Consider the following 225,031-nt stretch of genomic DNA (forward strand, 5'->3'; position numbering starts at 1 on the left):
TTCAAATTTTTCTTTAGACATTTTAAGTCCCTCTAAACAAACACGGTTATCGATGGTTCTCTACCACATTAACCTAATGTAGATTGCAATTATACAAGATGAAAGGAAAGTAAGGATAAAGAAGACGTGGTGCTGATAGGCAGATTTGAACTGCCGACCTCACCCTTACCAAGGGTGCGCTCTACCGACTGAGCTATATCAGCGTTTGGAGCGGGCAGCGGGAATCGAACCCGCATCATCAGCTTGGAAGGCTGAGGTAATAGCCATTATACGATGCCCGCGTTCTTATTCATCTACCCCGATCATCACTAGGAAATCATAAATGGTGGAGGGAGAAGGATTCGAACCTTCGAAGGCTGAGCCGGCAGATTTACAGTCTGCTCCCTTTGGCCGCTCGGGAATCCCTCCACGGTACTTGTTGTTATGGTGCCGACTGCCGGAATCGAACTGGCGACCTACTGATTACAAGTCAGTTGCTCTACCTACTGAGCTAAGTCGGCGACGTAAACAAGTGAGGCGTATTATAGGCATATTAATTTTGCTGACAAGTGTTTTTTGCAAAAAAAATCATTTTTTCTTGTTGTTCGATTAATTTTCAGCCAATAAACCGCACTTTGTATTTATATTATGCAATTTCTTACTGCGATAAGCGTGCTAATAAGCGATCCATTGCTCGATAACCTAATGCTTCACTTAAATGCGGTTTTTCAATCTTTTCTATGTCATCAAGATCCGCAATAGTGCGTGCTACGCGCAAAATACGATGATAAGCTCGTACCGATAAGCCTAACTTTATGAGTGCATTTTCTAAAAAAGCAGCATCACTTTCACTTAGTGCACAGTATTTTTCAAGGGTTTTACCCTGCAAGTGTGCATTAACACAGCCATTGCGTGCTAATTGTATTTCTCGAACACGATACACTGTCTGGCGTACATCAACGGTACGTTCACCACGATCGCCACCACGCTGTAAACTGCCCGCGGGCAATAATGGTACCTCAATTGACAAGTCAAAACGATCTAAAAACGGTCCTGAAAGACGATTGAGATAACGGATAATCTGCTGTTGTGATGCGCGATTATGTGTGCCTTGATAATGCCCTGTCGGACTTGGATTCATGGCGGCGATCAATTGAAATTTGGCAGGAAACCGCACTTTTGCATTGGCTCGTGAAATCACAATCTCCCCTGACTCTAACGGCTCTCGCAAGGCATCCAATACCCGACGCTCAAACTCTGGTAACTCATCTAAAAACAACACACCATTATGTGCTAATGAAATTTCACCAGGTTTAGGATTTGAGCCACCGCCCACAAGTGCAGCTAATGACGCACTGTGGTGGGGGCTACGAAATGGACGTTCACGCCAATAACGCGGCTCGCTATGCGTTTGAATTAAACTGGCAATCGATGCGCTTTCAATCGCTTCTTCATCCGTCATTTCGGGTAAAAGTGCGGTCAGCCGACTGGCAAGCATCGTTTTGCCTGTTCCTGGTGGTCCTAAAAATAACAGATTATGCTGCCCCGCAGCAGCAATCGTCAAGGCTCGCTTAGCATGTTGCTGCCCAATAATATCGGTTAAACACAAGTGCGGTTGCCTCGGTTTATTTGATGGGCGTGGCAATAACTGTGCGACAGGTAAATCCTGCTGTTGTTGCAGGAATGCAGCAACTTGCAATAACGATTCTGCAAAATAGGTCTGCGTGGAATGAATTAAACTCGCTTGGTTCGCATTTTCAGCGGCAATAATAAGTTCTCGTTGGTCTTTTTGGGCTGCTAATACAGCAGGAATGACTCCTTGCGTACCGCGTAATTCGCCCGTCAGGGCTAATTCGCCGAGAAATTCATAGCGTGATAACTGTTCGGCATTAATTTGCCCTGATGCTGCTAATATACCCAGTGCAATGGCAAGATCGTAACGTCCGCCCTCTTTGGGCAAATCCGCTGGTGCCATATTGATGGTCATTCGAGCCACAGGGTATTCAAAATTAGCATTAATTAATGCACTGCGCACGCGATCGCGTGCTTCCTTCACCGCCGTTTCAGGTAGCCCCACTAGCGTTAGCCCAGGCTTGCCGCGACTTAAATGAACTTCAATGGTAATTAATGGTGCTTGAATTCCAATACAAGCCCGACTATAAACAATAGCTAATGACATACCGCCTCCTCGACTATCATCATAGCGAAAGTGCGGTTACAGGCGAGGATATTAGACACATTTTACGATCGTGATCGTAAAATAAATAATAAAAATGCACGCTGAATGCGTGCATTTCAAGATATTAGCTTAACCTCTCAATTGATTGACAAGGGCAACCGCTTCTTTACTTAAACGCGTCACTTCATCCCAATTGCCTGCGGCAACGGCATCATTCGGAATCATCCACGAGCCACCAACTGTTTTTACGCAGCTTAATGCCAAATAATCTGCCACATTTTTCGGGCTAATGCCGCCTGTTGGGCAAAAACTTAACTGCGGCAATGGCGCAGAGATTGCTTTAAGCACAGGCGCGCCGCCATTTGCTTCGGCAGGAAAGAATTTTAAGTGATCAAAACCAAGCTCAAGTGCGGTCATCATTTCAGATGGCGTAGCCGTACCCGGCATTAATGGAATATCACTAGTTGCTGCATGTTTAAGCAAGTTGACACTTGCCCCTGGTGAAATAATAAATTTAGCACCCGCTTCCACTGCTTTATCATACTGCTCGGCATTAAGCACGGTGCCTGCTCCCACTAATGCGTTTGGCATTGCTTCACTAATTGCTTTTATTGCATCTAACGCAACCGCACTACGCAAGGTAATTTCAAATACGTTAATGCCACCAGCACTAAGTGCTTGCGCCATCGGTACTGCATCTTTTAACGCTTTAATGACCATTACCGGTACAACTGGAGACGCGGCGAATACTGCGCTAGGCTGAATTTTCCAATTCATATTTTTATCCCTTCTTAAAGATGAAACACTGTTTCTAAATATAACAAAAATTTTTTATCGTGTCGCTTTTATCATAATGCAATGTGATCTAGGTCAACTGTTTTTAGCTAATGTCGGAATAAAATCGTAAAGTGCGGTTATCAACCGCACTTTAACTTGTTCAAAATCCCCTTCGATAGAAACAGGTAGCACATCATCTTCACCGCTTGGTTCTTCAAGCGTAGCGAATTGACTTTTTAACATGTCGTCTTTCATAAAATGGCCTTTACGAGCACGCATTCTTGCTAAAATCAAGTCAAAATCCCCATCAAGATAGACAAAACATAATTTGTCATTATCTTGGCGAATGCGATCACGATAAACTTTTTTCAATGCAGAGCATACAATAATGCCGACTTCATTTTTTGCGATAAGCGAAAATGCAGCATCATTGATACGCTCCAGCCATGGTGTGCGATCTGCGTCATTTAACGGCGTGCCTTGTGCCATTTTAAGAATATTGGCGCGTGGATGAAGGTCATCTCCGTCAATAAACTTCAACGTTAATTCGTTCGCAACCGCTTGTCCTAAGCTGCTTTTCCCTGTACCTGAAACGCCCATTAAGATGATGGCATACCCACTCATATTTATTCCTTACTAAAAACATCAGCATAATGCTGATGTTTTTTGATTATTGTGCTGGCAAATAACGCATTGGATCAACGGATTTTCCTTTGTAACGAATTTCAAAGTGTAATTTTACACCATTCGTACCAGAGCTTCCCATTTTAGCGATTTGCTGCCCTGCACTGACTTGTTGCTGATCTTTAACTAAAATGCTTTCATTGTGGGCATAGGCACTAAGATAATCATCATTGTGTTTGATAATGATCAAGTTACCATAACCACGTAGGGCATTTCCAGCATAGACCACTCGCCCACTGGCAGCTGCGTTAACAGCTTGTCCACGCGACCCTGAAATATCAATTCCTTTATTACCGCCATCTGCGGAAGAAAATCCTTGAATAATGCGCCCTTTGCTCGGCCAATTCCAGCGAATATTTGACGTTGCAGGCGGTGGTGGCGTAACCGTTTTTGCCGCCGTCGCACTGCCTGCACTCGCAACTACCCCCGTTGTAGCACTCACGCCCTTATTACCTGCCATAGCAGGGTTACCCACGCTCGCTTTGATTGGTCCACTGATACTACCATCAGACCCAAACTTCGTATTATTCGGGCCTGTCGTATATGTCACCGCTGGCTCGACGGGTTTCGCTACAGGCTGTGGCGCAGGTGTTGTCGGTTGTGGCGCAACGTTTGCATTATTTGCCACATTGTGGTTTTCGCCCAGTTTTAACACTTGCCCCACTTTTAAACTGTATGGCTCACTCATATTATTTTTTGCCGCCAGCTCTTTCACGTCCATGCCCGAAATATAGGCTATCAAAAACATCGTATCGCCTTTGCGGACAGTATATGTATCGCCTTTATAAAAACCTTTATCAATTTGATTATAAATTGGCGCATTGGTAGCCGCATCCCGTGGGATCGTGAAATCTTGTGAAACAGCTTGAGCTTTTGTTTTCACGGTATTTACCGCTGCTTGTTGAGTATGTGAAACCTGTTGTTGTGCTGACGATACCGCACTTTGGGTGGTTTGTGTTACTTTACCGACCGCACTTTGAGCATGTTGTTGCACTTCCCCAATCGGTTTAGCAATGGCACTTTGTACATTTTGCTGAATATTGTCTGGACTGACATTCATGCTCTCAGGCATACTTTGTGGCTGCAATGTTGGCTGCCAACTGCCATTACTTGCCCCCGTATTTTCCACTGGTTGCATAATCCCTGGTGAAAGTGTTCCATCCGCACTTTCTACCGGTGCTGAATTATTACTAGAACAACCCGCCAATGCCAACGCTAGGGCACTGAGTGGAAACAAAATTGATACTCTCATAAAAAATCCTTTACACTGTAATTGATTAACGTAACAAAAAATAAGCAATAATGGCTAAGACTACCACGCCCCAACCGATCACTTCAATAGAGCGGCGTAATCTTGCTTCAATTTTTGGTCCGCCCCAGGCAGCAAGTTTTGCCACCAGCAAAAAACGTGCCGCTCGTGAAATAAATGCCGTGATCACAAATGGGAAAAAGGCCATTTGCATCACACCGCTGGCGAGGGTGAATAATTTGTATGGAATGGGCGAAAATCCCGCCACAAACAACACCAAAATCCCCCATTGATCAAACCACGCAATCACTTGATTGAATTTAGCAAGATAGCCAAATTGTACAATATAATGGTGTAGCCAATCATACGCTGTGTAGCCGATAAAATAACCTATCATCCCCCCTAAAACAGAGGTTGCTGCCGTGATCAAGGCGAGTTTTAACCACCGTTGTGGCCGCGTCATCGCCATAGGAATTAACATCACATCAGGCGGAATAGGAAAAAAAATTGCTTCAATAAAACTCACCAAGGCAAGCCAATAAACCGCAAAACGATGTCGAGACCATTGCATGGTTTTGTCATAAAGTGTGCCAAATAATCTCACTGCACATCCCCTTTAATTAACGGTACAAACCGCACTTTTTCAATCCGTTGCACCTGAAACTGATCACCTATGCGGGTAATCAGTTGTAATTCTTGTTCTTGAGCAACATCACCTATAGGTAAGACCATTTTAGCATGTTGCTTTAATTGCATAATCAATTCATACGGCATTGTATGCGCCGCTGCGGTTACAATAATGGCATCAAATGGAGCTTTCGCAGCCCAACCTTGCCACCCGTCTGCATGACGCAGGTGGATATTGTGTAACCCCAACTGTTTAAAACGGCGCAGTGCTTGCCATTGTAGTGTTTTAATGCGTTCTATGCTGTACACCTGTGCACATAATTTGGCTAAAAGTGCGGTTTGATACCCACTGCCCGTGCCAATTTCCAAAACCTTAAAGTGCGGTTGCAATGCTAAAAGCTGTGTCATTTTTGCCACAGTGTAGGGCTGTGAGAGCGTTTGCCCCTCACCAATCGGAATAGGCGTGTGATCAAAACACCGCTGTGCAAAAGCCTCTTCGACAAACAAAGGGCGAGGAATTTCGAGCATTGCTTTAAGCACGGCTTCGTCTGAAATGCCTTGCTGGTAGAGTTTCTCAACCCACGGTCGTTGATAAGACACAGACATTAGTCACTTTCTACCCATTGTCGTAATTTTTCTAATGAATGATGTGCCGTCATATCCGTTTGTATAGGCGTCAACGACACATAGCCGTTTCTGACCGCATGAAAATCCGTACCAACATCTGCGTATTCTGGCAAGCCACTAACCCCCACCCAATAAATTTTCTCACCGCGAGGGTCAACTTGTTTAATTAATTCGCTAGCACATTGGCGATAGCCTAAATGAGTTACCTGCATGCCTTGTAGTTGGTCAAAAGGCACATCAGGTACATTGATATTAATAATTTCGTGCTTGCCCAGTAAGCTAGGATAGAGCTTTTCAATCAAATCACACACCACTTTTGCAGCCGTTTCAAAATAAATACGTCCATCAAGCGAAACAGCAATCGACGGTAAGCCCAAATGCCGCCCTTCCAACGCGGCTGCCACAGTGCCTGAATAAATGACATCATCACCTAAATTGGCACCTGCATTAATGCCTGACACCACTAAATCTATTGGTTGCTGTAACAATCCATTAAGTGCCAAATGCACACAATCCGCAGGCGTACCATTTACGCAATAATCACCGTTACTTAATTGATGCGGTCGCAGTGGTTCAACCAATGTCAGCGAGCTGGATGCCGCACTACGATTTCGATCAGGCGCAACGACAATCACCTCAGCGAACTGCCGCAACGCGTGTGCCATCACTTGAATACCTTGTGCGTGAATACCATCATCATTACTTAATAAAATTCGCATTATGATCCTTGATTTTCAATATTGACTAATTCGCGTATCAACGCTGTAGCGTAGCTACCGCTATTGAGAGTAAAGTTGAGTTGCAAGCCATCTTGCGTAAAGCGATACGTTAGCTTATCAGGTACTGCCAATAACGCTCTCCGATCACTTTTGACGCGAGCTTTTTTCAACAATTCACAAAGTGCGGTCTGAGAAACAAGCTGTGCTTGCTCAAAAGCCAATGCCTCATTGTGCGTCAACACCCCATCATCGCCAAATAATGGCGCAGTAAGTTGCACATCACCTTGCTCAAAGCGTGCCTGAGTTGCTTCACGCTCGCCTGCATCGACAATAAACCAACTATTCGAGCCACGAAGCCGCATGGCATCCCCCACCAGCACGGTTTGAGTTAGGCCCTGTTGAATACGAGCGGAAACAATTTGATTATATAATTCACTACGTGCCGCAGAAAGATAAAAACTGCGTTTTTTGCGATCACGAACTGAAATTTCGCCTGCCGCCCAACGCAATGCCTGCGTCAAATTGTTGCCATCACGCCCAAAACGCTGTTCAGTGAAATAATTAGGAAAACCGCACTTTTGTATTTTTTCAAGTCGAGAGTTCAGATCGGTACTGTCTGGAACATCACGCAGCAAAATCGTAAAATGATTAGCTTGCAGGCTGCCAATACGGATTTTGCGGTTATGCCGTATTACATTCACAATTTCCACTCTCTCAAGCTGGAACTGGCTGAAATCTGGCGTTGCTTTGCCAGGTAAATGTAAGCAAAACCACTGTTCGGTGATTCCGTGACGATCTTTTAATCCTGCATAGCTCCAATCACGCTGGCTAACACCAGCAAATTGTGCAAGTTTTTCGCCAACAAACAAGGTATTACAATGGGTTTTGCGAACATAAACCGCAACAAACTCGCCTTCACCTGCGAGATCATAACCCAATATTTCCTGTACACAAAAATCACTTGGCTGCACTTTTAAACGTGCGCTTTGCTGAGGCTTTCCATATAAATATGCGAGTGTCATTGTGCCACCAACAAGGCGACCGCCTCACACGCTATGCCCTCTCCGCGTCCTGTAAAACCGAGCTTTTCAGTGGTGGTGGCTTTGACATTAACTTGCTCAATAGTACATGCTAAGACATCTGCAATGGCTTGCCTCATGGCATCAATATAGGGGCGCATTTTCGGTGCTTGTGCAATAATGGTCACATCAACATTCCCCACGACCCAGCCACCTGACCGCACTTTTGCGTAGGCTTGGCGCAATAAGACCTTACTATCTGCGTTTTTATACGCCATATCGGTATCAGGAAATAATTTTCCAATATCACCCAGTGCAGCAGCGCCCAACAGTGCATCTGTCAGTGCGTGCAAAGCAACATCGCCGTCGGAATGCGCCAATAAGCCTTGATGATACGGCACGGTTACCCCCCCGATGATTATCGGACCTTGCCCGCCAAATGCGTGCACATCAAAACCATGTCCAATTCGTATTGTCACTTTTCTCTCCGTTGTAAATAAAATTCGGCTAACGCTAAATCTTCGGGACGTGTAATTTTAATATTATCCCGCCGCCCTTCGATCAAGTGCGGTTTAACCCCTAATTGCTCAACCGCACTTGCATCATCAGTCAGCTCGATTGCATTGGCAAAGGCATGTTCATAGCCCGCCCGCAATAGCTTCACCTGAAAAAACTGCGGTGTTAATGCCTGCCATAGCAATGTGCGATCAACGGTTTCTACGATGCCACCATCGCGATCCGCTAACTTTATCGTGTCTGTGACAGGGCACGCTAAAATGCCCCCCTGCGGATCATGTACGGCTAATAACTTCTCCAGATCGTCCAAATGCAAGCAAGCACGTGCGCCATCATGCACCAATACCCAAGTGTCATCTGCTAATGTGCATAATGCGTTATAGACCGATTCTGCGCGTGTTTCGCCCCCAAGCACATACCGCACTTTTGAACTAAAGTGCGGTTTAAGCTGCTCAATAAGTGTGTCGTTTTGCGCCACTGCAAGAACAATTTCCTCAACTGCGCTATGGCTAGCCAATAATGCAACCGTGTGCTCAAGCACCGTTTTATTGCCCAATGGCAAATACTGCTTCGGCACAGCCGCCCCCATGCGGCTTCCCACACCAGCTGCTGGCACTATCGCAACAATATGGCGTGCCATTATTGATACTCATCCGATTTCACTAGGCGGTAGAACACTTCGTTAGGCTTTATCATATCGTGTTCTAATCTTGCGCGCTCTTCAATCGCATCCACCCCTTCCTTGAGATCTTTAATTTCTGCGATAATGAGTTGATTACGCTGAGAAAGCTGTGTATTTTCTTGCTCTCGTTGAGCAATTTCATGTTGCACCGCTGTGTATTCCATATAGCCATTTTTACCAAACCAAAAACTATATTGAAACAACGCCACAAGGGCGATTAAAATAAGAATGAGAACGCGCATAGTCTGTCCTTGAATATCAATTTGGTATAGTTTACCTTGAAATACAGAGAATGTGGAATGGCAAAGGCGATCTTAGTGCATTTTTTGCATAAAAATGAAGGCGAATATGGCAAAATCAAATTATATTACACGAGCAGGCTGGCAGGCATTGGATCAGGAGTTAAAATTCCTTTGGCGTGAAGAGCGTCCAAAGGTTACCCAAGCTGTGTCTGATGCGGCGGCACTTGGCGATCGTAGTGAAAATGCAGAATATATTTATGGCAAACGACGATTGCGTGAAATCGATCGCCGTGTACGCTTTTTAACCAAACGACTGGAGGTGCTAAGCATTGTGGATTATCACCCCAAACAAGAGGGCAAAGTCTTTTTTGGCGCATGGGTCGAACTAGAGAGCGAGCAAGGGGAGATTCACGCCTATCGAATTGTGGGGTGCGACGAATTCGATCCTCAAAAAAATTGGATTTCTATTGATTCACCAGTTGCACGCGCACTCATTGGTAAACAAGTCGATGATGAAATTTGTGTGCAAACACCAAGCGGCACACGCGTATGGTATATCAATAAAATTTGGTATCAGACAACGTAATCGGCTTGCCCAAGATGCGAATAAAGTGCGGTTGGAAATGTTTTCTGACTGCTAATTTTTCGCTGACGGGGCGAATAATAACGAAGCTCAGTGCCGTTGCCACGACAATGAGCAGTGCTAATGCCCACTCCGTTTGGATAAACAATGAGCCAATAAGTGCACTACACAATAAGGTGGCGAGTGGAACTATATACAGCAAAAGTGCGGTCAAAATCATAGAACGCTCTTGTAGCCCAATTTCAATTTTTTGCCCAACTTCAACCGCATCATCCACTACCACCTGTAAAAGTAGCTGATTGTGCCTGTCGCCATTTAACTCAGATAACGCATGTGCCCCACAGCTTGTTTTCGCCACACAGCCACTGCAACTTTGCTTTGTTTCACACCGCACTTTGGCTATGCCGTTAGCAATGCTAACCACCTCTGCCACTTCAACTAACATTATTTTTTACTCTGGCTAAAGTGAATATCTTTGACAATTTGCTTGGCGGTAAGTAGCGGAATATCGCCGATTAAGGTAATTTCACGCTGATCTTCGCTCAATGTATAAATCGTGTTGCTGTCTTGCTGCCAAGCGTGCTCACCTAAATTATCACGAATACTTTGATTTAAATATAAACTAAATGAAAACAGCCCATCACTATATAGCAACGTTTCTAACTCACCAATATCCGTTTGATATTTATCGTGTTTTCTTATTTCAAACCCTGGCGGTAGCCACGTTAAATGCCAATTGGGATCAACATTCACCTCATCACCTTGTAACGCAATGACTGGCGGCAAATGTAATTGTTTAATGGGTTCAATTAAACTGCTTAAAGTCTCGTCTTGCGTCAGCGATGTTACCCGAAATTGTTCCAGCACGTTACCATTGCGGTCAAGCATATCACTGCGCATCAATAGATGGCTTGCAGAATCAATCCATAATACATATTGATAGCGAAAATCGTCTTTGGGTAGGATGCGAATGACTTGTGCGATACGATTCGCAATGCGTGTTTTGCCGGCATCAATAAAATCATAGTACCGCTTTAGTTTGCCAAAATTAGCATATACCGCACTAGGTAAATCATCTACTATCGCCTGTGCTTTTAAGCTAAATGGTTGATAATTCGAGCCAAAATAACTGATAATGTCACCACGCTGAATGATTTCTTGACGTGCACCATCGAGGGAGAACAACTGCGCATAGTGCTTGCCGTCGTGATAAAGGTGTCGATATTGATAACTGTTCACCTCATTTGGCATCAATTTAACAAACGTAATATCAAAATCACTGTTATGCCACGCTGTCGTCATTTGTTGCAACGTGTCGAGAAGATTGCGTTGAGCGGGATTATCTACTGCATGCTCAACTTCCACCGCACTTTCAGTACCCGCCAAGCCAACGGGAGTATAAAGTGCGGTTAAAAATAAGCAAAGTGCGAGAATAAATGCGTTGTGTTTCATTGATACATCCAATGCAAATAAAAATTCACCACCCAAAGGTGGTGAAGATCTGTCAACGTGTGATATTAGTCATTATGATTAGACACGTGTTCTAATGCTGGACCATTCACACGACGTTGTAATTCATGATTTTGCAACATCAGGTTAAGGCGTTTACTTTGTTGCTCAAGCTGATCTTGGGTTGGCAAGTCTTTACTTGGTGCATTATAACTTACTGGCTGCAAATTATTCGTAAACGGCAATGTTTGTAGTACAGGTGTCTGTGCATAATTGTCTTCTTGCCCATTTTGCATATATGTTTGCACACCAAACACAGCCACCAAGCATACACTTGCCGCCACCGCCACTTGGGTAAGTGGAGCAAACCATTTTTTAACTTTTTGTGCAAAGGAATGCGATTCAATTTCACGCGGTGTAGGTTGATCACACACAATCGTGCTTTCTGACTCAATCAACATCGCCATTTTTTCGGTAAAATCATTGCCTAAGAGTACATCGGACTCTCTACGCATAACCGCACGCACAAGGTGATAATGTTGCCACGTTTGCTGGAGCTCTTTGTCCTGACACAGTGCATCAAGTGTTTGATTATCTTGATGTTCACCGTCTAAATAGGCTGAAAGTAACTCTTTTTGCATCTTGATCTACTCCGCTTTTTGACTCGTCGTCGTTAATGTTCGTTGTTCATTAAAGGGGCGATTTTACTGTTGATAATTTCCCGTGCCCTAAATATGCGTGATCGCACTGTTCCCACAGGGCATTCCATAATCTCAGCAATCTCTTCGTAACTCAATTCCTCTAACTCACGCAACGTTATTGAGGTTTTTAGCTCTTCTGGTAGAGCGGCTATCGTTTCAAAAATCACATCTTTTAATTCCGACGATAGCACCAAATTCTCAGGTGTATCAATATTGCGCAATCCATCGCCTGTTTCATAACCTTCCGCATCATCGGCTGGAATGTCATCGCCTGGAGGGCGTCTACCTTGTGCTGTAATATAGTTTTTTGCCGTATTCACAGCAATACGATAAAGCCAAGTATAAAACGCACTATCCCCACGAAATAAATGCAATGATCGATAAGCTTTAATAAATGTTTCCTGCACCACATCTGGGATGTCATTGGTTGAAACATACCGTGTTAACAGACCAGCAATTTTGTTCTGGTGGCGCGCAACAAGCAAATTGAATGCTTTTTTATCACCATTCTGAGCCTTTTCTACCAGGGCTTGATCTGTTAGTTGTTCACCCATCTTGAGCGAATCTCCTTCACGTTTTACGCTAACATTCCATGCTCTGACAGTAGGAGCTCTTAAAACGTTAGAGTGCGGTTTTTCTCAAAAGTTCAAATTTTTTTATTTTGATGCTAAATGCTGCTGAATTAACAACACAATTTCATGTAGATTTTCACGTGGTGCGCGGGCTTGGTTCATCAACCAACGAAACAATTCGGGATCCGTAAACGTCAATAACTCCACGAAACTCGCTTTTTGAGCCTCGGTTAACGTATCAAACCGCTCTTGATAAAACGGCATAATCATATAATCCAGCTCAAGCATTCCACGGCGGCATTCCCACGCTAGCTTCAATTTATTGTATTGCGCCATACAGACCTTCATTCTTGTGCAAATGTGTTGTGATCATCATAGCATAAATGGAGCCAAGTGCGTGGATTTTCAAGGTATCTCAATCATAAAAGTGCGGTTAAGCTATAACAAAAAAGGCGAGCTGTGCTCACCTTTTTTCGCAATCGATCAAGAATTATTTGATTTTTGCTTCTTTATAAATAACATGCTTGCGAACAACAGGATCGTATTTTTTGATCTCCATTTTTTCAGGCATATTACGTTTGTTTTTTGTTGTAGTGTAGAAATGACCAGTTTCTGCGGTTGAAACTAATTTAATTTTCTCACGAGCACCTTTTGCTGCCATAATTTAGCTCCTTAGATTTTCTCGCCTTTAGCACGAAGCTCAGCTAATACTGCATCGATGCCTTTTTTATCAATAATGCGCATACCTTTAGCAGAAACGCGTAAAGATACGAAACGTTTTTCACTCTCAACCCAAAAGCGGTGAGTGTGCAGATTTGGTAAGAAGCGACGTTTGGTCGCGTTCATTGCGTGCGAGCGGTTGTTACCAACGACCGGACGCTTGCCTGTTACTTGACAGACTCTAGACATTGTTAATTCTCCAATAAAACTTAATTAAGTTTGCGCTAAGCGGTTCGGATCACCAAGCTGGTTACCTCGTCAGGCATTCAACCCGACCCGCGATGAATATTAAAGGTGGGGGATTATACCCATTTTTTTTATCTTACTCAAGCCCCAATGCGGATTAATCATAAATTTCCCGCCAACGAACCGCACTTTTACTCTCCTGATTTGAGCCAACCTTGTTCAGAAAATGATAAATAACAGCCTTGACCAATAATAAAATGATCGAGCACCCGCACTTCGACCAGCCCACAGGCTTGTTGAATTTTTGTAGTGATGGCTTTATCGGCTTGACTGGCTTTTGCCACACCCGATGGATGATTATGCGCTAAAATAATGGCGGCTGCATTAAGCGAAAGTGCGGTTTTGACAATCTCTCTTGGGTGCACCGCCGTACTATTAATACTGCCAAGAAACATCTCTTCGTGGCGCAACAAGCGATGCTGATTATCTAAAAATAGCACCACAAAAATCTCTCGCTGTTTGTTCTCTAACAAACTTTGTAAATACATTCTCGCTAACTCAGGCGAATCGAATGTCGGTTTGGCTTGCATTTGCTGAGAAAGATAACGTTTTGTCATCTCGATGCTCGCTTGCAGTTGTACGAACTGGGTGATCCCAAGCCCTTTAAATGCACAAAACTCTTTTTCATTGGCACTTAAAAGATAACGTAAAGATCCAAAGTGCATCAGCACCTCACGCGATAATGCCATTACCGAGCAACCTTTGATACCTGTGCGCAAAAAAATTGCTAACAATTCATCATCACTGAGGGTTGCCGCACCGCACTTTAATAATTTTTCTCGTGGTAATAACTGTTGCATCTAGCTCCCCTTTGATGTTCATAACCGCACTTTGTGGTATTTTTTCCGTTTTTGCCAGCAACATGATCGTGTTTTACGATCGCTTTCGTAAAAATTACCATTTTTTATCGAAATTATGCTGTGCGTTTCGCCTTGAAATGCTACAATTTAAGATTAACTTTATTTTCATGACGGAGATAAAATGAGTCGTCAAAAGAAAACGCGCAAAATCAGTGATATTATGCCCGCGCGCAAAGCGGATAATCCTGCGGGTGCACGCAAGTCTAGTCGCTATGAGCTAGATGCCAAAGCGCGTGAAGAAAAACGCAAGAAAAAACATAAAGGTCTGCCATCAGGTAACCGCCACAGTGCAAGCAACGACAATAGCAAAAAGCAAAGTGCGGTTGTGCGTGACCCGCGTGTGGGAAGCCGTAAAAAGATTCCACTGATGGTAGAATTTGTAAATCAGCCTGAAAAAGGGCGAGTTATTGAGCCTGTGCGCACGACAAAATCTGTTCGAGATCCAATGGCGGAGCTGACCGCACTTGAGAATAATGAATGTTTAAATAACTTGCTCGATCAACTGGATGCGGGCAAGAAATTATCCCGAGAAGATCAAACCTTCGTTGATGACTGCCTTGCCCGTATTGAGCAATTAATGCAAGAGCTTGGTGTAAACGAAGACGATGAGGAAGACGAAGATCTGTTAACCCGCTTTTCTCAAGTGGACATTAATCAGTTCCGATAAACATGAGCTATTTACACATACTGCTGGTTGTTGGCGTTGTGATTATTATGGGTTTGGCTGGCTGGGCTGGTAGCTTGATGCTGGCTCTACGCCGCCAAAAACAACGTATATACGCCCTAAAAGTACGCCAATTTCAATTCGCTAAAGAGAGCATTGAAATCATAGCCAATGCGATGCTACGCGATGAATGCAATCTTTCTGAAGGGGTAATCCGTATTAATGGGCTGTTAGCGCATATTGGCGGCATAACACTGCACAGTTATCCTGCCCTGTTTAATCTATTTGAAACGGTCAAAGACATGCCAATTTTGGCGGCTCGCAGCGCACTCAAGCGTAATGAGCGTATGCGTTATGATCTGATACGTGAAAGTAAGGAAGCAGAATTACAAGAGGCTATTTTGGCGCAAGTGCCTCAATTATTACACGATTTACAACACAGGAAACCTTATGTCTGATATTGTATGGGATCTCAATCTTATTCAAAAATATAATCAATCGGGCCCACGTTATACGTCTTACCCAACCGCACTTGAGTTTAATGAACACTATAACGAACACGATTTTTTACAGGCTGCTCTGCGCTATCCAACTCGTCCTTTGTCGTTATATGTGCATATCCCGTTTTGCCACAAATTGTGTTATTTTTGTGCGTGCAATAAGGTGATCACTCGCCATCAACATAAAGCGGATATTTATCTTGATTATGTCGAAAAAGAGATCATTACACGCGCCCCTCTCTTCAAACAACGCACTGTGACCCAAATTCACTGGGGGGGTGGCACCCCAACCTATCTCAGCGAAGCACAATCCTCACGCCTAATGACAATGCTCACGGAACATTTTCATATCGCTGATAATGCCGAAATCAGTATCGAAATGGATCCGCGTGAAATAGAACTGTCAATGCTCGATCATCTACGGCACATTGGCTTTAATCGTATCTCGATGGGTATTCAAGATTTTAATAAAGATGTGCAAGCTGCAATTAATCGTATTCAAGATGAAGACTTTATTTTTGCACTTATGCAAAAAGCACGCCAACTGGGCTTTAGCTCAACGAATATTGACCTGATCTATGGATTACCTTTTCAAACAGTGGATAGCTTTATGAAAACGCTTAAACGGGTCAGCGAACTTAATCCTGATCGCATGAGTGTTTTCAATTATGCGCATTTGCCAGCACGTTTTGCGGGGCAAGCAAAAATCAAAGAGCATCATCTGCCCCCCGCGGAAAGTAAACTCACCATTTTACAAAATACCATTGAAACATTAACTCAAGCAGGCTATCAGTTTATTGGTATGGATCATTTTGCTAAACCCGATGATGAACTGGCAATCGCTCAGCGTAAGGGCGTTCTGCACCGTAATTTCCAAGGCTACACAACTCAAGAAGAAGCCGATTTATTAGGGCTTGGGGTCTCTGCTATTTCCTTATTAGGCGATCACTATGCACAAAATGAAAAAGGGTTAAAAGACTACTACACCGCGATTGAAGCGCATAACAGTGCCTTGGCAAAAGGGTTGGTGTTAAGTCAAGAGGATTGCCTACGCCGTGATGTCATTAAGGCATTAATTTGTAATTTCCGCTTAGTGTTTTCCTCAATTGAACAACAGTATCAAATTGATTTTAAACAGCATTTTGCACAAGATTTGGAGCTTCTCGCACCACTAGCTGAGGATGGATTGCTAACGATTACCGATCATGCGATTGAAGTCAGTGCAAAAGGACGCCTGCTGATTCGTAATATCTGTTTATGTTTTGATACATACTCACGTGCTCTTGCTAGACGCCAACAATTTTCGCGTATTATCTAATCTTGACCGCACTTTGATAGATAAAGTGCGGTTAATTTTCGATTAGGGGACGCAAACTCTCATGCTGACGCTTGAGGTTTTCAATCATTTTATCATAATGGCGTAAGCGTATCAGGGCGTGCACAATCAGATATGCTGCCACTACAATTAAACTGATATTAATAACGCTAATTGCGCTTAGCACCAACCAGACATGTTCAATTTCATAATATTTTGATGTGGCAATTAATGCACTAAAAATCGCCAATGGCAGTGCCAGCATGGAAATCCCAATCCGCATTGAGGCAAGGACTGTCCGTTTTTCAGCTAGCACAAGTTGTAATTGATTGATGCTGAGAATATCAACTGTCGTATTATTAGGTGTTGATGTTTGCATAGTTTACTCTAAAAATCGATAAATACTGTTAAGCACATTATGGCGAATATGATCACGCTCGAATAGCAGTTCATGCTTTGCGTGTGCAATTATCGTGGATTGGCAATCAGAAAATAATGGCACGCTGTGCGAAATCACATGATTACAGACAATAGAATCTTTTTCTGCTTGAATAATGAGCACTGGAATAGCGATTTTTTTCGCAGCTCTCGGCAATTGCTGCATATAATTCAAGCACTGATGAACCCAAGCAAACGTCGGACCGCCAATCGTTAATTTTGGAAACCGCCGTGCAAGCCGATTGACCCATTTCATTCGTGTTTTACACGCGCTGAGATCGTTATTATTTATATTAACAGGACGATAATCCGTTTTCCCTGGAATATAACGCCGCCCAAGCCCAAACAATACAGCAAGATTGATGAGCACACGATCAAGCATACCATGTTTAAGGGGCAACCCAAATAAAGGGGCTGTCAGCACCAATTGATCAAATGTATGGGGATAACGAGCTAAATAATGCGTTGCGATTAGCCCTCCTAACGAATGCCCTAACATCACTTTATGCTGATAATTTTCCAGCCCAGCAATCGTATGAATCACTGCATCCAAATCATAAAGATAATAATCGAATTGATCCACATAGCCTTTTTCATGCTCAGGCAAAAGGCGTTGAGAATAGCCCTGACCACGATGATCAAATAGCAATACATCAAAACCATGGTGGTAAAAATCGTACGCCACTTCACTCCATTTGAGCATATTGCCACCTCGTCCACTGACAAGCACCATCAAGCGACGACAATCATCGTTGTCATGTCGAAAAAAACGGTAAGCTATACGGCAACCCTGCCGCCCTTGTAAAAACTGAAGCGGAAAATCAGCAATAAATCGGCTCAAGGTGGTTAGGACAAAATGGGCAAAGTGCGGTTCTCGTTGCTGCATAGGGTTCTCACTTATTGACATTATGCCCATAATGAAACGATTTACAGTGAAAATCAATGGCTAAATGGGCTTAATTTTATCTTGAATGACTAAAATATAACCATTTTTATTGCTGATATAAAGAAAGTTAAAGTGCATTGAGATGATAATAATTATTATTTATATTAACACTCCTCTACTATTAACTCAGGAGTCTATTATGAAAAAACATGTTCTTCTCACCGCACTTAGCATAGCGTTCACTGCGACAGTTGCCAATGCACACTCGGTTTGGATTTATGGCGAAAATACACCGCAGCATTTCCAAGCCGATATTAACTATGGGCACCACTTTGGCGAACCCGAAGCCATTGCCGAAAAACGCTTAACGCTATTCAGCACACCAATACTCTCTGGTGAAAACGGCAACATCCCACTGACGCAAACAGGGGAAAATTATCATTACCTCAGTGCGAAACCGTTAGAAAAAGGTACCTACATATTAAGTGTTGACTACAAACCTACTTTCTGGACTAAAAAAGCCGATGGTAAATGGGAAATGAACAAAACACGCCAAGATTTTCCCGATGCCCAGTTGTGTGAACGTGCTGCCATGCGTGGGAAAAGCATTGTCCGTATTGATGACGATGGCAAATTCGCCACGCATGCCTTAGGCAAAGGGGTCGAAATTACACCGATTACCTTACCGAGCCGTATCAAAAAAGATATTGTTTCACAGTTTAAACTCACCAAAGATGGCAAACCTCTTGCCGATGTGGTCATTCTTGGGGCGTATCAAGGATTTCATAAAAACAGTGATGATATGCACGCGTTTTACGCCAAAACCAATCAAGACGGTGAATTTTTATTTAAACCAACCGTTGCTGGACGCTGGTATTTAAGTGCGGAAGTGGAAGAAAAGTTTCAAGACAAGCACTGCGACTTAGATATGACCGAAACCACGCTCACATTTGATGTACAATAACAAAAGTGCGGTGTAAAACCGCACTTTTTATATCACATTATGCTGTAACCAATTGGCGTAAAATACGGCGGATTGGCTCTGCCGCCCCCCACAATAACTGGTCACCCACCGTAAATGCGGCTAAATAGTCATCTCCCATAGCGAGCTTGCGCAAACGTCCAACTGGAACACTTAATGTGCCAGTAACTTTTGTCGGCGTTAATTCACGCAGCGTCGCTTCTTTATCATTAGGAATCACTTTTACCCATTCATTATGCGATGCCAAAATTTGCTCAATTTCGTCCAGTGGTAACGCTTTTTTCATTTTAATGGTGAATGCTTGGCTATGACAACGCAACGCACCAATTCGCACGCAAAGCCCATCGATTGGAATTGGATTGTCGCTTAAGCCCAAAATTTTATTTGTCTCAGCATAACCTTTCCATTCTTCTTTAGTTTGCCCGCTATCTAATAATTTGTCGATCCACGGAATCAAGCTACCCGCCAATGGTGCCCCAAAATTTTCACACGGTAAATCGGTACGCATTTTCTCGGTAACACTGCGCTCAATATCCAAAATAGAAGATGCAGGATTTGCTAAATCCGTTTTCACTACCGCATTGAGTTCACCCATTTGCTCAAGCAACTCGCGCATATTTTTCGCCCCTGCACCACTTGCCGCTTGATATGTCGCAACGGAAATCCACTCCACCAAATCACGCTCGAATAAACCGCCTAACGCCATCAACATCAAGCTAACCGTACAGTTTCCACCCACATAGGTTTTGATGCCTTTTTTCAACCCATCTTCAATCACATGTTGATTGACAGGATCAAGCACAATAATAGCATCTTTTTCCATGCGTAACGCACTGGCGGCGTCGACCCAATAGCCATCCCAACCTGTGGCACGCAATTTCGGATACACTTCATTGGTGTAATCCCCGCCTTGGCAGGTTACGATAATATCTAATTGAGATAGTGCTTCAATATCATAAGCATCTTGCAATGTGCCCGCTTCTTTGCCACCAAATACAGGTGCTGCAAGCCCAACTTGCGATGTAGTAAAATAAACAGGATTGATGTGTGCGAAATCGTGTTCTTGTTGCATACGATCCATTAAAACGGAACCCACCATTCCGCGCCAGCCAATAAAACCTACGTTTTGCATTTTTTTTCCTTAAGTTGATGTTGTTATAAAACTTGAGTTCACACATTAATTACTAAATTTAACTGATAAATGCAATTATTTTTTGCAGAATGCTTCGATTTTCTCATTCAGATGTTACAATAATTTAAAAATTATTGCTTGATTTTGTATTTTATTTAACTCAATATCGCAATCAATATGTTAAGGAGAGGCTATGTTAGCTTTCATCACGGGCGCAAGTGCAGGGTTTGGTGCCGCTACTGCACGCTTATTTGTCAAACACGGTCACAGGGTGATTATCTCCGCTCGGCGTGCCGAACGCTTGCAAAAATTACAACACGAATTAGGCGAAAATTGTTATGCGCTTGCATTTGATGTCAGCGATGAAAGTGCGGTTCTGGCGGCATTAAATCGCCTACCGCCATCGTGGCAAGAGATTGATGTCTTGATCAATAATGCTGGTTTAGCTCTCGGGGTAGCAGGTGCACAAACGTGCAAACTCAATGACTGGAAACAGATGATTAATACCAATATCACAGGACTTGTTACCTTAACTCATGCGTTATTGCCACAAATGGTCGCACGCAATCGTGGGCATATCATCAATCTTGGCTCTATTGCAGGAAGCTACCCATATCCTGGTGGCAATGTCTATGGCGCAAGCAAAGCATTTGTGAAACAATTTAGCCTAAACTTGCGTGCGGATTTAGTTGGCACCGCAATCCGTGTCACCAATGTTGAACCAGGACTGTGTGGCGGCACCGAGTTTTCCAATGTCCGTTTTTATGGTGATGATGAAAAAGCAACCGCACTTTATGCCAATGTAGACTACATTACCCCTGACGATATTGCTGAAACACTACTTTGGATTGCACAACGCCCTGCACATGTGAACATCAATCGCATTGAAATAATGCCCGTTGCACAAGCACCTGCGGGCTTGGTGGTGAAGAAAAAAGAAACCTAAAAGTGCGGTCACAGGAAATAGCATAATGGAAACCATTTTACTCAACGCATTTATCTACCTTGCAGCCGCTGCCATTACAGTACCCATTCTAAAACGAATAGGGCTTGGCTCAGTGCTGGGCTACCTACTCGCTGGCATTATGATTGGTCCGGTACTGGGGCTGGTGGGGAATGAAATCAAAGATGTTCAACACATCGCCGAATTTGGCGTTGTAATGATGTTATTTTTGGTTGGCCTTGAGCTTGAGCCGCATAAATTATGGCAATTAAAAACCAAATTATTGGGGCTGGGTGGTCTTCAGGTGGGGCTAACCATCGCCGCATTCGCAGGCATTGCCATTGCCTTAGGACAATCGTGGAAAATCGCCATTGCCGTGGGATGTATTTTATCTCTGTCATCTACTGCCATTGTGTTGCAAACCTTGGGCGAAAAAGGCTTAATGACAAGCCCCGGGGGGCAGTCGAGCTTTTCGGTCTTATTATTTCAGGATATCGTGGTCATTCCGATGCTGGCATTGCTGCCGTTATTAACCATGTCAAACTACGGCGTGCCCGTTGTGGAAGGACAACATAACCTACTCGAAGGCATGAGTGGTTATATCAAATCGTTAGTGACCATTGGGGTAATGACCCTTATTGTCGGGGGTGGGCATTTTTTAGGTCAGCCCATTTTCCGCTTTATCGCCAAAGCGAATTTGCGTGAAGCATTTAGTATTTTTGCACTTGCTTTGGTGATTGGGATTGCTTTGCTAATGTCATCAGTTGGGCTTTCACCAGCCCTTGGTGCATTTTTAGCTGGTGTTGTGCTGGCAAGTAGCGAATATCGCCATGAACTTGAGAGCAACCTCGCACCTTTTAAAGGTTTACTGCTCGGACTATTCTTTATGACCGTGGGTGCAGGCATTGACTTTCGCCTGCTATTTTCTCAATTTGGCACCATTTTAGCACTGACTATTGCCGTCATTGCAGTAAAAATGGTTATTTTATGGCTACTCGCTGTTGTATTCCGCCTGAAAAAAGCACAGCAATGGTTATTTTCACTCGCATTAGCACAGGCAGGCGAATTTGGCTTTGTCTTGATTGCCTTTACTAAACAGATGTGGGTCATTCCTTGGCAGTTAGGTGACTTGTTACTGCTTGTCGTCACCCTCTCTATGCTTATTTCGCCACTACTATTTGTATTTTACGAAAAAGTGTTGCAACCACGTCTCATTGAAAGTAACGCTCGAGAAATGGACACCATCGATCAGCAAAGTGCGGTTTTAGTTGCGGGCTATGGTCGCTACGGTCAAATCGTGTGCAGTTTATTGCGTTGCTGTGGCTTTAAACCCACCGTGATTGATTTTGATGTTACCTTAGTCGAAGGTATGACGAAATTTGGCTACAAAACCTATTTTGGCGATGCCACCCATCCAGAACTGCTCGAATCAGCTGGAATCGGGCAGGCAAAATTATTGATCATCGCCATTAATAATAAAGACGATACGCTACGCATTGTGCAATATGCGCATCAAACATATCCCAATCTACCGATTATCGCGCGAGCTTTCGATCGCCTACACACCTATGACCTTTATCAAGCAGGTGCTACTGTGATCGTGCGTGAAGTGTTTGATTCCTCCGTACGTAGCGGAAAATTCGCCCTTGAATTGCTCGGCATTAAAAAAGAAAAAGCCCGAAAACTGAGTGCATTTTTCTATCATCGCAATCGCTATGAACAGCACCTCATGGCTGATGTCTATGAGCCCGATCGTTCAATGTTTGCCAATGAAAAAATGATCAATATCGCAAAACAAGTGGATGATGAAACCACGAAAATGATGCAAGCGATTTTACGCGGTGAAAATGTGGATTGGCGACCACCAGGTGCTGAAAATGACTTCAAGGAAGAAGGGCATCTTGCCCCTGAAATGGGCGATGATAGCCATTTTGTTCAACATGAGCATGAACAAAGTGCACTCGATCCAGCACAAGATGCAACGAATGCGACCAACGAATTGCCAGAACCCGTTGATAGCCTAACACAGGATGAAAAAACATAGCCGCCAACCGCACTTTAAGATAAAGTGCGGTTTTATTTTACCTCATCATGACGCTCACGCAGGAACACTGCAAAGCGAGGTTTCCCTTGCGCGGTAAACCCTTGATATTGATAAGTGATGGTACTACCTACTGGGGGCGGATTTAAGCGTTGCTGGCGAGAGAAACCAGAACCAATTTTGAACACGCCATAGCGATTCACACAGCTCAGCGCACCAAGCATACCCGTAAATTGCCCTTTACCTTCAATATGGCGTATCACTGTGCACTCATCATCAAAGCGTGTTTTAACTTTCAAAATTTGGCTACTACGCCCATGTTGATAAGGCATATTGGGATTACGCACCACAACACCTTCGCCACCGTGTTGCTCTATATCCGTCAAAAATTGTCGCATATGTGCTTTATCTCTAATTGGAATCTGTTCAATAATGGTAATATGCGGTGCAGGATGTGCTTGCAAATAATCGCGTAACACCTGCAAACGTTGCCATAAATTACCTTTGGCATTAGGCACATCGAACACATGCAATTTTAGTTTCTGCCATCCTTCGTCTTGATAACTACGCACCGTTGCAGCAATTTGACTAAATTCACCTCGTGTGGAAAATAACTCACCATCAAGCGAAAACGGTGGGAAATTTTTAAGAAAATCCGCTGGAGGCGAGAATGCCTTTCCTTGACGACTCACAAGGATTTCACCCGTCCAAATTCCACGGACGCCATCCAGTTTTTCACTCATTACCCAGCCTTGCAGTGATTGGTTGTGATAACGCTGCAATAACATCACATCAGGAGCAACAGCCCAACATGAAAGGGATTGAACAAGGAGTATTGTGCGTAAAATCCCGTTTATTATCTTCACATTCATCACCACCTCTCACTGCAAGTGCGGTCAGTATAAAAAGAGGTATGAAAAAAGCGAGAACAACTAACTAAAATTAGAATGCAGATCGCAAAACGCCTGTATTTTCGCTCAATAATTGCCAAAATGCGGCGACTAACGGCTGCTTTAGCTGCTTTTTCTGCACACACACACCCAATTCAAACGGCTCAATCGCCGTAGGCAAGCGTAATAATGAAACCTGATCGCGCATAGGGCTATTATTGATTACCACATCAGGTAATAACGCCACGCCGCACCCCAGTGCCACCATCGGCACAATACCCTCATGCCCCGCTACGCAGGCATAAATTTTAGGTTGCAAAAGCTGCATCTGACGAAACCACAGATCAATTCGCTCACGCACAGGCCCTGCAACGGGCAGAATAAAGGGAATATTTCGCCAATCAATGGGCTGAGATTGCAACAAACGGGTGGAAAGGCAGGCGACACGCGGAGCAATCAAGGAAAGATGGATGTTGCCAATGTAATGAAAATCAATATTTTCAGGTAAATGCAATGGACGACCAACAATGGCAAGATCAGCAAGATTCGACCGCACTTGTGCTATCGCATTGGCAGGATCGCCCGTGGTCAGTGTGATGTCAATATGCGGATAACGCTGGCGAAACGCCGTTAAAATCGGCGGCAAATGGCTGTATGATGCAGTAACTGAGCAAAATAGCCGCAGCTCACCAGACAATGTATCAGGCGTAGAAAACCGCACTTTTAAGGCTTGCCAGCGTTGCCACTGTTCTCGTGCAAAAGTGATAAATTCTTCACCATAATGTGTTAACGAAACGCGACGATTATCACGCAATAACAGCGTTTGCCCTAATTCTTGTTCTAGTCGCTGAATTTGACGTGAAAGCGTAGAGGGACTCATATGATGCTGGTATGCCGTTTGCGTAAAACTTTGGTTATGTACCAGATCTAAAAATAATTTTAATTGTTGAAATTCCATCGTTGACCGTACTTTTATTGCAATAAATGCAACAATTAGTTTCAATAATATCAATTTTCGCAATCAAAATTGTACGTTATACTGCTATCACTGTCTAGGTTAAACAGCATAAAGGAAACATGATGGCTAATTATTTCAATACATTAAATTTACGTCAGCAACTCGATCAGCTTGGACGTTGCCGTTTTATGACGCGTGATGAATTCGCTGATGAGGCCAATTTTCTAAAGGGTAAAAAAATTGTGATCATCGGTTGTGGTGCACAAGGATTAAATCAAGGTTTGAATATGCGGGATTCAGGGCTGGATATTAGCTATGCACTGCGTCAAGCCGCCATTGATGAAAAGCGTGCCTCATATACCCGTGCACGTGAAAATGGCTTTCAGGTTGGTACATATGAAGACCTTATTCCACAAGCCGATTTAGTGATTAATCTTACTCCTGATAAACAGCACTCTGCGGTTGTTAATGCCGTAATGCCATTAATGAAAGAAGGTGCGGCTTTGGGCTATTCCCACGGCTTAAACATTGTAGAAGTTGGTGAACAAATTCGTCGCGATATTACTGTCGTGATGGTAGCCCCAAAATGCCCAGGTACCGAGGTGCGTGAAGAATATAAGCGTGGTTTTGGTGTGCCGACACTTTTAGCCGTACACCCAGAAAATGATCCAAAAGGTGAAGGCTGGGCAATTGCGAAAGCATGGGCGGCTGCAACAGGTGGGCATCGTGCAGGCTGCTTGGCTTCATCCTTTGTAGCGGAAGTAAAATCTGATTTAATGGGCGAGCAAACCATTTTATGTGGGATGTTACAAGCCGGCTCGCTATTGTGCTACGACAAATTAGTGGCTGATGGCAAAGATCCTGCTTATGCCGCAAAATTAGTGCAATACGGTTGGGAAACCATCACCGAATCCCTCAAACAAGGGGGCATTACCTTAATGATGGATCGCCTGTCAAATAGTGCCAAAATCCGTGCATTTGAGCTTTCCGAACACATTAAAACCCTGCTCAAATCGTTGTTTGAAAAACATATGGATGACATCATCAGCGGTGAATTCTCACGTATTATGATGGAAGATTGGGCAAACAATGACACAAAATTACTCACTTGGCGTGAACAAACTGGGCAAACCGCCTTTGAACAAGCCCCACTTTATGAAGGCAAAATTAGCGAACAAGAATACTACGATAACGGCGTATTAATGATTGCAATGGTCAAAGCAGGCGTTGAATTGGCATTTGAAACAATGGTCAAAAGTGGCATCTTGCCTGAATCTGCTTACTATGAGTCCTTGCACGAATTACCACTTATCGCCAATACGATTGCTCGCAAACGGTTGTATGAAATGAATGTGGTGATTTCAGACACCGCAGAATACGGTAACTATTTATTTGCATTTGTGGCAGGACCATTAATGGCTGAAAAATTAATGCCTACATTAGAACGTGGTGATTTAGGTGAAAAAGTCATTAACAACGACATTGATAATATTCAATTGCGTGATATTAATGACGCTATCCGTGAGCACCCAATTGAAAAAGTCGGTAAAGTTTTGCGTGGTTATATGAAAGATATGAAACGCATTTCAGTTGCTTCATAACCGCACTTTTCCATCTTAATGCCCGCTGTTTGCGGGCTTTTTTACTTTTAACAATGCAGACCATTCCTCCATTTTATACAAAACAGTGATAGTCTTCACAAATTGAAAAAATTGTAACCGCTTAATTTACAAATATTGCTATACTGAAAGTAGGTGAGAGGCTGTTCACCTCCGTAGTTTTATGTTTTTAGAAGTTAACATGAAAACGTTTACATAGTCGTAGAATATTAATTCCACGCCTAATAGTAATGAGGAGCATAAGTGATGCTAGCATATCTACAACGTATCGGGCGCGCGTTAATGGTGCCTGTTGCGACCTTACCAGCGGCCGCAATTTTGATGGGAATTGGTTACTGGATTGATCCTAACGGTTGGGGAGGCGACAGTGCCTTAGCCGCACTTTTGATTAAATCAGGTGGCGCAATCATTGATAATATGTCATGGCTTTTCGCTGTTGGTGTTGCCTATGGCATGTCGAAAGACAAAGATGGTACTGCAGCACTAGCTGGCTTAGTCGGATTCTTTGTTATTACAACCTTGCTCTCACCAGGAGCGGTTGCACAACTTAAAGGTATTCCTGTTGATCAAGTCCCTGCCGCATTTAGTAAAATTGCTAATCAATTTGTCGGTATTTTGGTTGGGGTACTTTCGGCCGAACTCTATAATCGCTTTTACCAAGTACAATTACCCCAATGGCTTGCATTCTTTAGCGGACGTCGCTTAGTGCCGATTGTCGTCTCTTTTGTGATGATTGTAGTGTCGCTGATCATGATGTATGTTTGGCCTGTTATTTTTAATGCGCTTGTTTCTTTTGGTGAACAGATCAGTAGCGCAGGTCCAACTGGTGCTGGTATCTATGCCTTCTTTAACCGTTTGCTCATTCCTGTTGGATTGCACCACGCCCTCAACAGTGTTTTCTGGTTTGACGTAGCTGGTATCAACGATATTCCTAACTTCTTAGGCGGTCAAGCATCAATTGATGCTGGCAAAGCTGTTCCAGGTGTTACTGGTATGTATCAAGCGGGCTTCTTCCCAATTATGATGTTTGGTCTGCCAGCCGCTGCACTCGCTATGTATCACAGTGCCAAACCAAGTAAAAAGTCAGCTGTTGCTGCTATTCTCTTTGCTGCAGCACTGGCTTCATTCTTCACTGGGGTTACCGAACCGCTTGAATTTGCATTCATGTTTGTAGCACCTGTACTTTATGTGGTACATGCATTGCTTACAGGGGTGTCCGTCTTTATTGCTGCTACATTCCATTGGATGGCAGGTTTTGGTTTCTCCGCAGGTCTTGTGGATATGGTACTCTCAGCTAAAAATCCATTGGCGACCAATTGGTACTTCTTGATTGCTCAAGGGTTGGTATTTGCGGTCATTTACTACTTTGTATTCCGTTTTATTATCACCAAATTCAACCTAAAAACGCCAGGACGTGAAGATGATGAGCTCACCAATACTCACGAAACACAAACCACTGCAAATGAGCAAAATCTTAAGACTCGTGCCCAAGATTTTGTAACTGCACTGGGGGGAAAAGACAATTTAAGTAACATTGATGCCTGTATTACTCGCTTACGTCTTGAGTTAATTGATTATGCTAAAATCGATGAAGCAAAACTTAAGAGCCTTTCACGTGGTATCGTTAAAATAGGCGATAATGCGTTACAGATTATCTTAGGTCCTGAAGCAGAACAACTTGCTGACAAAATGAAACAGCTATAATATCAATAACATAATAAAAGCCGCCTCTCTAGGCGGCTTTTCACGATTTATCTAGCAACCAATACCACTTTTCGTGTAAAACTTGATATAGATTAACCGCACTTTCTCTTAAAAGCGTACAATAAACTAAATCAAACACAAGGAGCCGTTATGAATATTTTTATGCTAAGTAACGCCAAAGTGCCTAATAATACCCGTATTTTAGAATATGCACTGCCTGACATCATCGATAGTTTTGTACGCGAAAAAGTCAAAAATGTCGTCGTAATCACCTACGCTGTTGTTCGTATAAGTGCCCTTGCACGTGTCAATGATGTGAAAAAGAGCTTCGCCGATTTGGATCTTGACATCAAAGGCATTGAGGAGTTTGATGATCCTGTTGATGCCATTTATCAAGCGGATGCCATTATGGTCAGTGGGGGAAATACGTGGCAACTCAATAAAATGTTGCATGATAACGGCTTAATTGAGCCTATCCGTGATGTAGTGCTCAACCATAATGTTACCTATGTTGGCTGGAGTGCAGGCTCACTGGTTTGCTGCCCAACCATTTGCACAACCAATGATATGTGCCCTGTCAGCAGTGCTATCACACCTGCACTGGGCTTTGTGCCATTTCAAATTAATGCACACTACATCGACAGCCGCCTACATGGACATATGGGCGAAACGCGTGATGAACGCATTGAAGAATACTGCATTTTAAATCCACACAGTAGCGTGCTTGGCATTGCCGAAGGTACATGGCTACATCTCAATGACAATGGGCTGCACTACCACGCACCTCAGCAACACGACATTGCCTATTTTAAATATGGTCAATCCAAACAATGGGTTGCATACGATGAAGATATGAACCGCTTTATGCAATTTAGACGGTGAGAAAAACGTGCAAAAAAAATGACTTGTTGTTATACTGCAAACGCTGATAAATTCAGCGTTTCGCTTTATTTGATCAACCGCACTTTGGTGCTGCCTGAATATAAGGCTTTGGAGGACTTGAAAATTGAAAACACTATTTTCCCCACGTCGTTTAAAATCGCTTCTTGTTGCAACCCTCGCTTTGTTTAGTTCTACACTTTTCGCCGCTGAAAAACTCTATGTGTATAACTGGACAGAATACATTCCAAATCAGCTCTTAGCACAATTTACCAAAGAAACAGGGGTTGAGGTCATTTATACCACCTTTGAAAGCAACGAAGAAATGTATTCCAAAATGAAACTGATGAAAAACAGCGATTACGATCTGGTTTTTCCATCAAGTTATTACATCGAACGCATGGCAAAAGAAGGCATGTTGCAAAAAATTGATAAAAGTAAGCTCAGTAATCTTGGCAACATCAATCAGGACTTGCTCGGCAAGCCTTTTGACCCTGACAATGCCTACTCGTTACCGTATATTTTTGGTCTAACCGGTATTGGATTAAATGCCGCCTTTGTTGACCCTGCTAAGGTAAACAGTTGGAAAGATTTGTGGGATGCGCAATACAAAGGCAAAGTGCTACTAACCAACGACTCACGGGAAGTGTTTCATATTGCATTATTAATTAATGGCTTCTCTCCGAATACCACCAATGCAGAGGAAATTAAAAAAGCCTACGAAAGCCTAAAAACATTGATGCCAAACGTAGCGGCATTTAACTCTGACACCCCTGAAATGCCGTATCTGCAAGGTGAGGTGGATATTGGTATGATCTGGAACGGCTCGGCATTTCGTGCCCATAAAGAAAATCCTGATATGCAATTTATCTACCCGAAAGAAGGGGCGATTTTCTGGATGGATAACTACGCCATTCCTGCGGGTGCAAAAAATTTAGATGCTGCCTACAAATTCATCGACTTTATGCTCCGCCCAGAAAGTGCAAAAATCGTGATTGAAACGATGGGCTTTTCAATGCCAAACAACAAAGTCAAACCGCTCTTGAGCGAAGAGGACGCACAAAGTCCGATTTTATTCCCAACCAGTGAGCAAATCGCACAAGGCGAATTGCAAGCGGATGTTGGCGATGCGATTGATATTTATGAAAAATATTGGAATTTACTCAAAGCCCATTAACCTAAAAGAGCGGTTCGCCGCTCTTTTCTAACCGCACTTTTATTATGTATCAAAACTTATTAGCCCCCATTCACCACTTTTTACTCTGTGAAACCCCAGATGCGTGGATTGCACACGCCAAACGCCCTGAAAATCTCGCCACCATTTTGCAAGACCATATGATGTGTGAGCTTAAAGCCGCCCAATCGGCGATGTTATTGTTACGAAAATACGCAGCAAATACCCAAGCTAATGAAAACTTATTGGCGTGGATGAAGCCTTACGAGGATTTCGCCTACCGCAAAATTGGCGATTTAAACGCTTTAAAAGGCAAAAGCCACATCACGAAAAAAATTGAGCCACGCGATGATAACCCTTTCGCCGCCGATCTGATCGATAAAATGGTGTTATTGATCAAAGAAGAATTACACCATTTCTACCAAGTGTTAGAAATCATTGAAGCGCGTGGCATTGCATTGGAAAATATCACTGCTGGTCGCTATGCCAAAGGGTTAATGCGAGAAGTACGCCATTTTGAGCCAGCCACCTTAATTGACAAACTCATTATCGGTGCATTTATTGAAGCCCGCTCTTGCGAACGGTTTGCCAAACTCGCACCGCACTTAGACGATGAATTAAAACAGTTTTATATCTCGCTGTTACGCTCAGAAGCGCGCCATTATCAAGACTATCTGACGCTGGCGCAACAAATATCAGATACCGATATTAGCGAACGTGTTGCCCATTTCGCACAGGTCGAAGCGACATTAATCCGTTCGCCAGACAGTGAATTTAAATTCCACTCAGGCATACCCAAGTAAAAGTGCGGTTGACCGCACTTTTACTCCCCCTGCTCTGTACGCACTACATTGAGTCGTTCGTGCTCGGCAACAGTTTGCAGCGGTTCAAGTGCTGGCAGCGTTTTCGTCACCTTCGATGAAAGCGATTTGAAGCGTTCCACCTTACCATAAAGCCCTTGCGTGCCGACCAATGCTGTAACCGTGCTGTTGTAATGATTACTCACCGCCGACAGTGAACCTCCGAGCTTTTGCAACCGCTCAGCCAGCACGCTCACTTGATTGTAAAGCTCGCCTGCGCGCGCACTAATCTCTTGGGCTTCACTGTTGCCACGCTCAATCCGCCATAAATTGGCTACCGTACGCAAAATCGGCATCAGCGTGGTGTGAGAGACCATAATCACATTTTTATTGTATGCCTCATTAAACAATGTGCGGTCGGCTTTTAACGCCTCGATATACGCTGGCTCAAGGGCAATAAACATCAACACAAAATTGGGGCTGCGCACACCAATCAAATTGCTGTAATCTTTTTGCGACAGTTCATGGATATGCTGACGCACAGCTTTCACATGTTCACGCAAAAAGTGCTGTTGTTCGGCTTCTGTCTCGCTATTGACCGCACTTTCATACGCCACCAGCGACATTTTACTGTCTATAATCAAATGTTTATCGTCAGGTAATTTCACCACAAAATCGGGTTGGCGACGGCTGCCTTGTTCGTCTTTGAAGCTCGCTTGGCTGTCGTAATGCTCCCCCGATACAAGTCCCGCCAATTGCAAACTACGCTCCAACTGCATTTCGCCCCAATTGCCCGTGGTCTTTTTCTCCCCTTTCAATGCAGTGGTTAAGTTACTCGCCTCTTGCGACATCGCCAGCCCAATATCCATCACTTTCTTAATTTCGCTTTCTAGTGCCACTTGCCCTTTGATGGATTCCGAGTGCACCTCATTCACCCGCTTTTGAAAGCTATCAATTTGTTCACGAAACGGTTTGAGCAAACCCTCAAGTGCGGTTTGGTTATGCTGCTGAAACCGCTGACTTTTCTCTTCAAGAATACGATTCGCCAGATTTTGGAACTCTTGGGTTAATTGTGCTTTCGTCTGTTCAAAATTTTGTTGCTGTTTCTCAAAGTGTTGTTCACGCTCTTCCAGCGAGGTCTGCAATTTCATCAGTGCACGCTGACTTTGCCCTAGGGTGTGCTCAAGCTGTTGCAATTGCTGCTCTTTGGCTGAAAGCTGATGGTGGCTACGCTCAAGCTGCGTTTGCAGGCTTTGTGCCAACGCATTAGCAGCACCAAACTGCTCTTTCAGTGTGGTAATTTGCTGTGCAATCGCGTCATTACGGGCTTGTTCTTCATCCAGTTCATGCTGTAAATACTGAATTTTCTCATCTCGCTCTTGTTGCTGAGTGAGCAGCCCTTCTACACGTGTTTGCGCCTGCACCATTGAGGTATGCACATGTTGGTTATGTTGTTGTAATTGCTCATATTTCGCCGCCAACTGATTAAAATCAGCAATGGTTTTATTCAGATCAGTGCGTAACTCTTGGCTGTCACGCTTGCGCTTTGCATTCCAAAAAAATAAAATCAGCACCACCAGTACTAATACAGCACAAGCAAATTGGGTGAGTTGTAATGACGTAAGAGGCATATATTGTCCTTTTTTCCTTGATTATAAAACAAAACCGCACTTTTTGCTTAGTCAATTCACAGGAGCATGTATGCCAACCACGCTTTATCTCGCTTCCCAAAGCCCACGCCGCAAGGCACTGTTGGCGCAACTTGGTTTTCACTTGCTGCATCTTGCCAGCGAGATCGATGAAACCCCACACACAGGCGAGAAAGCCCACGACTATGTCAAGCGCATGGCACGCGAAAAAAACCGTGCCGCACGTACCAATCTGGGTAGCGAACCGCACTTTGCCATTCTCTCCGCTGATACCTGTGTGGCATTAGATGATCAGATTTTAGGCAAGCCAGACAATGAACAGCACGCTTTTGCGATGTTGCGTGCACTGGCGAACCGTCGTCATCAGGTGCTAAGTGCGGTCTGTGTCTATTTTCAAGGGCAAGAAAAAACGCTATTACAACAAAGTGCGGTGCAATTTGGTGCGCTGACAGATGAACAAATTCTCGCCTACATTGCCACGGGTGAGCCCATGGACAAAGCGGGCGCGTGCTGTATTCAGGGATTAGGTGGCAGCTTTGTGAGCCATATCGACGGCAGCTACAGCGGCATTATGGGCTTGCCACTGTTCGAAACACGCATGCTGCTGGCAGAATTTCACATTTATCCACCGGCACTATCACAATGATCCGATCTGAATTTATCACCCAAGCGAATGCCTTTGGGCGCACACAAACACCTTGCTTTTTTGTGATCGATTTTGAGCAGCAACGCCCTTTTATTTGTGAATTAACGCAGGCACAAACGTACGGTTTTTATTATGCCTTTGGCGAACAAACCAATTTTGACCGCACTTTTCCACCGCCTGCTGCCCTGAAATTGCACGCCAGCCCACCGCACATTGCCGATTATGCACGTGCGTTTGAACACGTTGTGCATCACTTGCAAATGGGCAACACCTATCTGCTTAACCTCACCATGCAAACCGCGATCGAATGCAATTATACCTTAGACGAGATTTTTGTCTTTAGCCACGCTCCTTACAAGCTGTTAAGTCTCGCTAAAGACCGCACTTTTGTCTGCTTCTCGCCTGAACCATTTGTGCAAACACGCGATAATCAGATTTTTTCTTACCCCATGAAAGGCACGATTGACGCCACGTTGCCTGATGCCGAACAACGCTTGCTCAATTCACAAAAAGAGCAGTGGGAACATAACACCATTGTGGATTTAATTCGCAATGATCTCGCGATGGTGGCAGAACACATTGAGGTCACGCGTTTTCGCTATGTTGAGCGGCTCAATACCGAACGAGGCGCAATTTTGCAAACCAGTTCAGAAATTCGTGGCAATTTGCCACCCAAATGGCAAGCCAATTTAGGCGAAATACTTTGGACGTTACTCCCCGCAGGCTCAATCAGCGGCGCACCGAAAGAGAAAACGGTTGACATTATCGCCCAAGCTGAAGGCGCACCACGTGGATTTTATACTGGCATTTTTGGCATTTTCGACGGTGAAAATGTGCAAAGTGCGGTCGCCATTCGCTTTATTGAGCAGTGCGAAAAGGGACTGATTTTCCGCAGTGGCGGCGGTATCACGGCACAAAGTGTCTTACACGATGAATACCATGAAGTCGCACAAAAAGTCTATATCCCCATAAGGAAAAACAATGTTTGACCTATTTGAAACCCTTGCTGTGCTTGACGGCGTGGTGCAAAATCCGCACCTTCATCAAGCACGCTATCAGCATGCGCTCGCTTCACTTTACCCCAAAAGTGCGGTCAAGCTGTGTGATTTTGCCCAGCTGGCCATTCCTCCCGCCTTTCAAACTGGGCTGGTGCGTGCGCGGGTGGACTACAACGCAACAGCGTTTGCTGTGCAGTTTTTCTCTTATCAACGTCGCACATTCACGCAGTTCAAACCCGTGGTGTGTGATGAGATTGATTACGCCTTTAAATTTGCCGACCGCTCATTGCTCAACGCCCTCTATGCGCAACGCGGTGAGTGCGATGAAATTATTATCATCAAAAATGGCTTAGTCACAGACTGCTCCATCGGCAATTTGTGCTTTCTGAAAAACGGTGTATGGTACACGCCCAAAACCCCGCTGCTCGCTGGTACGCAACGTGCTAAATTGCTGGTTGAAAAGCGTATTGTGCTAGCGGATATTACGCCACAAGAGCTCACTGACTTTGAACAAATCCGTGTCATTAATGCCCTTAACCCGCTTTAAACAGTGCCAGAGCCAACTGCCGCTGCACCGCGTGATCGACAATTGGCATAGGATAATTCACATCCAACCGCACTTTTGCCGCCCAAGGGGCGTGAATATCTTTATTGCTTAAGTGAGCCAGTTCGGGCACATAGCGACGGATAAATTTGCCTTCGGGATCAAATTTTTGCGATTGCGTCACAGGATTGAAAATTCGGAAGTACGGCTGTGCATCGCAGCCCGTAGAGGCCGCCCACTGCCAGCCACCGTTATTTGCACTTAAATCAAAATCCAATAATTTTTCCGCAAAATATGCCTGCCCCCGACGCCAATCAATGAGCAAATCTTTGGTCAAAAAACTCGCCACAATCATACGCAAGCGGTTATGCATAAAGCCCGTTTGGTTGAGCTGACGCATCGCCGCATCAATAATAGGAAAGCCTGTTTGACCGCACTTCCATGCGGCAAACCACTGGGGATTATTGACCCATTTGATGTTGCGGTACTGCCCTTTAAAGCTCTCATCGGTCACATTGGGATAGTGATACAGTAATTGTTGATAAAACTCTCGCCAAACCAGCTCGGAAAGCCACGCTTCAGATCCCTGACTTGGACGCTCAAGGCAAATTCGCACCAAATGGCGAATAGAGAGCAGCCCAAAACGTAAATAAGTGGAGAGATACGACACACCTTTTTTGGCAGGAAAATCCCGCAGTTGGTGATAACGCGATAAACGTGGTAGAAAATCCTGCAGCTGTGCAAATGCCGCCTCTTCCCCACCTAGCAAGACATTTTCTTGTGCCACAAAACCAAGTTCATGCAACTCAGGCAATGGATAACGGTTTTTCTGTGCATGAAAAAACGCCGCATCATTGACACAATTCCCCCAATCATCAGCCAAAGAAAGCTGTTCAAATACTGTTGGAAGCTGCGCAAGCCACGCTTTTTTATACGGAGTGAAGACACTATACGGCTTGCCTTGCTGAGTTAAAATCGCCGCTTTAGGGAAAATGACCTGATCGCAAACCTGCTCAAACGCTACACCATCGTGCGTCAGTGCCTTGCACACTGCTGCATCACGCATAATCGCATCCGGTTCATAATCCTCTGCGCACACCACACGGCTAGCTTTCACAGCTTTTGCCAAGACAGGTAGTACCGTTTCCGGGTCATCATGCACCACCCATAGCGGGATTTTATGCCCAGCTAGTGTCGCACGCAAAGCCACTAACGATTGGTGAATAAAAGTGACTCGCCGATCATCTTTTGCTAATGGTGTAAGAATGGTCGTATCAAACACAAACACCGCTACCAGCGGTTCGCGATACAAAAGTGCGGTTTGCAGCGCACGATTATCAAACACCCGTAAATCTCGCCGCAACCAAACAATCGTCGTCATATCTCCCCCTTGGTTTTACGCTATTGTACCGAAGTGGGCAAGGTTGTGAAAGCACGGTTTAGATTGGTAAAAAACCGCACTTTAACGTGCGGTTTTAAGGCTATTTAAGCGTTGACCAGTTGTTGCTCTGTGGGTTTGATCAAGGCATAGAGAACACCTGTCAAAATACTGCCTGCAGCGATGGCAACGAGGTAGAGTAGCACAGGTTGAATAGCCCCTGGAATCGCCAGCACAAAGATGCCGCCATGCGGTGCCATCAGTTTCGCACCGAACAGCATCGACAACGCCCCCGTTAATGCCCCACCAGCCATGCAGCTTGGGATAACACGCATTGGATCACGTGCAGCAAAAGGAATTGCACCTTCAGAAATAAAGCATAGTCCTAACACAAACGACGCTTTGCCGCCTTCGCGCTCGTTGGTTGCGAATTTTTTGCGAGCAAGGAAGGTGGCTATGCCCATACCTAACGCTGGCACCATGCCTGCTGCCATAACCGCCGCCATCGGCAAATAGGAAGATGAGGCTAATAATCCAACGCCAAACGCATAGGCGGCTTTATTTACAGGCCCACCCATATCAAAGCACATCATTGCTCCTAAAATAATGCCTAATACCACAGCACTGCCTGATTGCATACCGCTTAAGAAATCAGTCATCGTTTTCATAATCCATGCCACGGGATCACCAACCACATAAATCATGATCAGCCCCACTAACAATGTAGAGAAGAATGGAATGATTAAAATCGGCTTCAATGCGCTCATTGTTGCAGGCAATTTGACATAATCGGCAATAATTTTAGCAATGTAACCTGCCAAAAAGCCAGAAATGATCCCCCCTAAAAAGCCTGCCCCAAGCGAACTTGCTAACATTCCCCCAACCAAACCTGGCGTCAGCCCTGGCCGATCGGCGATAGAATACGCAATATAGCCTGAGAGGACAGGAATCATCAAACCAAAAGCACTGCCACCGCCAATTTGCATTAAAGCGGCTGCCAGCGTGCCCTCTTGTTTGAATGCTTCAATCCCAAACACAAATGATAATGCAATAATCAAACCACCTGCCACCACCATAGGTAACATATGCGATACACCGGTCATCAAATGACTGTAAACGCCTTTTTTCTCACTTTTTTCTGTAGTGGCGACCGCACTTTGCCCCTCGGCATGATAAATCTTCGCCGTTTGCCACGCCTTTTCAAACTCTTGCGCTGTTTTCTTTAACGCCAACCCTGTGGATGTACGATACATCAATTTGCCATCAAATTTGCTCAAATCCACGTCAATATCTGCCGCCACAAACACCAAATCCGCATCACGAATTTCTTGCTCACTGATCGGATTGCCCGCACCTACTTGCCCACGGGTTTCAACTTTCACTTGCCAGCCTTGCGCATGACAGTACGTTTCTATTGCTTCGGCGGACATAAACGTATGCGCAACCCCTGTTGGGCATGCAGTTACGGCAACAATATGTTTACGTTCGCCAACCGCACTTTGCGGCTCTTCTGCCTGAAACAGACTCGCTGAGTCCAATGCTGCTTTCAAACACTGTTCTGGGTGATTGAGGTTATCAGCATGCAAAAATGCCACTTGCTTGCCGTCAAGATTGACGGTATTGACCGCACTTTTACCTAACACCACACACACGTCACCATCATGCTCAACCACATTATGCCCTGCGTTTGTGGCTGCTACACTAAATACCTCTCGTAATAAAAATTGTCTTGCTACACCAAATTCACGACTGTCGATTAGTTGAATATTCATTTTATTCTCCCATACGCTGAATGGTTATTTTTGCCATCATATTATCAAATTGTTGTCTGTCACTTACCCCGACATTTTCCTGCATAACCGCTAATGTACCGAGTGCACTGGCGCATGCCAGCACGTTTTCGGGGGAAAAATGCTGACTTAAACCGAATATAAATCCTGCTACCATTGAATCACCTGCCCCTACGGTGCTGACAAGCTGTTCACACTGAGGCGGTTTTGCACATAGTACACCGTGCTGACTAACCCAAAGTGCGCCCTTTTCGCCCATCGAGACAACAATATTTTCAACGCCTTGTGATTGCAGCGTTTGTGCGGCATGTACAATATCTTCAAGGGTCGTTAGAGGACGTGCGAGATAGTCTGCCAGTTCGTGTTCGTTCGGCTTGATCAACCAAGGCTTAGCTTCAATTCCGACCTGCAACGCCGCTTTGCTGGTATCCAATACTACTTTCACACCTAATGCACGCACCGCACTTAACCACTGTTGGAACATGTCAGGGCTTACACCCGTTGGCAAACTACCACACACCGCCACCAATTGCATCTGTTGCAAATAATCCAGACTGTCACGACAAAATTGTTGCCACTGCAATTGTGTGATCTGAAAGCCTGAGAAATTAAGATCTGTAACCATATCAGTAGCATCGGTTAATTTGACATTGGTGCGAGTACTGCCTGCAACACGTTGCATGCGATCAAGCACATTGAGCTGTGAAAAATAATGCTCAAAACCTGCACAGTTTTGTTCGCCTAAAAATCCCCCTAATAAAATCTCACTAACCCCTAAATCACTCAGAACTTTAGCAACATTAATGCCTTTCCCCGCAGGATAAATCCCGAGCGTTTGCACACTGTTGACAGCCCCTAAAGTAATTGTCTCTGCTCGCCCGACAAGGTCATAGGCGGGATTGAGTGTGATCGTTGCAATCTTCATCTTATTCTCCTAAACCATCCGCAATCGCCTGCCCAATGGCATCAATTGCGGCCTGAGCGTCATCACCTTGCGCCACAAAATGTAATTGATGCCCTTTCGTCGCCCCGAGTGAAACCACTTTCATCATACTTTTTGCACTGACTGCTGGGGTTTTCCGATCAAGATTATCCACTTGAATTTGACTACTAAATTTTTTCGCTACTTGCACTAGTAATGCACTTGGGCGAGCGTGCAGACCGTTTTCATTTTGTACAACGAATGTGCCTTCCACAGCCCCATTTGGTAATACTTGTGCTACTGTATCCTCGCGCTCACTCTCTCCTTTTAACACTGCCATCACCGCACTTTTCGTTGGTGCATTGAGCAATTGTGTACGCACTGACGAATCTAATAAACGCGTCAGCATTGGCTGCAACGCATCATCAACACATGCCACACTAAGCAATAATTGTACATGCTGCCCCTGATGCTCAAACGCTGTTTTGGCACGCGCAATGGCAATAGCATTCGCGCGGTTACCTTGCTGGCTATCAGAAAACCAAACGCCATCGCCCAAATACAAAGGCGTTTGACGCAATATTTCCGTAATAAAAGTGCGGTCAGCCGCCCCACATTGTTCAAGATTAGCACTGTTTAATGCTGTTAACGCAAGCAAGCTGGTGCTGTCAACATCAAGGCTAATCAATGCGGCTTCATCAACGCTACCTTGCTCATTGCCCATTAACAGGGCTCGGAACGTTTCCACATCTTGCACTTGTGCCAATTTTTCAGCGGTGCTTTCATCGCTTAGCACATGCGTAAGCTGTCGCAACAAGGCTAAATGTTCATCACTGCGTGCGGCAATACCAATCACCACATAAGCCGTATTCCCCTCTCCCCAATCTACGCCTTGCGGAATTTGCAAAATTTGCACGCCGGTTTGTTGCACTAAATCCCGCGTAGCTAATGTGCCATGCGGAATAGCAATGCCGTTGCCTAGAAATGTGGATGTTTGTTGTTCGCGAGCCAGCATCCCTTGCGCATAGCCTTCTTTCACATAACCTGCACGGGCAAGCCACATAGCAACCTTCTCAATGGCTTGCGTTTTATTGTCCACCTGTTCGGCAAGATGAATATTATCTATTGGCAGTTCAAACATAATTTGCTCCTTGTCTGTTGAGCGTCTACTTTGTTGAAACGTTTCAGCTTTTGAGGTAAAAAATACGCTTTTCATAACGCGAAAAGCACTTTATGTGTTGTATTATTCGCCAAAATAAAAAGGGGTTCAAGCGAACCCCAAGAAAAAATGTGCAAAATTTGAGCTTGATCACATTTTATTGTTTTTTCGTGCGTCCTTTACTTTTACCGTTAACCGTACTTTTGTTATTAGGTGGGCAAACACGCAAAAACGCATCGTTGCCGTCATTGAGCTGGGCTTCAGAATAGCGTTCACGTTGATTTTTCATATCTCGCATTGCGTCATAAATGCCCTGTGTTATGCTCGGTTTATTCAATTTTGCCCAACACCCCGCACTAAACTGTGTCAAATTATGTTGCACATCACCTGCAAATACTACACCTTTACGAAACTCATAGACGTTACTATCTTGCAATTTATTATAGAGTTTTTGACGCACGCTCTCTAATGACTCTTTTACATCACCACGATACCACGCTTGTACACCACGGGTGAATTCATCCACATCATATTGCCGATCAATTGTGCCATGATACGTTTGGGTTGCCATTTGATAGCCTATCATATACGACGGCGTATCTCTCTCATCTTGTGGCAGGTCAATCACCGCACTTTCAAACATACTACATCCACTCAACACCAACAACGCACCGAGTGCGATAACTTTGGTTTTTAGCATAGCTTTCTCCTGTCATTTTTTGGCATCACTATATCACAACCACACACATTGCCCAATGCCACGCACTTGCTATTTTCATGAAAAGTGGGTAACGTACTTTTATTTTACGCTCGGTTATGTCTAATTTAAGCAAAGGCATCCTCGCTATGCTCGTCTCAGCCCTCGCATTTACTGTGATGGGTGTGTGTTTAAAACTTGCTGGCGACTTGCCTGTGGTGCAAAAATCCATTTTTCGCAATGCCATTGCCGCCATCTTGAGTGGATTTTTGGTGTGGAAACATCAGGTATGTTATTTTGGCGAAAAACGCAATCGTAAAACCCTTATTTTGCGATCTCTCTTTGGCTTGAGCGGTATCTTAATGAGCTTTTATTCTATCGATCACCTTGTCCTAAGTGATGCCGATATGATCATGAAGCTCTCACCGTTCATTTTAATTGTGCTATCTGCTATTTTCTTGCAAGAGCGTGTTACCAGCAAACAAATCGCCTTTTGCGCCATGGCATTTTTAGGGCTATTGCTGATTATAAAACCCCGATTTGATACCACACTTTTCCCTTATTTAGTCGCACTGGGTGGGGCAATCGCAGCGGCAGGGGCTTATTTAATGCTACGGGTTCTGGCACTGAGTAACGTCAGCGAATCGCCTTATACCATCGTATTTTTCTTCTCTTTTTTTTCGACCGTCGCCCTTCTGCCTCCACTCCTGTTTGTGGTCGAACCAATGACAAGCCTACAACTCTTATTGCTGATCGGCTCTGGCGTTGCAGCCACATTTGGACAATTTGGTATCACGCTCGCCTATCGCTTTGCCAGTGCGACAGAAGTGTCGATTTATTCTTACACCTCCGTGATTTTCGCCGCACTTTTTAGTGTCTTCTTATTTCACGAAATGCCAGATTGGGCAAGCTGGGTGGGCTATATTTTCATTTTTATCTCAGGTTATGGTATGTTTTTAATCAACCGCCATAGTGCACATAAGGACAAAAGATGACACAACATGTTACGCCTATTTCACCTCAACACGCGTGGGAAATGGTGAAAACAGCACAAGGTGTGCTATTTGATATTCGCAATAGCACACATTTTGCCGCACAACATGCGAAATATGCACAACATTTAAGTAATGACAATTTACACGAGCAACTTAATCTCCTGGATTTTGAGCAACCAGTGCTGATCATATGTTACCATGGGATCAGCAGTCTGAGTGCAGGACATTATCTCGCTAGTCAAGGATTTGAGCAGGTTTATAGCGTGGAGGGTGGATTTGAAGGCTGGCTCAATGCGAATTTACCCGTTGAGCCTTAAAATAATTGAGCAAGGGCAAAAATGTGCCAATAGACGAACACGATCGCAGCCATCGCAAGCCAATATGCAACCTTAGCACTGCGAGATTGTAGCTTTCGTAATAACACAATGATCAGCACGATGCCAATTGGATAAAACCACATGAGGGTTGCAACTACATTGGCTTGCAATGCCGATAATGCGGGTGATTCTGCAATATAGGGCGATAATAATAACGCAAATGGCCATAACACAATTGGGGCAGCCAATATCCAAAGTGCGGTTTTAAACGGCACAGGCACTCCTTACATTTTTGCTTCAATTAAAATGGTAGTATAGCGAAATCATTCATTTTTTAAAGGATTAAACGATGCACCATGTGCTAAGCACCGACAGCCACGAACTCGCTTTGCGTTTTCGTGATTACGCTAAGCTGCAATTCGGGATTACGTTAGATGTCATCGGCGGACAACCGCACTTTGATGTTGTCTGCGATGTGCCATTAAATGACGCGTTAGCAAGCCAATTACACGAGGCGGTACAATCCTTCATTCACAATCCCCATGCGCCACAATTTGTACAAGCCAGTTGGACGCAAGGGCAAACGGATGAGCCAACCGCACTTTCACTATTTTCCATACCAAGCATCATTGATGAATTACGACGCGCGCCATTGACACTGCTCATCACTGCACTTTGCCTTGTGGTGTACGCACTCCAATTTTTACTTGGTAATGTGGTCGTATTCAACGCACTACACTATCCTGACACCGCCACACAATATCATGAGATTTGGCGTTTTATTTCGCATGCACTGGTGCATCTCTCCTTTAGCCATCTTGCTTTTAATCTCACATGGTGGTTCATTTTCGCCAGCAGAATCGAACAAAAGTGCGGTAGCTGGAAAATTTTGCAACTCTTTTTAAGCTGTGCATGCCTCTCTGGTATCGTGCAAAATGGCATTTCAGGCGCGGCATTTTTTGGCTTATCAGGCGTGGTTTATGGGGTATTAGGTTATATTTACACCCTGCACCGCCTTGATCCGCAACACCGTTTTACGCTACCAACGGGGTTTGTCTATATGATTGTTGTTGGCATCGTCATCGGGTTTGCCGCCCCCTTATACGGCATACAGGTCGGCAATGCAGCACATATTTCTGGACTTGTGATTGGCATACTTAGCGGCTGGTTGGATTGTAAACGCGCAGAAAAATCCTAATGCGCCCTGCTTTTGACCGCACTTTTGGTGTAAAATAGTCGCACCATTCACCAGCGTTAAGTTTTATGGCTTATTACACACAAAAAATTTCCGCCTACGCACGATTAATGCGCATTGATCGCCCCATTGGAACCTTGCTGTTACTGTGGCCCACATTATGGGCATTAGTCCTTGCCAGTGGCGGCATGCCTGAAGGAAAATTGGTCGTTATTTTCACCCTTGGGGTCTTTTTAATGCGTGCCGCTGGCTGTGTGATTAATGATTACGCAGATCGTCATATTGACGGCAGCGTCAAACGCACCGCACTTCGCCCCCTTGCCACAGGAGAGGTGAGTGCTAATGAGGCCAAATGGCTGTTTGTGGCACTTTCATTGTTAGCCTTTTTGCTGGTGTTAAGCCTGAATTCTTACGCAATTGGCTTGTCTTTTATCGCCATTGCGTTAGCCTTTATCTATCCATTTATGAAACGCTACACCCACTTGCCACAGTTTGTGTTAGGCGCAGCATTTGGCTGGTCAATCCCCATGGCATATGCCGCTGTGAGCAACCAATTACCGCTGGTATGTTGGTTATTATTTCTTGCCAATATTTTGTGGACTGTCGCCTACGACACACAATATGCAATGGTTGATCGCGATGATGATCTCCGCATTGGGGTAAAATCCACCGCAATTTTGTTTGCACAGTATGACAATAAGATCATTGCAGCACTGCAAGCAGGAACATTACTGCTGTTTATCATTATTGGCATTCTCGCACAGCTTCATCCATTGTTTTATGTCTTGCTTAGCCTCCCGACCGCACTTTTTATTTATCAAGCGAGCTTAACAAAAGATCGCCAGCGTATGGCATGCTTTCAGGCATTTCTCAATAATAATTATGTCGGGCTCGGCTTTTTCATTGCGATACTGCTGGGCATTTTCTGCTGATGTGAACCGCACTTTACCGCAGATAGCATTTTAATTAAAAAGATATAATAAAAATACTTCTTATGATACACTACGCATCAAACATAAGGAGTGATTATGACAATACAAGATAAAAAATTACGTGAAATTGCAATTGAAATTCCAGGTGCAACGAAGCTATTTCGCCAAGTTGGGTTAGATTATTGCTGTGGCGGTGCTGATAGCTTGGCACTCGCGGCAAAATTAAAAGGGCTTGATGTCGCGGACATTGTGCAACAATTGCAGGAATTACACACGCAAACCGAAAATTTAGCCGAGCAAGATTGGCAACAAGCCGATTTTGCAGCGATTATTCATTATATTTTAACACGTTTCCATCAACGCCACCTCGAACAGCTGCCTGAACTCATTTTTTTAGCCGAAAAAGTAGAGCATGTTCATGGAGAGCGTGAGGATTGCCCTGTGGGGGTTTCACACGCCTTAAAAGAAATTTTAGATGAGCTCAGCCAGCATATGCAAAAAGAAGAGCAGGTGCTATTTCCGATGATAATGGCACAACGCTATGCGATGGCACAAATGCCAATTCAAGTGATGTTAATGGAACATGATGCTGCACTGGACATCTTGCAAGTGATTCGCTCATTAACCAACGATATCATACCACCTGATGATGCCTGCACCACTTGGCGTGTGCTCTATAATGGCATTGCTTTATTTGAACAAGATCTCATCGCCCATATCGCATTAGAAAATGAAAACTTATTTCCTCGCGTGTTAGCGTGCATCTAGTATTAAAGTGCGGTCATAAAAAAAGCTGAACATATGTTCAGCTTTTTACATTATTGATGATTAAAAACTCACTGCGCCTTTTAATTTTTTCAATGCATTCGTTTCAAGCTGACGCACGCGTTCGGCAGAAATGTTGTATTTTGCTGCCAAGTCTTGTAGTGTGGCTTTATCTTCATCTAGCCAGCGTGAACGAATAATATCTAAACTACGCGCATCCAACCCCTCTAGTGCAATACTCAATTGCTCTGTAGCTTGCTCTTCATAGTTTTCACTTTCTAATTCGGAAGCAAAATCGGATGATTTATCTTCCAAATATAACGCTGGGCTATAATTGTCATCATTATCATCTGTTGGCAAGTCAAACGCCATATCTTGCCCACTCATGCGTGATTCCATCTCTTTAACATCGTCAACAGACACGCCAAGCTCATCAGCAACCATAGCAACTTCATTTTCATTGAACCAGCCAAAACGTTGCTTAGTTTTGCGCAAATTAAAAAATAACTTACGTTGTGCCTTTGTCGTGGCGACTTTGACAATACGCCAGTTACGCAATACATATTCGTGAATTTCAGCTTTCACCCAATGTACCGCAAAAGAAACAAGACGCACTCCCACTTCAGGATTGAAGCGACGCACCGCTTTCATCAAGCCAATGTTACCTTCCTGGATTAAATCCGCCTGTGGCAATCCGTAGCCTGCGTAACCGCGTGCAACATGAATGACAAAACGCAGGTGCGACAAAATCAGCTGTTTTGCAGCATCCAGATCTTCATGGTAATACAAACGTTCTGCCAACGCTTTCTCTTCTTCTGCGCTTAGCATCGGATACTCATTAGCAGCGCGAATGTAGCCCTCAAGACTACCTTGCGGGACAAGCATCATAGTTTGCATGTCTTTATTCATTGCATTCTTCCTTAAGTTATGAACCTGTATTTATATCACAAATAAGGCTGTTATGAAACAGCCTACTGCGATGGTGGCTCGTATTCGTATTTATTTAGACGCAAAAAATAATAAAAAGTTCATGTAAACGCTGAAATTTTGCTCGATTAGTGAGTGTTCACTTATAGTGTGATCTCCAATTGCGCTAATGCTCGCTGAGCCTTCTCGCGTGCTTGCTCAACACTTTCATCTCGCGCAAGAATCACGCCCAATCGACGATGTCCATTGACTTCGCCTTTGCCAAATAAGCGAATATCGACTTTCGGTTCACTCAAGACTTCGTTTAAATTGCCAAATCGTACATTATCCGACTGCCCTTCCACCACAATTGCGCGAGAAGCGGCAGGTGAAAATTGCTCAATTTCAGGGATCGGTAAGCCAAGAATGGCACGCGCATGTAGTGCAAATTCCGATAATGGCTGTGAAATCAGTGTTACCATGCCAGTATCATGCGGACGTGGCGACACTTCATTGAAGATCACATCATCACCACGTACAAACAGCTCCACCCCAAAAATACCACGCCCGCCCAATGCACTGGTAATTTTCTCAGCGATAGCTTGCGCTTGCAAAAGTGCGGTTTCACTCATGGCTTGTGGCTGCCACGATTCACGATAATCCCCCTGCTCTTGGCGATGTCCTATCGGTGCTAAAAAAGACGTGCCACCAATATGGCGCACTGTTAATAGCGTGATTTCATAATCAAACGGGACAAAACCTTCCACAATCACTCGCCCTGCACCTGCTCGTCCACCTGATTGCGCGTACTCCCACGCATACATAATATCTTGCTCAGATTTGACGACACTTTGCCCATGCCCTGATGAGCTCATAATTGGCTTAACTACGCACGGCATACCGATCTCGCTAACCGCACGTTTAAAGTCATCTATATTGTCCACAAAACGATAAGGGGATGTTGGTAACCCCAACTCTTCAGCAGCTAAACGACGGATACCCTCTCGATTCATCGTTAATTTGGTAGCATTTGCCGTTGGAATCACATTAAAACCTGCTCGTTCAAGCTCAAGCAACGTATCTGTCGCAATCGCCTCCACTTCGGGTACAATGTAATCAGGCTGCTCTTTTTCCACCACTGCGTGAAGGGCTTTTCCATCTAGCATAGAAAGCGTATAGGCTCGGTGTGCCACTTGCTGTGCGGGTGCGTTTTCATAGCGATCAACGGCGATCACTTCCACGCCTAACCGCTGTAATTCAATTACCACCTCTTTACCAAGCTCGCCTGAGCCAAGCAACATCACTTTGGTCGCATTTAAGGTTAATGGTGTACCGATAGTGGTCATAAGCCTCTCCTTGCAAGAAAAAACCGAGCATAGGCTCGGTTTGGATTAATGATTTAGAAAACTTGGGTCAAGTGCCAAGTCAGCATTTTTATTCACACCTACGCCTCGCTCAATGATATGGCGTGCAATATCTTGCGCCTCTGCCAAGGAGTGATCGGTATATGTACCGCATTGATACTTATTCAGCTCTGGAATATCATTTTGTGATTCCACCTTTATCACATCGTCCATCGCTGCTAGCCACGCATTGGCAACCGCACTTTCATCAGGATGACCAATCACGCTCATATAAAATCCTGTGCGACAGCCCATTGGAGAGATGTCGATGATCTCCACTGTGTCTGAATTCAAATGATCTCGCATAAATCCAGCGAAAAGGTGTTCCAGTGTATGCACACCTTTCACTGGCATAATTTCAATATTAGGGCGACAAAAACGCAGATCAAACACAGTAATTTCATCACCTTTTGGGGTTTGCATCATTTTTGCAACTCGCACTGCGGGTGCGTTCATCTTAGTATGATCAACGGTAAAACTGTCTAATAATGGCATGATTTTTCCTTGATAAAAATTTTTCCACTTTTTTGGAACTTTTCACGCAAGCCCTTGTCTTACTATACAAGCAACTTGCAGTTTTTTTCTATAATAAAGTTGGTTCCTTAGGTTATTTCGCCCCCGTGGTTTGGGGGCATTTTTTTGCCTAAACAAAAAACAAACGTAGTATAACACGTTATTGTAAACCGCCAAAATCACGGACGCAGAAGCTCACCTGTACGCACATCAAACACCGCCATGTTGCCCGCAAGTGCTGCCTGCACGCCAAAATCACCATCTTCAAACACGACGCATAGCTCGGGTGCTAGCCCCATTCCTTTCGCACAGTGCAAAAACGTATCAGGATGCGGTTTGTGATTCTGGACATCATCACTCGTAATCACCACGTTAAAATACGGCTCAAGCCCAAATTGAGCAAACAGCATATCCACAATTTGGCGATGTGCACCTGTGCCAAGAGCAAGTGGCTTTTTGCCATAAAAAAACTGAACCACCTCAAATGCTGGCAATAAAACCGCACTTTCAGCCATATATTGTGCACCAAGATCACGTTTGCGTTGCACCACTTCTTCAAGTTTATCTAGTGGCATTCCTGCTTTTTCCATCATTGCTTGTGCAATATTATAGGTGCTTGAACCCGTCAACGCTGTCATTAATGTTGGATCGAAATCATAACCATACGCTTGCCCCATCTCTAGCCAAGCACGTTTATGTGCTGCAATTGTATCGATCAAGGTGCCATCCATATCAAAAATCAGCCCTGCAAACGCCTCAAATTGTGTAGGCTCAATGTGTGAAACGCTCATATCCCCTCTTAAAATGCAATCAATAATTTACCCTGTGTCCGCCCTGATTCAATTTGTTGATGGGCGATAGCAAGATCGTGCCAAGCAAAAATTGCCGCAATATCAACATGCAAGGATTTTTCACTTAACATTGTTAAAAGTGCGGTCAAATCCGCTGCGTTAGGTTGCGCTAATATGTTCTCAACTTGTAATCCACGAGCATGACCAGCAGCTTGCAATAATGGTACATGAATGCTCGGCACGCAAATAACACGCCCACCTTGCTTCACCGCATCCAAAGCGTTAACACCACTATCCCCCCCGACTAAATCAATGAACAGATCAGCCTCTACTGCAGGGAAGCGTTCTAATGTCGTATAATCAAGCACTTGATTGACGCCTTGTGCGGCTACCCATGCTTTTTTGGCACTGGAGCAAATGGCAATGATCTCGACATCATAGTGCTGCAAAAGTTGCAATAAAATATGCCCAACGCCGCCAGCGGGTGCAGAAATAAGCACTTTTTGCCCAGCTTGCAACTGCGCTTGCTGAATAATTTGGTAAGCGGTTACCCCCACCGTTGGCAATGCTGCGGCTTGCTGCATGCTGACATTATCAGGAATCCGTGCTACAAGACTTGCATCCACTTTTGCATAATGGCTATATCCGCCCCCCTCAAAACTTAACGCAGCAACCCGCTCGCCGACTTGAAAGCCACTGTTCGCCCCAGCCTTAGCCACAACCCCAGCCATATCAAATCCCAACACTGCAGGGAATTGTGATTTAAATTTTTCTGCGCCCCAACCCAACCCTTGACGGGTTTTATAATCCACAGGATTCACACTCGCAAAGGCATTTTCCAGTAAAATTTCATCCGCTTGAATGTTAGGTATCTCTAAATGTGTCGCTACTGTTAACACATCCACACCACCGAACGCAGAAATTGTAATACCATAGTTTTCTAATTCTGCCATGCTCTCTCCTTTAAATTGACCTATTTTGTTCTTAGAATAACAAATTCACTCCGACAAAAAAGCATTTTTGTGATGAAGTTTGCAAATTTGCGTTAAAAAATTGCCTTATACCGCACTTTGTTCTATTTTCTGCACAAGATTTATAAAAAGTCGTTTTATTTTAGGAGTTAAGTTGTGAATCTGGAGCAACGCATTCAATCACTTGCCCAATCAGGAATAATCAGCGAAGCCACCCAATGTGATATTCAAAATGTCATCACTACATTGCAACAATGGCAGGTGGACATTGAGCAAGATCACGTCGTGATGCTGGTAACGCATATTGCAATGGCGTTAGAACGATCCTTACAGGGCAATACGCTAGACACGCAATTTGATACAACGTTGCTGGCTGAATTACAACAAGAACCGCACTTTATGCAAGTGGAAAAACTCAGCAAAACCTTACTTAATAAATGCAAAACGCAACTTAGCCAAGCCGAACGGGGTTATTTGTGGGCAGGTGTTGGTGCATTATGTGAGGCGCAACCACAGTTAGTTGATAACGCCAAGTCTCATCTAGCATACCGTTAAATACAGAACAGAGGCAAAGTGCGGTCAAACTCACCGCACTTTTGCATCACCACTAAACGCCTTTATATTGTAAATAAAGGACCGTGGCTGCCACGCGGGAATTTACGTTGAGCTTGCGCAATAAGTTGCGAATATGCACTTTCACCGTTTCTTCTGAAATGAACAAAATCTCTGCAATTTGTTTGTTTGACATTCCTTTGGCAACCAATTCAAGTACATCGCCTTCACGATCTGTGAGCGATAACAGTGGCTCTGGCGAGTGCTGGCGTTGTTGTAATAACGCCTGAACTTCATCACTATATGTAACTTCGCCTTGCGCAATTTGTTGAATTTGTTTTAATAATTGTTCAGGCTCACTGTCTTTGAGCAAGTACCCATCAGCACCTGCATCAACGAGGGCATAAATATCCGCTTTAGCGTCAGATACAGTTAAAATCACAATGCGTGCATCAATGCCATCTTTACGCAACTGCTGCAATGTTTCCAAGCCTGATAACCCTTTCATATTCAAATCCAAAATGATGACATCTGGGCTAAGCGAGTTGGCAAGTCGAATACCCTCCAAGCCGTTGCTGGCTTCGCCAACCACATCAAATTCAGGCTCTAACTCAAGCAGTTGCGTCATACCGCGACGCATAAGTGGATGGTCATCAATAATCAAAGTGCGGTATTGTTGTGACATAATGCTCCCGTATGGTTTTTATGTGAATGGCATATTATAACGTGTTTATACATAAAGCGGGGCAATTTTCTCACTGCCTTGAAAACGTAAATGCTGCTGACTCCGAAACGGCACAATTTTTTCATTCCCTGCTTGATCAAGAATCAACTGGTAAAATTGCGGATAATTAAAGCTGTAATTAGCGTTTTGCGTGGCACTATTATAACGATCCATTGTATATAATCGGTTGATTTCTTTTATTTTTTCTTCTTTTTCGTCTTTGCAACGGTAATAAATTTCCGGATTATTTTGCTCGTCTAAAATATAAACGTTAAAGCTGCCATCACGATTATCTTCAAAGAAAAATTGTAAAAAACCTTCACTGGCAAACTCCCCGATTGCCATTGGGAAATGGTATTTATTTTGGCTGATATTTCGTGCCGCCTGCATGCTATTATCAGGCAGTGTGCCAACGCCATCCTCTTGAATTCTTAAGCCGCGTGTTTCATAGGAAAAATTCCACATTTTTCCTGCAACTTGTAGGCGATTAATCGAGCGTTTATTCAACACCATACTGACCTGAGCGCGAATACATTTATGCACTAATTTCGCGGCGGTGGCGAGCATTTCGTCACGATAACGCTTGCTATAACAACACACTTGCACACTTTCTAGTGGCGAAGCACTGCAATGCACTTTATGAGCTAGCACTTTCAAGCAATTTAAAATGGCGTGTTGCCCTTCAAAATGCAATGTGCGGATTTCATTCCAGCGATTGCGATAAATCAATGACATACTGCCAAGTAAGCAGGTTTGTTCTGGTCCAAAATTGAATAAATCATTCGATTGCACACTACGGCGATCATTGCCGACGATATGTTCGGTTGGATCGTGGGTTAAATTAACTGCAACAAATAAATGACGTAATTCGCATGGATGACTGAAATCATCATTGCTTGGTGGAAGTGCCGACTGCGTAATAGACAGCCGCAAATCGGTTACAAATTGTTGCAATTTCGCCAAACTGACATTGGGGCTGCGAATGTGCAAGCGTGTTTTTGCGCCGAGTAAGCCGTTAAAATACGCCCACGCGACCAATTTACCCAAGTGCGGTGCGTATTCAACATATCTATCACGTGAATCGATGATTTTATTTGGTGCGGTGTTGAATAAATACCACCCCTCTTTGACCGCACTTGAGTGACGCACTTCAACGAACATCAGATGATCTTCGGTCATATTGTCCACAATTTGGCGATTAAATAGCGTGACTTTGCCGGGCAATACTTCAAAGGCCGTGTAAAGTTTACGTGTTAAAATCCCAATATCTTCAGGCATTAAATCGGCAGAAATTTTCTGTTTACGTGCAAATGTAATCAAATTACGATAACTTTGCATAAACACGGCCACAAGGCTGTGATAAAAGCGATTAACTTGCTTGATTTTCCAACGCCCGTGATTATTCAGCATCTCTACATCTTTTGCTGACCAATGCCATTGTTGAGCAAAATGTTGCAATTGCTGATAACGCCAACTTTTTTGTTGCGATAGATCGTCATTATCTCGATTTGCTTTGATATAAAAACAGCGACGCACTAGCTCTAAACGGTATTTATCGTTAATTGATCGCAAATACGCACTCACTTTTTGCAACATTGCCAAATACGGATCAAAATAGTGATCAATCTTTGCGCCAGATAATAGCTGCTGCTTAAATTGTTTCGAAATCAATGCAGGATAAGGATACTCTGCCATTAACGCCTCAAGCAGCAAAATTTTGATCACGGATTTATAGGGCGAATCCACACCTTTATATAAATGCCATAACGTTGCACCAAAGTATTCATCGGCAGATAATGCCCCTAAGCCACCAAAATCGACCCATTCTTCACGCACGATTTTGCTTTCTGCAATCCATTTTTCCACAGCTTTGTCATAATATTCTTCATTATTAATTGGCATATGTAACCATAATAATGGCTTCCCAGCTAGACGAATCACTGAACGATAGAATTCGTCCAATAGCAATACATATTGGCTACTGCCACAATTTTCTGTGCTAAGCACGGTGGAATAGGTCGTATTGCGAAAATGATTTTCATGGAGCAAATAAAAATTCATCTCCACTTTCATCGTTTGTGCCCATTTTTGCAAAAGTGCGGTTTTTTGGGAAAGTCGCGTATAGGCAGTTGTGCTTATCTGCTCAGAAATACACACCCAAATATCCAAATCCGACTGGCTATTTTGTGTGATAGAGCCCGTGCTCCCCATCGCATATACGCCCAAAATCGGCGTTTTTTTCCTTTTTGACGCAGTCAAAAAATCATTTGGGTAAACGCTGTTAGGAACAATGGTATAAAGATAATGCCGCTGATAATCACTTAACAAGAAGCCCGCGATGCCCGCAGGCGCATCGTGCACATATCCTGGCAATGCAGGATGATTAACATCAAGTAACAGTGTTATCAATTGAAAGACATGGCAAAACTCTTGCGAATTGCCATCAATGGCTCGCTGAAAACGACGCTGATCTAATTCGGATACCAATTCTTTGGCGGATTCCAGATAACTACTCAAATAAGGCTCTCACTACAAATGTAAAATCTATCTGTACACGCTGTAAAATTGCGCATATCACAAGCCTATCACTTAATCGCTAGGGGGTAAAGTAGCCTTACTCTTTTTAGTTAAAAATCTGGAAACAAAATCGCCGTATCTATCTTTGCCGTAACCTTAATGCGCTCGCCCTCAGCAAGCATTTTTTGACTATATACATCTACCAATGTTTGCGTGTCTAACCGCACTTTATAGGCAAACGTATGTCCTAAAAACCGCACATTGATAATATGCCCATTCGTAGGTTCACTACTATGTAATTGTAATTGCTGGGGTCGAATCAAGCACACAACACGCTCACCTTGCCTGACCGCACTTTGATCCGCAAACATCAAGGGCGTAGCAAAGCTAAAATTGCCCAGCTCAGTGCCTAACGTATGGGCATCGATCACGGTGGCATGCACATAATTGCTCTGCCCGAGAAAATCAGCCACAAAACGATTTTGCGGCGCGTGGTAAAGTGCGGTCGGCGCACCTGTTTGCACAATCTTTCCCTGTGCCATTAAGGCGAGCTTATCCGCGAATAAAAAGGCCTCTTCTTTGCTATGGGTGACAAAAATGGCAGGTGTGGCTTGCGATTTCAAAATTGATTTAATCTCATCAATTAGCTGCAACCGCACTTGTGTGTCAATGTTGGAAAAAGGCTCATCAAGCAAAAGTAATGTCGGGCGGCATGCTAATGATCGCGCAATGGCAACACGCTGTTGTTGCCCACCTGAAAGCTGATGTGGAAACTTATGGCGGTAATCCGATAAACCAATGAGCGTGAGCATTTCATCAATAATCGCATGGCGTTCCGATGCACTGACCTGTCCAAGCCCAAAGGCAATATTCTGTGCCACATTGAGATGTGGGAAAAGTGCATAGTCTTGAAAAATCAAACCGATGCCACGCAACGCACTATCTTGATGGGTGATATTTTCACCTTTTAAGCTGATTGAACCGCTGGTGACGGGGAGTAGGCCCGCAATGGCTTTTAATAACGTGGTTTTACCACAGCCACTGGCACCCAGTAGGCATAAAATCTCACTATCGGCTAAGGTCAGCGAGAGCTGCGATAAAATCGCCTTATTTTGGTAATGAACGGCAAGGTTATCAATGCGTAATAAGTCTGTCATTCTATGGCTCTATTGTCTGTGCGATAACATGGAACGCGTTAAAAAAATCACGGGAATAATGCCCACTAACACCAAAAATAATGCCGACAACGAGGCTTGCTCTAATTGCTCATCAGAGGTCAGCATAAATACGTGCGTGGCGAGCGTATCAAAATTAAACGGACGCAGTAATAATGACGCATTCAGTTCTTTCATACTTTCTAAAAACACCAAGATAAGTGCGGTCAAAATGCCTTTGCGCAAGAGCGGATAATGGACTTTCCATGCCATTTTAGCCCCCCGCACGCCAAGGGTATTGGCCGCCATATCAAGCGAAGGAGAAATTTTATCAAATGACGCATCAATGCTGCCTAAGCTCATGACCAAAAAACGAATAACATACGCATAAATAAGGGCAAAAATTGAACCGCTGAACACCAACCCAATAAGCGGTAAACCTACACTTTTCAGCCCATGATTTAACAGATGATCCGCACCTGTTAATGGAATGAGTAGCCCGATTCCCAGCACCGTTCCTGGCACAGCGTACCCCATTGAAGACAATGGAATTAGGGATTTTATGGCATAATTTGATGTGTTATTTAAGGTATATTTCCGCACAAAAAAGAGCAATAATAACGCCAGCAAAACACTCAACAACGCCGCTAAAGAAGAGACTTTCACACTATTAAAGGCGTAACGCCAAAATTGATCTTGCCACGCTTGATCAAAATACAGGTATGCCCAATATATTAATTTACTCAGTGGTATGATCACAGCAGCTAAAATCAGCCCCCAACAATAACTCATTGCCAAAGCTGCACGCCAACCATGCAACCGCACTTTGGCAATACGTTGCTCATAGCCACGTTGATAACGTTTTTGTTGTCGGCGATTGTATCGTTCAATAGCAAGCAATAAAAAGATGAAGCCCAACATCACCAAAGAAATGCGGCTTGCGGTGGCAAGATCACTTAATACCAACCATGTATCATAAATGGCCGTTGTTAAGGTAGGAATGGCAAAATAACTGACCGTACCAAAGTCACCAAGCGTTTCCATAGCCACCAACGCACACCCTGTGGCAATGGCTGGGCGAATTAATGGCAGTGTTACTTTTCGAAATAACGCAAATCGACGTACACCCAACATTTTGGCACTGTGCTGTAAATTTTCAGATAAATCCATCAACGCAATGCGTGTTAATAAAAAAATGTAAGGATACAGCACCAACGCCAAGACAACACAAGCCCCACCAAGCGAACGAATAGTCGGAAAGACATAATCACTAGCGGTTTGCCAGCCAAACGCTGCACGTAAAACACGTTGCACAGGTCCCGCGTAATCGAGCAAATCCGTGTATAAATAGCCTAACAAATAAGGTGGAAATGCCAACGGTAAACACAAAACCCACTGCAATAGCCGAGCACTTGGAAAGTGATAAACCGATAACAACCAGCTGCATGGCAACGCAAATAGCACACTGAGCAAAACGGTACCAAGTACTAATAAAAATGAATTTTGAATATAGACTGGCATAACGGTATGCCATAAATGGGACATGCTTTGCGCATCATCACTCACTGCTTGATAGGCAATGGCAATAATCGGCAATACGAAGAGCAAAACCAGCGAAAAAATTGCAATATGCTTTAGCGTTTTCACATCAAACCTTAAAAAACGACTGCAAAGCCTCTCTTTGCAGCCGTTTTCATCAATATTAGAGGTCGAAATTTACTTCATCAACTAATTTAACGGCTTTTTTATGATTTTCAGCAATTTTTTCAAGCGGTAAGGTATCCGCTTTAAATGTACCCCAAGATTGAACTAATTTTGACGGCTGAATGCCCTCTTTAACAGGGTACTCGTGATTTAACTCTGCATATTGATGCTGTGCATCATCACTGCTGAGATACTCAAGCAACTTCACGGCATTGTCTTTATTTGGGGCATATTTTGCCACTGCCGCCCCTGAAATATTCACGTGCGTACCTGTGGTTTCTTGATTTGGAAAGTTAATAAAGACCGCCTCTGCCCAACTCCGTTGCTTATCATCTTCCAACATTTTTCCATAGTAATAACTATTGCCGAGTGAATAATCACACACGCCTTCTTTAATGGCTTTCACTTGATCACGATCGCCACCTTGTGGTTTCTGTGCTAAATTGGCTTTGAGTCCCTCTAACCACGCTTTGGCTTTCGCTTCGCCATCGTGGGCAATAATGGATGCTAACAAGGACAGATTATATGGATGCTTCCCAGAACGCACACAGACTTTACCTTTTAATTTTGGATTGGCTAAATCTTCATACGTAAAACTATCTGGCAACTGCCCAACGCGCTCTTTTGATGAATAAATGGCGCGCGCGCGCGTTGTTAGTGCAAACCACTGATTGCCTGAATCACGATACTGAGACGGAATATTTTCCTCTAATACCGCACTTTTCACCGCCTGTGCCAAGCCTGAATTCACAACCTCCATCACACGGCTAATATCCACCGTTAAAATAACATCCGCTGGGCTTAGCTCACCCTCTCGTTTCAAACGTTCAACCAACCCTTTATTATCAAAGATCAGATTGACTTTTACACCCGTATCTTTTTCAAAATTTTTCAAAATCGGTTCGATCAAATAAGGTTGACGGTAAGAGTAAACATTGACTTCTTGCGCCGCCATTGCTGACGTTGCCATAAGTGCGGTTAATCCCAATGCGATAGCTGTTTTTTTCATCATGGTCTCCTGTGGATAAAAATTAATAATTTCGAGATGAAATTATTACGCCTCACAGCCAACTTTAATAAAAATCGCTCTCATTTTCAAATGAATTTTAAAAATGCGGTTAAATTTTGCGATAAATCGTGTTTTATTATCATAATGTGATACAATTTTTGCACCGTTAATGACCATTTGGGGGTGTATGTGGATCAGCATTTTCTTAAAAATCGCCATTTTTTACGTTTAATGGATTTCACACCTGATGAAATTACCGCACTTTTAACCCTTTCAGCCAAACTCAAAGCGGACAAAAAAGCTAAATGTGAACAGCAATCACTGAAAGGCAAAAATATCGCATTAATTTTTGAAAAAACCTCCACCCGCACTCGCTGCGCCTTTGAAGTGGCGGCATTTGATCAAGGTGCACAAGTGTCTTATATCGGACCGAGTGGCTCACAAATTGGGCATAAAGAATCGATGAAAGACACTGCCCGCGTACTTGGGCGAATGTATGACGGCATTCAATATCGTGGTTTTGGGCAAACATTAGTGGAAACACTCGCCGAGCATGCGGATGTTCCTGTGTGGAACGGGCTGACCGATGAATTCCATCCAACCCAGATTTTAGCCGATTTTCTGACGATGCTCGAACACGGCAATGGCAAAAAATTAAGCGAAATGAAACTGGCTTATCTAGGTGATGCACGCAACAATATGGGTAATTCATTTGTTGAAGGGGCAGCCTTAATGGGGCTAGATTTACGCCTTGTTGCACCAAAACAATTTTTTCCTGAAACCGCACTTTTGGAAGAAGTCGCCGACATGGCGACAAAAACAGGTGCAAAAATCACATGCACAGAAAATATCGCCGACGGCGTGAAAGATGTAGATTTTATCTACACCGATGTATGGGTCTCCATGGGTGAACCGATGGAGGCTTGGGATGAGCGTATCGCTTTAATGCGCCCTTACCAAGTTAACCGTGAATTACTGGCATTAACTGGCAATCCCAATGTCAAATTTATGCACTGCCTGCCCGCATTCCACGACAGCGAAACCAAAATCGGTAAAGCGATGGCAGAAAAATACGGTTTAAATGGATTGGAAGTGAGTGATGATGTGTTTGAATCAAACGCATCCATTGTTTTTGACGAAGCGGAAAACCGCATGCACACGATTAAAGCCGTGATGGTCGCCACCCTTGGCGAATAACCGCACTTTTTATTTTAGTTACATTATGGAGAACACAATGAGCAACGTTATTCACACAGAAAATGCCCCAGCGGCAATTGGCCCTTATGTACAAGCCTATGATTTAGGCAACTTGGTTATCACCTCAGGGCAAATTCCTGTCAACCCAAAAACAGGGGAAGTGCCCGCCTGCATTAAAGCACAAACACGCCAATCATTGGAAAATGTGAAAGCCATTATTGAACAAGCAGGCTTACAGGTGAAAGACATTATCAAAACAACGGTATTTGTCAAAGATTTAAACGATTTCGCCACCGTAAATGCAGAATATCAAGCGTTTTTTGAAGAAAACAATCACCCAAGCTACCCTGCACGTTCATGTGTCGAAGTCGCACGTCTACCTAAAGATGTTGGCGTCGAGATCGAAGTGATTGCCACACGCAGTTAAATCATACCGCACATTTACATTTATTCCTCAAACCGCACTTTGATAAAAGTGCGGTATTTTTATTGTTATATTATCTCTAATTAATAACTCACCATCTAATAACGTAAACAACCCTCATATCAACTTTATTATTTTTCATTTGAAAACTTGACTTACATCACGAGATTTTTGTCAATCAGCTATTGACAAAGTCGGGGGGGGGGGGGGGGGGATATAATGCCAGAGACCATTCAATGGTGCAATAGCCAAGTGCTTATGCTATAAGCATTCGACACTTATTTTACGTAATAATATTGTTTAATAGTTCATTAATATTAAGGAACTTATAGTTATGAAAAAAGACCTAGCATTAAAATTTACACTAACAGTTGCCGCGTCTGTCTTATTAGCAGCCTGTGGTTCATCTGGTGGTGATAGTAATCCAGAACCAGCGAAACCAACCGCAGAACAAGTCGCAAAACAAAAAGCGGAAGCGGCTGCCGAAGCAAAAGCGAAAGCTCAAGCTGAACTTGACGCAAAAGAGTCTAAAGAACCATCAGATGTAGGATACAAAGTAGTAAGTAAAACCACTTCTGATTTTATCGTTGATGGTCGTGCGCCTGCTCGTAATTCTGAAGCAGGTACAGCCGCTGGAATGCAAGTTCAAAAACCACAACCAAGTTTTGATACCCTTATTGTAGCTGTTCCGACCAAAGAATCAAAAGCCGTTGCTTATGTTGAAGATTTCGACTTTTCTAATCAAGCAAGTGGGTTAGCCCAGTTGGAACATATCTACATTAACGAATCAACTAAAAATGGCGTTGAGCGTCAAGGTAAGCTTACTGACCAATATGGTGACTTAACTAAAACAAATACGCAAGGCACAAAAACAGGTAAAGCATACGTTTACCAAGAAGGTCGTACAGACTACACTGGTGATGCTGGACGTATCAAAAAATCAGAATTTAATGCTGATGATTCCGTAGCCGAGGTGTACGGTCGCAATACGATGAGCAATGATAAAGATGTAAATGCTACTCGTAACTTACCATTAACTGATGTTAAAACAAATAAATATGAAGATGGTCATCTTCAATTTGTTCAATATGGTCGTGTAACCACTCAACTTGATGCCCAAACTCGTTTAAATGGTAATAAACAAAAACCAGGAGAAGTCTATAAAGAGGGTGTTGATTTAGGTGATGATATTCAAACCTATGTGGTAGACTATTCTCACTTTAATGCAAAAAATAAAGAAGATAACTACTTCTACCGTGGTATTAATAATACCTCTGCAGAAAAACTAAAAGAGTTTGGTTATGGCAAAGAAGGTGTTTTAGTATATCAAGGTCATGCGGTCACTTATGGTTTAGACAATAAATATCATGAACCACCTAAAGATAAAGACGCACTTAATGCACCAACAGCTTTACGTGGCTTAAAACCTGAAGATGCACCAAAACTCATTAGTGGTACACATGTGACAGCAACTGTAGATTTAGCTAAACGTTCTGTAACTGGCGAACTTTATAATAAGTTTGAAGTACAAAAAGAAAAAGTTAAAGATACACTTGTCACATTCAAAGGAGACTTAAAAGCCAATGGTAATGTGAAAAATGGTACTTCTGAGCTTGCTTATGCGACATCAAAAGATCGCAAAGAAGGTACATTTAATGCAACACTATTTGGTAATGACAAAGTGACTAACACTGAATTAGGCGGTACAGTTGTAAGTAAAAATGGTGATGCAGATAAAAAATGGGGTGCTGTATTTGGTGCGGAATATGTGGGTGATAAACCAGTTGCAAAACCTGCACCAAAACCAGCAGAACCAATTAGTCCTTGGGTTCAAAAAGAAAACCAAGCACTTTAATTCATGTTAATTTAATATTAATTAAACAGCTCCCTTTGGGGGCTGTTTATTTATTAATTGGGACGTTGTATGACTAAAATCTCTTTATTTTACCTTGCCACACTCAGCGCATTAACACCAACCGCACTTGCGCAAAATGCTAGCGTTCGTCAACCAGAAAATAATGCCGTAGAAACTTACAGTCTTCAGCAAGAAAACCACGTGCTGAAAAAAACCGTTGAACAAAAGCAACGAAACGCCTCTCTTGAACAACAAAATGATAATGTCATTCGCTACACGGGTAAACAGCTTAAAGAAAACCCTGATATTTTAGAGCGTTTATTAGTTGAATCCTTAATTAAATTAAATAAACCTATCTTGCCAGTTTTAATTAAGTTATACGAACAAGTGCCCACTCGCGATCCATCATTAATTGAATGGGCGAATGCCATTTTACTTGCAGATACCAATTTAGGTAAAGGTTCTACTGCCTATCAAAAATTAATTCGCCATTTCCCTGATAATAATTTTATTCGTTTTCAATATGCCAATGCCCTTTTTTATAATAAAAATTACTATGATGCTCATCAACAATTTAGCATATTACTTAATAACAGTGCTATTGAACAAGATAATGAAGTGTATCAGCAATATATCCATCAGATTAATGAATTACATTCTTGGAACTTTAATGTGCAAGGCAATTTTTTAAATGATAGAAATCTAGGGCAAACAGCAAAACCTGGCACAGTCTGGAATCTACCAAATGAAAGGCAACTAATTTATAAATCTGAACGACAGCACGGTCAAGGTGTTTATCTTAGTGTAAACACAGATAAGAAATGGGCGCTACCTAAAGGACAATATTTGTTAGTCGCATCTGGTTTATCGGGTAAATATTACTGGAATAATAAAAAATACAATGATATGACACTGGATTTTGGTGCTGGCTATGGCTACGCTAATGCCAAAATGGATATATCTCTTCAACCCTACGTGTCTAAACGCTTATATGGCGGCGGCTTAAATGGTGGGAAAGCATTAAAGCAATATAGTGATACCTATGGCGGCCTATTATCATTAAATTATTGGCTCACAAATGCACTAAAATACGGGGCTTATTATAATTACGGTTATACCCACTATAACGATCAATACAATCGTGCTAACGAAGGTCATTCTCACTATATTACCCATAGCCTCACCTATTTCCCTGATAATACCCAATATTGGAACCTTGCGCTTGACTATGGCATCAAAGATGCGAAAGAAAATACCGAATCCTACCATCGGAAAGCTATCCGACTAGGTTGGGGTAAACAATGGCAAAATGGACTTATTACAAATGCTGCTTTAGGTTATGCCAGTAAAAAGCACAAAGATGCACTCTTTTTTGATATACGCCAACGGGATAAAGAGTTAACAAGTTCTATTTCACTTGGCCACACCGCGTTAAGTTATAAAGGATTTACACCAAAACTCACATGGACCCATACTCGCGTTAAAAGTAATTACGTCATCTATCAGTACGATAAAAATGATGTTTTTATTAATATCAGCAAATCATTTTAATGTAAATGTCTCAAACCGCACTTTGATAAAAGTGCGGTTTTGTTTTATATGTTGGCATTTAAACCGGTTTGCTGTGCAACATTTTCAGCCACGGTACGCAAGTTTTTTGCGCATTGTTGTAACTCTTGCATTTCTTGCGCGGTGAAAGTGTAGGTTGGGATTTTTTCAATGCCAACACGAGAAACAATCATCGGCACACTGATGGCAACATTGTGAATACCGTATTCACCGTTAAGCGTCGTGGCAACAGGTAGCACGGAATGTTCATTAATCGTAATCGCTCGGATAATACGAAACACGCTTGCGGCAATGCCATGATTGGTGTTGAGTTTCATGGCAAATACTCGCAAACCTTCTTGTTTTACCTCGTCGAGTTGCGCGACAGGATCAATGTACGGATAGCCATTATTGCGGCAGAAATCTTCCACTTTCTGCCCCGCAATATTCATCAAACTCCATGGCAGAATGCTATTGGCACCATGTTCCCCTAAAATAAAGCCAAAAATATTTTTCGGATCGATTTGCACTTTATCCGCCACGAGCTTCATCAGGCGTGCGCTATCCACCACACAACCTGCGCTAATCACACGTTCGCGAGGGTACTGTGTATTACAAGTGATAAAGTGCGTAACAATATCGCACGGATTCGTTACCACAATTAAAATTGCATTTGGGGAATATTGCTCCAGCTCGCGCGCAATATCCACCCCAATTTTGGCATTAATTTGTGCAATATCCAGCCTATCTTGCCCTACTTTGATTTGTGCGCCTGCGGTGATCACAATAATATCGCTATTGGCTGTATCGGGATAATCCCCGCTAATGACTTGGGTATTTTTGGCAAATGTCAGTGCACTCATGTGGCTAAAATCAATTTGCTCGCCTTGACAACGCTCACGATTGAGATCCACCAGCACCAGCTCACTACACTCGCCTAAATTTAAGACAAAATTACAGATTTCAACGCCGACTGCGCCTGCGCCGATAACAGAGATTTTCATATTGAGTTCCTACTTTTATTATGTTGTGTTTTAGATTGCAAATTTTATAAATTTACCCCACCGCACGCAAGCAGTACAACCGCACTTTATCCCGCTCGCTGTGTGCTAATCGTTGTTAATAAGGCTTGAATGTGAGGATCATCGAAAATCTCGTCAATCGTTGCTGTCAACCGCCTACGCCAATTAGGGTATTCCTTATCCGTGCCAGGAATATTCACTGGCGTTTTCATCAATAACCAATCTTCAACTTGTAACGTTAACAGGGCACTGTTGACTTTTGCCATATAGCACTGCAACGCATAGGAAAAATCACGTGGGCAAGGGGAATGCAGCTCGGCACTCACGCCATCTGGAATCGTTATGCCTGCCGCTTGCAACCGCTCAAGAATTTTCTCTTTGGCATAAGTGCGGTCAAATTTCACCCGCTGAAGCACGTTTGTGGATGGAAATACACCAAACTTTTGCCCCATCGTAATATCACTTGCCGTCCAGTATCCATAAATGGTCGGCAAATCATGGGTGCTTAATGTCGCCATCGCCTGATAAGGATAATCCTGCAAGGCGCGGCTTTGCCCCGTCGCATCAAATTCAAAATACTGTACTTTATAAGAAAAAATTCCTGCGCTGCGCAATTTTCCCTGAATGTTTTTCGGCACAGTGCCTAAATCTTCACCGATAATCATGCAACGGTGGCGTTGGCTCTCCAAGGCAAGAATCGCAAGCAGTGCGTCCACAGGATAACGGACATACACCCCATTGACCGCACTTTCACCTTGTTTAATCCACCACAATCGCATCAGCGACATAATATGATCAATCCGCAACGCCGCACAATCTCGCATATTCGCACGCACCATATCAATAAACGGTTGAAAACCTTGTGCTTGAAGAACATGTGGGTTAAATGGTGCAAGGCACCAGTTTTGCCCTTGTGGCGCAAGGGCATCAGGCGGTGCGCCAATGGTCGCCTTAAGACTGTACGCCTCAGGATTATGCCACGTTTCCGCGCCCACAGGGCTAACACCTACGGCCAAATCACGATAAAGCCCTAGCGTCATCGGATTTTGACGTTGACATTGTGCTAATTGCCCAGCGGCGATCCACTGCGCCCACATATAAAAATCCACCTCATCTTGGTGCTCCGCTATCCAGCGTTGTGTACTTGGTGCAGAAAAGGCATAAAAATCCGATGGCAATCCTTTCCAGCCTGTATTTTCAGGCAATTTAAAATGCTGTTGCATGGCATCAAGTGCCGCTTGCGCACGCAGACTGTCTCCTGCACTCGCAACAAAAGTGCGGTATTGCGCTTTTCGCTCCGCACTGGCATGAAGATTGAATGCATCAAACGCTAAGTGTAATCCCGTGCATTTTAATGTCATAACAGCGGTATAATCCACCCATTGTGCCGCTCGTAGCTGCGTTAACTGGGTTTGAATTGCTGGCTGCTGAAACCACGCTTGTGCCTTCTCACTTTGTGCAAACTCATCAATGGCTTCCACATCAATATAAAGAATATTCAACCAGCTGCGGGATGATGGACTATAAGGGCTGGCAGCTTCAGGAAAAGTAGGAAACAGTGCGTGCGTTGGGTTAAGCCCAACAAAATCACCGCCATAATGTTGGAAGCGACGCATAAATTCCATCAGATCAGAAAAATCGCCCACGCCCCAATTGCGTTCCGATTTTAAGGTGTAAAGTTGTAAACTCGTGCCCCATAAGTGCGGTTTCGTTTGAAACACGGATGCTTGGTAGCAACGCCGAGGGGCAACGATGATGCGTGTTTGAGCGGTTTTTTGACCGCACTTTAAATGCAATTGATGATAGCCCAACGGCAATTCACGCGGTAATTGAAGCCCACGCTTTTTCACACGCCCTTGTATGCGCTGCCCGTCTTCCAAGACCAATTCCCACTGCCCAAGCAGGGTGGCATGATGAGATTCCAAGCGAATGTATTTCGGTTGATCGGCGTAAAACACCGCCACAGGTGGCACCAACGTGCGGTTTTCTCCCGTTTCCAAGCACGCCAAAATGGCTTTCACCACTAATGGGCTTGGCTTACACTTCACCCCTCGCCCATCATAAAAGGAAGGAATAATGCCCATGCGTTGCAAATCGTATTTATTCAATTTCACTTGGCTCACCGTTTATGTCATGAAACAACCATCACACATTAAATGACGATATGACGCTCGCTTTCGCTATACCCGACGCGCCAAAATGCGACGTGCCACATCGGGAGTGATATTGTGTTTTTCACCCAATGCCACTTGCCCATGTTTTTCCAATTGTGCGACAACGTCTTCAACCGCACTTTTGTCTAAGCCATGATATGACAAGCGGGTTTTCATGCCCATTTGTTGGAAAAATAATTCCGTTTGCGCAATCGCAGAGCTGACACGCTCTTCACTGGAGCCTGTGCGGATTCCCCACACATTTAGGGCATACTGCACTAATTTGTCGCGTTTTTGATCTTTTAATTCTGCCCACACACCAGGGAGCACAATACTGAGCGTTTGCGCGTGATCTAACCCATAAAGTGCGGTCAGTTCATGCCCAATTTGGTGGCTTGACCAATCTTGCGGCACGCCCACGCCAATCAAGCCATTCAGTGCTTGGGTGGCACACCACATCATATTCGCACGTAATTCAATATCATCAGGGCGTTGCATAATTTGTGGTCCTAGATCGCGTAGTGTGCGCAACAGACCTTCGGCATAAGCATCTTGCACCATCGCCCCCGTTGGGAAGGTTAAATATTGCTCCAACACATGAATAAACGCATCCACAATACCGTTAGCAACTTGGTGCATTGGCAAGGTCAGCGTTTTCGCTGGATCTAAAATCGAAAAGCGTGGATAAAGTGCGGTGTGGCGAAAGCCCTGCTTGATTTTCAATGCGTTACGGCTTACAACGCTCACATTATTCATCTCTGAGCCTGTGGCGGGCAACGTTAATACCGTTCCCAATGGCAATGCGTTTTCAATTACTGCACCACGTGATGTTACAATCTCCCACGGGTCTCCCTGAAAACACGCTGCCGCAGCGATAAATTTACTGCCATCTAAAACCGAGCCACCACCAACGGCAAGTAAAAAATCCAATTTTTCCCGTTGAACCATATCCACCGCACGCATTAAGGTGTCAAATTCAGGATTAGGTTCAATGCCGCCAAATTCCATTACCACTCGCTGACCAAGTGCGGTTTTAACTTCGTCAAGTGTACCTGTCCGTTTCGCACTGCCACCACCATAAAGCACCAAAACCCGTGCATTATCAGGTACAAGAGTGGCTAATTGTGCGATTTGCCCAACGCCAAAGACAATGCGGGTTGGGTTATAGTAATCAAATGTTAACATAATATCCTCTAACGTCGGCTAAGGGGTTGCATTTTAAAGCATAGATCATGCTCGACAACACGCAATAAAAAATCAATATTCGGGTGTGCGCCTGGCTGACGTTTGGCATCTTCAACGTGCTCTGCAAATAAAATTAAGCCAGCTTTTGCCGCCGTACTGTTCAGCTCTGTAAAACGTGCTGCAAGGGTGTTATATACTTTCAGCGAGCCCAGTTTTCCCTCTATTGCGGGAATGGAAAGCACGGTATTTCCCTCGTTATCTAATACAATCAGCCCATTGAGATGATCCACGCTGGCCAGTGTTGCCAATGTTTGTTGAAAATTCATATTATTCCTTCTCTAACCGCAGGGAAATATCCCCGATATGAACGCGTTGCAATTGCCCTTGCACTAAAATTATTGCTTCACCTGTGGTGCAATCAATGCCTTGATAAATCCCGTCAATCTGGCAATGGTCTTGGGTTAACCGCACTTTGCGATCCAAAAAACAATCAAACTGGGAAAAAGACTGCAATAATGCCTCGCCATTGCCTGCTTGGAATGCCCTAAAATCTGTTTTGAGCGCCGATACCAAGGCAACAAGTAACGCATTACGAGAGAGTTGAAGATGACTTTGCGCTAAACTCGCCCAAGGTTGCGTAATTGCACGGTTGTGCTCCTCTCCCATCGCTAAATTTAATCCTACCCCAATCACCAATTGTTGCTCGTGTGTAGTAAAGCGTTTCGATTCCACTAAAATGCCGCCGAGTTTTCGTCCATCAAGATAAATATCATTTGGCCATTTAAGCCCTATGTGTTGCACGCCAAGTTGAGTCAGCGTTTGGGCAATACAGCATGCAGTGATAAGGCTAAGCTGGGGGATTTTCGGCGCAAGATGGTGAAAATCCCAACGCAACGAAAAATACAGATTTTGAGCAAAAGGCGAGTGCCATACTCGCCCACGTCGCCCACGCCCCGCACTTTGATACTCCGCACTGCATAAGGTATTATGTTCACTTGCCTCACGCAAAAGGTAGGCATTGGTGGAGTCAAGCTGTGAAAATGTCAACACCGTCGTATCGCCAAGATGCTGTGCAAGGTAGGTCTTATCTAATAATTCGAACGATTGGCTAAGCTGCCAGTGCGAACCGCACTTTTTCAACCCCACCCCATATGTTTGCAATGTATCGACGACATCAGCGGGAATCGCGTGCGGTTTTCCATCTAATAATTGCGTTAAATATGCGTCCAACATTACCCACGCACCGCCTCAGCACCGTCTAGTTCCCCTTGTGCACCATAAAACCGCACTTCAGGCACCAATGCCACCGCAAATTTCGCCATCACCTGTTGATAGATAAACTGCGCTAATGCCAACACATCTTGCCCTGTTGCATTGCCTTGATTAACTAAAACCAGTGCTTGCTGACGATGCACCGCCGCACCGCCAACCTGCTTACCTTTCAAACCACATTGGTCGATCAACCAACCTGCCGCTAATTTAACTTGCCCATCCGCTTGCGGATAGGCTGGCATATCAGGAAAGCGTCGATGAAGTTTGTTATAATGGCTTGCACTAACGATAGGATTTTTAAAAAAACTCCCCGCATTACCAAGCTGTGCAGGGTCGGGCAATTTTGCTTGACGTATTGCACACACCTGTTCAAACACCACACGCGGTGTAATCGTTGCTGCATCCAATGTTTTTAAAGGACCGTACTGCAAGTGCGGTTGCCACTGTTTCGCCAGCTTAATACCAATGGCAACAATCGCAAACCCCGTGCGATATTGCTGTTTAAAAATGCTTTCACGATAACCAAACTGACATTGTGCCGCACTTAAGCGAAATACTGTGCCATTGTTTAAATCAAGGCAATCCACATAATCACACACCTGTGCAAATTCTACACCATACGCACCAATATTTTGAATTGGTGCACTGCCAGCACACCCTGGAATTAACGCTAAATTTTCTAGCCCGCCCATATTGCGATCAACACAGAACCGAACCAGCTCATGCCAATTCTCACCCGCATTAATGTGCAACAAGTAATGCTGTTCATCTTCACCCAAGGTAATGCCTTTAATTTGATTGCGTAGCACAACACCGTGAAAGTCTTGCAAAAACAGAACATCGCTACCTTCACCCAGCAACAGTTTTGGCTTATGCGCATAGGCAAGCCATGCTTGATACAACGCATCAGGCGTTGTGATGTCAATGATTTCACTGGCATTCACCGCAATACCAAATGTATGGAAAGGTTGTAAACTTTGCATAATGATCTTTTATTAGAAAATAAAAAGTGCGGTTTGACCGCACTTTGGCTTGTAATTAATGATCGTGTTTGCCACCACAGCAACCACCGTGATGGTGATGATGGTGATCGCCTCCGCAACACCCATCATGTTCGTGAGTATGCTCATGATGATGACCACAGCCACACCCGTGCCCTGCCTCATCACTGTCATGACCACCACAACAACCGCTACCTTCTTGATGAATATGACCGTGGGCAATTTCTTCCAAGGTGGCTTCACGCACGCTGACAACTTCCACATTAAATAGCAATTCTTGCCCAGCAAGCATATGATTGCCGTCCACTACGACATAATCATCGCCCACTTCGGTGATCACAACAGGCAATGGTCCAACGTCAGTATCGGCAATAAAGCGCATTCCTACTTCCAAGCCATCTACACCGACAAATACATCTTGTGGCACACGCTGCACGAGATTTTCGTTATATTCGCCATAACCCTCTTCAGGTTTCACGCGTACCTCGAATTTATCGCCCACACCGCGACCTTCAAGTGCATTTTCTAGCCCAATCACTAGATTATTATGCCCTTGTAAGTATTCTAATGGTTGATTAGCTGGTGCTTCATCCACCAAAATACCATCTTCGGTACGAACTTGGTAGGCAATGCCCGCCACAGTATTTTTTGCAATTTTCATAGGCTCTCCGCCAGTTGATATAATGTATTGCGATTATAACACGCAATCCGCTATTCCGTTAAATTAATCGTGGCACTGATGCCAAGATTCACATCCACTTCGCCGCTTTCAATAGTCATACTGTATGTTGCCATTTCAGCTGCATAGACTGCATTGGATGCTTTTGCCATATAAGGGCGAGGCATAGCACCTGAGTTTGACCCAATATTAAGATTTACGATGCGATAACCTTTCGCACCAAATTGATCCACGATGAACTCTGCTTTTTGCTTAAACGCAGCAATCGCCTCTGCGGTCATCTCTTTTTCTAGACTTTGGCGTTTTTGTGTGGATAGACTAAAGCTAATATCATCCACAGCAGCGATACCTGAAACTTGGCTAATAAGTTGGCTTAATTTATTAAAATCTTGGCTTTCAATGCGATATTGTGCACGGTCAATCCAGCCTTCTGTGCCAGATTTTTTATTATAATTCACATAGGTATTGCGACTTACGATACCTTTTGGTAAATCCAATTTTTTCGCCGCATTAACGGTTTGGTTGATTTTCTCATTGACACTCGCATTCAACGCTTTGAGATCTTTCCCTTTTTCTTCCACATACAGGGTAACTTGCATCACATCACGCTCAACTTGTCGCTGTGCTTTAACACTAAAACTGATATTTTGCACTACTGATTCGGCTTTGCCTGAATCGTGTGCTACCGCCAAAAGTGGGGTGGTACAAAGTGCGGTCAACGCAATTTTAGACCATCGTTTCATTGCTTACTCCTTATACCTGCAACCAAAATGTTACAGGTCCATCATTAATTAAACTGACTTGCATATCCGCGGCGAAAATACCGCTCTCTGTTTTGATCTGCTCACCTGCTTTGACACGAAAATAATCATAAAGTTTTTCTGCCATCTCTGGACTTGCTCCATTGGAAAAACTTGGTCGTAGTCCTTTTTTGGTCTCTGCCGCTAATGTGAACTGCGATACCACCAATAATGCACCACCAACGTGTTGCACATTCAGATTCATTTTGCCTGCGTCATCACTGAACACGCGATATGCGAGCACTTTTTTCAGTAATTGCTCTGCTTTCTGCTCATCATCGTCTTTTTCTACGCCCAACAGCACCAACAAGCCCTGTGCAATTTGCCCAACACATTGCTCATCAACGCTGACGCTGGCAGATTTAACGCGTTGAATCAGTGCTATCATTGCGCTCTCCTTGGTTATGATGTTGTAGCTCACTTAATGCTTGTTGTAGCTTTTCTTGCCGCACTTCATATTCACGGTTATTCGGCATTTCACCATTTTTAATCAAGCGTACATCTTCCAGCACAGCGGTCAATTGTGCACCGAGTAAGACCACCGTCCAGCTTAACTGAATCCAGAGTAACAAAATCGGCAAGGTAGCCATAGCACCATAAATAAGCTGATAAGATGGAAATGCTGCGATATACCAAGTAAATGCTCGCTTACCCAGCGTGAAAAAGATGGCTGCGATCAACGCCCCAATCATCGCATAACGCAAATTCACTTTGGTATTTGGCACTACCGTATAAATTAACGTAAACGCTAACCACGTCAGCAAAAAAGGAATAATACTCAGAAGATAGGTGCTGAAAGTGGCATTGCTGAACGCATCACTAGAAAAAATATAAGAACTGACGATTACGCTCACGCCCAAAAAAAGTGGCCCTAGCGTAAGGATCATCCAATACATCGAAAACGACACAAATAACGTGCGCGAATTGGTATTTGGCCAAATATCATTCAAAGTGCGGTCAATCGATGAGATCAACATCAACGCCACCACAATCAAACCAATGATCCCAATACCGCTCATTTTCTTTGAGTTTTCGACAAATTCATTAATATACTCTTGCACCACGCCGCCTGTTTCGGGTGCGAAATTACTAAAAATCATATTTTGCACTTCACCGCTCACCTCTTTAAATACAGGAAAAGCAGAAAAAATCGCAAGGCTAACCATCACCAATGGCACCAATGCTAACATTGTGCTATAGGTTAAATAACCTGCTGCCATATTGAGCTTATTCTCATTATAGCGATGCCAAAAAAGTTTCAAAAAAATTAAGGTATTTGAAGTGTAATGAGTCATGCGTTATTTTCCATTGTCACATCGAGCCAATTTTGCAGTAATTGCGCACCATATTCACTGATAAAAGATTCAGGGTGAAATTGCACCCCAAATAGGGGTAAAGTGCGGTGGCGTACCGCCATTAATACGTCATCTTGATCGTATGCACAGGCGATTAATTCTGGTGGCAAACTTTGCTGTGCAACCGCCCAAGAATGATAAAGCCCTATTTTAAAAGATTGTGGCAAATTTTTAAACAAAGGCGATGGCGCACACGGCTGAATGATCCCAACCTGCCCGTGGCGTACGCGATGTAAGTTATATAATCTTGCCCCAAAAAAATCACACAAGGTTTGATGCCCAAGACAGACACCCAAAATCACCTTATGCTGATAATATTGGCGTAAAAAAGCATACAATTGCGGGTAAGCTCGGGGCACATCTGGGCCAGGAGAGAGCAAAATATGGCTAAATGTGTCTAACGGTTGCCGCAATAACTGCTCCGTTTTGCACACCTGCAACTGTTCATACGACAACCGCTTTAGGAGATCCACTACGTTATAGGTAAATGAATCGTGATTATCCACAACCAATACACTCGCTGCCACAGTTTTATTTCCTTAACAAACTCGACATAACCAAAAGTGCGGTTTAAAACCGCACTTTTATCGTTATCGCTCAACTAATTGCGTTCGCTGACAAACCAACCGCGGATAAATTGAATGGAGAAGAATAACGTCAGCAACAGCACAAAATAGGCGACATAGCTCGCAATTGGCCAACCTGGTTTGGTGCCAGGCTCTACCGCTTTAATCGATACCATATTACGAAATTCATCAAACATCACAATCCGCCAGCCGTAGTATTTGATTTGTACCAATTTTTTCTCAGACGCAAACGTTGCCGCTTTCGCCTGCAAATCGGCAGAATTAAATTTAAAATAAAACGGAAATCCCCAGCGGGTATCTTCATTGCGATACACCATCACTTTATCCGTGCCAGGCTTTTGGGTATAGACATAATACACATCACGGGTTGGGCCATCGGCTGGATTGGCTTTGGTTATAGGGCCGTCTTTATCAACGCGTTTCACTTCCACGCCTGACACATTCGCCACTTGATAATGCGGAAAGAAAAAGTTGACACCTGCAAACAATACACCATGAACAAGCAAGGTCACAACGATAAAAAATAATGAAATAAAACGACGCATCAACAACTCCTTGGCTGACGATAAGGTAATATTTTTATCCTACCACACTTCCAGCAAAAACTAACGCACTTTACACTGAAACAGTCGCTCAAAATTGGCGGTGGTAATCTCCGCAAATTCTTCAACACTAATGCCTTTAAGTGTGGCAACATAATCACACACCTCACGCGTATAGGCTGGCTGATTTTGCTTCCCGCGATATGGCACGGGGGCTAAATACGGAGAATCTGTTTCCACCAGCAACCGCTCAAGAGGAACCGTTTCAATCACATCACGAATAGCTTGTGCATTACGAAAGGTAATAATCCCTGAAACAGAAATATAAAAGCCCAGTGCTAACGCTTGATCCGCCATCCATTGATTTTCCGTAAAACAGTGCAAAACCCCACCGCACTTTTGTGCTTGCCCTTCTTTTAAAATGGCGATCGTGTCTTCGCGTGCCTCACGGGTATGCACAATCAGTGGCTTGCTCAGTGCATTAGCCACCGCCACCTGCGCACTAAAAATGCGTTGTTGTTCGCTTTTGTTTTCGATACTGTAATGATAATCTAGCCCACATTCGCCGATGGCAACGACTTTGGCATTGCTCGCCAGTTGCACCAAACGGTCGTGATCAAAGGGCTCTTCTTCAATATTCAGTGGATGTACACCACAAGACAAAGAAACATTATCACGACGAGCAAGCTGCGGATATATCGCTTCAAAGCCAGATAACGTCGTGCCAATAGACAACACATGGCGTACATCACGTGCAGATGCTTTAGCTAACACATCATCAATATTATGATGTAATGTGTCATAATCAAGACTATCAAGATGACAATGGGAATCTACAATAAACACTTAAACCTCAAATACATCGGTAATTAATTTTGTCAGAAAATCCAGTAAAAGTAGCCCGCTATTAACGGCAGTAATGTCACGCAAATCACGACGCACAGAACGGGTTAATTGCTCAGCATGTAAAAAGTGCGGTGGTGTGTACTGTGCGACTAATCGCTTAATACCAGCGGTTAAATCACTATTCACCCAATGCTGTTCAATGCCTAAACCGCACTTTATGCAATCAACAAATACACTTTCCAACCACCCCAGTTGGGTATCTAAGAGTGCATGATCGGTCAACACAAATTGCGCCATAAACGGCATAATATCGCGCGTTTGAGAAAATGCCCAAAAGGCACGCAAAAACGACTTACGCACGGCTAACTGCTCACTTTCAATCAAAGTGTAAGCACGCAACGGACGATTTGCACTCAGTTTTAACGCCACTTCAGCCTGCTGTGCAGCAATGCCTTGGCTGGTTAACCATGCAACACCGGCATTCAATGCAGGTGCGGTCAGCGTCCAGACTTGGCAACGGCTATAAATAGTTGCCATAAGGGGTTGAGACATATCCGTTGCGAGCAAAAAGTATGTATTCGCACTCGGCTCTTCTAACGTTTTTAACAACGCATTTGCCGCGGATTCTGTCAATTTCTCTGCCTGCGGAATCACAACCACTTTATTGCCATCTTGCTGAGCATGATTTTGTAATTGCGTAATCACTTCCCGCACCTGATCCACGCTCACCGTTTTTCCTGCTTCACATGCTAAAAGATGCAGATCAGGATGATTGTTAGTGGTAACCAACATACAGTGATGACACTGTCCACAGCTATCAAGTGCGGGTTTTTCTCGACATAAAATGCCTTGTGCAATCTGTGTCAATAACTGTGCCACGCCCAGATCGGCTTCCGCTTTGCATAACAAGGCGTGATGACCATGTCCTTGTTGAAAAGTGCGGTCAATCTGTGCAAATGTTGCCTCAAGCCATGGATACATTATTTTGCCACCGTCGCAAGCCAACTGACAACCGCACTTTGTACATCAGAAGTGACTTTTTCAAGTGTCTGCCCTGCATCAATAAGCACCGCATTCGGATCAGCTGCCACCAATTCCAAATAACGTGCACGGGTGCGTTCAAAAAAGCTCAATTCTGCCCGTTCAATACGATCGAGCTCACCGCGTGAACGTGCCCGCATCAGCCCCAGTTCTGGCTTAATATCAAGATAAAGAGTTAAATCTGGTTTAAAATCGCCCAAAATTGCATTACGCAAACGCATAAGCAATTCGTGGTCAAACTGCCGCCCTCCCCCTTGATAGGCTTGTGATGACATATCATGGCGATCGCCTAATACCCATTTCCCAGCCTGTAATGCTGGCTGAATCACATTTTCAACCAACTGGATACGCGCGGCGTACAGCATCAATAACTCCGCCTTATCGGTAACCTGTTCATCATCAAGGCCGTATTTAATCAATGCACGTAATTTCTCTGCCAGTGGTGTGCCCCCTGGTTCACGGGTAAACACAATATCTTGCACACCCTGTGCCGATAATGCTTGCACAACTGCCTGACGAGCCGTCGTTTTGCCCGCGCCTTCAAGCCCTTCTAGAACAATAAATTTACCTTGTGGCGTTATCATGTTTTTGCTTCCGTAATAAAATTAAATACTGTTTCACTGCACGATTATGCTCACTTAAGGTTGCACTAAAGGTATGCCCCCCTTGCCCATTGGCAACAAAATATAACGCATGGGTTTTCGCAGGATGCGCCACCGCCTGCAATGAGGCTTCACTCGGCATCGCAATTGGCGTTGGCGGTAGTCCATCAATTTGGTACGTGTTATACGCCGTCGCTTCATTGAGGTCAGCCCGACGAATGTTACCTTGATAACGCTCACCCATACCGTAAATTACGGTCGGATCGGTTTGTAGCCGCATTTTTTTCCGCAAGCGATTAATAAATACCCCTGCAACCTGCGCTCGCTCAGCATCAAGTGCGGTTTCTTTTTCCACTATGGACGCCAGAATGAGCATTTCATAAGGTGTTTTTAGTGGTAAATTAGCGTCGCGATCACGCCATGCCACAGAAAGTGCGGTTTGCATTTTATCACTGGCACGCTTAAGTAGGACGGTTGCGCTGGAGTTCGCGGTGTAATGGTAAGTATCAGGATAAAACCAGCCTTCTAATTTAGCAGGGCTACTGTCTGGCAACGCCAGTGCCTGATAAAGTGCGGTTTCATCCGTGAATTGAGCGTCATGCGTCAGATAAGGCGCAGTTGCAAGCTCTGCCAGCACCTGACGAGCCGTATCGCCCTCACCGATACGCCATGCAAATTGTGCTTCTTTACCACTGGCAAGGCGTTGCAACAATTCGCTAAGATTATGCACCCCGTCCAAAGAGTAGGTACCGGCTTTTACCGCTGCAAGCTCTGGCTTCAATTTCAATAACAATGGAAAAAAAGGGCTTGGTTCTAGCAGCCCTTGCGCATGTAAATACGCACCGAGCTTTTTGCCCGTCGTGCCTTTTTCAATAGTGAGTAACTGCTCACTTTTAGCCTGAATCGGATACTGTGCTAACGCATTAATTTGCGAATAACCCCAAAATCCGATCGCCCCAACAACAAGCAGTAAAAGACCAAATAGCACACCCCATTTTTTCATTTCAATACCACACCTTAAAATACATACTGCAGTGCATAATTAACCACAAAACCACCGACTACAAGCCAGATAAACACTAAAAAGCCCAATACTAACGGCTTCGCTCCCGCTTGTTTAATCGCACCAATATGCGTGGTAACCCCAAGGGCTGCCATTGCCATCATCAATAAAATACCGTCAAGCTCCACTAAAAAGTGGACAACAGGCTCAGGCACAATCGGGTAAGAATTGAGTACGGCAACCAAAATAAAAAACACTGCAAACCACGGGATGTTGATTTTACGCTTGCCGCCGACCGCACTTTCTTTTGCCAACGCATACGAAAGCACTAACAAAAATGGAGCAAGCATCATGACACGAATCATTTTGGTGATCACTGCATCATCAGCAACCATTGGATTAATATTTCCCCCCGCAGCATATACTTGCGCCACTTCGTGCACACTAGAACCGATATAAATGCCAAACTGATGGTCACTGAGATAGTGTGTCATATACGGATATAGCAGAGGGTAAACAAACATAGCAATTGTGCCAAAAATCACCACAATAGCAATGGCGACCGCTACTTTACTGGATTCACCACGCACCACTGGCTCACTTGCCATTACTGCGGCTGCACCACAAATACTGCACCCCGCCGCACTGAGATAAACGATTTGCTTGTCGATTTTTAGCCATTTATAACCGAGATAAAACGTTAAAAAGAATGTGCTAATCAACATAATCGCATCGCTAGCAATGGCATTCAAGCCCACGGCATCAATTTGTTGAAACGTGATCCGAAAGCCATATAGCACAATACCCGCACGCAATAAAACGCCTTTAGCGAACGTAATTCCGCTATGACAACGTGTCGCAACACGTCCATATACCGTGTTGCCTATCACCATACCAAGCAAAATCGCAAACGTTAAGGCACTCATTCCAATGCTACTACCAACATGATTTGCATTAAGCCAAAATGCCAGTGCCGTAATCACGCCTGCCAGCAGCAGGCCAGGAGTATAATTGAGTATTTTATTTAACATTGTATTATCCATGATTGAGAACCGCACTTTCATCTTCATTTGCCAACACGGGAGCAAACCATTGATCGAGTTTAGCTGAAAGTGCGGTTACCCCCAATTTCTTCAAGCTCGAAAATGCCTCTACCTGCACATCACCTTGGAAAGGCAAAATAGCCTCTCGCACAAGTTTGATCTGTTTACTTCGCTCTTTTTGCCCTATTTTGTCTGCTTTGGTTAACAGCAACAATACAGGAAGTTCCGCACTCACCGCCCATTGCAGCATTTGTTGGTCGAGATCTTTTAGCGGGTGGCGAATATCCATTAAAATCACCACACCACCAAGACATTCCCGCTGCTGCAAATATTCCCCAAGTGCCTTTTGCCATTGGATTTTCATTTGCTCAGGCACGGCAGCGTAGCCGTAACCGGGTAAATCGACAATCTTGCAACCTGCTTCCACCTCGAACAAGTTAATTAATTGGGTACGCCCTGGCGTTTTTGACGTGCGTGCAAGATTTTTTTGATTCGTCAGCACATTAAGTGCGGTTGATTTACCCGCATTTGAACGCCCTGCAAAGGCGATTTCAATGCCATCATCTTCTGGCAAATGCCGAATATCAGGCGCGCTCATTAAAAAGTGGGTTTTATGATAATTTAATGCCATTGTGTCTCACTACTGCCTTATGATTGGCAGACATAGGTTAAAAAGGAAGCCAATTTTCGTGCACTACCTTGTACAAATTGTGCCCATTCATCTTGTGGCAACATAGCACGTTCGCGCTGAATATTCGCCTTATTTAGGCGTACTAGTTTATCATCTTTAAGCCACCAATGCCCCCAAAAGTGCGGTTTTCTAATACGTAAATCCAAATTTCTAATAGCAAATGTCAGCGAATGCTGCACTTTCAGGGGGTTATGTGCGATGTACGCTCGGCATAAATGTGCGTGCTCAAGAGTAAACTGTTCGATAAACCCCGCAGGCGAAATTTCATATAACGTCAATTGCGTAATTGCACGACTGTTGACCGCACTTAATATGACAGGCTGATGATTAATTTGTACTAAAATCTGATGCCCACCAAGGTGCTGTAATGGCAATATCTTACCATTAAGATGCGCAGCAATATGTGGCTTCTCGCCATGAAATTCAATGATGCGATCTTGCCCTTGCGTATCGACAAACGCCAGTTTACGCTCCCCCGTCGCCACACAGGCACTCAAACTTGCCGCCAAGAACGCAAACAAAACGGCTCGAATTATACGTTCCATTTTAATGAAACACCTTGCGAGCCATAACGATTGGGTTCATTTTTGCCCAAAAACACCCCCCAATCCAATAGAAAAAGGGTGATAAAAAATAGCGGGAAAAACCGCCCCAATGCCCACGCCATCGCACCGCTAGAATACTGGGATAGCACATAACCTAAAATCGGGAACGTGATCATCAATACCGCCCATCCTGACCGATTACGATCATGCAGGCGTTTGACGACCACCGCACAGAAACAAAAGAGGATCACCAACAACATCATCGAGGCTAAAAGTGCGGTGTGCGTTTGTGCAAATAGGGCGTTAAGCGGCAATACATTCGCAATGATCAATAACGCCAGTGCGCAAATGCTCACGCCCTGCCAAAATCCTGTACGGTTAAGCCTCCCATGAAATGAAAATAAAAGTTGCCACAATGTCATAAAAATCTCCCTTAATCTGGGCTTATCATAAAGCAAGCCTGCGATTTTGTCAGCGTTAGTACGAAAAAACCGCACTTGGTTACCCAAAGTGCGGTTACGATGCACGTTTACATTATAGAATATCTTCAAACTCTTCTGTAACTTGCTTCGGCCATACGCTAGCTTGTACTTGCCCGATATGCTCTTTTTGGAGTAACAACATCGCCATACGCGACTGCCCAATGCCGCCACCGATAGATAATGGCAATCTACCGTTGACTAAATCTTGATGCCACGGCAATTCTAACCGCTCTTCCGTACCACTCAAAGCAAGCTGTTTGCGTAACGCCGTTTCATCTACACGAATCCCCATTGAGGAAATTTCAAATGCAGACTGCATCACAGGATTCCAAACCAAAATGTCGCCATTCAAGCCCTTATATTCCCCTTCACTTGGGGTTGTCCAGTCATCGTAATCTGGCGCACGCAAATCATGTGGTTTGCCGTCCGACAACTCGCCGCCGATACCAATCAAGAACACTGCGCCGTACTCTTTACAAATCGCATTTTCACGCTCTTTATCGCTCATACCAGGGAAACGTTTCACCAAGTCTTCGCTATGCACAAATGTAATGTCCTTTGGTAAAAAGTTCTTCGTGCCGTATTTTTCTTCAACCAAAAGTGCGGTTTCACACATAGCCGCATAAATTTCACGCACCGTTTCTTTCAAATAATCCAGATTACGACGCCCCTGTGGGATAACTTTCTCCCAATCCCATTGATCCACAAAGACAGAGTGTGTGCGATCTAGGCTTGTTTCGTCTGGACGAAGTGCGATCATATTCACATACAACCCTTCACCGGGTTGAAAATCAAAACGTGCTAGAGTATGGCGTTTCCATTTTGCCAATGAATGCACAACCTCAAAACGCACACCATGAATTTGGCGAATTTTTACTTGCACCGCATTTTCAACACCGGATAAATTATCTTGCATTCCATTGCCAACTTGGCTAAGTAAAGGCCCTGTTACTTCAACAATGCCCAAATGTTCACGCAATTTTTGCGCAAATGTACCTTTCACAAAACTGATTTCTTGTTGTTGTAAGATAAATGATTTTTTCATATTATTTTTACTCATTGGGTTAAAACTGTGGTTATTATCTAATTTTTTTGGCATTATTCAATATAAAAAGCAATTAACACAGCATTATTTTAATATTTTTTGCCATTGTATGAAAATCATATAAAATAACCCTGTTATTTTTGAATAAAAACCAATAATGGAGCATAAAATGCAATCATTCGGTCAAATTGATGCACTCGATCAACAAATTTTACGCGTGTTAACTAAAGACGCTCGCACCCCTTATGCTGAAATGGCGAAGCAATTTGGTGTTAGCCCTGGTACGATTCACGTTCGAGTAGAGAAAATGCGCCAATCAGGGGTAATTGAAGGCACAAAAGTGCGGTTGAATGAGCGTAAACTCGGCTATGATGTGTGTTGCTTTATTGGCATTATCTTAAAAAGTGCCAAAGATTACGATACCGTCATCAAAAAATTAGAAGGCTTTGACGAAGTCGTTGAAGCCTATTACACCACAGGCAATTATTCTATTTTTATCAAGGTTATGACGCACACAATTGAAGAATTACATCACGTTTTAGCCAGTAAAATTCAGCTAATTGATGAAATTCAATCCACAGAGACCTTAATTTCAATGCAAAATCCGATTTTGCGTGATATTAAACCGTAAAAGTTTGAACTAGCTCTAAGATTTCCATTTCGCTTTGCGATAAACTGATTTGATTTTTAACAAAAACAATAATAAGAGGATACTGTTATGGCAGATGTTTTTCATTTAGGTTTAAGCAAAGCAGATTTGAAAGGGGCTAAAGTGGCGATTGTGCCAGGTGATCCCGCACGTGTTGAACGCATTGCACAGAAAATGGACAATCCCACATTCCTAGCCTCAACACGTGAATACACCTCATGGCTAGGCTATGTGAATAGTCAGCCAGTGGTGGTATGCTCAACAGGCATTGGTGGTCCTTCTGTATCCATTGCGGTAGAAGAACTGGCACAACTTGGGGTGCGAACCTTTTTACGCATTGGTACCACAGGTGCAATTCAGCCGCATATTAATGTGGGCGATATTTTGATCACGACTGGGGCTGTGCGTTTAGATGGAGCTAGCCTTCATTTTGCTCCGTTAGAATATCCCGCTGTAGCGGATTTCGCTTGCACGACCGCACTTTATACTGCAGCACAACATAGTGGGCAGCAAACGTACATTGGGATTACCGCCTCATCCGATACTTTCTATCCGGGTCAAGAACGCTACGATACTTACTCTGGCAAGGTATGCCGCCGTTTTCGTGGTTCACTCAAAGAATGGCAATCACTCAATGTCATGAACTTTGAAATGGAATCCGCAACCTTATTTACAATGTGTTCTGCATTGGGTCTGCGTGCGGGAATGGTTGCCGCCGCCATTGTCAATCGCACCCTACAAGAAATCCCGAATGAGCATACAATGAAACAAGCGGAAGAAAACGCAATCCAAATTGTGGTCAATGCTGCTGGGGAACTGGCAAAATAATCGCTTTTAAAACGTAAAAACCTGCCCAAAAGGCAGGTTTTTCACTATTTGCTCTCCGCATTTTTAATGATTGCATAGAGCTTATCTTTTAATAACAATTTCTCTTTTTTCAGTGTTTCAACTTCTTCTGGCGTGCCTAGCTCAATATTACTTTCAATAGCTTTGATTTTATGATCCAATTCATTATGCTCATCAAATAAACGGGAAAAATGAGCATCTTCTTGTCTTAATTTTTGAATTAAATCGCGATGTTCTGGAAACATAATGACTCCTTATCATGGATAGAAAAGTACACTCTTTAATCTCTATACTAAAGCAACTACGCGCAAGAAACAACCTTAAATCACCTGACGCTGAATTTTTGTGCACAAAGCCTCGCAACAACGATCCAACAATTGATAGGTTTGCTCAAAATTATCGGTATACCACGGATCGGGAATATGATCGATGCCTAAATCTGGCACAAGATCAGTAACATTAAAGAGTTTTTTTGACTTCCCAAAAAGACGTTGCATATCACGCAAATTCTGGTCATCCATCACAATCAGATAATCAAACTCATCAAAATCTGAACGTGTGACTTTACGACTCACAAATCCTGTGGGTGCAATATGATGTTCTCGCAGTTTTTTGGCTGTGCCACGGTGCATATCTTCGCCATCGTGATAACCTGCTGTACCTGCACTGTCAACCACCACATTCTCAATACCCGCCTGCTGGAATTTCGCTCGCAAAATATATTCCGCCATCGGGGAGCGGCAAATATTACCCAAACAAATAAACAGTACTTTCATTTACATTCCTAAGTAGCAAAGTGCGGTCAAACCGCACTTTTCGTTAAAATAGTACGCGTGCACGGATTGTGCCATCAATGGCTCGTAATTGCTCAAGCAAATCACGGCTATTCTCTGTTTCCACATCAATAACCACATAACCAATTGCAGGATCTGTTTGCAAATATTGTGCAGCAATATTCATATTTGCTTGTGTAAACAGTTGGTTAAGTTGATTCAACACACCTGGACGATTATGGTGAATATGCATTAACCGTTTTGCACCATGATGCGTTGGCAAGGACACTTCAGGGAAATTAACCGCAGATAATGTTGAACCATTGTCGGAATATTTTACTAATTTATTCGCCACTTCCGCCCCAATATTCTCTTGCGCCTCCGAGGTTGAGCCGCCAATGTGCGGGGTTAATATCACATTATCAAATGCTTTCAGTGGGGACTCAAATGGCTCGTGAATAGAAGCGGGCTCAGTTGGAAACACATCAATCGCTGCACCAAATAATCGCTTGCTTTCAAGAGCCGCAGTCAGTGCGTCAATATCCACCACGGTGCCGCGTGCAGCATTGATCAACACCGCACCGTCTTTCATTTCACTGAGGCGTTGTGCATTAATCAGATTTTTTGTGCTGTCATTTTCAGGCACATGGAGGGAAATAATGTCGCAATGATTTAAAAGTGCGGTCAAGCTACCCATTTGTTGGGCGTTACCTAGTGGTAATTTATTTTCAATATCGTAAAAATAAACTTGCATCCCTACGGCTTCTGCCAACACGCTCAATTGTGAGCCGATATGCCCATAACCAATAATCCCCAACTTCTTACCACGCACTTCGTGACAGCCCGCTGCGGATTTATTCCATACACCACGATGCACTTCGGCATTGGCTTTCGGCACATTGCGCATCAGTAGTAAAATCTCCCCAAGCACCAGTTCCGCCACCGAACGAGTATTAGAAAAAGGTGCGTTAAATACAGGGATACCACGCTGTTTCGCAGCGGATAAATCAACCTGATTCGTACCAATACAAAAGCAACCAATCGCAATCAACTTTTTCGCCTGAGCAAGCACGTCTGCGGTTAAATGCGTACGAGAGCGAATACCGACAAAATGGGCATCTTTAATCGCATTGATCAAATCAGCATCATCAAGAGCCTTTTTGTGGTATTCAATATTGGTGTAGCCTGCCGCATGCAAACAATCAACCGCACTTTGATGCACACCTTCTAGCAACACAAACTTAATTTTATCTTTATCCAACGAAACTTTTGCGCTCATGTTTTATCCTTAGTCTGTAATGACTTTTGCTCCCTCTGGCGTGCCAACAATCACAACATCTGCGCCACGGAGCGCAAAAATGCCATTGGTCACCACACCCGCTAGGTTATTTAAGGTTTTTTCCATTTCCATCGGTTGCATAATCTGGAAATTATGCACATCTAAAATCACATTACCGTTATCGGTTATCACACCCTCACGATATTCTGGCGCACCGCCTAACCTCACCAACTGACGTGCCACATAAGAACGTGCCATTGGAATGACCTCCACAGGTAGGGGGAATGTGGAACCGAGTACATCCACTTGTTTACTTTGATCAACAATACAAATAAACCGTTTCGCCAGTGCGGCGACGATTTTCTCACGGGTGAGTGCAGCTCCTCCGCCTTTAATCATCATTTTTTGCGGATTAATCTCATCAGCACCATCAATATAGACGTCTAAACCTGACACTTCATTCGCATCATACACCTCGATGCCTAATGCTTTCAGGCGTGCTTCTGAGGCTTTTGAAGCTGCTACTGCACCTTGAATGTTATGTGCCATTTTGCCTAATTCATCAATAAAACAGTTTACGGTCGAGCCGCTACCAACGCCGACAATGCCACCGTTAGGCACAAACGCCAGTGCCGCTTTAGCTGCTTGAATTTTCATCTCTTGCTGATTCATTCTGTGATCTCCTTGCTTAGATCAGTTATCTTACCCTGTTTATCAGATTGTTCAATCAAATTAGATTAACATGCAAGTGCTAAAATTTTCATCATTCGGGCAAAAACAGTTGTAATAATTCATTCAAAAAAAGTGTGCCATGACGCGTTAACTGCCAGTGAGTGGGGCTGCTGGTAATAAAACCTTGCCTTTCTGCCTCACACATTATTGACGTTATCTCGTCTAATGCGATGCCCGTAAACTGCTCAAATTCCGCTTTGGGACAAGGTTCAAACAAACGGAAACGATTCATAAAAAATTCAAAAGTGCGGTCAGTAGGCATAACCGCACGTTGATGATAACGATAATGCCCTTGCATATAGCCTTTAGGGTGCTTGGTTTTGCTATAACGCATAATCTCCCCATTGGGGAAGCTCACTTTTCCGTGCGCACCGCAACCAATGGCAAGATAATCGCCAAAACGCCAATAATTGAGATTATGTTGACATTGAAAGTGCGGTCTGGCGTAAGCAGAGGTTTCATATTGTTGATACCCATGGGCAGCTAGCAGCTGATTGCCCTGCTCAAAAATCGCCCAGAGTGCATCGTCATCAGGCAATGTTGGCGGGCGTGAGGCAAACAAGGTATTAGGCTCAATGGTCAGTTGATACCATGATAAGTGCGGTGGCGCAAGTGCCACAGCTTGGTGTAAATCCTGCAACGCTTGCTCAGGCGTTTGATTGGGCAATCCATGCATTAAATCAAGATTAAAACTATGCAAACCACTTGATTTGGCCATTGCCACTGCTGCTTTCGCTTCATCGCCATTATGGATTCGCCCAAGATGCTGTAACTTTTCATCAGAAAAACTTTGAATACCCATTGAAAGACGGGTTACACCCGCCTGCACATAGCCTTTAAAGCGATCCGCCTCCGCAGTCCCTGGGTTGGCTTCAAGGGTAATCTCAATATTCGGCGTAAAGGGTATTTTTTCTCGAATGCCCGCAATCAGATGTGCAATGCCATCGGCTGAAAATAAACTCGGCGTGCCCCCACCAATAAAAATAGAGTGCAAAGTGCGGTTTTGCACATAGACTAAATCCGCCGTCAAATCGTGTAAAAGGTGAGTGATATAGTCCCGCTCAGGAATAATGCCACGCTGAGCATGTGAATTAAAATCACAATAGGGACACTTTTGCACGCACCACGGAATATGCACATACAAACTGAGCGGCGGCAGAATAAGATGGCGTAGCACTATGCTACCCGCACAGCCGTGCCACTGGCAACCACCATGAACATGCCTTTTGCGCCAAGACTTTGGTAATTGACCTCAACTCCCACAACAGCATTTGCGCCTAACTTTTTCGCTTGTGCAGGCATCTCGTCTAATGCTTCGCGACGTGAATCGCTTAATTTGCTTTCATATGCGCCCGCACGTCCACCAATAACGTCGCGAATACCTGCAAAAAAATCTCGTACCACATTCGCCCCTGCGATCACTTCACCAAACACAAGTTGTTTATACTCAATGATATGCTTGCCTTCAATCTGATGGGTTGTCGTAATAATCATACCTGCTCCAAACGGTTTTTTAATTGTACTAATGCCTTGCCACGATGAGACAATGCTTGCTTTTCTGTCATACTTAATTGGGCAAAAGTGCGGTTTTTAGGCGGATAGAAAAACAACGGGTCATAGCCAAAACCATTTTCTCCTTGCAACTCGTGCGTAATTGTACCTACACATTCGCCCTGAGCAATGATGGGATTTGGATCATGAGCGTGGCGTAAAAACACGATCACGCTGACAAATTTTGCTTGTCGCTGCATCTCTGGAATGTCTTTCATTTCCAACAGGAGTTTGGCACAATTTTCTGCATCATTCGCATTTTCACCCGCATAACGTGCGGAATACAGCCCTGGTGAACCGTTAAGGGCAGACACCACTAAGCCTGAATCATCTGCAATCGCAGGCAAACCACTTTGCTGTGCAGCGTGACGTGCTTTTTTCAAAGCATTTTCTACGAATGTTAATCCATCTTCAACCGCACTTTCGATCCCAAGTGCGGTCTGTGACACGACCTCAAAGCCAAATTCACCAATTACACCTGCCATTTCTCGCACTTTGCCTGCATTGCCAGTGGCAAGCACCACTTTTTGCTTGCTCATACCCGATCCTTTTTGCTCGCTTGCAAATAGAGCATTTCCAATGCCAGTGTCGCGCCAGCCAATGCCGTGATTTGTGATTGATCAAAGGCTGGCGACACTTCTACAATGTCCATGCCCACAATATTTATGCCTTGCAATTGACGCAGAATTTTCAAGATTTTATCTGGGGTCATCCCCCCAATCACAGGCGTGCCCGTGCCTGGTGCGTAAGCGGGATCGAGACAATCAATATCAAAGGTAAGATAAACGGGCATATCCCCCACTGTTTGCTGGATTTTTGCCACAATGTCCGTTGCACTCATATCATTTGCCGTCGGTGCATCAAGCACTGTAAATGGTAAAGTGCGGTCGTATTCAGTGCGAATGCCAATTTGGATCGAACGTGCAGGGTCAATTAATCCTTCTTGTGGTGCATGGTAGAACATCGTGCCGTGATCATACTCACTGCCATTGTCATAGGTGTCAGTATGTGCATCAAAATGCAACAATGCCAGTTTGCCAAAATGTTTAGCGTGTGCACGCAAGAGTGGCAACGTGATGAAATGATCTCCCCCAAACGTTAAGCATTTTTTACCGCACTTTAGGAGTTGGCTGGCATGTTGTTCGAGTTTTTGTACGAAGTCCGCATTATCGCCAAACGCATAAACCAAATCACCACAATCTTCGATATTAAGCCGCTCACGCACATCAAAAGTCCATGGAAAACGGCAATGCTCCCACGCAAGATTCACTGACGCACGACGAATCGCTTCTGCACCAGAACGTGTGCCTGCCCGCCCTGAAGTCGCTTGGTCGAAAGGCACACCCGTGATGACCCAATCAGCAGTGCCTTGATAAGGCGAAAAATTTAATGGCAAACGCAGAAAGCCAAAATTATTCGACACTAACGAAATATCGTCGGCGTGATTTAAGGTATTCATTATTCTTCCTCCAAATAGGTGTAACCATTTAAGCCATTTTCGAGTTCTTGCAAAAACTTTAGCCCTTCTGCGACAGATAAGTTGGATTGTTCAATTTGCTCACGGTAGTCATTAATTAATTTCTGTGGATTGAGATAAACATATTCCAGCATGTCCGCAACGGTATTACCCTCATCAAAATCTGTGATGATGACCTCACCATTGTCATCAAATAACACATCAATAGTGCTGGTATCGCCAAATAAGTTATGCATATTACCCAAGATTTCTTGATACGCTCCCACCATAAAAAAGCCCAACAATGGTGGTTCATTTTCTTCATAATATGGCAACGGCATGGTATTGGCGATGCCATCGCCATCAATGTAGTGCTTGATCATACCGTCACTGTCACAGGTAATATCCAGCACCAGTGCGCGCCGCTCGGTCGGCTGGTTGAGGTTGGTCAACGGGCAAACGGGGAAAAGTTGATCAATCCCCCACGCATCAGGCAAAGACTGAAAGAGGGAAAAATTCACATACAGTTTATCAGCAAACCGCTCTTGCAATTCATCAATGACACCTCGATGAAAACGGTGTTTTTCGTCAAACATATTACCAATTTCATGGCAAATATTAAGATAGAGTTGCTCTGCCCAAGCACGCTGCTCGAGATTCAGTACGCCAACATTATATTGATTATGCACATCGCTTAAGTCAAACTGACTTTCGTGCACCCAACTACGTAGCGAACGTTTTTCACGCGACTCAAATACATCGCACCAGGTTTCCCACATACTGTGCAATACGCGTGGCGCATCGTCTGCAGGTGGCGAGAGAATTTGATCTTTAAAACGTTCAACGCCTATCACATTTGAAATCAGCACCGCATGATGTGCTGTCACCCCACGCCCCGATTCGGTAATAATGGTTGGATGTGGTAAGCCATGCTCCTCACAGGCTTGCCCAATGCCCCAAACAACGGTTTCTGCATATTCTGAAAGGCTATAATTCACGGAATATTCTGATTGTGTACGGTTACCTTCATAATCTACACCCAAGCCGCCACCTACATCAAAGCAGTTGATATTAACGCCCAATTTGTGTAGCTCGACATAAAAACGGGCACTTTCATGCACGCCTGTTGCCACATCACGAATGTTACCCAACTGCGATCCGAGATGGAAATGCAATAGTTGCAAACTGTCCAGCTGATCATGTTGTTTTAAAATATCGACCAATTGCAACACTTGTGTGGCAGAAAGTCCAAATTTGGACTTGTCACCACCTGAGGACTGCCATTTGCCTTTACCTTGTGACACTAAACGTGCCCGCACCCCTAAACGTGGCTTAACTGCCAGTTTTTTCGCTTCTTCCAGTACAAGCTGAATTTCTGAAATTTTCTCAATCACCAAATAAACTTTATGCCCGAGCTTTTCGCCCATTAAGGCATAACGAATATATTCACGATCTTTGTAACCATTACACACAATCACCGTTCGTGTCGCGCCTGCATGAGCCAATACCGCCATTAATTCCGCTTTTGAGCCAGCTTCTAGCCCCAAAGCCTGCCCCGAATTGATCAACGACTCAATCACGCGGCGATGTTGGTTCACTTTGATGGGATAAACAAGAAAATAATCACCTTGATAGCCAAAATTTTCGCGTGCCTTCTTAAACGCATTATTAATGGAGCTCAGGCGATGTTGCAAAATTTGCGGAAAGCAAAACAGCGTAGGTAAAGTGCTTCCTTTTTCAGCTTGTGCCTTAGCAATTAATTGCGTAAATGTAACCCGTTTTTCACTTTGTTGCGGATTTGGGCAAACGTACATTTCCCCCTCATCATTTACGCCAAAATAACCAATGCCCCAATAATCAATATTATACACATCGCGCACTAAATCGTTATTGTGCTCAAAGGTCAGCTTTCTTTCTTCCACTGTTGCCATTCCTAGCATTCTCCCAAGCATTCAAGGCTGCTGATGCAGCATAAAAAACGTGTTCTAGTATAGCCCAAAATGACCGCACTTTTGCATAAAAAAGAGTGGCATTGTTAATAAAAATTGGTATTATAGCCGTCTAGATGTTTATCTATCCAAATTAACTATGCGCGTGTATGCCAAGCCGTTATGAAAATTCAAAAGTGCGGTCATACACCCAAAAGGAAATACTATGTCGAACTATTTATTTACCTCTGAATCCGTTTCAGCAGGACACCCTGATAAAATCGCTGACCAAATCTCTGATGCGGTGCTAGATGCCATCATTGAGCAAGACCCAAAAGCACGTGTTGCCTGCGAAACCTATGTCAAAACAGGTATGGCATTGGTGGGCGGTGAAATCACCACTTCTGCATGGGTGGATATTGAGCATATCGCTCGCCAAGTGATTTGTGATATTGGCTACACATCATCAGCGATGGGCTTCGATGGACATTCATGTGCAGTTCTCAACGGTATCGGAAAACAATCGTCTGACATCAACCAAGGCGTTGATCGTGAAGACCCGCTCGCTCAAGGGGCGGGCGATCAAGGCATTATGTTTGGTTATGCCACCAACGAAACTGATGTGTTAATGCCAGCCCCGATCACCTATGCCCATCGTTTAATGGAACAACAAGAAAAAGTACGCAAAGATGGCACATTGCCTTTCTTGCGCCCCGATGCAAAAAGCCAAATTACCTTTTTGTATGAAGACAATCACATTAAAGGGATTGATGCAGTCGTGCTTTCCACCCAACACGCCGAAGATGTCAGCCAAGCCGATATTTATGAAGGCGTCATGGAAACCATCATCAAACCGATTTTACCAAGCAAATGGTTATCTGAGAAAACGAAATATTTCATCAACCCAACAGGGCGTTTTGTGATTGGTGGCCCGATGGGAGATTGCGGTTTGACTGGGCGTAAAATCATTGTAGATACCTACGGCGGTGCGGCTCGTCACGGTGGTGGTGCGTTCTCAGGCAAAGACCCATCAAAAGTGGATCGCTCTGCTGCCTATGCTGCACGTTATGTAGCAAAAAATATCGTGGCGGCAGGACTTGCTGATCGTTGTGAAATTCAGCTCTCTTATGCCATCGGTGTGGCAGATCCAACCTCTATCATGGTGCAAACTTTCGGTACAGCTAAAGTAAGTGAAGACTTACTGGTGAAATTGGTGCGTGAGTTCTTCGACCTACGCCCATACGGTTTGATTAAGATGTTGAATTTAATTCAGCCAATCTACCGCGAAACCGCCACTTATGGCCACTTCGGTCGCGAGCAATTCCCGTGGGAAAAAACCGATCGTGCAGAGGAGTTGCACAAAGCAGCTGGATTATAAAAAGCACAATAAAAACCACCTGAGGGTGGTTTTTTATAAATGCGTTAAGAGCTGATTAAAATTTTATCAGACGTAATAACCGTAGCAAACTCTTGATGAAGATCAGCTAAACTCATTTTATGTACCAATTCAGCTGAAAAGTGCTCACCATTAAATCCTATCCTATCAAATGCTGCACACCCATCAGCAACCAGATACACTTCAAATCCTAAATTCCCAGCCATACGAGTCGTTGTTGACACACAATGGTTCGTCGTAATACCAGCAATGACGAGACAAGATATGTCCTGCTCTACTAATATCTGCGCTAAATCAGTACCAATAAAAGCACTATTTACTTTTTTTGTAATTATTTTCTCATTATTTGTAGGTTGAACGCAGGGATGAAAATTGAAACCAACCTGTGTTGAGTGAAGAGGAGAGCTCGGATTACTTGAACTATGCCGGACATGAAAAATAGGCGCACCATGCTTACGCCAATATGTTAGTAGGTTGCCACATATAACTTCTGCATCTGGATTATTACGCTTGCCCCAATAATCTGTATCTTGAAAAGCTTGTTGTACATCAATAAGCAAAAGTGCAGTTTGACGATCAAACATTAAGGCTCCTTAGGCAATATAGCAAATGCGAGTATCAATCACTAAAACTATCCACCACTTATACAAGACAGCTAGTTTGATAAAATATAAACTCATAAATAATAAAAAGCCCACCAAATCGGTGGACTTTTTTAGTATAGAATTATTCCGTAGCCGCTTCTTCAGCAACTTCTGGGCGGTCAACTAGCTCAATGTAAGCCATTGGCGCATTGTCACCTGCACGGAAACCACATTTTAGAATGCGGGTGTAACCACCAGCACGATTCGCAAAACGTGGACCTAATTCATTAAATAATTTCGCAACGATTTCGTTGTCACGAGTACGAGCAAAAGCTAAACGGCGATTTGCAACGCTGTCTGCTTTCGCTAAAGTAATTAACGGCTCAACTACACGACGTAATTCTTTAGCTTTAGGCAATGTTGTCTTGATAATTTCATGACGAACTAATGAACTTGCCATATTACGGAACATCGCTTGGCGATGACTGCTGTTACGGTTTAGTTGACGACCACTCTTACGATGGCGCATACGTTATCCTTCTTTCGAAAAGTCTTAACCAATACCAAAATTAGTCTTCAGCAATACTTGCTGGCGGCCAATTTTCAAGGCGCATACCGAGTGATAGCCCACGTTGTGCTAACACATCCTTAATTTCAGTAAGTGATTTCTTACCAAGATTAGGAGTTTTTAATAGCTCAACTTCAGTGCGTTGGACTAGATCACCGATATAGTGAATTGTTTCTGCTTTCAAACAGTTAGCAGAACGAACTGTCAACTCTAAATCATCCACTGGACGCAGAAGAACTGGATCAAACTCCGGTTTTTCTTCTTTCACTTCAGGTTGACGAATATCACGCAAATCAACGAATGCATCAAGTTGCTCTGCAAGAATTGTAGCAGCGCGACGAATAGCCTCTTCTGGATCGATAGTGCCGTTAGTTTCCATTTCGATAACTAACTTATCTAAGTCAGTACGCTGTTCAACACGAGCAGCTTCAACGTTATAAGCTATACGATCTACAGGGCTGTAGCACGCATCAACTAGTAAACGCCCGATTGGACGGTCCTCATCTTGATTATGTTTGCGTGCAGATGCTGGCACGTAACCACGCCCACGTTGCACACGAATTCGCATATTAATTGATGCAGATGCATCAGTTAAATGACAAATGACATGATCAGGATTTACGATCTCAACATCGCCATCATGGGTAATGTCACCAGCAACAACAGGTCCAATTCCAGATTTGCTTAGTGTCAGAAAAACGTCATCTTTATTCTGCACTTTAACCGCTAGTCCTTTAAGGTTAAGAAGTACTTCAAGGATGTCTTCTTGTACGCCTTCTTTACTGCTGTATTCGTGTAAAACACCATCAATTTCGACTTCAGTTACACCACAACCTGGCATAGATGAAAGTAAAATTCGACGTAAAGCATTACCCAATGTGTGGCCGAAACCACGTTCTAACGGTTCTAAGGTCACTTTAGCATGTGTCGGGCTAATTTGCTCGATATCAACTAAATGTGGCTTTAAAAAGTCTGTCACAGAACCCTGCATTTTATCCTCTCTTTGCTCTCAAGCTCTATTATTTAGAATAAAGCTCAACGATCAGATGTTCGTTAATGTCTGCTGATAAATCAGTACGTTCTGGAATACGTTTGTACACGCCTTCCATTTTAGCAGCATCAACTTCTAACCATGTTGGTTTTTCTCTTTGCTCTGCTAATTCTAATGATGCTTTGATACGTGCTTGTTTTTTCGCTTTTTCACGCACGCTGATCACATCTTCAACAGAAACTTGGAATGATGGAATATTCACTACACGACCGTTAACAACAATCGCTTTGTGGCTTACTAGCTGACGTGCTTCAGCACGAGTAGCAGCAAATCCCATACGATAAACAACATTATCTAAACGCCCTTCGAGTAATGTTAATAGGTTTTCCCCTGTATTACCTTTAAGACGGTTTGCTTCTTTATAGTAATTACGGAATTGACGCTCTAAGATGCCATACATACGGCGAACTTTTTGTTTTTCACGTAATTGCGTACCATAGTCAGATAAACGACCACGGCGTGCACCGTGTTGACCTGGTGCGGTATCAAGTTTACATTTTGACTCAATCGCGCGGACACCCGATTTAAGAAATAAATCCGTTCCTTCACGACGGCTAAGCTTGAGCTTAGGACCCAAATATCTTGCCATTTTCTTTCTCCAACAATCCTTAAACGACGATTAAACGCGACGTTTTTTCGGTGGACGACAACCGTTATGTGGAATCGGAGTCACATCAGTGATATTAGTGATACGGAAACCCGCAGCATTCAATGCACGAATAGTTGACTCACGACCAGGACCAGGTCCTTTTACCATAACTTCCAAATTTTTCAGACCGAATTCTTTAACCATTTCGGCACAACGCTCTGCTGCAACCTGCGCAGCAAACGGTGTTGATTTACGTGAACCACGGAAACCAGAACCACCTGCGGTTGCCCAAGCAAGGGCATTGCCTTGACGATCTGTAATGGTAACGATTGTGTTATTGAAAGATGCGTGAATATGCGCCACGCCATCAACGACTTGTTTTTTTACACGTTTACGTGTACGAATTGGTGTTTTAGCCATTATCATTTACCCCGACTATTTCTTGATCGGCTTACGAGGACCCTTACGGGTACGCGCATTAGTCTTAGTACGTTGACCATGTACTGGCAAACTACGACGATGACGTAAACCACGGTAACATCCTAAGTCTAACAGACGTTTGATGTTTAAGGTTACTTCACGACGTAAATCACCTTCAACGGTAAATTTACCAACTTCGTCACGCAGTTTATCAATCTGCTCTTCAGACAGTTCCTTGATCTTAACATCTTCAGCAATGCTTGCAGCAGCACAAATTGCTTTTGCACGCGTTTTGCCGATGCCGTAAATGGATGTTAATGCAATTACAGCGTGTTTATGATCAGGAATGTTAATGCCTGCAATACGGGCCACTATGCACTCCTATTGTATAAAAGTTAATTGATATGCTGATCTTGAAAAGCCCGTTTCAGGATACTCAAACAGCATATCAGGTCGAAATGAGCTGAGCAGTATAAACGCTCAGCTCGCATTTTGCAAGGAAAATAAAATATTAACCTTGACGTTGTTTGTGTCGAGGTTCACTACAAATCACACGTACGATCCCGTTACGCTTGATAATTTTGCAGTTACGACACATTTTCTTTACGGAAGCACGAACTTTCATTGCTTTTCCTTATCTCTTAGATGAGCAATTACTGCCCATAACCTTTAAGATTTGCTTTCTTCAGCGCAGATTCATATTGTGTTGACATTAAATGACTTTGAACCTGAGCGATGAAATCCATAATTACAACTACCACGATAAGTAGCGAAGTACCACCGAAATAGAACTGAACATTCCATGCGGAAGTCATGATATAAGGCACTAAACAAACAAAGGTAATATATAACGCGCCAATCAATGTTAAGCGAGTCATAATTTTATCAATATAACGTGCTGTTTGTTCACCCGGACGAATCCCCGGAATAAATGCACCTGATCTTTTCAGATTGTCCGCAGTATCTCTTGGATTGTATTGCATTGCAGTGTAGAAAAAGCTAAAGAAGATAATTGCTATCGCATACAGCACTAAATAAAGTGGCTCACCTGGACGCAATAACAACGATAAATTCGATAACCACTCAACATTTGTTCCATGCCCAAACCATTGAGTCAATGTAGCTGGAAACAAAATAATACTTGATGCAAAGATTGCTGGAATTACCCCAGCCATATTTACTTTTAATGGTAAATGCGAACTTTGTGCTGCTAACATATGGCGACCTTGCTGACGCTTAGCATAGTTAACAACAATTCTTCTTTGTCCACGTTCTACAAAAACAACAAAATAGGTTACTGCAAATACAACAACCGCAATCAACAACAACACCAATACATTCATCTGACCTTGTCGCGCTTGCTCAATGGTGTGTCCAATCGCTGACGGTAACCCTGCAACAATACCAGCAAAAATTATCAAAGAAATACCATTTCCAATTCCACGCTCGGTGATTTGCTCACCTAGCCACATTAAGAACATTGTTCCTGTTACAAGGCTAACCACCGCTGTAACATAAAAACCCATTCCTAAGTGCGGTACAAGACCTGGAATCATATTTGGTAAACCTGTAGAAATCCCTATCGCTTGGATCGTAGCTAACACTAACGTTGAATAACGTGTGTATTTGCTGATCTTACGACGACCAGACTCACCTTCTTTTTTAAGTTCTGCTAATGCAGGATGAACCGCTGTAAGCAACTGAATAATAATCGATGCCGAGATATACGGCATAATACCAAGCGCAAATACAGAAGCTCGACTCAAAGCACCACCAGAGAACATATTAAACATATCAATGATGGTACCTTGTTGTTGATTGATCAATTGAGCTAATACGGCTGCATCAATACCAGGAACCGGAATAAATGAACCAATACGAAATACGATTAGTGCTCCTACAAGAAACCATAATCTTCTCTTAAGTTCACCTGTACCCCCTTGGGTACTTCTTGCTTGATAACCTGGTTGCTTCGCCATTGACTACTTATTCCTCAACTGAACCGCCAGCGGCTTCAATCGCAGCTTTTGCACCTTTAGTAGCGCGCAGACCACGAACAACAACCGCACTTTTCACTTCACCAGCTAAAATCACTTTAACAGATTCAATGTGGTTAGAAATAATATTAGCCGCTTTTAACGATTCTAATGTTACTTCTCCTTCCACTTTCGCCAAATCATCTAAGCGAATTTCTGTTGTAACTTGTGCTTTACGTGATGTAAAACCAAATTTCGGTAAACGACGGTATAAAGGCATTTGACCACCTTCGAAACCACGACGAACACCACCGCCATTATTACGGGATTTTTGTCCTTTGTGACCACGACCAGATGTTTTGCCTAAACCAGAACCGATACCACGGCCTACACGTTTAGCACTTTGCTTTGATCCTTCAGCCGGAGACAGAGTATTTAAACGCATTCTCTTACTCCTCTACTTTAACCATGTATGAAACTTGGTTGATCATGCCACGAACTGCGGGAGTATCAATTAACTCCACAGTGTGGTTGATACGGCGAAGACCAAGACCACGAAGCGTAGCCTTGTGTTTCGGTAAACGACCGATTGAGCTACGAGTTTGTGTTACTTTGATAGTTTTTGCCATGATCAATTACCCCAAAATTTCATCAACGGTTTTACCGCGTTTAGCAGCAACCATTTCTGGTGATTTCATATTTGCCAATGCATCAATTGTTGCACGGACAACGTTAATTGGGTTGGTCGAACCGTAAGCTTTTGATAATACGTTACGAACACCTGCCACTTCAAGTACTGCACGCATCGCACCACCAGCGATGATACCTGTACCTTCGCTTGCTGGTTGCATAAATACACGTGAACCTGTGTGTACGCCTTTTACAGGGTGTTGTAATGTGCCATCAGTAATCGCTACATTTACCATATTGCGACGGGCTTTTTCCATCGCTTTTTGGATCGCTGCCGGAACTTCACGGGCTTTACCATAACCAAAACCTACACGACCGTTACCATCGCCTACTACGGTTAACGCAGCAAAACTAAAGATACGACCACCTTTAACAGTTTTTGATACACGGTTTACCGCGATTAGCTTCTCTTGCAGTTCACCAGCTTGTTTTTCGATGTTTGCCATCTAAAATTACCTCTATTAGAACTGTAGACCAGCTTCACGAGCAGCGTCGGCCAATGCCTGAACACGACCATGATATTTAAAACCAGAACGGTCAAAAGACACTTTTTCGATGCCTTTCGCTTTTGCACGCTCAGCAATTGCTTTACCTACTGCTGCTGCGGCATCTTTATTTCCGGTATATTTCACTTGCTCACTAATTACTTTCTCAACAGTTGAAGCAGCGGCAAGCACTTCTGAACCGTTAGGTGCAATAACCTGCGCATAAATATGGCGAGGAGTACGGTGAACCACTAAGCGGGTTGCGCCTTGCTCTCTCATCATATGACGTGCGCGAGCTGCACGACGGATACGAGCCAATTTCTTATCCATAGTGTTACCTTATTATTTTTTCTTAGCCTCTTTAGTACGTACAACTTCATCGTCATAACGTACCCCTTTACCTTTATAAGGCTCAGGACGGCGATAAGCACGAATATCTGCTGCCACTTGACCGATAAGCTGTTTATCAGCTCCACTCAACACAATTTCAGTTTGAGATGGACATTCAGCTTTAATGCCTGCTGGCAATGCGTGCTCAACCGGGTGTGAAAAACCTAAGTTTAGGGCAAGTGCATTGCCTTTAACTTGTGCTCTATAACCAACACCCACCAATTTTAACTTCTTAGTGAAGCCTTCAGTAACACCGATAACCATTGCGTTAACAAGAGCTCGTGCTGTACCAGATTGTGCATTTGCAACTTTGCCATTATTACGTGGCGCAAAAGTTAACGCACCATCTTCTTGCTTAACTTCAACTTCATTGTGAATGCTACGAGATAACTCGCCATTCTTTCCTTTTACCGTTAATAGCTGACCATTGAGTTTAACCTCAACGCCGGCAGGAATATTAACGGGTGCTTTTGCAACTCGAGACATCTTCCTACCTCTCTATTACGCTACGTAGCAGATGATCTCACCGCCTAGGCCCGCTTTGCGTGCCGCACGATCAGTCATCACACCTTGTGATGTAGAAACAACAGCAATACCTAAACCACCCATTACACTTGGTAATTCGTCTTTGCGTTTATAAATACGCAGACCAGGACGGCTGATGCGTTGAATACGTTCTACAACAGGTTTGCCTTCAAAATATTTCAATGTAATTTCCAACTCAGGTTTCACCCCGTCAGAAACTTTAACGCTTTCAATATAACCTTCTTCTGCAAGCACATTGGCAATTGCCACTTTTAGCTTGGATGAAGGCATGTTGACCGCGATTTTATTCGCAGCTTGACCGTTACGAATACGAGTCAACATATCTGCGATTGGATCTTGCATGCTCATGTGTCTTTACTCCCATGATTCCAATTTAAAGTGGTTATTACCAGCTTGCTTTCTTAAGGCCCGGGATTTCGCCGCGCATCGCAGCTTCACGGACTTTAATACGGCTTAAACCGAACTTACGCAATACACCATGCGGACGTCCAGTTACACGGCAACGGTTACGCTGACGAGAAGGGCTAGAATCACGTGGTAAAGCTTGTAACTTTAACACTGCATCCCAACGCTCTTCATCAGAGGCGTTCACATCAGAGATGATTTTTTTCAACTCTTGACGTTTTGCATAAAATTTTTCAGCTAATTTAGCGCGTTTAAGATCACGCTGTTTCATTGATACTTTTGCCATTGTAACCTGCCTTATTTACGGAATGGGAAGTTAAAGGCAGCTAATAGTGCTTGACCTTCTTCATCTGTTTTCGCGCTGGTTGTGATAGTAATATCCAAACCACGTACACGATCCACTTTATCATAATCGATTTCAGGGAAGATGATTTGCTCACGCACACCCATGCTGTAGTTTCCACGACCGTCGAATGATTTCGGGCTTAAGCCACGGAAGTCACGCACACGCGGAACAGCAATATGAATCAATCGCTCTAAGAATTCCCACATACGCTCACCGCGTAGGGTCACTTTACAGCCGATTGGATATCCCTGACGAATCTTAAAGCCTGCAACAGATTTGCGTGCTTTAGTGATTAGAGGTTTTTGACCGCTGATTGCTGCTAGATCTGCTACCGCATTATCTAACAATTTTTTGTCGGTCAACGCTTCACCCACACCCATGTTCAGGGTAATCTTTTCGACTCGTGGGACTTGCATGACAGATTTGTAGCCGAATTTATCTTTCAATTCGTTAACTACTTGATCTCTGTAATAATCATGCAGTTTCGCCATCGCTATACTCCATATTATTTAATTGTTTCACCAGTAGATTTGAAAAACCGCACTTTTTTGCCATCTTCAAATCGGAAACCTACACGGTCAGCTTTGTTAGTTGACGGGTTATAGATTGCAACGTTAGAAACGTCAATTGCCGCTTCTTTTTTCACAATGCCACCAGCTTTACCTAAAGCTGGAACCGGTTTCTCATGTTTAGAAACCATGTTTAAACCTTCAACGATCACTTTACCGTTAGGCAATACTTTCGATACTTTACCACGTTTACCTTTGCCCTTTTCAGCGCTTCCGGTAATCATAATTACTTCATCGTTTTGACGGATTTTTGCAGCCATTGTCTTCTCCTTACACTACTTCTGGAGCCAAAGAAATGATCTTCATAAACTTCTCAGAACGAAGTTCACGAGTCACAGGTCCGAAGATACGTGTTCCGATTGGTTGCTCAGTGTTGTTGTTTAACACCACGCAAGCATTACCATCGAAGCGAATGACTGATCCATCTGGGCGACGAACACCCTTCTTGGTGCGCACCACAACTGCTTTTAAAACATCACCTTTTTTCACTTTACCGCGAGGAATTGCTTCTTTCACAGTAATTTTGATGATATCGCCAATAGCAGCGTAACGACGGTGCGATCCACCTAGAACCTTGATACACATTACGCTACGAGCCCCTGAATTATCAGCAACATCCAGCATAGTCTGTTCTTGGATCATATTAGTGCTCCGTTAAAATAAAAAAACACCCTTTCGGGACGAACCTACCCTTATATACAGTAGGGGCTGGAGTGTACCACAAAACCCGCCCGACTGGCAAGGGCTTTGTGCGTTTAAAATGAAAAGTGCGGTTGCAGAAGCTGACCGCACTTTAAATTATTTATTTTTATGCGCTATTGAATACCCATCTCATTGAGTTTACGGTATCCATCACACCCTACTTGCAAACCATTATCACAAGCTTGCCCATAATAAGCTTTAGCTGGTGAGAGGTTTTGTCTTACCCCTAAACCATTCTCATGCGCTACTCCAAGAGCTTGGAACGCTCTAGATTCTCCTTGTTCGGCAGACTTTTTTAACCATTTTATCCCTTCTGCATAATCTTGCTTAACACCTTGTCCCAAAAAATATTTGCCACCAAGATAAAATTGTGCGTATGCATGTCCTTGCTCAGCTGCTTTTTTATACCATCGCACTGCTTGTGTGTAATTTTGCTCAACACCTTCTCCCAAATCATACAATAAGCCAAGTTTGTATTGTGCTAACACATCTTCTTGTTCAGCTGCTTTAATAAGCCATTTTGCTGCTTCTGAGTAATTTTTTTTAACACCTTCCCCATTATAATACATGTCAGCAAGTGCCAGCTGCGCTGAGCTAAGGCCCTGTTCAGCCGACTTTTTAAACCATTTTGCCGCTTCAACATAATCTTGTTTAACTTCTTCTCCCCGATAATACATCAAGCCAATATTATATTGACCCAATGTACCAAGAAATCCTCCTTCCTTTACTGATTCTAGCATTGATTTAAACTTTGATGATGGTTCAGCGTAAACAATCGTTGATACGACAAGCACTATACTAGTTAAGATGACAACCAATATTCTTTTAATATTGTTCATAGTATATCCTTCTCAAAATACGGTTTATTTACATAAGTTTGGGAGACAAAATGATATCCAAAACTATAACGTTTACAGGTGTATTTTAAGCTAATTTTGGAAAGTCTGGTAAAAAAAGTGCGGTCAAAGGCATAAAAAAACCGCACTTTAAAAGTGCGGTTTTAGGTTGTTTGCATAGAAAAGGATTAGATAATCGCTTTTTCTACTACACGAACTAAAGTCCAAGATTTGGTTTTAGAAATTGGGCGACATTCGCGAATTTCTACCCAATCGCCTGCTTTAGCTTCGTTGTTTTCATCGTGAACGTGTAGTTTCGTTGTGCGACGGATAAACTTTCCATACAGTGGATGTTTAACCATGCGCTCAATGGCGATAGTGAAAGATTTGTCCATCTTGTCACTGATTACACGACCTTGTACTGAACGAATTTTATCAGTCATTACTCACCCGCCTTTTGTGTTAAGACAGTTTTGATTCGTGCGATATTACGGCGCACTTGTTTCAACTGATGGGTTTGTTGAAGCTGACCGGTGGCTGCTTGCATACGCAACTTGAATTGCTCACCTAACAAGTTAACCAATTCAGCATTCAGCTCTTCAACACTTTTAGTTTGTAGTTCTTGAGCTTTCATTACATCACCGTCTTAGTTACGAAGGTTGTCTTGATTGGCAGTTTAGCCGCCGCTAATGCGAACGCTTCACGTGCAATCTCTTCAGACACACCATCCATTTCATATAGTACTTTACCCGGTTGGATCAAGGCTACCCAGTACTCAACGTTACCTTTACCTTTACCCATACGGACTTCCAATGGTTTTTCTGTAATTGGTTTATCTGGGAAAATACGAATCCAGATTTTACCTTGACGTTTAACAGCACGTGTCATGGCGCGACGAGCGGCCTCAATTTGACGCGCAGTTAAACGACCACGACCAACTGCTTTTAAACCATAAGTACCGAAACTCACTTCAGTACCTGCCGCTAATCCACGGTTACGACCTTTGTGAACTTTACGGAATTTTGTACGTTTTGGTTGCAACATTTATTCAATCTCCTTATTTACGGCCTTTACGCGCTTTTTTAGGTTGCGCTTCAGGCTGTTGTTCAGATTGCATAACTGCAGCCATTCCACCAAGAATTTCACCTTTGAAGATCCACACTTTCACGCCGATAACGCCGTATGTTGTGTGTGCTTCAGCCGTGTTATAGTCGATGTCTGCACGTAATGTATGCAAAGGTACACGACCCTCACGATACCATTCAGAACGTGCAATTTCTGCACCACCTAAACGACCGCTTACTTCTACTTTGATGCCTTGAGCACCTAAACGCATTGCGCTTTGTACCGCACGTTTCATCGCACGACGGAACATTACACGGCGTTCTAATTGTGAAGCAATGCTTTCTGCAACTAATTTTGCATCAAGTTCAGGTTTTTTCACTTCTGTGATGTTGATTTGCGCAGGAACACCAGTGATTTCTGCTAACTTGTTACGAAGTTTTTCAACATCTTCGCCTTTTTTACCGATAACGATACCCGGACGAGCAGTGTGAATAGTTACACGAATACTCTTAGCCGGACGCTCAATATCAATGCGAGAAACAGAAGCATTCGCTAATTCTTTATTTAAGAATTTACGTACTTTGAAATCGCTTTCAAGATTGTCGGCGAAATCATGTGTATTCGCAAACCAGGTTGATGTCCAAGGCTTAACAATACCGAGGCGAATACCATTAGGATGTACTTTTTGACCCATTGCTATTCTCCTACTTATCAGACACAACCACAGTAATGTGGCTTGTACGTTTTAAAATACGATCCGCGCGACCTTTAGCACGTGGCATTACACGTTTCATGCTAGGACCTTCATCAACGAAGATTTTAGCAACTTTAAGATCATCGATATCTGCACCGTCATTATGCTCGGCGTTGGCAATAGCTGATTCAAGAACTTTTTTCACCAAAGCAGCTGCTTTTTTGTTGGTGTAAGTTAAAATTTCAAGCGCTTGCGCAACATTTTTACCGCGAATAAGATCCGCAACTAAGCGAGCTTTTTGAGCTGAAGTGCGAGCGAAACGATGTTTTGCAATAGTTTCCATCTTTTCCTTCCTTACTTAGCTTTCTTATCTGCGGCATGACCGCGGTATGTACGAGTCGGGGCAAATTCACCCAATTTGTGACCGATCATTTCATCGGAAACAAAAACAGGAACGTGCTGACGACCATTATGGACTGCGATGGTCAATCCGATCATTGATGGAATGATCATTGAACGACGGGACCAAGTTTTAATTGGTTTTTTATCCCCGCTTTCCACCGCTTTCTCTACCTTCTTCAGCAAGTGTAGGTCAATAAAAGGACCCTTCTTGAGAGAACGTGGCATGGTTTATCCTCTTAATTTAAATAATTATTTACCACGGCGACGTACGATATATTTATCTGTACGTTTGTTGTGGCGTGTTTTCTTACCTTTGGTTTGAACGCCCCAAGGTGTTACTGGGTGTTTACCAAAGTTACGACCTTCACCACCACCGTGCGGGTGATCTACCGGGTTCATTGCGGTACCACGAACTGTAGGGCGAACGCCTCTCCAGCGGTTAGCACCCGCTTTACCTAACACACGAAGCATATGCTCGGAGTTACCAACTTCACCGATAGTTGCATGACATTCAGATAACACTTTACGCATTTCGCCTGAACGAAGACGTAACGTTACATAGTTACCTTCACGTGCAATAATTTGTACATAAGCACCCGCAGAACGAGCAATTTGACCACCTTTACCAGGTTTTAATTCAACATTATGTACAGTGGTACCAACAGGGATATTACGCATTGGTAATGCATTACCAACTTTGATTGGCGCATGTGAACCTGCTTGTACTTGATCGCCTGCGCTCAAACCTTTCGGTGCAAGAATATAACGACGCTCACCGTCTTTATAAAGCACTAATGCGATATTCGCGCTGCGATTTGGATCATATTCAAGACGCTCAACCGTTCCAGGCACATCTAATTTATTACGTTTGAAGTCAATAATACGGTAGTGTTGTTTATGACCACCACCAATATGGCGAGTTGTAATACGTCCAAAATTGTTACGACCACCTGTTTTAGATTTAGTCTCTAAAAGTGGTGCGTATGGTTTACCCTTATGAAGTTCAGGGTTAACCACTTTAACTACGTGACGACGACCAGCGGAGGTCGGCTTACATTTAACGATAGCCATTATTTTCTACTCCTCTGATTACTCTGCGGCACCGTCAAGAAAATCCAATTCTTGACCTTCTTGTAAAGTGACATATGCTTTTTTCCAGTCACTACGACGACCCATACGAGCACCATGACGTTTAGTTTTACCTTTCACGACAACAGTGCGTACAGAGTCTACTTTCACTTCAAACAATTTTTCAACTGCTGCGGCGATCTCGGCTTTATTAGCCTCTTTCGCTACTTTGAAAACGATAGTATTTGACTGTTCAGCATTGTTAGTAGCCTTTTCAGAGACATGTGGTGCTTTAAGCACTTTTAGCAAACGTTCTTCTAGAATCATGCCAACATCTCCTCAATTTGCTTCACAGCATCAACAGTGATAACGACTTTTTCAAAAGCAATCAAACTCACTGGATCGATTGTTTGTGCATCACGAACATCTACTTTATAAAGATTACGTGCTGCTAAGAATAGATTTTCATCTAATTCTGCTGTGATAATCAGCACATCTTCCAGTGCCATTTCTTTTAATTTTTGAACTAAAACTTTCGTTTTTGGTGCATCAACTGCAAATTTTTCTACCACAACCAAACGGTCTTGGCGAACTAATTCAGATAAAATACTTTTGATCGCACCACGATACATTTTTTTGTTCACTTTTTGGCTGTGATCTTGTGGCTTAGCCGCAAAAGTCACACCACCAGAACGCCAAATAGGGCTTTTCACGTTACCAGAACGTGCACGACCTGTACCTTTTTGACGCCATGGTTTTTTACCTGAACCTGCTACTTCAGCACGAGTTTTTTGTGCACGAGTACCTTGGCGAGCACCTGCTGCATAAGCAACAACAACTTGGTGAACCAATGCTTCGTTAAACTCACGTCCGAAGGTAGTTTCAGAAACAGTCAATGCACTTTGTGCATCTTTAGTCACTAATTCCATTCCTATCTCCTAGACTTATGCTTTTGCTTTAACAGCGGGTTTAACAATTAAATCACCACCAGTAGCACCAGGCACAGCACCTTTCACTAATAGTAATTTACGTTCGGTATCGACACGAACCACTTCCAGTGATTGAACGGTTACACGCTCAGCACCTAAGTGACCTGCCATTTTCTTGCCTTTAAACACGCGACCTGGAGTTTGGTTTTGACCAATTGAACCCGGTGCACGGTGAGACAAAGAGTTACCATGCGTTGCATCTTGAGTACGGAAGTTCCAACGTTTTACAGCACCTGCAAAACCTTTACCTTTTGACGTACCTGTAACATCAACTTTTTTAACGTCTGCGAAGACATCAACATTAATTTCTTGACCAAGAGTGAATTCTTCATCACCGTTGGTACGGAATTCCCATAAACCGCGACCAGCTTCAACACCTGCTTTAACGAAATGACCTGCTTCAGGTTTAGTCACACGCGATGCTTTTTTAGCACCAGTTGTAACTTGGACTGCACAGTAGCCATCTGTTTCAAGGGTTTTCACTTGAGTCACGCGGTTGGCTTCGATTTCGATAACGGTAACTGGAATAGACACGCCTGCTTCAGTGAAGATGCGAGTCATACCAACTTTACGACCGATTAAACCAATCATTGTAATAACCTCTTATTAACCTAGGCTGATCTGCACGTCAACACCGGCAGCCAGATCCAAACGCATAAGCGCATCAACTGTTTTCTCGGTTGGTTCAACGATGTCAACCAAACGTTTGTGCGTACGAATTTCGTATTGATCACGCGCGTCTTTATTAACGTGTGGTGAAATCAATACAGTGAAACGCTCTTTGCGGGTCGGCAATGGAATTGGACCACGCACTTGAGCACCTGTGCGCTTTGCTGTTTCTACGATTTCCGCAGTGGATTGATCAATCAAACGATGATCAAACGCTTTCAAACGGATACGGATTCTTTGGTTCTGCATGAGACCAGAGCTCCACTTTAAAAATAAGATAATAAAAAAACCGACACCTCAATTTCGCCTCGTAAAATGCAAAATGAAGTGCGATTAAGCCATATTTAGTTTCCCGATTGGAAACATTGTTGATAAAGCAAACAGCTTTACCCGTTTGGTAAATGATTACACCAAACGACTTCCCATAGAAAGTTTGCAGATTCTAACCAAAAAACTTACGCAATGCAAGTTTTTTATCATAAAAAAGCAAAGTGCGGTCTTTTGTGACCGCACTTTAGATTTTAAATCGCACTTATTTATCATACGGAATACGATAGTGATTTTTATCTAGCCAATTAAGTAAGATTTCAGGCTCATCTGTTTGAAAAATCGTAACGCCTTGCTCTGCCCAAAAACCGTATACATCAGCAGGGAGTTTGGCGAATATCGCCATCTCATCCCCTCTTCCACCTGAGCGTAGCCCTGCTTTTCCGTCAGGATCATAAAGCGTATTCACCCAAAAATGAGTGTTGTACTGCTTACCCAGCTCCCTCGCTTTATCACTAAAAAAATATCCCGCCATCCTGCGTCATCAACTCTCCAACTTTATGAGCATTACGCAGATGCTATACTTTTTCATATTATGCCTCCTTGCGTTTGAAAATTAATACGGCGCGATCATCAAAGCTGTAATTACCTTTTTTGATGCCTTTCGTTGACGGGTGTTTAATACGCATAGGGTCGTTTTTAATAACATTTTCAACCGCACTTTCATATGCTGCAACACTCGCTTCTTGTGGATAGGTTTCATAGCCATCTGAACTCAACTCAATCACATTCGGTGCTTTATCAAATTTCCACACGCGTAGCTCATTTTGCGGTATATCAAACCCATCAATTGCCCAAAACTGAAATGCTTTTGGCGCATTAGGATTATTTTGAAAATCAGCTTGTTTTTGAAGAAGTGGCATTATATAGGTGCGCCCAAGATCATTTTCAGCAATATCTTGCTCGCTTAAACCTAATTCTTTTATGACTCGAACACGTAACGCACTATTTAATGTATCAACAAGCTTTTCATCTGCATTATATTCAACACCATCTATTCGTGCTTTTGAGTCGCCAATGGCAACTAATTCGTTGGTATCAAGGTTATACCAAATGAGCGTTGCGGTTGGTCTAAATAATGGATTTTTCTCAAAATCAATCTCTTGATTTGCTTGATAGAATTTTTGATATTCAGTATTGATTTTTCTTAACACATCTTCTTTTGATGTGTTTGGCTCTAGTGATTGAAAAACATCCTGAATAATATCACGACTTACTCTACCACCTTTTTTACCATCATATGTTTTGCCTGACTTATCTGTGGCTCCATCAAACACAGCAAGATAGTGCTCATTGAAAAATAATCCATCCTCACACACTTTCTGGTTTTTTTCGCCAGGACCTTGCTTAGACTGAATAAAATAAGTAATCGTACCAGAGCTAATATTTGCATGTTGCTCTTTATCATAAGTCAACGTATCTTGCGCAAAAATTAGCCCTGAAAATAACGTTGTTAGTGCAAGCGTAACTGCCTGTTTTTTTTCATAAAGTACTCCTTATTGTCATGTAAATACTATTACTATGATTTAAAATACCCTTTGGCATTGTTAAAACAGATATTTCTCACCATCTCGCCCAAGAGTGTCATATCATTTGGTGCTTCGCCTTTCGTGACCCAGCCGCCGATAAGTTCGCAGAGAATGCGGCGGAAATATTCGTGGCGGGTATAAGACAGGAAGCTGCGCGAGTCGGTCAGCATGCCCACAAATTGGCTCAATAATCCGAGTTGTGAGAGCTGCTGTAATTGGCGTTCCATGCCGTCTTTTTGGTCGTTAAACCACCAGCCAGAGCCAAATTGGATTTTGCCTGCACAGCTGCCATCTTGGAAGTTGCCGATCATGGAGGCGATCATTTCATTATCGCGCGGGTTGAGGCAATACAAAATAGTGCGTGGCAACTGATTGGTTTGATCAAGGCTGTCGAGTAGGCTTGAGAGATTTTTCGCAAAAGTGCGGTCGCCAATGGAGTCAAAGCCGCTATCTGCGCCTAATAATTTAAACATTCGCGTATTATTATTGCGCAACGCACCGATGTGCATTTGCAGCACCCAGTTGCGTTGATGATACTCCCGCCCTAAGAACACATAAAGTGCGGTTTGGTATTGGGCAATTTCAAGCTCGCTGAGCACCTCACCATTTAGGCGGTGGGTGAGATGCGATCGAGTACGCTCTCCTCAGGCACAGGTGCGAAACGAACGATTTCCATGCCGTGGTCAGCCGATTTACAACCGCACTTTTCAAAGTGATCAAGACGCTTAAGCAACGCTTTTTTAATATCGGCAAATGTACGAATATGAATATCCGCCACTTCGCCTAAGGTGGTGAGATAATCCACAAAGTGCGGTTGCTCAATTTTAAGCACTTTATCAGGTCGCCAACTTGGCACAACATCAATAGTAAACGTACTATCCTGCGCCAATTGTTGGTGATGCTCAAGGCTATCAGTTGGGTCATCGGTGGTTCCCACTAGTGCAACATTCATTTTTTGCATTATGCCACGCGCGCTAAATTCTGGTGTTTGTAGCATTGCGTTGCATGCTTGCCAAATTTTCGGGGCTGTTTCTGGGTTAAACACCGTATTTGTGATGACAAACGGACGGCGCAGTTCAAGGTGCGTCCAGTGATAAATCGGGTTGCCAATGCACAGCGGCACAGTTTTAGCAAACGCCATATATTTGTCATACGCACTAGCCGCCCCCGTAATAAAATGCTCATCAATGCCCGCAGTACGCATCGCGCGCCATTTGTAGTGATCGCCTGCCAGCCAGATGTCCGCCATATCAGTAAATTGATAATTTTCAGCAATTTGTTTGGGATCAAGATGGCAGTGGTAATCAAAAATTGGCATCGCTGCCGCATAGTCGTGATACAGCGTTTTTGCCACCTCAGTAGAAAGCAGAAAATCCTCGTCCATAAATGCTTTCATCATTATTCTCCTTGGGTTAAATAGTGTGCAACGGTCGCTTTTGCACCACGCGCAAGCAGCATCGCGTAGGCCGTTTTCACGGCATTCACAAAGTGCGGTTCACGTTGCAACTCAGCAGGAAAAATCGCTGATAAATTCAACAATTCATCAACCATCGCTTCACCTAGACCGCACTTTTGATAAATATCGGCAAATTGCGCTGCCATCGGGTCGTGCACCTCAAATGCCTCGCCTTGTTCGTTGACACCTGCCACATAACGGCACCAACCCGCCACTCCTAACGCTAACAATGAAAAATCACTGCCGTGAGCGAGATGATAGCTGATCGATTCCAACATCCGCGGTGGTAATTTTTGGCTGCCATCGGTGGCGATTTGGTAAGTTTGATGTTTCAAACTCGGATTGGTAAAACGTGCGATCAATAAATGTGCATATTGGTCTAAATCTGTCCCTTCTGGCATGCGCAAAGTTGGTGCTTGCTCTTTGAGCATCAAGCGTAGTGCGGCATTGCGGTAATTGTCATCTTGCATGGTATCCGAAATATGAGCGTACCCACCAAGATAACCAAGATACGCCAAAAATGAATGTGCACCATTGAGCATGCGCAATTTCATTTGTTCAAATGGGCGAACATCATCAACTAATTGCGCCCCCGCCAGCTCCCATTGTGGACGCTGATGATCGACAAAATGATCTTCAATTACCCATTGGCGGAAATCTTCACAGGCAATGCCGCACGGGTCTTCATAACCTAAAATATCCGCAATTTGCGTTAATGTTTCAGGTGTGGCGGCAGGCACAATGCGATCGACCATCGTGCATGGGAACGGTACATTTTCCTCAATCCAGTGTGAAAGTGCGGTGTCGATTTGCGCCGCCAATTGTACAACCGCACTTTTGGCTTTTGCGCCATTTTCCATCACATTGTCGCATGACATCACGGTAAACGGTGCAATGCCACGTTCACGTCGTAACATTAACGCACGCACAATATAACCAAGGGCAGACTGTGGCTGTTCAATATGTTTAATGTCTTGTTGTACAAAGGTATTATTCAGATCCAATCGCCCCGTGCTTGGGTCAATGCAATAGCCTTTTTCGGTAATAGTCATCGACACAATAGCAATATCAGGGTCGGCCATTTTTTCTAACACCGCACTTTGCCCATCAAGTTCAGGGTGAAAGGCTTCACACACAGCATTAATGCGTTTAAGTGTGTTATTTTCCTGCCCTTTTTCAAGTACACTGTATTGCAGCTCTTGCTTTTTCAAATCTTCAATTAATTGCTCGCCACCGACGAGATTAACTTCACAATAGCCCCAATCACTGTTAGATTTGCGTGCCACTTCATCGGTTATCAAGGCTTGATGTGCACGATGAAACGCACCAAACCCAAGATGTAAAATACGACTTTTTAGTTGTGATTTGGCATAGCCAATATCAAGAATTTTATTCATGTTATATCCTTAAGCCATGTTATAACGGCATATAATCAAGTAATACTTTTGGCAAAATTAAGCTTAAATCAGGAATAAATGTCACCAACAGCAGTGTTAAAATCATTACAATAAAAAACGGAATTAAAGGCTTAAGCACTTTATCAATGCTGACATTTCCCACCGAGCAACCCACAAATAGCGCACTACCCACAGGTGGCGTACAAATGCCGATACATAGGCTAAAGGTCATAATAATCCCGAAATGTACCGGATCAACACCAATATCGCTGGCAATTGGCAAGAAAATTGGTGTAAAAATCAACACGGCGGGGGTCATATCCATAAACGTTCCGATCACCAGCAAAATCGCAACAATGACTGCCATAATGACAATTGGGCTATCTGAGATGTAATTTAAGCCGTCTTGAATTAAAAAAGGAATATCCGCATTTGCCATCGCCCAAGACATACCCGATGATGTGCCGATTAACAACAATACAATTGCCGTAGTGATACCTGAATTCATAATGATCAGCGGTAATTCTTTGAGCTTAACCTCACGATAAATCACTACTGCCAAGATAAACGTATAAACAACCGCAATGGCAGAAGCTTCTGTTGCAGTGAAAATCCCTGCAATAATACCGCCAATCACAATGATGATCAGCAGTAAAGAAGGTAGTGCATCTAGCAGTTTCCACAGCACATCTTTACACGGCGGCAATGCTTCTACTGGGTATTGACGACGTTTCGCAATAAAACCTGCAACTAACATAATACCAAGTCCCATCAAAATCCCTGGCACATAGCCTGCCAAGAAAAGAGCGGAAATTGACGTCCCCCCTGATACTAATGAGTAAACAATTAATGTGTTACTTGGCGGAATTAAAAGCCCTGTTGGACAAGAAGTGATGTTTACCGCAGCAGAAATTTCAGGATCATAGCCTTCTTTCTTTTGTAAAGGCGACATAATTCCGCCCATTGCTGCCGCTGACGCCACCGCAGAACCTGAAATAGAACCAAACATCATATTTGCCAAGACATTACAGTGGAAAAGTGAACCTGGCAATTTTGCACCTAGCACTTTCGCCAGTGCGATCAAACGCCGTGCAATACCACCACGGTTCATAATATTCCCTGCAAGGATAAAGAAAGGAATTGCCAGCAAGGCGAAATTGTCTAACCCTGAGGCCAATTTCTGAGTAATAACCGTAATGGCCATATCACTTGGCATACTCATCGAAATTGTAATTAATGTTGCAATTGCAATTGCAAATGAAATCGGCACTGACAGTGCCAACATGATAGCAAAGCTACCAAACAGTGTGAGAATAATTGTCCATTCCATAACAACACCTTAAATTGGTTGACCAATTGTGTTTAATGTTCTGATTTTTTGGATAAAATCGATGGTTAAATAGAAGAGCATAATCAAACCAGAGATTGGCAGGCAGAGATAAACTAAGCCCATATCAATCGCTAGTGATGGTGAAATTTGCCCGCTGATATGGGTATCCCAAGCAAGTGTTCCGCCTCCATAAACCAAAATATACACAGCAAAAAAAATCATCAGGCTTAAAATTAATAATTCTAACAATACTTTCTTTTTACCCTGGCTTTTCATCAGCAAAAGATCAATAGCAAGATGTTGCTTCAATCCAGTTGCATGGGCGGCTCCAATTAATCCAACCCACATAAAAAGAAAACGTGCAAGCTCATCTGTTACGATACTTGGTGCCCCTAAAATATAACGAGAAATCACCTGCCATACGACACAAAATACCAGCAACACAGATAGTGTCACGGAAAAAAGCATCATACAGCGGTTCATTATTTTGACAGCTTTGTCCATAGTTTTTCCACTCACGTTGAGAATCACGTTGCCATTGTAGGGGTAGAGTGCACTTATGAAAATAGACCTAGATCACATTTTTAAAATTGGAATGCCAATTAATGTTTTTTATGTGATGACATTCACATTTTTAGCAAAATACATTTGCGATATAGCAAAATTAGACGCAATATCGGCATACCAATTTATATTCACACTCTAGAAGAAAGGGGATTTTATGAAAACAGCTAAATTGATGAAAGCAATGCTTGGTGGGTTAGCATTAACATTTGCCGCCTCTAGCGTCTATGCCAGTGTTACACTAAAACTCAGCCATAACCAAAACCGCTCACATCCCGTGCACGCAGCATTAGATTTTTTTGCTAAACGCACTGCTGAATTAAGCGGTGGGGATTTAAAAATTCGTGTGTATCCTGACGCCCAACTGGGATCACAGCGTGAATCGCTTGAATTGGTGCAAAAAGGTGTGCTGGGTCTTGCCAAATCTAACGCTGCTGAATTAGAGGCCTTTGCTAAAGATTATGGCGTGTATAACCTGCCGTATCTCTTCAACAGCAAAGACCAATACCACAACGTGATGAAAAGTGAGATTGGTGAGAAAATCTTACAATCTTCGCGTGACAGTGGCTTTATTGGCATCGCCTATTTAGATGCAGGTGCGCGCAGTTTCTATGCCAAAAAACCGATCAAAACACCGCAAGACTTAAACGGACTAAAAGTGCGGGTACAACCAAGCCCAACAGCGGTGAATATGGTAAAAGAGCTCGGCGGCAACCCTACTCCATTAGCCTATGGTGAACTTTATACCGCACTTCAACAAGGCGTGGTAGATGCAGCGGAAAACAATATTCCCTCTTATACCCTTAGTCGTCACAGTGAAGTGGCTAAATTCTTCAGTCAAGATGAACACACCATGGTACCTGATGTCTTAGTGATTTCTACCAAAGTGTGGGATAGCTTACCTGAAAAAGATCAAAAAGCAGTGAAACAAGCCGCCCAAGAAGCCACTGAAAAAATGACAGAATTATGGGTGGAATCAGAAAATAAACAACGCGAAAGTGCGGTTAAACAAGGGGTTGAATTTATCGAAGTCGATAAAACACCATTTAAAGAAGCCGTTGCGCCAATGTATTCAGAATTTCAAAAAAACAATCCTGACATGTACAAATTGGTTGAGCAAATTCGTGAAGTGAAATAATTGTGCTAAATATGGTAACATTTGGTTAGACCACTTTTCTTACCACTTGTTACCATAAGGTTTTACACATGACGACGAAACAGGATTTTCGCTCATACAAAAAAATAGGCGAACTGCTCAAACAAAAACTGGCATCAGGGCTCTATGCCATTGGTGATAGATTGCCACCTGAGCGTGATTTTGCAGAGGAACTCAATGTCAGTCGCACCGTTATTCGTGAAGCGATGATTATGCTTGAGCTGGAAGGATTAATTGAGATACGCAAAGGCTCTGGCAGCTATGTCATTGCCCTGCCGAGTCAACAGCAAAATCTAAATAGCCATTACTCTGGTGACATTGGTCCGTTTGAGCTGCTACAAGCTCGGCAATTACTCGAAAGTAGCATTGCAGAATTTGCAGCAATTCAAGCTAATCGCTCTGATATTGTAAAACTCAAAGCCATTTTAGATCGTGAGCGTGCTACGCTCGAACACGGTGATGAAGATTACATTGCCGATAAAGATTTTCATATTGCCATTGCAGAAATTACACAAAATGAAGCATTAATTCGGTTACAAAAAAATTTATGGCGATACCGCACCGACAGTAATATGTGGAAAGGATTACATTCTCATATTCCCAATCAAAATTATCGCGTGCTATGGCTTACCGATCATCAAAATATTATTAATGCCATTCAGCGTAAAGATCCTGTCGCGGCAAAAAAAGCGATGTGGCAGCACATCGAAAATGTGAAACAAAAACTCTTTGAACTATCAGATATAGATGATCCTAATTTTGATGGTTATTTATTTAATATAAACCCTGTTGCTGTGGGCATTTAATTCGGAGAAAGATTATGGAACAAACATGGCGTTGGTATGGACCTAATGACCCCGTCACACTCAGTGATATTCGTCAAGCAGGTGCCACGGGCATTGTGACCGCACTTCATCACATTAAAAATGGTGAAGTATGGAGTATTGAGGAAATTGAAAAGCGTAAAAACGCGGTAGAAGCGGCGGGATTAACGTGGTCTGTGGTAGAAAGTGTCCCCGTGCACGAAGAAATCAAAACGCAAACGGGCAACTACCAAACGTGGATTGATAATTACAAACAAACCCTACGCAATTTGGCAAAGTGCGGTATTGATACGGTCTGCTACAATTTTATGCCTGTATTGGACTGGACTCGCACAGATCTGGGCTATGAATTGCCAGATGGATCGCGTGCGCTACGTTTTGATCAAATTGCATTTGCCGCCTTTGAAGTGCATATTTTAAAACGCCCTGGTGCTGAAAAAGGTTACAGTGCTGAAGAACTTACACAAGCCAAAACCTATTTTGAGAACATGACCCAAGCCGATATTGACAAATTAACACGCAATATTATTGCAGGCTTACCAGGTGCCGAAGAGGGCTATACACTGGCGGAATTCCAAGCGCAACTCGATCGTTATAAAGACATTTCACCAGAGAAATTTCGCGAACACTTGGCATATTTCTTAAATGAAATCATTCCAGTGGCACAAGAAGTGGGCATCAAAATGGCAGTGCACCCAGACGATCCGCCGCGCCCAATTTTAGGGCTGCCACGCATTGTCTCCACCATTGAGGATATGCAGTGGTATGTCGATACCCAGCCTCTGCCGGCCAATGGCTTCACTATGTGCACTGGCTCTTACGGCGTGCGTTCCGACAATGATTTGGTGGAAATGACCAAGCGTTTTGCCGATCGTATTTATTTTGCGCACTTACGTTCCACCTGCCGTGAAGAAAACCCGCTCTCTTTCCACGAAGCGGCTCACCTACAAGGCGATGTGGATATGTTTAACGTGGTTAAAGCATTGCTAGATGAAGAGTATCGCCGTTTAGCGGCGGGCGAAAAACGCCTTATCCCAATGCGCCCAGATCACGGGCACCAAATGCTCGATGATTTGCACAAAAAAACCAATCCAGGCTACTCCGCCATTGGTCGATTGAAAGGCTTGGCTGAGTTCCGTGGCTTAGAACTGGGCTTGAAAAAAGCTTTCTTTGATAAGAAGTAAAATGTAAAAGTGCGGTCTAAACCGCACTTTGAACGATAAAAAAGCAGCGTCAATGCTGCTTTTTTCATAGAAGTTATAAAATCGCTTTGGCGGTTTTCACCACATTTTCCACCGTGAAGCCAAAGAGTTTGAATAACTCACCTGCAGGTGCTGATTCGCCAAAGCCGTGCATACCAACCACACGACCGTTTAGTCCGACATATTTATACCAGAAATCGGCAATTCCAGCCTCAATCGCCACACGTTTGCTAACCGCACTTGGCAATACGCTTTCGCGATAAGCCTCATCTTGCGCATCAAACGCATTGGTGCTTGGCATAGAAACGACCCGCACTTTTTTGCCTTCTTCGCAAAGCTGCTCTGCCGCTTTCACAGCCAGCTCCACTTCTGAGCCTGTTGCGATCAAAATCAGCTCTGGGGTGCCATCACAGTCTTTTAAAATATAACCACCACGCGCAATATTAGCCAGTTGCGCCTCATCACGTGGCATTTGTGTTAAATTTTGACGGCTGAAGATCAACGCACTCGGACCATCTTTGCGCTCAATCGCTGCTTTCCACGCCGCCGCCGATTCCACTTGGTCACAAGGACGCCAAGTGACTAAATTTGGCACTAAACGCAAAGCGGCAGTTTGCTCTACAGGTTGGTGGGTTGGGCCATCTTCGCCTAAACCGATGGAATCGTGAGTATAGACAAACAGCACACGCTGTTTCATCAAAGCGGCCATACGCACAGCATTATGGGCGTATTCCATAAACATTAAGAACGTTGCACCATAGGGAATAAAGCCGCCGTGCAAGGCAATACCATTCATCATCGCTGACATACCAAATTCACGCACACCGTAGTTGAGGTAGTTCCCATCAACATTTTCAGTCGCACGAATTGGGCGTGAACCAGACCATAGGGTCAGATTAGAGCCGGCTAAGTCGGCCGAACCACCAAGTAATTCTGGTAACAATGGTGCGTAGGCCTCAATCGCATTTTGAGAGGCTTTGCGGCTGGCAATATTGGCAGGGTTTGCTTGTAATTTGGCGATGAATTCATTGGCTTTGGCATCAAAATCAATTGGCAATTCACCTTCTATGCGGCGCACAAATTCTTTCGCCAACTCAGGATAGGCTTTTTCATACGCGGCAAATTTCTCATTCCAAGCCTGCTCAGCTTGCTTGCCTTTTTCAAGGGCTGACCACTCGGCATAGATTTCTTGTGGGATTTCAAATGCCTCATGCGCCCAATTCAATGCCTTGCGTGTCGCTGCAATTTCGTCATTGCCCAATGGCGCACCGTGGCTGTCATGGGAATTTGCTTTATTCGGTGAACCGTAGCCAATAATGGTTTTACAGATGATCAACGTTGGCTTGTTAGTTTCGGCGCGTGCTTTTTCAACCGCACTTTTCACTTGTTCTGCATCGTGCCCGTCAATTGCTGGAATCACGTGCCAGCCATAGGCTTCAAAGCGTTTTTGCGTATCATCGGTGAACCAACCATCCACATGGCCGTCAATCGAGATATTATTATCGTCATAAAAGGCAATCAGTTTACCTAGACCGAGTGTCCCCGCCAGTGAGCACGCCTCATGCGAAATTCCTTCCATTAAGCAACCATCACCTAAGAATGCATAGGTGTAGTGATTGACAATATCATGACCATCACGGTTAAATTGCGCAGCCAACGTTTTTTCAGCAATCGCCATTCCCACCGCATTAGTGATACCCTGCCCCAATGGCCCAGTGGTGGTTTCCACCCCCGCAGTATAACCATATTCTGGGTGCCCTGGTGTTTTAGAATGCAGCTGACGGAACTGCTTCAAATCATCAATCGATACATCATACCCACTAAGATGTAACAAGCTGTAAATCAACATTGACCCATGCCCATTGGAAAGCACGAAACGGTCGCGGTTTGCCCAGCTTGGGTTCGCTGGATTGTGGCTTAAAAAGTCGCGCCATAACACTTCTGCAATATCCGCCATGCCCATAGGTGCCCCAGGATGCCCTGAGTTTGCTTTTTGCACAGCGTCCATGCTCAAAAATCGAATCGCATTGGCTAATTCTCTACGTGATGCCATTTTATTCTCCTGTTTTTTTATTTATATCCAGACAGTGTACACAAGTTTGCGGCACAATGTTGATAGTTAATAGCAATAAATGAAATATATTTGAGTTATATCACAAATGAAAGTGCGGTTTCCACCACTTCTAGCCCCGCACCCTCTTTGTGGGCGTTTTCGCTTAAGTAGCGTCGCCACTGTTTTGCACCTTTGCAGCCAACAAAGGCGTTAATCATATGGCGAGTAATGCTTTGCAGTCGTGTGCCTTGTGCCAGCTCGTTCTCGATATAAGGCAGCATCGCCTGAACCGCGTCAATGGGGCTGACAACCGCACTTTGACTATCATATAACGTGTGGTCAATCCACCCGAGCAGACTAGGGTTAAGATACGCCTCACGCCCGACCATCACGCCATCCACATGGGCAAGGTGGGCTTGCATTTCATCGAGGTTTTTAATCCCACCGTTAATACCAATCCACAGATGGGGGAAATCTTGTTTCAGTTGATACACGCGTTCATAATCCAGTGGCGGAATTTCGCGGTTTTGTTTCGGGCTTAAGCCTGACAGCCACGCCTTACGTGCGTGAATGATAAAATCACGGCAACCTGCACGCTGCACAGTGTCGATAAACTCACACAGAAAGTCATAGGAATCAAGCTCATCAATGCCAATGCGGGTTTTCACCGTAACGGGAATACTGACCGCACTTTGCATTTCACTCACACAGCGCGCCACCAACTCAGCCTGTGCCATTAAACATGCTCCAAATGCCCCATTTTGAACGCGATCTGACGGACAGCCGACGTTTAAATTCACTTCATTATAGCCACGCTGTTCAGCTAATTTGGCACAATAGGCGAGTTGGCTTGGATCGCTACCGCCGAGTTGTAATGCCAGTGGTTGCTCGTCATGTGAGTAGGTTAGGTGATCATATTTCGCATGAATCACCGCCCCCGTGGTCACCATTTCAGTGTAAAGCAGCGCATGGCGACTAAATTGGCGATGAAAATAGCGGCAGTGGCGTGTGGTCCAATCCAGCATAGGCGCAACACTAAAACGTCGCGCTTGGGTAACGTTGTGCATAATTATCCTTGTGATTTGCTTTGCTCAGGCGTCGTATTCTCATTGCGCATGGCGGCCTGTTGCAAATGGGCTTGTAGTGCATTTTCTTCTTGAATACGCTGGCGAAAACGCCCTGCTGCGAAATGATAAAACGGTTTCGGGCAGAATTGGCGTGACACAATAGAGGCAACTAGGCAACAGATTAACATCCAAAATAACACGGGCTGGCTGCCTGTCATCTCCATTACGACCACACTGGCGGTGACTGGCGATTGCGTTGCTGCCGCTAAAAATGCGGCCATAGACAGTAACACTAACAATCGCTGATCCACCAATCCACTTGAGAATTCCCAAATATGCGCACCAATCGCTGCCCCCGTGGTTAATGCGGGTGTGAAAATACCACCAGGAATACCTGCCCAATAGGTGGCAACGGTTGCAAATAGTTTTGCCACCCCAAATCCTTCGGGATGGATGGGGGCATCATTTAAAAGATAGGTTACCTGCTCGTAGCCTGTCCCATAGGTACGCCCATCGGTATAAACACCAAGTGCGGTCAAAATCAGCCCCATTAGAAATGCCACGGCCAGCGGATGCCGACGAATCCAACCTCGATATTTTGCTGGGGAATAAGCAGCAAAACCCTTACTTAACAAACGCGCAAATAATCCCCCCAATACACCACAGACAACCGCACAAATTAACACCCAAAAATACATTTTTGGCACTTCTGTTGCCCCGATATAATGGGGAAAATATGGGTTATTGCCTTGAATCGCGACCAAAATAAAACCCGCTGCCAACACACCGAGTAACACGCGCCTTTCCCAACGTAATAACAATCCTCGTCCAAGCTCTTCAATAGCAAAAATTACGCCAGCTAAGGGGGCGTTAAATGCTGCCGCCAAACCTCCAGCCGCCCCCGTTGCGATCAATTCATTGGTGGTTAAGCCTTTAAATGCAATGTTATGTTTACGGCAAAAATTGCCCCAGGCTAACATTACCGCCGCCCCCACTTGAACAGAAGGACCTTCACGCCCAACTGATGCGCCTAAACACATTGCCAAAAACGTTAAGGGGATTTTCCATAATGTTTGCCAAAATGTAATTAAACGCGTTTTATTGACACCATGCGGTAATGAAAGTGAGGCGATCACCTGTGGAATCCCACTGCCATTAACGAACGGGGTATAACGTTGCGTAAACCAGGTTAATAGCGGTAAACCTAATGGCAATGCAATCCAGATAGCATAAGGATGATGATGCGCCCAATGGGCATTCCACTCTAATCCCATTTCAGACAGCAGTGCAAACCCTAGCGAGACCAATGCCACTAATGCCGCCCCAATAAGCAGGCACATAAACTCTATGCTTTTGCGTGATAATCGCCACGTTTGATGACCTTTATGATGCAGATAATACCGCACTTTACTCATAATCAATTTTATATCAGGTAGCATGATGGTATGTAAGAGGAGTAATCGTAAAGTCGTTATTATAGCGTAAAAGTGCGGTCTGTGCAGTATTTGGCAAGGAATAAATCAGGTCTGCACCACGGTGCAGACCGTGAGGGATTCACCTAAAATTTCACACTCAAGGTGCCAATGATAGTTCTTGGTGCACCATAAGAATGCGAGTTTGGACTGGTACGATATGTTTTATTAAATACATTTTCAATATTGACAATCACATCGGCGTATTGATTGACGCGATAACGCATCATCGCATCAACAACGGCATAGGATTTTTGTCTAGAAACCGCTTTTGAACGTGCAATTTGCAGTGCAGATGCCGTTTTTGGTAATCCCCAAGGTATATTTTCATTGATCTCACTTTGCCAACGCAATCCTACCCCTGCCGTCAGTTGTTGCCATTGATAGCTGGTAAATAACTTAAATTGTTTTCTCGGAACTTCTGGCGTTTTGACGACACCTTCGGGCGTTTTTGCTTTCGCATAGCTCAAGCCTGCCATAATCGCCCAACGATCTGTAATTAATCCATTCATCTCCACTTCAAACCCTCGGGCTTTTACTTTTGGATCCACATCATAGTAATCGCATAATGCATTATTTTGTGAGTACTTGGCACAATAGCCGACATTACTTTTGCGTGTTTCAAATAATGAGATAGATCCATTTAAACGCTGTTCAAAAAATTCTCCTTTCAACCCAATTTCAACATTACTGCCTTTTTCTGGTTTTAAGTAAGTACCGTTAATATCGGCTTTGGTTTGCGGTTTAAAGATTTGCGCGTAGCTACTATACAGTGATAGATTCTGATTAAGATCATAGACAATGCCCACATACGGCGTAAAACTGCTCAGTGCGTTATTGCCATGAATATATTGCGTTTCTTCTTTCACTTTAAACGCGGTATAACGTCCACCCGCAATCAATGCCACATTATCCGCGAAATAGAGTCGAGTGGCAGCATAGCCACCAACTTGACGAATACGATTGTAATCCATCGCATTGGAAATCCATGGCGTAATGAAATATTCCCCTGAAAAATCAAGAATATTATTTATTCCTCTCATACGATTCAGTTGGCGTTCATAGCGAGGCTGATCACTTTTTAAAGTATAACCACTCAGCCCCAACATTGCATCGTGCTGCCTACCCCATAAATCATAATGGCCATTCAATGCTACAGTGAAATTATGCTGAACTGGACGCTCATCACTACGCACGATAACACCCGCTCCCATTTGAGCTGCACGATTAACAAATAACGAACCTATTACCCCTGCAACTTGATCTCGATGACCTTTGGTATAACCATATTCGGCTTTTATCTCCCAATGATCACTTATGCGATGTTTTAACTCCGTAAAAAAATTAATGTTATGATACTTCACATAAGAACCGTTGATAGTTGCATTATAGCCTTTTTTCACATGCAACGGATCACCATTCGTATCATATAACACTAAGCCAAACATAGATGAATTACGATCATGCATATATTGGTATGTTCCACCAAATGTCAACATCGTATTATCTGACATATCCCATTCTGTAATGCCATAAAGCATACCATTGCGATTATCGCTGCGATCTTGAAAACTGTCCGCTTGAGTATAAGCCGCGACTAAACGCCCGCGTACCGTTTTATCTTGATTTAAATTGCCTGAGAAATCAGCTTGCATACCATATAAATTATCACTCCCCATTTTCATATCCACGCTTCCCTGAAACGCCTGTGTTGGACGCTTGCGGTGCAAGCTAATTGTTGCACTCGGTTGCCCTGAGCCATCCATAAGTGCGGTCGCACCACGTAACACTTCAACGCGATCATATTGTGCAGTATTTAACATACTCCAAGCATTTGGTTCAGCACCAGGCCCCTTGCCGCCTAAGCCCACACTGTTAATTGGCATACCATCTAGTTGGAAATTTTCAACTTTATTACCGCGTGCATAAAGTACGGTATACCCCGAAATTTTTGAGCCTTTCGTATCGGTATAAAGTCCGACAGCCTGCTGCACAACTTTACCCAATGTGGTTAAATTCTGATCATAGATTTGTTGAGCCGACACAATACTAATATTTTGTGGTGTTTGGCGTAGTGTCATTGGCAAGCCTGTAGCAGTGCTCGTCCCATAAGCCCCATAACCTTGGGTCGTACTTTCAGTCGGTTGCATTTTTGTTGTAGTGGCATGAACATTGACAGTATCAAGCTGCACATCAACAGCCAATGCAGAAAATGGCAAAAGTGTTAATACCAGCCAACTTAACTTAAAGTGCGGTTGTGATGTTATCTGTTGCATAAACGACCCTCAGTTAGAAATGTGATTTTACAAACGATAATTATTCGCATAACATGGTTATTCTATGTTAAGTGCTAATAACCCAGCATACCTAACAGGCAATTTTATCCCCCCTGTGAGAAAATAAATCGCTTATGGAAACAAAACTATATAGACATATCGATCCATTCCCTGAATTATTAGGCACACAACGCTATCATGGTTTTGGTAACGGGCTGTCGTGGAAATCTGCTACGTTACACTGCCAATGCGACAAATTAACCGCCAATTTGGCATTTCACGCAAGTTTACGCTTAGTGTTTACGTTAAATGGCATAACACATTTACGCTATGGCAATAACACGCTCCAGTTGCAGGCAAATCAAGGCGCAATTTTAGCGAATTTAAATGATGACTTAGAGGGAAATAAACATTTTTATGCTGGCGCAACACAACGTGAAATTGTTGTATTTTTTGATGCTACATGGCTGGCTGCACACGGCATTAGCAGCAGAATTTTACATCAACTGCAAACCGCACTTTTACAACAAACGTTTCCTATCACTGCCAGTATGCAGGTTTATCTTACCCAATTATTGCGTAGTGAAAACATCGATCCCATTTGGCAAAGTGCGGTGCAACAAAATCTCTGTACGACATTGCTCTTAGAAATTTTACAATGTGTCTTTCCAACACCGTCATATAACAGTACGACACCACTTGAGGAGAAACGCCTAGATATGCTATTTGAACTATTACACAGCACGAAAGCAGATAATTGGACAATGCAACAGATCGCACATTATTGTTGCAGCAATCCAACCACATTACAGATAGCATTTAAAACACGTTATAACACAACAATTATGCACTATTTACACCAATTAAAAATGCAACGTGCCAAGCAGGCATTATTAAGTGGATCAACAGTATCTGAAGCAGCCCAATTGGTTGGGTATCGCAAAACAGAATGTTTTAGTGCGCAATTTTATAAAGCGTTTGGTATTCGTCCCAGCAAATTGAAAACATAAAAGTGCGGTATGAAACGACAACATTTGATAAAACTGTTATTTGGTAGTGCTTATATCAGCCAACATATTAGCTCAGCCTTTATCAATATGACATTAATTGTGATTCTGCGTCAAAATGGTGCAAGTCTCAGTGAACTGAGTGTATTACAATTTATTATCTTACCCTATTCTTTACGCTTTTTATGGGCACCGTTAGTTGATCGCTTCGGCTATCAGCGATGGGGGCATTTTAGAACATGGTTAATCCCAACACAATGCGTTATGATCGGTTTTTTATTTGCAGCCTCATTCCTCGATCCGTTCACATCCATCAATGGATTAGCCATTCTTTTCCTGCTGTTTATGATCATGACTGGTACGCAAGATCTTGCCTTAGATGGGCTTGCCTGTGCTGGATTTGACACACACGAACGTCATATGATTAATAGCATTCAAGTCGCCAGTGGCTTAATTGGAAATCTGATTGGCGGCAGTTTAGTGATTATCTACCCTCACACGGGGTGGCAAGGCTCATTGCTGATCCTCTCAGGATTATCTGCTCTGCCGCTCCTCTTTCTCTGTTTATATCGAGAAACCCATTCTGCCCCGCAAACCGCACTTTCTCTACGCTTAGGTTGGATACACTTAATTAAGTTCTGGCAAGGCAAAATCACATGGCTTATCACCCTATTTATTTATTCTATTATCATTTCAGGCTGCTTTGCCATTCTTTCACCGCTATTGGTTGATGCGGGCTGGACAATTTCCCAAATCGGTATGATGAAAAATTATGGTGTGATTGTTGGCTTGATCAGTGTATTGCTAATTGTACCACTGAGTAAAAAATTTCAGAGGGAAAATAGTATCCGCATTTTTACCGCACTTCAAATGATCTGTTTATGTTGTTTCATCCCACTCCTGCACGTTAATCATACGCTACTGTGGGCATATCTTGCTGTGACAGCGAGCTATTTATGTTTTGCGCCGATTTTCACGTTAAATAGTGCCATCATGATGGATTTAGCTGCAAAAACGCCTCTACCAAGTACCTCATATACCGTGCAAATTGCCGTAATGATGCTATTTTCAATCTGCTCCTCAGCATTATGCTTAAATATTGCTGAACACGTTGGTTATCATTGGGTTGTTTATCTCTCCATCGCTTGCACGGCCTTTGCGTTTATCTATATCCCTTATGTTATCAAAGGATTATTTTATGACTCGAACACCAATAGCTGATCACGATCTCAAACTGGATATTATTGAGCACGTTAATGACGACCATCGCAAAGAATTGCTTGCGATTGCACAAGTCTACCTCAACCCCAACATTACCGATGCAACGCTACTAGATTTATATCATGAAGGCATGTTATTGCAGACGCAAACTGAGACTCATCATTTACAATCGCAATTTGTGCCATTTCTAACCGATAAAGACCTACATACAAATGTACGTCATCTTGCTATGCACGCAGTACAGCAACGCACCACACCGCAATCGCACTATTTTTTCCATCTGCTTGATAAAACACAACCTACACCTAATATCTCTCGCTTAATCCTCAAAACCTGTGCAACTGCGCCAGAAAATTCACCAGGTTATGCGTGGCGATTTACGTTAAAATCGTTCGCAAATCAGCCCTATGCACACATCATTCCACACGTCCAAAATCAACCTGGACGGTACTATACACTACGCAAGATCGTGAATAAAACAAATAGTGATTGCATTCTCTATGTCGATGTCTTCTGTCATGGCGATACCTTAGGTAGCTTATGGGCAAAATCATTAAAATGCGGTGATATTCTACACGCTAATGCAACGTTTTATGAACATACCGATCACCTGACGGGACAAAGTGTACTGATTGGAGACGAAACCGCACTTCCAACTATCGCAAACCTAATAGAATGTTGGCACCATCCTATCAGTCCGATTATTATTTCTATTACACAAGATCCCAAAGAACAGCACTACCTCGACGAGGTTGCGTTACCGCCTAATACACACATAATTAAACTAGAGCACGCTGACAGTGCCTTAAAAAGCCTCGCAGTGTTAGATAAAATTACAACCATTGACAGTGTTTGGGGTGCCTGTGAACAACACGATGCCAAGACCATTCGCCATTATCTACGCAACCAACGGAAACTGACTAGTACCCAACAACGTATGAAAGCCTACTGGATAAAAACATAAAGTGCGGTACAACCGCACTTTATGTTTAATGTACAGTAACATGATAAACACACCTCACAGCAAAATAACATCGGGTTTATCACCTCATTCGCTCTGCAACACTTGGCGAGTGACTTCTTCATCTAAGCTCGTAGTTTGCAAACGATAAAGTACTGGGTAAGTCAATCAATATCATCACAGGATTAATTCGCCACCTTCGCACGCATACCCGTTAACGCATAATACAGCACCGTTTTGCCACAATTTGGTAACACACACTGCATAATACCCTTTCTTTTTATAGTGTATTTATTGACTTACATCATAAGATTAAGAGATCATAGGAAAAAATCTGAAGCTAACACATCTATTATTATGGCGAGAAAACACACAAAAACGAACCAGCCTAGTGGCGAAGTGCGCATCATCGCAGGTCGCTATCGTGGCAGAAAGTTGCCTGTATTAAACGCAGAAGGCTTACGTCCAACTGGCGATCGCATCAAAGAGCGGTTATTTAATTGGCTAATGAACGACATCGTTGATGCACGCTGTTTAGACGTATTCGCAGGAAGCGGTAGCCTAGGTTTTGAAGCACTTTCACGCTACGCCGCATTCGTGCAGTTTTTTGAAATAAATCCGCAAGCGCACCGCACTTTACAACAAAATCTCACACGACTTGGTGCTGATAACGCCGGCGTTACCTGTGGTAACAGCCTACACTTACTCCAAGTGCCACCCCCAACGCCATTTAATATCGTTTTTCTTGACCCGCCCTTTCACCAAAATCTTATCGCCCCTTGCATTGAGGCCCTCATCCAGCATAATTGGCTTGCCCCCAATGCACTCATTTACATCGAAACCGAAGCCAGCCTAACCGCACTTTACACACCCGAAACTTGGCAATGTATAAAAGAAAAATCATCAGGTGCTGTGTGCTCACGCCTGTATCAAATCAGCTAAATCTATCACCGCACTTTACACTAGAATTAATGCAATATTCTTCGCACGAATGGCATTTTGTGCATTTTCTAAAAGATTATTATCAGTAATGATGCTATCAAAAACATCCAGCTCTATCGCAAAGAACGTGCCGAGTGTGCCATACTTGGACGAATCGGTGACAAGGACATTGGTTTTGCTTGACTGCACGATGGCACGTTTGACGGGTAATTTTTGTTCATCTGGCGTCGTTAAACCATTTAAGTTCCACGATGATGTCGACACAAAGGCAATGTCGATAGAAATGTTACGCAAAAATTGAGCGGTTAGTTCACCCACAGATGAATAGTTGGTTTTACAAACATGCCCGCCTGTATGAATAAGCTCACACAAGCCTTCTTTGGCTAAAAAATTAGCAATAATAAAATCATTTGTAATAATTAATAAATCTTGTCTTTTTGCGATTTGATGAGCAATCTGTAACGTTGTTGTTCCCGCATCAAGATAAATTGTTTGATGATTTTGAATCAGCTTTTCAGCCTGCATACCAATACGTCGTTTTTGTGCTTGATAAAGTAACGACTTATCATCGTGAGTTGGTTCAAAATTAAGACGTTGCAATAGCTGCACGCCACCAGAGACAGAAATAACCTTGCCCTGACTTTCTAATTTTTGAATGTCTCTGCGTACCGTCATATGGGATACACCCATTAGATCAACCAGATCTGTGATACTCATCACATCATTTTCGGTAATAATTTTGAGTAACTGTTTTTGTCTTTCTGCTGGAATCATTTTTATATCACATTTATTTCTGCCAATTTTGTCCATTATATCCCAAAGGGTATTTTGTTCAATCTTACATCACTAGATACATTTTGTTAAATTTTGTGATCAATATCTCTTTTTAACATTCAATAATAGTGCATTATAGTTGCACAAACAAAACAGTATGAATAAAGGAGAATATATGAGCTATTCAGTCGCTGTTATCGGCTTGGGCGCAATGGGGATGGGCGCGGCAAAATCCTGTATTAATGCAGGTATCAATACCTATGGCATTGATTTAAATGAAGCTTATCTTGATGAATTAAAACAATTTGGCGCAAAAGCTGTGAGTAAAAGTGCGGTCGATTTTGCCGCAGAGCTAGACGCTGTTCTTTTGCTTGTTGTCAATGCTAAGCAAGTAAAAGAGATTTTATTTGGCACAGATGCACTTGTACCACATTTAAGACCTGGTACAGCCATCATGGTGTCATCAACCATTTCTTCACAAGATGCGAAAGATATTAATCAAAAATTAACAGAAAAGAACTTGATCATGTTAGATGCGCCTGTCTCTGGTGGTGCTGCTAAAGCATTGAAAGGCGAAATGACGGTGATGGCATCAGGCTCATCAGAGGCATTTTCCAAACTTGCCCCTGTGTTAGAGGCGATAGCAGATAAAGTCTATAACATCGGCACAGAAATCGGCTTAGGCTCAACTGTCAAAATTATTCACCAATTATTGGCTGGCGTTCACATCGCTGCTGGGGCTGAAGCGATGGCATTGGCTGCAAGAGCCAATATTCCATTGGATTTAATGTATGAGGTGGTGACAAATGCGGCGGGCAATTCTTGGATGTTTGAAAACCGAATGAAGCACGTTGTTGAGGGGGATTATTCGCCTTTATCGATGATAGATATTTTTGTGAAAGATTTAGGTTTAGTCACAGACACTGCTAAAGCGCTTCATTTCCCGCTACCTTTAGCAAGCACTGCGCTGAATATGTTTACGCAGGCGAGCAATCTAGGTTTAGGAAAAGAAGATGATAGTGCGGTCATTAAAATTTTTTCGGGCATTAATTTGCCTTTAAAATCAGGAGAATAATCATGTTAGGTGTGATTGCAGATGATTTTACTGGCGCAAGCGACATTGCCAGCTTTTTAGTCGAAAATGGGCTATCAACCATTCAGTTTAATGGCATTCCAAGTGCTTTGGTGGGTAAAAACACAGAGGCTATCGTGATTAGTCTAAAATCGCGATCAAACCCTGCTGAGCAAGCTGTTCAGCAGTCATTAGATGCCCTAGCGTACTTAAAAGAAGCAGGTTGTACGCAATTTTATTTCAAATATTGCTCAACATTTGATAGCACAGAAAAAGGCAATATTGGTCCTGTTACCGATGCGCTGCTTGAGGCACTAGACGAAAATTTCACCATTATTAGCCCTGCTCTGCCCGTCAATGGTCGCACGATATTTCATGGCTATTTATTTGTAGGCGATGTGCTACTTAATGAATCGGGTATGCAAAATCACCCGATCACGCCAATGCGTGATGCCAACTTAATCAGACTAATGGATGCTCAGGCGCAAGGCAAAACAGGGCTTGTGCCCTACACTATCGTCTGCCAAGGTGTGGATGCGATCAAAGTGCGGTTGGCGCAATTAGCACAAGATAACTACCGCTATGCTGTGGTAGATAGTCTTGATAATCAACACCTTGCTAGCCTCGCTGAGGCGATTACTGATTTTAAACTCGTCACAGGTGGCTCTGGTCTTGCGGGATTGATGGCCTCTCATATCAGTCAAGGCAAAAAAGCGCATGACGCTTTCGAGCCCCCTAAATTGCCGAGTGTTATTTTATCTGGTTCCTGTTCTGTGATGAGCAATAAACAGGTTGATTATTATAAAAAATGCGCACCAACGCTTGCACTGGATATCACCCGCTGCCACAACGATGCGCATTATCTTAGCGAGTTATGTGAATGGGTACTAGGCAATCAAGGACAAGCGCTTGCACCAATGGTTTATGCCACCACAGCTCCAAGTCAATTAAAAGCAATACAGGAGAAATATGGCGCACAAGAAGCCAGCCAACGAATTGAGCAAACTTTCGCCCAATTAGCACAACGGCTTTATCAACAAGGTATTCAAACCTTTATTAGTGCGGGTGGCGAGACTTCAAGCATTATCGTTCAACACCTTGGCATTGAGGGTTTTAACATCGGCAAACAAATCGCCCCTGGTGTGCCGTGGCTCAAAGCGCTTGAAAAACCGCTCTATTTAGCGCTCAAATCAGGCAATTTTGGTCAAGAAACTTTCTTCGTTGATGCACAGGAGATGTCCGCATGAGCCAATGCTTGCAAAAACGTGAAATGGTGTCATTAGCAAAATCCCTATTTGATCGAGGTTATAGCGTCGGTGGTGCGGGCAATATCTCAATACGCTTAGATGATAAGCATATTTTAATTACCCCAACAGGTTCATCATTGGGTCGCTTAACACCCGACACCTTATCCATTATAACGCTTGATGGCGAGTTGGTTTCAGGTCATCCGCCCTCAAAAGAATATCCATTTCATTTAGCTATTTACGCGAAAAAACCCGAATGCCAAGCGATTGTGCATCTGCATTCAAGTTATTTGACCGCACTTTCCTGTTTGGAAAATCTCAATCCTGACAATGCGATCAAACCCTTTACGCCCTACTACGTGATGCGCGTTGGCTCATTGCCTGTTATCCCCTATTTTGCGCCAGGGGATGTGCAAATTGCGACGCAATTATCACGTTTGGCTAGCCATCATAACGCCTTTCTGCTTGCTAACCATGGGGTAGTGGTGTGTGGCAAACACTTGCAAGATGCCGTGGACAATGCCGAAGAACTAGAGGAAACCGCCAAGCTGATGTTTATTTTAGATAAACATCAAGTGCGGTATTTAAGCAACGATGAAATTCAAGTACTCAACCAGAGGAGAAAATAAATGCTTAAATTTGCAGCAAATTTATCCATGATGTTTTGTGAGGTGCCATTCTTAGAACGATTTGAAGCCGCTGCCAAAGCAGGATTTAAGTATGTGGAATATTTATTCCCCTACGATTATCCCGCTGATGTTTTAAAAGCAAAATTAGATCAATTTGGTTTGCAGCAAGTGTTGTTTAACACCAAGCCTGGCAATATTGAGGCGGGCGAATGGGGCATCTCAGCTCTGCCAGGAAGAGAATCAGAGAGCCACGAACATATTGATTTGGCTCTCGAATATGCCTTGGCATTACATTGTCCAAACGTACACATTATGGCAGGTGTGGTTCCTGAAGGTGTTGAGCGTTTGGCATACGAAGAAACGTTTATCAAAAACATTCAATACGCCGCCGATAAATTTGCGCCCCACAATATCAATATTTGTCTTGAAGCGCTTAGCCCTGCCGTCAAACCGAATTATTTGCTAGTTAGTCAGTACGATACACTAAACATCGTTAACCAAATTGCACGCGATAACGTGCGCATTCAGCTTGATTATTTTCATGCACAAAATGTCGATGGCAATTTAAGCAAACTTACGCACACCTTGCTAGATAAAGTGGCACATATTCAAATTGCCTCCGTTCCCGATAGAATCGAGCCTGATGAAGGCGAGATTAACTATTTTTATCTTTTTGAGCAACTTAAAACCTTGGGTTATCGAGGCGTTATCGGTTGCGAATATCACCCACGAGGAAAAACAGAAGATGGATTAATTTGGCTTAAAAACACCCTATAAACATACAAAGGAGAACACGATGAAAATCATTATCACAGGCGGTCAAGGCTTTTTAGGCCAACGGCTGGCAAAAGCGCTTTTAAGTAGCGATAAAGTGCCAATCACAGAGCTTGTTCTAATTGATGTTATTGCGCCAGCAATGCCATATGATGATGGGCGCATAACGCCCGTAACATTAGATTTAAATCAGGCAAATACCTGTGATTTGGAAAAAATCATAACCAAGGACACAACGGCCATCTTCCACTTAGCAGCTATCGTCAGTAGTCACGCAGAACAAGATCCAGACCTCGGTTATGAGATTAATGTTAAAGCAACCAAAAAATTATTGGATTTATGTCGAAAAGTCAATCCTAATATTCGTTTTATTTTCTCAAGCTCTCTTGCTGTCTATGGCGGGGAGCTGCCAGAGACAATTTTAGACGACACAGCACTTACGCCACAATCAAGCTACGGCAGTCAAAAAGCGATGTGCGAGCTGCTCATTAATGATTATGCCCGCAAGGGCTTTGTGGACGCTGTTGCACTACGCCTGCCTACAATTTGTATCAGACCGGGCAGACCCAATCAAGCGGCGTCGTCTTTTGTTAGCAGCATTATTCGCGAACCTTTGCAAGGCAAAGAAGCGCTTTGCCCTGTTGATAAGCATTTAAAGCTATGGATTTCTAGCCCTGATGTCGTGGTAAATAACTTTATCCATTGCCTAACATTACCGCCTTTAGAGAAAAATAAATGGCATGTTATCAACCTCCCTGGCATATCTGTTAGCGTCGAATCAATGCTTAATGATTTAGTTGCCATGAAGGGACAGGCGATTTTAGAGCACATTCGCTTCATCTTCGATGAAAAGATTAACGCTATCGTTGCTAGTTGGCCTTCTCGGATTGATACCACAACCGCACTTTCACTGGGTTTTTACCAAGATGAAAATTTTCGTGATGTTATCACGCAGTTTATGGCTTGTGATTTATCGGCATAGGAGGAAATTATGTTTGGATTACCAACATCAATAATTGGGCTTATTATTGCCGTTTTGGTTTTGCTCTTTTTAGTATTGCGAACACGTGTGCACGCCTTTATTGCGATGCTGATTGCATCAGCTATTGCAGGGCTGGTTGGTGGGCTTAATGCCACAGAGACACTCGCTGTTATCTCAAAAGGCTTTGGTGGCACTTTGGGTAGTATCGGGATTGTCATCGGTCTTGGCGTCATGATGGGCAGTATCTTAGAAGTCTCTGGTGCTGCGGAAAAAATGGCGTATAGCTTTATTAAATTCTTAGGCAAAAAGAAAGAAGAATGGGCTTTAGCCATCACGGGGTATATTGTAAGTATTCCAATCTTTGTGGATTCTGCCTTTATTATTTTATATCCCGTTGCCAAAGCGCTTGCCAAAAATGGTAAACGTTCGCTATTAACGCTTAGTGTTGCTCTGGCTGGCGGATTGGTAGTAACACATCATACTGTGCCTCCAACACCTGGACCTTTAGGTGTTGCAGGTATTTTTGGGGTTGATATTGGTGCTATGTTACTTTTAGGCATGGGGCTTGCTGTGCCAGCTGTGATTGGAATTGTACTTTATGCCCGTTGGCTGGATCAAAAATACCCTAACTTCAATCAGGAGGTTTTTACGCAAGAAGAATTGCGTGAAAAATATGATGCCTATATCCAAAGCAAAGAAAACAAGGATTTACCAAGTTTGGGCTTGTCTTTGCTACCCATTGTTTTACCTATCGCACTGATCTTTTTAAAAGCGCTTGTGGATTTATTTGGCAAGCAATTTGAAGGATTTAATGAATCCGTTTTTTATCAAGTTATTGCCTTTCTTGGAAGCCCAATCATCGCTTTAGCAATAAGTGTTTTGGTATCCGTCTATGCCTTATTACCACGTGTGGATAAGCACGATACGGCAATGTGCATGGAAGAAGGGGTAAAAACAGCGGGCATTATTCTCCTTGTCACAGGAGCTGGTGGTGCACTGGGTGCCGTGTTGCGAGATAGCGGTGCAGGGCCAGAGTTGGCAGAACAAATCGCACATTTGCCAATCTCGCCCATCTTAATTCCCTTTATCGTATCAACCCTTGTGCGGTTTATCCAAGGTTCGGGCACGGTTGCAATGATTACCGCAGCCTCCATTTCTGCCCCAATATTAATGCATATTCCTGGCATTAATATGCTACTTGCCGCACAAGCAGCCACGATGGGCTCGTTATTCTTTGGCTATTTTAACGATAGCTTATTCTGGGTCGTTAATCGCATGATGGGCATCAAAGATGTTCAAAAACAAATGATTGTTTGGTCTATACCAACTACCATCGCTTGGGCAATTGGCGGCGTGGGCGTTATTTTGGCGAATTTATTATTCGGACAAAATGGCTCACTGTTTGATTTGGTCTTCCCACTTGGCGTACTCGCCGTCATTCTTATCTATGTGAAATATCAAAATAAGAAATTGTCGTAGAAAATAAGAAAAAACAGGGCGTATTAATATGCCCTGTTTGACAAGGAGAGAATAAAATGAAGTTTAAAAATAGATTACTGATATTTATCTTGGGATTATTCCTTAGTCACTTTTCGTCTGCAAATGATTTTCAATCGGATACGAATAGCATTAAATCTGTCTATCTTGTAACAAATCTTAAAGAAAATGGACAATTTATTGCGTCAATCTTATTAGAATATGAAGATACTTTATTGGTTAGCAAAGCACTTAACAAGCTCTATACAGTTTCTGTGACTTTAGAGGGTAAATCCTATGGAAATAGGCACATAAAAAACACTTATACCACAAGCTCCATAGAAAACTTAAATACACACTCACCAGGAAAATATGTCGTCATTCAATTAAGTGAACAAGATACAAATTCAGACTTATATAGTATTATTGAAAGTAACACTACGCCTATTACCGTCAAATCAAACGATGGTAGCAAACAAATTATACAGAAAAATAAAATTCCCCAATTCTACAATGCCGCATTAGAGTATCAAATCAGTCAAATTGGCAACAATAAACTACTCAATGGACAAGATGTGCTACCTTTCACTATAACAGTGAATGCAAATAAAAATAACATCATTAATCCATTAATTGATAATTTTCAAAAGGATAACATATCTATTTCTAAGAAAAATTATCTCAATTATAGACTATATGTGCCAAAGACAGATAAAAATAATCTTTATCCGCTTACTGTCTTTTTACATGGTTCTGGGCAAGTTGGGAAAGATAATCTAGCACAACTGTTATCAAGCCAAGGTGCGATAGCGACATTATCAAGTGAAGAAGGCTTTGTTATTGCACCTCAATATGAGAGTATATTTGATCCTTTTGATGTTGATAACGGCTTTCACTGGCAAACAGAAAATCGACGAAAATTACTTAACATGATCATAGAGAAAACGCTCAAGCAATATCCCCAAATCGACAAAAAGCGTATTTATTTAATTGGATTATCTCGAGGTGCTGAAGGTGCATTATATCTGCTACTTGATAACCCAGATCTCTTTGCTGGTGCATTATTAATCAGTGGTCGAGAAGCCTATACAAAAGAACTTATGGATGGCAACGCTTCAGAACAAAATCTTGATAAAATCAAACATCTGCCGATTTGGTTCTTTCATAGCCGACAAGATAAAATTGCCCCTGTGCATGGAACAATACGGAATGTAGAAATATTAAAAAAACTCGGTGCAGATAACATTAAATACACCGAATTTAATTTTAATCATACGCCCGATAATGGTTTTATCAGTAACAATGCCCACAACGCATGGGAAGCTGTTTTTAACAGTAAAAGTGCGGTCGAATGGCTATTATCTCAACATAAACAATAGCATCTCAGTCCCCTTACCCCATACTCCATGCGACAATTTGGCTAATGTGGCTAAGGGGAAGTTGAGATTGTTGTTGCCATTCTAGGAACACGCTTTGAGCCTGGCTGATACTGCGTTTGGTGTATAAGCCCCCGTCGATGAGGTTGTGATGACGTAAATAAGCCTCAATGTCATGGGTAAGAAAAAATGTATCTTTTCCCATCGCACGCAGAGCATAGGCTCCCGTATTGCCACCTAATCGGCTACCATTTTTTTTCAAATATGCCCAAAGTGCGGTGATATTCTGACAATCCCAATCAGCAATCATGTCACTAAAACCGCACTTTAGATTTTCATCAAAGATCATTTGCGCATTATGTTTAATGGTCATAACTTTGTATAAACAACGCACAATCCGTGGATCACGCGCTTTTTCTTCCCAAAGTTCATCGGGCATCATCAGCAATTTTTCAATATCAAATTGCCAAAAAACAGTTTCAAATCCCGTCCATTTGTTGTTGATCACTCGCCAAACCATACCGCATTGAAACACTTTACGCGTGAACTCTGCCAGCCAACGATCACTTGGAATTTGACGCAGTTGTTCGGGCGTTTTTAATGAGCACAAACGCGCTTGCAAGGCTTGCTCACCATGTTGATATTTCACTGCACGCGCATAGATTTGAGAAAAGGGCTCGATAATCATTCGGTTATGCTCTCAACGTCGCAAATTGTGATATTGCGCTGTTTGGTATACATTAATTGTGTAATATTTTCAGGTGGTTGGGTATCCGTTAAGAGCACATCTATATCCGTAATATCACCCAAACGCACAATTGCTTGACGACTAAATTTAGAATGATCTGTAACTAGCAAACTTTGTCGGGCACTGCGCATTAATGCTTTTTTCACTTGCACTTCGTGGAAGTCATAATCAAGCAATGCACCGTCTTCATCAATTGCGCTGATCCCCAAAATGGCGAAGTCAAGACGAAATTGTGAAATAAAATCCACCGTAGCTTCCCCAATAATGCCGCCATCTGCACGCAAATTGCCACCTGCGACAATAATTTTAAAATCGGAATTTTGCATTAAAATATGGGCTGCATTGAGATTATTGGTGACAATTTGTAAATTGCTGTGATTTAGCAAGGCATATGCCACTGCTTCGGGTGTTGTCCCAATATCAATGAATAAAGATGCGCCGTTGGGAATGAGCTTCGCAGTTTGCAGGGCAATAGCGCGTTTTTCTTGTGAGAAAAAACATTTACGCTCGCTATAATCGCTGTTTTCTGAAGTAGAAGGGGAAGCTGCACCGCCATGATGACGACGAATGAGATTTTTTTCTGCTAATTCATTTAAATCTCGTCGAATCGTCTGTGAAGTGACATGAAAAACGTTGACTAACTCTTCGGTGCTGATATAACCTCGTTGTTTGACAAGGTCAATAATTTTGCTATGACGGACAGACTGTTTCATCTATTCTCTCCTCTACATGATTCTGTTTTATTTTACCTGAAAAAAACAGCGATGTACGCATTTTTGCGTGAAACAGTCTATCTCTGAACTATTTTTGCAGTGCCATTGCTAAAAGTGTGATCGGATGCAAACATTGGCGTGATGTGGACATATCAATTTGCCACTTGCACGTTTCACAATCGGAAACAACATAGTCAAACCCGCCGTGATCAATTTGTTGGAACAAGGTATTACCAATGGCTTGTGCAGTATCATAATTTTCTTTTTTAAAGCCGTACGTCCCTGCAATTCCACAGCATTGCGAATTGAGCATCACAATTTCTAATTGTGGAATCCGTCGCAACACTTCAATGGTATAAGGCACCCAGCCACTTTTTTCCATATGGCAAGCCGTGTGATACGCGACACGCAATGGTAGCGGTTTTAGGGGTAACGTTTTGCCTTCATCAAGGAGTTGATATAAATAACGCGTTACCAGATGTACATTTGACCGCACTTTGCTATTATCCAATCCAAGAATATGATGATATTCATCACGCAAGGTCAATGTGCAAGTAGACGATGTGCCCACAATCGTTAACTGATCGCCGCAGACCGCACTTTCAAGTTGCTGAATATTAAACTCACCTTGTTTTTTCGCACGCTCTGGAAAGCCATTCACCATCAATGGCACACCACAGCATTTCTCTTTTTCAAGCAAAACTACGCCGATATTCATGGCATTAAACACCTCGATCAGCTCTTTACCCAGCTGTGGATTGTTATAATTGACATAACACCCATGGTAATACCCGACTTTCTGCGAAAATTGCTGCTGCGCTTGTGCGACCTTTTTATACCATTGACGGAAGGTGCCAAATGAATAACGTGGCAACGTCCGCTGCTTAGCAACGCCTAAAGTTTTATCCAACAAAAAGCGGGTGGCTTTTAGCCCTGTCATCGCATTCACCACGGGCGCAAATGGCGTGGATAAAGACCCCATAATATCTGTATTAGAAAGCACCGCATCGCGCAATTTTTTGATACGTGATTTGTCTTTTCCCTGCCCGTAACGATTACGCGCACGCACGATAATATCACCAATTTTCACATCTGACGGGCAGGCGACTTCACAGCGTTTGCAGTTGGTGCAATACTTCAGGGCTTCATCATAAAAGACCGCATTTTTTAGGCGCAATCGCTCGCCATCAGGCCCTGATTGTTTTGGTCCAGGATACAACGGATTTTGGCGTGAAACGGGGCAAACAGCAGTGCAGGCGGTGCATTTTATGCAACTTTCAAAACTGTTATCTTGATAGGCTTGCGTTTGAGTATGCTCTGCTTGACGAATGAGTTGTTGTAAGTCCATATTATCCCTCCTGCAAAATATGCTCAGCGGCATTCAGCGCACTTACCACCGCCACGCCAGAACCACATCCAAGATGAATTGCGTCACTGCCCGCAACCACCGCACCGATAGCATAAATAGTGTTGCAAACCGCACTTTGCTTAAAGACTTGACAGTGGGCGTTAATCTTCACACCATAGCGTTGATACGGCTGCGACGCACTGAAACGGTGATGCGTCCACTCAGTACGCACCGCACTTTTTTCTAGATCCAGCCCAAATACGGGCTCTACGATATGATCAAAATGGGCGACTAAGCCATTGCTAAAAAAACTGCCTGTTGCCAAAATATAATGGTCTGCCTTTATCAGCAATCCATCCGACAGTTGAGTTTTCAGCCCCTGCACCGCACCTTGTGCAAACTGTGCGGTTAACACTTTATCGCCTTTCATCAAAATGCCGCCCAAGCGTTCAAAATGGGCTTGTAAAGTGCGGTTTTGCCGAATCCCAAGCAAAGACGGCGGCAGTGTTGGCAGTTCATGTAATTGCAAACCACACGCTTGTGAAAGTTGATATAAAAATTGATCGTTATCAAGCCCAAAACACGCAGGCAAAAAGACATGATCGGCTCCTTTAGCGGCTTTGGTAATTTCAACCACGAGCTGATCAAAATTGAATTTGTGCTCTAGGGCTTGTGAAATGTTGACGCTGCGAAATTCTCGCGCATCACGACGCAGATGATCCAACTCAGGAATGTGTAAATAGGCATAATCCACCGCCCACGCCCGAAATTGTGCCATACGCTTCATGTTTTCACAAAGCAAGTGCGGTTGAAAGTCATTAAACCCTTCGATTCCCAGCACCACGACACGCTTTTTCGCTAACGCTTCATTATTTTGACTAAAGGTCGGCACACTACGCGGGCTAAGCCATGTTGGACGCAATGCCCCAAGCGGCGTTAAGCGCAGATGGTTGTGCTCTGCCTGCCCATGCAAATTCAGTTTTAATGCGTCTTTCAAGGCAAGAAATTTACTGCGTGCCCGCATAACCGCACTTTCACCTATGATGCTATAAGGGTGATCAGGTTGCAGCTCACTTAGCTCGCGTAAACCTTGTGCAAAATCCAAAACGGGCTGACCATTCGGCAGTTGATTGAGAAAATCAAACGATCCTGATGAAAAATCCAACGCACTTTGTCCTGTTGAAATAATCGCACAGCGTTGCTCTGCTTGTTGTAGCCGAATTCCACAAATTAATCCTGCCAGCCCACCGCCAATAATAACATTATCAAACTTCATTGCTATCTGTTCCTTGTTGTTGCTCGGCATTTAGGCTCGGAATATCATTTAGCCCCATTAAGCCGTAATACACCCACGATGTAAAATCTGCCTCACGCAAGGCATCACCCCATGCAATAGGCTCAATCCCTCGCCAACGCTCTTCCATAAACGAAGCCAATTGCAATGTGGATTGCTCAGCACTGGCAACCTTAAAGCGCGCCATTAAACCTGCGGCGCGACACGCACATAGCTCGCCCTGGCACGTTCCCATTCCTACACGCGTGCGACGACGTAAATCCACTAAATTATTAACATTTAATTCATCTACTGCATAGCGCACTTCACCTGCACTAACCGCTTCACACTCACACACTAAACTGCCATCAAGCCGCTCTTGTTCAAGCAATTTTGCCGCACGTGATCCATGACGATAAACCGTAGAAAGGCGTAATGGCGTTGGCAGTGAAATCACTTTCTGGTGAGTATCGACCGCACTTTCATTCGATCCTGGCAACGGTTTATCTGCGGTTTCACATTGTACGGTTTTGTTCAGTTTTTTACAGGCAAGATCGGTTGCCCATTCTGCCATTAAACGATAGGTAATCAGTTTTCCGCCCGTAATGGTTATAAATCCCTCTAAACCATCACGTTCTGCGTGGTCAAGCAACACAATCCCTCGGCTCACATTGCGTCCTGACGGGTCATCATCACTGGCAACCAATGGACGCACGCCTGCATAGGCTCGTAGCACACGGGTATGGCGTAAACTTGGCGCAAGTTTTTCACCTTCTCGGATTAATAGATCCACTTCCTCTGGCGTAACCACCATATTATCAATTTGATCATAAGGTATACGGCTCGATGTCGTGCCAATCACACAAATGGTATCGCCAGGCACTAAAATATCTGCATCGGCTGGCTTGCGACAACGGTTAATCACCATGTTATTCAAACGATGCCCCATGATCAGCAATGCGCCTTTAGCTGGGAACATTTTAATTTTTAAATCGGCATATTCGGCAATACCTTGCCCCCAAATTCCGCCAGCGTTAATCACCACGGGGGCAAAAAATTCACGTTCAATTTTATTTTTATGGTCTATCGCACGCACCCCAATAATCCGATCCCCTTCACGAATCAGCGAGTGCACTTCAGTATAAGTAAAAATGTGCGCCCCATGCTCTTTGGCATCAAGCATATTCGCAGACGTTAAGCGGAACGGATCAATACTGCCATCTGGCACCACTACCGCACCGATTAAGTTAGGGTTAACCGATGGCTCCAGACGACGCGCCAACGCAGGGTCAATCGCAAGCGCATCAATGCCTGACTTTTGACAGGCTTCAATGAAAGGTTTTTGGAAAGCAAGGTCATCTTCAGGTAGCGTGATAAACAGCCCCTTAGAATCATCAATACAATGGCGAGCAATTCGTTTTAGAACATTATTTTCATCAATACATTCTCGAGCAGACTCAGGATCATTAACCGCATAGCGCGCGCCACTGTGCAATAACCCATGATTGCGTCCCGTTGCACCTGTTGCAATATCTCGTCGCTCAAGCAAAACACAATCTAATCCACGTAAACTACAATCGCGGGCTATCCCTGCACCTGTTGCGCCTCCACCAATGATGATAACATCAGTTTGTGTCCGCAGCATACCGCCCCCTTAAATGTTCGTTTTAGAAAATAATTATATACATTGTAAGGGAATAGCATCATATTTGCACGAAAAAGCACATAAACAAACATTAAAATTATACCTAGATCACATTTTTATCATCGAACAAGCAAAGTGCGGTTTAACCGCACTTTAATGTCCTTAAAGCTGAGAGGTTTTTTGGCGTTGAGCAAAAACAATGATAGCAAAACAGGCGGTTGCAATAACAGAGCAAAATTCTGCACCTACCCAAAAATAAGAGAGCGCATCGAAGTTATAGATTTTCGCACCTGTGACGTCAAATGTAGTGGTTTTATCAATCATAAAGCCTGTTAAAAATTCGCCCATGGCTGCACCAGCATATCCAAAAATCCCCATCATTCCCATGGCGACACCTGAAGCAGATTTATGGGAAATATCTACTGCTAGTAGCCCTCCAAGAAAGCATAGCTGCACGCCCAAGGTGAAGCCAAATACCGCAAGTGCGGTGATGGAGAACCAAATATGCCCTGCTGGCGCAAAGAAAAAGGCGATTAATGCAAGTGCATTAATAAAACCAGAAATGATCGCCATACCATTACGTCGTCCTTTTAATAGCCAGTCAGAAAGCCAGCCTGCTGCTAATGTACCAGCAATACCGACAATACTGTTAACGCTAATAATTGATGCGGCTTCAACGGTGGTGTAGCCTTTTCCATTTTCTAAGATGAAAACACCCCAGCTATTTACACCGTAACGGCTAACGTACATACAGCATGTGGCAATACCTATTACCCAAATAGCGGGATTTTTAATGACCGCCCATTGATGTTGCAACACCGTTTTATTATCAAGATTATCACTGCCATCTTTTGAAATATCACAGCTTGGAATAATCGGTTTAAAGCCACAGGCGGCAGGTGAATCTTTCATCCATACTAATGCCAGCAAAACTCCAAGTAATCCGACGATACCCGCAAATCCAAAACCAAATTGCCAGCCGAATGTTGTCACAATGGTTGCAGTAGCGATAAAGCTAAATGCTTCCCCAACATTGTGAGCAATAGCCCATGTGCTGTAAAAAGATCCTCGCTCTTGATCGTTATACCAGCGAGAAAGCGCAACAACACAAGGTCCTACGCCCATTGATTGTACCCAACCATTAAATGCCCAAATGATCGTTAAACCAATCGCACTGCCCGTTAGCCCCATGGCAAAATTGGCAAGGGCGGATAAAAATAATCCCGCTGAAAGAAAACGTACCACATTGGTATGATCAGCCGCCGCACTATTGACAAATTTTCCTACAGCATAAGTCACAAATGTCGCAGCACCAATCACGCCCAATTCGGTTGGGGTGAGTACACCATTATTAACTAACGCAGGTTTTGCCACAGTGAAAGAAAGGCGACAAACATAGAAAATAATATAACCGATAGTAAATGCAAGAAAACTTTTCATTCGTACCGTTTTAAATTGTTTTTCTGTGTATGTTTTTAACGCAATGGCTGGACTTGCTTTAAAAAAGTGAATAAATGACATAATACTCTCCTTATAGCGATTGACGGACAGAGTTTAATTGCGCAAAAATGCCTCGACTTGCTACTAAAACATAGCCAGATTCAAGCCAATTCTCCGTATTAAGAAAATCACTGCTTTCCCCACCAGCTTCCTCAACAAGCAAAATTCCAGCGAGGCAGTCCCAAGCATAGATATATGGCTCAAAGTGGGCAATCAAACGCCCTGCAGCAACATAGGCAAGCATCAGTGCAGCAGAGCCATTACGATAGAACATGCCGCCTCTGTTAAGAATATGATCTACTAATGCGCCCATTTTGGCGTGTGGGAAACGATGCGTATAACCGAGTCCAATTAAGCCTGCTGTAAAATCAGAAACCTCAGCAGCATGCAAAGCATTTTTATTCACAAATGCCCCTTCTCCTTTTTGGGCATGAAAAAGTTCATTATGATTAGGATCAAAAATTAGCCCTAACACAACTTTTTTATGATGTAATAACGCGATAGAGATACACCAGCCATGCAGTCCATGTAAAAAAGCACTGGTGCCATCAATCGGATCCACGACCCAACAAAAATCTTTTTCAACATCTCGAGCTCCTGATTCCTCTCCTAAAAATCCATCAGCAGGAAAGTGCGTTAAAAGTGCGGTTTTAATATGTTGTTCCACATTACGATCCGCTTCACTGACTAAATTTTGTTGATCGTCCTGTTTTGTCTGTACGGAAAGATTTCCACGCTGAAGGTAATAGTGGTAAGCCAATTCTCCTGCGGTTAAAATAATCTCTTTTGCACATTGATAACGTTTGCTAATTTCAATAGACATCATCATTCTCCTACTAAAAAATGAATTCACGTCTATGCTAAAACAACATAACAAAATAAAGCATTACACTAATGTTGCTTCTTTTTTAATGATGTTGTTTTTAAATTTATTTTTTCGTATGAAATAATAAAACTATTTTATATTACAGAAAAAAAGAGGTGAGTAATGAAGCATAAAAAAACACTACATATTGAAGATATTGCAAATAGAAAAAATCGATACGGCATTCATTACAATAACTTCCCACAACCTTTAGCTCCTTTAACAGGAATGTATGTTTATCAAAGCGGACACAAAACTAAATGTCCAAGTGGTTATATTAGTGATCATGCTATTTATGACCACTATATTGTGCATTATATTATTAGTGGGAAAGGCACATATTTTTATCATAACATGCCTCATCAAGTGCAAGCAGGCGATCTTTTTCTGATAAAACCCTATGAAAAAGTTCTTTATCAAGCGGATGATAAAGACCCTTGGACATATTACTGGATTGGTTTTAGTGGCCCTGATGTAATAAAAATCCTTAATCATTGTGGATTTAATCAATTTTGCCCTATAGTTCATTATAAAATTGATAAAAACTTAATTCGTATTTTTCACGAAATTGCTTATTATAATGATTTGGAATTTGGATTTGACTATTCATTATTAAGCCTGCTTTATCAAATCTTTCCTATTTTAACACGTTTTAATACGCCACAGAATATTTCAACCTATAATCGTTACTTTATTTTCGCAACAGAATATATTCATCACCACTACGTTAATAGCACACTAAATGTACAAGAACTTGCACATTATCTGGGTATTGACCGCACTTATCTTTACCGAATATTTTCCCATTTTAGTAATATGTCTGTTCAGCAATATATTCTCAATTTCCGCTTGCAAAAAGCAGCAATGTTACTGCAACATAGTCAATTATCAATTAAATCGATCTCAGCCCAGTGTGGTTTTGATAATCAATCCTACTTTTCTATTGCATTTAAAAAACACTTCAATCACTCACCGAGTGCTTATCGTCGCGCCCATTTAGAACAATAATACATCCATTTAACCGCACTTTATTAATAATTGTGCACACTATTTTTGATGACCTGTGAGAATTTGATTGGCAATGCAAATCATTTCACTTATCATAAGATGTATTTTTATTTCATCTTAATGGTGGCGTTATGAAAAAAGACGAAGTTGGGCATAATTTTTTGGCACGTTTGGGGAAAAAGCGGTTGCGTCCAGGTGGGCGTAAAGCGACAGAATGGTTATTTTCGCAGGGGCAATTTAATGCTCAAAGTGCGGTGCTGGAAGTGGCGTGTAATATGGGAACAACGGCAATCAACCTTGCCCAGCATTATGGCTGCCAGATCACGGGCGTAGATTTAGACGAAAATGCGTTGGCTAAAGCACGTGCGAACATTGAAAAGTGCGGTTTGAGCAATCTGATTCATGTTCAGCGTGCTAACGCAACCAAGTTGCCTTTTGCAGATAATTCCTTCGATGTGGTCATTAATGAGGCCATGCTAACCATGCTGCCCCTTGAGGCAAAACAAAAAGCGGTGCGTGAATATTTTCGGGTATTAAAACCGGGTGGGCGGCTATTAACACACGATGTGATGCTCACACGTGAACACGACAACGACATTATTGCAGCACTGCGAAATGCGATTAATATTACGGTAACACCATTGAGTGAACACGATTGGCAGCAGCTTTTTCTCGACTGTGGCTTTGCCCGCACTTCCCATATTAAAGGGGATATGACATTGCTTTCACCACGTGGAATGCTTTATGACGAGGGCGTTTTAGGCACATTGCGTATTGTGCGTAATGCACTGCGTGCTGAAAATCGTGCCACATTCAAAAAAATGTTTACGTTATTCAACGATAAAGATAAGCGTTTGAACTTTATTGCATTATGTAGTGAAAAGCCCTAACGTGCGGTGATGTTCAGCACGAGAGCACGCTGTTCATTGAGAAAGGTAAAACGCACATTAAATGCCCAAATACTTAAGCCATATTCACGCTGAATACGACCTTTGTGATACGCAGGGCGCGGGTCTTGGGCGATCAGTTCAATGATAAAGTCGTGTAAATGAGGATACGCTTGTGCCATTGGGCTGTGCAAAAAGGCATAAGACTGTTCGCTGAAATTAACCTCAATTTGTGGCATGGGCGGTTGTTGAGCAAAACCGCACTTTGCCGTTGGCTGACTGTCTGCATACGCGATATAGGGTTTAATGTCGAAAATCGGTGTGCCATTCACCAAGTCAATGCCGCCGACACACAACCGCACTTTGCCTTGTTGCACAGAAATATTTTCCAATGCCACCACCGAGAGCCCAAGCGGATTAGGACGATGCGTGGCTCGGGTGGCAAATACACCAATGCGTTGATTGCCGCCTAAGCGTGGCGGACGCACAGTCGGGCTCCATTTGTGCTGCGGAATTTTATCAAACTGAAAAATCAGCCATAAATGACTAAATTGTTCTAAGCCGCGCACGCATTCGGGGCTGTCATAAGGCGGCAACAACTCAATTTCGCCTTTACCATAACGGCTAAGTTGTGCTTGGCGTGGCACGGAGAATTTTTCATTATATGGGGTGTGAGCGATGGCAATGGGCTCCAAGCAAAGTGCGGTCATAACGCTCCTAAATGAATAAAATACCTTGTTAGGTCAATACGCATGTCTTAATTTATGCGTATAATACCGTTTTTATTGATTAATGTCGTTTGTTAAAAGTTAGATATGAAGAAATCTCAGATTGCGGTGTGGCTATCCACCGCACGCCCTAAAACGCTACCATTGGCATTAGCGTCAATTCTTACTGGCACGGCTCTAGGCTATGCCGATGGGCATTTTAATGGTGCCATTTTATTTTGGTCGGTGATGACCGCACTTTTATTACAAGTATTATCAAATTTCGCTAACGATTATGGCGATCATCAAAAAGGCTCTGATACCGCAGATCGCATTGGACCCTTGCGCGGCATTCAGCAAGGCTTAATTAACGCCTCCCAGCTCAAATGGGGGCTCATAACGGTGGCTATTTTAGCCTGTTTATCAGGTCTCACGTTAATTATTGTCGCCTGTCGAACTTGGCAAGACCTGCTCGCATTTGTGGCTCTTGGGGCATTGGCAGTATTGGCATCGATCACATACACCGTAGGCAAAAAACCTTATGGTTATATTGGTCTTGGTGATATTTCGGTCTTGACCTTTTTTGGCTGGATTGGCGTGGGTGGCACCTATTATTTGCAAACCCATTATTTTATTGGTCCGCCGATTTTTCTCGCCGCCACGGCCACAGGTTTGCTGGCAACAGCGGTGTTAAACATTAATAACTTGCGGGATATTGAACAAGATAAACTGGCAGGAAAGAACACGCTAGCCGTGCGTCTTGAGATGAAAAATGCCAAGCGATACCATGCCGTATTAGTGATGGGGGCATTGGCAATTTATGTCTATCTCGGTCTGTTTTATGCCTTGGCATTAGGGATGTCAATGCTGTTGTGTCTGTTAGCGTCCCCTTTGTTATTGCGGCATTTACGCAGTGTATTCCGTGCCAAAGCATCAGAACAACTACGCCCGATGCTGGCACAAATGTCGCTGTTGGCACTCTTGACCAACGTGCTCTTTAGTCTTGGCATCGTGCTAAGCAGTGTTAACGGGTTTTAATGGCAATTTACCCCAATCACGTTTATACTAACAACCATTGTTGATTAAAAAGGACACAACTATGCGTATTGATACATCACAATTATGCGACATCTACCAAGATCAAATTGATGTGGTTGAACCCATTTTTTCCAGCTTTGGTGGACGCACCTCATTTTATGGCAAGGTTAGCACCGTTAAATGCTTTGAAAGCAACGGCTTAATTGAAGAGATTTTAGAAGAAGATGGGCGTGGGCGTGTCTTGTTGGTCGACGGTGGTGGTTCGGTGCGTCGTGCATTAATTGATGGTTATCTTGCGCAACTAGCCCTAGAAAATGAGTGGGAAGGCATTATTGTCTATGGTGCGGTGCGTCAACTGGATGTACTCGAAAATTTGGACATCGGCATTCACGCGCTTGCCCCCATCCCTGTTTCGGCAGATGAACGTACCATTGGCGATAGTGATATTCCTGTCAATTTTGGAGGCGTTACCTTTTTACCAGAAGATAACGTTTATGCGGATTTAACAGGCATTATCTTATCGCCAGAGCCATTAGATTTAAATCCAGACGAAGATGACGAGGACGAATAATACAAAGTGCGGTTTAACCGCACTTTTATGCTACGCCATTCTAAAAAACCGCACGAGTAAAGTGCGGTTTTTTTATTAGTTCCCAATTAAACGGTATAGTTCGCTATCTTTACGATTTAAATAGTGGAACGATTGAATGCGACGAATGGTGCGTGAACGCCCGCGAATGAGTAATGTCTCGGTGGTAGCAACATCGCCTTTGCGATGAATGCCTTTAAGCAAGTCGCCATTGGTAATGCCTGTTGCTGAGAACACCAAATTATCATCTCGCACAATCTGCTCTAGCGTTAACACTTCCCCAACAGGCACACCCATTTCTTGGCAACGCGCACGCTCTTTGGCTGCAATGGCTTTATTTTCTTCACTATCGCCTTTAACGTGATCACGAGGCAAAAACCGCACTTGCATATCACCACCCAGTGCACGAATTGCTGCACCTGCAACCACGCCTTCAGGCGCGCCACCTATGGCGTAAAGCATATCGACATTATTATCAGGCAAGCAACATAAAATGGATGCAGCTACATCGCCATCTGGAATGGCCAGGACTTTTACACCAAGCTGCTGCATGTTTGCAATCACCGCGTGGTGGCGAGGCTTGTCCAAGGTCACAACCGTTAATTGTGATAATAACTTGCCCAATTTGGACGCAACACGACGCAAATTTTGCTCAAGCGGCAAGTTCAGATCAATCATACCTTTCACGTCTGGACCGACAACTAATTTTTCCATATACATATCGGGGGCACCAATAAAAGTGTTCGGACCGCCAGCAGCCAGCACTGAAAGCGCATTAGCTTGCCCCATTGCCGTCATTCGAGTACCTTCAATCGGATCAACGGCAATACAGACATCATCAATACCGCCTTTCCCCACTTTTTCGCCGATATAAAGCATTGGGGCTTCATCAATTTCTCCTTCACCGATGACAATTTTACCGTCAATTTCAATTTGGTTGAGCATTAAACGCATGGCTTTCACGGCTGCATCGTCTGCTGCATTTTTGTTGCCACGACCAAGCCAAGCAAACCCAGCAAGGGCTGCTGCTTCTGTTACGCGGGAGAATTCAATTGCGAGGGCTCTTTTCATTTTTTGTGTGCCTTATGGTTGGGTTACGTTTTAGCCGATGGGATAGGGGTTATCCACACAAAAATTTATTTTAGCATATTGTTTCAATTTTATGTAATAGATTTCGTCTTAATTCTTCGTGCAATTTCTATGTGAAATATTCTTGTATCTGCGTTAGAATAGCCATTAATATTCATTATCACATAAGAGGATTTACATTATGTCTTTTGACTTGCTCGAACAATTGGATCAAAAAATTAAACAAGCAGTGGAAACTATTCAATTACAACAACTCGAATTAGAAGAGTTGAAAGGCAAACACGATCAGCTACAAAACGAATTGAATCAAGTACGTGAAGAGCGTGAAAATCTTAACCGTGAAAAAGATCGCCTCCACGAAGAACGCAAAAATTGGGAAGATAAAGTGCGGTCGTTACTCGGACAAATCGATAACGTTTAATCTATCTACTGCCTAAACCGAGTTTTTAACTCGGTTTTTTTATCTCTCGCGAAATGTAACAGCTTCTTTACAAGATTAATTTAAATATAAAAAATATTGTGATCTACGCCTGAATTTTAAACCTTCCAGATTGTATCTTTTTTCTGATTATGCCACTCTGTCGTTAACCTTAAAGAGTTAGCGCAAGTGCGGTTAACGGGTTCATACAATAAAATCAAGCAAACCGCACTTTACATTGTAAACACAATGGTGCTGACCGTTATATGATCTTGATGTGGAGATAATGATGGGTACTTTGGTTGATTTTGCAACAATAGATGCACTTTTAAACGGGAAACATTCCGATCCTTTTTCTGTCCTTGGTATGCACGAAACTGATAACGGCATTGAAATCCGCGTGCTCATGCCAGATGCCTCTAGCGTTACCATTATTGATAAAGAAAGCCAAACCGACATTGTGGACATGGAGCGGTTGCACGACGATGGCTTTTTTGCTGTCATTATTCCAAAACGCCATGATTTTTTTGCCTATCAACTCAATGTACATTGGGGGCATGAAAGCCAATTAGTGGAAGATCCTTACCGTTTTCGCCCACTGTTATCCGATCTGGATAACTGGTTGCTCGCCGAAGGCACACACTATCGCCCCTATGAAAAACTCGGTGCACATTTCACTGAAATAGATGGCGTCGCTGGAGTAAACTTTATTTTATGGGCACCTAATGCGAAACGGGTGTCTGTGGTGGGCGATTTTAACTTTTGGGATGGACGACGTCATCCGATGCGTTTTCATCCAGAAAATGGATTATGGGAAATTTTTATTCCCAAAGTAGCACTTGGTGAGCTGTATAAATATGAATTATTAGATGCAAACGATAATATTCGCCTAAAAGCCGATCCGTTTGCATTTGCTTCTCAATTACGTCCCGATACCGCATCGCAAGTAAGTGCGTTGCCTGACATTGTTCCGATGACGGAAAAACGTAAAAAAACGAATGCCTTTGATGCGCCAGTATCCATTTATGAAGTGCATTTGGGTTCATGGCGACGCAATCTGGAAAACAATTTTTGGCTCAATTATGATCAGCTTGCTGACGAGCTGATTCCCTATGTTAAAGAAATGGGCTTCACCCACATTGAACTGATGCCAATTAATGAGTTTCCATTTGATGGCTCATGGGGTTACCAGCCATTAGGGCTTTATTCTCCAACTAGCCGTTTTGGCTCGCCGCAGCAATTATTACACTTTATTCAACGTGCACACGATGAAGGCATTAATGTGATTTTAGATTGGGTGCCAGGGCATTTCCCAAGCGATACCCATGGGCTTGCTTATTTTGACGGAACCGCACTTTATGAACATGCCGATCCTCGCGAAGGGTATCATCAAGATTGGAACACGCTAATTTATAACTATGGACGCAATGAAGTGAAAAACTTCCTCGCGGGCAACGGGCTTTATTGGCTTGAGCGTTTTGGATTAGACGGTTTACGAGTCGATGCTGTCGCATCAATGATTTATCGTGATTATTCACGCAAAGAGGGTGAATGGATTCCTAATCAATATGGCGGTCGTGAAAACATTGAAGCCATCGAGTTTTTAAAACATACCAACTATGTCATTGGCAATGAAATGGAGGGTGCAGCAACGATTGCGGAAGAATCCACATCATTCCCAGGCATCACAAACCCGCCAGAAATGGGAGGGTTAGGCTTTCATTATAAATGGAATATGGGCTGGATGAATGACACTCTTTCCTATATGAAATTGGATCCGATTTATCGTCAATATCACCACGATAAACTCACCTTTGGTATGTTATATAACTACACTGAGAACTTTATCCTGCCGCTTTCTCATGATGAAGTGGTGCATGGAAAAGGTTCATTACTTGATAAAATGCCAGGTGATGCGTGGCAAAAATTCGCCAACTTACGTGCTTATTATGGCTATATGTGGGGGCATCCTGGCAAAAAATTGCTGTTTATGGGTAATGAATTTGCGCAAGGCCGTGAGTGGAATTATCAAGAAAGTTTGGATTGGTTCTTGCTTGATGAAGCCCATGGCGGCACATGGCACAAAGGCGTACAAAATTTAGTGAAAGATTTAAATCATCTTTATCAAGCCACACCTGCCCTTTATCAGCTCGACTTTGATCCAGAGGGATTTGAATGGCTTGTCGTTGATGATGCACAAAATTCCGTATTTGCGTTTGCCCGCCGTGACCGAGATGGCAACGAAGTGGTTGTGATCAGCAACTTCACGCCTGTACCACGCGAAAATTATCGCATTGGTGTTCGCCAAGCTGGGGAATATCTTGAAGTGCTCAATACGGATTCCAGCTATTACAGTGGCTCTAATATGGGTAATTTGGGCGTATGCCGCACCGAAGACGTGGAAAGCCATGGTAAGGCCTACTCATTGAATTTAACTATTCCACCGTTAGCAACCATTTATCTGCAACGGGAAGATATAACCGAAACTGAAGCCTAAATACATTGGAGTGTTGTCGATGATTGGGCGTGTAAAAACAGGTGTGAGTTCGCCGCTAGGGGCATCACACCAAGTAATTGATGGCATTGAAGGTATTAATTTTGCGCTTTTTTCGGCGCATGCAACCTTGGTGGAATTATGCCTATTTTCGCGTAGTGGACGTGAGCATCGTTTTCGTATGCAACGCAATGAAAATGCCATTTGGACCGTTTTTTTAGTGGGAATGCAAAGTGCGGTGCATTATGGCTTTCGTGTTCATGGCAATAGCGACAAAGCACAAGGTCTGTATTTCAATCCACAAAAAGTACTACTCGATCCATACGCCAAAGCAGTATCACATAAACCGCACTTTGATGATAGCACGCTACCATTATTTGATTTCAGCAACGATCTCGACAACAGCGCAGTCGCACCGAAAGGCATTGTGGTGCAGGATGAGTTTGATTGGCAAGACGACCAGCATCCAAACATTCCGTGGGCAGACAGCATTATCTATGAAGTGCATGTAAAAGGGTTTAGCCAGCTCAATGAGTGCATTCCAGAGCGGTTGCGCGGTACTTACGCAGGTCTTGCGCACCCTGTGTCGGTCAATTATTTGAAAAATTTAGGCATAACCGCACTTGAGCTTATGCCCGTGGCATTTCATGCTGATGAATGGCATCTGCAACGTAAAGGTTTACGTAATTATTGGGGTTATAACACGCTTGCACCAATGGCGGTGGAAAGCGACTATGCCAGCCAAAAACACGAGGCGGCACCATTGCGTGAATTTAAACAGATGGTAAAAACCCTACACCAAGCAGGGATTGAGGTTATTTTAGATGTGGTATTCAACCACACTGCGGACTCCGACGCACACCAGCCAACCTTAAGTTTACGCGGGATTGATAATAAACATTACTATTGGCTAGACGAACAAGGTAACTATCACAATTGGACGGGCTGCGGCAATGTGCTCAACATCAGCCAGCCGAATGTGCGCCAGTGGGTACTCGATTGTTTGCGTTTTTGGGTTGCAGAGTGCCATGTGGACGGTTTTCGTTTTGACTTGGCAACCGTGCTCGGGCGTGAACCGCACTTTAATCGTGACGCTGAGATTTTTGCCTTGATTGCTAATGATCCTATTTTACGTGATAAAAAATTCATCGCTGAGCCGTGGGATATTGGCTGGGGTGGTTATCAAGTGGGCAACTTCCCAGCTTATTTTGCCGAATGGAATGACCGTTTTCGAGATGATATGCGTGCCTTTTGGTTGCACTATCGTGGCACGATGGGCGCATTCGCACAACGTTTTTGTGCCTCCAGTGATCTTTTCCAAAATGCGAGCAAATCCCCCTATACCAGCATTAACTATATTTGCTCCCATGACGGCTACACCGCCCACGATTTGGTTACGTTTGAGCAAAAATATAATTGGGACAACGGCGAAGAAAATCGCGATGGGCACAGCGATAATATCAATAATAATTTTGGCTATGAAGGCGAATGTGATGATGTGCAAATTATGCAGAAACGCCAAGCGGCACTGCGTGGTATGTTGGCAACCGCACTTTTAGCTCATGGCACGCCGATGTTGTTATCGGGCGATGAAATGGGGCATAGCCAAAAGGGCAATAATAACGCCTATTGCCAAGACAACGCCACCACTTGGCTGAATTGGCAAAAAATAGACACCGCACTTTTGGATTATACGCGCGCATTGATCGCGCTGCGCAAACGCATTTTTTCACTGAAGCAGTCACATTGGTGGGATGAGCACAATGTGACGTGGTGGGATTGCGCCGCACAGCCCATGAGTATTCATGCGTGGGAGGATAGTCATTCAATTGGTTTCCAAATTGAACTGGACAACCAATGGTTACTTTTAATTAACCGCACTTATGAGTCACAAACATATACCTTACCTGAAGGACAATGGCAAAGTGCGGTTGGTGAGGTAGAGATAGTCGGGCGGAGTGTAACAGTACCGCAAGCTGGCGTTTATGTGTTAACTCGGTAAATCAAGTTGTATTACCGCGCAACGTTTTAATAATAGCATTTAACGAGGAAAAAATTATGGACGAGATTTTGAAAAAATCACCAAGTATGTTACGCATTACAGAAGATACTTTGGTGTTAATTTTGGCAGGGGGCAGAGGCTCACGTTTATACGAATTAACCGATAAGCGTGCAAAACCTGCGGTATATTTTGGTGGATCTTGTCGAATTATTGATTTTGCCCTGTCGAACTGTATTAACTCCAATTTAAACCGTATTGGGGTCGTTACGCAGTATATGGCACATTCTTTATTGCGCCATTTGCAACATAGCTGGTCATTCTTACCACGTGAACGCAATGAATTTGTGGATATGTTGCCTGCGCGTCAACAATTAGACGACAGCACATGGTATCGTGGCACAGCGGATGCGGTGTATCAAAACTGCGATATTATGAAAAATCATTATCGTCCAAAATATGTGTTAGTGCTTGCAGGTGACCACATTTACAAAATGAACTATGCACAAATGTTGCTTGATCATGTCTCTAGCGGTGCGAAATGTACCGTAGGCTGTATTGAGGTAGAGAAAGAAAAAGCCACTGAGTTTGGTGTAATGGCGGTTAATGAAAATCTACAAGTAACGGATTTTATTGAAAAACCTGCCAATCCACCAACAATGAAAGGCAAACCAGACACCTCGTTGGCCTCTATGGGCATTTATGTGTTTGATGCCGATTATCTCTACGATATTTTAGAACGTGAATTTGTCAAACCTGAATCAAGCCACGATTTCGGCAAAGACATCATTCCCCAATCACTCAAAGAAGGCGTGCTCTATGCCCATCCATTTAGCCGCTCTTGTATGGGACGCAACCCAGAAGGTGAAATTTACTGGCGCGATGTGGGTACACTGGACGCATTTTGGGAAGCCAATATCGATTTGGTTACAGAAAACCCACAATTAGATATTTTCGATCAACGTTGGCCAATTCGCTCAACACCAAAACAAACATTCCCATCGAAATTTTTCTACAAACATTTGCGTAAAGCACGCGCGTTAGATAATTCTATCGTGGCGGGTGGCTGTATCATTAACGATGCGGTTATCAGCAATTCTGTTTTATTTGATAATGTTGTGGCAAATGAAGGGTCACAAGTTGAATATTCTGTGATTTTACCTGAAGTGACGATTGGAAAAAATGTTGTGATCAAGCGCGCGATTATTGACCGCCACTGTGAAATTCCAGAAGGTATGGAAATCGGTGTTGATCTCAAGTTAGATGCCGAACGCTTCCGCGTCAGCAAAGGTGGCGTAGTGTTAGTTACGGATCGTATGCTAAAAAAACTAAAAGAAAATACTGAAAAATAACTGATAAAAAACCGCACTTTGATGTAAACACAAAGTGCGGTTTTTCATGACTAAAAACTAGGATAGATTATGAGAATTTTACACGTTTGTTCGGAGTTATACCCCCTGCTCAAAACCGGTGGGCTTGCTGATGTAACGGGGGCATTGCCATTTGCACAACAGCAAAATGGCGATGATGTACGAGTACTAATGCCAGCCTATCCTGCCGTTGTTGGCGGACTACCGCCATCATCAGAGGTTGGCACATTTGCCACGTTTGCAGGCTGGGTCACATTACGTTATACCGATTACAATGGACTAGGGATTTACTTAATCGACGCACCGCACTTATATCAACGTGAAGGCAATCCATATCACGATCAGTGGTATAACGATTATCCTGATAATTACAAACGTTTTGCTCTATTGGGCTGGTTCGGTGCCGAGCTAGGTGCTGGACTAGATAGTTGGTGGAAAGCAGATGTTGTGCACGCCCATGACTGGCATGCGGGTATGGCGTGTGCCTACCTCGCTGCGAAAGGTCGTCCTGCCAAATCGGTATTTACCATTCACAATCTCGCCTATCAAGGTATGTTTTCTTTTCATCATATGTATGAAATTGGTTTACCCCTTGAGATGTTCAATGTCAATGGTGTGGAACTCAATGGGCAAATTTCATATCTCAAAGCGGGGCTCTATTATGCCGATCATGTAACAGCCGTCAGCCCAACCTATGCGCATGAAATCACTACACCAGAGTATGCCTATGGGCTGGAAGGGTTACTGTCAACGTTAATGTATGAGGGGCGTTTAAGTGGCGTGCTCAATGGTGTGGACTACAATATTTGGAACCCTGCTCTCGACAATGCTCTGCCTGCCAATTATCAACTTGGCAACATGAAAGGCAAAACAGCGTGTAAACTTGCCCTACAACGTGCGTTTAATTTACCAGAAAATAAAGATGCCCAAGTGTTTGTGATGGTGACCCGCTTAACCGCACAAAAAGGGGTGGATATGCTGCTTGAAGCTCTTCCACAGGTGCTGAATGAAAATATGCAATTTATTTTACTCGGATCGGGTGATCACTATTTTGAAGAAGCATTTTGTCAGCTACGTCATAATTTCCCCGATCAAATTGGGGTAGAAATCGGTTATAACGAACAACTGTCTCACCTAGTAATTGCAGGTGGTGATGTTATTTTAGTGCCGAGTCGCTTTGAGCCTTGTGGATTAACACAACTTTATGGGTTAAAATATGGCACCTTGCCGTTAGTAAGAGCAACGGGCGGGCTTGCGGATACAGTCGTTGCCAGCCACAAGGACAGTATTAAACAACGAACAGCCACAGGATTCGTATTTGAACATGCCAATGCACAAGGATTAATTTGGGCATTTGAGCAAGCACAAAACTTATGGCGTGCTAAACCGCAATGGTACAAAGTTCGTATTGATGCAATGGAAGCTGATTTCAGTTGGCGAATTGCCGCTGAAAAATACGCCGCAATTTATCACAATTTATTTAATTAATGACATTAACACTCATCAAAAGGAAGTTAATCCAATGATTAATCCAATTATACACCCAACTCCGCAAGACAGTGTTGACGGTGTGAAGAACTCTATTGTTTATAAATTAATCTATTCAATCGGACGTGACCCAAGTGTTGCAAGCCAACGTGACTGGCTCAACGCAACTCTATTAGCGGTTCGTGATTTAGTATCTGACGGCTGGCTAAAAACACAACGTGCAACCCAATCCCAAGGCTGTCGTCGTGTGTATTATCTCTCTATGGAGTTTTTAATGGGCCGTACGTTATCTAATGCGATGATGGCCGTTGGTGTGTATGACACTGTGCGTGAAGCATTAGAAGAGTTAGGGCTCGATGTTGAAGAAATTATCGAAAAAGAAGTTGACCCAGGTTTAGGTAACGGTGGGCTTGGTCGCTTAGCTGCATGCTTTTTGGACTCTATCGCCACCTTAAATTTACCTGGTATGGGATACGGTATTCGTTATGAATACGGTATGTTCCGCCAAGAAATCGTGGACAGCCAACAAGTTGAACGTCCAGATGCGTGGCTTGAAAAAGGTGTGCCTTGGGAGTTTGTACGTCCAACCAAACGCTATATTGTTGAATTTGGCGGACACATTGAATGCGAAACTCAAGACGGCAAATGTAATTGGGTGGATACCACACAAATCACCGCACTTGGCTATGATCAAATCATTCCAGGTTATGAAACTGAAATGTCAAATAGCTTGCGTTTGTGGTCTGCTAACGCTGGAGATGTGTTCGACTTAAATAAATTTAATCGTGGTGATTATTTCGCCGCAATGGAACAACAAAACAGCTCTGAGAATGTCTCTCGTGTGCTTTATCCTGATGACTCTACTTATGCAGGACGTGAATTACGTTTACGCCAAGAGTACTTTTTAGTCTCTGCTTCATTACAAGATATTTTGCACCGCCATTACTGGGAATACAAAACGTATGATAATCTCGCAGAGAAAGTATCAATCCACTTAAATGATACTCACCCTGTGCTCGCCATTCCTGAATTAATGCGGCTTTTAATTGATAAAGAAGGCTTTACATGGGAAAGCGCATGGGAAGTCACTCAAAAAGTATTCTCTTATACTAATCATACTTTAATGGGTGAAGCACTTGAAACGTGGCCTGTGGATATGATGGGGGCCATTTTGCCACGTCATTTGAAATTGATTTTAGAAATCAATGAAAAATTCCTAGACAGCATCAAAGAACATACAGCCAAAGATCCTGATTTAATTCGCCGTGTATCACTCATTGATGAAAATGACGGACGCAAAGTGCGGATGGCATGGCTTGCCGTAGTTGCCTCACACAAAATTAATGGTGTTGCGAAATTGCACTCAGACTTGATGGTTAAATCCATCTTTGCTGATTTTGCCAAAATCTACCCTGAGCGTTTTTGCAATATGACCAACGGCATCACGCCACGTCGCTGGATTGGTGTTGCAAACCCTGATCTATCGGCGGTGTTTGATCAATATATTGGGCGAGCTTGGCGTAAAGATTTAAGCCACTTAGAAGAGCTTAAACAATACGCTGATTTTCCAAAATTTATGCAAGAAGTGCGTGATGTGAAAAAGGCCAATAAAGTGAAATTGGCAAACTACATCGCACATAATCTTAACATTGTCGTTAATCCTGACTCGCTTTTTGATGTACAAATCAAACGTATTCACGAATATAAACGGCAATATTTAAATCTACTGCATATTATTGCACGCTATAATGCGATTTTGCGCAATCCTGAAAAAGATTGGACACCACGCGTGTTCATCATTGCAGGAAAAGCAGCATCAGCATACTATGCGGCGAAACAAATTATTCGCTTAATCAATGATGTTGCGAAAGTGATTAATAATGATATGCGTGTACATGACAAACTCAAACTGGTATTCATTCCGAACTACAGCGTGAGTCTAGCGCAGCTCATTATTCCTGCCGCCGATGTATCGGAGCAAATCTCATTAGCAGGGACAGAAGCCTCTGGCACCAGTAATATGAAATTTGCCCTCAATGGCGCATTGACAATTGGAACACTAGACGGCGCAAATGTTGAAATCTTACAAAATGTAGGGGAAGATAATATTTTCATCTTTGGTAACACCGTCGAGCAAGTAGAAGAATTGCGTCGCAATGGTTATAACCCAGCACAATATTATGAAAATGATCCAGAGCTGCGTGAAGCCATTCAGCAAGTGACTAGTGGTTTCTTCAACCCTGAAGAACCAGGCCGTTATCAGTCTTTCTCACCATTTAGTGATTTCTATCAAGCGTTTGCGGATTTCCGTAGTTATGTGGATACGCAAGCAAAAATTGATGAACTCTACCGTGACCAAGATGTATGGGTTTCCAAGGCAATTCAGAACATTGTGAATATGAGTTATTTCTCATCAGACCGCACGATTCAAGAATATGCTGATCAAATCTGGCACTTAAAACCAGTGAAACTCTAAACCGCACTTTATAAAAAAGGGAGCCTCTATGTTCCCTTTTTCATATGCTCAAGTGCAAATCGTAATGAAAAAGGTGCTATAAATAGCACCTTTTCAACGATTGTACCGCACTTTTAGATTTAACGCGTGCCATACACAACGATGGTTTTACCGTGAGCTGAGATAAGATTTTGATCTTCTAGCATTTTCAAAATACGCCCCACTGTTTCACGTGAACAACCAACGATTTGCCCAATTTCTTGGCGAGTTATCTTAATTTGCATGCCATCTGGATGCGTCATCGCCTCTGGCATTTTAGCCAAATTTAATAAGGTTTGTGCAATGCGCCCTGTAACATCTAAAAAAGCAAGATTCATAACCTGACGTGAGGTATACTGCAAACGATGCGCAAGCTGAGTTGAGAGATACATTAATACTTCAGGGTTGACTTGAATAAGCTGGCGGAATTTTTTATACGAAATTTCTGCCACTTCACATGGCGTTTTTGCCCGTACCCACGCTGTACGTTCACTTTCTTGCTCAAACAAACCAATCTCTCCCACAAAATCACCTTGGTTGAGATATGATAAAATCATCTCTTTGCCATCTTCATCCTTAATCGAAACCGCAACCGAGCCTTTGATCAAATAATATAACGTTTCTGCTTTTTCACCCGCATGGATGAGCGTGCTTTTAGACGGATATTTATGAATATGGCAGTGGGATAAAAACCAATCTAGCGTTGGATCGGTGGTGCTGGATTGTTGTTTTTGGGCTGTTGGTTGCTCTTGCATAAATACCTCTATAAGTTTACTGCACTTTCTTCAAGCACTATTGCCCAAAGGAAGATTTCTCTTTTATGTCTAACGACTGGTGTAGCTCTGACCAAACCAACACCACTTTACCTTGCTCCAACTGACGACGCAGGCGCGCGGTTTTTTCTGTTAAACTCAATTCTCGCAGACCATAATCTGTGCCCTCACGCAGAACAATGCTTTCTAATACATTGTCAAGGGTCTGTGAATTTAACGATTGCCACGGTATTATCATACTACCCCTATTTTAGCAAGGACGCAAACAGTGGCCATTGCTGTTCAAAATCGCTATAAGGATTGCGGCGAAAATTCGTGCGCACATAACGCAAAAATTGCCCTTCACAAAAAGTTACAAGATGAGCGGCAATAAGTTTTTCGTCAATCGCAAATGCTTTTCCATTGCGCAAACGTTGCATCTGCAAAATATTATTAAATTGTAGCTCAAGACTATCAAAAAACTTCACAACACGCTGCTTTAATTCAGGATCTTCAAACATCAAGGCATGTCCGCTCAGTACGCGCGTCATTCCTGGGTTTTTGCGTGCAAAATCAAGGATTAATTGCATAATATTATGCACTCGGGTAACGGTATCTGTATCCGTTTTGAGCGACATACGAATGCGGTAAAGCAAATTTTCTTCAATCAAATCAATCAACGCAGAAAACATCGCCCTTTTACTGCTGTAATAACGATAAAGTGCGGCTTCAGATACCCCTACCTCTTGCGCAAGTCGGGCAGTAGTAATCCGTGCCATTCCCTGCTCTGAATGCAATAGGTGCGCTAATACCGTCAATACTTGTTTTTTACGTTCTTTAATAGGGCGTTTATCCAACGGCTTTTTCATATTTATTGCTTACCTGAATGCCCAAATCCGCCCGCACCACGCTCACTTTGTTCAAAGTCATCCACAATATTAAATTGTGCTTGCACAACAGGTACAAAAACCAACTGCGCAATCCGATCACCCACCTCAACGGTAAAAGGCTCTTGCCCACGATTCCATAGCGAAACCATTAATGGACCTTGATAGTCAGAATCAATCAACCCCACCAAATTACCCAACACAATGCCATTTTTATGCCCTAATCCTGAACGCGGTAAAATCACCGCCGCTAGATTTGGATCTGCCACATGTACCGCAATGCCCGTTGCAATTAATTGTGTTTCACCTGGTTGAAGGGTCAATGGTGCCTCAATCATTGCACGCAAATCTAGCCCTGCCGAGCCCGATGTCGCATACGCAGGCAACGGAAATGTTTGCCCAATACGTTGGTCTAAAATTTTAACATCAATTTTTTTCATCATTCTCTCTCAAACCGCACTTTGTGTTTGTAGTGTCATACGTTCTGCAATTAAGCTAACCAGCTGGCGTGCTATTGTCAGTTTATCAGCCCGTTCAAATTGCGCTTGTCCGCCGTGCCAGAATATACTGAGTGCATTCTGCGCACTGCCAAAGCCAATATCCGCTTGGGACACATCATTAGCACAAATCATATCTAAATTTTTACGTTGTAATTTATCTTTAGCGTACTGCTCAACCTGCTGGGTTTCAGCAGCAAATCCAACCACAAAAGGGCGATGCTGACGCAATGCCGCTACACTTGCGATAATATCAGGATTTTTTACCAAGTTCAGCGTTAAGGTATCCTGCTCGGCACTTTTTTTCAGCTTTTGTGCCGCCACCTGCGCCATTTTATAATCCGCCACTGCAGCACACCCGACAAAAACCGCACTTTGTGTTGCCAACCTTAATGCGTGATGGTGCATTTCATCGGCACTTAACACATCTATACGCGTCACACCCTGTGGCGTTGGCAAATTAACTGGACCTGCAATCAAATTCACTTGCGCACCGTTTTCCTGAAAAGCCTGCGCCAGTGCAAAGCCCATTTTACCTGAACTATGATTGCTAATGTAGCGCACAGGATCAATGGCTTCTTGGGTAGGACCTGCTGTAATCGTCACTGAAAGTGCGGTCAACCGTGCATCTTGAGCCCATAACGTATGCAATTGATCAACGATCTCTGCTGGCTCAGCCATTCGCCCTAATCCAACATCACCACAGGCTTGCTCACCCGCATTTGGTCCGACTATCATCACACCGCGTGCCTTGAGCTGTGCCAAGTTTGCTTGAACCGCCACATGAGCAAACATGTGCTGATTCATCGCAGGGGCAAGCAAGAGTGGGGCAGGTGTTGCCAAGCATAACGTCGTGAGCAGATCATTTGCCATACCGCTGGCAAGACGCGCAATCGCATCGGCAGTGGCAGGAGCAATCACCACACAATCTGCCCATTTTGCCAATTCAATATGTCCCATCGCTAATTCAGCCTGGGGATCTAACAATGTAGTCGAAACACTATTGCCTGAGATAGCTTGCAGCGTCAATGGCGTAACAAACGCCTGCGCAGCCTCTGTTAGCACAACACGCACATTGGCTCGTGCTTTGCGCAGCAGGCGAATAAATTCAATACTTTTATACGCCGCAATGCCCGCGCTGATGCCAACAACAATATTTTTTCCTGCTAATCTATTCATTTAAGCCTCTTTTTTGCTTATTTTACTGCAAAATTGCGCGTTCGGCTAACAGTAAAATGGACAACTCAATATATTAATCTTTACAAAAAAACCAAATAACATATTGTTTTTACTCAAGTTCAATTTTATTACCTGTTATCAAGCCTCATCCAAAAGCATCGCATCACCACTAACCGCACTTTGGATATGTGACTTGGCAGTCTCGACGTCTAGATTGTTATTTTTTTCATATTTGCTACAATAAACCCATTATTTCTATGGCTTATAGGCGAAACGATGGCACAGTGGGATGGAAAATATATTAGTCCGTATGCAGAACACGGCAAAAAGAGCGAACAAGTTAAGAAAATTACCGTTTCAATTCCAATTAAAGTGCTGGAAATTTTAACCAATGAACGCACTCGCCGCCAAATTCGTAATCTTCGCCACGCCACCAATAGTGAATTGCTTTGTGAAGCATTTTTGCACGCATTCACAGGGCAGCCCCTACCAACCGATGATGACTTAATGAAAGAACGTCACGATGAAATTCCAGAGCAAGCCAAACGCGTGATGCGTGAGCTCGGTATTAATCCTGATGAGTGGGAGTATTAATTTCCGACCGCACTTTAATTTGGCACGCCACGCAAGAGCGGGATTTTTTCAAACGGTTCTTGTGATGTGGTTGCAGGAATGTCATTAAACAATAAAATAAACGGTTTCGCAGGCACGACTTTTTCCTTACGCCATAAGCTTCCCATACTCACTAACTGAATATCGTTCGGCAAACTCGCAATGCCGCGTTGTAACACCATAATCGTATTTTTACGTGGATGCCCGATTACAATGGCACTACCGTGTTTCCTTGCATAATGAATGGCACGTTGAAATTGCCGCTGCACGTTGGCAAGTGCATCACTATCGTCCAAAAAGATATGGCGACTCAATGCTCCTACGCCATGTGCTTTGGCGACCTTTTCTGCCACACTCGATCCAATCGTACGACTGTCTAAAAAAAACAATTTTTCCTGTGCGAGTTTTTGCATTAGATGGTTCATCAAAGTGCGGTCAGCGGTGGCGGCACTGCCCATATGATTATTCATGCCAATCGCATAGGGCACACGCTTTTTGGCATACTCAACTTTAGCGGACACCTGTGCAGGGGTCATTCCAATTAATAATGCTTCAGACTCTATTTTATGCTGACCTTTCGGCTGCATAGGTTGATGAATTAACACATCACGCCGTTGCGAAAATGCTTGTTTGGCACGCTCGGTGGCATAAGGCGCAGAGGGGATAATCGCTACACTCAGCTCTTTCGGTAAGGCGTAAATTTTCAGGTCATCACTGCGATACCCCACATCATCAATCACAATCGCTAGCTTAGCAGCTTGTGTACTGAAGGCAAAAAGTGCGGTTGCAAAGCAAAGTGCGGTTTTTTTCATTAAACTACCTCACCCAACTTTGTGGATTAAGGGCTTTACCTTTACGACGGATTTCAAAATACAGCGCAGATCGCCCTTGCCCGCCAGTGTTGCCCACTTCGGCGATTTTTTGCCCGCGTTTAACATACTGCCCATTACGCACGCTGATACGTTGATTATAGCCATAAAGACTCATATCGCCTGCGCCATGATCCACTAATACCACCAATCCATAACCTTGTAACCAATCGGCTAAAATGACACGCCCATCGGCAATCGTATGCACAGGAGAACCTGCTGGTGCATTGATAACCAGCCCTTTCCAGCGTAATTCACCCATTTGTACACTGCCATAACGATTTGCCACCGTACCTGCCACAGGCATAGCATATTGCTGCTTGCCTGCCCCTAAGCCTCCACCTTGTCGCGTAAGCTGGCGTTCTTGTTCGGTAGGTTGATACGGCTTATTACTTGCTTTTTCTTGTGCAGCCTTTTTGCGCTCATATTCTGCAATTTCACGCTGCCGTTGCTCGCGTGCACGTTTTTCTGCCGTTGCGATGGAACTTTTTAATTTTGCTTCATTTTGTTTTAGTACATCAAGACGATTTTCACCTTGCTTGATGGAACGATCTAATTTGCTTAATGTGGTTTTCCGCTCACGCTGGCTTTTTTCAAGGTTTGATTGCGATTTTTTCTGCTTGCTCAAAATGGCTTGTAACTGTGTTTGTTGCGTTTGTGCTTGCGATTTTTGCGTTTCCAAACTTTCTTGGGTGTGTTTAATATCCGCAATCAATGCCATTCGTTTGCGGTTAAATTCTTGATAATAGGCAAACATTCGCCCACTTTGCTGTGCTTTATCACTGAGCATTCGCTCAATTACCGAGGGGTTTAATCCTGCACGATAAGCAGCATCAAGCTGTTCGGCAAGCTTCTGTTTTTGTGTACTTAATTGTTTTTCAAGGCGCGCAATTTGTTTATCACTCTCGGCGATGTCTTTTCGCACCTCTTTAAGCTCTTGCTCCGTTTTCCGCAATTCGCCAAGCACTGTATTGATATTACTTTCGTGCTTTTTTAATTCTTGCTGTAATCGGCTATGCTCGCTACGTTGAGCATTCAGTTTTTGTTGTTGTGCTTTGATTTGGCTTTGCACTTGAGAGAGATCTTGATTGGCGGCAAATGCTGGCAAAAACGCACTCAATGAGAATAACGAGAGCACACTGATTAGACCGCACTTTTTCACACAACCTCCCAAAAGATAAACCAATAAGAACACATTTTACGCTGTAATCATAAAAAAATCAGCCTTTAGTGAATAATAACATTAAACTTGATCTCGCCCTATTTAAACTTGACGCATTATTTGCTATAAAGATGAAAGTATTTTTATTATGCAAGGAGCTTAAAATGAAATTAGTGTTTATTCGTCATGGTTTTAGTGAATGGAATGCCAAAAATCTTTTCACAGGGTGGCGTGATGTGAATTTAACCGAACGCGGTGTAGAAGAAGCCAAAGCAGCGGGTAAAAAATTAAAAGAAGCCGGTTTTGAGTTTGATATTGCCTTTACGTCTGTTTTAACCCGTGCCATTAAAACCTGTAATATTGTATTAGAAGAATCGAATCAATTATGGATTCCACAAGTCAAAAACTGGCGTTTAAATGAGCGTCACTACGGTCAATTACAAGGCTTAGACAAAAAAGCGACCGCAGAAAAATATGGCGAAGAGCAAGTACATATTTGGCGTCGCTCTTACGACACATTACCACCGTTATTAGATAAAAATGATCCAAACTCTGCTCATAACGACCGTCGTTATGCGAACCTTCCAAGTGATGTTGTGCCCGATGGCGAAAACTTGAAAGTAACCCTGGAACGCGTATTGCCATTCTGGGAAGACCAAATCGCCCCTGCTCTGTTAGACGGTAAACGTGTATTAGTCACCGCTCATGGAAATTCACTGCGTGCACTGGCTAAACATATTGAAGGCATCAGTGATGAAGACATTATGGCACTTGAAATTCCAACAGGTCAGCCATTAGTGTATGAACTGGATGAAAACTTCAACGTGGTTAAAAAATACTATCTCTAATAAATTGATACAAAACACTTCTTTGAGCACGCAAAGAAGTGTTTTATTTTGCATAATTCGCCGTATTTTATTTGGTCATCAGCCAAAGTGCGGTTATACTTATTCACTGTTTTATCTTTTTATGAGTTGAGAGAAAAGCATGCAAGATTTTTTACCACAAGCAATGGAATTTGCACACAATCACACCATTATGGTGATTGCTTGGGTGGCAGTATTTGTTGCAGTGATTGTTACGAGTATTAAATCCGCAACATCTGCGGCAAAAGTGATTGATAATGCCCAATTAACCCAATTAATTAACAAACATAACGGCATTGTTGTGGACGTTCGCAGTGATGACGAGTTTGCGCGTGGGCATATTGCAGGTAGCGTACAAGCACTGCCAAGTGAAATTAAAGGTAACCATATTCCTGCCTTAGAAAAATACAAATCTGTGCCCGCCATTGTGGTAGACAGTGCAGGTTTAGGGTCTGTTGAACTTGCCAATGCACTGCATAAACAAGGCTTTAGTCAAGTTTTTAGCTTAAAAGAAGGCATTGCTGGCTGGAATAGTGCAAATTTACCGCTTGTTAAACATTAATAAATCAGGGAGTTTTTATGGCTGAAGAAACCCAATCAAATGCAACGGCTGCAACTGAAAACGAGCAAGTTGAAGCATCACTACAAATTCAACGTATCTACATTAAAGACGTTTCATTTGAAGCACCTAATTTACCAACCATTTTCCAACAAGAATGGAAACCACAACTTTCATTTGATCTCAACACCGAAACCCAAGTATTGGCTGAAAATGTCTATGAAGTGTGCTTAAATCTTACGGTTGAAACCAAAATGGAAGACAGCGAAGACGTTGCATTCTTATGCGAAGTGAAACAAGCGGGCGTATTTACTATCACGGGGCTAGAAGGTGTTCAATTGGCACACTGCTTAAGTGCACAATGCCCAAATATGCTATTCCCTTATGCACGTGAACTTATCTCAAGTTTGGTTAATCGTGGCACATTCCCAGCCTTGAATTTATCACCAATTAATTTCGATGCACTCTTTATGCAACAATTACAAGAACAAGTTGCCGCTGAAGAGGGAAGTGAAGAAACGACTCACTAATTCAACCATATTAATACCATAAAACGCAGGCATGTCCTGCGTTTTTGTTTTATAATCGTGAAAAAGCCTAAGGAGGAGAATATGTCAACCGCATTAAGTCATATCCCGATGACCGTGTTAGGTGCAGGCTCATTTGGCAGTGCACTTGCCATCGCCCTTTCACGCAATGGCGCACCAACATATTTATGGGGGCACGATCAACATCATCTTGAACGTCTCGCCAGTGATCGTGAAAATCGTGATTTTCTACCTGATATTCCTTTTCCTGACAGCCTTATCATTGAACCTGATCTGCAAAAGGCCGTGCAACTATCACGCGATATTTTACTGGTCATACCAAGCCACGTCTTTTCTGATGTTCTAACGCAAATCAAACCGCACTTATACCCTAATAGCCGCATTATTTGGGCAACAAAAGGCTTAGAACGGGACACTGGGCGACTGTTACACGACGTTGCATGCGACATTTTAGGCAATCACTATCCACTTGCGGTGCTTTCAGGTCCGACATTTGCTCATGAATTAGCAACAGGCCTCCCAACTGCTATTGCTATCGCCTCGGATGATCTCAATTTTGCCAAAGAGGTGCAAGCACGCATCCATTGCTCCAAACATTTTCGTGTATATGTTAACAACGACCTCATTGGCGTGCAATTAGGCGGAGCAGTAAAAAATGTGATCGCTATCGGTGCGGGCATTTCTGATGGTATGGGCTTCGGCGCAAATGCACGCACCGCACTTATCACGCGAGGTCTGGCTGAAATAACACGCCTTGGACTATCACTCGGAGCTCAACCTGAAACATTTATGGGCATGGCTGGACTTGGCGATTTAGTGCTGACATGTACCGATAACCAATCACGTAATCGTCGCTTTGGCTTAATGTTGGGGCAAGGCTTTGATGCACAAACCGCACTTGCTAATATTGGACAAGTCGTGGAAGGCTTCTACAACACCAAAGAAACCCATCTACTTGCACAACAACAACATGTTGAAATGCCTATCACTGAACAGATCTATCAAGTGCTATTTTGTGGTAAAGATGCCAAAGATGCCGCGCACGCTTTATTAGGACGCAAAAAAACAGAAGAATTTAACCAATGAATGACACCATGAAATCAGAAGAACTTGGTATGCTATGGCAAGCCATTCGTGATGAAGCCGCATTATTGGCAGAAAATGAGCCAATGCTGGCAAGTTTCTTCCATGCAACGATTTTAAAACATCATCACCTCGGACAAGCACTGAGTTATATTTTAGCGAATAAATTAGCCAATCCCATTATGCAAGCTATTGCGCTTAAAGAAATTATTGAGGACGCCTATGAACATAGTCCTGAGCTAATTCACGCTGCCGCCCATGACCTAAGTGCGGTCAGAACCCGCGATCCTGCCGTCACAATGCTTTCCACGCCACTGTTGTATTTAAAAGGTTACCACGCATTACAAAGTTACCGAATTACCCACTATCTTTGGCAACAAGATCGTAAAGCACTGGCCATTTATCTACAAAATCAAATTTCTGTTGCCTTTGATGTGGATATCCACCCAGCAGCACAAATTGGCTGTGGCATCATGCTTGATCACGCCACGGGCATTGTGGTGGGCGAAACCGCCGTCGTAGAAAATGATGTGTCAATTTTACAAGGCGTTACACTTGGTGGAACGGGTAAAGTGGAAGGTGACCGCCACCCCAAAGTGCGGGCTGGCGTAATGATTGGCGCAGGCTCTAAAATTTTAGGTAACATTGAAATTGGAAAATTTGCTAAAATTGGGGCAGGATCGGTGGTGTTGCAACCTGTACCTGCTTACGCTACCGCAGCGGGCGTACCCGCAAAAATCATCGCGCAAGGCAAAGAAGATGCAGTGCCATCATTTGAAATGGATCAATATTTTGAAGCCGATAAAAAAGGCTAATTTAACAAAGCATGTATTCTAAATAAGAGACGATTATGACAAATCAAAAATTAAGTGTTGTTGTGCTTGCCGCAGGTAAAGGCACACGGATGTATTCAGATTTACCAAAAGTGTTACATAACGTGGCAGGCAAACCAATGGTCAAACACGTCATTGACACCGTAAAAACCCTTTCTCCGCAACATATTTATTTAATTTATGGTCATGGCGGCGAATTGATGCAAACCCGCTTAAAAGATGAGCCTGTTAAATGGGTTTTACAAGCTGAGCAGCTCGGCACAGGGCATGCGATGCAACAAGCCGCACCGCACTTTGAAGATGATGAAAATATTTTAATGCTCTATGGCGACGGTCCTCTCATCACACAAGAAACATTAGCCCGTTTAATTCAGGCTAAGCCCGATAATGGCATTGCACTGCTGACGGTGACACTGGATGATCCAACGGGTTATGGACGCATTTTACGTGGTGAAAATGGCCATATCATCGGCATTGTAGAGCAAAAAGATGCCACCCCAGAGCAGCTCAACATTAACGAAGCCAATTCAGGTTTAATGGTGGCAAGTGGTGCCAGTTTTAAACGTTGGTTAGCACAATTAGATAACAACAACGCACAAGGGGAATATTACATCACCGATGTTATTGCCCTTGCTAATCGGGATGGTTGCCAAGTGGTTGGCGTTAAAGCCGCCGATCCTATGGAAGTCGAAGGGGCAAATAACCGCCTGCAACTTGCCGCACTGGAACGTTACTATCAAGCTCGTCAAGCGAAACAATTACTGCTGGCGGGAGTCATGTTAATTGATCCTGCTCGTATTGATATTCGAGGCAAATTAAGCCACGGCAAAGATGTCGAGATCGATGTGAATGTGATTATTGAAGGTGATGTTACGCTTGGCGACCGTGTACGCGTCGGAGCAGGTTGTGTGCTGAAAGATTGCCATATTGGTGATGATGTGGAGATTAAACCTTACAGTGTGATCGAGAATGCAACTATCGGGCAAAGTGCGGTTGTTGGGCCATTCTCACGCTTGCGTCCAGGCACACAGCTTGCAGCAAACACCCATGTGGGCAATTTTGTGGAAATCAAACAAGCCCAAATTGGCGAAGGCTCAAAGGTCAATCACTTAACTTATGTCGGCGATGCCACCATAGGAAAAGCGTGTAATCTTGGAGCAGGGGTCATTACATGCAACTACGACGGTGCCAATAAATTTCAAACCGTAATCGGTGATGATGTGTTTGTTGGCTCCGATACCCAACTTGTTGCCCCCGTTACGATCGCCAGCGGTGCAACCATTGGTGCAGGCAGCACCATTACGAAAGACGTCGCACAAGATGAGTTAGTGATTACGCGTGTTGCACAACGCCATATTAACAACTGGAATCGCCCTCGCAAAAAATAATATATCTGCCTTATAGCATGCTCAGCGGTGAACTTTATCACCGCTGATTTGTCTGAATAAAACCTGATTTGAATGAGGTTGTTATGTTAAAAGTGCGGTTTTGGTTTATAGCTATCTTGTTTGCGATGTTCTCGCAGAACACGTTTGCGCATCCCCACGCATTTATTGATTTGCAGACAACATTTCTCAGTCAACAAAATAAGCTCATCGGCATGCGGATGCAATGGCTATTTGACGAGCCCTCCTCAGCAGAAATACTCTATGAGTTGAGAACCAATAAAACATCTGAAAAACGCGACGCATTAGCGGCTGACATTATGCAAAACATTGTTAATCAGCACTATTTTAGTTTTTTCTATAATGCTCAGCACAAGCCCATAAAATATACCAGCAAACCGAGCGATTATGGCTTTGAAGTAAAAGGAAATAAGCTATTGTTTTACTTCACGTTTTACCTAACCTATCCACAGCCACTGTCTGGGCTGAAAGCGACCTTACAAACTTATGATCCAAGCTATTATGTGGAAATGAGCTACCCCAAAAATCAAGGTGCATATCCCCCATCTGACACGCAATGCACGGTGAAAATTACCACCCCAAGCATTGATGAAAGCCTAAAACAATACGCTAATGCGTTAGACAAATCCCAAAAAGATGAAGATTTTTCGCTCGGGGTACAATTCGCACAACGTGTGGAGTTATTATGTCCTTAACCAAAAATGCACTCTGGCTACAATTCGCCATACTGACCGCACTTGGCATGGTGCTGTGGTACTTTTATCCCCTCATTTTCACTAACATCATTTATTGGCAACGGCTATTCAACCAAGCGATTAGTGAAAATCTCCATTTAGTGCGTCAATCACCCAGTGCAGGCAGTTGGTTAGTATGGGTCAGTTTTCTTTATGGCGTGTTTCATGCCATTGGTCCAGGACACGGTAAATTTATCATCGCAAGCTATCTATCAGCTAATAGCGTCCATATTAAAAAAGGAATCCGCCTAACACTTCTCGCATCGCTGGTGCAAGGCTTAGTGGCAGTTTTACTGACTTCCATCGTAGTGGTTTTACTCACACTATCGTCTCGTTTTTTCAAACTCACTCAAGTCTGGTTAGAGCGTGCAAGTTTTGCGATTATGATCCTCATTGGACTTTATTGGTTATTGAATAACGCTAAAAAACACCTAAGTGCGGTACGCGCTAAAACCGCACTTTCACCAAACGCGCTCAACATCAAACGCATAGAACATACTGCTCAGCCTGCGTCAGTTGGCACTATGGCATTACGAACCCCACAGCTAAACCATGCAAATACTTGTGGGTGTGGGCATAAACACGCTCCCAGTGCACAAGAACTCACGCATGCCAATGATTGGAAATCGCAACTGATGATTATTTTAAGTATTGGTATTCGCCCATGTTCTGGTGCAATTTTTGTGCTGTTTCTTGCTTATATGCTCGACCTCTATGCCTGGGGAGTGCTTGCGACAATGACTATGGCGATCGGGACTGGACTTTCGCTCTCAGGGTTCGCTTGTCTCGTGTTATACGCACGGAGCCATGCCGTGAAGCTCGGACATTGGTATCTCTCCCCACGCCTAAGCCAACAATGTGGACTGTGGATAAAAATGCTGTTTGGCATACTACTAATCATTCTTGGCATTACGCTGCTCTATGGCACAACCTTGCCTGCCAGTGGCGGGGCTGCGTTATTCCAACGCTAAAAAAAACCGCACTTTGAACTCAAAGTGCGGTTGAAAAACATAGGACGTTATTTGTCTTTGCCTAAGAATTTAACCGCTAAATCAGGGAAGTCAGTAAATACTCCTGTTGCACCGGCTTTATTAAATAGTGCATCATACATTTCATCAACATTACTGAAGAAATCTGGCAACGCATCTTTACGCACCGTGTATGGATGCAATTCAAGTTTATTAGCCGCAATATCGGCAACCATGTCGGTATATTGAATATTGCCTTTTTGCGATTTTTTATCATCAATAAGCATATACCAACCCGGACCTACGCCGTCAGCATATTTTGCCACTTCTGCCATAGCACCTGGTTTGAACATCCAGTCATAATTGTAGTTAATCCATTTACCTTGGGCATTTTTCTCTTCTGTTTCATGCCAGTCAGTGTATGCCACCAATTGCACCAATTTCACATCCATGCCTAATTTTGGTAATAATTCGGTTTTAATTCGTTTTAACTCATTAAAATCAAATGTTTGTAAATAAACAGGACTGTCTTTGCTGGTATAACCGTATTTTTTCAACACCTTAAGGGTGGCAAGTGCAATGTCTTTACCTTCTTGGTGGTGTAGCCATGGCGCTTTAATTTCAGGATAAATACCAATTTTCTTACCGGTAGATTTTTCTAAGCCTTGAATAAATTCAATTTCATCTTCAAATGTGTGAATTTTGAAGTGCGATTTCCACATCGGGAATCGATCAGGATATACCTGCACTTGTTTTCCATTCTCCGTTTTGAAATTCTCTGTCATATTGAGCTGCTGAATTTCAGCTAAGGTAAAATCCGCCACATAATAACGACCGTCTTTACGATGGCGTTTAGGAAATTGTTTAGCGACATCGGTTAAACCATCTAAGAAATGATCATGAATAACCACCAGATGATTGTCTTTGGTCATCGCCAAATCTTGCTCCAGATAGTCTGCTTTTTGCCCGAATGCTAAGGCTTTAGATGCTAAGGTATGCTCTGGCAGATAGCCGCTTGCACCACGGTGAGCAATAACTAACTTCTCTTGATCACTATGAGAAACCGCACTTTGATTGCCAGCACAACCAACTAAGACACTGCTACATAACAGTGAAAATGCTAATACGTTCAATTTCATACAAGCTCCTTTTTATTATGTTAAAACCTTAAATGGCGTTTTTTAGAGACAAAAAAGGCGAAGATTATCTTCGCCTTAGGGAATAAATTAGTTGCCGTAACGGTCATTTGCAGCAATTTTGGCTTTATGTTTTCCTTCTTCAACCATAGTCAAGAGAAGTAATAAACATGCCACTACTGCACCACCTACCATAATGTAGAAGCCGCCGTCCCAGCCGTATTCATCAGCAGCCCAACCGATGATAGCACTCGCCGCAACAGTACCGCCAAGATAACCAAATAATCCCGTAAAACCTGCCGCAGTACCTGCCGCATTTTTCGGTGCAAGTTCAAGTGCGTGCAAACCGATAAGCATTACAGGGCCATAGATCAAGAAGCCAATAATGGTCATCATAATAAAATCAGTCAACTGATATGGATTTTTATACCATGCCATTGTGGAATAATGGGCCATTTCATCAGCTGGTGTTGCAGGGTTGAGCCAGAATACGACCACCGCAACCGTTACCATAATCATAAAGACAAGCCCAGTCAAACCACGTTTTCCTTTAAAGACTTTATCTGACATCCAACCACAAATTAAGGTACCTGGAATTGCCGCAAATTCATAAATGGCATAAGCGGATGCTGTTGCTTTAATGTTGAAATGTTTCACTTCACCAAGATACACAGGCGACCATTTCAATACGCCATAACGAATGAGATAAACAAATACGTTAGCAATTGCGATGTACCATAATAGACGGTTTTTCAACACATAAGTCACAAAAATTTCTTTTGCAGTCAGCGTATTTTCTGCCGTTTTTTCATCATAATCTTCAGGATAATCGTTTTTATAAACTTCGATTGGCGGCAAACCACAGCTTTGAGGGCGATCTTTCATTAAGAAGTAGATAACAACCGAAGCAACCATTGCTGCAATACCTGGATAATACAAGGCTTCTTGCCAAATATCACCAAACGTTACTTTTGTTACTTCAGGGTGATTAGCTGCATAAACCATCGTTGCTAAGCCCACCAAGAGTGCTGGCACCATACCACCTAAATTATGCGCCGTGTTCCAAATAGAAACGATTGTTCCACGTTCTGTTTTGGACCACCAATGCACCATAGTACGACCACATGGCGGCCATCCCATACCTTGGAACCAACCATTAAGGAATAGCATAATGAACATAATCAAAATGCCAGAAGTTGCCCATGGAATGAGCCCCATTAATGTCATACATAACCCAGACAGCGCAAGTCCGACTGGCAAGAAAATTTTTGGATTTGAGCGGTCAGAAATCGATGCCATTAAAAATTTTGACAAACCATATGCAAGCCCTGGTGCAATACCAATGACACCAAGTTCTGTCTTCGTGTAAAGCCCCGCTTCAATTAACCCTTTTTGGGCTAAGTCAAAATTACTCCGAACGAAATAATAAGCTGCATAACCAAAGAAAATCCCCATGAACACTTGCCAACGTAAACGGCGGTAAGTTGGATCGATTTGGTCTTTTGGTAACAAAGGCTTATCGGCACTCGGTTTAAAGAAACCTATCATAAGTCACCCCTTATTCATTATTAGTATTTTTCAATGCACACAATATAATAACTGTGTCTGTGGGCATAATAACACGTTACATAGTTATGTTAATTTTCGATTATGAAAATTGAGAACAAAATCACATTCCATTTAGAATTTTTTATTTTTAATAAGATAAAATAATTATGCCCATGGAATGTGATTAACGTACGGTTATTTTTTCCAATTTTTGAGTGCATCTGCAAAAGCATTGCCCATCGCACTACGCGGATTCGCTTTTGCACGTTGTGCTGACGTGTTTTTATCCGAACGTACCGCACTTTGCCCTTTCGGTTGTGCCTTGTCATCAAGACGACAAGTAAGTGCAATGCGTTTACGTGGCAAGTCCACCTCAAGCACTTTCACTTTGACAATATCCCCCGTTTTAACCACTTGGTGAGGATCATCGATAAAGCGATCAGAGAGCGCAGAGATATGCACTAAGCCATCTTGATGCACCCCAATATCCACAAATGCACCAAAATTAGTGACATTCGTGACAGAACCTTCCAAAATCATACCCACTTTGAGGTCTTCAAGGCTCTCAACACCGTCTTTAAATGTTGCGGTTTTAAACTCGCCTCGCGGGTCTCTCCCTGGTTTTTCCAATTCTTGCAAAATATCACGCACTGTCGGCAAACCAAAGCGTTCATCGGTAAAGTCGTTAGGATCTAAGCTGCGAACAGCGGCACTATTCCCGATTAAATCCGTGATCGTCGAATGACTTGCGTGCAAAATTTTCTCCACCACAGGATACGCCTCTGGGTGTACGCTGGACGCATCCAACGGGTTACTGCCTTGCGTAATACGTAAAAAGCCTGCACATTGCTCAAAGGCTTTCGGCCCCAACCGCTGCACATTTTTCAGTTGCTCTCGGTTGTCAAAGCGACCATGCTCATCACGGTAATTCACGATATTTTGTGCCAATGTTGCACTCAACCCTGCAACTCGCGTCAATAATGCGCTTGAGGCTGTATTCAGATCGACACCCACCGCATTCACACAATCTTCCACCACAGCATCAAGTTTGCGTGCAAGCTGGCTTTGATTCACATCGTGTTGGTATTGCCCCACACCGATAGCTTTCGGGTCAATTTTCACTAATTCTGCAAGCGGGTCTTGCAACCGCCGTGCGATAGAAACAGCACCACGCAAAGACACATCCAGTTCAGGAAATTCTTTTGCCGCTAATTCAGAAGCAGAATAAACTGATGCCCCCGCCTCACTCACGACCACTTTTTGTGCTTGCCAATCTTTCGATTGTGTAAGGACGCCCGCAACAAAACGCTCCGTTTCACGTGATGCCGTGCCATTACCAATAGCAATGAGCCCCACATTAAAGCGTTTACCCAGTTGATAAATGCTCTGTGCTGCACGATCAAGTTGCCCTGTGTGTGGATAAATCGTTTCGGTTGCCAGCAATTTGCCTGTGCTGTCCACAACGGCAACTTTCACACCCGTACGCAGACCAGGATCAAGCCCCATTGTGGTGTGCGCACCAGCAGGTGGAGCCATTAAAAGTGCGGTTAAATTGCGCGCAAACACATCGATCGCATCACTCTCTGCATTTTCACGCAGCGTGGCCATCAATTCTGTTTCCAGATGTAACGACAATTTAATTCGCCACGTCCAGCTAATCACTTGGGCACGCCAACTGTCCGCAGGTTGTTGACGAAGATTAACATCATAGTGCGTGCGGATAATCTCTTCACAGTAACTTTGACGTTTGTCTTCACTTTCAGGATCAGCATCTAGGCTTAATTGCAACACGCCTTCATTGCGTCCACGCAACATTGCCAAAGCACGATGCGATGGCACGTTAGCCAGCCGTTCTCGATGATCAAAGTAATCTTGAAATTTTGCACCTTCTATCTCTTTGCCTTCGATGACCTGCGATACCACATACGCATTTTTCTGTAAATATGACCGCACTTTGGCTATCAATTGTGCATCTTCGGCAAACCGTTCCATTAAAATATAGCGTGCACCATCCAGTGCGGTTTTGACATCTGCCACGCCAAGTTCAGGGTTGAGAAAATCTGCAGCCAGCGTTTCTGGCACGGTTTGCGGGTTTTCCCATAATGTATCTGCCAGCGGTTCAAGCCCCGCTTCAATGGCAATTTGCCCTTTCGTGCGTCGTTTAGGTTTATAGGGCAAATAGAGATCTTCAAGTGCGGTTTTGCTTTCACACGCTGTGATTTTTTCACGCAGTTCATCACTTAATTTGCCTTGCTCATCAATGGATTTCAAAATAGTTTGTCGCCGCTCTTCAAGCTCACGCAAGTAACTTAAACGTGTTTCAAAGTGACGTAGCTGGCTGTCATCAAGTCCGCCCGTGGCCTCTTTGCGATAACGGGCAATAAATGGAATGGTGTTGCCCGCATCAAAGAGTTCAATAGCAGCAAGAATTTGTGCTGATTTCACATTGAGTTCGTGGGCGATAGTTTGGCTGATTTGTTGATTTAACATAATTTTTTGATTTGATTAAAAGACTCAAGATAGCAAAAGTGCGGTCGTTTTACAGCTAACCGCACTTTTGTTTGGGAATATTAATAATAAGAATGCTCACCGCGTTGGTGATCCGTAACATCACGCACGCCATTTAGCTCACCACTAAATTGCTCTAACAGTTGTTTTTCCACGCCTTCTTTGAGCGTTACATCAACCATTGAGCAACCATTACAGCCGCCCCCAAATTGTAAAATGGCGATGCCATCATCGGTAAGCTCAATCAATGTAATTCGCCCCCCATGGCTTGCCAACTGAGGATTGATTTGCGTTTGAATCACATAATCCACGCGCTCAATTAATGGCGCATCGTCTGAGACTTTTTTCATTTTCGCATTAGGGGCTTTTAAGGTGAGTTGTGAGCCCATTTCATCAGTGACAAAATCTAACTCTGCATCTTCCAAAAAAGGGTAGCTGACTTCGTCCACAAAGGCAGAAAAACTATCATATTTCAGCTCTGTATCACTGCTTTCAACCGCATTTGGAGGGCAGTAAGAAACGCCACATTCAGCGTTTGGTGAACCTGGATTGACTACAAAAATGCGAATATTCGTGCCGTCTTCTTGTTGATCAAGCAATTTGCGAAAATGTGCTTGAGCGGCTTGTGAGATGGTAATGTACATACGATTCCTTCTGTTTACACCTGAATATCCGACCCAAATTGTCGGAATTATGTTCGTTATGATACGCCTAAACCGCACTTTTTTCCAGTAGTCAATCGACTTGACTGCGACACAAGCACCAAATGCTAATCCGAGCGACCCCGACACGCCTTAACACTCGGCACAATTCATTTACTGTCGCCCCCGTTGTGACCACATCATCAAGGAGAGCAATATGCTTGCCACGCAACGTCTCACTGACTTGGAACACATTGCGTATATTGGTATGCCGAGCATATGCTTTCAAACCACGCTGAGGGGGCGTACGGAAAACACGCTGAACCGCACATGTATTGACAGGCAAATTGAGCCAATGTGCAAGATGATGCGCTAACAATTCTGCCTGATTGTAACCACGATATTTATGGCGAATGTGATGTAACGGCACGGGAATGATTTCATCAGGTAATGGCGTTTGATAATGACGACGCTGTATTTGAATAGCCAGCAACAACAGGCGTGCTAAAGTGCGGTCAAGGGCATAGCCTTGTGTAAATTTAAAGTGATGAATTAATCCACTCAATGGGGGTTGATAGGGCGTAATCTGTACGAAATGTTGCCAACGTGGTGGCACAGTCAAACATTGTCCGCATTGGGCAAAATGGTGGGGGAGTATCAGCCCACAACGTGCACAATACGGCTTTCTCGGCAACGTACGATAGCAGCGGCTGCATAGCCCAAATTGAGCAATACGCAGTGCACCATGGCATAACACACAGCGTGCACCAAGAGAATTCGCCAGTAGTTGATAATATTTTCGCATAACAACATTATGCCAACATGCGATAATTCACTCATTTTGCGTGCTTAATTGTGCGATCATGCTCGAAAAAATGGTAAAATGCTTTTTTAATCGCTAAATAATTAAAATCATGTTATCACCTGAAAAAATTAAAATTGTCTTTTTTGATATTGATGAAACGCTTTATATCAAAGATAAACAGCAGTTACCCTCAACGGTGTTGCCCGCACTTAAGCAGTTGAAAAACAATGGCATTATCCCTGCGATTGCCACTGGGCGTGCACTATGTGCCTTGCCAGAAAAAATCGATAAGCTGATCGCACAGCTTCCCATTGATCTGTTTGTTAGCATTAATGGACAGTACAACTGCTATCAAGGCAACGAAATTGCCACATTTCCGTTAGTGCGTGCTGACATTGAGCGGCTGATAACATTTTTTCATGCCCAGCAGATCGATTACGCATTCGTCGGCAATGATGCCATTGCTGTTAATCGCCAAACTGCGAGAGTGGATAATGCACTACGCCCCATCACAACACGCTATATTATTGATTCGCACTATTATGTACACCACGATGTCTATCAGTTATTGGCATTTTATGATGCCAGCCAAGATGACTTGATCGCACGTTCTGGCGTGTTGCAAGAAAGCCTCCGTGTTGTACGTTGGCACGACGATGCCGTCGATGTATTAAGCAAAACAGGCTCAAAAGCCCGTGGTATTCATGCCGTGCTTGCCCATTTTAACTTACGCCCAGAAAATGCCGTTGCGTTTGGCGATGGATTAAATGACATTGAAATGATAAGTGCGGTCGGCTTTGGTGTGGCAATGGGCAATGCACACCCTGCGCTTAAAGCAAAGGCGGATTATATCTGCGATAACATTGAACAAGATGGTATCAAAACCGCACTTTTGCATTTAGGTTTAATCACTCAGTCGTGATACTATGGGCAAATGTGTACGTGAAGGAAACCCCATGAGAGCTGACCAAAAATATACGCCGTTTATTGAATTTAATCGCCCACAGTGGGCGGCATTGCGCAACAGTGTCCCGTTGACATTAACAGAGCAAGACTTAGAACCATTATTGGGTTTTAATGAAGAGTTGTCATTGGATGAAGTCAGCACCATTTATCTTCCGCTCACCCGTTTAGTCAATTATTATATTGACGAAAATCTTGCTCGTCAGGCGGTACTACACCGTTTTTTAGGTGGAAAACCGCCTAAAGTCCCTTATATTATAAGTATTGCTGGCAGTGTTGCTGTGGGTAAAAGCACCAGTGCACGGATTTTGCAATCACTTCTCAGCCAATGGCCTGCACCGCGTAAGGTTGATTTAATCACTACCGACGGTTTTCTGTACCCATTAGCCTATTTACAGCAACACAATCTATTGCAGAAAAAAGGCTTCCCAATTTCTTACGATACGCAGCGATTAATTGCTTTTATCTCCGACATCAAATCAGGCAAACGAGACGTGAAAGCCCCCATTTATTCCCATTTAACCTACGATATTATCCCGAATGAATACACAGTGGTAGATCAGCCTGATATTCTCATCTTAGAGGGGCTTAATGTGTTGCAAACCAGCGCACACCACGCCAAACATCCCGATCGCCTATTTGTGTCTGATTTTGTTGATTTCTCAATTTTTGTTGACGCCAAAGAATCGCTCTTGAAAAATTGGTATATCAAGCGTTTTCTCAATTTTCGCAAAGGTGCATTTAGCGATCCAAATTCATATTTCAATCACTATTCTAAGCTATCAGAAGAAGAAGCGATTGCCACCGCCAATCACATTTGGGATAACATTAACGGGTTGAATTTACGAGAAAATATTTTGCCAAGCCGCGAGCGTGCCAATCTTATTTTGGTTAAAGGCGCAAATCATAAAATTGCCCAAGTCAAACTGCGAAAATAACCCAAAGTGCGGTCAACCGCACTTTTGTTTTATAGTATTTGAAATTTGCGACCCCATTGGGCTTAATAACAGAGGTTAAAGAAAAATTATGACCGCACTTATTCGCTTAGAGAACGTTTGTTATTCCGCACAAAGCTGTCTGCGTTATCCCAACATTATGATTGAACAAGGCAAAATCGCGTTTTTACAAGGCCCTAGTGGCGCAGGCAAAAGCACTCTGTTTAAGCTACTTAATGCCACACTACCCCCCTACAGTGGCACCATTTTCTATCAAGAACACGATATTGCTACGCTAGATACCATCACGTTACGCCGTGATATTTTACTCGTAAACCAGCGGCTATATCTTTTTCCTGGCTCAATTCGGGACAATTTCAACCAGTTCTATCACTATTTAGATAAAATGCCACTTAGCGATGAAGAAATCACGCCTTATTTACGCCTCACGCAAGCATTAGAATTTGGGCTTGAGAATGATTGTAGCCATCTTTCAGGCGGAGAGCAGCAGCGCGTGTTTCTCGCCATCGCACTAAGTCTTAAACCCAAAATGCTTCTGTTAGATGAACCAACATCAGCATTAGATGGACACCTTGCCACACAAGTGATGAGCGATATTTTAACGTTTTGCCAGATGGAACATATAACGCCACTGATCATCAGCCACGATAATCAACTGGTGCGTCGCTTTGCACAACAGATTATTGCCATTCACAAGGAGGCATAATGAACACCGTCAGCATGAATATCGTGAATTTCAGCGTCGTTTATCTCTTATTGCTCATTGTGCTGTATGTGATGAAGAAAAATCATATCCAGCAATCCAAGCTCTTATTTGTCGCCAGCCTCAGAATGACGGTACAACTGATCATCGCAGGTTGGGTGCTAACCTATATTTTTGGGCACGAAAATCCGCTTTTCACACTTGCCTATGTCGCTGCAATGATCGCCTTTGCGATACATCGGGTGCTCTCAAAAAACCCCATGCTCAACCCCCGTTTTAAACTGGCGGTGATGCTTTCGCTCAGCCTTTCTGGCTTATCAATTCTGGCATTTTTTGTAGTCGTGGTTGCTAATCAAAGTCTCTTTAACCCACAATATGTCATTCCGCTTGGTGGAATGATGATGGGCAATGCGATGACCGCACTTAACCTTGGGCTGAAAACCTTCCGAGAAAGCCTACGCAACGAGAGCGATAAAATCAGCACTCTACTCAATTTCGGGGTTACGCCGGACAAAATTTTGCTACCCTATGTTAATCAAGCGGTTGAAACCGCACTTTTACCTACACTTAACTCCATGTTAGGCATGGGCATTATCGCCTTACCGGGTATGATGACAGGGCAAATTCTCTCTGGCACACTACCGAGCACTGCGGTGTTGTATCAAATTGCGATTATGATCGCCATTTGTACCGTCGTCAGCCTCGCCCTGTTTGGCGCACTACATTTTGGCTACCGCTCACTCTATAATGACCGTAACCAAATTGTCCTACCAAGATAAAGTGCGGTCACAAAAAAGCCCAAGTGAACTTGGGCTTCTATTTTTCATTTGAAAGATTAGTGAAGTGCGCTAGCATCTTTCACTTCGCTCATATCTGGCAGTTGGTGAGCGATGCCTTTGTGGCAGTCGATACAGCTATTGCCATTTTCGATCGCTTTGCGGTGCATTTTCGCTGCCACCGATTTTTGTTGGCTGAAGTCCATATTGTCAAAATTATGGCAATTACGGCACTCCTGTGATTTATTTTCTTTCATTCGCTCCCATTCACGTTCTGCCATGTGCAAACGGCGGGCGTTGAATTTTTCAATGGTGTCTGTATAGCCCATTACATGCGCATAAACCTCACGGCTTGCTTTCAATTTACGAATCATTTTCGGCACAAATTCGTGCGGCACATGACAATCTGGGCAGGTGGCTTTTACGCCGCTACGATTTTGATAGTGTGCGGTGTGTAGATATTCAGGGTACACATCATTGCTGTGGCAACTTACACAGAATTCTTCGGTGTTAGTTTGTTCAAGACTGTAATTAAACCCGACCCAAGACACTATGCCTGCGATAAAACCAATAATGAGCAGTGTGCCAATCGCAAGTTTGCTTGGGGTTCTAAACCAGTGCCAGAAACGTTTGATGATGTTCGGTTTTTTCTCAGCCATTATTTACTCCCATAACCTGGTAGTGGTTTAAATTGGTTTTCAATAATTGGATCAACATCCGCTTGTGGCACATGACATTGTAAGCAGAAATAACGACGTGGTGCGAGGCTGCCACTCACATTGCCGTCACGGCTAACAAAGTGGGTTGGACTAATGCGTGGCGCTCCTGTGGTGCGTGATGCCGCCACACTGTGGCAATTTAAACATTGGTTATTATTTTTGGTTACCTGATAATTTTTCACACTGTGTGGCACCATAGGTGGTTGGTTCACATAATTCAGTGCAGCAGGCTCTGTTTCTTTTGGGTTATTATGAAATGCAGGCGCAACATTTTCGGGTGAGCTCTGAATATCTTTTCCCACAGGTTCAACCGCACTTTGTGCTGCAACCGCGCCCATACAGCTCAACAATAACCCCATTGCCAATATATTTTTTAATTTCATGACTCACTCCTAACCTTTATTAAATCGTGTCGAAAAGGTAAATACTGATTCAGCACAGACATCAACACAACGTCCGCAACTGATACAATCTTTGTTTAATACTAACTGGCTTTCATCCGCCTGTCCGAAAAGTGGACTGCGTAACACATGTGGTTCAGGGCAAACGTTAAAGCAATCCATGCAGCGATCACAACGGCTACGTTCGATCACTTTTACCCGAATCAGGCTTTTTGCACCAATCACGCCATAAGTGGCACCAATAGGGCACAAATGCCCACACCAGCCATGTTCCACCACCAATAAATCAAATAAAAATAGCGCAAGCAATAGCCATGCTGTTGCGCCAAATCCGTAAATCAAGGCACGCCCTAGTGCCGCCACAGGATTTATCCATTCCCATAGCAGTGTGCCTGTAACGGCACTGCCCAGCAAAATCATTACCAAAATAGCGTAACGTAAAGTGCGGTTGAGTTTAGCACTTTGACGAAGATTAAATTTACGCCGAAGCCATGCCGCCAAATCTGTGATGATATTCAGTGGGCAACACCAAGCGCAAAAAACTTTGCTCCCCACGAGGGCATAAAATACGATTACAATCAGCCCGCCAATTACCGCACTTAATACAGGGGCATAACCTGTTACCAAGCTTTCTGCCAGCATAAGCGGATCTGTCAGCGGTACAGTATCGAGCAATAAGCTGCCACTGTAATTGCCTCGCAAAATCCAAATTCCAAAGTGCGGTCCGCTAAGAAACATCGCTAAAATGGCAAGCTGAGAAAACCGACGCAATAACAAAAAACGGTTTGCATGCCACCAACCTAATTTTTGACGCGCTTCACGCCCCGCATGTTGAATTGGATTTGGCATTATTGCACCTCCGGCATACGGGTCGGCAAGTCAATGATGTCTTGCTGAAGCAATGATTGCCCCGCTTTCTCTTTTTCTTCCCAGCCTAAGCGATAATGCTTACCAAGCGTGCCTTTCGCTAATGCCATTGGTAATACTTTAATCGCAGCCTCTTCCAGCACACACGCTTCTTCGCATTTGCCACACCCTGTGCACGCATCAGAATGCACGGTTGGGATTAATTTTGCGTGGCGATCACTGCGTGAATTATGCTGATTTTCAAGGGTAATTGCCTTATCAATCAACGGGCAAACTCGATAGCACACATCGCAGCGTAACCCTTGCCAATTGAGACAGGTTTCGTGATCCAACAATACCGACAACCCCATTCGGGCATCGTTAATGTTATCTTGCGTTGCGTCCAACGCACCACTTGGACAAGCCTTAGCACAAGGAATGTCTTCGCACATTTCACACGGTTTTTGCCGTGCGATGAAATACGGCGTTCCCGCTTCTAGTGGCGATAGCAGTCCTGCAAGATGCAACATATCATAAGGACAGGCTTGCACACACTGCCCGCAACGAATACACGCACTAGCAAACTCTTTTTCGTTTTCGAGTGCAAACGGTGGACGAAGTGCCACCCCTTCGCGCGCAAGGCTTTGCTTTTGTTGTAAAGCAAGCAATAATCCTACACCCGCAAGCCCGCCTGCGGTGCGTACACCATCTTTAATCAAACGGCGACGTTGTGGATTAATCACTTGCTTTTTCATACCGCACTTATGCCTTAACCACTTTCACGGCGCATTTTTTGAAGTCTGTCTCTTTTGAGATTGGATCCGTTGCGTCTAATGTTAATTTATTCGCCAACTGTCCTGCATCAAAGAATGTGGTATAAACCAAGCCTTGTGGTACACGATTTCGCCCACGTGTATCAATGTAACTGACCATTTCACCACGACGTGAAATGACTTTCACTTTATCTCCGTGACGCATACCGCGAGCTTTGGCATCAAGCGGGTGCATATACACTAAATTATTTGGGAATGCGCGGTGTAATTCAGGCACGCGACGCGTCATTGTTCCTGTGTGCCAATGCTCAAGAACACGCCCTGTGGATAACCATAAATCGTATTCTTCATCCGGCATTTCTGCGGGTGGCTCGTACGGCACAGCAAGAATAATTGCACGACCATCGGGTTTACCATAAAAACGAACCCCTTCACCCGCTTTGACATAAGGATCATACCCTTCACGGTAACGCCATAATGTCTCTTTTTGATCCACAACAGGCCAACGCAAACCGCGTGCTTTGTGGTACATATCAAACGGTGCAAGATCGTGTCCATGCCCACGCCCAAAGCTGGCATACTCTTCAAATAGCCCTTTTTGGATATAATAACCAAAGTATTCTGCCTCATCATTGAGGTAATCCCCAATCTCGCTGTTTGGATATTTATCCACTTCTCCGTTGGTAAACAAAATATCGTATAACCGTTTGCCACGATATTCTGGCATTTGAGCTAATAACTCTTCTTCCCACACGTCATCAGTGGTAAAGTATTTGGAAAATTCCACTATTTGCCATAAATCCGAACGTGATTCGCCCATTTTTGGCACTAATTGATGCCAAAATTGCGTACGACGTTCAGCATTACCGTAGGCCCCTTCTTTTTCCACCCACATTGAGGTTGGTAAAATTAAGTCTGCGGATAACGCACTGGCTGTTGGATAAGGATCTGAAACAATAATAAAGTTTTCAGGATCACGCCAGCCTGGCAGGCGATCTTCATTAATATTTGGACCTGCCTGCATATTATTATTACACATCACCCAAAGCACATTCATTTTGCGATCTTTGAGCATGCGGTCTTGTAAAATCGCGTGATAACCGACTTTATCCGAGATTGTGCCTTTTGGTAATTTCCAGATTTTTTCAGCAATCTCACGGTGTTTTTCATTGGTAACTACCATATCTGCTGGCAGGCGATGTGCAAATGTACCAACTTCACGTGCCGTACCACACGCTGACGGCTGACCTGTTAGTGAAAATGGCCCACAACCTGGTTTAGAAATTTTGCCTGTGAGTAAATGTACGTTATACATTAAGTGGTTCACCCACACCCCACGCGTGTGTTGGTTGAATCCCATTGTCCAGAATGAAACTATTTTTTTATCTGGATCTGCATATAATTTTGCCAACAATTCTAACTGATCTTTTGGCACACCACTGATTTCGTGCGCTTTATCCAATGTATATTCAGAGACTAAGGCTTTATACTGCTCAAAATCACTGTCGAGCATTTTACCATTGCCAGCATTTTGTGCTTTTTGCTCCAGTGGGTGATCGCTACGTAAACCATAGCCAATGTCAGTAACACCTTTCTTAAAGTTAGTATGTTTATTAACAAAATCCCAATCAATGGCATCGTGTTCAATCAAATAATTGGCAATATAATTTAAAATCGCTAAATCACTTTGCGGTTTAAATACAATACCGTGGTCGGCGAGTTCAAAGCAGCGGTTTTCAAAGGTAGAAAGTGCGAACACTTTACTCTCTGGATGTGAAATGCGGCGATCAGTGATACGCGACCACAAAATCGGGTGCATTTCCGCCATATTAGAGCCCCATAGTACGAACGCATCAGCGTGCTCAATATCATCATAACAACCCATCGGCTCATCAATACCAAAAGTACGCAAAAATGCCACCGCAGCAGATGCCATACAATGGCGCGCATTTGGGTCAACATTGTTTGAGCGAAGTCCTGCTTTGTAAAGTTTATTAAGCGCGTAACCTTCCCAAATAGTCGATTGCCCAGAAGTAAAACATCCCACCGCATTACGACCATTTTTGGCCATAGCGGCTTTAAATTTTTCCGCCATCGTTTTGAACGCATCATCCCAACTGATAGGCGTGAATTCACCATTTTTATCGTATTTGCCATTGCTCATCCGTAGCATTGGCTGCGTCAAGCGGTCTTTACCGTACATAATTTTTGGTAAAAAATAGCCTTTAATACAGTTTAGCCCGCGGTTTACCTCTGCATCAGGATCACCTTGTGAAGCAACCACTCGCCCATTTTGGGTTCCCACTAATACACTACAACCTGTACCACAAAAACGACAAACGGCTTTATCCCATTTTATGGTTGAATCTGCAGCAGTTACATTCATAACCGGAATGCTCAAACCTGCTGCCAATGTTGCAGCCGTTGCTGCATTGGCTTTCATAAACTCACGACGACTTAATTTCATCTATTCCCCCACCAGAGTATTCTGATCTTGTTGGTGATACACCAAAGAAAGTGCTAGCACGCCATGAATATTGCGCGCTAACTCCATACGCTCTAACAAATCTGCTTGGTTGGCTGACTCCATTACCACAACCAATTTGCCGCTATCTTCGTCAATAGCACTGATTTCGGTTAATTCAAATGTCAAAAGTGCGGTTTTGACATTAGCTATATCGCAAGGGCGGCATTGCACGACCACACCACACACGTGCCATTCATCAGCATCGATGTTTTTTGCTTGCTCACTCATTTGCTGTCCTTACCACACCTATCAACTAATCTTAATATTGACTTTATTCCTATTTGGGTGAAAATTATCCTCGCTTTATGTAGTATTAATTAATGCCTATTAAGGGGTATTTATGACAAAAATTGACATTTGCTTGATCTATATCAATAGGATTGAACTAAGCCATGCTAAACATTACGCTCTCCACTAGCACGATATTATTACTTGCTCTCTTCATTCTCGGCATACTCAGTCACAACAATGCGATTACCATTGCGGCAATAACGTTACTCCTGATTGCACACACCCCACTCATTAGCGTTTTACCTTGGGTAGAAAAAAGTGCGGTCAATATTGGCATTATTATTCTAACCATTGGCGTACTAAGTCCGTTAGTGTCTGGAAAAGTGCAACTCACAGGACTCACCACATTTTTCTCCTGGAAAATGCTTTTGGCGATTGGCATTGGTTTAGCGGTGGCGTGGCTTGGTGGCCGAGGTGTCAATTTAATGCAGGGGCAACCCGAAGTGATTCCAGGGCTCATCATCGGCACAGTCGCAGGGGTTGCCTTTTTAAAAGGTGTGCCCGTTGGACCATTAATCGCGGCAGGCTTACTCTCTTTATTTCTATTTAAACAATAATTACACATAAAATTTACTTGCACAGATCATTTTTATGAGTAAAATGAACGCTCATTCACCTCGTAGTATAGGGCGATTATGCATCAACAAGAAGGGCAAACAGCACAGCAAATCCTCAATGCCACCGAAAAATTAATGGCTGAAAAAGGATTACACACACTTTCCATGCAAAAAATTGCAAGTGCGGTCGGTATTTCTGTCGGCACAATTTACATTCATTTTAAAAATAAAGATGAACTGTTACGCGATTTAGCCAAATATTTGTTCACTCGCATTAATCGTGCGTTGAGTGAAAACTGCGATGCACAGACCGCACTTTATGATCAATATCGTCAAATGTGGTGGAACTTGTGGCATTTTTGCCATGAACACGAATATGTGCTGAAAAATATCTTCCAATACAAGAATATTCCCGGTTTTTCGGAACTGGTCAAAGAGTGTAAGGTGCGTGAAGATCATTGGGATCGCTTTGTTAAAGCGGGCAAAAAACAAAAACAATTGTGCAATTTGCCTGCTGAAATTCTGTTTTCATTAAGTTTAGAAAGTGCAATGAATCTGAGTTTTCGCCAAGTCTATTTTAATGAGTACTACAACAATGAATTATTAGAGCAAGTGATTAAACGCACTTGGCAAGCTATTAGTTTTTAGGTTAATTATAGGGTTACGGAGTTTTTATTATGAATAACAATGATGTGCAAAAACCAGCGCGTTCCAAGCGTTTTGCGCTTAAATTGGTATTACTCGTTGTGTTATTGGTGGTTGTGGCTGTTATTGGCTTACAATTTTTCAAAGCACACAAAAAAGCTGAATATTTAGCCAATATGCCAGAAACAGTGAACCCTGTGACAGTGATGCAAGTTCAAACCCAACAATGGACACCAGCAATCGAAGCTACAGGTATTGTGCGCCCAAATCAAGGGGCAATGCTCAGTGCGCAAAGTGCGGGTACAGTTAAAGCGATCTTGGTTGAAGCAGGTCAGCAAGTTAATAAAGGGGATTTGCTGATTGAATTAGACAGCGACGTGGAAAAAGCTAATTTGGCTTCTTTACAAGCACAATTACCTGCAGTACAAGCCAACTATCAACGTTTTTCAACATTACTGCAAGGAAAAAGTGTATCGAAAAGTGAGTTTGATAAAGCTGAATCAAGCTATAAAACGCTCCAAGCTAACATTGCAGCCGCAAAAGCTAATCTGGCACGCCGTCAAATTTATGCGCCATTTGCAGGAACGGTGGGGATTATTCAAGTGAATATTGGAGAATATGTAACCAACGGTAAAGCTATGGTGCGGGTAGAAGACATCAGCAAGAGTAAAATTGATTTTTCTCTTGGACAAAATGATTTGCAACATTTACACATTGGGCAAAAAGTTACCGTGACAACCGATGCCTTCACAGGAGAAACCTTTGAAGCAAAAATATCAGCCATTGAGCCTGCCGTGAATGCTAACAGTGGCTTAGTACAATTACAAGCGACCGTAGAAAATAGTCGTGGTAAATTGCTCTCGGGGATGTTTGCACGATTACGTGTCGCATTAACAACCGAGTATGATCAAGTTGTACTGCCTAAAGTTGCCATTACTTACAATATGTATGGAGAAACGGTGTATCGCTTGACCGCACTTTCTGATGAAGACAAAGCGAAATTACAACAGCAGCAAAACGTGGATAACATCTACCGTGTTGAATTGGTCACGGTGCATACGATTGACCGCCATGGCATTTATGCTCATATCAAAGCAGGTGAACTAAAATTCGGCGATAAAATTGTTACAGGTGGGCAACAACGCTTAAGTAACGGTAGCTTAGTCAGTGTTTCCGAGCAAGAAAGCATTGGCGTAGAACAACCAGCGAAAAGCTCAAAATTATAAGGGTAGCTAATCATGCGTTTTACAGATATTTTTATTCGCCGCCCCGTGCTTGCTGCTGCTATCAGTATGCTAATTATTATTCTTGGATTACAGGCTATCTCAAAGCTGACCGTACGCGAATATCCAGAAATGACGACAACAGTAATTAGCGTCAGTACAGTTTACCCTGGTGCAGATGCGAACCTTATTCAAGCATTTGTGACATCGCAATTAGAGGAAGCCATCGCGCAAGCAGACAACATTGACTATATTACGTCGTCTAGCAAGCAAAGTAGCTCACAGATTTCAGTGAAAATGAAATTGAACACAGATCCCAATGCTGCTCTTGCTGATGTACTATCAAAAGTCAATTCGGTGCGCTCTGCTCTGCCTAAAGAGGTTAATGACCCTGTTATTACCTCATCAAGCGGCGGCTCAGGTATGATGTATATTAGTTTTACCTCTGATGTGCTGGATTCTAGTCAGGTTACAGATTATATCCAGCGTGTAGTGAAACCGCAGTTTTTTACAATTCCCGGTGTGGCAAAAGTGGATATCTTCGGTGGCTCGCCTTATGCAATGCGTATCTGGCTTGATCCTGAAAAAATGGCAAATTTAAAACTTTCCGCTCCACAAGTCATGCAGGCATTATCTAGCAATAACGTGCAAACAGCGGCGGGTAGTGCCAATGGCTGGTTTACGGTCATCAAAAATAAAGTCAGCACCACAACAACCGATGTTCAACAACTAAAAGATTTGGTCGTGCATGCTGATGGCGATAATTTAATTCATTTAAGTGATATTGCAACAGTTGAATTGACTAAAGAAAGTAATGATTTCCGTGCAGCAGCAAATGGTAAAGAAGCGGTGGTACTGTCTATTGAACCATCATCTAGTGCTAACCCATTAACGGTAATTAAAAATATTTATCCACTCTTTGAGACTATTCAGCGAAATTTACCACCAAGTATTGATTCTAAAATTTTATATGATAGAACGATCGCAATTAATAGCTCTATTGAAGAGGTGGTGAAAACCATTTTAGAAGCCACTGTGATTGTATTAGTGGTTATCACAATGTTTTTAGGCTCTTTCCGTGCGATGATCGTGCCTGTTGTAACTATTCCTATCTCATTAATTGGGGTGATTATGTTGCTACAAGCATTTGATTTTTCGATTAATTTAATGACACTCCTAGCAATGATTCTTGCAATCGGTTTAGTAGTAGATGATGCCATCGTGGTATTAGAAAATGTAGATCGCCACATTAAACTCGGCGAAACACCGTTTAGAGCCGCCATTATAGGTACACGTGAAATTGCACTGCCTGTTATTTCAATGACTATTGCACTATGTGCGGTGTACTCTCCAATGGCATTAATGGGGGGAATAACAGGATCATTATTTAAAGAATTTGCTCTCACGCTCGCAGGTGCTGTCTTTATTTCTGGCATTATTGCATTAACGCTCTCGCCAATGATGTGTTCAAAATTGCTCAAAGCACACACCGATCCAAGTTGGTTAGAGCGTCGAGTCGAGAGCTTTCTCACTCGCTTAACCCATATTTACAATGTATTGCTTGGTATTGTCATGTATAGTCGCAAATGGATTTTAGGTTTCGCTATTTTAATTTTTGCAAGCCTACCATTGCTGTTTAGTCAATTATCCAGCGAACTCACCCCAAGCGAAGATAAAGGGGCATTGTTATCCATAGGAACAACATCGGCTGATCGCAATGTGGATTATGTGCAAACAGCCATGAAAAAATTTGAAGCGTTATTAAAAGAGATTCCTGAAGTGCAGTTTTCACAAGTAATTTCTGGCGTACCGTCCTCAAATCAAGCATTGGCTATTGCAACATTGGTTGACTGGAGTGAACGCACACGCAGCCAAACGGACATCATGAATGAGTTAAATGCCAAAGCAAAAAGTATTCCTGAAATCTCAGTATCTGGTTTCCCATTCCCTGAAATTGATACGGGAGAGCAAGGCATGCCTGTATCATTTGTGATTACCACCCCGAATGATTACCGTGAACTTGCAGATATTGCTCAAAGCATTTGGCAAGAAGCACAAAAATCAGGGCAATTTATCTTTTCAAATATCGATCTCAAATTTGACACAGCCGAAATGACCATGTCGATTGACCGTGATAAAGCCAATTCTTACGGCATCACCATGTCGCAAATCAGCTCAACAGTGGGCAGCTTCCTGTCCAGTGCTACCGTAACACGAGTGGATTTACAAGGGCGTGCGTACAAAATCATCTCGGGTATTGAACGTAAAAAACGGCTAAATCCAGAATCAATGAATAACTTTTACCTCATTGCAAATGATGGAAGTGCGGTTCCGCTCAGTAGCCTCGTCACTCTCGAGTTAAAAACGCAACCGCTTTCCTTACCACGCTTTAACCAGCTAAATTCGGCAGTCATCAGTGGTGTGCCAACAGGCTCCGTCGGAGATGCGGTAAAATGGTTCCAAACAACAGGGGCTGACATGTTGCCTCAAGGCTATACCTATGATTTCCGTGGTGAATCTCGCCAGTTTGTCCAAGAAGGGAATGCCCTTGCAACCACCTTTGCTTTGGCTGTTATCATTATTTTCTTAGTGCTGGCTATCCAATTTGAATCGATTCGTGATCCACTGGTCATTATCGTTTCCGTGCCGCTGGCCATTTCTGGGGCACTATTAGGACTAAATTTACTTGGCTTTTTTGATGTAGCGGGCAGCACACTCAATATTTATTCCGAAGTGGGTTTGATCACGCTCGTTGGGCTGATCACCAAGCATGGGATCTTAATGTGCGAAGTGGCAAAAGAAGAGCAGCTGTTGCATGGTAAAAACCGCATTGATGCCATTATGGAAGCCGCTCGCATTCGTCTACGCCCAATCTTAATGACGACCGCAGCCATGATTGCTGGGCTTATCCCACTACTTTATGCCTCAGGCGCAGGCGCGGTTTCTCGCTTTAGTATTGGAGCGGTAATCATCGCTGGGCTTGCTATTGGTACCTTGTTCACCTTGTTTATTTTGCCTGTCATTTACAGCTTTATTGCAACTGAACACAAACCACTGCCTGAATTTGATGAAAGCAAACCACCGCTTGAAGAACATCACTAACGCAAAAACCTGCCTTTAGGCAGGTTTTTTTATTCCCAAAGTGCTGTAGATAACGGATAACATTTCACAAAAAACCCTTATCAGTGGTAAACTTACCCCTATTTATTATAGTAAAACATAAAGTGCGGTATAAGAGAGAAAAGGCATGGCAGATGATAAGAAAAAAGGCGGATTTTGGTCTTGGCTTGGTTTAGGGAAAGAGAAAGCAGAAAACGAAACGGATTCAACCGCACAAGAAACAGAAATCCCAGCAGACACCTCAGCAGAACAACGCTTAGCTGAAGAACAAGAACTTGCAAAACAAGAGCCTCAAACATTAGTTGAGCCGCAACTTGCTGAAGCACTCGCTGAAGATGAAGCGAAAGCAACAACACAAAGTGCGGTCAGCGAGCAGGAAAAGCCAAGCCAGGGCGGGTTTTTCAGTCGATTATTAAAAGGGCTAGTGAAAACCAAGCAGAACCTTGGCAGTGGCTTTCGCAGTCTCTTTCGTGGCAAAAAAATTGATGATGAACTGTTTGAAGAGCTAGAAGAACAACTTTTGATCGCCGACATTGGCGTGCCAACCACCACCAAAATCATCAACAATCTCACCGAACACGCCAGCAAAAAAGAACTGCGTGATGCTGAGCAGCTTTATCATAAACTCAAACAAGAAATGGCGGATATTCTTGACCCTGTTGCAAAACCTCTTGAAATTAATGAGAAAAAACCGTTTGTAATTTTGATGGTCGGTGTCAATGGTGTGGGCAAAACGACCACCATTGGTAAGCTGGCGCGCCAGTTCCAACAGCAAGGCAAATCCGTGATGTTGGCGGCAGGTGATACTTTCCGTGCGGCAGCGGTGGAGCAATTACAAGTGTGGGGTGAGCGTAATAATATTCCTGTGGTGGCGCAAAGCACGGGCTCTGATGCGGCGTCGGTGATTTATGATGCGATGGAATCGGCGCGCGCGCGCAATATTGACATTTTATTAGCCGACACCGCAGGACGGTTGCAAAACAAAAATCACTTGATGGATGAGCTGAAAAAAATTGTGCGTGTGATGAAAAAACTTGACCCCGAAGCACCGCACGAAATTATGCTCACTTTGGATGCAGGCACGGGGCAAAATGCCATTAGCCAAGCCAAACTGTTCAATGAAGCAACGGGATTAACGGGCATTAGCTTAACCAAACTTGATGGCACGGCGAAAGGTGGCGTCATTTTTGCCATTGCCGATCAATTTAACGTGCCAATCCGTTATATTGGCATTGGTGAAAAAATTGACGATTTACGCCCATTCAATGCACACGAATTTATTGAGGCATTGTTTAGCCAAGAACAAGACGAAGAATAAGGACTACTATGATCCGATTTATTAATGTTAGCAAAGCCTATCTTGGTGGCAAACCTGCTTTACAAGGCTTGAGTTTTCATCTGCCTGCAGGCAGCATGACTTATCTCACGGGGCACTCTGGAGCAGGTAAAAGTACGTTGTTAAAACTCATTATGGGCATTGAACGTGCCAATGGCGGCTCAGTGTATTTCAACGGACACGATATTACTCGTTTAAGTGACGATCAAATCCCGTTTTTACGTCGCCAAATTGGTATGGTGCATCAAGATTACCACCTATTAACCGACCGTAGCGTGTTGGAAAATGTCTCCCTGCCACTCATTATCTCAGGCATTCATCCCAATGAAATAAAACGCCGCGCCTGTGCTGCATTAGATAAAGTGGGGCTTTTGCACCGTGCTAACCACCTGCCGCTACACCTTTCTGGCGGGGAGCAACAGCGTGTTGACATTGCTCGCGCCGTAGTCAATCGCCCACAGTTGTTGCTGGCAGATGAACCCACAGGAAATCTTGATAAATCACTTTCACGCGAAATTTTTCGTCTATTTGAAGAGTTCAATCGCGTTGGTGTTACAGTGTTAATCGCAACCCACGATCACAGCATTGTGCAACAATATCCAAAACCGACCTTAGTGCTTGAGCAAGGTCATCTGCGTGCATTTCAATAAGGAGATTGTTATGAGCTCACGCCCAACCCAAGCACCATTTTGGATGCAAACACAATATGTATTAAAGTCGGTTTTTGTCGATCTTTGGCAAAAACGCATTGGCACATTGCTCACCGTGTTGGTGATTGCTGTTTCGCTCACTATTCCTACGATCAGCTACCTTTTATGGAAAAACACCAAAGAGGCAGCCACCAAGTTTTACCCTGAATCTCAAATTAGCGTGTACTTACATAAAACCTTAAGTGAGGCCGATGCCAATTTAGTGGTGGATAAAATCCGCCAAGAAAAGGGCGTGGCAGAACTCAGCTACATCTCCCGTCAGCAAAGTTTGGAAGATTTCCGCCAATGGTCGGGCTTTAACGATGAGCTGGCAATGCTTGACGACAATCCACTGCCTGCAGTTGTGATGATTAATCCAACAGAAGCTTTTCAAACCAGTGCGAAGCTCACCGAACTTAAACAGACGCTATTGAAAATCAAAGGTGTGGATGAAGTGCGGTTAGACACTGACTGGATGGAAAAACTCGGTGCCATCACATGGCTGGCTGGGCGCATTGCGGTGGTCTGCACCTTGCTGATGCTTATTGCCGTCATTTTAGTGATCGGCAACAGTATCCGCTCCGATGTATACAGCGCACGCGCTAACATTGAGGTCATGAAGCTCCTAGGTGCAACCGAGCATTTTATCTTACGCCCATTTCTCTATACAGGGCTCATTTTCGGCATCATCGGTGGCGTGTTGGCAACCCTGTTAAGTGGGCTGACCATCGCCTATTTCTCCACCGCCATTGACTACGTTGCCAATATTTTTGCGGTGAAGTTTGAACTTAACGGCATGAATTTTGTGGAAGTGCTGTTTATCATCGCCCTTGCCGCCTTCACGGGCTGGTGCGGCGCGTTGATTGCGGCAAAAAAACACATTCACCGCTTAGAAAATTAAGTGAACGCCTAAAGTGCGGTTAGCAGTCGATACAACCGAGCGACATTCTCCGCGCAGGATTGCAGGTTCTGCGCACCGCACTTTAAAGTATTTTCCAGGCTATCGAGTCGCTGAATAATCGGGAATACCGCGTCGATACCATGATCATAAACGGCGACATAATCCGCACGCAGACAGCCAACAATGGCGATCACAGGTTTGTTATGCACTTTAGCACAGCGCGCAACACCGATAGGCGTTTTGCCGTGCACCGTTTGCCCGTCCATACGCCCTTCGCCTGTAATGACTAAATCCGCCGACCGCACTTTGCTCTCCAAATCAACGGCGTTGAGCATAATCTCAACCCCTGAGCGCAATGTTGCGTTTGGCAGTAGCATCAAGCCTGCTCCCATACCGCCCGCTGCGCCCGCCCCTTTTGCGTTGGCAATATCTAAACCGAGCTGCTGTTGCACAATGTGGGCAAAATGAGCAAGCGCATTATCCAGTCGTGTTATCATCGCGTCATCCGCCCCTTTTTGCGCCCCAAACACCACTGCTGCGCCCTGTTTGCCCGTGAGTGGGTTATCCACATCGCAGGCGATCAACAACCGCACTTCGCCTAAGCGTTCATCAAGTTGGCTTAAATCAACGCGTGTTAATTGGGCTAATGCCGCCCCACCATAGGGAAGTTCTTGGTTGGCATTATCATAAAAATGTGCGCCGAGTGCTTGCAGCATACCTACGCCGCCGTCATTGGTGGCACTGCCTCCGATGCCAAGAATGATCGTATTTACACGATGATCAAGTGCGGTTTTGATCAGCTCACCCGTGCCAAAGCTGGTGGTGATTTCGGGATTCCGTTGTGGCATTGGCACCAAATGTAACCCTGACGCGGCCGCCATTTCAATAATTGCCGTCTGCCCGTCGCCCGATAGCCCCCAGTGTGCGTGCACCTGCTCACCCAATGGGCTAGTAACCGCACTTTGCATCTGTTTTCCGCCCGTGGCATCAATAAACGATTGCACCGTGCCTTCGCCACCATCAGCCATCGGCACTAATGTGTAGGTGGCATTGGGGAAAATACGTGCAAAGCCCGTTTGAATAGCTTGCGCGACCTCTTGGGCTGTGAGGCTTTCTTTGAAACTATCGGGGGCAATCACAACGTGCATAGGTTCTCCTTAACTTAACACATAACGTTCAATCGCTTGTGCCACGCCAGAGTCATTATGGTGCCCCGTTATCGCATCTGCTATTGCTTTCAGCTCGTCGGTGGCATTTTCCATCGCAATGCCAAGGCCTGCGAATTCCACCATATGGGCGTCATTGCCCGCATCGCCCATACAGATGATGTCTTTAGCAGCGATCCCTAAAAATTCCGCCAGCGCAGCAATGCCGCTACCTTTGTTGGCTTTCGGGTGGAGAAACTCCATAAAAAATGGCGTGCTTTGCACCACCGTGAACCGCACTTTTAGATCCTGTGGCAAGGTTGCCATGGCGTGGCTGACTTTTTCGGCATCATCCGCATAAAGGACTTTAATGATCGGTTCATCGTCATCAAGCTTGGCAAAATCAAGCTGATTAAGCGGAATTTTGTTAATCTCGGCCTCGTGCTGGCTGCACGCACCACAATCAGGCGAAATCAGCCCACGACGTGGCGAAAACGCGTGCAAATTAATGCCTAACGTTTTGGCTTGTTCTGCCAACAGCTTCGCCTCACGCCCTGTGAATTGAAAATCTTGAATGATTTTTTCATCGCTGATCCGTTTGACCTGTACCCCGTTGAAGCACAGCACATAGTCATCATCACTGTTCATGGCAAGTTGCTCAAAATAGTGTTGCAGCCCAACAAAAGGGCGACCAGAGGCCAACACCACTCGCACACCGCACTTTTTCGCAGCTAAAATCGCTTGACGATTGCGTTCGCTGATTTGCTTGTGGCTATCAAGCAAGGTGCCATCCATATCCAATGCAATTAATTTATAGTTGTTCATTGTATCCTCATATCCATCTGCATAAGCATAGCACAGACCGCACTTTTGCCACTATAAGGTTGCACCATTGTGGGCGATGAGTTTTTGATACCAATAAAAACTTTTTTTCTTACTGCGTGCCAAATCTTTAAGATCGAACTCATCACGATTCACATAAATAAAGCCATAACGTTTGCTCACGCCTTGATGGGTGCTGACCAAGTCAATCGCTGACCACGGATTATAGCCAAACACCTCCACACCGTCGGCAAGGGCAAGTTGGAGCTGTTGGAGGTGTTTTTTCAAATAATCAATGCGATAATCATCGTTGATACTGCCATCCTCTTCCACTTGATCAAATGCCCCTAAGCCGTTTTCTGTAACCAGCAACGGTAGCGCATAGCGTGAATAGATACGGCGCAAGGTCGTGCGGAAACCAGCGGGGTCAATTTCCCAGCCAAACTCATTCACACTTAAATGCGGGTTTTTACCACCACAGAAAAAGCCCGCTTCCCCTACGGCAAGTTGTTGATCGCCACTGGAGCCAAGATTATCGCCTTCGCCGTGGCTGGCGGACACGGTTGAGGAGCTGTAATAATTAAATGCAATAAAATCAGGGCGTGCCGCTTTGAGAACATCAAAGTCGCCATCAGCAATTTCAGGTGTAGCATTGCGGGATTGCAAAAACGCCCACGCAAGGTGGTTATAACGCCCAAAAACGGCCATATCAAGATAAAGCCAGTTACGCAATGCCTCAAAATTATCGGCCGCGATAACATCCTCTGGTCGCGCGCTGGCAGGATAAACACAAGCAATGTTGATGGCGGGGGCAATTTTCGCATGTGGTAACAGCTCATGGCACTTGATCATCGCTTTGGCTTGCGCCACAAACATATTGTGATTTTGCTGATAAATATCCTTCACGGGGTTTTCACCTTTGCCGCCGCCCGTGCCAAGGGCGTTAGGATGCAAAATCATCATATTTTGTTCATTGATGGTCAGCCAATAAGTTACTCTGTCACCGAGATGTTCATAAAGTGCGGTGCAGTAACGCTCGAATGCGGCGATGGTAGCACGGTTCGACCAGCCGCCTTTTTGTTGTAACGCGTACGGCAAATCAAAATGGTACAATGTGACAATGGGTTCAATGTTGTGCGCACGCAACTCATCAATTAAATCACTATAAAATGCCAAGCCTTTTTCATTAAGCTCACCATCACCGTCGGGAAACACGCGGCTCCACGCAATTGAAAAACGGTAAGCCTTTAAACCCAGTTCAGCAAACAGTGCCACATCTTCTTTAAAGCGGTGATAATGATCTGCGCCCACTTTAAAATCCGTGGTATTGGGCACAACAGGTGCCATATCAATCACAGATGGGCCTTTGCCGTCTTCATTCCACGCACCTTCGACTTGATATGCTGACGTTGACGCACCCCACAAAAAGTGCGGTGGAAATGGAGTGCCGTTTTGGTGTTGCATAATTTCTCCTTATTTTTATTTATGCGCTCTTTCGTTAGCTTAAGATTACACAGAATTCCAGATAAAAACGAAAGTTTATTGTAAGAATGTGATCTTGACTGGAATTCTAACATAATCTGCCCCGACCGCACTTTTACGAAAAGTTGAATTCCCTTAGAATTGGGCGTGATTATTCTAATAACAAACGGAGTGTTTATGACATTAACTTTTAATAAAGTCCATTTTGCAGTTGCAACCGCACTTTGTGTGCCGACATTGGCACTGGCTGCTGATATGGATTTACGCATTGTGGAAACCACCGATTTGCATGCCAATATGATGGATTATGATTATTACAAAGACAAACCATCCGAAAAAATCGGGCTCGTGCGTGCTGCCGATTTGGTGCAAAAAGCCCGCGCTGAAGTAAAAAACAGCGTGCTGGTGGACAATGGGGATTTGATCCAAGGCAGCCCGATGGGCGATTGGGTCGCCTCTAAAGGCTTGAAAGAAGGGGAGTTGCACCCTGTTTATAAAGCCATGAATTTGCTTGACTATGATGTAGGCAACATCGGCAACCACGAATTTAACTATGGGCTGGAATTTTTAGACCGTGCCATTGCGGGCGCAAAATTCCCGTATATCAATGCTAATATTTATGTCGCTAATGGCAAAGACGACAAACACTATTTCACGCCGTATATCATCAAAGACTACGAATTTGTTGACACCGACGGCAAAAAACAGCAGATAAAAGTCGGTTACATCGGCTTTGTGCCGCCACAAGTGTTGATTTGGGATAAGAAAAATTTAGAAGGCAAGGTGATCGCCAAAGATATCACTGAAACGGCTAAACAGTTGGTGCCGAAAATGCGTGAAGAGGGGGCGGATATTGTGATTGCTGTGCCGCACTCGGGGCTTTCAGCCGAGCCGTACCGCACTTTAGCGGAAAACTCGGTGTATTATCTTTCTAAAGTTGAGGGCATTGATGCCATTGCCTTTGGCCATGCGCACGCTGTTTATCCAAGCAAAGAGTTTGCTGATATTCCAGGGGCTGATATTGAAAAAGGCACCATTAATGGCGTGCCGTCTGTGATGCCAGGGCGTTGGGGCAGCCACATTGGGGTGATTGATCTCAAACTTAACAACGATTCTGGCAAATGGAAAGTCGTTTCAGGCACTACCGAAGCATTGCCAATTTACGACAGCAAAAATAAAACTGCAATTGCTAAACAATATGTGCCCGTGTTAGATATTTTGAAAGACGATCATAAAAATACGCGTGATTACGTCAACGCACCGATTGGCAAAGCTGATGATAAAATGTACAGCTTCTTGGCACTCGTGCAAGACGACCCAACGATTCAAATTGTCAATTTAGCACAACAAGATTATGTAAAACGCTTTGCTCAAGGCGACCCTGATTTAGGCAGCCTCCCTGTGCTTTCTGCAGCAGCACCGTTTAAAGTGGGTGGGCGAAAAAATGATCCAAGTAACTTCACAGAAGTGGAAGCTGGGCAATTAACATTTCGCAATGCGGCGGATTTGTACCTCTACCCTAACACGCTAGTCGCATTGAAAGTGACAGGCGAAGAGGTGCGCGAGTGGTTGGAGTGCGCAGCGGGGCAATTTAACCAAATTGACCCAACCAAGGCGGAAAAACAAGCGTTGATCAACTGGGATGGCTTCCGAACATATAACTTTGATGTGATTGACGGGGTGAATTATCAGGTCGATGTTACTCAACCTGCACGTTATGATGGCGAATGCAAGCTCATTAATCCAGATGCGCACCGCATTGTTGATCTCACTTTCAACGGCAAACCAGTTGATGCGAAGCAAAATTTCTTGATTGCCACCAACAACTACCGCGCTTTTGGGGAAAAATTCCCTGGTACGGGCAGTGCGAATATTGCCTTCTCCGCACCAGATGAAAACCGCACTATTGTGGCAGACTATATCCGCCGCGTGAGCCAAGAGCAAGGTGAAGTGAAAGTAAGTGCGGACAACAACTGGCGTATCAAAGCGATCCTTGAGAACAAAGCACAGGTATTTTTTGAAACCTCACCGTCTGATAAAGCGGCTGAATTCATCAAAGAAAAAGCACAATATCCAATGAAGCATATTGGACAAGACGATAACGGGTTTGCGTTATACGAATTGGAATTACATCAATAAAAAACCAATCAAGGCTGAATTTATTTCAGCCTTTTTTCTGTTAAATTCATCTTTTATGTTATAGTAACATTATGATTTTTATAATCCATTCTATTCATGATGAGTAAGCATAAACGCCCTACACTGCAAGATGTTGCAAATCATCTTGGTATCACTAAGATGACAGTGAGCCGCTATTTGCGTAATCCAGATTTAGTAGCGTCTAACACTCGTTTAAAAATCGCTGAAGCTATTGAGCATATAGGTTATATTCCTAACCGTGCACCCGATATTTTATCAAATGCAAAAAGCCATGCTATTGGCGTTTTAGTTCCATCATTAACAAATCACGTTTTTGCTGATGTTATCAAAGGCATTGAAGAGATTGTTGATAAAGCCGGTTATCAAACGATGCTTGCCCATTATGGCTACTGTGAAGAAAAAGAAGAAAAACGCATTGAAAGTTTACTTTCTTATAATGTTGATGGCTTGATTTTATCCGAAAATCATCACTCGAAACGGACTTTAAAAATGCTAGAAATTGCTGATATTCCAGTGATTGAAATTATGGAATGCAGTGAGGTAAGTTCCCGCCAAGCAATTGGATTTGATAATGTCGCTGCCGCACAGGCAATGGTAGAGATGATGATTCGCCGTGGTCGCCGAAAAATTGTTTACTTCTCGGCAAGAATGGATAAAAGAACGTTATTAAAAATGCAAGGATACGAGCAAGCAATGCGTAAGCATAACCTATCGCCTTGTTGCTTAAAAACAGAAGAATCTTCATCATTTTCGCTTGGTGCACAACTCCTTAATCAAGCATTATCATTATATCCTGATATTGATGGTATCTTTTGTACGAATGATGACCTTGCCATCGGTGCAATTTTTGAATGTCAGCGTCAACATATTGCTATCCCAGCACAAATTGCAATAGCAGGATTTCATGGACATGACGTTGGTCAATCTATGACCCCGCTATTAGCAACTGTTATCACTCCAAGGCTTGAGATAGGTAAAATTGCTGCACAAGAGTTATTAAATCGGTTAAATAATATTGAGCAGCAAAGTCCTATCATTAATTTGGGCTATCAGATCCAAATCGGTGAAAGTATTTAGTCAACTAAAAGATGGTTGCACCCTGTTCGGCGGAAGAGACATTTTGCCTAAATAATTCAAATAACCGTTGTCCAGCGATAGGTTCATCTTGCAAGAGAATTGGATCATCCATATCGCGCGAGTCTAAATCAGCTAAACACGTTAATTCACCACTTTCCGCATCCAATTTAATGATGTCTCCCTCTGTGATTTTAGCTAATGGACCGCACTTTGCAGATTCAGGGCATAAGTGAATCACTGCGGGAACTTTTCCTGATGCACCAGATAATCGACCATCTGTTACCAATGCAACACGAAAACCGCTTTCCATTAAATTACCTAAAATTGGCATTAATTTATGTAACTCTGGCATTCCTCTTGCTGCTGGTCCGCTATTACGCACAACAATGATCGCATCTTGTGCTAACAAGCCTTCATTATAGGCGTTAACTACATCATCTTGCGATTCAAATACCTTAGCAGGTGCAATGATTTTTTTATATTTATCCTCAACGGCACTGACTTTGATTATGCCTCTACCCATATTGCCTGCGACAACTTTAATACCACCTTTATGACTAAATGGCTTGTGTTGCGGTGCAATAATATCAGGATTTTTTGTTTCTAGAATAGGGTTGAATTTAACTTCATTATTTTGCGTAAGTTCTGGCACACATAAATAATCTTCAAATGAACCCCAAATAGGTAATGTATCTTGATGTAGCAAATCACGATTAGCCAGTAATCTCAACAATAATGGCACCCCTCCAGCTTGATAAAAATCATTAATATCCGCATCACCATTTGGATAAATTCGGGTCAGTAAAGGCACTTCATTTGATAATAAAGCAAAATCATCCCACGTTAAAATAAAGCCAGCTGCTTTCGCAATAGCAATAAGATGAATAGTATGGTTGGTACTACCACCAGAGGCAAGTAATGCAACCATCGCATTCACTAAACTTTTTTCGGTAACCACCTCATAAAGCGGTCTAAAATCTGCGCTATTGCGGTGTATTTTTAACATTTGAAGCACAGCAAGGCGGGTTAATTCTTGTCTTAATGGGCTATTTACTGGCACAAATGCCGCACCTGGCAACATAAGCCCCATCGTTTCTAAAAGTAGCTGATTAGTATTTGCTGTACCATAAAATGTACATGTACCTTGACTATGGTAAGACGCATTTTCTATTTCTTGTAATTTATCTTTTCCAACTAACCCAGCTGCATATTGTTGTCGCACAGCCACTTTTTGTTTATTACGAATCCCCGTTGTCATCGGACCTGATGGAATAAATGCCGTCGGTAAATGTCCAAATTGTAATGCGCCAATTAATTGACCAGGTGCAATTTTATCGCAAACGCCTAGCAAAAGTGCGCCATCAAAAGCATTATGACTTAAGCCTATGGCGGTGGATTGTGCGATCACATCTCGTGAAAACAAAGACAGCTCCATACCTGCCTGTCCTTGTGTTATTCCATCGCACATAGCGGGAACCGCACTTGCTACTTGTGCGCTATGCCCATGCTCTCGTAAAATGTGTTTGATGTGTTCTGGATAATCTAAATAGGGCTGATGAGCACTGACCATATCGTTATATGAGGTAATAATCCCTATATTTAATCGGGTAAAATCCAAAATAGCGCGCTTATCTTGGTCACAACATGTTGCTACGGTATGCGCTAAATTCCCACAGCTTAACTTTTGTCTTGATTTTCTCTGAGCAAGTTGTGATTCAATTTGCTTTAAATAATGCTCTCGTGTTTTTAGACTACGGGTTACGATATTTTTTGTTACTTCTGCAACAATGCGATTCATCGTCAATCTCCTTTCACCCTTTTACTGATATTTTTCAATGACAGAAATACAATCAGCCACAACAGCATCAAATGAGTTATCAATATTAATCGTATCTACGTCATTTTCATCAGATTGCGGGACTTCTAATGTGTCAAATTGACTACGTAACATATCCGTTTTCATATAGTGCCCTTGGCGTTTTTTCATTCTGTCTAAAATCAATTCAAAACTACCCGATAAAAAGATAAAACGAATAAAGGGATTACCATCACGAATAATATTTCTATATTGTTTTTTTAACGCCGAACAGACAATAATGCCACTTTCTGATTTTTGATTTAGACTAAATGCGGCATCTCTAATCCTTACCAACCAAGGTTCTCTATCTTGATCATTTAATGGTAATCCAGAACGCATTTTTAGAATATTTGCTTTAGGGTGAAGATCATCACCATCTATCAATTTCATTTTAAGTTTATTTGCAATAGCTGTTCCAACACTGGTTTTTCCTGTGCTAGAGACACCCATTAATATAAATATACTATTCTGATGTGCCATACGCTTCCTCATAAATTAATTTGTTACCGATAACAATAAAATTACGCTTTACTTTTTTTTAAATCAACTAAAAAAAGTATTTTAAGTGAAATAAGTGATCTAAATCACAAATAAAAGAAAAGATATTTGCAAGAATAGTGGTTATCGGTAACATTTCGTAATAGATGCATTGATTCATTATATGGAGATTATTTATGGATTTATTATCCCTTACACACGATGCTACTTCGCTACTGCTAATAGCTCTGAGTTCAGTAATCGCATTATTAATTCTCATTATGCGGTTTAAAATTCATGCATTTGTTGCATTAACACTTGTAAGTTTATTAACTGCATTGGCTACAGGTATTCCAATTAATAAAGTACTACCAACATTATTACAAGGCTTTGGTAATACTCTCGCATCAGTGGCTTTATTAGTTGGTTTAGGTGCAATGATAGGGCGTTTATTAGAAATTACTGGCGGAGCTAAAATTTTAGCTGACACCCTAATTAATAAATTTGGAGAAAAAAGAGCACCTTTTGCACTTGGTGTTGCCTCCCTACTATTTGGTTTTCCTATTTTCTTTGATGCAGGCTTAGTTGTTATGTTGCCTATTATCTTTAGTGTTGCAAAACAATTTGGTGGATCAACTTTGCGTTATGCGTTGCCTGCTGCTGGGGCATTTTCTGTTATGCACGCTTTTTTGCCGCCACATCCAGGTCCTGTTGCTGCCGGTGATTTACTCAGCGTCAATATGGGATTATTAGTGTTCGTTGGGCTCATCTGCGCCATTATCACATGGTATATTAGTGCTTACTTATTTGGATTATATGCAGGTAAAAAAATTCATCTTGCTTTACCAAAAGCCTTTTTAAGTGCGAACGCGATTAATGAAACAGCCGCACAAAATCCACCAAGTTTCCAAAAAGTGATCTCTATTTTATTGTTACCACTGTGTTTAATTTTACTTGATACAGGGCTTAACACCTTGTCTGTTATGAAAATAATTGATGGATCACAATTGTGGGTAGAATCACTGCGCTTAATTGGTAAAACACCGATTGCGTTATTAATTACATTATTAGTTGCTATTTTATTACTCAAAGAACAACGTAGTTATGAACAAATCGAAAAAATCTGTAACAATGCTCTAGGGCCAATCTGTGCCATCGTCTTAGTAACAGGTGCAGGTGGTATGTTTGGTGGTGTGTTGCGTGCAAGTGGCATTGGTAATGTATTAGCAGACACATTATCAGATACAGGCTTACCAATTATTGTAGCAGCCTTTATCATCGCTTTAGCCTTACGTGTTGCACAAGGTTCTGCAACCGTTGCCCTTACCACAACATCCGCATTGATTGCCCCAACATTAGCAACAGCAACGGGAATCAGTCAATTTGATCTCTGCTTTATTGTTATTGCGATTGCATCTGGCTCTGTTGCGTTATCACATGTCAATGACTCTGGATTTTGGCTTGTTAGTCGTTTTCTTGAAATGGATACCAAAACAACCTTTAAAACATGGACAGTAATGGAAACGCTGATTGGATTTGTTGGGTTTACTATCGCTGTGGTTGGAAGTATCTTACTATAACAACTGATTTGGGAGGCATAATTTAACACTTGTGCCTCCACTTTTTCTTGCTGCTATGCTAAGTGTTGCATGTAACTCTTGCGCACGCTCTGCCATAATATTTAACCCATAATGTCCACTGGGCTCGTGTAAAGACGCTATGCCTATGCCATTATCACGCACAATCACTTCATTTTCACCCTCAGAATTAGGGCGAGCAATCACTTCAATTAAGCTAGCATTGGCATGTTTAATACTGTTTAACACCGCTTCACGCACAATTTGCAGTAAATGAATTTGCTGCTGTGCATTCAACAACTGCGAAGGCAAAGCACACTCAAGTGTGATTTTAGCATCACTGTTTGGTTGTAACGAATCAATCACTTCTTGCAACGCAAGTGTGAGATTAGATTCATTCACTGTTAGGCGAAATGTTGCAAGTAACTCACGTAATTGCGTGTAACCATCAGAAAGTGCGGTTTCAAATTGCGCAACAATGTGCATACTTTTGGGCGCAGTATCCCCCATTTCACGCTCAATAGAACGTTTTAATAACGTAAGCTGAATTTGTAAAAAAGCAAGGACTTGTGCCAAAGAATCATGCAATTCACGAGCAATGATGGATCGCTCTTGCATTAATAACAGTTGTTGTTGTTGCTTTGCTAACTGAGCGGAGTGCAAAGCGCGCCCTAACATTTGTGCAATATTTTCAATGGTACGTAAATCAGGATAATTATCCGCCCGTTGCCAATTCAGTTGCCCTAAATGTTGCTCACCAATCGTAATGCGTGTGATATGCCACGGTTTATTCTCATCAACGTTACCTACGTCCATATTCCACATTTCATTACCATTTAATTGTAACCGAATTGCTTGCAATGCTTCATTTTGGCATAAAGACGACAAAATGATATGTAGCCCTTCTTGGTTAATTTCATGCAAACTTAAACGCTGTGATGCGAAATACAACATAGATAAAGTGCGGTTTATTTGCGTGAGACTATGCGTTTTTTCATTAACTTGATGTTCAAGACAAGCATAAAGTTTTTTTAGCTCTTTTGCCATTTGCGTAAAGCCACGCGAAAGCACACCGAGTTCATTATCACTGTCAATATCCAATACTAAGTGGTCAAACTGCCCATTTTGCACCTGCTGACTGGCTGTCACCAAACGTGTAAGAGGTTCAACCACTTTTTTGCGGCTATACCCCAGCAATAAAAAGCCGAACGCCGCCATTAATAATAGCGCACAAATATTGGAATAAATGGCAAACATTAATTGGCGTTCAGAAAACGTTTGCAACACACTCACAAAATGATCAACGTGATCGACATATTCACTTAAATGCGCACGATAAGCGGTTTTATTGCCTGCTGAAATATACCCTTCCATTTCTTGCCAGCGAGAAAGCAAAGTGCGGTACGCTGTTTGTACCTCCTGCGGCACATAAATACGATTAAGCCGCACTAACGTTGGCGAATGCAATGTTTCACGGTAAAGAGCAACGCCTGCATCAACTGCCGATGGCTGATAATCCATATCGTGCAACAGGCGATAACTTTGCATACGCAACGAACCAGACACATTAATCATCTCCGCATCAGACTGATTTCCCACCATAATCAAGGTGGTAATCCCTGTTGCCAACCCCGAAAGCAGAATGATTAGCAACAAATAATAGGCTAATCGTTTTGTGAGAGAACTGCGAAATTTGATCATTATTCAGACACTAATTGCTCATGTGCCCATAATTCAGGCAATGTTTCACGGCGACGAATTAAATGGGCTTTATCACCATCAACCAATACTTCCGCTGCACGAGTGCGAGTATTGTAATTCGATGCCATACACGCCCCATATGCACCTGCCGAACGTTGCACCAATAAATCTCCCGCTTGAATCGCTAAAGTGCGGTCTTTACCTAAAAAATCCCCTGTTTCACAAATTGGACCAACCACATCATAAACCGCACTTTGACGATCTAACGTGCAATCAGCTTCGATAATTTGCATATAGGCTTGGTAAAGTGATGGACGAATCATATCATTCATACCCGCATCTACAATGGCAAAATTACGTTGTTCATTACTTTTTAAAAATTCGACTTTAGTCACCAGCACGCCAGCATTCGCCACTATCGCACGCCCAGGTTCTAAGATAATTTCAATCTGATGATACTCTTTCAATTTCGCTAATAATGCTTTGGTATAGTCACTTGGCTGTGGTGGCGTTTCTCCATTATATGGCACGCCTAAACCGCCGCCTAAATCCAGATGTTTAATCTTAATGCCATCAGATTTCAAGGCTTCCATCAGCACGATTAACCGATCCGTTGCATCTAAAAATGGCTGTAATTCTGTTATTTGCGATCCAATATGACAATCCAGCCCTACAATATCTAAGTGCGGTAAGCTCGCAGCATAACGATACGCTTCTCGCGCTTGTTTAACGCTGATACCAAATTTATTTTCTTTTAACCCTGTGGAAATATAAGGATGCGTTTTGGCATCTACATCGGGATTTACTCGCAGTGAAATCGGTGCTTTTTTCCCCATTTCGCCTGCAATCTGATTGATCAAGGTTAATTCAGGTAAAGATTCCACATTAAAGCAGCGAATCCCCACCTCCAATGCACGTGCGATTTGATCCGCACTTTTAGCTACCCCAGAAAAAACAATTTTATGAGGATCACCACCTGCCACCAAGACCCGTTCAAGTTCCCCAACTGATACAATATCAAAACCCGAGCCCATTTTGGCTAATATATTTAAAATCGCAATGTTGGAATTGGCTTTAACAGCATAACAAATCAAGTGCGGTTGCTGACCAAATGCGTCATCAAAGGCACGAAAATGACGAACAAGGGTTGCTTTGGAATAAACATACAACGGCGTACCAAATTCAGCCGCTAACGCTGTGATTGTAATATCTTCCGCAAATAATTTTTGTTGTTGGTATTGAAAAAAATCCATAGTTATCCTTACTGTGCCGTTGTTTGTTCGCTGGTATTCTCACTATTATCAGGGAAATATAATGGACCTTTCACCCCACACCCTACGAGATTTAACAAAAAAACCGCACTGAATATTGCAATAATCATTTTTTTCATAATCTGTCCTTTTTCAACGATTTTGGCTATTTTAACCATTAATCTCAACGATGTGCTATTACTATTGTTGGAAAGTTGTAAAATGTCTATAATTTAAGGCTAACTCACGCGGAGAAATACAATGAATGTAAGCGAATACCACCAACAGATTGAAAAAATATGGGCTGACATTGAAACAGCATTAGAACAACAGGAAATTGATGTCGATTGCGATATTCTCGGTTCTGTTTTTTCTATTACGTTTGCCGATGGGCAACAAATTGTGATTAACAAACAAGAGCCTTTGCTTGAGCTTTGGCTTGCCAGCAAACTCGGCGGATATCACTTTAAATATAAAAATGGGTTATGGCTCACAGCGGATAATAAAGAGTTTTTTGCTCTATTAACCGATGCACTTAACGCCTATGGCGAACACGTTACCTTTAAATGAGATGATTATGCGTAAATTTATCCTTTTTATAACCGCACTTTTACCTTTTACCGTACTAGCGGCCGATTTAGCCACCAGTGAAAACCCGATTTATCACTCTAAAACTGAATTAATGCTACGCAAAAGTAAAGACAATTTTTTCTCCATTGCACCTTACGATCAAAACTACATTATGGAAACTTACAGCAATGGAAATTTTGATAATCAAGACGGCAAAAAGAAAAAACACGATGAAATTAAATTCCAAATTAGCCTTGGGTTGCCGATTTGGCGCGGCATTTTAGGCGAAAATTCGCTACTAGGTGCAAGCTATACTCAACGTTCATGGTTTCAACTGAGCAATACCATTGAATCATCGCCGTTTCGTGAAACTAACTATGAACCGCAATTGTTTCTTGCTTGGTCAACAAAATACAATTTACCGTGGGGCTGGACATTAAATGATATCGAAACGGGGTTTAATCACGAATCTAATGGAAGAAGTGATCAATTTGAACGCTCACGAAGCTGGAACCGCCTATACGCGCGTGTTTCGGCACACAAAGACAATTGGATGCTAGAATTTAAACCATGGTGGAGAATTCCAGAAAAAGCCGAAGATGACGACAATCCAGATATTACCGCTTATCGTGGGCATTATGATTTAACCATCGGTTACAAATACGATGAGCATCAAGTAAAATTTACAGCACATTATAATCTTAAAAGTGGCAAAGGTGGATTGTTGGCTAATTACAGTTATCCTATCACTAAACAAGTACGGCTTTATGTGCAATATTACGGCGGCTATGGCGAATCATTAATTGACTACAATCGCCGTATTCAACGCATAGGACTTGGCATTTCATTAAATGACGTGTTCTGATTTACCTGATGAACAATCAAAGTGCGGTCAAAAAACCGCACTTACTGTTTTACGCCAAGTCTTTGGTTATCATCACTTTCGCACGGGTCAAGAAAATGCGATTCAAGCCACGTTAGAAGGGCGTGATTGTTTGCTCGTGATGGCAACAGGATCTGGAAAATCCCTTTGTTATCAAGTTCCTGCGTTGTGTTTTTCTGGGCTGACATTGGTCATTTCTCCGCTAATTTCGTTAATGAAAGATCAAGTTGATCAGCTCATATCTAATGGCGTAGAAGCCGCATTTCTTAACTCAAGCCAAAGCAGTGACGAACAACAACAGGTGCAATCCAACGCCATCAATGGCACCTTAAAATTACTTTATATTTCACCTGAAAAAGTGATGACAAATAGTTTTTATCACTTCATTAGCCAATGTAAACTCAGCTTTATTGCCATTGATGAAGCACATTGTATTTCTCAATGGGGGCACGATTTTCGCCCTGAATATAGCTTGTTAGGAGGGTTGAAAATCAGCTTTCCAGCAGTGCCGATAATGGCCCTCACTGCCACCGCTGATCGCACCACACGGCAAGATATTTTACATCTATTAAAACTCGATAACCCATTTGAATATATCGGCAGTTTCGATCGTGCCAACATTCGTTATACGTTGATGGAAAAATACAAAGGCGTAGAGCAAATGTGCCAATTTGTGCTTTCACAAAAAGGAAAGTGCGGTATTGTCTATTGCAACTCCCGTGCAAAAACCGAAAAATTGTGTGAAAGCCTTAAACGACGAGGGATTTCCTGCGCACCTTATCACGCAGGTTTAAGCCAATCTGAACGAGAATCAACCCAACATGCCTTTCAACACGACAATATTCAAGTGGTGGTGGCAACTGTTGCATTTGGCATGGGCATTAACAAATCCAATGTGCGGTTTGTGCTACATTTTGATCTACCACGTAGCATTGAAGCCTATTACCAAGAAACAGGGCGGGCGGGGCGTGATGATTTACCTGCTGAAGCTGTGTTACTCTACGATCCCGCCGATTATGCTTGGCTAAATAAAATATTACTGGAAAAACCCGAAAGCCCACTGCGTGAAATTGAACAACACAAACTACAAGCGATGGGCGCTTTTGCTGAAGCACAAACTTGCCGACGTTTAGTGTTGCTCAACTATTTTGGCGAAAGCCAGCAACAACCCTGTAATAACTGCGACATCTGTCTTTCACCACCGACACATTACGATGGATTACTCGATGCCCAAAAAGTATTATCCGTCATCTACCGCACAGGACAACTTTTTGCCATTCATTATGTGGTCGCTGTACTCAGAGGGCTAAATAATCAACGTATTAAAGATAACCAACACGACTTACTCAATGTGTTTGGGCTTGGACGTGAACAATCACAAGAATATTGGATTAATGTTATCCGCCAGCTTATTCATCTCGGCATTATAGAACAAAATATTGCACAACATTCTGCTTTGCGCCTTACCGAAGCTGCACGCCCTATTTTACGCGGTGAAACCGCACTTTCACTGGCAACGCCACGCACCACAATGTCAGTTATCAAAAAAGTGCAATATCAGCGTGTGAAAAACTACGATAAACACCTATTTGAACGCCTACGTTTTTTACGCAAACAACTGGCAGAAAAAGACGCTATCCCGCCTTATATTGTTTTCAACGATGCTACATTACAAGAAATGGCACAATTTAAACCCACCAGCCAACAAGCTATGCTCCAAATTAACGGCGTAGGGCAACGTAAACTTGAACGATTTGGCACTCCTTTTTTACAATTAATTTGTGAGTATCAGCACAATAACTAACACTGCACTGGAAAAAGCATCTTACTTCTTATATGCTAGTTGTTACTATTTGATAAAAAAGGAGTAATTATGAAAAAACATTTACTAGCAACCGCACTTTCACTTTCTACATTACTTTTAACTGCAAATGTTTATGCACATGGCGATCATCATCATGACAAACAGTTAACAATTCCTGTACAGTTGCTTGACGTTGAAAAAGGCAACCAAGATATTGGTAACGTTTACGTGCATGAAACAAAATATGGCTTGGTTTTCACACCTGAATTAAAAGACTTAACCCCTGGCATTCACGGATTTCACATTCACCAAAATCCAAGCTGTGAACCTAAAGAAAAAGACGGAAAACTTGTCGCAGGGCTTGGAGCTGGTGGTCACTGGGATCCGAAAAATACTGGCAAGCACAGCACCCCGTGGGATGATGATGGTCATTTAGGCGATTTGCCTGCATTAACTGTCAATCAAGATGGAACAGCAACAAACCCAGTCCTTGCACCACGCCTGCATTCGCTTGATGAAATAAAAGAACATTCATTAATGATTCACGCTCATGGTGATAACCACTCTGACGATCCAAAACCGCTTGGTGGTGGCGGTGCTCGTATGGCGTGTGGTGTTATAAAATAAATAAAGTGCGGTTAAACCGCACTTTTTAATTAATCTGGTAAAAAATTGAACCTTTCTTTATTTTTAAACTCTAACCACACGATCACATAACAATAAGGATCTTATCAATGAAATTAACCCTAAAAAATACATTAGCATTAACTATTATTGCATCAAGCGTTGCTTTAGCAGCATGTTCCGATAAAGAACAAGTAAAACCTGCGGGAGCAGAACAAACTAAACCTGCACAAGTTGAAACCCAAAAATCAGTTGAACAAGCACCAGCCGCTCAAGCAGCTGAAAGTGCAGTAACCAAATACACTGGCACAATTGAAGGCGATAAATTTGATACTTATCACTTCAAAGGGCAAAAAGGACAAAAAGTCATCATCAACGTCACAGGTAAAGGTCATGCTGAAGCTGTGCTTTACGGCTTTGATGATTTTATGCAAGACGAAGCTTACACATTACCTGAAAGTGGCGATTATGAAGTGCGTGTAGTACAACCACGTACTTTTGCTCGTGAAGGTAAAAAATCTACTTATGAATTGACGATTGAAATAAAGTAATTAGACAAGATCAAAAGCAGCCTAAGGGCTGCTTTTTTTGTGCTAATATTTAAATACCACTTCAATGCTATTTAGGATAACTATGGAAAAATCAATTTGCATTATCTCTGGCAGTACCTTAGGTGGTGCGGAATATGTCGCAGAACATTGTGAAGATTTGCTCAATCAAGCAGGCATTAAAACCGCACTTTGCCATGGTGCGCAAGCCGCACAAGAACAAGCGAATGCTTACCCAATTTGGCTATTTGTCAGTTCAACCCACGGCGCGGGCGATTTACCCGATAATTTAGTGCCTTTTTTTAATGATCTTAGCGTACCAACTAACTTACGGTTTGCCGTCATTGGACTTGGTAATTCAGATTACGATACGTTCTGTTTTGCAGTTGATAAAATTGAAACCGCACTTTTAGCCCAAAATGCACAGCGTATTTGCCCACCATTAAAAATTGATATTCTTCACACACAAGATCCAGAAAGTGAAGCTCAAGAATGGCTACCGCACTTTATTCAGACAATTTGAGGTTGTGGATAAGTTCGATCTTTTTTGTATATTTAGCGTTATTATGATCTGAATAAAAGATAAAATAATTCGACCTGTGGATAAGATCATCCGTTATTCACATGTTTAAACGACAAAAAGATCCTTTTACACACAATTAAAATTGAAACTAAGATCTTAATTTTAAATAGGAAAAGGATCTTTTAAACAACATTCACCTCAACTAATAAGAAAAACAATAAAAGATCTCTATATAAAAGATCTTTATATATAAGCACGATCAATTCATCAATTCCTTTTTACCCCATCTTAAAATTAAAGTAGAATAGCGCACAATTTTATAAAAAATTTTTTAAGTATCTGAAGGTTTATATGATTTACAACATAACCTATGACGTGATTGTTGTTGGTGGCGGTCATGCAGGAACAGAAGCTGCGCTTGCACCTGCGCGTATGGGATTAAAAACGCTTTTACTAACGCATAATATTGACACATTAGGTCAAATGTCGTGCAATCCCGCAATTGGTGGCATTGGAAAAGGTCATTTAGTTAAAGAAATTGATGCAATGGGCGGTTTAATGGCAACTGCTGCGGATAAAGCAGGGATTCAATTTCGTACCTTAAACAGTTCAAAAGGACCTGCCGTACGAGCAACCCGTGCACAAGCAGATCGCGTGCTTTATCGTCAAGCTGTGCGGATCGCCCTTGAAAATCAAGAAAATTTAGATATTTTTCAACAAGAAGTGGTTGATATTATCTTAGATCAAGATAAAGCAGTTGGGGTGAGCACTAAAATGGGGCTAACCTTCAATGCACGCTCTGTTATATTAACAGCAGGCACATTTTTGGCAGGAAAAATCCATATAGGTATGGAAAATTACGCTGGTGGACGAGCAGGCGATCCTGCCTCAACTATGCTAGCGGATCGTTTACGTGAGCTAAAACTACGCGTTGCACGTTTAAAAACAGGCACTCCTCCACGTTTAGATGCAAGAACCATTAATTTCTCAGTATTACAGGCACAACACGGTGATCCTATTCTGCCCGTATTTTCATTTATGGGATCGGTAGATCAACATCCACAACAAATTCCTTGTTATATTACATCGACCAATGAAAAAGCCCATGATCTTATTCGTGCTAATCTCGATCGTAGCCCAATGTATGCAGGCGTGATCGAAGGGATCGGCCCACGTTATTGCCCATCAATTGAAGATAAAGTAATGCGTTTTGCTGATCGCACAAGCCATCAAATTTATTTAGAGCCTGAAGGATTAACCAGTAACGAGATTTATCCAAATGGCATTTCAACGAGCTTACCATTTGATGTGCAAATGGGCGTTGTTAATGCAATGCCAGGGCTTGAAAATGCACGTATTGTAAAACCAGGTTATGCGATCGAATACGATTATTTTGATCCGAGAGATCTCAAGCCAACATTAGAAACAAAAGCAATAAAAGGTCTATTTTTTGCAGGACAAATTAATGGAACTACAGGATACGAAGAAGCCGCTGCACAAGGGCTGCTTGCTGGGATCAATGCAGCTCGTTATGTGCAAGAAAAAGATCCTTGGTATCCACGTCGTGATCAAGCCTATCTTGGTGTATTGGTTGATGATCTTTGTACGCTTGGAACGAAAGAGCCATATAGAGTATTTACCTCTCGTGCAGAATATCGCTTATTATTACGGGAAGACAATGCAGACAGTCGTTTAACGCCAATCGCACACGAACTAGGGTTGATTGATCAGGCACGTTGGGATCGTTTTCAACAAAAACAAGAAAATATTGTGCGTGAGCAACAGCGATTGCGTGAGATTTGGATCCATCCACAATCACCGCATCTAAGTGCGGTTAATCAATTACTCAAAACACCATTAACGCGTGAAGCCAGCGGTGAAGATTTATTACGTCGTCCAGAGGTTAATTATCACGATCTGACCGCACTTGATGTTTTTGCACCCGCTTGCAGCGACAAACAAGCGGCTGAACAGGTTGAAATTTCAATTAAATATCAAGGCTATATTGAACATCAACACGAAGAAATTGCACGGCATAAACGCCATGAAAGCACTGCTATCCCCGATAATTTTGATTATGATAAAGTATCAGGACTTTCTAACGAAGTGCGGGCGAAATTAATGCAACATCGTCCTGTGTCGATTGGACAAGCATCACGTATTTCAGGCGTTACACCTGCTGCAATTTCTATTTTGCTTGTGAATTTAAAAAAACAAGGTATGCTCAAGCGTGGTGATGAATGAGTTTAGCTAACCGATTAGACCAACTTTTAAGTCAGACCGCACTTTGCGTTTCGGATAACCAACGCACGTTGTTAGTTGACTACGTTGAGCTGCTCAATAAGTGGAATAAGGCTTACAACCTTACCTCTGTGCGAGACCCACAAGAGATGTTGATTAAACATATTATGGATAGCCTTGTAGTAAGTGAATACTTACAAGGCGAACGATTTATTGACGTGGGAACAGGTCCAGGCTTGCCTGGCATTCCCCTTGCGATAATTAATCCGAATCGACATTTTACTTTGTTAGACAGCCTTGGTAAGCGGGTACGTTTTTTGCAGCAAGTGGTTATGCAGTTAGGACTGACTAACGTTATGCCAGTACAAAGTCGAGTAGAAGATTACACCAAAGTGCGGTTTGATGGGGTGCTAAGTCGAGCATTTGCGTCTTTGACTGATATGGTTACTTGGTGTATTCATCTACCAAATGATAATGGACATTTTTATGCACTTAAAGGTCAGATGAATAATGGTGAATTAAACACACTACCGCACTTTGTTAAAATTGATAAAAAAATCACTTTAAAAGTCCCTGAATTGATAGGTGAAAGGCATTTAATTATTTTATCAAATGTTGAATAATCACGCAGAACAAAACGTATTTGCTATTTTTGTGACAAAATCGTAAAAAAAATTTAATAAATGTTAGCTAGGTAACACTTTTAACGGCTTTAATCGTTGCAATAATCAATTCTAACCGTATAATTTACTATGATTTGTTACCCATAATGATTAGTTTAATTTTTAGCCTATTTATTTTTAACGTAATAATAAATACGAAGTAAGGCTTTATGATGTCGGCAATAATGGTGAAGAGCCAACAATTATATCGAAAAGTATTAACCATTACGTTATTGCTGGCATTAGGAATAACCGCACTTTTATGGTTATTAAATAAAGAATGGAGTGTATCATTCGCACTGGGTAGTATTATTGCGTGGTTTGCACAGGTTGCTTTTGCGATATTTTTATTTATCCGTCAGCGATCGTTGGTACTTAATGAAAAGGTGAAAGCCCTTTACCAAGCACAAGGAATAAAGTTTGGTTTAACAATAGTGTTATTTGTTATCGTTTTGCGTACAGTACATATTCACGCAGGTAGTTTTTTTAGTGGGTATTTGATTTTAATTTTATTTAATGGTGTATTGCCTTTTTTACTTTCAAAAGGTAAACGTTAATTCACTTAAGTAGGAAATTGTATGTCTGCCGAAGGTTCGCTAACATCTAATGAGTATATCCAACACCATCTAACCTTCCTTACCACAGGTGATGGATTTTGGTCTTTTAACGTCGATTCCATGTTCTTTGCTATTATCACTGGCGTGATTATGTCGTTGGTGCTCTATTCTGTGGCAAAAAAGGTCTCCCACGGCGTGCCAGGCAAGCTGCAATGCGCAGTGGAAATGCTGGTAGAATGGGTCAACGGGATTGTAGTGGAAAACTTCCAAGGCAGTCGTAATTTCATCGCCCCACTTGGACTAACTGTATTTATCTGGGTATTAATGATGAATACCATTGATTTAATCCCAGTTGATTATCTGCCACAAGTAGCACATTTATTAGGACTTGAGCATTTGCGTGCAGTGCCGACTGCGGATATCAACATCACTCTTGGGATGTCGCTTGTGGTGTTTGTGTTGATCATTTTCTATACCATCAAATCTAAAGGCGTGGGCGGTTTTGTTAAAGAATATACCATGCACCCGTTTAATCACCCGTTATTGATTCCTGTTAACTTACTGCTTGAAAGCGTGACTTTGATTTCCAAACCGATTTCATTGGCGTTGCGTCTATTCGGTAACCTTTATGCAGGTGAGCTTATCTTTATCTTGATTGCAGTGACCTATTCCGCTGGCTATTTGATTGCCAGTCTCGGTGCTGGATTGCACCTAGTATGGGCGATTTTCCACATTTTGATCGTGGTGCTGCAAGCCTTTATCTTTATGATGTTGACCATTATTTATGTGAGTATCGCGTATAATAAGGCGGATCACTAATGTATTTTTAACCTAGCATTTTGCTAACTTTTAACTTAACTATCTATGGAGAAAATCAATGGAAACTGTAATTAGTGCAACAATTATTGCCTCTGCAATTATGCTTGCTTTCGCTGCGTTAGGAACTGCTATCGGCTTTGGTCTTTTAGGTGGTAAATACCTTGAGTCAGCAGCACGTCAACCAGAGCTTGCAAATTCATTGTTAACTAAAATGTTCATTGTAGCGGGTCTTTTAGATGCGATTGCTATGATTGCAGTAGGTATCGGTTTGTATTTTGCCTTCGTAAACCCATTTGTTTCATTGCTAGGCTAATCCAACGGCTACTCGCAAAGAGTAATAACCAACTTTTAAGGAGGTACCGTTGTGAATATTAACGCAACACTTATCGGACAATCTATTGTATTCCTCATTTTTGTGTGGTTTTGCATGAAGTTTGTCTGGCCACCAGTGATCAAAGCTATTGAAGCACGTCAAAGCCAGATTGCCAATGCTTTAGCTTCAGCTGAAGAAGCTAAAAAAGAACAAGCTGATGCGAAAGTGTTAGTGGAAAAAGAGCTGGCTGAAGCGAAAAAACAAGCACAAGAAATCATTGATTTGGCAAATAAACGTCGCAATGAAATTTTAGATGAAGTGCGTGGTGAAGCTGAGGCGGTGAAGGCTAAAATCATTGAGCAAGGTTACGCTGAAGTGGATGCCGAACGTAAACGAGCACGTGAAGAATTACGTGTTCAAGTGGCATCATTAGCACTTGCGGGTGCAGAAAAAATTGTTGGACGCAATGTTGATGAAGCGGCCAATAACGATATTATCGATAAACTAGTTGCAGAACTATAAGAAGGTGGGGCTAATGTCAGAATACATCACAGTAGCACGCCCCTATGCAAAGGCAGCGTTTGATTTTGCATTAGAACATAGTGCATTAGACAAATGGCTTGAAATGCTTAAATTTGCCGCAGTGGTTATAGCCAATGACGATATGCAACAATTTTTGAAGACATCATCGTCACCTGAAAAAGTGGCTAACACCATTATTGATATTTGTGGTGAGCAACTTTGTCAGCACGGAAAAAATTTCGTTCGTGTTATGGCTGAAAATGACCGCCTTCTCGCTTTGCCTGAAGTGTATGCTTTGTTTGAAAAGTTAGTTGATGAACAGCGCGCTTTAGTTGATGTTGAAGTGATTTCAGCAAAAGTACTTAGCGAAAAACAGCAGCATGATATTCTCCAAGCAATGGAAAAAAGGCTTGCTCGAAAAGTTAAATTAAATTGTCGCATTGATGAAAGTTTAATCGGTGGAGCTATTATCAAAACACAAGATTTTGAAATAGATGGCTCTAGCCGTGGTCAACTTGATCGCCTAGCCAATGCGTTACAATTATAAGAGGAATAGAAAATGCAACTAAATTCTACAGAAATTAGTGATTTAATTAAAAAACGCATTGCTGATTTTAATATCAGTAGTGAAGCACGCAATACAGGTACTATTGTCTCAGTAAGTGATGGTATTATTCGTATTCACGGGTTAAGCGATGTAATGCAAGGGGAAATGATTGCCCTACCTGGAAATCGTTACGCCATCGCACTTAACCTTGAGCGTGATAGCGTTGGTGCAGTGGTTATGGGTCCATACACTGACTTAGCAGAAGGAATGCAAGTAGAGTGTACAGGGCGTATTCTAGAAGTACCAGTTGGTCGTAACTTGTTGGGTCGTGTAGTTAATACCCTTGGTGAACCTATTGACGGTAAAGGTGAAATTGAAGCAGAAGGTTTTTCACCAATTGAAGTCATTGCACCAGGTGTTATTGATCGTAAATCTGTTGATCAGCCTGTGCAAACAGGTTATAAAGCAGTTGACTCAATGGTGCCAATTGGACGTGGTCAACGTGAATTGATCATCGGTGACCGTCAAACAGGTAAAACCGCACTTGCTATTGATGCCATCATTAATCAACGTGATTCAGGCATTAAATGTATTTATGTTGCAATTGGTCAAAAAGCATCAACTATCGCTAACGTAGTGCGTAAATTAGAAGAACATGGTGCACTAGCAAACACTATTGTAGTCGTTGCTTCGGCGGCAGAATCAGCAGCATTGCAATATCTTGCGCCATATGCAGGCTGTGCAATGGGTGAATTTTTCCGTGATAACGGCGAAGATGCACTGATTGTTTATGATGATTTATCTAAACAAGCGGTAGCATATCGTCAAATTTCATTATTATTACGTCGCCCACCAGGTCGTGAAGCATTCCCAGGGGATGTATTCTATCTTCACTCCCGCTTGCTTGAACGTGCAGCTCGTGTTAATGCAGACTATGTGGAAAAACACACTCAAGGTCGTGTAAAAGGTAAAACAGGATCATTAACCGCACTTCCTATTATTGAAACGCAAGCAGGAGATGTTTCTGCATTCGTTCCGACTAACGTAATTTCAATTACAGATGGTCAGATCTTCCTTGAATCAGATTTGTTTAATTCTGGTATCCGTCCTGCTGTAAACCCAGGTATTTCTGTATCACGGGTAGGTGGTGCAGCACAAACTAAGGTAATCAAAAAACTTGCTGGGGGTATCCGTACCGCACTTGCACAGTATCGTGAACTGGCTGCCTTTGCGCAATTTGCATCAGATCTTGATGAAGCAACCCGTAAACAGTTGTCTCATGGTCAAAAAGTAACCGAACTTTTAAAACAACCACAATACAGTCCATTAAGCGTGGGTGAACAAGCATTGTTATTATTTGCGGTTGAATTTGGTTATCTTGACGATGTAGAAATTGAACGTATTGGTGCGTTTGAAGAAAGTCTATTGAATTTTGCCCAACATAATGAAAGTGAATTTTTAAAAGAGCTTTCACAATCGGGTGATTACAACGATACCATTAAAGATAAGTTAAAAGCTATCTTAGATACCTTTAAAGCCAAAGGTTCGTGGTAAGTAAAGACTTTCAACGGAGGATTAAATGGCTGGAGCAAAAGAGATAAGAACCAAAATTGCCAGTGTGAAAAGTACACAAAAAATCACTAAGGCAATGGAAATGGTTGCTGCTTCAAAAATGCGTAAAACGCAAGAAAGAATGACGCATTCTCGTCCATATTCATCTGCGATACGCAATGTAATAAGCCACGTATCCAAAGGGAATATTGAGTATCACCATCCTTTTTTACAGGAGCGTGAAATCAAAAAAGTCGGCGTGTTAATTGTGTCCACTGATCGTGGTTTATGTGGCGGTTTAAATATTAATATGTTTAAAACCGCACTTAATCAGTTTAAGCAGTGGAAAGATAAAAAAATCAGCGTAGAAATAGCATTAATTGGTTCAAAAGGAATAGGTTTTTTCCATTCTTTAGGTCTCACTGTGCGTGGGCAAACCTCAGGTATGGGTGATACACCATCAGTGGAAGAAATTATTGGTATTGCTAATACAATGTTTGATGCCTATAACAAAGGCGAAATTGATGCAATCTATGTGGTTTATAATAAGTTTATCAATACAATGTCGCAAAAACCTGTGGTACAACAGCTCGTGCCGTTACCAGAGCTTGAGGAAGATAATGTAAAATCTCAAGCAAATTGGGACTATATCTATGAGCCAAATGCAAAATATTTGCTTGATAATCTACTTACTCGTTATCTGGAGTCACAAGTTTATCAAGCTGTTGTTGAGAATTTGGCATCAGAGCAAGCAGCACGAATGGTGGCGATGAAGTCTGCAACAGATAATGCAGGTAACTTAATAAATGACTTGCAGCTAGTTTACAATAAGGCTCGTCAAGCTAGCATTACAAATGAATTGAACGAAATTGTTGCCGGTGCGGCCGCAATTTAGAGAATATAAGAGGAACGGTATGGCAACAGGTAAAATTGTACAAATCATCGGTGCCGTCATTGATGTTGAATTTCCGCAAGACAGTGTGCCGAAAGTCTATGATGCACTGAAAGTAGAAGGTGAAAACGGATTAACACTTGAAGTACAACAACAGCTCGGTGGTGGTGTTGTGCGTTGTATTGCAATGGGTTCATCAGATGGTTTAAAACGTAATCTTAAAGTTGAAAACCTAGGTCATCCAATTTCTGTGCCAGTAGGTGTTAAAACACTTGGTCGGATTATGAATGTCCTTGGTGAGCCAATTGATGAATTGGGTCCAATTGGCGAAGAAGAACGCTGGTCTATTCACCGTGAAGCACCAAGTTATGAAGAACAATCTAACAGCACTGAATTGTTAGAAACGGGAATTAAAGTTATTGACTTAGTTTGCCCATTTGCAAAAGGGGGTAAAGTTGGTCTATTCGGCGGTGCGGGTGTAGGTAAAACCGTAAATATGATGGAACTCATCCGTAACATCGCAATCGAACACTCAGGTTATTCTGTATTTGCAGGGGTAGGTGAACGTACTCGTGAAGGGAATGATTTCTACCATGAGATGCAAGAATCTAATGTTTTAGATAAAGTTTCACTTGTTTATGGTCAGATGAATGAGCCACCAGGTAACCGTTTACGCGTAGCACTAACAGGCTTAACCATTGCAGAAAAATTCCGTGATGAAGGCCGTGATGTACTTTTCTTCGTTGATAATATCTATCGTTATACCCTTGCAGGGACAGAGGTATCCGCACTTTTGGGTCGTATGCCATCTGCAGTAGGTTATCAGCCAACATTGGCAGAAGAAATGGGTGTGCTACAAGAACGTATCACCTCTACAAAAACAGGATCTATCACCTCAATTCAAGCAGTTTATGTACCAGCGGATGACTTAACCGATCCATCACCAGCAACAACGTTTGCTCACTTGGATGCAACAGTCGTATTAAGCCGTCAAATCGCATCTCTTGGTATTTATCCTGCGGTTGATCCATTAGATTCTACATCTCGTCAACTTGATCCTTTGGTGGTAGGTAAAGATCATTATGAAGTTGCTCGTGGTGTGCAATCAACACTACAACGCTACAAAGAATTGAAAGATATAATTGCTATTCTTGGTATGGACGAGCTTTCAGAAGATGATAAATTAGTGGTAGCACGTGCACGTAAAATTGAACGTTTCTTATCGCAACCATTCTTCGTTGCAGAAGTCTTTACAGGTAGCCCAGGTAAATATGTATCATTAAAAGATACAATTGCTGGATTTAAAGGAATTCTTGATGGGGAATATGATGAAATTCCTGAACAAGCATTCTATATGGTTGGCTCAATTGATGAAGTATTGGCGAAAGCCGAGAAAATGTAATTGTCCCTTTAACGTATAAACAGGAGGGAATATGGCATCTTCATTTGAGTTGAATGTAGTAAGTGCTGAACAACATATTTTTAACGGCACTGTAAATAGCATTCAAGTATCAGGGATTGAAGGGGAGCTCGGGATTTTACCTGGGCACACCCCACTTTTAACCATGATCAAGCCTGGTGTACTGAAAATCAATGCAGAATCTGGAGCACAAGTTATTTATGTTTCAGGTGGTTTTCTTGAAGTACAACCAAAAGTGGTAACCATTCTGGCTGATACAGCTATTCGTGGAGAAGAGCTCGATAAAGATAGGATCTTAGCAGCGAAGCGGCGAGCAGAAGAAAATGCGAGCAGTCGCCATACTGATGTAGATTACTCATTAATGTCAAGCAAACTCTCTCGTGAACTTGCAAAGTTGCAGGCTTACGAACTAACGGAAAAGCTAACCAAAAATCGCAGATAAAGATAAATGTTAAAGCCCACCGTTTGGTGGGTTTTTTAATAATATTCTGTTTACGTATTATTTACATAATAAGAAAAATCTTCTCTTCTTATACTCCAATCTTTATATTGAATAAAAACTTATTATAATTCAATATATTAACGCCTAACGCCTAACGCCTAACGCCTAACGCCTAACGCCTAACGCCTAACGCCTAACGCCTAACGCCTAACAATGGTGAAAAAATAGCAAAAATTTAATAAATTTTATTTGCTTTACAATAAATATACATTATAATGTGCGACTAATTTATATACTTTATGAAAAATAAGTATAGGACAGGTTTATTTTTTATAAGTAAATTTGTACTAAAAAATTACTTAATTTGAGGTATTTTTCTAAAATTAAGTGGTTTTATTGATTTTACTTATAAAATTTTCATTGCTTTTACAGTGCGGTGTCAGTAAACTCCGCGCTTTATTTTAGTAATGAAATTATTTTTATATTAATTAGGTGAAAACCTAAACACTAGGAGTTATCTCTATGACATTCTTTTCTCGCAAATGGCTTTTAGCATTACTGCCATTATTCACAACCGCTTGTGTTTACCACGACCCACT

General features: G+C 43.1%; 237 protein-coding genes, 4 tRNA genes and 2 pseudogenes. 92 read left to right on the forward strand and 151 right to left on the reverse strand.

The window, feature by feature from the left end; translation table 11 throughout:
• Positions 1 to 127: 127 nt before the first annotated feature.
• The 15 genes from HPC40_RS04950 to ftsB all read right to left on the reverse strand — a co-directional run bounded on the left by HPC40_RS04950 (position 128) and on the right by ftsB (position 9,300).
• Positions 128 to 203 (reverse strand) — tRNA-Thr (locus HPC40_RS04950).
• A 3-nt stretch (positions 204 to 206) separates the two neighbouring features.
• A tRNA-Gly gene (locus HPC40_RS04955) sits at positions 207 to 281 on the reverse strand.
• Positions 282 to 323: 42 nt separating this feature from the next.
• Positions 324 to 408 (reverse strand) — tRNA-Tyr (locus HPC40_RS04960).
• A gap of 16 nt (positions 409 to 424) precedes the next feature.
• Positions 425 to 500, reverse strand: a tRNA-Thr gene (locus tag HPC40_RS04965).
• 137 nt (positions 501 to 637) lie between these two features.
• On the reverse strand, positions 638 to 2,158 hold the full coding sequence (locus HPC40_RS04970; RefSeq protein WP_208118392.1) for a YifB family Mg chelatase-like AAA ATPase: 1,521 nt from the start codon (positions 2,156 to 2,158) through the stop codon (positions 638 to 640).
• Between the two features lie 129 nt (positions 2,159 to 2,287).
• On the reverse strand, positions 2,288 to 2,935 hold the full coding sequence (locus tag HPC40_RS04975; protein WP_208118393.1) for a bifunctional 4-hydroxy-2-oxoglutarate aldolase/2-dehydro-3-deoxy-phosphogluconate aldolase: 648 nt from the start codon (positions 2,933 to 2,935) through the stop codon (positions 2,288 to 2,290).
• A gap of 93 nt (positions 2,936 to 3,028) precedes the next feature.
• Complete coding sequence (locus HPC40_RS04980; RefSeq protein ID WP_208118394.1) at positions 3,029 to 3,559, reverse strand: gluconokinase; 531 nt, start codon at positions 3,557 to 3,559, stop codon at positions 3,029 to 3,031.
• Between the two features lie 46 nt (positions 3,560 to 3,605).
• Positions 3,606 to 4,871, reverse strand: a complete 1,266-nt coding sequence (gene nlpD / locus HPC40_RS04985; protein ID WP_208118395.1) for a murein hydrolase activator NlpD — start codon at positions 4,869 to 4,871, stop codon at positions 3,606 to 3,608.
• A 25-nt stretch (positions 4,872 to 4,896) separates the two neighbouring features.
• Complete coding sequence (locus HPC40_RS04990; RefSeq protein WP_208118396.1) at positions 4,897 to 5,472, reverse strand: YqaA family protein; 576 nt, start codon at positions 5,470 to 5,472, stop codon at positions 4,897 to 4,899.
• The gene (locus HPC40_RS04995) at positions 5,469 to 6,101 is read right to left on the reverse strand and encodes a protein-L-isoaspartate(D-aspartate) O-methyltransferase (protein WP_208118397.1); all 633 of its coding nucleotides are present in this window, start codon (positions 6,099 to 6,101) and stop codon (positions 5,469 to 5,471) included. The genes HPC40_RS04990 and HPC40_RS04995 overlap by 4 nt, the downstream gene beginning before the upstream one ends.
• Positions 6,101 to 6,841 carry a 5'/3'-nucleotidase SurE gene (gene surE / locus HPC40_RS05000; RefSeq protein ID WP_208118398.1) on the reverse strand — a complete coding sequence of 247 codons (741 nt, stop codon included), beginning with the start codon at positions 6,839 to 6,841 and terminating at the stop codon, positions 6,101 to 6,103. Before surE ends, HPC40_RS04995 begins: the two co-directional genes overlap by 1 nt.
• Positions 6,841 to 7,863: a tRNA pseudouridine(13) synthase TruD gene (truD, locus tag HPC40_RS05005; protein WP_208118399.1), complete on the reverse strand. Its 1,023-nt coding sequence runs from the start codon at positions 7,861 to 7,863 to the stop codon at positions 6,841 to 6,843. The genes surE and truD overlap by 1 nt, the downstream gene beginning before the upstream one ends.
• Positions 7,860 to 8,333, reverse strand: a complete 474-nt coding sequence (gene ispF / locus HPC40_RS05010) for a 2-C-methyl-D-erythritol 2,4-cyclodiphosphate synthase (protein ID WP_208118615.1) — start codon at positions 8,331 to 8,333, stop codon at positions 7,860 to 7,862. Before ispF ends, truD begins: the two co-directional genes overlap by 4 nt.
• Before the next feature lie 2 nt (positions 8,334 to 8,335).
• Positions 8,336 to 9,016, reverse strand: coding sequence for a 2-C-methyl-D-erythritol 4-phosphate cytidylyltransferase (gene ispD / locus HPC40_RS05015; protein ID WP_208118400.1), 681 nt, complete (start codon positions 9,014 to 9,016; stop codon positions 8,336 to 8,338).
• Positions 9,016 to 9,300 (reverse strand): cell division protein FtsB, encoded by a 285-nt coding sequence (ftsB, locus tag HPC40_RS05020; RefSeq protein WP_208118401.1) that lies wholly within the window; start codon positions 9,298 to 9,300, stop codon positions 9,016 to 9,018. The genes ispD and ftsB overlap by 1 nt, the downstream gene beginning before the upstream one ends.
• 106 nt (positions 9,301 to 9,406) lie before the next feature.
• Here ftsB and greB point away from each other — a divergent pair, with 106 nt between their 5' ends.
• Positions 9,407 to 9,886, forward strand: a complete 480-nt coding sequence (greB, locus tag HPC40_RS05025) for a transcription elongation factor GreB (protein WP_208118402.1) — start codon at positions 9,407 to 9,409, stop codon at positions 9,884 to 9,886.
• Here the strand turns inward: greB and HPC40_RS05030 are convergent.
• The 8 genes from HPC40_RS05030 to radC form a co-directional block, all read right to left on the reverse strand.
• Complete coding sequence (locus HPC40_RS05030) at positions 9,858 to 10,328, reverse strand: SoxR reducing system RseC family protein (RefSeq protein WP_208118403.1); 471 nt, start codon at positions 10,326 to 10,328, stop codon at positions 9,858 to 9,860. The two genes, greB and HPC40_RS05030, sit on opposite strands and share 29 nt — an antisense overlap.
• Entirely contained in the window at positions 10,328 to 11,335 is a 1,008-nt protein-coding gene (locus HPC40_RS05035; RefSeq protein WP_208118404.1) for a MucB/RseB C-terminal domain-containing protein, read from the reverse strand. Before HPC40_RS05035 ends, HPC40_RS05030 begins: the two co-directional genes overlap by 1 nt.
• 65 nt (positions 11,336 to 11,400) lie before the next feature.
• Positions 11,401 to 11,973, reverse strand: a complete 573-nt coding sequence (locus HPC40_RS05040; protein ID WP_208118405.1) for a sigma-E factor negative regulatory protein — start codon at positions 11,971 to 11,973, stop codon at positions 11,401 to 11,403.
• A 32-nt stretch (positions 11,974 to 12,005) separates the two neighbouring features.
• Positions 12,006 to 12,587 carry an RNA polymerase sigma factor RpoE gene (gene rpoE, locus HPC40_RS05045; protein WP_208118406.1) on the reverse strand — a complete coding sequence of 194 codons (582 nt, stop codon included), beginning with the start codon at positions 12,585 to 12,587 and terminating at the stop codon, positions 12,006 to 12,008.
• A gap of 102 nt (positions 12,588 to 12,689) precedes the next feature.
• Positions 12,690 to 12,941, reverse strand: a complete 252-nt coding sequence (locus HPC40_RS05050; protein WP_208118407.1) for an FAD assembly factor SdhE — start codon at positions 12,939 to 12,941, stop codon at positions 12,690 to 12,692.
• Between the two features lie 154 nt (positions 12,942 to 13,095).
• A complete protein-coding gene (gene rpmG / locus HPC40_RS05055; protein WP_065234024.1) occupies positions 13,096 to 13,266 on the reverse strand; it encodes a 50S ribosomal protein L33 in 171 nt (56 codons plus the stop codon).
• Between the two features lie 11 nt (positions 13,267 to 13,277).
• Positions 13,278 to 13,514, reverse strand: a complete 237-nt coding sequence (rpmB, locus tag HPC40_RS05060; protein ID WP_208118408.1) for a 50S ribosomal protein L28 — start codon at positions 13,512 to 13,514, stop codon at positions 13,278 to 13,280.
• A gap of 188 nt (positions 13,515 to 13,702) precedes the next feature.
• Entirely contained in the window at positions 13,703 to 14,371 is a 669-nt protein-coding gene (gene radC, locus HPC40_RS05065) for a RadC family protein (protein WP_208118409.1), read from the reverse strand.
• A gap of 181 nt (positions 14,372 to 14,552) precedes the next feature.
• On the opposite strand from radC, the gene yihI reads away from it, so the two are divergent.
• From yihI to hemN, 3 genes are read left to right on the forward strand one after another with little or no spacing between them, the layout of a single operon-like run.
• Positions 14,553 to 15,098 (forward strand): Der GTPase-activating protein YihI, encoded by a 546-nt coding sequence (yihI, locus tag HPC40_RS05070; RefSeq protein ID WP_208118410.1) that lies wholly within the window; start codon positions 14,553 to 14,555, stop codon positions 15,096 to 15,098.
• 2 nt (positions 15,099 to 15,100) lie between these two features.
• Positions 15,101 to 15,553 carry a DUF2489 domain-containing protein gene (locus tag HPC40_RS05075; RefSeq protein ID WP_208118411.1) on the forward strand — a complete coding sequence of 151 codons (453 nt, stop codon included), beginning with the start codon at positions 15,101 to 15,103 and terminating at the stop codon, positions 15,551 to 15,553.
• Entirely contained in the window at positions 15,546 to 16,913 is a 1,368-nt protein-coding gene (gene hemN / locus HPC40_RS05080) for an oxygen-independent coproporphyrinogen III oxidase (protein ID WP_208118412.1), read from the forward strand. The genes HPC40_RS05075 and hemN overlap by 8 nt, the downstream gene beginning before the upstream one ends.
• Before the next feature lie 31 nt (positions 16,914 to 16,944).
• On the opposite strand, the gene HPC40_RS05085 is transcribed toward hemN, so the two are convergent.
• Entirely contained in the window at positions 16,945 to 17,289 is a 345-nt protein-coding gene (locus tag HPC40_RS05085) for a hypothetical protein (RefSeq protein ID WP_208118413.1), read from the reverse strand.
• A gap of 3 nt (positions 17,290 to 17,292) precedes the next feature.
• Positions 17,293 to 18,234, reverse strand: a complete 942-nt coding sequence (locus HPC40_RS05090) for an alpha/beta fold hydrolase (RefSeq protein WP_208118414.1) — start codon at positions 18,232 to 18,234, stop codon at positions 17,293 to 17,295.
• A gap of 199 nt (positions 18,235 to 18,433) precedes the next feature.
• Here HPC40_RS05090 and HPC40_RS05095 point away from each other — a divergent pair, with 199 nt between their 5' ends.
• Positions 18,434 to 19,198, forward strand: coding sequence for a DUF4198 domain-containing protein (locus tag HPC40_RS05095; protein ID WP_208118415.1), 765 nt, complete (start codon positions 18,434 to 18,436; stop codon positions 19,196 to 19,198).
• Between the two features lie 37 nt (positions 19,199 to 19,235).
• Here the strand turns inward: HPC40_RS05095 and asd are convergent, their stop codons facing one another.
• The gene (gene asd, locus HPC40_RS05100; protein WP_208118416.1) at positions 19,236 to 20,348 is read right to left on the reverse strand and encodes an aspartate-semialdehyde dehydrogenase; all 1,113 of its coding nucleotides are present in this window, start codon (positions 20,346 to 20,348) and stop codon (positions 19,236 to 19,238) included.
• A gap of 193 nt (positions 20,349 to 20,541) precedes the next feature.
• On the opposite strand from asd, the gene HPC40_RS05105 reads away from it, so the two are divergent.
• Both HPC40_RS05105 and HPC40_RS05110 read left to right on the forward strand, forming a co-directional pair.
• Positions 20,542 to 21,294 (forward strand): SDR family oxidoreductase, encoded by a 753-nt coding sequence (locus HPC40_RS05105; protein ID WP_208118417.1) that lies wholly within the window; start codon positions 20,542 to 20,544, stop codon positions 21,292 to 21,294.
• A 25-nt stretch (positions 21,295 to 21,319) separates the two neighbouring features.
• Complete coding sequence (locus HPC40_RS05110; protein WP_208118418.1) at positions 21,320 to 23,335, forward strand: cation:proton antiporter domain-containing protein; 2,016 nt, start codon at positions 21,320 to 21,322, stop codon at positions 23,333 to 23,335.
• Between the two features lie 32 nt (positions 23,336 to 23,367).
• Here HPC40_RS05110 and HPC40_RS05115 read toward each other — a convergent pair whose 3' ends face one another.
• Positions 23,368 to 24,189: a DNA ligase gene (locus tag HPC40_RS05115; protein ID WP_456242934.1), complete on the reverse strand. Its 822-nt coding sequence runs from the start codon at positions 24,187 to 24,189 to the stop codon at positions 23,368 to 23,370.
• A gap of 85 nt (positions 24,190 to 24,274) precedes the next feature.
• The gene (ilvY, locus tag HPC40_RS05120; RefSeq protein WP_208118420.1) at positions 24,275 to 25,180 is read right to left on the reverse strand and encodes an HTH-type transcriptional activator IlvY; all 906 of its coding nucleotides are present in this window, start codon (positions 25,178 to 25,180) and stop codon (positions 24,275 to 24,277) included.
• Positions 25,181 to 25,302: 122 nt separating this feature from the next.
• Here ilvY and ilvC point away from each other — a divergent pair, with 122 nt between their 5' ends.
• The 5 genes from ilvC (at position 25,303) to miaE (ending at position 31,359) form a co-directional block, all read left to right on the forward strand.
• Complete coding sequence (gene ilvC / locus HPC40_RS05125; protein WP_208118421.1) at positions 25,303 to 26,781, forward strand: ketol-acid reductoisomerase; 1,479 nt, start codon at positions 25,303 to 25,305, stop codon at positions 26,779 to 26,781.
• A 264-nt stretch (positions 26,782 to 27,045) separates the two neighbouring features.
• Positions 27,046 to 28,503, forward strand: coding sequence for an N-acetylglucosamine-specific PTS transporter subunit IIBC (gene nagE, locus HPC40_RS05130; RefSeq protein ID WP_208118616.1), 1,458 nt, complete (start codon positions 27,046 to 27,048; stop codon positions 28,501 to 28,503).
• Positions 28,504 to 28,653: 150 nt separating this feature from the next.
• The gene (pepE, locus tag HPC40_RS05135) at positions 28,654 to 29,385 is read left to right on the forward strand and encodes a dipeptidase PepE (RefSeq protein WP_208118422.1); all 732 of its coding nucleotides are present in this window, start codon (positions 28,654 to 28,656) and stop codon (positions 29,383 to 29,385) included.
• A 124-nt stretch (positions 29,386 to 29,509) separates the two neighbouring features.
• Complete coding sequence (locus HPC40_RS05140; protein WP_208118423.1) at positions 29,510 to 30,559, forward strand: extracellular solute-binding protein; 1,050 nt, start codon at positions 29,510 to 29,512, stop codon at positions 30,557 to 30,559.
• A gap of 44 nt (positions 30,560 to 30,603) precedes the next feature.
• Entirely contained in the window at positions 30,604 to 31,359 is a 756-nt protein-coding gene (gene miaE, locus HPC40_RS05145) for a tRNA isopentenyl-2-thiomethyl-A-37 hydroxylase MiaE (RefSeq protein WP_235972321.1), read from the forward strand.
• A gap of 20 nt (positions 31,360 to 31,379) precedes the next feature.
• On the opposite strand, the gene rmuC is transcribed toward miaE, so the two are convergent.
• A complete protein-coding gene (gene rmuC, locus HPC40_RS05150; RefSeq protein WP_208118424.1) occupies positions 31,380 to 32,987 on the reverse strand; it encodes a DNA recombination protein RmuC in 1,608 nt (535 codons plus the stop codon).
• A gap of 70 nt (positions 32,988 to 33,057) precedes the next feature.
• Here rmuC and HPC40_RS05155 point away from each other — a divergent pair, with 70 nt between their 5' ends.
• From HPC40_RS05155 to HPC40_RS05165, 3 genes are read left to right on the forward strand one after another with little or no spacing between them, the layout of a single operon-like run.
• Entirely contained in the window at positions 33,058 to 33,651 is a 594-nt protein-coding gene (locus tag HPC40_RS05155) for a Maf family protein (RefSeq protein WP_208118425.1), read from the forward strand.
• Positions 33,648 to 34,640 carry an aminodeoxychorismate synthase component I gene (locus HPC40_RS05160; RefSeq protein WP_208118426.1) on the forward strand — a complete coding sequence of 331 codons (993 nt, stop codon included), beginning with the start codon at positions 33,648 to 33,650 and terminating at the stop codon, positions 34,638 to 34,640. The genes HPC40_RS05155 and HPC40_RS05160 overlap by 4 nt, the downstream gene beginning before the upstream one ends.
• Positions 34,633 to 35,196, forward strand: coding sequence for an aminotransferase class IV family protein (locus tag HPC40_RS05165; RefSeq protein WP_208118427.1), 564 nt, complete (start codon positions 34,633 to 34,635; stop codon positions 35,194 to 35,196). The genes HPC40_RS05160 and HPC40_RS05165 overlap by 8 nt, the downstream gene beginning before the upstream one ends.
• Here the strand turns inward: HPC40_RS05165 and HPC40_RS05170 are convergent.
• From HPC40_RS05170 to HPC40_RS05190, 5 genes are all read right to left on the reverse strand, one after another.
• Entirely contained in the window at positions 35,183 to 36,574 is a 1,392-nt protein-coding gene (locus HPC40_RS05170) for a cryptochrome/photolyase family protein (protein ID WP_208118428.1), read from the reverse strand. The genes HPC40_RS05165 and HPC40_RS05170 overlap by 14 nt on opposite strands.
• 104 nt (positions 36,575 to 36,678) lie before the next feature.
• Positions 36,679 to 38,343, reverse strand: a complete 1,665-nt coding sequence (gene fruA, locus HPC40_RS05175) for a PTS fructose transporter subunit IIBC (protein WP_208118429.1) — start codon at positions 38,341 to 38,343, stop codon at positions 36,679 to 36,681.
• Position 38,344: 1 nt separating this feature from the next.
• A complete protein-coding gene (gene fruK / locus HPC40_RS05180) occupies positions 38,345 to 39,286 on the reverse strand; it encodes a 1-phosphofructokinase (protein ID WP_208118430.1) in 942 nt (313 codons plus the stop codon).
• Between the two features lies 1 nt (position 39,287).
• Positions 39,288 to 40,424, reverse strand: coding sequence for a fused PTS fructose transporter subunit IIA/HPr protein (gene fruB / locus HPC40_RS05185; protein ID WP_208118431.1), 1,137 nt, complete (start codon positions 40,422 to 40,424; stop codon positions 39,288 to 39,290).
• A gap of 175 nt (positions 40,425 to 40,599) precedes the next feature.
• On the reverse strand, positions 40,600 to 41,142 hold the full coding sequence (locus HPC40_RS05190; RefSeq protein ID WP_208118432.1) for a hypothetical protein: 543 nt from the start codon (positions 41,140 to 41,142) through the stop codon (positions 40,600 to 40,602).
• A gap of 116 nt (positions 41,143 to 41,258) precedes the next feature.
• Here HPC40_RS05190 and HPC40_RS05195 point away from each other — a divergent pair, with 116 nt between their 5' ends.
• Both HPC40_RS05195 and glpE read left to right on the forward strand, forming a co-directional pair.
• A complete protein-coding gene (locus tag HPC40_RS05195) occupies positions 41,259 to 42,134 on the forward strand; it encodes a DMT family transporter (RefSeq protein WP_235972322.1) in 876 nt (291 codons plus the stop codon).
• Positions 42,131 to 42,451: a thiosulfate sulfurtransferase GlpE gene (gene glpE, locus HPC40_RS05200; protein WP_208118433.1), complete on the forward strand. Its 321-nt coding sequence runs from the start codon at positions 42,131 to 42,133 to the stop codon at positions 42,449 to 42,451. Before HPC40_RS05195 ends, glpE begins: the two co-directional genes overlap by 4 nt.
• Here the strand turns inward: glpE and HPC40_RS05205 are convergent.
• Complete coding sequence (locus HPC40_RS05205; RefSeq protein WP_208118434.1) at positions 42,448 to 42,726, reverse strand: DUF5389 family protein; 279 nt, start codon at positions 42,724 to 42,726, stop codon at positions 42,448 to 42,450. The genes glpE and HPC40_RS05205 overlap by 4 nt on opposite strands.
• A gap of 74 nt (positions 42,727 to 42,800) precedes the next feature.
• Here HPC40_RS05205 and HPC40_RS05210 point away from each other — a divergent pair, with 74 nt between their 5' ends.
• From HPC40_RS05210 to ytfE, 3 genes are all read left to right on the forward strand, one after another.
• A complete protein-coding gene (locus HPC40_RS05210; RefSeq protein WP_208118435.1) occupies positions 42,801 to 43,649 on the forward strand; it encodes a rhomboid family intramembrane serine protease in 849 nt (282 codons plus the stop codon).
• Positions 43,650 to 43,714: 65 nt separating this feature from the next.
• Positions 43,715 to 44,578 carry a 4-hydroxybenzoate octaprenyltransferase gene (gene ubiA, locus HPC40_RS05215; protein WP_208118436.1) on the forward strand — a complete coding sequence of 288 codons (864 nt, stop codon included), beginning with the start codon at positions 43,715 to 43,717 and terminating at the stop codon, positions 44,576 to 44,578.
• A 96-nt stretch (positions 44,579 to 44,674) separates the two neighbouring features.
• Positions 44,675 to 45,346 carry an iron-sulfur cluster repair protein YtfE gene (gene ytfE, locus HPC40_RS05220; protein ID WP_208118437.1) on the forward strand — a complete coding sequence of 224 codons (672 nt, stop codon included), beginning with the start codon at positions 44,675 to 44,677 and terminating at the stop codon, positions 45,344 to 45,346.
• Positions 45,347 to 45,406: 60 nt separating this feature from the next.
• Here ytfE and rpoH read toward each other — a convergent pair whose 3' ends face one another.
• The 5 genes from rpoH to HPC40_RS05245 all read right to left on the reverse strand — a co-directional run bounded on the left by rpoH (position 45,407) and on the right by HPC40_RS05245 (position 49,909).
• Positions 45,407 to 46,252, reverse strand: a complete 846-nt coding sequence (rpoH, locus tag HPC40_RS05225) for an RNA polymerase sigma factor RpoH (RefSeq protein ID WP_208118438.1) — start codon at positions 46,250 to 46,252, stop codon at positions 45,407 to 45,409.
• Between the two features lie 161 nt (positions 46,253 to 46,413).
• Positions 46,414 to 47,595, reverse strand: a complete 1,182-nt coding sequence (gene purT, locus HPC40_RS05230; RefSeq protein ID WP_208118439.1) for a formate-dependent phosphoribosylglycinamide formyltransferase — start codon at positions 47,593 to 47,595, stop codon at positions 46,414 to 46,416.
• A gap of 45 nt (positions 47,596 to 47,640) precedes the next feature.
• The gene (gene luxS / locus HPC40_RS05235; RefSeq protein WP_208118440.1) at positions 47,641 to 48,147 is read right to left on the reverse strand and encodes an S-ribosylhomocysteine lyase; all 507 of its coding nucleotides are present in this window, start codon (positions 48,145 to 48,147) and stop codon (positions 47,641 to 47,643) included.
• A 197-nt stretch (positions 48,148 to 48,344) separates the two neighbouring features.
• Positions 48,345 to 48,956 (reverse strand): beta-phosphoglucomutase family hydrolase, encoded by a 612-nt coding sequence (locus tag HPC40_RS05240; RefSeq protein WP_208118441.1) that lies wholly within the window; start codon positions 48,954 to 48,956, stop codon positions 48,345 to 48,347.
• 8 nt (positions 48,957 to 48,964) lie between these two features.
• The gene (locus tag HPC40_RS05245; RefSeq protein ID WP_208118442.1) at positions 48,965 to 49,909 is read right to left on the reverse strand and encodes an NADP-dependent oxidoreductase; all 945 of its coding nucleotides are present in this window, start codon (positions 49,907 to 49,909) and stop codon (positions 48,965 to 48,967) included.
• Between the two features lie 174 nt (positions 49,910 to 50,083).
• On the opposite strand from HPC40_RS05245, the gene HPC40_RS05250 reads away from it, so the two are divergent.
• Positions 50,084 to 50,482, forward strand: a complete 399-nt coding sequence (locus tag HPC40_RS05250) for a PRD domain-containing protein (protein ID WP_208118443.1) — start codon at positions 50,084 to 50,086, stop codon at positions 50,480 to 50,482.
• A gap of 52 nt (positions 50,483 to 50,534) precedes the next feature.
• Here HPC40_RS05250 and HPC40_RS05255 read toward each other — a convergent pair whose 3' ends face one another.
• The 5 genes from HPC40_RS05255 to HPC40_RS05275 all read right to left on the reverse strand — a co-directional run bounded on the left by HPC40_RS05255 (position 50,535) and on the right by HPC40_RS05275 (position 57,587).
• Positions 50,535 to 51,164 (reverse strand): response regulator, encoded by a 630-nt coding sequence (locus HPC40_RS05255; protein WP_208118444.1) that lies wholly within the window; start codon positions 51,162 to 51,164, stop codon positions 50,535 to 50,537.
• 45 nt (positions 51,165 to 51,209) lie between these two features.
• On the reverse strand, positions 51,210 to 53,720 hold the full coding sequence (locus HPC40_RS05260) for a class I adenylate cyclase (RefSeq protein WP_208118445.1): 2,511 nt from the start codon (positions 53,718 to 53,720) through the stop codon (positions 51,210 to 51,212).
• A 110-nt stretch (positions 53,721 to 53,830) separates the two neighbouring features.
• Positions 53,831 to 54,877: an ABC transporter ATP-binding protein gene (locus HPC40_RS05265; protein WP_208118446.1), complete on the reverse strand. Its 1,047-nt coding sequence runs from the start codon at positions 54,875 to 54,877 to the stop codon at positions 53,831 to 53,833.
• Positions 54,878 to 54,886: 9 nt separating this feature from the next.
• A complete protein-coding gene (locus tag HPC40_RS05270; protein ID WP_328805303.1) occupies positions 54,887 to 56,521 on the reverse strand; it encodes an ABC transporter permease in 1,635 nt (544 codons plus the stop codon).
• A gap of 55 nt (positions 56,522 to 56,576) precedes the next feature.
• On the reverse strand, positions 56,577 to 57,587 hold the full coding sequence (locus HPC40_RS05275) for a Fe(3+) ABC transporter substrate-binding protein (protein WP_408021821.1): 1,011 nt from the start codon (positions 57,585 to 57,587) through the stop codon (positions 56,577 to 56,579).
• A gap of 189 nt (positions 57,588 to 57,776) precedes the next feature.
• Here HPC40_RS05275 and argF point away from each other — a divergent pair, with 189 nt between their 5' ends.
• The 4 genes from argF to HPC40_RS05295 all read left to right on the forward strand — a co-directional run bounded on the left by argF (position 57,777) and on the right by HPC40_RS05295 (position 62,614).
• A complete protein-coding gene (gene argF, locus HPC40_RS05280; protein WP_328805304.1) occupies positions 57,777 to 58,784 on the forward strand; it encodes an ornithine carbamoyltransferase in 1,008 nt (335 codons plus the stop codon).
• A 37-nt stretch (positions 58,785 to 58,821) separates the two neighbouring features.
• Positions 58,822 to 59,211 carry a RidA family protein gene (locus HPC40_RS05285; protein ID WP_208118448.1) on the forward strand — a complete coding sequence of 130 codons (390 nt, stop codon included), beginning with the start codon at positions 58,822 to 58,824 and terminating at the stop codon, positions 59,209 to 59,211.
• Positions 59,212 to 59,542: 331 nt separating this feature from the next.
• Positions 59,543 to 61,063 carry a transferrin-binding protein-like solute binding protein gene (locus HPC40_RS05290; protein ID WP_208118449.1) on the forward strand — a complete coding sequence of 507 codons (1,521 nt, stop codon included), beginning with the start codon at positions 59,543 to 59,545 and terminating at the stop codon, positions 61,061 to 61,063.
• 69 nt (positions 61,064 to 61,132) lie between these two features.
• Complete coding sequence (locus HPC40_RS05295) at positions 61,133 to 62,614, forward strand: surface lipoprotein assembly modifier (RefSeq protein ID WP_208118450.1); 1,482 nt, start codon at positions 61,133 to 61,135, stop codon at positions 62,612 to 62,614.
• Positions 62,615 to 62,658: 44 nt separating this feature from the next.
• On the opposite strand, the gene HPC40_RS05300 is transcribed toward HPC40_RS05295, so the two are convergent.
• The 21 genes from HPC40_RS05300 to asnA all read right to left on the reverse strand — a co-directional run bounded on the left by HPC40_RS05300 (position 62,659) and on the right by asnA (position 80,505).
• A complete protein-coding gene (locus tag HPC40_RS05300) occupies positions 62,659 to 63,615 on the reverse strand; it encodes a lactate/malate family dehydrogenase (protein ID WP_208118451.1) in 957 nt (318 codons plus the stop codon).
• Between the two features lie 86 nt (positions 63,616 to 63,701).
• Positions 63,702 to 65,747 carry a 4-alpha-glucanotransferase gene (gene malQ / locus HPC40_RS05305; protein ID WP_328805305.1) on the reverse strand — a complete coding sequence of 682 codons (2,046 nt, stop codon included), beginning with the start codon at positions 65,745 to 65,747 and terminating at the stop codon, positions 63,702 to 63,704.
• Positions 65,748 to 65,813: 66 nt separating this feature from the next.
• Positions 65,814 to 66,971 carry an iron-containing alcohol dehydrogenase gene (locus tag HPC40_RS05310; RefSeq protein ID WP_208118452.1) on the reverse strand — a complete coding sequence of 386 codons (1,158 nt, stop codon included), beginning with the start codon at positions 66,969 to 66,971 and terminating at the stop codon, positions 65,814 to 65,816.
• 8 nt (positions 66,972 to 66,979) lie between these two features.
• The gene (locus HPC40_RS05315) at positions 66,980 to 67,297 is read right to left on the reverse strand and encodes a DUF2322 family protein (RefSeq protein WP_208118453.1); all 318 of its coding nucleotides are present in this window, start codon (positions 67,295 to 67,297) and stop codon (positions 66,980 to 66,982) included.
• Between the two features lies 1 nt (position 67,298).
• The gene (locus HPC40_RS05320; RefSeq protein ID WP_208118454.1) at positions 67,299 to 68,204 is read right to left on the reverse strand and encodes a biotin--[acetyl-CoA-carboxylase] ligase; all 906 of its coding nucleotides are present in this window, start codon (positions 68,202 to 68,204) and stop codon (positions 67,299 to 67,301) included.
• Complete coding sequence (gene murB / locus HPC40_RS05325) at positions 68,204 to 69,226, reverse strand: UDP-N-acetylmuramate dehydrogenase (protein WP_208118455.1); 1,023 nt, start codon at positions 69,224 to 69,226, stop codon at positions 68,204 to 68,206. The genes HPC40_RS05320 and murB overlap by 1 nt, the downstream gene beginning before the upstream one ends.
• Positions 69,227 to 69,281: 55 nt before the next feature.
• Positions 69,282 to 69,905, reverse strand: coding sequence for a peptidylprolyl isomerase (slyD, locus tag HPC40_RS05330; RefSeq protein WP_208118456.1), 624 nt, complete (start codon positions 69,903 to 69,905; stop codon positions 69,282 to 69,284).
• A 50-nt stretch (positions 69,906 to 69,955) separates the two neighbouring features.
• Positions 69,956 to 70,666, reverse strand: coding sequence for an SIMPL domain-containing protein (locus tag HPC40_RS05335; RefSeq protein ID WP_208118457.1), 711 nt, complete (start codon positions 70,664 to 70,666; stop codon positions 69,956 to 69,958).
• Between the two features lie 10 nt (positions 70,667 to 70,676).
• Entirely contained in the window at positions 70,677 to 71,111 is a 435-nt protein-coding gene (dtd, locus tag HPC40_RS05340) for a D-aminoacyl-tRNA deacylase (protein WP_208118458.1), read from the reverse strand.
• Positions 71,086 to 72,018 carry a virulence factor BrkB family protein gene (locus tag HPC40_RS05345; protein WP_208118459.1) on the reverse strand — a complete coding sequence of 311 codons (933 nt, stop codon included), beginning with the start codon at positions 72,016 to 72,018 and terminating at the stop codon, positions 71,086 to 71,088. Before HPC40_RS05345 ends, dtd begins: the two co-directional genes overlap by 26 nt.
• Entirely contained in the window at positions 72,015 to 72,605 is a 591-nt protein-coding gene (locus tag HPC40_RS05350) for an anthranilate synthase component II (protein WP_208118460.1), read from the reverse strand. The genes HPC40_RS05345 and HPC40_RS05350 overlap by 4 nt, the downstream gene beginning before the upstream one ends.
• Before the next feature lie 74 nt (positions 72,606 to 72,679).
• Complete coding sequence (locus HPC40_RS05355) at positions 72,680 to 73,210, reverse strand: DUF1523 family protein (protein ID WP_208118461.1); 531 nt, start codon at positions 73,208 to 73,210, stop codon at positions 72,680 to 72,682.
• Between the two features lie 60 nt (positions 73,211 to 73,270).
• On the reverse strand, positions 73,271 to 74,053 hold the full coding sequence (locus HPC40_RS05360; protein WP_208118462.1) for a YchF/TatD family DNA exonuclease: 783 nt from the start codon (positions 74,051 to 74,053) through the stop codon (positions 73,271 to 73,273).
• Positions 74,054 to 75,034 (reverse strand): DNA polymerase III subunit delta', encoded by a 981-nt coding sequence (gene holB, locus HPC40_RS05365; RefSeq protein WP_208118463.1) that lies wholly within the window; start codon positions 75,032 to 75,034, stop codon positions 74,054 to 74,056.
• Positions 75,034 to 75,678: a dTMP kinase gene (gene tmk / locus HPC40_RS05370; protein ID WP_208118464.1), complete on the reverse strand. Its 645-nt coding sequence runs from the start codon at positions 75,676 to 75,678 to the stop codon at positions 75,034 to 75,036. The genes holB and tmk overlap by 1 nt, the downstream gene beginning before the upstream one ends.
• Positions 75,659 to 76,699 (reverse strand): endolytic transglycosylase MltG, encoded by a 1,041-nt coding sequence (gene mltG, locus HPC40_RS05375; RefSeq protein WP_208118465.1) that lies wholly within the window; start codon positions 76,697 to 76,699, stop codon positions 75,659 to 75,661. The genes tmk and mltG overlap by 20 nt, the downstream gene beginning before the upstream one ends.
• Before the next feature lie 14 nt (positions 76,700 to 76,713).
• Positions 76,714 to 77,730, reverse strand: a complete 1,017-nt coding sequence (locus HPC40_RS05380) for a YeiH family putative sulfate export transporter (RefSeq protein WP_208118466.1) — start codon at positions 77,728 to 77,730, stop codon at positions 76,714 to 76,716.
• A gap of 4 nt (positions 77,731 to 77,734) precedes the next feature.
• On the reverse strand, positions 77,735 to 78,373 hold the full coding sequence (gene yihA, locus HPC40_RS05385; RefSeq protein WP_208118467.1) for a ribosome biogenesis GTP-binding protein YihA/YsxC: 639 nt from the start codon (positions 78,371 to 78,373) through the stop codon (positions 77,735 to 77,737).
• A 17-nt stretch (positions 78,374 to 78,390) separates the two neighbouring features.
• Positions 78,391 to 78,978, reverse strand: coding sequence for a hypothetical protein (locus HPC40_RS05390; RefSeq protein WP_208118468.1), 588 nt, complete (start codon positions 78,976 to 78,978; stop codon positions 78,391 to 78,393).
• A complete protein-coding gene (locus tag HPC40_RS05395; protein ID WP_208118469.1) occupies positions 78,966 to 79,400 on the reverse strand; it encodes a DUF805 domain-containing protein in 435 nt (144 codons plus the stop codon). Before HPC40_RS05395 ends, HPC40_RS05390 begins: the two co-directional genes overlap by 13 nt.
• Before the next feature lie 112 nt (positions 79,401 to 79,512).
• Positions 79,513 to 80,505, reverse strand: coding sequence for an aspartate--ammonia ligase (asnA, locus tag HPC40_RS05400; protein ID WP_208118470.1), 993 nt, complete (start codon positions 80,503 to 80,505; stop codon positions 79,513 to 79,515).
• Between the two features lie 169 nt (positions 80,506 to 80,674).
• Here asnA and asnC point away from each other — a divergent pair, with 169 nt between their 5' ends.
• Both asnC and udp read left to right on the forward strand, forming a co-directional pair.
• On the forward strand, positions 80,675 to 81,136 hold the full coding sequence (gene asnC, locus HPC40_RS05405; protein ID WP_208118471.1) for a transcriptional regulator AsnC: 462 nt from the start codon (positions 80,675 to 80,677) through the stop codon (positions 81,134 to 81,136).
• 87 nt (positions 81,137 to 81,223) lie between these two features.
• Positions 81,224 to 81,982: a uridine phosphorylase gene (udp, locus tag HPC40_RS05410; protein ID WP_208118472.1), complete on the forward strand. Its 759-nt coding sequence runs from the start codon at positions 81,224 to 81,226 to the stop codon at positions 81,980 to 81,982.
• A 44-nt stretch (positions 81,983 to 82,026) separates the two neighbouring features.
• Here udp and HPC40_RS05415 read toward each other — a convergent pair whose 3' ends face one another.
• The 9 genes from HPC40_RS05415 to speA form a co-directional block, all read right to left on the reverse strand.
• A complete protein-coding gene (locus HPC40_RS05415) occupies positions 82,027 to 82,245 on the reverse strand; it encodes a YdcH family protein (protein WP_208118473.1) in 219 nt (72 codons plus the stop codon).
• 75 nt (positions 82,246 to 82,320) lie between these two features.
• Positions 82,321 to 82,776 (reverse strand): low molecular weight protein-tyrosine-phosphatase, encoded by a 456-nt coding sequence (locus HPC40_RS05420; protein WP_208118474.1) that lies wholly within the window; start codon positions 82,774 to 82,776, stop codon positions 82,321 to 82,323.
• Positions 82,777 to 82,819: 43 nt separating this feature from the next.
• On the reverse strand, positions 82,820 to 84,052 hold the full coding sequence (gene serA, locus HPC40_RS05425) for a phosphoglycerate dehydrogenase (RefSeq protein WP_208118475.1): 1,233 nt from the start codon (positions 84,050 to 84,052) through the stop codon (positions 82,820 to 82,822).
• A 9-nt stretch (positions 84,053 to 84,061) separates the two neighbouring features.
• Positions 84,062 to 84,724, reverse strand: coding sequence for a ribose-5-phosphate isomerase RpiA (gene rpiA, locus HPC40_RS05430; RefSeq protein WP_208118476.1), 663 nt, complete (start codon positions 84,722 to 84,724; stop codon positions 84,062 to 84,064).
• A 91-nt stretch (positions 84,725 to 84,815) separates the two neighbouring features.
• Complete coding sequence (gene hemW, locus HPC40_RS05435) at positions 84,816 to 85,961, reverse strand: radical SAM family heme chaperone HemW (protein WP_208118477.1); 1,146 nt, start codon at positions 85,959 to 85,961, stop codon at positions 84,816 to 84,818.
• Positions 85,961 to 86,278, reverse strand: coding sequence for a YbjQ family protein (locus HPC40_RS05440; protein ID WP_208118478.1), 318 nt, complete (start codon positions 86,276 to 86,278; stop codon positions 85,961 to 85,963). Before HPC40_RS05440 ends, hemW begins: the two co-directional genes overlap by 1 nt.
• Positions 86,275 to 86,874: an XTP/dITP diphosphatase gene (locus HPC40_RS05445; protein ID WP_208118479.1), complete on the reverse strand. Its 600-nt coding sequence runs from the start codon at positions 86,872 to 86,874 to the stop codon at positions 86,275 to 86,277. The genes HPC40_RS05440 and HPC40_RS05445 overlap by 4 nt, the downstream gene beginning before the upstream one ends.
• Positions 86,871 to 87,797: an agmatinase gene (speB, locus tag HPC40_RS05450; RefSeq protein WP_328805308.1), complete on the reverse strand. Its 927-nt coding sequence runs from the start codon at positions 87,795 to 87,797 to the stop codon at positions 86,871 to 86,873. Before speB ends, HPC40_RS05445 begins: the two co-directional genes overlap by 4 nt.
• Positions 87,794 to 89,722: a biosynthetic arginine decarboxylase gene (speA, locus tag HPC40_RS05455; RefSeq protein ID WP_235972323.1), complete on the reverse strand. Its 1,929-nt coding sequence runs from the start codon at positions 89,720 to 89,722 to the stop codon at positions 87,794 to 87,796. Before speA ends, speB begins: the two co-directional genes overlap by 4 nt.
• A 223-nt stretch (positions 89,723 to 89,945) precedes the next feature.
• Here speA and metK point away from each other — a divergent pair, with 223 nt between their 5' ends.
• The gene (gene metK, locus HPC40_RS05460; RefSeq protein WP_208118482.1) at positions 89,946 to 91,097 is read left to right on the forward strand and encodes a methionine adenosyltransferase; all 1,152 of its coding nucleotides are present in this window, start codon (positions 89,946 to 89,948) and stop codon (positions 91,095 to 91,097) included.
• A 44-nt stretch (positions 91,098 to 91,141) separates the two neighbouring features.
• On the opposite strand, the gene HPC40_RS05465 is transcribed toward metK, so the two are convergent.
• The 36 genes and pseudogenes from HPC40_RS05465 to HPC40_RS05640 all read right to left on the reverse strand — a co-directional run bounded on the left by HPC40_RS05465 (position 91,142) and on the right by HPC40_RS05640 (position 112,702).
• Positions 91,142 to 91,699 carry a cysteine hydrolase family protein gene (locus HPC40_RS05465; protein ID WP_208118483.1) on the reverse strand — a complete coding sequence of 186 codons (558 nt, stop codon included), beginning with the start codon at positions 91,697 to 91,699 and terminating at the stop codon, positions 91,142 to 91,144.
• 142 nt (positions 91,700 to 91,841) lie between these two features.
• Positions 91,842 to 92,228, reverse strand: coding sequence for a 50S ribosomal protein L17 (gene rplQ / locus HPC40_RS05470; RefSeq protein WP_208118484.1), 387 nt, complete (start codon positions 92,226 to 92,228; stop codon positions 91,842 to 91,844).
• Between the two features lie 40 nt (positions 92,229 to 92,268).
• Positions 92,269 to 93,258 (reverse strand): DNA-directed RNA polymerase subunit alpha, encoded by a 990-nt coding sequence (locus tag HPC40_RS05475; RefSeq protein ID WP_208118485.1) that lies wholly within the window; start codon positions 93,256 to 93,258, stop codon positions 92,269 to 92,271.
• 28 nt (positions 93,259 to 93,286) lie between these two features.
• Positions 93,287 to 93,907, reverse strand: a complete 621-nt coding sequence (gene rpsD / locus HPC40_RS05480) for a 30S ribosomal protein S4 (RefSeq protein ID WP_208118486.1) — start codon at positions 93,905 to 93,907, stop codon at positions 93,287 to 93,289.
• A gap of 30 nt (positions 93,908 to 93,937) precedes the next feature.
• Positions 93,938 to 94,327, reverse strand: a complete 390-nt coding sequence (gene rpsK / locus HPC40_RS05485; RefSeq protein ID WP_208118487.1) for a 30S ribosomal protein S11 — start codon at positions 94,325 to 94,327, stop codon at positions 93,938 to 93,940.
• A gap of 15 nt (positions 94,328 to 94,342) precedes the next feature.
• The gene (rpsM, locus tag HPC40_RS05490; protein WP_208118488.1) at positions 94,343 to 94,699 is read right to left on the reverse strand and encodes a 30S ribosomal protein S13; all 357 of its coding nucleotides are present in this window, start codon (positions 94,697 to 94,699) and stop codon (positions 94,343 to 94,345) included.
• A 139-nt stretch (positions 94,700 to 94,838) separates the two neighbouring features.
• The gene (gene rpmJ, locus HPC40_RS05495; protein WP_208118489.1) at positions 94,839 to 94,952 is read right to left on the reverse strand and encodes a 50S ribosomal protein L36; all 114 of its coding nucleotides are present in this window, start codon (positions 94,950 to 94,952) and stop codon (positions 94,839 to 94,841) included.
• A 28-nt stretch (positions 94,953 to 94,980) separates the two neighbouring features.
• Entirely contained in the window at positions 94,981 to 96,306 is a 1,326-nt protein-coding gene (gene secY, locus HPC40_RS05500) for a preprotein translocase subunit SecY (protein WP_208118490.1), read from the reverse strand.
• 7 nt (positions 96,307 to 96,313) lie between these two features.
• Complete coding sequence (rplO, locus tag HPC40_RS05505; protein WP_208118491.1) at positions 96,314 to 96,748, reverse strand: 50S ribosomal protein L15; 435 nt, start codon at positions 96,746 to 96,748, stop codon at positions 96,314 to 96,316.
• A 4-nt stretch (positions 96,749 to 96,752) separates the two neighbouring features.
• Positions 96,753 to 96,932 carry a 50S ribosomal protein L30 gene (gene rpmD / locus HPC40_RS05510; RefSeq protein WP_084257858.1) on the reverse strand — a complete coding sequence of 60 codons (180 nt, stop codon included), beginning with the start codon at positions 96,930 to 96,932 and terminating at the stop codon, positions 96,753 to 96,755.
• 6 nt (positions 96,933 to 96,938) lie between these two features.
• Positions 96,939 to 97,439 carry a 30S ribosomal protein S5 gene (gene rpsE / locus HPC40_RS05515; RefSeq protein WP_208118492.1) on the reverse strand — a complete coding sequence of 167 codons (501 nt, stop codon included), beginning with the start codon at positions 97,437 to 97,439 and terminating at the stop codon, positions 96,939 to 96,941.
• A gap of 15 nt (positions 97,440 to 97,454) precedes the next feature.
• Positions 97,455 to 97,808 (reverse strand): 50S ribosomal protein L18, encoded by a 354-nt coding sequence (rplR, locus tag HPC40_RS05520; protein WP_208118493.1) that lies wholly within the window; start codon positions 97,806 to 97,808, stop codon positions 97,455 to 97,457.
• 12 nt (positions 97,809 to 97,820) lie between these two features.
• A complete protein-coding gene (gene rplF / locus HPC40_RS05525; protein WP_208118494.1) occupies positions 97,821 to 98,354 on the reverse strand; it encodes a 50S ribosomal protein L6 in 534 nt (177 codons plus the stop codon).
• Positions 98,355 to 98,369: 15 nt separating this feature from the next.
• Positions 98,370 to 98,762 carry a 30S ribosomal protein S8 gene (gene rpsH / locus HPC40_RS05530; protein WP_208118495.1) on the reverse strand — a complete coding sequence of 131 codons (393 nt, stop codon included), beginning with the start codon at positions 98,760 to 98,762 and terminating at the stop codon, positions 98,370 to 98,372.
• A 37-nt stretch (positions 98,763 to 98,799) separates the two neighbouring features.
• Complete coding sequence (rpsN, locus tag HPC40_RS05535) at positions 98,800 to 99,105, reverse strand: 30S ribosomal protein S14 (protein ID WP_208118496.1); 306 nt, start codon at positions 99,103 to 99,105, stop codon at positions 98,800 to 98,802.
• An 11-nt stretch (positions 99,106 to 99,116) separates the two neighbouring features.
• On the reverse strand, positions 99,117 to 99,656 hold the full coding sequence (gene rplE, locus HPC40_RS05540; protein WP_208118497.1) for a 50S ribosomal protein L5: 540 nt from the start codon (positions 99,654 to 99,656) through the stop codon (positions 99,117 to 99,119).
• Between the two features lie 14 nt (positions 99,657 to 99,670).
• Positions 99,671 to 99,994 carry a 50S ribosomal protein L24 gene (gene rplX / locus HPC40_RS05545; RefSeq protein ID WP_208118498.1) on the reverse strand — a complete coding sequence of 108 codons (324 nt, stop codon included), beginning with the start codon at positions 99,992 to 99,994 and terminating at the stop codon, positions 99,671 to 99,673.
• A gap of 10 nt (positions 99,995 to 100,004) precedes the next feature.
• Positions 100,005 to 100,376 carry a 50S ribosomal protein L14 gene (rplN, locus tag HPC40_RS05550; RefSeq protein WP_208118499.1) on the reverse strand — a complete coding sequence of 124 codons (372 nt, stop codon included), beginning with the start codon at positions 100,374 to 100,376 and terminating at the stop codon, positions 100,005 to 100,007.
• 173 nt (positions 100,377 to 100,549) lie between these two features.
• Positions 100,550 to 101,275, reverse strand: a complete 726-nt coding sequence (locus tag HPC40_RS05555) for a tetratricopeptide repeat protein (RefSeq protein ID WP_208118500.1) — start codon at positions 101,273 to 101,275, stop codon at positions 100,550 to 100,552.
• Between the two features lie 185 nt (positions 101,276 to 101,460).
• Positions 101,461 to 101,715, reverse strand: coding sequence for a 30S ribosomal protein S17 (gene rpsQ, locus HPC40_RS05560; protein ID WP_208118501.1), 255 nt, complete (start codon positions 101,713 to 101,715; stop codon positions 101,461 to 101,463).
• Positions 101,715 to 101,906: a 50S ribosomal protein L29 gene (gene rpmC, locus HPC40_RS05565; RefSeq protein WP_208118502.1), complete on the reverse strand. Its 192-nt coding sequence runs from the start codon at positions 101,904 to 101,906 to the stop codon at positions 101,715 to 101,717. The genes rpsQ and rpmC overlap by 1 nt, the downstream gene beginning before the upstream one ends.
• Complete coding sequence (rplP, locus tag HPC40_RS05570) at positions 101,906 to 102,316, reverse strand: 50S ribosomal protein L16 (RefSeq protein ID WP_208118503.1); 411 nt, start codon at positions 102,314 to 102,316, stop codon at positions 101,906 to 101,908. Before rplP ends, rpmC begins: the two co-directional genes overlap by 1 nt.
• Positions 102,317 to 102,329: 13 nt before the next feature.
• Complete coding sequence (gene rpsC / locus HPC40_RS05575) at positions 102,330 to 103,031, reverse strand: 30S ribosomal protein S3 (RefSeq protein WP_208118504.1); 702 nt, start codon at positions 103,029 to 103,031, stop codon at positions 102,330 to 102,332.
• 10 nt (positions 103,032 to 103,041) lie between these two features.
• A complete protein-coding gene (gene rplV, locus HPC40_RS05580) occupies positions 103,042 to 103,374 on the reverse strand; it encodes a 50S ribosomal protein L22 (protein ID WP_084257848.1) in 333 nt (110 codons plus the stop codon).
• 11 nt (positions 103,375 to 103,385) lie between these two features.
• A complete protein-coding gene (rpsS, locus tag HPC40_RS05585) occupies positions 103,386 to 103,658 on the reverse strand; it encodes a 30S ribosomal protein S19 (RefSeq protein ID WP_034615154.1) in 273 nt (90 codons plus the stop codon).
• Positions 103,659 to 103,682: 24 nt separating this feature from the next.
• Entirely contained in the window at positions 103,683 to 104,504 is an 822-nt protein-coding gene (gene rplB, locus HPC40_RS05590) for a 50S ribosomal protein L2 (RefSeq protein ID WP_208118505.1), read from the reverse strand.
• A gap of 18 nt (positions 104,505 to 104,522) precedes the next feature.
• A complete protein-coding gene (gene rplW / locus HPC40_RS05595; protein ID WP_208118506.1) occupies positions 104,523 to 104,828 on the reverse strand; it encodes a 50S ribosomal protein L23 in 306 nt (101 codons plus the stop codon).
• A complete protein-coding gene (gene rplD / locus HPC40_RS05600; protein WP_208118507.1) occupies positions 104,825 to 105,430 on the reverse strand; it encodes a 50S ribosomal protein L4 in 606 nt (201 codons plus the stop codon). The genes rplW and rplD overlap by 4 nt, the downstream gene beginning before the upstream one ends.
• Before the next feature lie 15 nt (positions 105,431 to 105,445).
• Positions 105,446 to 106,081 carry a 50S ribosomal protein L3 gene (gene rplC, locus HPC40_RS05605; protein ID WP_208118508.1) on the reverse strand — a complete coding sequence of 212 codons (636 nt, stop codon included), beginning with the start codon at positions 106,079 to 106,081 and terminating at the stop codon, positions 105,446 to 105,448.
• Between the two features lie 15 nt (positions 106,082 to 106,096).
• Positions 106,097 to 106,408, reverse strand: coding sequence for a 30S ribosomal protein S10 (gene rpsJ / locus HPC40_RS05610; protein WP_001181005.1), 312 nt, complete (start codon positions 106,406 to 106,408; stop codon positions 106,097 to 106,099).
• A 283-nt stretch (positions 106,409 to 106,691) separates the two neighbouring features.
• The gene (locus HPC40_RS05615) at positions 106,692 to 106,961 is read right to left on the reverse strand and encodes a hypothetical protein (RefSeq protein ID WP_208118509.1); all 270 of its coding nucleotides are present in this window, start codon (positions 106,959 to 106,961) and stop codon (positions 106,692 to 106,694) included.
• A 58-nt stretch (positions 106,962 to 107,019) separates the two neighbouring features.
• A complete protein-coding gene (locus HPC40_RS05620; RefSeq protein WP_235972324.1) occupies positions 107,020 to 107,901 on the reverse strand; it encodes a hypothetical protein in 882 nt (293 codons plus the stop codon).
• 104 nt (positions 107,902 to 108,005) lie between these two features.
• A pseudogene (gene uxaC, locus HPC40_RS05625) lies at positions 108,006 to 109,411 on the reverse strand (glucuronate isomerase).
• Between the two features lie 2 nt (positions 109,412 to 109,413).
• On the reverse strand, positions 109,414 to 110,868 hold the full coding sequence (locus tag HPC40_RS05630) for a mannitol dehydrogenase family protein (protein WP_208118510.1): 1,455 nt from the start codon (positions 110,866 to 110,868) through the stop codon (positions 109,414 to 109,416).
• Between the two features lie 19 nt (positions 110,869 to 110,887).
• Positions 110,888 to 112,198 carry a TRAP transporter large permease gene (locus HPC40_RS05635; RefSeq protein WP_208118511.1) on the reverse strand — a complete coding sequence of 437 codons (1,311 nt, stop codon included), beginning with the start codon at positions 112,196 to 112,198 and terminating at the stop codon, positions 110,888 to 110,890.
• A gap of 9 nt (positions 112,199 to 112,207) precedes the next feature.
• On the reverse strand, positions 112,208 to 112,702 hold the full coding sequence (locus HPC40_RS05640; RefSeq protein WP_208118512.1) for a TRAP transporter small permease: 495 nt from the start codon (positions 112,700 to 112,702) through the stop codon (positions 112,208 to 112,210).
• A 217-nt stretch (positions 112,703 to 112,919) separates the two neighbouring features.
• Here HPC40_RS05640 and HPC40_RS05645 point away from each other — a divergent pair, with 217 nt between their 5' ends.
• From HPC40_RS05645 to uxuA, 3 genes are all read left to right on the forward strand, one after another.
• Complete coding sequence (locus HPC40_RS05645; RefSeq protein WP_208118513.1) at positions 112,920 to 113,900, forward strand: TRAP transporter substrate-binding protein; 981 nt, start codon at positions 112,920 to 112,922, stop codon at positions 113,898 to 113,900.
• Positions 113,901 to 113,968: 68 nt separating this feature from the next.
• Positions 113,969 to 114,724, forward strand: coding sequence for an FCD domain-containing protein (locus tag HPC40_RS05650; RefSeq protein WP_208118514.1), 756 nt, complete (start codon positions 113,969 to 113,971; stop codon positions 114,722 to 114,724).
• 14 nt (positions 114,725 to 114,738) lie between these two features.
• A complete protein-coding gene (gene uxuA / locus HPC40_RS05655; RefSeq protein WP_208118515.1) occupies positions 114,739 to 115,926 on the forward strand; it encodes a mannonate dehydratase in 1,188 nt (395 codons plus the stop codon).
• Between the two features lie 73 nt (positions 115,927 to 115,999).
• Here the strand turns inward: uxuA and tkt are convergent, their stop codons facing one another.
• The 4 genes from tkt to HPC40_RS05675 all read right to left on the reverse strand — a co-directional run bounded on the left by tkt (position 116,000) and on the right by HPC40_RS05675 (position 122,812).
• On the reverse strand, positions 116,000 to 117,997 hold the full coding sequence (gene tkt, locus HPC40_RS05660) for a transketolase (protein WP_208118516.1): 1,998 nt from the start codon (positions 117,995 to 117,997) through the stop codon (positions 116,000 to 116,002).
• A 95-nt stretch (positions 117,998 to 118,092) separates the two neighbouring features.
• Positions 118,093 to 119,064 carry a tRNA dihydrouridine(20/20a) synthase DusA gene (gene dusA, locus HPC40_RS05665; RefSeq protein WP_208118517.1) on the reverse strand — a complete coding sequence of 324 codons (972 nt, stop codon included), beginning with the start codon at positions 119,062 to 119,064 and terminating at the stop codon, positions 118,093 to 118,095.
• A 2-nt stretch (positions 119,065 to 119,066) separates the two neighbouring features.
• Entirely contained in the window at positions 119,067 to 120,503 is a 1,437-nt protein-coding gene (locus tag HPC40_RS05670; RefSeq protein WP_208118518.1) for a chloride channel protein, read from the reverse strand.
• Positions 120,504 to 120,622: 119 nt separating this feature from the next.
• On the reverse strand, positions 120,623 to 122,812 hold the full coding sequence (locus HPC40_RS05675) for a TonB-dependent siderophore receptor (RefSeq protein WP_208118519.1): 2,190 nt from the start codon (positions 122,810 to 122,812) through the stop codon (positions 120,623 to 120,625).
• Between the two features lie 134 nt (positions 122,813 to 122,946).
• Here HPC40_RS05675 and HPC40_RS05680 point away from each other — a divergent pair, with 134 nt between their 5' ends.
• From HPC40_RS05680 to rsmD, 4 genes are all read left to right on the forward strand, one after another.
• Positions 122,947 to 123,822 (forward strand): helix-turn-helix transcriptional regulator, encoded by an 876-nt coding sequence (locus HPC40_RS05680; protein ID WP_208118520.1) that lies wholly within the window; start codon positions 122,947 to 122,949, stop codon positions 123,820 to 123,822.
• 9 nt (positions 123,823 to 123,831) lie between these two features.
• Complete coding sequence (locus HPC40_RS05685) at positions 123,832 to 125,040, forward strand: MFS transporter (protein WP_208118521.1); 1,209 nt, start codon at positions 123,832 to 123,834, stop codon at positions 125,038 to 125,040.
• Complete coding sequence (locus HPC40_RS05690; protein ID WP_208118522.1) at positions 125,018 to 126,004, forward strand: siderophore-interacting protein; 987 nt, start codon at positions 125,018 to 125,020, stop codon at positions 126,002 to 126,004. The genes HPC40_RS05685 and HPC40_RS05690 overlap by 23 nt, the downstream gene beginning before the upstream one ends.
• A 354-nt stretch (positions 126,005 to 126,358) precedes the next feature.
• Complete coding sequence (gene rsmD, locus HPC40_RS05695) at positions 126,359 to 126,943, forward strand: 16S rRNA (guanine(966)-N(2))-methyltransferase RsmD (RefSeq protein WP_208118523.1); 585 nt, start codon at positions 126,359 to 126,361, stop codon at positions 126,941 to 126,943.
• A 15-nt stretch (positions 126,944 to 126,958) separates the two neighbouring features.
• Here the strand turns inward: rsmD and HPC40_RS05700 are convergent, their stop codons facing one another.
• A complete protein-coding gene (locus HPC40_RS05700; RefSeq protein WP_208118524.1) occupies positions 126,959 to 127,717 on the reverse strand; it encodes a DeoR/GlpR family DNA-binding transcription regulator in 759 nt (252 codons plus the stop codon).
• A gap of 175 nt (positions 127,718 to 127,892) precedes the next feature.
• Here HPC40_RS05700 and ltnD point away from each other — a divergent pair, with 175 nt between their 5' ends.
• Genes ltnD through HPC40_RS05735 form a run of 7 tightly spaced genes read left to right on the forward strand, consistent with a single transcriptional unit; the run spans position 127,893 to position 135,276 of the window.
• Complete coding sequence (gene ltnD / locus HPC40_RS05705; RefSeq protein WP_408021820.1) at positions 127,893 to 128,792, forward strand: L-threonate dehydrogenase; 900 nt, start codon at positions 127,893 to 127,895, stop codon at positions 128,790 to 128,792.
• 2 nt (positions 128,793 to 128,794) lie between these two features.
• A complete protein-coding gene (gene otnK / locus HPC40_RS05710) occupies positions 128,795 to 130,036 on the forward strand; it encodes a 3-oxo-tetronate kinase (RefSeq protein ID WP_208118526.1) in 1,242 nt (413 codons plus the stop codon).
• Positions 130,033 to 130,665 carry a 3-oxo-tetronate 4-phosphate decarboxylase gene (otnC, locus tag HPC40_RS05715; protein ID WP_208118527.1) on the forward strand — a complete coding sequence of 211 codons (633 nt, stop codon included), beginning with the start codon at positions 130,033 to 130,035 and terminating at the stop codon, positions 130,663 to 130,665. Before otnK ends, otnC begins: the two co-directional genes overlap by 4 nt.
• On the forward strand, positions 130,666 to 131,442 hold the full coding sequence (otnI, locus tag HPC40_RS05720) for a 2-oxo-tetronate isomerase (protein WP_208118528.1): 777 nt from the start codon (positions 130,666 to 130,668) through the stop codon (positions 131,440 to 131,442). It abuts the gene before it with no gap.
• Positions 131,443 to 131,461: 19 nt separating this feature from the next.
• Positions 131,462 to 132,421 (forward strand): D-erythronate dehydrogenase, encoded by a 960-nt coding sequence (gene denD, locus HPC40_RS05725; RefSeq protein WP_208118529.1) that lies wholly within the window; start codon positions 131,462 to 131,464, stop codon positions 132,419 to 132,421.
• 9 nt (positions 132,422 to 132,430) lie between these two features.
• A complete protein-coding gene (locus HPC40_RS05730) occupies positions 132,431 to 133,900 on the forward strand; it encodes a GntT/GntP/DsdX family permease (RefSeq protein ID WP_208118530.1) in 1,470 nt (489 codons plus the stop codon).
• Between the two features lie 56 nt (positions 133,901 to 133,956).
• Positions 133,957 to 135,276: an alpha/beta hydrolase-fold protein gene (locus tag HPC40_RS05735; protein WP_208118531.1), complete on the forward strand. Its 1,320-nt coding sequence runs from the start codon at positions 133,957 to 133,959 to the stop codon at positions 135,274 to 135,276.
• A gap of 13 nt (positions 135,277 to 135,289) precedes the next feature.
• On the opposite strand, the gene HPC40_RS05740 is transcribed toward HPC40_RS05735, so the two are convergent.
• The 7 genes from HPC40_RS05740 to HPC40_RS05770 form a co-directional block, all read right to left on the reverse strand.
• Positions 135,290 to 135,961 carry a DNA-3-methyladenine glycosylase I gene (locus tag HPC40_RS05740; protein WP_208118532.1) on the reverse strand — a complete coding sequence of 224 codons (672 nt, stop codon included), beginning with the start codon at positions 135,959 to 135,961 and terminating at the stop codon, positions 135,290 to 135,292.
• The gene (locus HPC40_RS05745) at positions 135,958 to 136,734 is read right to left on the reverse strand and encodes a DeoR/GlpR family transcriptional regulator (protein WP_208118533.1); all 777 of its coding nucleotides are present in this window, start codon (positions 136,732 to 136,734) and stop codon (positions 135,958 to 135,960) included. Before HPC40_RS05745 ends, HPC40_RS05740 begins: the two co-directional genes overlap by 4 nt.
• 88 nt (positions 136,735 to 136,822) lie before the next feature.
• Positions 136,823 to 138,082: an anaerobic glycerol-3-phosphate dehydrogenase subunit GlpC gene (glpC, locus tag HPC40_RS05750; RefSeq protein ID WP_208118534.1), complete on the reverse strand. Its 1,260-nt coding sequence runs from the start codon at positions 138,080 to 138,082 to the stop codon at positions 136,823 to 136,825.
• Between the two features lies 1 nt (position 138,083).
• Positions 138,084 to 139,358 carry a glycerol-3-phosphate dehydrogenase subunit GlpB gene (gene glpB / locus HPC40_RS05755; RefSeq protein ID WP_208118535.1) on the reverse strand — a complete coding sequence of 425 codons (1,275 nt, stop codon included), beginning with the start codon at positions 139,356 to 139,358 and terminating at the stop codon, positions 138,084 to 138,086.
• Positions 139,348 to 141,000, reverse strand: coding sequence for an anaerobic glycerol-3-phosphate dehydrogenase subunit A (gene glpA, locus HPC40_RS05760; protein ID WP_208118536.1), 1,653 nt, complete (start codon positions 140,998 to 141,000; stop codon positions 139,348 to 139,350). Before glpA ends, glpB begins: the two co-directional genes overlap by 11 nt.
• 162 nt (positions 141,001 to 141,162) lie before the next feature.
• Positions 141,163 to 142,521 (reverse strand): MFS transporter, encoded by a 1,359-nt coding sequence (locus tag HPC40_RS05765; RefSeq protein ID WP_208118537.1) that lies wholly within the window; start codon positions 142,519 to 142,521, stop codon positions 141,163 to 141,165.
• A 10-nt stretch (positions 142,522 to 142,531) separates the two neighbouring features.
• Entirely contained in the window at positions 142,532 to 143,323 is a 792-nt protein-coding gene (locus tag HPC40_RS05770; RefSeq protein WP_208118538.1) for an inositol monophosphatase family protein, read from the reverse strand.
• A gap of 165 nt (positions 143,324 to 143,488) precedes the next feature.
• On the opposite strand from HPC40_RS05770, the gene HPC40_RS05775 reads away from it, so the two are divergent.
• Positions 143,489 to 144,373 carry a helix-turn-helix transcriptional regulator gene (locus HPC40_RS05775; RefSeq protein ID WP_208118539.1) on the forward strand — a complete coding sequence of 295 codons (885 nt, stop codon included), beginning with the start codon at positions 143,489 to 143,491 and terminating at the stop codon, positions 144,371 to 144,373.
• Positions 144,374 to 144,504: 131 nt separating this feature from the next.
• On the forward strand, positions 144,505 to 145,263 hold the full coding sequence (locus HPC40_RS05780) for a class I SAM-dependent methyltransferase (RefSeq protein ID WP_208118540.1): 759 nt from the start codon (positions 144,505 to 144,507) through the stop codon (positions 145,261 to 145,263).
• On the opposite strand, the gene tsaA is transcribed toward HPC40_RS05780, so the two are convergent.
• Positions 145,260 to 145,970, reverse strand: a complete 711-nt coding sequence (tsaA, locus tag HPC40_RS05785; protein WP_208118541.1) for a tRNA (N6-threonylcarbamoyladenosine(37)-N6)-methyltransferase TrmO — start codon at positions 145,968 to 145,970, stop codon at positions 145,260 to 145,262. The two genes, HPC40_RS05780 and tsaA, sit on opposite strands and share 4 nt — an antisense overlap.
• 105 nt (positions 145,971 to 146,075) lie before the next feature.
• On the opposite strand from tsaA, the gene HPC40_RS05790 reads away from it, so the two are divergent.
• Together HPC40_RS05790 and rraA are read left to right on the forward strand one after the other, a co-directional pair.
• Positions 146,076 to 147,005 (forward strand): 1,4-dihydroxy-2-naphthoate polyprenyltransferase, encoded by a 930-nt coding sequence (locus HPC40_RS05790; protein ID WP_208118542.1) that lies wholly within the window; start codon positions 146,076 to 146,078, stop codon positions 147,003 to 147,005.
• Between the two features lie 61 nt (positions 147,006 to 147,066).
• Entirely contained in the window at positions 147,067 to 147,576 is a 510-nt protein-coding gene (rraA, locus tag HPC40_RS05795) for a ribonuclease E activity regulator RraA (RefSeq protein ID WP_208118543.1), read from the forward strand.
• A gap of 75 nt (positions 147,577 to 147,651) precedes the next feature.
• On the opposite strand, the gene glpX is transcribed toward rraA, so the two are convergent.
• A complete protein-coding gene (glpX, locus tag HPC40_RS05800; protein WP_208118544.1) occupies positions 147,652 to 148,665 on the reverse strand; it encodes a class II fructose-bisphosphatase in 1,014 nt (337 codons plus the stop codon).
• 199 nt (positions 148,666 to 148,864) lie between these two features.
• Here glpX and zapB point away from each other — a divergent pair, with 199 nt between their 5' ends.
• From zapB to glgP, 6 genes are all read left to right on the forward strand, one after another.
• Positions 148,865 to 149,104: a cell division protein ZapB gene (gene zapB / locus HPC40_RS05805; protein ID WP_208118545.1), complete on the forward strand. Its 240-nt coding sequence runs from the start codon at positions 148,865 to 148,867 to the stop codon at positions 149,102 to 149,104.
• A 286-nt stretch (positions 149,105 to 149,390) separates the two neighbouring features.
• Positions 149,391 to 151,598, forward strand: coding sequence for a 1,4-alpha-glucan branching protein GlgB (gene glgB / locus HPC40_RS05810; RefSeq protein ID WP_208118623.1), 2,208 nt, complete (start codon positions 149,391 to 149,393; stop codon positions 151,596 to 151,598).
• 19 nt (positions 151,599 to 151,617) lie between these two features.
• Entirely contained in the window at positions 151,618 to 153,597 is a 1,980-nt protein-coding gene (gene glgX, locus HPC40_RS05815) for a glycogen debranching protein GlgX (RefSeq protein ID WP_208118546.1), read from the forward strand.
• Between the two features lie 56 nt (positions 153,598 to 153,653).
• The gene (glgC, locus tag HPC40_RS05820; protein ID WP_208118547.1) at positions 153,654 to 154,946 is read left to right on the forward strand and encodes a glucose-1-phosphate adenylyltransferase; all 1,293 of its coding nucleotides are present in this window, start codon (positions 153,654 to 153,656) and stop codon (positions 154,944 to 154,946) included.
• A 69-nt stretch (positions 154,947 to 155,015) separates the two neighbouring features.
• On the forward strand, positions 155,016 to 156,452 hold the full coding sequence (glgA, locus tag HPC40_RS05825) for a glycogen synthase GlgA (protein ID WP_208118548.1): 1,437 nt from the start codon (positions 155,016 to 155,018) through the stop codon (positions 156,450 to 156,452).
• Positions 156,453 to 156,486: 34 nt separating this feature from the next.
• Complete coding sequence (glgP, locus tag HPC40_RS05830) at positions 156,487 to 158,928, forward strand: glycogen/starch/alpha-glucan family phosphorylase (protein WP_208118549.1); 2,442 nt, start codon at positions 156,487 to 156,489, stop codon at positions 158,926 to 158,928.
• Positions 158,929 to 159,047: 119 nt separating this feature from the next.
• Here glgP and crp read toward each other — a convergent pair whose 3' ends face one another.
• From crp to coaBC, 5 genes are read right to left on the reverse strand one after another with little or no spacing between them, the layout of a single operon-like run.
• Complete coding sequence (gene crp / locus HPC40_RS05835) at positions 159,048 to 159,701, reverse strand: cAMP-activated global transcriptional regulator CRP (RefSeq protein ID WP_208118550.1); 654 nt, start codon at positions 159,699 to 159,701, stop codon at positions 159,048 to 159,050.
• Positions 159,702 to 159,738: 37 nt separating this feature from the next.
• Positions 159,739 to 159,957 (reverse strand): YheU family protein, encoded by a 219-nt coding sequence (locus HPC40_RS05840; RefSeq protein ID WP_208118551.1) that lies wholly within the window; start codon positions 159,955 to 159,957, stop codon positions 159,739 to 159,741.
• Between the two features lie 7 nt (positions 159,958 to 159,964).
• Positions 159,965 to 160,567: a nucleoid occlusion factor SlmA gene (gene slmA, locus HPC40_RS05845; protein WP_208118552.1), complete on the reverse strand. Its 603-nt coding sequence runs from the start codon at positions 160,565 to 160,567 to the stop codon at positions 159,965 to 159,967.
• Positions 160,568 to 160,569: 2 nt separating this feature from the next.
• Complete coding sequence (gene dut / locus HPC40_RS05850) at positions 160,570 to 161,025, reverse strand: dUTP diphosphatase (RefSeq protein ID WP_208118624.1); 456 nt, start codon at positions 161,023 to 161,025, stop codon at positions 160,570 to 160,572.
• Positions 161,026 to 161,034: 9 nt separating this feature from the next.
• Positions 161,035 to 162,261: a bifunctional phosphopantothenoylcysteine decarboxylase/phosphopantothenate--cysteine ligase CoaBC gene (gene coaBC / locus HPC40_RS05855; RefSeq protein ID WP_208118553.1), complete on the reverse strand. Its 1,227-nt coding sequence runs from the start codon at positions 162,259 to 162,261 to the stop codon at positions 161,035 to 161,037.
• Between the two features lie 276 nt (positions 162,262 to 162,537).
• On the opposite strand from coaBC, the gene metJ reads away from it, so the two are divergent.
• Entirely contained in the window at positions 162,538 to 162,855 is a 318-nt protein-coding gene (gene metJ / locus HPC40_RS05860; protein ID WP_208118554.1) for a met regulon transcriptional regulator MetJ, read from the forward strand.
• A 14-nt stretch (positions 162,856 to 162,869) separates the two neighbouring features.
• On the opposite strand, the gene HPC40_RS05865 is transcribed toward metJ, so the two are convergent.
• Together HPC40_RS05865 and envC are read right to left on the reverse strand one after the other, a co-directional pair.
• Positions 162,870 to 163,685, reverse strand: a complete 816-nt coding sequence (locus tag HPC40_RS05865) for a divergent polysaccharide deacetylase family protein (protein ID WP_208118555.1) — start codon at positions 163,683 to 163,685, stop codon at positions 162,870 to 162,872.
• Positions 163,686 to 163,689: 4 nt separating this feature from the next.
• Positions 163,690 to 164,904, reverse strand: coding sequence for a murein hydrolase activator EnvC (envC, locus tag HPC40_RS05870; protein ID WP_328805306.1), 1,215 nt, complete (start codon positions 164,902 to 164,904; stop codon positions 163,690 to 163,692).
• A gap of 164 nt (positions 164,905 to 165,068) precedes the next feature.
• Between envC and HPC40_RS05875 the strand changes: the two genes are divergently transcribed.
• The 8 genes from HPC40_RS05875 to HPC40_RS05910 all read left to right on the forward strand — a co-directional run bounded on the left by HPC40_RS05875 (position 165,069) and on the right by HPC40_RS05910 (position 171,904).
• Positions 165,069 to 165,752: a 2,3-diphosphoglycerate-dependent phosphoglycerate mutase gene (locus HPC40_RS05875; protein WP_208118557.1), complete on the forward strand. Its 684-nt coding sequence runs from the start codon at positions 165,069 to 165,071 to the stop codon at positions 165,750 to 165,752.
• Between the two features lie 139 nt (positions 165,753 to 165,891).
• Complete coding sequence (locus HPC40_RS05880) at positions 165,892 to 166,332, forward strand: rhodanese-like domain-containing protein (RefSeq protein WP_208118558.1); 441 nt, start codon at positions 165,892 to 165,894, stop codon at positions 166,330 to 166,332.
• 17 nt (positions 166,333 to 166,349) lie between these two features.
• A complete protein-coding gene (gene secB, locus HPC40_RS05885; protein WP_208118559.1) occupies positions 166,350 to 166,859 on the forward strand; it encodes a protein-export chaperone SecB in 510 nt (169 codons plus the stop codon).
• Positions 166,860 to 166,940: 81 nt separating this feature from the next.
• On the forward strand, positions 166,941 to 167,963 hold the full coding sequence (gpsA, locus tag HPC40_RS05890; RefSeq protein WP_208118560.1) for an NAD(P)H-dependent glycerol-3-phosphate dehydrogenase: 1,023 nt from the start codon (positions 166,941 to 166,943) through the stop codon (positions 167,961 to 167,963).
• A gap of 8 nt (positions 167,964 to 167,971) precedes the next feature.
• Positions 167,972 to 168,775 (forward strand): serine O-acetyltransferase, encoded by an 804-nt coding sequence (gene cysE, locus HPC40_RS05895; RefSeq protein WP_208118561.1) that lies wholly within the window; start codon positions 167,972 to 167,974, stop codon positions 168,773 to 168,775.
• A gap of 35 nt (positions 168,776 to 168,810) precedes the next feature.
• Positions 168,811 to 170,181, forward strand: a complete 1,371-nt coding sequence (gene glmU, locus HPC40_RS05900) for a bifunctional UDP-N-acetylglucosamine diphosphorylase/glucosamine-1-phosphate N-acetyltransferase GlmU (RefSeq protein ID WP_208118562.1) — start codon at positions 168,811 to 168,813, stop codon at positions 170,179 to 170,181.
• 83 nt (positions 170,182 to 170,264) lie between these two features.
• The gene (locus HPC40_RS05905) at positions 170,265 to 170,894 is read left to right on the forward strand and encodes a DUF1007 family protein (RefSeq protein WP_208118563.1); all 630 of its coding nucleotides are present in this window, start codon (positions 170,265 to 170,267) and stop codon (positions 170,892 to 170,894) included.
• A complete protein-coding gene (locus tag HPC40_RS05910) occupies positions 170,885 to 171,904 on the forward strand; it encodes a nickel/cobalt transporter (protein WP_208118564.1) in 1,020 nt (339 codons plus the stop codon). The genes HPC40_RS05905 and HPC40_RS05910 overlap by 10 nt, the downstream gene beginning before the upstream one ends.
• A gap of 47 nt (positions 171,905 to 171,951) precedes the next feature.
• Here the strand turns inward: HPC40_RS05910 and glpQ are convergent, their stop codons facing one another.
• From glpQ to HPC40_RS05935, 5 genes and pseudogenes are all read right to left on the reverse strand, one after another.
• Entirely contained in the window at positions 171,952 to 173,040 is a 1,089-nt protein-coding gene (gene glpQ, locus HPC40_RS05915; RefSeq protein ID WP_208118565.1) for a glycerophosphodiester phosphodiesterase, read from the reverse strand.
• Positions 173,041 to 173,127: 87 nt separating this feature from the next.
• Positions 173,128 to 174,585 (reverse strand): glycerol-3-phosphate transporter, encoded by a 1,458-nt coding sequence (gene glpT, locus HPC40_RS05920; RefSeq protein WP_208118566.1) that lies wholly within the window; start codon positions 174,583 to 174,585, stop codon positions 173,128 to 173,130.
• 318 nt (positions 174,586 to 174,903) lie between these two features.
• A pseudogene (locus HPC40_RS05925) lies at positions 174,904 to 177,075 on the reverse strand (Tex family protein); the annotation flags it as partial.
• 80 nt (positions 177,076 to 177,155) lie between these two features.
• Positions 177,156 to 177,737, reverse strand: coding sequence for a Fe-S biogenesis protein NfuA (gene nfuA / locus HPC40_RS05930; RefSeq protein WP_208118568.1), 582 nt, complete (start codon positions 177,735 to 177,737; stop codon positions 177,156 to 177,158).
• A gap of 91 nt (positions 177,738 to 177,828) precedes the next feature.
• A complete protein-coding gene (locus tag HPC40_RS05935; protein ID WP_208118569.1) occupies positions 177,829 to 178,539 on the reverse strand; it encodes a phosphoribosyltransferase family protein in 711 nt (236 codons plus the stop codon).
• A 109-nt stretch (positions 178,540 to 178,648) separates the two neighbouring features.
• On the opposite strand from HPC40_RS05935, the gene HPC40_RS05940 reads away from it, so the two are divergent.
• The 4 genes from HPC40_RS05940 (at position 178,649) to HPC40_RS05955 (ending at position 181,940) form a co-directional block, all read left to right on the forward strand.
• Positions 178,649 to 179,461, forward strand: a complete 813-nt coding sequence (locus tag HPC40_RS05940; protein WP_208118570.1) for a Cof-type HAD-IIB family hydrolase — start codon at positions 178,649 to 178,651, stop codon at positions 179,459 to 179,461.
• A gap of 34 nt (positions 179,462 to 179,495) precedes the next feature.
• Complete coding sequence (gene coaA, locus HPC40_RS05945; RefSeq protein WP_208118571.1) at positions 179,496 to 180,440, forward strand: type I pantothenate kinase; 945 nt, start codon at positions 179,496 to 179,498, stop codon at positions 180,438 to 180,440.
• Between the two features lie 88 nt (positions 180,441 to 180,528).
• Positions 180,529 to 181,164 carry an ABC transporter ATP-binding protein gene (locus tag HPC40_RS05950; protein ID WP_208118572.1) on the forward strand — a complete coding sequence of 212 codons (636 nt, stop codon included), beginning with the start codon at positions 180,529 to 180,531 and terminating at the stop codon, positions 181,162 to 181,164.
• On the forward strand, positions 181,164 to 181,940 hold the full coding sequence (locus tag HPC40_RS05955) for an ABC transporter permease (protein ID WP_208118573.1): 777 nt from the start codon (positions 181,164 to 181,166) through the stop codon (positions 181,938 to 181,940). The genes HPC40_RS05950 and HPC40_RS05955 overlap by 1 nt, the downstream gene beginning before the upstream one ends.
• Before the next feature lie 56 nt (positions 181,941 to 181,996).
• Here the strand turns inward: HPC40_RS05955 and HPC40_RS05960 are convergent, their stop codons facing one another.
• From HPC40_RS05960 to HPC40_RS05985, 6 genes are read right to left on the reverse strand one after another with little or no spacing between them, the layout of a single operon-like run.
• Positions 181,997 to 182,596: a cytochrome c3 family protein gene (locus tag HPC40_RS05960; protein WP_208118574.1), complete on the reverse strand. Its 600-nt coding sequence runs from the start codon at positions 182,594 to 182,596 to the stop codon at positions 181,997 to 181,999.
• On the reverse strand, positions 182,596 to 182,994 hold the full coding sequence (locus HPC40_RS05965) for a nitrate reductase cytochrome c-type subunit (RefSeq protein WP_235972333.1): 399 nt from the start codon (positions 182,992 to 182,994) through the stop codon (positions 182,596 to 182,598). The genes HPC40_RS05960 and HPC40_RS05965 overlap by 1 nt, the downstream gene beginning before the upstream one ends.
• A gap of 54 nt (positions 182,995 to 183,048) precedes the next feature.
• Positions 183,049 to 183,906, reverse strand: coding sequence for a quinol dehydrogenase ferredoxin subunit NapH (gene napH, locus HPC40_RS05970; protein ID WP_208118576.1), 858 nt, complete (start codon positions 183,904 to 183,906; stop codon positions 183,049 to 183,051).
• Positions 183,906 to 184,658, reverse strand: coding sequence for a ferredoxin-type protein NapG (gene napG / locus HPC40_RS05975; protein WP_208118577.1), 753 nt, complete (start codon positions 184,656 to 184,658; stop codon positions 183,906 to 183,908). Before napG ends, napH begins: the two co-directional genes overlap by 1 nt.
• Positions 184,659 to 184,665: 7 nt before the next feature.
• Positions 184,666 to 187,143, reverse strand: coding sequence for a nitrate reductase catalytic subunit NapA (gene napA, locus HPC40_RS05980; protein ID WP_208118578.1), 2,478 nt, complete (start codon positions 187,141 to 187,143; stop codon positions 184,666 to 184,668).
• Positions 187,144 to 187,431, reverse strand: coding sequence for a chaperone NapD (locus tag HPC40_RS05985; RefSeq protein ID WP_208118579.1), 288 nt, complete (start codon positions 187,429 to 187,431; stop codon positions 187,144 to 187,146). It lies immediately after the preceding gene.
• 164 nt (positions 187,432 to 187,595) lie between these two features.
• On the opposite strand from HPC40_RS05985, the gene HPC40_RS05990 reads away from it, so the two are divergent.
• The 7 genes from HPC40_RS05990 (at position 187,596) to ftsX (ending at position 195,965) form a co-directional block, all read left to right on the forward strand.
• The gene (locus HPC40_RS05990; protein ID WP_208118580.1) at positions 187,596 to 188,051 is read left to right on the forward strand and encodes a DUF441 domain-containing protein; all 456 of its coding nucleotides are present in this window, start codon (positions 187,596 to 187,598) and stop codon (positions 188,049 to 188,051) included.
• A gap of 78 nt (positions 188,052 to 188,129) precedes the next feature.
• Complete coding sequence (locus tag HPC40_RS05995; RefSeq protein WP_208118581.1) at positions 188,130 to 188,699, forward strand: TetR/AcrR family transcriptional regulator; 570 nt, start codon at positions 188,130 to 188,132, stop codon at positions 188,697 to 188,699.
• A 29-nt stretch (positions 188,700 to 188,728) separates the two neighbouring features.
• On the forward strand, positions 188,729 to 189,922 hold the full coding sequence (locus HPC40_RS06000) for an efflux RND transporter periplasmic adaptor subunit (RefSeq protein ID WP_208118582.1): 1,194 nt from the start codon (positions 188,729 to 188,731) through the stop codon (positions 189,920 to 189,922).
• A gap of 12 nt (positions 189,923 to 189,934) precedes the next feature.
• Positions 189,935 to 193,021, forward strand: a complete 3,087-nt coding sequence (locus tag HPC40_RS06005) for an efflux RND transporter permease subunit (RefSeq protein ID WP_208118583.1) — start codon at positions 189,935 to 189,937, stop codon at positions 193,019 to 193,021.
• A 145-nt stretch (positions 193,022 to 193,166) separates the two neighbouring features.
• A complete protein-coding gene (gene ftsY / locus HPC40_RS06010; protein ID WP_208118584.1) occupies positions 193,167 to 194,357 on the forward strand; it encodes a signal recognition particle-docking protein FtsY in 1,191 nt (396 codons plus the stop codon).
• Positions 194,358 to 194,365: 8 nt separating this feature from the next.
• Entirely contained in the window at positions 194,366 to 195,025 is a 660-nt protein-coding gene (gene ftsE / locus HPC40_RS06015; protein ID WP_208118585.1) for a cell division ATP-binding protein FtsE, read from the forward strand.
• Positions 195,026 to 195,035: 10 nt separating this feature from the next.
• Positions 195,036 to 195,965, forward strand: a complete 930-nt coding sequence (gene ftsX, locus HPC40_RS06020) for a permease-like cell division protein FtsX (protein ID WP_208118586.1) — start codon at positions 195,036 to 195,038, stop codon at positions 195,963 to 195,965.
• 8 nt (positions 195,966 to 195,973) lie between these two features.
• Here the strand turns inward: ftsX and HPC40_RS06025 are convergent, their stop codons facing one another.
• The 3 genes from HPC40_RS06025 to HPC40_RS06035 are packed head-to-tail and all read right to left on the reverse strand — an operon-like array spanning position 195,974 to position 199,396.
• Positions 195,974 to 197,113, reverse strand: a complete 1,140-nt coding sequence (locus HPC40_RS06025) for a glycerate kinase (RefSeq protein WP_208118587.1) — start codon at positions 197,111 to 197,113, stop codon at positions 195,974 to 195,976.
• 9 nt (positions 197,114 to 197,122) lie between these two features.
• Positions 197,123 to 197,935, reverse strand: coding sequence for a Cof-type HAD-IIB family hydrolase (locus HPC40_RS06030; RefSeq protein ID WP_208118588.1), 813 nt, complete (start codon positions 197,933 to 197,935; stop codon positions 197,123 to 197,125).
• A gap of 51 nt (positions 197,936 to 197,986) precedes the next feature.
• Entirely contained in the window at positions 197,987 to 199,396 is a 1,410-nt protein-coding gene (locus tag HPC40_RS06035) for a glycoside hydrolase family 1 protein (protein ID WP_208118589.1), read from the reverse strand.
• Positions 199,397 to 199,591: 195 nt separating this feature from the next.
• Here HPC40_RS06035 and HPC40_RS06040 point away from each other — a divergent pair, with 195 nt between their 5' ends.
• Entirely contained in the window at positions 199,592 to 201,553 is a 1,962-nt protein-coding gene (locus tag HPC40_RS06040) for a bifunctional 2',3'-cyclic-nucleotide 2'-phosphodiesterase/3'-nucleotidase (RefSeq protein ID WP_208118590.1), read from the forward strand.
• A 99-nt stretch (positions 201,554 to 201,652) separates the two neighbouring features.
• Complete coding sequence (gene gntR / locus HPC40_RS06045; RefSeq protein ID WP_208118591.1) at positions 201,653 to 202,651, forward strand: gluconate operon transcriptional repressor GntR; 999 nt, start codon at positions 201,653 to 201,655, stop codon at positions 202,649 to 202,651.
• A gap of 4 nt (positions 202,652 to 202,655) precedes the next feature.
• On the opposite strand, the gene edd is transcribed toward gntR, so the two are convergent.
• Positions 202,656 to 204,449 carry a phosphogluconate dehydratase gene (edd, locus tag HPC40_RS06050; RefSeq protein ID WP_208118592.1) on the reverse strand — a complete coding sequence of 598 codons (1,794 nt, stop codon included), beginning with the start codon at positions 204,447 to 204,449 and terminating at the stop codon, positions 202,656 to 202,658.
• 21 nt (positions 204,450 to 204,470) lie between these two features.
• Entirely contained in the window at positions 204,471 to 204,989 is a 519-nt protein-coding gene (locus HPC40_RS06055) for a gluconokinase (RefSeq protein ID WP_208118593.1), read from the reverse strand.
• A 194-nt stretch (positions 204,990 to 205,183) separates the two neighbouring features.
• Between HPC40_RS06055 and HPC40_RS06060 the strand changes: the two genes are divergently transcribed.
• A complete protein-coding gene (locus tag HPC40_RS06060; RefSeq protein WP_208118594.1) occupies positions 205,184 to 206,566 on the forward strand; it encodes a GntP family permease in 1,383 nt (460 codons plus the stop codon).
• Here HPC40_RS06060 and narQ read toward each other — a convergent pair.
• Genes narQ through lptM form a run of 3 tightly spaced genes read right to left on the reverse strand, consistent with a single transcriptional unit; the run spans position 206,561 to position 209,654 of the window.
• On the reverse strand, positions 206,561 to 208,264 hold the full coding sequence (gene narQ, locus HPC40_RS06065; RefSeq protein ID WP_208118595.1) for a nitrate/nitrite two-component system sensor histidine kinase NarQ: 1,704 nt from the start codon (positions 208,262 to 208,264) through the stop codon (positions 206,561 to 206,563). The two genes, HPC40_RS06060 and narQ, sit on opposite strands and share 6 nt — an antisense overlap.
• Entirely contained in the window at positions 208,264 to 209,517 is a 1,254-nt protein-coding gene (gene lysA, locus HPC40_RS06070) for a diaminopimelate decarboxylase (protein WP_208118596.1), read from the reverse strand. Before lysA ends, narQ begins: the two co-directional genes overlap by 1 nt.
• An 8-nt stretch (positions 209,518 to 209,525) precedes the next feature.
• Positions 209,526 to 209,654 carry an LPS translocon maturation chaperone LptM gene (gene lptM, locus HPC40_RS06075; RefSeq protein WP_208118597.1) on the reverse strand — a complete coding sequence of 43 codons (129 nt, stop codon included), beginning with the start codon at positions 209,652 to 209,654 and terminating at the stop codon, positions 209,526 to 209,528.
• Between the two features lie 121 nt (positions 209,655 to 209,775).
• Between lptM and cyaY the strand changes: the two genes are divergently transcribed.
• The 17 genes from cyaY to HPC40_RS06160 all read left to right on the forward strand — a co-directional run bounded on the left by cyaY (position 209,776) and on the right by HPC40_RS06160 (position 224,432).
• Positions 209,776 to 210,084 (forward strand): iron donor protein CyaY, encoded by a 309-nt coding sequence (gene cyaY / locus HPC40_RS06080; protein WP_208118598.1) that lies wholly within the window; start codon positions 209,776 to 209,778, stop codon positions 210,082 to 210,084.
• A 7-nt stretch (positions 210,085 to 210,091) separates the two neighbouring features.
• Positions 210,092 to 210,949 (forward strand): phospholipase A, encoded by an 858-nt coding sequence (pldA, locus tag HPC40_RS06085; RefSeq protein WP_208118599.1) that lies wholly within the window; start codon positions 210,092 to 210,094, stop codon positions 210,947 to 210,949.
• Positions 210,936 to 212,771 (forward strand): DNA helicase RecQ, encoded by a 1,836-nt coding sequence (gene recQ / locus HPC40_RS06090; protein ID WP_208118600.1) that lies wholly within the window; start codon positions 210,936 to 210,938, stop codon positions 212,769 to 212,771. Before pldA ends, recQ begins: the two co-directional genes overlap by 14 nt.
• A gap of 69 nt (positions 212,772 to 212,840) precedes the next feature.
• The gene (sodC, locus tag HPC40_RS06095) at positions 212,841 to 213,398 is read left to right on the forward strand and encodes a superoxide dismutase family protein (protein ID WP_208118601.1); all 558 of its coding nucleotides are present in this window, start codon (positions 212,841 to 212,843) and stop codon (positions 213,396 to 213,398) included.
• A 107-nt stretch (positions 213,399 to 213,505) separates the two neighbouring features.
• Positions 213,506 to 213,946 carry a hypothetical protein gene (locus HPC40_RS06100; RefSeq protein ID WP_208118602.1) on the forward strand — a complete coding sequence of 147 codons (441 nt, stop codon included), beginning with the start codon at positions 213,506 to 213,508 and terminating at the stop codon, positions 213,944 to 213,946.
• An 82-nt stretch (positions 213,947 to 214,028) separates the two neighbouring features.
• Positions 214,029 to 214,466 carry an FMN-binding protein MioC gene (gene mioC / locus HPC40_RS06105; protein ID WP_208118603.1) on the forward strand — a complete coding sequence of 146 codons (438 nt, stop codon included), beginning with the start codon at positions 214,029 to 214,031 and terminating at the stop codon, positions 214,464 to 214,466.
• A gap of 351 nt (positions 214,467 to 214,817) precedes the next feature.
• The gene (gene mnmG, locus HPC40_RS06110; RefSeq protein ID WP_208118604.1) at positions 214,818 to 216,710 is read left to right on the forward strand and encodes a tRNA uridine-5-carboxymethylaminomethyl(34) synthesis enzyme MnmG; all 1,893 of its coding nucleotides are present in this window, start codon (positions 214,818 to 214,820) and stop codon (positions 216,708 to 216,710) included.
• Positions 216,707 to 217,330, forward strand: coding sequence for a 16S rRNA (guanine(527)-N(7))-methyltransferase RsmG (rsmG, locus tag HPC40_RS06115; RefSeq protein ID WP_208118605.1), 624 nt, complete (start codon positions 216,707 to 216,709; stop codon positions 217,328 to 217,330). Before mnmG ends, rsmG begins: the two co-directional genes overlap by 4 nt.
• A gap of 209 nt (positions 217,331 to 217,539) precedes the next feature.
• Positions 217,540 to 217,926 carry an ATP synthase subunit I gene (locus tag HPC40_RS06120; protein ID WP_208118606.1) on the forward strand — a complete coding sequence of 129 codons (387 nt, stop codon included), beginning with the start codon at positions 217,540 to 217,542 and terminating at the stop codon, positions 217,924 to 217,926.
• A gap of 21 nt (positions 217,927 to 217,947) precedes the next feature.
• Complete coding sequence (gene atpB, locus HPC40_RS06125; protein ID WP_208118607.1) at positions 217,948 to 218,745, forward strand: F0F1 ATP synthase subunit A; 798 nt, start codon at positions 217,948 to 217,950, stop codon at positions 218,743 to 218,745.
• A 58-nt stretch (positions 218,746 to 218,803) separates the two neighbouring features.
• Positions 218,804 to 219,058, forward strand: coding sequence for a F0F1 ATP synthase subunit C (gene atpE, locus HPC40_RS06130; protein ID WP_208118608.1), 255 nt, complete (start codon positions 218,804 to 218,806; stop codon positions 219,056 to 219,058).
• Between the two features lie 51 nt (positions 219,059 to 219,109).
• Complete coding sequence (gene atpF, locus HPC40_RS06135; protein ID WP_208118609.1) at positions 219,110 to 219,580, forward strand: F0F1 ATP synthase subunit B; 471 nt, start codon at positions 219,110 to 219,112, stop codon at positions 219,578 to 219,580.
• Between the two features lie 13 nt (positions 219,581 to 219,593).
• Complete coding sequence (gene atpH, locus HPC40_RS06140) at positions 219,594 to 220,127, forward strand: F0F1 ATP synthase subunit delta (RefSeq protein ID WP_208118610.1); 534 nt, start codon at positions 219,594 to 219,596, stop codon at positions 220,125 to 220,127.
• A gap of 12 nt (positions 220,128 to 220,139) precedes the next feature.
• Positions 220,140 to 221,681 (forward strand): F0F1 ATP synthase subunit alpha, encoded by a 1,542-nt coding sequence (atpA, locus tag HPC40_RS06145; RefSeq protein WP_208118611.1) that lies wholly within the window; start codon positions 220,140 to 220,142, stop codon positions 221,679 to 221,681.
• Positions 221,682 to 221,706: 25 nt separating this feature from the next.
• Complete coding sequence (gene atpG, locus HPC40_RS06150; protein ID WP_208118612.1) at positions 221,707 to 222,573, forward strand: F0F1 ATP synthase subunit gamma; 867 nt, start codon at positions 221,707 to 221,709, stop codon at positions 222,571 to 222,573.
• 19 nt (positions 222,574 to 222,592) lie between these two features.
• Entirely contained in the window at positions 222,593 to 223,972 is a 1,380-nt protein-coding gene (gene atpD / locus HPC40_RS06155) for a F0F1 ATP synthase subunit beta (protein WP_208118613.1), read from the forward strand.
• A gap of 31 nt (positions 223,973 to 224,003) precedes the next feature.
• Positions 224,004 to 224,432 (forward strand): F0F1 ATP synthase subunit epsilon, encoded by a 429-nt coding sequence (locus HPC40_RS06160; protein WP_208118614.1) that lies wholly within the window; start codon positions 224,004 to 224,006, stop codon positions 224,430 to 224,432.
• The last annotated feature ends 599 nt before the right edge of the window (positions 224,433 to 225,031 follow it).

The sequence above is a fragment of the Spirabiliibacterium falconis genome (assembly GCF_014885015.1).
Classification (GTDB): Bacteria; Pseudomonadota; Gammaproteobacteria; order Enterobacterales; family Pasteurellaceae; genus Spirabiliibacterium; species Spirabiliibacterium falconis.

Coding starts and splice junctions, on each gene's coding strand:
- HPC40_RS05555 (WP_208118500.1), bottom strand. CDS start 101,275: ATGAACAATATTAAAAGAATATTGGTTGTCATCTTAACTAGTATAGTG.
- HPC40_RS06160 (WP_208118614.1), top strand. CDS start 224,004: ATGGCATCTTCATTTGAGTTGAATGTAGTAAGTGCTGAACAACATATT.
- otnC (WP_208118527.1), top strand. CDS start 130,033: ATGAGCCAATGCTTGCAAAAACGTGAAATGGTGTCATTAGCAAAATCC.
- HPC40_RS05255 (WP_208118444.1), bottom strand. CDS start 51,164: ATGTCACAACAATACCGCACTTTGATTATTGATGACCATCCACTTATG.
- denD (WP_208118529.1), top strand. CDS start 131,462: ATGAAAATCATTATCACAGGCGGTCAAGGCTTTTTAGGCCAACGGCTG.
- yihI (WP_208118410.1), top strand. CDS start 14,553: ATGAGTCGTCAAAAGAAAACGCGCAAAATCAGTGATATTATGCCCGCG.
- glpE (WP_208118433.1), top strand. CDS start 42,131: ATGACACAACATGTTACGCCTATTTCACCTCAACACGCGTGGGAAATG.
- atpE (WP_208118608.1), top strand. CDS start 218,804: ATGGAAACTGTAATTAGTGCAACAATTATTGCCTCTGCAATTATGCTT.
- HPC40_RS06060 (WP_208118594.1), top strand. CDS start 205,184: ATGGATTTATTATCCCTTACACACGATGCTACTTCGCTACTGCTAATA.
- HPC40_RS04975 (WP_208118393.1), bottom strand. CDS start 2,935: ATGAATTGGAAAATTCAGCCTAGCGCAGTATTCGCCGCGTCTCCAGTT.
- rplB (WP_208118505.1), bottom strand. CDS start 104,504: ATGGCTATCGTTAAATGTAAGCCGACCTCCGCTGGTCGTCGTCACGTA.
- HPC40_RS05685 (WP_208118521.1), top strand. CDS start 123,832: ATGAAACGACAACATTTGATAAAACTGTTATTTGGTAGTGCTTATATC.
- HPC40_RS06100 (WP_208118602.1), top strand. CDS start 213,506: ATGAAATTAACCCTAAAAAATACATTAGCATTAACTATTATTGCATCA.
- HPC40_RS05675 (WP_208118519.1), bottom strand. CDS start 122,812: ATGCAACAGATAACATCACAACCGCACTTTAAGTTAAGTTGGCTGGTA.
- rpsE (WP_208118492.1), bottom strand. CDS start 97,439: ATGGCAAACATCGAAAAACAAGCTGGTGAACTGCAAGAGAAGCTAATC.
- HPC40_RS04970 (WP_208118392.1), bottom strand. CDS start 2,158: ATGTCATTAGCTATTGTTTATAGTCGGGCTTGTATTGGAATTCAAGCA.
- HPC40_RS05995 (WP_208118581.1), top strand. CDS start 188,130: ATGCATCAACAAGAAGGGCAAACAGCACAGCAAATCCTCAATGCCACC.
- gntR (WP_208118591.1), top strand. CDS start 201,653: ATGAGTAAGCATAAACGCCCTACACTGCAAGATGTTGCAAATCATCTT.
- rmuC (WP_208118424.1), bottom strand. CDS start 32,987: ATGCCTCTTACGTCATTACAACTCACCCAATTTGCTTGTGCTGTATTA.
- coaBC (WP_208118553.1), bottom strand. CDS start 162,261: ATGAATAGATTAGCAGGAAAAAATATTGTTGTTGGCATCAGCGCGGGC.
- edd (WP_208118592.1), bottom strand. CDS start 204,449: ATGAATCGCATTGTTGCAGAAGTAACAAAAAATATCGTAACCCGTAGT.
- HPC40_RS05690 (WP_208118522.1), top strand. CDS start 125,018: ATGACTCGAACACCAATAGCTGATCACGATCTCAAACTGGATATTATT.
- secY (WP_208118490.1), bottom strand. CDS start 96,306: ATGGCGAAGCAACCAGGTTATCAAGCAAGAAGTACCCAAGGGGGTACA.
- luxS (WP_208118440.1), bottom strand. CDS start 48,147: ATGCCATTATTAGACAGTTTTACCGTTGATCATACTAAGATGAACGCA.
- fruA (WP_208118429.1), bottom strand. CDS start 38,343: ATGAATATTCAACTAATCGACAGTCGTGAATTTGGTGTAGCAAGACAA.
- HPC40_RS05615 (WP_208118509.1), bottom strand. CDS start 106,961: ATGGCGGGATATTTTTTTAGTGATAAAGCGAGGGAGCTGGGTAAGCAG.
- gpsA (WP_208118560.1), top strand. CDS start 166,941: ATGTCAACCGCATTAAGTCATATCCCGATGACCGTGTTAGGTGCAGGC.
- HPC40_RS05030 (WP_208118403.1), bottom strand. CDS start 10,328: ATGTTAGTTGAAGTGGCAGAGGTGGTTAGCATTGCTAACGGCATAGCC.
- HPC40_RS05630 (WP_208118510.1), bottom strand. CDS start 110,868: ATGAATAAAATTCTTGATATTGGCTATGCCAAATCACAACTAAAAAGT.
- rpsQ (WP_208118501.1), bottom strand. CDS start 101,715: ATGACTGATAAAATTCGTTCAGTACAAGGTCGTGTAATCAGTGACAAG.
- lptM (WP_208118597.1), bottom strand. CDS start 209,654: ATGAAAAAAATGATTATTGCAATATTCAGTGCGGTTTTTTTGTTAAAT.
- HPC40_RS05865 (WP_208118555.1), bottom strand. CDS start 163,685: ATGAAAAAAACCGCACTTTGCTTTGCAACCGCACTTTTTGCCTTCAGT.
- HPC40_RS04980 (WP_208118394.1), bottom strand. CDS start 3,559: ATGAGTGGGTATGCCATCATCTTAATGGGCGTTTCAGGTACAGGGAAA.
- HPC40_RS05935 (WP_208118569.1), bottom strand. CDS start 178,539: ATGCGAAAATATTATCAACTACTGGCGAATTCTCTTGGTGCACGCTGT.
- asnC (WP_208118471.1), top strand. CDS start 80,675: ATGCAATCATTCGGTCAAATTGATGCACTCGATCAACAAATTTTACGC.
- metJ (WP_208118554.1), top strand. CDS start 162,538: ATGGCACAGTGGGATGGAAAATATATTAGTCCGTATGCAGAACACGGC.
- metK (WP_208118482.1), top strand. CDS start 89,946: ATGTCGAACTATTTATTTACCTCTGAATCCGTTTCAGCAGGACACCCT.
- ltnD (WP_408021820.1), top strand. CDS start 127,893: ATGAGCTATTCAGTCGCTGTTATCGGCTTGGGCGCAATGGGGATGGGC.
- speA (WP_235972323.1), bottom strand. CDS start 89,722: ATGGCAACAGTGGAAGAAAGAAAGCTGACCTTTGAGCACAATAACGAT.
- rplP (WP_208118503.1), bottom strand. CDS start 102,316: ATGTTGCAACCAAAACGTACAAAATTCCGTAAAGTTCACAAAGGTCGT.
- HPC40_RS05905 (WP_208118563.1), top strand. CDS start 170,265: ATGTTAAAAGTGCGGTTTTGGTTTATAGCTATCTTGTTTGCGATGTTC.
- HPC40_RS05075 (WP_208118411.1), top strand. CDS start 15,101: ATGAGCTATTTACACATACTGCTGGTTGTTGGCGTTGTGATTATTATG.
- rpmB (WP_208118408.1), bottom strand. CDS start 13,514: ATGTCTAGAGTCTGTCAAGTAACAGGCAAGCGTCCGGTCGTTGGTAAC.
- HPC40_RS05415 (WP_208118473.1), bottom strand. CDS start 82,245: ATGTTTCCAGAACATCGCGATTTAATTCAAAAATTAAGACAAGAAGAT.
- slmA (WP_208118552.1), bottom strand. CDS start 160,567: ATGAAAAAGCCGTTGGATAAACGCCCTATTAAAGAACGTAAAAAACAA.
- HPC40_RS05740 (WP_208118532.1), bottom strand. CDS start 135,961: ATGATTATCGAGCCCTTTTCTCAAATCTATGCGCGTGCAGTGAAATAT.
- HPC40_RS06000 (WP_208118582.1), top strand. CDS start 188,729: ATGAATAACAATGATGTGCAAAAACCAGCGCGTTCCAAGCGTTTTGCG.
- HPC40_RS05290 (WP_208118449.1), top strand. CDS start 59,543: ATGAAAAAAGACCTAGCATTAAAATTTACACTAACAGTTGCCGCGTCT.
- HPC40_RS05085 (WP_208118413.1), bottom strand. CDS start 17,289: ATGCAAACATCAACACCTAATAATACGACAGTTGATATTCTCAGCATC.
- dtd (WP_208118458.1), bottom strand. CDS start 71,111: ATGATAGCACTGATTCAACGCGTTAAATCTGCCAGCGTCAGCGTTGAT.
- nlpD (WP_208118395.1), bottom strand. CDS start 4,871: ATGAGAGTATCAATTTTGTTTCCACTCAGTGCCCTAGCGTTGGCATTG.
- HPC40_RS05245 (WP_208118442.1), bottom strand. CDS start 49,909: ATGGCAGAATTAGAAAACTATGGTATTACAATTTCTGCGTTCGGTGGT.
- atpB (WP_208118607.1), top strand. CDS start 217,948: ATGTCTGCCGAAGGTTCGCTAACATCTAATGAGTATATCCAACACCAT.
- glgA (WP_208118548.1), top strand. CDS start 155,016: ATGAGAATTTTACACGTTTGTTCGGAGTTATACCCCCTGCTCAAAACC.
- glpC (WP_208118534.1), bottom strand. CDS start 138,082: ATGGACTTACAACAACTCATTCGTCAAGCAGAGCATACTCAAACGCAA.
- rpmJ (WP_208118489.1), bottom strand. CDS start 94,952: ATGAAAGTTCGTGCTTCCGTAAAGAAAATGTGTCGTAACTGCAAAATT.
- rpsN (WP_208118496.1), bottom strand. CDS start 99,105: ATGGCAAAAGTATCAATGAAACAGCGTGATCTTAAACGCGCTAAATTA.
- glpA (WP_208118536.1), bottom strand. CDS start 141,000: ATGCTGCGGACACAAACTGATGTTATCATCATTGGTGGAGGCGCAACA.
- narQ (WP_208118595.1), bottom strand. CDS start 208,264: ATGATCAAATTTCGCAGTTCTCTCACAAAACGATTAGCCTATTATTTG.
- HPC40_RS05730 (WP_208118530.1), top strand. CDS start 132,431: ATGTTTGGATTACCAACATCAATAATTGGGCTTATTATTGCCGTTTTG.
- lysA (WP_208118596.1), bottom strand. CDS start 209,517: ATGGATTTTTTTCAATACCAACAACAAAAATTATTTGCGGAAGATATT.
- uxuA (WP_208118515.1), top strand. CDS start 114,739: ATGGAACAAACATGGCGTTGGTATGGACCTAATGACCCCGTCACACTC.
- napH (WP_208118576.1), bottom strand. CDS start 183,906: ATGCCAAATCCAATTCAACATGCGGGGCGTGAAGCGCGTCAAAAATTA.
- ispD (WP_208118400.1), bottom strand. CDS start 9,016: ATGGCACGCCATATTGTTGCGATAGTGCCAGCAGCTGGTGTGGGAAGC.
- holB (WP_208118463.1), bottom strand. CDS start 75,034: ATGTATCCATGGCTTGAGGCAACATTTGCACAGATTGACCGCACTTTT.
- tmk (WP_208118464.1), bottom strand. CDS start 75,678: ATGATAACGCCACAAGGTAAATTTATTGTTCTAGAAGGGCTTGAAGGC.
- yihA (WP_208118467.1), bottom strand. CDS start 78,373: ATGGCATTAAATTATCATAAAACCCACTTTTTAATGAGCGCGCCTGAT.
- rplO (WP_208118491.1), bottom strand. CDS start 96,748: ATGCGTTTAAATACTCTGTCTCCGGCTGAAGGATCAAAGCAAAGTGCT.
- HPC40_RS05735 (WP_208118531.1), top strand. CDS start 133,957: ATGAAGTTTAAAAATAGATTACTGATATTTATCTTGGGATTATTCCTT.
- rpiA (WP_208118476.1), bottom strand. CDS start 84,724: ATGAATCAGCAAGAGATGAAAATTCAAGCAGCTAAAGCGGCACTGGCG.
- rpoH (WP_208118438.1), bottom strand. CDS start 46,252: ATGAATAAAGACATGCAAACTATGATGCTTGTCCCGCAAGGTAGTCTT.
- crp (WP_208118550.1), bottom strand. CDS start 159,701: ATGCAAGAGCAACCAACAGCCCAAAAACAACAATCCAGCACCACCGAT.
- HPC40_RS05310 (WP_208118452.1), bottom strand. CDS start 66,971: ATGTTAACATTTGATTACTATAACCCAACCCGCATTGTCTTTGGCGTT.
- purT (WP_208118439.1), bottom strand. CDS start 47,595: ATGACCACTATCGGTACACCATTAACCTTAAATGCGACCAAAGTGATG.
- HPC40_RS05950 (WP_208118572.1), top strand. CDS start 180,529: ATGACCGCACTTATTCGCTTAGAGAACGTTTGTTATTCCGCACAAAGC.
- HPC40_RS05095 (WP_208118415.1), top strand. CDS start 18,434: ATGAAAAAACATGTTCTTCTCACCGCACTTAGCATAGCGTTCACTGCG.
- HPC40_RS05765 (WP_208118537.1), bottom strand. CDS start 142,521: ATGTCATTTATTCACTTTTTTAAAGCAAGTCCAGCCATTGCGTTAAAA.
- HPC40_RS05960 (WP_208118574.1), bottom strand. CDS start 182,596: ATGGCTGAGAAAAAACCGAACATCATCAAACGTTTCTGGCACTGGTTT.
- ftsX (WP_208118586.1), top strand. CDS start 195,036: ATGAGCTCACGCCCAACCCAAGCACCATTTTGGATGCAAACACAATAT.
- HPC40_RS05465 (WP_208118483.1), bottom strand. CDS start 91,699: ATGTTTGATCGTCAAACTGCACTTTTGCTTATTGATGTACAACAAGCT.
- HPC40_RS05050 (WP_208118407.1), bottom strand. CDS start 12,941: ATGGCGCAATACAATAAATTGAAGCTAGCGTGGGAATGCCGCCGTGGA.
- mioC (WP_208118603.1), top strand. CDS start 214,029: ATGGAAAAATCAATTTGCATTATCTCTGGCAGTACCTTAGGTGGTGCG.
- rpsC (WP_208118504.1), bottom strand. CDS start 103,031: ATGGGTCAAAAAGTACATCCTAATGGTATTCGCCTCGGTATTGTTAAG.
- otnI (WP_208118528.1), top strand. CDS start 130,666: ATGCTTAAATTTGCAGCAAATTTATCCATGATGTTTTGTGAGGTGCCA.
- rpsH (WP_208118495.1), bottom strand. CDS start 98,762: ATGAGCATGCAAGATCCAATCGCAGATATGTTGACTCGTATTCGTAAC.
- coaA (WP_208118571.1), top strand. CDS start 179,496: ATGAGAGCTGACCAAAAATATACGCCGTTTATTGAATTTAATCGCCCA.
- pldA (WP_208118599.1), top strand. CDS start 210,092: ATGCGTAAATTTATCCTTTTTATAACCGCACTTTTACCTTTTACCGTA.
- glgX (WP_208118546.1), top strand. CDS start 151,618: ATGATTGGGCGTGTAAAAACAGGTGTGAGTTCGCCGCTAGGGGCATCA.
- HPC40_RS05780 (WP_208118540.1), top strand. CDS start 144,505: ATGAAAAAAGACGAAGTTGGGCATAATTTTTTGGCACGTTTGGGGAAA.
- HPC40_RS05040 (WP_208118405.1), bottom strand. CDS start 11,973: ATGCAAAAAGAGTTACTTTCAGCCTATTTAGACGGTGAACATCAAGAT.
- HPC40_RS06120 (WP_208118606.1), top strand. CDS start 217,540: ATGATGTCGGCAATAATGGTGAAGAGCCAACAATTATATCGAAAAGTA.
- HPC40_RS05440 (WP_208118478.1), bottom strand. CDS start 86,278: ATGATTATTACGACAACCCATCAGATTGAAGGCAAGCATATCATTGAG.
- cysE (WP_208118561.1), top strand. CDS start 167,972: ATGAAATCAGAAGAACTTGGTATGCTATGGCAAGCCATTCGTGATGAA.
- HPC40_RS05195 (WP_235972322.1), top strand. CDS start 41,259: ATGTCTAATTTAAGCAAAGGCATCCTCGCTATGCTCGTCTCAGCCCTC.
- HPC40_RS05160 (WP_208118426.1), top strand. CDS start 33,648: ATGATCCGATCTGAATTTATCACCCAAGCGAATGCCTTTGGGCGCACA.
- ftsE (WP_208118585.1), top strand. CDS start 194,366: ATGATCCGATTTATTAATGTTAGCAAAGCCTATCTTGGTGGCAAACCT.
- HPC40_RS05300 (WP_208118451.1), bottom strand. CDS start 63,615: ATGAAAATCTCTGTTATCGGCGCAGGCGCAGTCGGCGTTGAAATCTGT.
- HPC40_RS05105 (WP_208118417.1), top strand. CDS start 20,542: ATGTTAGCTTTCATCACGGGCGCAAGTGCAGGGTTTGGTGCCGCTACT.
- HPC40_RS05210 (WP_208118435.1), top strand. CDS start 42,801: ATGCACCATGTGCTAAGCACCGACAGCCACGAACTCGCTTTGCGTTTT.
- nagE (WP_208118616.1), top strand. CDS start 27,046: ATGCTAGCATATCTACAACGTATCGGGCGCGCGTTAATGGTGCCTGTT.
- HPC40_RS05910 (WP_208118564.1), top strand. CDS start 170,885: ATGTCCTTAACCAAAAATGCACTCTGGCTACAATTCGCCATACTGACC.
- HPC40_RS05700 (WP_208118524.1), bottom strand. CDS start 127,717: ATGATTCCAGCAGAAAGACAAAAACAGTTACTCAAAATTATTACCGAA.
- HPC40_RS05275 (WP_408021821.1), bottom strand. CDS start 57,587: ATGAAAAAAACAGCTATCGCATTGGGATTAACCGCACTTATGGCAACG.
- HPC40_RS05985 (WP_208118579.1), bottom strand. CDS start 187,431: ATGAGTGAGCAAGCAAAAAACATCGATGCTGATGAATGGCACGTGTGT.
- HPC40_RS05390 (WP_208118468.1), bottom strand. CDS start 78,978: ATGGAACGTATAATTCGAGCCGTTTTGTTTGCGTTCTTGGCGGCAAGT.
- HPC40_RS05110 (WP_208118418.1), top strand. CDS start 21,320: ATGGAAACCATTTTACTCAACGCATTTATCTACCTTGCAGCCGCTGCC.
- HPC40_RS05770 (WP_208118538.1), bottom strand. CDS start 143,323: ATGTCTATTGAAATTAGCAAACGTTATCAATGTGCAAAAGAGATTATT.
- ftsY (WP_208118584.1), top strand. CDS start 193,167: ATGGCAGATGATAAGAAAAAAGGCGGATTTTGGTCTTGGCTTGGTTTA.
- rplC (WP_208118508.1), bottom strand. CDS start 106,081: ATGATTGGTTTAATCGGTCGTAAAGTTGGTATGACTCGCATCTTCACT.
- zapB (WP_208118545.1), top strand. CDS start 148,865: ATGTCTTTTGACTTGCTCGAACAATTGGATCAAAAAATTAAACAAGCA.
- HPC40_RS05190 (WP_208118432.1), bottom strand. CDS start 41,142: ATGCTAAAAACCAAAGTTATCGCACTCGGTGCGTTGTTGGTGTTGAGT.
- rplV (WP_084257848.1), bottom strand. CDS start 103,374: ATGGAAACTATTGCAAAACATCGTTTCGCTCGCACTTCAGCTCAAAAA.
- sodC (WP_208118601.1), top strand. CDS start 212,841: ATGAAAAAACATTTACTAGCAACCGCACTTTCACTTTCTACATTACTT.
- rplE (WP_208118497.1), bottom strand. CDS start 99,656: ATGGCGAAACTGCATGATTATTACAGAGATCAAGTAGTTAACGAATTG.
- HPC40_RS05955 (WP_208118573.1), top strand. CDS start 181,164: ATGAACACCGTCAGCATGAATATCGTGAATTTCAGCGTCGTTTATCTC.
- rpsD (WP_208118486.1), bottom strand. CDS start 93,907: ATGGCAAGATATTTGGGTCCTAAGCTCAAGCTTAGCCGTCGTGAAGGA.
- dusA (WP_208118517.1), bottom strand. CDS start 119,064: ATGCACAACGTTACCCAAGCGCGACGTTTTAGTGTTGCGCCTATGCTG.
- recQ (WP_208118600.1), top strand. CDS start 210,936: ATGACGTGTTCTGATTTACCTGATGAACAATCAAAGTGCGGTCAAAAA.
- miaE (WP_235972321.1), top strand. CDS start 30,604: ATGTATCAAAACTTATTAGCCCCCATTCACCACTTTTTACTCTGTGAA.
- glgB (WP_208118623.1), top strand. CDS start 149,391: ATGGGTACTTTGGTTGATTTTGCAACAATAGATGCACTTTTAAACGGG.
- cyaY (WP_208118598.1), top strand. CDS start 209,776: ATGAATGTAAGCGAATACCACCAACAGATTGAAAAAATATGGGCTGAC.
- rpsK (WP_208118487.1), bottom strand. CDS start 94,327: ATGGCTAAAACACCAATTCGTACACGTAAACGTGTAAAAAAACAAGTC.
- HPC40_RS05240 (WP_208118441.1), bottom strand. CDS start 48,956: ATGAGCGTTTCACACATTGAGCCTACACAATTTGAGGCGTTTGCAGGG.
- asd (WP_208118416.1), bottom strand. CDS start 20,348: ATGCAAAACGTAGGTTTTATTGGCTGGCGCGGAATGGTGGGTTCCGTT.
- HPC40_RS06030 (WP_208118588.1), bottom strand. CDS start 197,935: ATGAACAACTATAAATTAATTGCATTGGATATGGATGGCACCTTGCTT.
- tsaA (WP_208118541.1), bottom strand. CDS start 145,970: ATGACCGCACTTTGCTTGGAGCCCATTGCCATCGCTCACACCCCATAT.
- udp (WP_208118472.1), top strand. CDS start 81,224: ATGGCAGATGTTTTTCATTTAGGTTTAAGCAAAGCAGATTTGAAAGGG.
- HPC40_RS05670 (WP_208118518.1), bottom strand. CDS start 120,503: ATGCTACCTGATATAAAATTGATTATGAGTAAAGTGCGGTATTATCTG.
- rplR (WP_208118493.1), bottom strand. CDS start 97,808: ATGGATAAGAAATTGGCTCGTATCCGTCGTGCAGCTCGCGCACGTCAT.
- mnmG (WP_208118604.1), top strand. CDS start 214,818: ATGATTTACAACATAACCTATGACGTGATTGTTGTTGGTGGCGGTCAT.
- HPC40_RS05285 (WP_208118448.1), top strand. CDS start 58,822: ATGAGCAACGTTATTCACACAGAAAATGCCCCAGCGGCAATTGGCCCT.
- rplW (WP_208118506.1), bottom strand. CDS start 104,828: ATGATTCTAGAAGAACGTTTGCTAAAAGTGCTTAAAGCACCACATGTC.
- glmU (WP_208118562.1), top strand. CDS start 168,811: ATGACAAATCAAAAATTAAGTGTTGTTGTGCTTGCCGCAGGTAAAGGC.
- nfuA (WP_208118568.1), bottom strand. CDS start 177,737: ATGTACATTACCATCTCACAAGCCGCTCAAGCACATTTTCGCAAATTG.
- HPC40_RS05745 (WP_208118533.1), bottom strand. CDS start 136,734: ATGAAACAGTCTGTCCGTCATAGCAAAATTATTGACCTTGTCAAACAA.
- surE (WP_208118398.1), bottom strand. CDS start 6,841: ATGCGAATTTTATTAAGTAATGATGATGGTATTCACGCACAAGGTATT.
- HPC40_RS04995 (WP_208118397.1), bottom strand. CDS start 6,101: ATGTCTGTGTCTTATCAACGACCGTGGGTTGAGAAACTCTACCAGCAA.
- HPC40_RS05320 (WP_208118454.1), bottom strand. CDS start 68,204: ATGTTGGACGCATATTTAACGCAATTATTAGATGGAAAACCGCACGCG.
- ftsB (WP_208118401.1), bottom strand. CDS start 9,300: ATGCGCGTTCTCATTCTTATTTTAATCGCCCTTGTGGCGTTGTTTCAA.
- glpQ (WP_208118565.1), bottom strand. CDS start 173,040: ATGAAATTGAACGTATTAGCATTTTCACTGTTATGTAGCAGTGTCTTA.
- HPC40_RS05790 (WP_208118542.1), top strand. CDS start 146,076: ATGAAGAAATCTCAGATTGCGGTGTGGCTATCCACCGCACGCCCTAAA.
- rsmD (WP_208118523.1), top strand. CDS start 126,359: ATGGCGAGAAAACACACAAAAACGAACCAGCCTAGTGGCGAAGTGCGC.
- fruB (WP_208118431.1), bottom strand. CDS start 40,424: ATGTTTGAACTGCCAATAGATAATATTCATCTTGCCGAACAGGTGGAC.
- rpsJ (WP_001181005.1), bottom strand. CDS start 106,408: ATGCAGAACCAAAGAATCCGTATCCGTTTGAAAGCGTTTGATCATCGT.
- pepE (WP_208118422.1), top strand. CDS start 28,654: ATGAATATTTTTATGCTAAGTAACGCCAAAGTGCCTAATAATACCCGT.
- glgC (WP_208118547.1), top strand. CDS start 153,654: ATGGACGAGATTTTGAAAAAATCACCAAGTATGTTACGCATTACAGAA.
- HPC40_RS05345 (WP_208118459.1), bottom strand. CDS start 72,018: ATGACTCATTACACTTCAAATACCTTAATTTTTTTGAAACTTTTTTGG.
- glgP (WP_208118549.1), top strand. CDS start 156,487: ATGATTAATCCAATTATACACCCAACTCCGCAAGACAGTGTTGACGGT.
- HPC40_RS05880 (WP_208118558.1), top strand. CDS start 165,892: ATGCAAGATTTTTTACCACAAGCAATGGAATTTGCACACAATCACACC.
- glpT (WP_208118566.1), bottom strand. CDS start 174,585: ATGATAGGTTTCTTTAAACCGAGTGCCGATAAGCCTTTGTTACCAAAA.
- HPC40_RS05635 (WP_208118511.1), bottom strand. CDS start 112,198: ATGGAATGGACAATTATTCTCACACTGTTTGGTAGCTTTGCTATCATG.
- glpX (WP_208118544.1), bottom strand. CDS start 148,665: ATGAAAAGAGCCCTCGCAATTGAATTCTCCCGCGTAACAGAAGCAGCA.
- radC (WP_208118409.1), bottom strand. CDS start 14,371: ATGCAACAGTTATTACCACGAGAAAAATTATTAAAGTGCGGTGCGGCA.
- HPC40_RS06005 (WP_208118583.1), top strand. CDS start 189,935: ATGCGTTTTACAGATATTTTTATTCGCCGCCCCGTGCTTGCTGCTGCT.
- rsmG (WP_208118605.1), top strand. CDS start 216,707: ATGAGTTTAGCTAACCGATTAGACCAACTTTTAAGTCAGACCGCACTT.
- napG (WP_208118577.1), bottom strand. CDS start 184,658: ATGAAAAAGCAAGTGATTAATCCACAACGTCGCCGTTTGATTAAAGAT.
- HPC40_RS05315 (WP_208118453.1), bottom strand. CDS start 67,297: ATGAATTTTCAACAAACATTGGCAACACTGGCCAGCGTGGATCATCTC.
- HPC40_RS05840 (WP_208118551.1), bottom strand. CDS start 159,957: ATGATAATACCGTGGCAATCGTTAAATTCACAGACCCTTGACAATGTA.
- dut (WP_208118624.1), bottom strand. CDS start 161,025: ATGAAAAAAATTGATGTTAAAATTTTAGACCAACGTATTGGGCAAACA.
- rpmG (WP_065234024.1), bottom strand. CDS start 13,266: ATGGCAGCAAAAGGTGCTCGTGAGAAAATTAAATTAGTTTCAACCGCA.
- HPC40_RS05650 (WP_208118514.1), top strand. CDS start 113,969: ATGACGACGAAACAGGATTTTCGCTCATACAAAAAAATAGGCGAACTG.
- rpsS (WP_034615154.1), bottom strand. CDS start 103,658: ATGCCACGTTCTCTCAAGAAGGGTCCTTTTATTGACCTACACTTGCTG.
- HPC40_RS05355 (WP_208118461.1), bottom strand. CDS start 73,210: ATGCGTCGTTTTATTTCATTATTTTTTATCGTTGTGACCTTGCTTGTT.
- HPC40_RS05645 (WP_208118513.1), top strand. CDS start 112,920: ATGAAAACAGCTAAATTGATGAAAGCAATGCTTGGTGGGTTAGCATTA.
- otnK (WP_208118526.1), top strand. CDS start 128,795: ATGTTAGGTGTGATTGCAGATGATTTTACTGGCGCAAGCGACATTGCC.
- HPC40_RS05090 (WP_208118414.1), bottom strand. CDS start 18,234: ATGCAGCAACGAGAACCGCACTTTGCCCATTTTGTCCTAACCACCTTG.
- slyD (WP_208118456.1), bottom strand. CDS start 69,905: ATGAAAATTGCAAAAAATACTGTGGCGGGCATTGCCTACCAAGTTCGT.
- HPC40_RS05640 (WP_208118512.1), bottom strand. CDS start 112,702: ATGGACAAAGCTGTCAAAATAATGAACCGCTGTATGATGCTTTTTTCC.
- HPC40_RS05035 (WP_208118404.1), bottom strand. CDS start 11,335: ATGAAACACAACGCATTTATTCTCGCACTTTGCTTATTTTTAACCGCA.
- HPC40_RS06040 (WP_208118590.1), top strand. CDS start 199,592: ATGACATTAACTTTTAATAAAGTCCATTTTGCAGTTGCAACCGCACTT.
- HPC40_RS05335 (WP_208118457.1), bottom strand. CDS start 70,666: ATGAAACGATGGTCTAAAATTGCGTTGACCGCACTTTGTACCACCCCA.
- tkt (WP_208118516.1), bottom strand. CDS start 117,997: ATGGCATCACGTAGAGAATTAGCCAATGCGATTCGATTTTTGAGCATG.
- HPC40_RS06025 (WP_208118587.1), bottom strand. CDS start 197,113: ATGCACGTTGTGATTGCCCCCGATAGTTTCAAAGAAAGCCTCACAGCC.
- HPC40_RS05295 (WP_208118450.1), top strand. CDS start 61,133: ATGACTAAAATCTCTTTATTTTACCTTGCCACACTCAGCGCATTAACA.
- HPC40_RS05940 (WP_208118570.1), top strand. CDS start 178,649: ATGTTATCACCTGAAAAAATTAAAATTGTCTTTTTTGATATTGATGAA.
- ubiA (WP_208118436.1), top strand. CDS start 43,715: ATGGCTTATTACACACAAAAAATTTCCGCCTACGCACGATTAATGCGC.
- rplD (WP_208118507.1), bottom strand. CDS start 105,430: ATGGAATTAGTGACTAAAGATGCACAAAGTGCATTGACTGTTTCTGAA.
- napA (WP_208118578.1), bottom strand. CDS start 187,143: ATGAAATTAAGTCGTCGTGAGTTTATGAAAGCCAATGCAGCAACGGCT.
- atpA (WP_208118611.1), top strand. CDS start 220,140: ATGCAACTAAATTCTACAGAAATTAGTGATTTAATTAAAAAACGCATT.
- fruK (WP_208118430.1), bottom strand. CDS start 39,286: ATGAAGATTGCAACGATCACACTCAATCCCGCCTATGACCTTGTCGGG.
- HPC40_RS05775 (WP_208118539.1), top strand. CDS start 143,489: ATGAAGCATAAAAAAACACTACATATTGAAGATATTGCAAATAGAAAA.
- HPC40_RS05990 (WP_208118580.1), top strand. CDS start 187,596: ATGCTAAACATTACGCTCTCCACTAGCACGATATTATTACTTGCTCTC.
- serA (WP_208118475.1), bottom strand. CDS start 84,052: ATGAGCGCAAAAGTTTCGTTGGATAAAGATAAAATTAAGTTTGTGTTG.
- HPC40_RS06035 (WP_208118589.1), bottom strand. CDS start 199,396: ATGCAACACCAAAACGGCACTCCATTTCCACCGCACTTTTTGTGGGGT.
- HPC40_RS05395 (WP_208118469.1), bottom strand. CDS start 79,400: ATGACATTGTGGCAACTTTTATTTTCATTTCATGGGAGGCTTAACCGT.
- HPC40_RS05265 (WP_208118446.1), bottom strand. CDS start 54,877: ATGACAGACTTATTACGCATTGATAACCTTGCCGTTCATTACCAAAAT.
- HPC40_RS06055 (WP_208118593.1), bottom strand. CDS start 204,989: ATGGCACATCAGAATAGTATATTTATATTAATGGGTGTCTCTAGCACA.
- rpoE (WP_208118406.1), bottom strand. CDS start 12,587: ATGGGTGAACAACTAACAGATCAAGCCCTGGTAGAAAAGGCTCAGAAT.
- asnA (WP_208118470.1), bottom strand. CDS start 80,505: ATGAAAAAATCATTTATCTTACAACAACAAGAAATCAGTTTTGTGAAA.
- rplQ (WP_208118484.1), bottom strand. CDS start 92,228: ATGCGCCATCGTAAGAGTGGTCGTCAACTAAACCGTAACAGCAGTCAT.
- rraA (WP_208118543.1), top strand. CDS start 147,067: ATGCGTATTGATACATCACAATTATGCGACATCTACCAAGATCAAATT.
- HPC40_RS05680 (WP_208118520.1), top strand. CDS start 122,947: ATGGAAACAAAACTATATAGACATATCGATCCATTCCCTGAATTATTA.
- atpH (WP_208118610.1), top strand. CDS start 219,594: ATGTCAGAATACATCACAGTAGCACGCCCCTATGCAAAGGCAGCGTTT.
- secB (WP_208118559.1), top strand. CDS start 166,350: ATGGCTGAAGAAACCCAATCAAATGCAACGGCTGCAACTGAAAACGAG.
- HPC40_RS05165 (WP_208118427.1), top strand. CDS start 34,633: ATGTTTGACCTATTTGAAACCCTTGCTGTGCTTGACGGCGTGGTGCAA.
- glpB (WP_208118535.1), bottom strand. CDS start 139,358: ATGAAGTTTGATAATGTTATTATTGGCGGTGGGCTGGCAGGATTAATT.
- atpD (WP_208118613.1), top strand. CDS start 222,593: ATGGCAACAGGTAAAATTGTACAAATCATCGGTGCCGTCATTGATGTT.
- rpmD (WP_084257858.1), bottom strand. CDS start 96,932: ATGGCAAAAACTATCAAAGTAACACAAACTCGTAGCTCAATCGGTCGT.
- truD (WP_208118399.1), bottom strand. CDS start 7,863: ATGACACTCGCATATTTATATGGAAAGCCTCAGCAAAGCGCACGTTTA.
- HPC40_RS05475 (WP_208118485.1), bottom strand. CDS start 93,258: ATGCAGGGTTCTGTGACAGACTTTTTAAAGCCACATTTAGTTGATATC.
- HPC40_RS05965 (WP_235972333.1), bottom strand. CDS start 182,994: ATGGGCGCGGTTGCAGCACAAAGTGCGGTTGAACCTGTGGGAAAAGAT.
- hemN (WP_208118412.1), top strand. CDS start 15,546: ATGTCTGATATTGTATGGGATCTCAATCTTATTCAAAAATATAATCAA.
- HPC40_RS05420 (WP_208118474.1), bottom strand. CDS start 82,776: ATGAAAGTACTGTTTATTTGTTTGGGTAATATTTGCCGCTCCCCGATG.
- rplN (WP_208118499.1), bottom strand. CDS start 100,376: ATGATCCAAGAACAGACTATGCTGGATGTTGCTGATAATTCAGGGGCT.
- greB (WP_208118402.1), top strand. CDS start 9,407: ATGGCAAAATCAAATTATATTACACGAGCAGGCTGGCAGGCATTGGAT.
- HPC40_RS05155 (WP_208118425.1), top strand. CDS start 33,058: ATGCCAACCACGCTTTATCTCGCTTCCCAAAGCCCACGCCGCAAGGCA.
- ytfE (WP_208118437.1), top strand. CDS start 44,675: ATGACAATACAAGATAAAAAATTACGTGAAATTGCAATTGAAATTCCA.
- murB (WP_208118455.1), bottom strand. CDS start 69,226: ATGCAAAGTTTACAACCTTTCCATACATTTGGTATTGCGGTGAATGCC.
- atpG (WP_208118612.1), top strand. CDS start 221,707: ATGGCTGGAGCAAAAGAGATAAGAACCAAAATTGCCAGTGTGAAAAGT.
- rplX (WP_208118498.1), bottom strand. CDS start 99,994: ATGGCTGCAAAAATCCGTCAAAACGATGAAGTAATTATGATTACCGGA.
- HPC40_RS05445 (WP_208118479.1), bottom strand. CDS start 86,874: ATGAGCAAGCAAAAAGTGGTGCTTGCCACTGGCAATGCAGGCAAAGTG.
- HPC40_RS05380 (WP_208118466.1), bottom strand. CDS start 77,730: ATGTTAAATAAAATACTCAATTATACTCCTGGCCTGCTGCTGGCAGGC.
- rpmC (WP_208118502.1), bottom strand. CDS start 101,906: ATGAAAGCTCAAGAACTACAAACTAAAAGTGTTGAAGAGCTGAATGCT.
- HPC40_RS05875 (WP_208118557.1), top strand. CDS start 165,069: ATGAAATTAGTGTTTATTCGTCATGGTTTTAGTGAATGGAATGCCAAA.
- ilvC (WP_208118421.1), top strand. CDS start 25,303: ATGGCTAATTATTTCAATACATTAAATTTACGTCAGCAACTCGATCAG.
- mltG (WP_208118465.1), bottom strand. CDS start 76,699: ATGAAAAAATGGGGTGTGCTATTTGGTCTTTTACTGCTTGTTGTTGGG.
- ilvY (WP_208118420.1), bottom strand. CDS start 25,180: ATGGAATTTCAACAATTAAAATTATTTTTAGATCTGGTACATAACCAA.
- HPC40_RS05170 (WP_208118428.1), bottom strand. CDS start 36,574: ATGACGACGATTGTTTGGTTGCGGCGAGATTTACGGGTGTTTGATAAT.
- rplF (WP_208118494.1), bottom strand. CDS start 98,354: ATGTCTCGAGTTGCAAAAGCACCCGTTAATATTCCTGCCGGCGTTGAG.